General features: G+C 57.4%; 222 protein-coding genes, 10 tRNA genes, 2 pseudogenes and 1 riboswitch (2 of these 235 running past the window's edge). Of the genes and pseudogenes, 101 read left to right on the forward strand and 133 right to left on the reverse strand.

The window, feature by feature from the left end; genetic code table 11:
• Positions 1-165, forward strand: the 3' end of a protein-coding gene (gene ybiO / locus FHW04_RS01665; protein ID WP_089561111.1) for a mechanosensitive channel protein. 2109 nt of this gene lie to the left of the window's left edge; 165 of the gene's 2274 nt are visible here — the last part of the coding sequence; the start codon falls outside the window, past its left edge; it ends in the stop codon at positions 163-165.
• A 33-nt stretch (positions 166-198) separates the two neighbouring features.
• On the opposite strand, the gene rlmF is transcribed toward ybiO, so the two are convergent.
• The gene (rlmF, locus tag FHW04_RS01670; protein WP_031377035.1) at positions 199-1122 is read right to left on the reverse strand and encodes a 23S rRNA (adenine(1618)-N(6))-methyltransferase RlmF; all 924 of its coding nucleotides are present in this window, start codon (positions 1120-1122) and stop codon (positions 199-201) included.
• Between the two features lie 140 nt (positions 1123-1262).
• Here rlmF and FHW04_RS01675 point away from each other — a divergent pair, with 140 nt between their 5' ends.
• Positions 1263-1895, forward strand: coding sequence for a flavin reductase family protein (locus tag FHW04_RS01675; RefSeq protein ID WP_031377036.1), 633 nt, complete (start codon positions 1263-1265; stop codon positions 1893-1895).
• A gap of 3 nt (positions 1896-1898) precedes the next feature.
• On the opposite strand, the gene FHW04_RS01680 is transcribed toward FHW04_RS01675, so the two are convergent.
• From FHW04_RS01680 to hutI, 7 genes are all read right to left on the reverse strand, one after another.
• On the reverse strand, positions 1899-3398 hold the full coding sequence (locus tag FHW04_RS01680; protein WP_031377037.1) for an HAL/PAL/TAL family ammonia-lyase: 1500 nt from the start codon (positions 3396-3398) through the stop codon (positions 1899-1901).
• Complete coding sequence (locus FHW04_RS01685; protein WP_069728077.1) at positions 3395-4189, reverse strand: ABC transporter ATP-binding protein; 795 nt, start codon at positions 4187-4189, stop codon at positions 3395-3397. Before FHW04_RS01685 ends, FHW04_RS01680 begins: the two co-directional genes overlap by 4 nt.
• A 1-nt stretch (position 4190) precedes the next feature.
• On the reverse strand, positions 4191-4922 hold the full coding sequence (locus FHW04_RS01690) for an ABC transporter permease (RefSeq protein ID WP_031377039.1): 732 nt from the start codon (positions 4920-4922) through the stop codon (positions 4191-4193).
• Positions 4923-4933: 11 nt separating this feature from the next.
• Complete coding sequence (locus FHW04_RS01695) at positions 4934-5653, reverse strand: ABC transporter permease (RefSeq protein WP_089561112.1); 720 nt, start codon at positions 5651-5653, stop codon at positions 4934-4936.
• Positions 5654-5665: 12 nt separating this feature from the next.
• Positions 5666-6514, reverse strand: a complete 849-nt coding sequence (locus tag FHW04_RS01700) for a transporter substrate-binding domain-containing protein (protein ID WP_094106247.1) — start codon at positions 6512-6514, stop codon at positions 5666-5668.
• A gap of 309 nt (positions 6515-6823) precedes the next feature.
• Positions 6824-7612, reverse strand: a complete 789-nt coding sequence (hutG, locus tag FHW04_RS01705) for an N-formylglutamate deformylase (protein ID WP_089561113.1) — start codon at positions 7610-7612, stop codon at positions 6824-6826.
• Entirely contained in the window at positions 7609-8826 is a 1218-nt protein-coding gene (gene hutI / locus FHW04_RS01710; RefSeq protein WP_069728074.1) for an imidazolonepropionase, read from the reverse strand. Before hutI ends, hutG begins: the two co-directional genes overlap by 4 nt.
• A gap of 81 nt (positions 8827-8907) precedes the next feature.
• Here hutI and FHW04_RS01715 point away from each other — a divergent pair, with 81 nt between their 5' ends.
• Positions 8908-10263 carry a formimidoylglutamate deiminase gene (locus FHW04_RS01715; protein ID WP_094106349.1) on the forward strand — a complete coding sequence of 452 codons (1356 nt, stop codon included), beginning with the start codon at positions 8908-8910 and terminating at the stop codon, positions 10261-10263.
• On the forward strand, positions 10260-10802 hold the full coding sequence (locus FHW04_RS01720; RefSeq protein ID WP_089561114.1) for a HutD/Ves family protein: 543 nt from the start codon (positions 10260-10262) through the stop codon (positions 10800-10802). The genes FHW04_RS01715 and FHW04_RS01720 overlap by 4 nt, the downstream gene beginning before the upstream one ends.
• On the opposite strand, the gene hutC is transcribed toward FHW04_RS01720, so the two are convergent.
• Entirely contained in the window at positions 10786-11541 is a 756-nt protein-coding gene (gene hutC / locus FHW04_RS01725; RefSeq protein ID WP_031378058.1) for a histidine utilization repressor, read from the reverse strand. The genes FHW04_RS01720 and hutC overlap by 17 nt on opposite strands.
• A gap of 306 nt (positions 11542-11847) precedes the next feature.
• Between hutC and hutH the strand changes: the two genes are divergently transcribed.
• From hutH to FHW04_RS01740, 3 genes are all read left to right on the forward strand, one after another.
• Positions 11848-13407, forward strand: coding sequence for a histidine ammonia-lyase (gene hutH, locus FHW04_RS01730; protein WP_046288432.1), 1560 nt, complete (start codon positions 11848-11850; stop codon positions 13405-13407).
• 10 nt (positions 13408-13417) lie between these two features.
• The gene (gene hutU / locus FHW04_RS01735; RefSeq protein ID WP_094106350.1) at positions 13418-15106 is read left to right on the forward strand and encodes a urocanate hydratase; all 1689 of its coding nucleotides are present in this window, start codon (positions 13418-13420) and stop codon (positions 15104-15106) included.
• 191 nt (positions 15107-15297) lie between these two features.
• On the forward strand, positions 15298-16455 hold the full coding sequence (locus FHW04_RS01740) for a M20 aminoacylase family protein (RefSeq protein WP_089561115.1): 1158 nt from the start codon (positions 15298-15300) through the stop codon (positions 16453-16455).
• A 1-nt stretch (position 16456) separates the two neighbouring features.
• Here the strand turns inward: FHW04_RS01740 and ybiB are convergent, their stop codons facing one another.
• The 4 genes from ybiB to FHW04_RS01760 form a co-directional block, all read right to left on the reverse strand.
• Complete coding sequence (ybiB, locus tag FHW04_RS01745) at positions 16457-17425, reverse strand: DNA-binding protein YbiB (RefSeq protein WP_046288433.1); 969 nt, start codon at positions 17423-17425, stop codon at positions 16457-16459.
• Between the two features lie 29 nt (positions 17426-17454).
• A complete protein-coding gene (gene dinG, locus FHW04_RS01750) occupies positions 17455-19623 on the reverse strand; it encodes an ATP-dependent DNA helicase DinG (RefSeq protein WP_089561186.1) in 2169 nt (722 codons plus the stop codon).
• Positions 19624-19763: 140 nt separating this feature from the next.
• Complete coding sequence (locus tag FHW04_RS01755) at positions 19764-20282, reverse strand: GNAT family N-acetyltransferase (protein ID WP_089561116.1); 519 nt, start codon at positions 20280-20282, stop codon at positions 19764-19766.
• Positions 20279-20842, reverse strand: coding sequence for an XRE family transcriptional regulator (locus tag FHW04_RS01760; protein WP_031377401.1), 564 nt, complete (start codon positions 20840-20842; stop codon positions 20279-20281). The genes FHW04_RS01755 and FHW04_RS01760 overlap by 4 nt, the downstream gene beginning before the upstream one ends.
• A 150-nt stretch (positions 20843-20992) precedes the next feature.
• Between FHW04_RS01760 and FHW04_RS01765 the strand changes: the two genes are divergently transcribed.
• On the forward strand, positions 20993-21727 hold the full coding sequence (locus tag FHW04_RS01765) for a MerR family transcriptional regulator (protein ID WP_031377402.1): 735 nt from the start codon (positions 20993-20995) through the stop codon (positions 21725-21727).
• A gap of 173 nt (positions 21728-21900) precedes the next feature.
• On the opposite strand, the gene FHW04_RS01770 is transcribed toward FHW04_RS01765, so the two are convergent.
• The 4 genes from FHW04_RS01770 to osmF are packed head-to-tail and all read right to left on the reverse strand — an operon-like array spanning position 21901 to position 25650.
• A complete protein-coding gene (locus tag FHW04_RS01770; RefSeq protein WP_089561117.1) occupies positions 21901-22632 on the reverse strand; it encodes an ABC transporter permease in 732 nt (243 codons plus the stop codon).
• Positions 22620-23567, reverse strand: a complete 948-nt coding sequence (locus tag FHW04_RS01775; protein WP_031377403.1) for an ABC transporter ATP-binding protein — start codon at positions 23565-23567, stop codon at positions 22620-22622. The genes FHW04_RS01770 and FHW04_RS01775 overlap by 13 nt, the downstream gene beginning before the upstream one ends.
• Entirely contained in the window at positions 23560-24735 is a 1176-nt protein-coding gene (locus FHW04_RS01780; protein ID WP_089561118.1) for an ABC transporter permease, read from the reverse strand. The genes FHW04_RS01775 and FHW04_RS01780 overlap by 8 nt, the downstream gene beginning before the upstream one ends.
• A 3-nt stretch (positions 24736-24738) precedes the next feature.
• On the reverse strand, positions 24739-25650 hold the full coding sequence (gene osmF / locus FHW04_RS01785) for a glycine betaine ABC transporter substrate-binding protein OsmF (RefSeq protein ID WP_046288436.1): 912 nt from the start codon (positions 25648-25650) through the stop codon (positions 24739-24741).
• 354 nt (positions 25651-26004) lie between these two features.
• Between osmF and FHW04_RS01790 the strand changes: the two genes are divergently transcribed.
• Complete coding sequence (locus tag FHW04_RS01790) at positions 26005-27480, forward strand: MFS transporter (RefSeq protein ID WP_089561119.1); 1476 nt, start codon at positions 26005-26007, stop codon at positions 27478-27480.
• A gap of 197 nt (positions 27481-27677) precedes the next feature.
• Here the strand turns inward: FHW04_RS01790 and idi are convergent, their stop codons facing one another.
• The 5 genes from idi to bglX all read right to left on the reverse strand — a co-directional run bounded on the left by idi (position 27678) and on the right by bglX (position 35006).
• A complete protein-coding gene (gene idi / locus FHW04_RS01795) occupies positions 27678-28205 on the reverse strand; it encodes an isopentenyl-diphosphate Delta-isomerase (RefSeq protein ID WP_031377405.1) in 528 nt (175 codons plus the stop codon).
• 148 nt (positions 28206-28353) lie between these two features.
• Positions 28354-30249 carry a methyl-accepting chemotaxis protein gene (locus tag FHW04_RS01800; RefSeq protein ID WP_031377406.1) on the reverse strand — a complete coding sequence of 632 codons (1896 nt, stop codon included), beginning with the start codon at positions 30247-30249 and terminating at the stop codon, positions 28354-28356.
• 177 nt (positions 30250-30426) lie between these two features.
• Positions 30427-31536, reverse strand: coding sequence for a suppressor of fused domain protein (locus FHW04_RS01805; protein ID WP_046288438.1), 1110 nt, complete (start codon positions 31534-31536; stop codon positions 30427-30429).
• 215 nt (positions 31537-31751) lie between these two features.
• Positions 31752-32627 carry an oxygenase MpaB family protein gene (locus FHW04_RS01810; protein WP_031377407.1) on the reverse strand — a complete coding sequence of 292 codons (876 nt, stop codon included), beginning with the start codon at positions 32625-32627 and terminating at the stop codon, positions 31752-31754.
• 81 nt (positions 32628-32708) lie between these two features.
• Entirely contained in the window at positions 32709-35006 is a 2298-nt protein-coding gene (gene bglX, locus FHW04_RS01815; RefSeq protein ID WP_089561120.1) for a beta-glucosidase BglX, read from the reverse strand.
• Positions 35007-35162: 156 nt separating this feature from the next.
• On the opposite strand from bglX, the gene dld reads away from it, so the two are divergent.
• The 3 genes from dld (at position 35163) to FHW04_RS01830 (ending at position 41290) form a co-directional block, all read left to right on the forward strand.
• Positions 35163-36866 (forward strand): D-lactate dehydrogenase, encoded by a 1704-nt coding sequence (gene dld / locus FHW04_RS01820; RefSeq protein ID WP_089561121.1) that lies wholly within the window; start codon positions 35163-35165, stop codon positions 36864-36866.
• A 353-nt stretch (positions 36867-37219) separates the two neighbouring features.
• The gene (gene chiP, locus FHW04_RS01825; RefSeq protein ID WP_227021874.1) at positions 37220-38587 is read left to right on the forward strand and encodes a chitoporin ChiP; all 1368 of its coding nucleotides are present in this window, start codon (positions 37220-37222) and stop codon (positions 38585-38587) included.
• 51 nt (positions 38588-38638) lie between these two features.
• Complete coding sequence (locus FHW04_RS01830) at positions 38639-41290, forward strand: beta-N-acetylhexosaminidase (protein WP_179420044.1); 2652 nt, start codon at positions 38639-38641, stop codon at positions 41288-41290.
• Between the two features lie 121 nt (positions 41291-41411).
• Here FHW04_RS01830 and FHW04_RS01835 read toward each other — a convergent pair whose 3' ends face one another.
• The 3 genes from FHW04_RS01835 to FHW04_RS01845 all read right to left on the reverse strand — a co-directional run bounded on the left by FHW04_RS01835 (position 41412) and on the right by FHW04_RS01845 (position 45820).
• Positions 41412-43856 (reverse strand): DUF3772 domain-containing protein, encoded by a 2445-nt coding sequence (locus tag FHW04_RS01835; protein ID WP_069728061.1) that lies wholly within the window; start codon positions 43854-43856, stop codon positions 41412-41414.
• Between the two features lie 251 nt (positions 43857-44107).
• On the reverse strand, positions 44108-45055 hold the full coding sequence (pbpG, locus tag FHW04_RS01840; protein WP_031377411.1) for a D-alanyl-D-alanine endopeptidase: 948 nt from the start codon (positions 45053-45055) through the stop codon (positions 44108-44110).
• Between the two features lie 177 nt (positions 45056-45232).
• Positions 45233-45820: a Yip1 family protein gene (locus tag FHW04_RS01845; RefSeq protein WP_031377412.1), complete on the reverse strand. Its 588-nt coding sequence runs from the start codon at positions 45818-45820 to the stop codon at positions 45233-45235.
• 206 nt (positions 45821-46026) lie between these two features.
• Between FHW04_RS01845 and FHW04_RS01850 the strand changes: the two genes are divergently transcribed.
• Positions 46027-46605: a DedA family protein gene (locus FHW04_RS01850; RefSeq protein WP_069728060.1), complete on the forward strand. Its 579-nt coding sequence runs from the start codon at positions 46027-46029 to the stop codon at positions 46603-46605.
• Here FHW04_RS01850 and FHW04_RS01855 read toward each other — a convergent pair.
• Positions 46599-47372: an SDR family oxidoreductase gene (locus FHW04_RS01855; RefSeq protein WP_031377414.1), complete on the reverse strand. Its 774-nt coding sequence runs from the start codon at positions 47370-47372 to the stop codon at positions 46599-46601. The genes FHW04_RS01850 and FHW04_RS01855 overlap by 7 nt on opposite strands.
• A gap of 186 nt (positions 47373-47558) precedes the next feature.
• Between FHW04_RS01855 and FHW04_RS01860 the strand changes: the two genes are divergently transcribed.
• The 3 genes from FHW04_RS01860 to FHW04_RS01870 all read left to right on the forward strand — a co-directional run bounded on the left by FHW04_RS01860 (position 47559) and on the right by FHW04_RS01870 (position 52494).
• The gene (locus FHW04_RS01860; RefSeq protein WP_089561123.1) at positions 47559-49373 is read left to right on the forward strand and encodes a glycoside hydrolase family 15 protein; all 1815 of its coding nucleotides are present in this window, start codon (positions 47559-47561) and stop codon (positions 49371-49373) included.
• A 196-nt stretch (positions 49374-49569) separates the two neighbouring features.
• Positions 49570-50661, forward strand: a complete 1092-nt coding sequence (locus tag FHW04_RS01865) for a L,D-transpeptidase family protein (RefSeq protein ID WP_031377416.1) — start codon at positions 49570-49572, stop codon at positions 50659-50661.
• 231 nt (positions 50662-50892) lie between these two features.
• Positions 50893-52494 (forward strand): inorganic phosphate transporter, encoded by a 1602-nt coding sequence (locus tag FHW04_RS01870; protein ID WP_031377417.1) that lies wholly within the window; start codon positions 50893-50895, stop codon positions 52492-52494.
• Between the two features lie 21 nt (positions 52495-52515).
• Here the strand turns inward: FHW04_RS01870 and FHW04_RS01875 are convergent, their stop codons facing one another.
• From FHW04_RS01875 to FHW04_RS01890, 4 genes are all read right to left on the reverse strand, one after another.
• Complete coding sequence (locus tag FHW04_RS01875) at positions 52516-53703, reverse strand: MFS transporter (RefSeq protein WP_046288440.1); 1188 nt, start codon at positions 53701-53703, stop codon at positions 52516-52518.
• 72 nt (positions 53704-53775) lie between these two features.
• Positions 53776-54726 (reverse strand): tRNA dihydrouridine(16) synthase DusC, encoded by a 951-nt coding sequence (gene dusC / locus FHW04_RS01880; protein WP_089561124.1) that lies wholly within the window; start codon positions 54724-54726, stop codon positions 53776-53778.
• Between the two features lie 2 nt (positions 54727-54728).
• Positions 54729-56093, reverse strand: a complete 1365-nt coding sequence (rhlE, locus tag FHW04_RS01885) for an ATP-dependent RNA helicase RhlE (protein ID WP_069728057.1) — start codon at positions 56091-56093, stop codon at positions 54729-54731.
• Between the two features lie 250 nt (positions 56094-56343).
• Complete coding sequence (locus FHW04_RS01890) at positions 56344-56736, reverse strand: YbhQ family protein (RefSeq protein WP_069728056.1); 393 nt, start codon at positions 56734-56736, stop codon at positions 56344-56346.
• Positions 56737-56915: 179 nt separating this feature from the next.
• On the opposite strand from FHW04_RS01890, the gene FHW04_RS01895 reads away from it, so the two are divergent.
• The 3 genes from FHW04_RS01895 to FHW04_RS01905 are packed head-to-tail and all read left to right on the forward strand — an operon-like array spanning position 56916 to position 59886.
• Positions 56916-57677, forward strand: coding sequence for an endonuclease/exonuclease/phosphatase family protein (locus tag FHW04_RS01895; RefSeq protein WP_031377420.1), 762 nt, complete (start codon positions 56916-56918; stop codon positions 57675-57677).
• Positions 57674-58918, forward strand: a complete 1245-nt coding sequence (gene clsB, locus FHW04_RS01900) for a cardiolipin synthase ClsB (RefSeq protein ID WP_031377421.1) — start codon at positions 57674-57676, stop codon at positions 58916-58918. The genes FHW04_RS01895 and clsB overlap by 4 nt, the downstream gene beginning before the upstream one ends.
• Entirely contained in the window at positions 58918-59886 is a 969-nt protein-coding gene (locus tag FHW04_RS01905; protein WP_031377422.1) for a lysylphosphatidylglycerol synthase domain-containing protein, read from the forward strand. Before clsB ends, FHW04_RS01905 begins: the two co-directional genes overlap by 1 nt.
• Positions 59887-59941: 55 nt before the next feature.
• On the opposite strand, the gene FHW04_RS01910 is transcribed toward FHW04_RS01905, so the two are convergent.
• Positions 59942-60649 (reverse strand): Bax inhibitor-1/YccA family protein, encoded by a 708-nt coding sequence (locus FHW04_RS01910; RefSeq protein ID WP_046288442.1) that lies wholly within the window; start codon positions 60647-60649, stop codon positions 59942-59944.
• Positions 60650-60744: 95 nt separating this feature from the next.
• On the reverse strand, positions 60745-61839 hold the full coding sequence (locus FHW04_RS01915) for a DUF1615 domain-containing protein (RefSeq protein WP_089561125.1): 1095 nt from the start codon (positions 61837-61839) through the stop codon (positions 60745-60747).
• Positions 61840-61948: 109 nt separating this feature from the next.
• On the opposite strand from FHW04_RS01915, the gene FHW04_RS01920 reads away from it, so the two are divergent.
• The gene (locus FHW04_RS01920; RefSeq protein ID WP_089561126.1) at positions 61949-62734 is read left to right on the forward strand and encodes an OBAP family protein; all 786 of its coding nucleotides are present in this window, start codon (positions 61949-61951) and stop codon (positions 62732-62734) included.
• On the opposite strand, the gene moaE is transcribed toward FHW04_RS01920, so the two are convergent.
• The 5 genes from moaE to moaA form a co-directional block, all read right to left on the reverse strand.
• Positions 62731-63183 (reverse strand): molybdopterin synthase catalytic subunit MoaE, encoded by a 453-nt coding sequence (moaE, locus tag FHW04_RS01925; protein ID WP_031377425.1) that lies wholly within the window; start codon positions 63181-63183, stop codon positions 62731-62733. The genes FHW04_RS01920 and moaE overlap by 4 nt on opposite strands.
• A gap of 1 nt (position 63184) precedes the next feature.
• Complete coding sequence (moaD, locus tag FHW04_RS01930) at positions 63185-63430, reverse strand: molybdopterin synthase sulfur carrier subunit (RefSeq protein ID WP_031377426.1); 246 nt, start codon at positions 63428-63430, stop codon at positions 63185-63187.
• Positions 63423-63908, reverse strand: coding sequence for a cyclic pyranopterin monophosphate synthase MoaC (gene moaC, locus FHW04_RS01935; protein WP_031377427.1), 486 nt, complete (start codon positions 63906-63908; stop codon positions 63423-63425). The genes moaD and moaC overlap by 8 nt, the downstream gene beginning before the upstream one ends.
• Before the next feature lie 2 nt (positions 63909-63910).
• Positions 63911-64426 (reverse strand): molybdenum cofactor biosynthesis protein B, encoded by a 516-nt coding sequence (gene moaB / locus FHW04_RS01940; RefSeq protein ID WP_031377428.1) that lies wholly within the window; start codon positions 64424-64426, stop codon positions 63911-63913.
• Positions 64427-64440: 14 nt separating this feature from the next.
• A complete protein-coding gene (gene moaA, locus FHW04_RS01945; RefSeq protein WP_089561127.1) occupies positions 64441-65427 on the reverse strand; it encodes a GTP 3',8-cyclase MoaA in 987 nt (328 codons plus the stop codon).
• A riboswitch (molybdenum cofactor riboswitch) is annotated at positions 65417-65550 on the reverse strand. Its footprint overlaps the gene before it by 11 nt.
• 205 nt (positions 65551-65755) lie before the next feature.
• Here moaA and FHW04_RS01950 point away from each other — a divergent pair.
• Positions 65756-66661: a gluconeogenesis factor YvcK family protein gene (locus FHW04_RS01950; RefSeq protein WP_031377430.1), complete on the forward strand. Its 906-nt coding sequence runs from the start codon at positions 65756-65758 to the stop codon at positions 66659-66661.
• 1 nt (position 66662) lies between these two features.
• Here the strand turns inward: FHW04_RS01950 and uvrB are convergent, their stop codons facing one another.
• Positions 66663-68684, reverse strand: a complete 2022-nt coding sequence (gene uvrB / locus FHW04_RS01955) for an excinuclease ABC subunit UvrB (protein ID WP_031377431.1) — start codon at positions 68682-68684, stop codon at positions 66663-66665.
• Between the two features lie 371 nt (positions 68685-69055).
• Positions 69056-69391 carry a hypothetical protein gene (locus FHW04_RS01960; protein ID WP_031377432.1) on the reverse strand — a complete coding sequence of 112 codons (336 nt, stop codon included), beginning with the start codon at positions 69389-69391 and terminating at the stop codon, positions 69056-69058.
• 186 nt (positions 69392-69577) lie between these two features.
• On the opposite strand from FHW04_RS01960, the gene FHW04_RS01965 reads away from it, so the two are divergent.
• Positions 69578-70300 carry an ABC transporter ATP-binding protein gene (locus tag FHW04_RS01965; protein WP_089561129.1) on the forward strand — a complete coding sequence of 241 codons (723 nt, stop codon included), beginning with the start codon at positions 69578-69580 and terminating at the stop codon, positions 70298-70300.
• 6 nt (positions 70301-70306) lie between these two features.
• Here FHW04_RS01965 and bioD read toward each other — a convergent pair whose 3' ends face one another.
• Genes bioD through bioB form a run of 4 tightly spaced genes read right to left on the reverse strand, consistent with a single transcriptional unit; the run spans position 70307 to position 73896 of the window.
• Positions 70307-70978 (reverse strand): dethiobiotin synthase, encoded by a 672-nt coding sequence (gene bioD, locus FHW04_RS01970; protein WP_046288444.1) that lies wholly within the window; start codon positions 70976-70978, stop codon positions 70307-70309.
• On the reverse strand, positions 70975-71730 hold the full coding sequence (bioC, locus tag FHW04_RS01975; RefSeq protein WP_046288445.1) for a malonyl-ACP O-methyltransferase BioC: 756 nt from the start codon (positions 71728-71730) through the stop codon (positions 70975-70977). Before bioC ends, bioD begins: the two co-directional genes overlap by 4 nt.
• On the reverse strand, positions 71714-72865 hold the full coding sequence (gene bioF, locus FHW04_RS01980) for an 8-amino-7-oxononanoate synthase (RefSeq protein WP_089561130.1): 1152 nt from the start codon (positions 72863-72865) through the stop codon (positions 71714-71716). The genes bioC and bioF overlap by 17 nt, the downstream gene beginning before the upstream one ends.
• Entirely contained in the window at positions 72865-73896 is a 1032-nt protein-coding gene (bioB, locus tag FHW04_RS01985) for a biotin synthase BioB (protein ID WP_031376862.1), read from the reverse strand. Before bioB ends, bioF begins: the two co-directional genes overlap by 1 nt.
• A 100-nt stretch (positions 73897-73996) precedes the next feature.
• On the opposite strand from bioB, the gene bioA reads away from it, so the two are divergent.
• Together bioA and FHW04_RS01995 are read left to right on the forward strand one after the other, a co-directional pair.
• Positions 73997-75289 (forward strand): adenosylmethionine--8-amino-7-oxononanoate transaminase, encoded by a 1293-nt coding sequence (gene bioA / locus FHW04_RS01990; protein WP_089561131.1) that lies wholly within the window; start codon positions 73997-73999, stop codon positions 75287-75289.
• Between the two features lie 75 nt (positions 75290-75364).
• Positions 75365-75841, forward strand: a complete 477-nt coding sequence (locus tag FHW04_RS01995) for a kinase inhibitor (protein ID WP_031376860.1) — start codon at positions 75365-75367, stop codon at positions 75839-75841.
• A 42-nt stretch (positions 75842-75883) separates the two neighbouring features.
• Here FHW04_RS01995 and pgl read toward each other — a convergent pair whose 3' ends face one another.
• On the reverse strand, positions 75884-76879 hold the full coding sequence (pgl, locus tag FHW04_RS02000; RefSeq protein ID WP_031376859.1) for a 6-phosphogluconolactonase: 996 nt from the start codon (positions 76877-76879) through the stop codon (positions 75884-75886).
• A gap of 151 nt (positions 76880-77030) precedes the next feature.
• Here pgl and FHW04_RS02005 point away from each other — a divergent pair, with 151 nt between their 5' ends.
• Entirely contained in the window at positions 77031-77849 is an 819-nt protein-coding gene (locus tag FHW04_RS02005; protein ID WP_069728050.1) for a pyridoxal phosphatase, read from the forward strand.
• Here FHW04_RS02005 and FHW04_RS02010 read toward each other — a convergent pair.
• A pseudogene (locus FHW04_RS02010) lies at positions 77850-77942 on the reverse strand (TOBE domain-containing protein); the annotation flags it as partial.
• A 396-nt stretch (positions 77943-78338) separates the two neighbouring features.
• Between FHW04_RS02010 and FHW04_RS02015 the strand changes: the two are divergent.
• Positions 78339-78884: a hypothetical protein gene (locus tag FHW04_RS02015; protein ID WP_031376844.1), complete on the forward strand. Its 546-nt coding sequence runs from the start codon at positions 78339-78341 to the stop codon at positions 78882-78884.
• A gap of 455 nt (positions 78885-79339) precedes the next feature.
• Here the strand turns inward: FHW04_RS02015 and modC are convergent, their stop codons facing one another.
• The 4 genes from modC to FHW04_RS02035 all read right to left on the reverse strand — a co-directional run bounded on the left by modC (position 79340) and on the right by FHW04_RS02035 (position 82168).
• On the reverse strand, positions 79340-80398 hold the full coding sequence (gene modC, locus FHW04_RS02020) for a molybdenum ABC transporter ATP-binding protein ModC (protein WP_031376843.1): 1059 nt from the start codon (positions 80396-80398) through the stop codon (positions 79340-79342).
• A complete protein-coding gene (modB, locus tag FHW04_RS02025) occupies positions 80398-81087 on the reverse strand; it encodes a molybdate ABC transporter permease subunit (RefSeq protein WP_031376842.1) in 690 nt (229 codons plus the stop codon). The genes modC and modB overlap by 1 nt, the downstream gene beginning before the upstream one ends.
• Positions 81084-81857 (reverse strand): molybdate ABC transporter substrate-binding protein, encoded by a 774-nt coding sequence (modA, locus tag FHW04_RS02030; RefSeq protein WP_089561132.1) that lies wholly within the window; start codon positions 81855-81857, stop codon positions 81084-81086. The genes modB and modA overlap by 4 nt, the downstream gene beginning before the upstream one ends.
• Before the next feature lie 155 nt (positions 81858-82012).
• Positions 82013-82168 carry an AcrZ family multidrug efflux pump-associated protein gene (locus FHW04_RS02035; RefSeq protein WP_031376840.1) on the reverse strand — a complete coding sequence of 52 codons (156 nt, stop codon included), beginning with the start codon at positions 82166-82168 and terminating at the stop codon, positions 82013-82015.
• A gap of 139 nt (positions 82169-82307) precedes the next feature.
• Between FHW04_RS02035 and modE the strand changes: the two genes are divergently transcribed.
• The 6 genes from modE (at position 82308) to gpmA (ending at position 88988) form a co-directional block, all read left to right on the forward strand.
• Positions 82308-83090: a molybdenum-dependent transcriptional regulator gene (modE, locus tag FHW04_RS02040; protein WP_069728048.1), complete on the forward strand. Its 783-nt coding sequence runs from the start codon at positions 82308-82310 to the stop codon at positions 83088-83090.
• A gap of 76 nt (positions 83091-83166) precedes the next feature.
• On the forward strand, positions 83167-84639 hold the full coding sequence (modF, locus tag FHW04_RS02045; protein ID WP_089561133.1) for a molybdate ABC transporter ATP-binding protein ModF: 1473 nt from the start codon (positions 83167-83169) through the stop codon (positions 84637-84639).
• Between the two features lie 225 nt (positions 84640-84864).
• Complete coding sequence (gene galT / locus FHW04_RS02050; RefSeq protein ID WP_031376837.1) at positions 84865-85908, forward strand: galactose-1-phosphate uridylyltransferase; 1044 nt, start codon at positions 84865-84867, stop codon at positions 85906-85908.
• The gene (galK, locus tag FHW04_RS02055) at positions 85908-87056 is read left to right on the forward strand and encodes a galactokinase (RefSeq protein WP_031376836.1); all 1149 of its coding nucleotides are present in this window, start codon (positions 85908-85910) and stop codon (positions 87054-87056) included. Before galT ends, galK begins: the two co-directional genes overlap by 1 nt.
• Positions 87050-88084, forward strand: a complete 1035-nt coding sequence (gene galM, locus FHW04_RS02060; protein WP_031376835.1) for a galactose-1-epimerase — start codon at positions 87050-87052, stop codon at positions 88082-88084. Before galK ends, galM begins: the two co-directional genes overlap by 7 nt.
• 151 nt (positions 88085-88235) lie before the next feature.
• Positions 88236-88988: a 2,3-diphosphoglycerate-dependent phosphoglycerate mutase gene (gene gpmA / locus FHW04_RS02065; RefSeq protein WP_089561134.1), complete on the forward strand. Its 753-nt coding sequence runs from the start codon at positions 88236-88238 to the stop codon at positions 88986-88988.
• Between the two features lie 60 nt (positions 88989-89048).
• On the opposite strand, the gene aroG is transcribed toward gpmA, so the two are convergent.
• Positions 89049-90101: a 3-deoxy-7-phosphoheptulonate synthase AroG gene (gene aroG, locus FHW04_RS02070; RefSeq protein ID WP_179420045.1), complete on the reverse strand. Its 1053-nt coding sequence runs from the start codon at positions 90099-90101 to the stop codon at positions 89049-89051.
• Between the two features lie 289 nt (positions 90102-90390).
• Between aroG and FHW04_RS02075 the strand changes: the two genes are divergently transcribed.
• The 4 genes from FHW04_RS02075 to zitB all read left to right on the forward strand — a co-directional run bounded on the left by FHW04_RS02075 (position 90391) and on the right by zitB (position 95436).
• Entirely contained in the window at positions 90391-90753 is a 363-nt protein-coding gene (locus tag FHW04_RS02075; protein ID WP_031376832.1) for a YbgS-like family protein, read from the forward strand.
• Between the two features lie 99 nt (positions 90754-90852).
• Complete coding sequence (locus tag FHW04_RS02080) at positions 90853-91434, forward strand: response regulator transcription factor (RefSeq protein WP_031376831.1); 582 nt, start codon at positions 90853-90855, stop codon at positions 91432-91434.
• Positions 91416-94490 (forward strand): hybrid sensor histidine kinase/response regulator, encoded by a 3075-nt coding sequence (locus tag FHW04_RS02085; RefSeq protein WP_179420046.1) that lies wholly within the window; start codon positions 91416-91418, stop codon positions 94488-94490. The genes FHW04_RS02080 and FHW04_RS02085 overlap by 19 nt, the downstream gene beginning before the upstream one ends.
• Complete coding sequence (gene zitB / locus FHW04_RS02090) at positions 94468-95436, forward strand: CDF family zinc transporter ZitB (protein ID WP_089561135.1); 969 nt, start codon at positions 94468-94470, stop codon at positions 95434-95436. The genes FHW04_RS02085 and zitB overlap by 23 nt, the downstream gene beginning before the upstream one ends.
• Here the strand turns inward: zitB and pnuC are convergent.
• The 3 genes from pnuC to FHW04_RS02105 all read right to left on the reverse strand — a co-directional run bounded on the left by pnuC (position 95433) and on the right by FHW04_RS02105 (position 97908).
• Positions 95433-96152 carry a nicotinamide riboside transporter PnuC gene (gene pnuC / locus FHW04_RS02095; RefSeq protein WP_069728042.1) on the reverse strand — a complete coding sequence of 240 codons (720 nt, stop codon included), beginning with the start codon at positions 96150-96152 and terminating at the stop codon, positions 95433-95435. The genes zitB and pnuC overlap by 4 nt on opposite strands.
• A 25-nt stretch (positions 96153-96177) precedes the next feature.
• Positions 96178-97239 (reverse strand): quinolinate synthase NadA, encoded by a 1062-nt coding sequence (gene nadA, locus FHW04_RS02100; RefSeq protein WP_089561136.1) that lies wholly within the window; start codon positions 97237-97239, stop codon positions 96178-96180.
• A 153-nt stretch (positions 97240-97392) separates the two neighbouring features.
• Positions 97393-97908, reverse strand: a complete 516-nt coding sequence (locus FHW04_RS02105) for a methylated-DNA--[protein]-cysteine S-methyltransferase (RefSeq protein WP_031376826.1) — start codon at positions 97906-97908, stop codon at positions 97393-97395.
• Between the two features lie 159 nt (positions 97909-98067).
• Between FHW04_RS02105 and FHW04_RS02110 the strand changes: the two genes are divergently transcribed.
• A complete protein-coding gene (locus FHW04_RS02110) occupies positions 98068-99540 on the forward strand; it encodes an AlkA N-terminal domain-containing protein (RefSeq protein WP_089561137.1) in 1473 nt (490 codons plus the stop codon).
• Positions 99541-99575: 35 nt separating this feature from the next.
• Here the strand turns inward: FHW04_RS02110 and FHW04_RS02115 are convergent, their stop codons facing one another.
• The 23 genes from FHW04_RS02115 to sdhC all read right to left on the reverse strand — a co-directional run bounded on the left by FHW04_RS02115 (position 99576) and on the right by sdhC (position 119571).
• Positions 99576-99827, reverse strand: a complete 252-nt coding sequence (locus FHW04_RS02115) for a hypothetical protein (RefSeq protein WP_089561138.1) — start codon at positions 99825-99827, stop codon at positions 99576-99578.
• A 114-nt stretch (positions 99828-99941) separates the two neighbouring features.
• Positions 99942-100017, reverse strand: a tRNA-Lys gene (locus FHW04_RS02120).
• A gap of 46 nt (positions 100018-100063) precedes the next feature.
• Positions 100064-100139: transfer RNA gene (locus FHW04_RS02125), tRNA-Lys, on the reverse strand.
• Between the two features lie 74 nt (positions 100140-100213).
• Positions 100214-100289 (reverse strand) — tRNA-Lys (locus FHW04_RS02130).
• 165 nt (positions 100290-100454) lie between these two features.
• Positions 100455-101246 carry a cell division protein CpoB gene (cpoB, locus tag FHW04_RS02135; protein WP_046288452.1) on the reverse strand — a complete coding sequence of 264 codons (792 nt, stop codon included), beginning with the start codon at positions 101244-101246 and terminating at the stop codon, positions 100455-100457.
• A 9-nt stretch (positions 101247-101255) separates the two neighbouring features.
• A complete protein-coding gene (gene pal / locus FHW04_RS02140) occupies positions 101256-101783 on the reverse strand; it encodes a peptidoglycan-associated lipoprotein Pal (RefSeq protein WP_031374834.1) in 528 nt (175 codons plus the stop codon).
• Between the two features lie 51 nt (positions 101784-101834).
• Positions 101835-103130, reverse strand: coding sequence for a Tol-Pal system beta propeller repeat protein TolB (tolB, locus tag FHW04_RS02145; RefSeq protein ID WP_031374833.1), 1296 nt, complete (start codon positions 103128-103130; stop codon positions 101835-101837).
• A gap of 115 nt (positions 103131-103245) precedes the next feature.
• Complete coding sequence (tolA, locus tag FHW04_RS02150; RefSeq protein ID WP_069728040.1) at positions 103246-104535, reverse strand: cell envelope integrity protein TolA; 1290 nt, start codon at positions 104533-104535, stop codon at positions 103246-103248.
• Between the two features lie 27 nt (positions 104536-104562).
• The gene (tolR, locus tag FHW04_RS02155) at positions 104563-104991 is read right to left on the reverse strand and encodes a colicin uptake protein TolR (protein WP_010260764.1); all 429 of its coding nucleotides are present in this window, start codon (positions 104989-104991) and stop codon (positions 104563-104565) included.
• Positions 104992-105004: 13 nt separating this feature from the next.
• On the reverse strand, positions 105005-105691 hold the full coding sequence (gene tolQ / locus FHW04_RS02160) for a Tol-Pal system protein TolQ (RefSeq protein WP_031374831.1): 687 nt from the start codon (positions 105689-105691) through the stop codon (positions 105005-105007).
• Positions 105688-106092, reverse strand: a complete 405-nt coding sequence (ybgC, locus tag FHW04_RS02165) for a tol-pal system-associated acyl-CoA thioesterase (RefSeq protein WP_031374830.1) — start codon at positions 106090-106092, stop codon at positions 105688-105690. The genes tolQ and ybgC overlap by 4 nt, the downstream gene beginning before the upstream one ends.
• Before the next feature lie 178 nt (positions 106093-106270).
• Positions 106271-106564, reverse strand: a complete 294-nt coding sequence (gene ybgE / locus FHW04_RS02170) for a cyd operon protein YbgE (protein ID WP_031374829.1) — start codon at positions 106562-106564, stop codon at positions 106271-106273.
• Positions 106564-106668, reverse strand: a complete 105-nt coding sequence (cydX, locus tag FHW04_RS02175) for a cytochrome bd-I oxidase subunit CydX (RefSeq protein WP_069728038.1) — start codon at positions 106666-106668, stop codon at positions 106564-106566. The genes ybgE and cydX overlap by 1 nt, the downstream gene beginning before the upstream one ends.
• Positions 106669-106683: 15 nt before the next feature.
• Positions 106684-107823 carry a cytochrome d ubiquinol oxidase subunit II gene (gene cydB / locus FHW04_RS02180; RefSeq protein ID WP_069728037.1) on the reverse strand — a complete coding sequence of 380 codons (1140 nt, stop codon included), beginning with the start codon at positions 107821-107823 and terminating at the stop codon, positions 106684-106686.
• An 11-nt stretch (positions 107824-107834) separates the two neighbouring features.
• On the reverse strand, positions 107835-109406 hold the full coding sequence (cydA, locus tag FHW04_RS02185) for a cytochrome ubiquinol oxidase subunit I (RefSeq protein WP_031374827.1): 1572 nt from the start codon (positions 109404-109406) through the stop codon (positions 107835-107837).
• A gap of 572 nt (positions 109407-109978) precedes the next feature.
• Complete coding sequence (gene sucD / locus FHW04_RS02190) at positions 109979-110854, reverse strand: succinate--CoA ligase subunit alpha (RefSeq protein ID WP_021508535.1); 876 nt, start codon at positions 110852-110854, stop codon at positions 109979-109981.
• On the reverse strand, positions 110854-112020 hold the full coding sequence (gene sucC, locus FHW04_RS02195) for an ADP-forming succinate--CoA ligase subunit beta (protein ID WP_046288453.1): 1167 nt from the start codon (positions 112018-112020) through the stop codon (positions 110854-110856). The genes sucD and sucC overlap by 1 nt, the downstream gene beginning before the upstream one ends.
• 70 nt (positions 112021-112090) lie before the next feature.
• Positions 112091-113314, reverse strand: coding sequence for a 2-oxoglutarate dehydrogenase complex dihydrolipoyllysine-residue succinyltransferase (odhB, locus tag FHW04_RS02200; protein ID WP_069728036.1), 1224 nt, complete (start codon positions 113312-113314; stop codon positions 112091-112093).
• Between the two features lie 15 nt (positions 113315-113329).
• Entirely contained in the window at positions 113330-116137 is a 2808-nt protein-coding gene (gene sucA, locus FHW04_RS02205; RefSeq protein ID WP_031374825.1) for a 2-oxoglutarate dehydrogenase E1 component, read from the reverse strand.
• A gap of 205 nt (positions 116138-116342) precedes the next feature.
• Positions 116343-117059, reverse strand: a complete 717-nt coding sequence (locus FHW04_RS02210; RefSeq protein WP_031374824.1) for a succinate dehydrogenase iron-sulfur subunit — start codon at positions 117057-117059, stop codon at positions 116343-116345.
• Between the two features lie 14 nt (positions 117060-117073).
• On the reverse strand, positions 117074-118840 hold the full coding sequence (sdhA, locus tag FHW04_RS02215) for a succinate dehydrogenase flavoprotein subunit (RefSeq protein WP_031374823.1): 1767 nt from the start codon (positions 118838-118840) through the stop codon (positions 117074-117076).
• Positions 118841-119188 (reverse strand): succinate dehydrogenase membrane anchor subunit, encoded by a 348-nt coding sequence (gene sdhD / locus FHW04_RS02220; RefSeq protein WP_031374822.1) that lies wholly within the window; start codon positions 119186-119188, stop codon positions 118841-118843.
• The gene (sdhC, locus tag FHW04_RS02225) at positions 119182-119571 is read right to left on the reverse strand and encodes a succinate dehydrogenase cytochrome b556 subunit (RefSeq protein ID WP_089561139.1); all 390 of its coding nucleotides are present in this window, start codon (positions 119569-119571) and stop codon (positions 119182-119184) included. Before sdhC ends, sdhD begins: the two co-directional genes overlap by 7 nt.
• 632 nt (positions 119572-120203) lie before the next feature.
• Here sdhC and FHW04_RS02230 point away from each other — a divergent pair.
• Positions 120204-121487 (forward strand): citrate synthase, encoded by a 1284-nt coding sequence (locus FHW04_RS02230; protein ID WP_031374820.1) that lies wholly within the window; start codon positions 120204-120206, stop codon positions 121485-121487.
• Positions 121488-121553: 66 nt separating this feature from the next.
• On the opposite strand, the gene nei is transcribed toward FHW04_RS02230, so the two are convergent.
• The 11 genes from nei to FHW04_RS02285 form a co-directional block, all read right to left on the reverse strand.
• Complete coding sequence (nei, locus tag FHW04_RS02235; protein WP_031374819.1) at positions 121554-122342, reverse strand: endonuclease VIII; 789 nt, start codon at positions 122340-122342, stop codon at positions 121554-121556.
• 11 nt (positions 122343-122353) lie between these two features.
• Positions 122354-123001, reverse strand: a complete 648-nt coding sequence (gene pcp / locus FHW04_RS02240; RefSeq protein WP_089561140.1) for a pyroglutamyl-peptidase I — start codon at positions 122999-123001, stop codon at positions 122354-122356.
• A 6-nt stretch (positions 123002-123007) separates the two neighbouring features.
• Positions 123008-124024 (reverse strand): DUF979 domain-containing protein, encoded by a 1017-nt coding sequence (locus tag FHW04_RS02245; protein ID WP_069728035.1) that lies wholly within the window; start codon positions 124022-124024, stop codon positions 123008-123010.
• Entirely contained in the window at positions 124024-124752 is a 729-nt protein-coding gene (locus tag FHW04_RS02250; protein WP_031374818.1) for a DUF969 domain-containing protein, read from the reverse strand. The genes FHW04_RS02245 and FHW04_RS02250 overlap by 1 nt, the downstream gene beginning before the upstream one ends.
• Before the next feature lie 55 nt (positions 124753-124807).
• Positions 124808-125545, reverse strand: coding sequence for a 5-oxoprolinase subunit PxpA (gene pxpA / locus FHW04_RS02255; protein ID WP_069728034.1), 738 nt, complete (start codon positions 125543-125545; stop codon positions 124808-124810).
• Positions 125535-126467, reverse strand: a complete 933-nt coding sequence (gene pxpC / locus FHW04_RS02260; protein WP_089561141.1) for a 5-oxoprolinase subunit PxpC — start codon at positions 126465-126467, stop codon at positions 125535-125537. Before pxpC ends, pxpA begins: the two co-directional genes overlap by 11 nt.
• Complete coding sequence (gene pxpB, locus FHW04_RS02265) at positions 126461-127117, reverse strand: 5-oxoprolinase subunit PxpB (RefSeq protein WP_031374816.1); 657 nt, start codon at positions 127115-127117, stop codon at positions 126461-126463. The genes pxpC and pxpB overlap by 7 nt, the downstream gene beginning before the upstream one ends.
• 159 nt (positions 127118-127276) lie before the next feature.
• Entirely contained in the window at positions 127277-128020 is a 744-nt protein-coding gene (locus FHW04_RS02270) for a type 2 GTP cyclohydrolase I (RefSeq protein ID WP_031374815.1), read from the reverse strand.
• 18 nt (positions 128021-128038) lie between these two features.
• On the reverse strand, positions 128039-129463 hold the full coding sequence (gene phrB / locus FHW04_RS02275) for a deoxyribodipyrimidine photo-lyase (RefSeq protein ID WP_089561142.1): 1425 nt from the start codon (positions 129461-129463) through the stop codon (positions 128039-128041).
• A 12-nt stretch (positions 129464-129475) separates the two neighbouring features.
• Positions 129476-130432 (reverse strand): YbgA family protein, encoded by a 957-nt coding sequence (locus tag FHW04_RS02280; protein WP_031374813.1) that lies wholly within the window; start codon positions 130430-130432, stop codon positions 129476-129478.
• A gap of 153 nt (positions 130433-130585) precedes the next feature.
• Positions 130586-130786: a DUF2517 family protein gene (locus tag FHW04_RS02285; protein ID WP_031374812.1), complete on the reverse strand. Its 201-nt coding sequence runs from the start codon at positions 130784-130786 to the stop codon at positions 130586-130588.
• 257 nt (positions 130787-131043) lie between these two features.
• Here FHW04_RS02285 and kdpE point away from each other — a divergent pair, with 257 nt between their 5' ends.
• Positions 131044-131718, forward strand: coding sequence for a two-component system response regulator KdpE (gene kdpE / locus FHW04_RS02290; RefSeq protein WP_031374811.1), 675 nt, complete (start codon positions 131044-131046; stop codon positions 131716-131718).
• Between the two features lie 39 nt (positions 131719-131757).
• On the opposite strand, the gene pgm is transcribed toward kdpE, so the two are convergent.
• Both pgm and seqA read right to left on the reverse strand, forming a co-directional pair.
• Positions 131758-133398: a phosphoglucomutase (alpha-D-glucose-1,6-bisphosphate-dependent) gene (gene pgm, locus FHW04_RS02295; protein ID WP_031374810.1), complete on the reverse strand. Its 1641-nt coding sequence runs from the start codon at positions 133396-133398 to the stop codon at positions 131758-131760.
• 25 nt (positions 133399-133423) lie between these two features.
• The gene (gene seqA / locus FHW04_RS02300) at positions 133424-133972 is read right to left on the reverse strand and encodes a replication initiation negative regulator SeqA (protein ID WP_031374809.1); all 549 of its coding nucleotides are present in this window, start codon (positions 133970-133972) and stop codon (positions 133424-133426) included.
• A 250-nt stretch (positions 133973-134222) separates the two neighbouring features.
• Between seqA and ybfF the strand changes: the two genes are divergently transcribed.
• From ybfF to fur, 4 genes are all read left to right on the forward strand, one after another.
• The gene (gene ybfF / locus FHW04_RS02305; protein ID WP_031374808.1) at positions 134223-134987 is read left to right on the forward strand and encodes an esterase; all 765 of its coding nucleotides are present in this window, start codon (positions 134223-134225) and stop codon (positions 134985-134987) included.
• Between the two features lie 165 nt (positions 134988-135152).
• Positions 135153-135428, forward strand: a complete 276-nt coding sequence (gene ybfE, locus FHW04_RS02310; protein WP_069728027.1) for a LexA regulated protein — start codon at positions 135153-135155, stop codon at positions 135426-135428.
• Positions 135429-135560: 132 nt separating this feature from the next.
• On the forward strand, positions 135561-136091 hold the full coding sequence (gene fldA, locus FHW04_RS02315) for a flavodoxin FldA (RefSeq protein ID WP_031374806.1): 531 nt from the start codon (positions 135561-135563) through the stop codon (positions 136089-136091).
• A gap of 352 nt (positions 136092-136443) precedes the next feature.
• Complete coding sequence (gene fur, locus FHW04_RS02320) at positions 136444-136887, forward strand: ferric iron uptake transcriptional regulator (RefSeq protein ID WP_031374805.1); 444 nt, start codon at positions 136444-136446, stop codon at positions 136885-136887.
• A 71-nt stretch (positions 136888-136958) separates the two neighbouring features.
• On the opposite strand, the gene FHW04_RS02325 is transcribed toward fur, so the two are convergent.
• The 3 genes from FHW04_RS02325 to nagE form a co-directional block, all read right to left on the reverse strand.
• Positions 136959-137354, reverse strand: a complete 396-nt coding sequence (locus tag FHW04_RS02325; RefSeq protein WP_031374804.1) for a hypothetical protein — start codon at positions 137352-137354, stop codon at positions 136959-136961.
• Between the two features lie 233 nt (positions 137355-137587).
• Positions 137588-139255: a glutamine--tRNA ligase gene (gene glnS, locus FHW04_RS02330; RefSeq protein WP_046288458.1), complete on the reverse strand. Its 1668-nt coding sequence runs from the start codon at positions 139253-139255 to the stop codon at positions 137588-137590.
• Positions 139256-139407: 152 nt separating this feature from the next.
• A complete protein-coding gene (nagE, locus tag FHW04_RS02335; RefSeq protein ID WP_089561143.1) occupies positions 139408-141438 on the reverse strand; it encodes an N-acetylglucosamine-specific PTS transporter subunit IIBC in 2031 nt (676 codons plus the stop codon).
• A gap of 332 nt (positions 141439-141770) precedes the next feature.
• Between nagE and nagB the strand changes: the two genes are divergently transcribed.
• The 12 genes from nagB (at position 141771) to FHW04_RS02395 (ending at position 148659) form a co-directional block, all read left to right on the forward strand.
• Positions 141771-142571 carry a glucosamine-6-phosphate deaminase gene (gene nagB / locus FHW04_RS02340; RefSeq protein ID WP_031374802.1) on the forward strand — a complete coding sequence of 267 codons (801 nt, stop codon included), beginning with the start codon at positions 141771-141773 and terminating at the stop codon, positions 142569-142571.
• A 62-nt stretch (positions 142572-142633) separates the two neighbouring features.
• Positions 142634-143782 (forward strand): N-acetylglucosamine-6-phosphate deacetylase, encoded by a 1149-nt coding sequence (nagA, locus tag FHW04_RS02345; RefSeq protein WP_089561144.1) that lies wholly within the window; start codon positions 142634-142636, stop codon positions 143780-143782.
• A gap of 7 nt (positions 143783-143789) precedes the next feature.
• Positions 143790-145010, forward strand: coding sequence for a DNA-binding transcriptional regulator NagC (gene nagC / locus FHW04_RS02350; RefSeq protein WP_031374800.1), 1221 nt, complete (start codon positions 143790-143792; stop codon positions 145008-145010).
• Positions 145011-145050: 40 nt separating this feature from the next.
• Positions 145051-145803: an HAD-IIA family hydrolase gene (locus tag FHW04_RS02355; RefSeq protein WP_031374799.1), complete on the forward strand. Its 753-nt coding sequence runs from the start codon at positions 145051-145053 to the stop codon at positions 145801-145803.
• A gap of 308 nt (positions 145804-146111) precedes the next feature.
• On the forward strand, positions 146112-147779 hold the full coding sequence (gene asnB, locus FHW04_RS02360; protein ID WP_031374797.1) for an asparagine synthase B: 1668 nt from the start codon (positions 146112-146114) through the stop codon (positions 147777-147779).
• A 219-nt stretch (positions 147780-147998) separates the two neighbouring features.
• Positions 147999-148075: transfer RNA gene (locus tag FHW04_RS02365), tRNA-Met, on the forward strand.
• Positions 148076-148084: 9 nt separating this feature from the next.
• A tRNA-Leu gene (locus tag FHW04_RS02370) sits at positions 148085-148169 on the forward strand.
• 22 nt (positions 148170-148191) lie between these two features.
• Positions 148192-148266, forward strand: a tRNA-Gln gene (locus tag FHW04_RS02375).
• A 34-nt stretch (positions 148267-148300) separates the two neighbouring features.
• Positions 148301-148375: transfer RNA gene (locus FHW04_RS02380), tRNA-Gln, on the forward strand.
• A gap of 22 nt (positions 148376-148397) precedes the next feature.
• Positions 148398-148474 (forward strand) — tRNA-Met (locus FHW04_RS02385).
• A 6-nt stretch (positions 148475-148480) separates the two neighbouring features.
• A tRNA-Gln gene (locus tag FHW04_RS02390) sits at positions 148481-148555 on the forward strand.
• A gap of 29 nt (positions 148556-148584) precedes the next feature.
• Positions 148585-148659, forward strand: a tRNA-Gln gene (locus FHW04_RS02395).
• A 116-nt stretch (positions 148660-148775) separates the two neighbouring features.
• Here the strand turns inward: FHW04_RS02395 and ubiF are convergent.
• On the reverse strand, positions 148776-149948 hold the full coding sequence (gene ubiF, locus FHW04_RS02400; protein WP_031374796.1) for a 3-demethoxyubiquinol 3-hydroxylase: 1173 nt from the start codon (positions 149946-149948) through the stop codon (positions 148776-148778).
• 172 nt (positions 149949-150120) lie between these two features.
• Between ubiF and miaB the strand changes: the two genes are divergently transcribed.
• From miaB to FHW04_RS02445, 9 genes are all read left to right on the forward strand, one after another.
• The gene (gene miaB / locus FHW04_RS02405) at positions 150121-151545 is read left to right on the forward strand and encodes a tRNA (N6-isopentenyl adenosine(37)-C2)-methylthiotransferase MiaB (protein WP_046288459.1); all 1425 of its coding nucleotides are present in this window, start codon (positions 150121-150123) and stop codon (positions 151543-151545) included.
• 208 nt (positions 151546-151753) lie between these two features.
• Positions 151754-152815 (forward strand): PhoH family protein, encoded by a 1062-nt coding sequence (locus tag FHW04_RS02410; protein WP_031374794.1) that lies wholly within the window; start codon positions 151754-151756, stop codon positions 152813-152815.
• Positions 152812-153285: an rRNA maturation RNase YbeY gene (gene ybeY / locus FHW04_RS02415; RefSeq protein WP_031374793.1), complete on the forward strand. Its 474-nt coding sequence runs from the start codon at positions 152812-152814 to the stop codon at positions 153283-153285. Before FHW04_RS02410 ends, ybeY begins: the two co-directional genes overlap by 4 nt.
• An 80-nt stretch (positions 153286-153365) precedes the next feature.
• Positions 153366-154247, forward strand: coding sequence for a CNNM family magnesium/cobalt transport protein CorC (gene corC / locus FHW04_RS02420; RefSeq protein WP_031374792.1), 882 nt, complete (start codon positions 153366-153368; stop codon positions 154245-154247).
• 4 nt (positions 154248-154251) lie between these two features.
• Complete coding sequence (lnt, locus tag FHW04_RS02425) at positions 154252-155775, forward strand: apolipoprotein N-acyltransferase (RefSeq protein ID WP_046288545.1); 1524 nt, start codon at positions 154252-154254, stop codon at positions 155773-155775.
• 433 nt (positions 155776-156208) lie between these two features.
• Complete coding sequence (locus tag FHW04_RS02430) at positions 156209-157105, forward strand: amino acid ABC transporter substrate-binding protein (RefSeq protein WP_031374791.1); 897 nt, start codon at positions 156209-156211, stop codon at positions 157103-157105.
• A gap of 280 nt (positions 157106-157385) precedes the next feature.
• Complete coding sequence (locus FHW04_RS02435) at positions 157386-158126, forward strand: amino acid ABC transporter permease (protein ID WP_031374790.1); 741 nt, start codon at positions 157386-157388, stop codon at positions 158124-158126.
• Positions 158126-158803, forward strand: a complete 678-nt coding sequence (gltK, locus tag FHW04_RS02440; RefSeq protein WP_031374789.1) for a glutamate/aspartate ABC transporter permease GltK — start codon at positions 158126-158128, stop codon at positions 158801-158803. Before FHW04_RS02435 ends, gltK begins: the two co-directional genes overlap by 1 nt.
• Positions 158804-159529: an amino acid ABC transporter ATP-binding protein gene (locus FHW04_RS02445; RefSeq protein ID WP_031374788.1), complete on the forward strand. Its 726-nt coding sequence runs from the start codon at positions 158804-158806 to the stop codon at positions 159527-159529.
• Between the two features lie 634 nt (positions 159530-160163).
• Here FHW04_RS02445 and FHW04_RS02450 read toward each other — a convergent pair.
• The gene (locus FHW04_RS02450) at positions 160164-160646 is read right to left on the reverse strand and encodes a zinc ribbon-containing protein (protein WP_089561145.1); all 483 of its coding nucleotides are present in this window, start codon (positions 160644-160646) and stop codon (positions 160164-160166) included.
• 222 nt (positions 160647-160868) lie between these two features.
• Between FHW04_RS02450 and leuS the strand changes: the two genes are divergently transcribed.
• The 13 genes from leuS (at position 160869) to lipA (ending at position 174338) form a co-directional block, all read left to right on the forward strand.
• Positions 160869-163451, forward strand: coding sequence for a leucine--tRNA ligase (gene leuS / locus FHW04_RS02455; protein WP_031377202.1), 2583 nt, complete (start codon positions 160869-160871; stop codon positions 163449-163451).
• A gap of 14 nt (positions 163452-163465) precedes the next feature.
• Positions 163466-164065 (forward strand): LPS assembly lipoprotein LptE, encoded by a 600-nt coding sequence (gene lptE / locus FHW04_RS02460; protein ID WP_031377201.1) that lies wholly within the window; start codon positions 163466-163468, stop codon positions 164063-164065.
• Positions 164062-165093, forward strand: a complete 1032-nt coding sequence (gene holA, locus FHW04_RS02465; RefSeq protein ID WP_089561146.1) for a DNA polymerase III subunit delta — start codon at positions 164062-164064, stop codon at positions 165091-165093. The genes lptE and holA overlap by 4 nt, the downstream gene beginning before the upstream one ends.
• Positions 165086-165730 (forward strand): nicotinate-nucleotide adenylyltransferase, encoded by a 645-nt coding sequence (nadD, locus tag FHW04_RS02470; protein ID WP_031377199.1) that lies wholly within the window; start codon positions 165086-165088, stop codon positions 165728-165730. The genes holA and nadD overlap by 8 nt, the downstream gene beginning before the upstream one ends.
• Before the next feature lie 92 nt (positions 165731-165822).
• Positions 165823-166140 (forward strand): ribosome silencing factor, encoded by a 318-nt coding sequence (gene rsfS, locus FHW04_RS02475; protein WP_031377198.1) that lies wholly within the window; start codon positions 165823-165825, stop codon positions 166138-166140.
• Positions 166141-166143: 3 nt separating this feature from the next.
• Positions 166144-166614: a 23S rRNA (pseudouridine(1915)-N(3))-methyltransferase RlmH gene (gene rlmH, locus FHW04_RS02480; RefSeq protein ID WP_031377197.1), complete on the forward strand. Its 471-nt coding sequence runs from the start codon at positions 166144-166146 to the stop codon at positions 166612-166614.
• Positions 166615-166648: 34 nt separating this feature from the next.
• Positions 166649-168553, forward strand: coding sequence for a peptidoglycan DD-transpeptidase MrdA (gene mrdA, locus FHW04_RS02485; protein WP_046288460.1), 1905 nt, complete (start codon positions 166649-166651; stop codon positions 168551-168553).
• Between the two features lie 8 nt (positions 168554-168561).
• Positions 168562-169674: a peptidoglycan glycosyltransferase MrdB gene (gene mrdB / locus FHW04_RS02490; RefSeq protein WP_046288546.1), complete on the forward strand. Its 1113-nt coding sequence runs from the start codon at positions 168562-168564 to the stop codon at positions 169672-169674.
• Between the two features lie 10 nt (positions 169675-169684).
• On the forward strand, positions 169685-170764 hold the full coding sequence (rlpA, locus tag FHW04_RS02495) for an endolytic peptidoglycan transglycosylase RlpA (RefSeq protein WP_089561147.1): 1080 nt from the start codon (positions 169685-169687) through the stop codon (positions 170762-170764).
• 122 nt (positions 170765-170886) lie between these two features.
• Positions 170887-172098 (forward strand): D-alanyl-D-alanine carboxypeptidase DacA, encoded by a 1212-nt coding sequence (dacA, locus tag FHW04_RS02500; RefSeq protein ID WP_031377759.1) that lies wholly within the window; start codon positions 170887-170889, stop codon positions 172096-172098.
• A gap of 100 nt (positions 172099-172198) precedes the next feature.
• Positions 172199-172462, forward strand: a complete 264-nt coding sequence (gene ybeD, locus FHW04_RS02505) for a DUF493 family protein YbeD (RefSeq protein ID WP_031377758.1) — start codon at positions 172199-172201, stop codon at positions 172460-172462.
• 81 nt (positions 172463-172543) lie between these two features.
• Positions 172544-173203, forward strand: a complete 660-nt coding sequence (gene lipB / locus FHW04_RS02510; RefSeq protein WP_031377757.1) for a lipoyl(octanoyl) transferase LipB — start codon at positions 172544-172546, stop codon at positions 173201-173203.
• 169 nt (positions 173204-173372) lie between these two features.
• Positions 173373-174338: a lipoyl synthase gene (gene lipA, locus FHW04_RS02515; protein ID WP_046288462.1), complete on the forward strand. Its 966-nt coding sequence runs from the start codon at positions 173373-173375 to the stop codon at positions 174336-174338.
• Positions 174339-174463: 125 nt separating this feature from the next.
• On the opposite strand, the gene tatE is transcribed toward lipA, so the two are convergent.
• The 6 genes from tatE to FHW04_RS02545 all read right to left on the reverse strand — a co-directional run bounded on the left by tatE (position 174464) and on the right by FHW04_RS02545 (position 179161).
• Entirely contained in the window at positions 174464-174667 is a 204-nt protein-coding gene (gene tatE / locus FHW04_RS02520; RefSeq protein WP_031377756.1) for a twin-arginine translocase subunit TatE, read from the reverse strand.
• A gap of 107 nt (positions 174668-174774) precedes the next feature.
• Entirely contained in the window at positions 174775-175545 is a 771-nt protein-coding gene (locus FHW04_RS02525; protein WP_031377755.1) for an amino acid ABC transporter ATP-binding protein, read from the reverse strand.
• Positions 175542-176498 carry an amino acid ABC transporter permease gene (locus FHW04_RS02530; protein WP_069728019.1) on the reverse strand — a complete coding sequence of 319 codons (957 nt, stop codon included), beginning with the start codon at positions 176496-176498 and terminating at the stop codon, positions 175542-175544. The genes FHW04_RS02525 and FHW04_RS02530 overlap by 4 nt, the downstream gene beginning before the upstream one ends.
• On the reverse strand, positions 176495-177382 hold the full coding sequence (locus FHW04_RS02535) for an ABC transporter substrate-binding protein (RefSeq protein ID WP_046288463.1): 888 nt from the start codon (positions 177380-177382) through the stop codon (positions 176495-176497). The genes FHW04_RS02530 and FHW04_RS02535 overlap by 4 nt, the downstream gene beginning before the upstream one ends.
• 25 nt (positions 177383-177407) lie before the next feature.
• Positions 177408-178196 (reverse strand): deaminated glutathione amidase, encoded by a 789-nt coding sequence (locus FHW04_RS02540; protein WP_089561188.1) that lies wholly within the window; start codon positions 178194-178196, stop codon positions 177408-177410.
• Positions 178196-179161: an ABC transporter substrate-binding protein gene (locus tag FHW04_RS02545; protein ID WP_031377752.1), complete on the reverse strand. Its 966-nt coding sequence runs from the start codon at positions 179159-179161 to the stop codon at positions 178196-178198. Before FHW04_RS02545 ends, FHW04_RS02540 begins: the two co-directional genes overlap by 1 nt.
• A gap of 129 nt (positions 179162-179290) precedes the next feature.
• Between FHW04_RS02545 and FHW04_RS02550 the strand changes: the two genes are divergently transcribed.
• A complete protein-coding gene (locus tag FHW04_RS02550) occupies positions 179291-180646 on the forward strand; it encodes a PLP-dependent aminotransferase family protein (RefSeq protein WP_089561148.1) in 1356 nt (451 codons plus the stop codon).
• Here FHW04_RS02550 and FHW04_RS02555 read toward each other — a convergent pair.
• Together FHW04_RS02555 and cspE are read right to left on the reverse strand one after the other, a co-directional pair.
• A complete protein-coding gene (locus FHW04_RS02555) occupies positions 180624-181055 on the reverse strand; it encodes a GNAT family N-acetyltransferase (RefSeq protein WP_031377750.1) in 432 nt (143 codons plus the stop codon). The genes FHW04_RS02550 and FHW04_RS02555 overlap by 23 nt on opposite strands.
• 225 nt (positions 181056-181280) lie before the next feature.
• Positions 181281-181490, reverse strand: coding sequence for a transcription antiterminator/RNA stability regulator CspE (gene cspE, locus FHW04_RS02560; RefSeq protein WP_006118399.1), 210 nt, complete (start codon positions 181488-181490; stop codon positions 181281-181283).
• A 765-nt stretch (positions 181491-182255) separates the two neighbouring features.
• Here cspE and FHW04_RS02565 point away from each other — a divergent pair.
• The 3 genes from FHW04_RS02565 (at position 182256) to FHW04_RS02575 (ending at position 184285) form a co-directional block, all read left to right on the forward strand.
• Entirely contained in the window at positions 182256-182453 is a 198-nt protein-coding gene (locus FHW04_RS02565; protein WP_227021875.1) for a hypothetical protein, read from the forward strand.
• Between the two features lie 376 nt (positions 182454-182829).
• A complete protein-coding gene (locus tag FHW04_RS02570; protein ID WP_031377748.1) occupies positions 182830-183075 on the forward strand; it encodes a hypothetical protein in 246 nt (81 codons plus the stop codon).
• A 127-nt stretch (positions 183076-183202) separates the two neighbouring features.
• Positions 183203-184285, forward strand: a complete 1083-nt coding sequence (locus tag FHW04_RS02575; RefSeq protein ID WP_094106465.1) for a malate/lactate/ureidoglycolate dehydrogenase — start codon at positions 183203-183205, stop codon at positions 184283-184285.
• Between the two features lie 51 nt (positions 184286-184336).
• Here FHW04_RS02575 and gntT read toward each other — a convergent pair whose 3' ends face one another.
• Positions 184337-185653 (reverse strand): gluconate transporter, encoded by a 1317-nt coding sequence (gene gntT, locus FHW04_RS02580; RefSeq protein WP_031377746.1) that lies wholly within the window; start codon positions 185651-185653, stop codon positions 184337-184339.
• A 292-nt stretch (positions 185654-185945) separates the two neighbouring features.
• Between gntT and FHW04_RS02585 the strand changes: the two genes are divergently transcribed.
• On the forward strand, positions 185946-187094 hold the full coding sequence (locus tag FHW04_RS02585; RefSeq protein ID WP_094106466.1) for an iron-containing alcohol dehydrogenase: 1149 nt from the start codon (positions 185946-185948) through the stop codon (positions 187092-187094).
• Positions 187095-187164: 70 nt separating this feature from the next.
• On the opposite strand, the gene FHW04_RS02590 is transcribed toward FHW04_RS02585, so the two are convergent.
• The 3 genes from FHW04_RS02590 to FHW04_RS02600 form a co-directional block, all read right to left on the reverse strand.
• On the reverse strand, positions 187165-188001 hold the full coding sequence (locus FHW04_RS02590) for a Cof-type HAD-IIB family hydrolase (RefSeq protein WP_089561150.1): 837 nt from the start codon (positions 187999-188001) through the stop codon (positions 187165-187167).
• Between the two features lie 188 nt (positions 188002-188189).
• Positions 188190-188639, reverse strand: coding sequence for an RcnB family protein (locus FHW04_RS02595; protein ID WP_089561151.1), 450 nt, complete (start codon positions 188637-188639; stop codon positions 188190-188192).
• Positions 188640-189316: 677 nt separating this feature from the next.
• Positions 189317-190414, reverse strand: a complete 1098-nt coding sequence (locus tag FHW04_RS02600; RefSeq protein ID WP_089561152.1) for an ABC transporter substrate-binding protein — start codon at positions 190412-190414, stop codon at positions 189317-189319.
• 112 nt (positions 190415-190526) lie between these two features.
• Here FHW04_RS02600 and FHW04_RS02605 point away from each other — a divergent pair, with 112 nt between their 5' ends.
• Positions 190527-191042 carry a DUF523 domain-containing protein gene (locus tag FHW04_RS02605; RefSeq protein ID WP_069728010.1) on the forward strand — a complete coding sequence of 172 codons (516 nt, stop codon included), beginning with the start codon at positions 190527-190529 and terminating at the stop codon, positions 191040-191042.
• A 5-nt stretch (positions 191043-191047) separates the two neighbouring features.
• Here FHW04_RS02605 and FHW04_RS02610 read toward each other — a convergent pair whose 3' ends face one another.
• On the reverse strand, positions 191048-192337 hold the full coding sequence (locus FHW04_RS02610; protein WP_089561153.1) for an HAAAP family serine/threonine permease: 1290 nt from the start codon (positions 192335-192337) through the stop codon (positions 191048-191050).
• A gap of 377 nt (positions 192338-192714) precedes the next feature.
• Here FHW04_RS02610 and FHW04_RS02615 point away from each other — a divergent pair, with 377 nt between their 5' ends.
• Together FHW04_RS02615 and FHW04_RS02620 are read left to right on the forward strand one after the other, a co-directional pair.
• Positions 192715-193260, forward strand: a complete 546-nt coding sequence (locus tag FHW04_RS02615; RefSeq protein ID WP_031377739.1) for a hypothetical protein — start codon at positions 192715-192717, stop codon at positions 193258-193260.
• Positions 193261-193455: 195 nt separating this feature from the next.
• Positions 193456-194649 (forward strand): zinc-dependent alcohol dehydrogenase, encoded by a 1194-nt coding sequence (locus FHW04_RS02620; protein ID WP_031377738.1) that lies wholly within the window; start codon positions 193456-193458, stop codon positions 194647-194649.
• A gap of 50 nt (positions 194650-194699) precedes the next feature.
• Here FHW04_RS02620 and FHW04_RS02625 read toward each other — a convergent pair whose 3' ends face one another.
• Together FHW04_RS02625 and FHW04_RS02630 are read right to left on the reverse strand one after the other, a co-directional pair.
• Positions 194700-194912 (reverse strand): hypothetical protein, encoded by a 213-nt coding sequence (locus FHW04_RS02625; protein ID WP_089561154.1) that lies wholly within the window; start codon positions 194910-194912, stop codon positions 194700-194702.
• 173 nt (positions 194913-195085) lie between these two features.
• Positions 195086-195562 (reverse strand): DUF2938 domain-containing protein, encoded by a 477-nt coding sequence (locus FHW04_RS02630; protein WP_031377736.1) that lies wholly within the window; start codon positions 195560-195562, stop codon positions 195086-195088.
• 76 nt (positions 195563-195638) lie between these two features.
• On the opposite strand from FHW04_RS02630, the gene FHW04_RS02635 reads away from it, so the two are divergent.
• Entirely contained in the window at positions 195639-196079 is a 441-nt protein-coding gene (locus tag FHW04_RS02635; RefSeq protein WP_162287702.1) for a helix-turn-helix domain-containing protein, read from the forward strand.
• Positions 196080-196108: 29 nt separating this feature from the next.
• Here FHW04_RS02635 and FHW04_RS02640 read toward each other — a convergent pair whose 3' ends face one another.
• Entirely contained in the window at positions 196109-196801 is a 693-nt protein-coding gene (locus FHW04_RS02640) for a DUF421 domain-containing protein (protein ID WP_031377734.1), read from the reverse strand.
• A gap of 611 nt (positions 196802-197412) precedes the next feature.
• On the opposite strand from FHW04_RS02640, the gene FHW04_RS02645 reads away from it, so the two are divergent.
• A complete protein-coding gene (locus tag FHW04_RS02645; protein ID WP_089561157.1) occupies positions 197413-201183 on the forward strand; it encodes an FAD-dependent oxidoreductase in 3771 nt (1256 codons plus the stop codon).
• A 22-nt stretch (positions 201184-201205) separates the two neighbouring features.
• On the opposite strand, the gene FHW04_RS02650 is transcribed toward FHW04_RS02645, so the two are convergent.
• Positions 201206-201532 (reverse strand): hypothetical protein, encoded by a 327-nt coding sequence (locus tag FHW04_RS02650; RefSeq protein WP_069728005.1) that lies wholly within the window; start codon positions 201530-201532, stop codon positions 201206-201208.
• Positions 201533-201885: 353 nt separating this feature from the next.
• Between FHW04_RS02650 and FHW04_RS02655 the strand changes: the two genes are divergently transcribed.
• Positions 201886-203115, forward strand: coding sequence for an AI-2E family transporter (locus FHW04_RS02655; RefSeq protein ID WP_031377285.1), 1230 nt, complete (start codon positions 201886-201888; stop codon positions 203113-203115).
• Between the two features lie 70 nt (positions 203116-203185).
• On the opposite strand, the gene FHW04_RS02660 is transcribed toward FHW04_RS02655, so the two are convergent.
• The 3 genes from FHW04_RS02660 to FHW04_RS02670 all read right to left on the reverse strand — a co-directional run bounded on the left by FHW04_RS02660 (position 203186) and on the right by FHW04_RS02670 (position 204360).
• On the reverse strand, positions 203186-203503 hold the full coding sequence (locus FHW04_RS02660; protein WP_031377286.1) for a hypothetical protein: 318 nt from the start codon (positions 203501-203503) through the stop codon (positions 203186-203188).
• 140 nt (positions 203504-203643) lie between these two features.
• A complete protein-coding gene (locus tag FHW04_RS02665; RefSeq protein ID WP_031377287.1) occupies positions 203644-204069 on the reverse strand; it encodes a DUF4186 domain-containing protein in 426 nt (141 codons plus the stop codon).
• 18 nt (positions 204070-204087) lie between these two features.
• Positions 204088-204360 carry a cupin domain-containing protein gene (locus FHW04_RS02670; RefSeq protein ID WP_031377288.1) on the reverse strand — a complete coding sequence of 91 codons (273 nt, stop codon included), beginning with the start codon at positions 204358-204360 and terminating at the stop codon, positions 204088-204090.
• A gap of 160 nt (positions 204361-204520) precedes the next feature.
• On the opposite strand from FHW04_RS02670, the gene FHW04_RS02675 reads away from it, so the two are divergent.
• Positions 204521-205417, forward strand: coding sequence for a lipid kinase (locus tag FHW04_RS02675; protein WP_089561158.1), 897 nt, complete (start codon positions 204521-204523; stop codon positions 205415-205417).
• Positions 205418-205453: 36 nt separating this feature from the next.
• On the opposite strand, the gene FHW04_RS02680 is transcribed toward FHW04_RS02675, so the two are convergent.
• The 7 genes from FHW04_RS02680 to FHW04_RS02710 all read right to left on the reverse strand — a co-directional run bounded on the left by FHW04_RS02680 (position 205454) and on the right by FHW04_RS02710 (position 211763).
• On the reverse strand, positions 205454-205687 hold the full coding sequence (locus FHW04_RS02680) for a hypothetical protein (RefSeq protein ID WP_031377290.1): 234 nt from the start codon (positions 205685-205687) through the stop codon (positions 205454-205456).
• 235 nt (positions 205688-205922) lie between these two features.
• On the reverse strand, positions 205923-206372 hold the full coding sequence (locus tag FHW04_RS02685) for a DUF421 domain-containing protein (RefSeq protein ID WP_046288466.1): 450 nt from the start codon (positions 206370-206372) through the stop codon (positions 205923-205925).
• A gap of 12 nt (positions 206373-206384) precedes the next feature.
• Complete coding sequence (locus tag FHW04_RS02690) at positions 206385-206894, reverse strand: hypothetical protein (RefSeq protein WP_031377291.1); 510 nt, start codon at positions 206892-206894, stop codon at positions 206385-206387.
• Positions 206895-206962: 68 nt separating this feature from the next.
• Entirely contained in the window at positions 206963-207898 is a 936-nt protein-coding gene (locus tag FHW04_RS02695) for a cytochrome d ubiquinol oxidase subunit II (RefSeq protein ID WP_089561159.1), read from the reverse strand.
• Between the two features lie 9 nt (positions 207899-207907).
• Entirely contained in the window at positions 207908-209272 is a 1365-nt protein-coding gene (locus tag FHW04_RS02700; RefSeq protein WP_089561160.1) for a cytochrome ubiquinol oxidase subunit I, read from the reverse strand.
• Between the two features lie 387 nt (positions 209273-209659).
• The gene (locus FHW04_RS02705; RefSeq protein ID WP_031377295.1) at positions 209660-210625 is read right to left on the reverse strand and encodes a magnesium and cobalt transport protein CorA; all 966 of its coding nucleotides are present in this window, start codon (positions 210623-210625) and stop codon (positions 209660-209662) included.
• A gap of 103 nt (positions 210626-210728) precedes the next feature.
• On the reverse strand, positions 210729-211763 hold the full coding sequence (locus FHW04_RS02710) for a DUF481 domain-containing protein (protein ID WP_046288469.1): 1035 nt from the start codon (positions 211761-211763) through the stop codon (positions 210729-210731).
• A gap of 238 nt (positions 211764-212001) precedes the next feature.
• Between FHW04_RS02710 and FHW04_RS02715 the strand changes: the two genes are divergently transcribed.
• The 4 genes from FHW04_RS02715 (at position 212002) to FHW04_RS02730 (ending at position 213965) form a co-directional block, all read left to right on the forward strand.
• Positions 212002-212328: a four-helix bundle copper-binding protein gene (locus FHW04_RS02715; protein ID WP_031377297.1), complete on the forward strand. Its 327-nt coding sequence runs from the start codon at positions 212002-212004 to the stop codon at positions 212326-212328.
• Positions 212329-212493: 165 nt separating this feature from the next.
• Complete coding sequence (locus tag FHW04_RS02720) at positions 212494-212928, forward strand: MarR family winged helix-turn-helix transcriptional regulator (RefSeq protein ID WP_031377298.1); 435 nt, start codon at positions 212494-212496, stop codon at positions 212926-212928.
• A gap of 24 nt (positions 212929-212952) precedes the next feature.
• On the forward strand, positions 212953-213684 hold the full coding sequence (locus FHW04_RS02725) for an NADPH-dependent F420 reductase (protein WP_069728000.1): 732 nt from the start codon (positions 212953-212955) through the stop codon (positions 213682-213684).
• Between the two features lie 65 nt (positions 213685-213749).
• Positions 213750-213965, forward strand: a complete 216-nt coding sequence (locus FHW04_RS02730; protein ID WP_353933830.1) for a nitroreductase family protein — start codon at positions 213750-213752, stop codon at positions 213963-213965.
• Here the strand turns inward: FHW04_RS02730 and FHW04_RS02735 are convergent.
• Positions 213925-214521, reverse strand: coding sequence for a DUF1349 domain-containing protein (locus FHW04_RS02735; protein ID WP_089561161.1), 597 nt, complete (start codon positions 214519-214521; stop codon positions 213925-213927). The two genes, FHW04_RS02730 and FHW04_RS02735, sit on opposite strands and share 41 nt — an antisense overlap.
• A gap of 128 nt (positions 214522-214649) precedes the next feature.
• Positions 214650-214913, reverse strand: coding sequence for a hypothetical protein (locus tag FHW04_RS02740; RefSeq protein WP_128088280.1), 264 nt, complete (start codon positions 214911-214913; stop codon positions 214650-214652).
• On the opposite strand from FHW04_RS02740, the pseudogene FHW04_RS02745 reads away from it, so the two are divergent.
• Positions 214848-215260, forward strand: a pseudogene (locus tag FHW04_RS02745) (LysE family translocator); the annotation flags it as partial. The gene FHW04_RS02740 and the pseudogene FHW04_RS02745 sit on opposite strands and share 66 nt — an antisense overlap.
• A 260-nt stretch (positions 215261-215520) precedes the next feature.
• Complete coding sequence (locus tag FHW04_RS02750; protein WP_031377302.1) at positions 215521-215757, forward strand: DUF2171 domain-containing protein; 237 nt, start codon at positions 215521-215523, stop codon at positions 215755-215757.
• Positions 215758-216161: 404 nt separating this feature from the next.
• On the opposite strand, the gene FHW04_RS02755 is transcribed toward FHW04_RS02750, so the two are convergent.
• From FHW04_RS02755 to FHW04_RS02785, 7 genes are all read right to left on the reverse strand, one after another.
• On the reverse strand, positions 216162-216416 hold the full coding sequence (locus FHW04_RS02755) for a trehalose-6-phosphate synthase (protein ID WP_031377303.1): 255 nt from the start codon (positions 216414-216416) through the stop codon (positions 216162-216164).
• 532 nt (positions 216417-216948) lie between these two features.
• A complete protein-coding gene (locus FHW04_RS02760; RefSeq protein WP_128088281.1) occupies positions 216949-217230 on the reverse strand; it encodes a hypothetical protein in 282 nt (93 codons plus the stop codon).
• 119 nt (positions 217231-217349) lie between these two features.
• Positions 217350-218495, reverse strand: a complete 1146-nt coding sequence (gene norW / locus FHW04_RS02765) for an NADH:flavorubredoxin reductase NorW (RefSeq protein WP_031377305.1) — start codon at positions 218493-218495, stop codon at positions 217350-217352.
• A 4-nt stretch (positions 218496-218499) separates the two neighbouring features.
• The gene (norV, locus tag FHW04_RS02770) at positions 218500-219975 is read right to left on the reverse strand and encodes an anaerobic nitric oxide reductase flavorubredoxin (RefSeq protein WP_069727995.1); all 1476 of its coding nucleotides are present in this window, start codon (positions 219973-219975) and stop codon (positions 218500-218502) included.
• A gap of 199 nt (positions 219976-220174) precedes the next feature.
• Positions 220175-220540 carry a DUF1971 domain-containing protein gene (locus tag FHW04_RS02775; protein ID WP_069727994.1) on the reverse strand — a complete coding sequence of 122 codons (366 nt, stop codon included), beginning with the start codon at positions 220538-220540 and terminating at the stop codon, positions 220175-220177.
• A gap of 13 nt (positions 220541-220553) precedes the next feature.
• Positions 220554-220787: a DUF2526 family protein gene (locus tag FHW04_RS02780; RefSeq protein WP_031377308.1), complete on the reverse strand. Its 234-nt coding sequence runs from the start codon at positions 220785-220787 to the stop codon at positions 220554-220556.
• Positions 220788-220791: 4 nt separating this feature from the next.
• Positions 220792-221049: a hypothetical protein gene (locus tag FHW04_RS02785; RefSeq protein WP_031377309.1), complete on the reverse strand. Its 258-nt coding sequence runs from the start codon at positions 221047-221049 to the stop codon at positions 220792-220794.
• 151 nt (positions 221050-221200) lie between these two features.
• Between FHW04_RS02785 and norR the strand changes: the two genes are divergently transcribed.
• The 3 genes from norR (at position 221201) to FHW04_RS02800 (ending at position 225135) form a co-directional block, all read left to right on the forward strand.
• A complete protein-coding gene (gene norR / locus FHW04_RS02790; RefSeq protein ID WP_089561162.1) occupies positions 221201-222721 on the forward strand; it encodes a nitric oxide reductase transcriptional regulator NorR in 1521 nt (506 codons plus the stop codon).
• Between the two features lie 498 nt (positions 222722-223219).
• Positions 223220-224410, forward strand: a complete 1191-nt coding sequence (locus FHW04_RS02795; protein ID WP_089561163.1) for an MFS transporter — start codon at positions 223220-223222, stop codon at positions 224408-224410.
• 221 nt (positions 224411-224631) lie between these two features.
• Positions 224632-225135 carry an isochorismatase family protein gene (locus FHW04_RS02800; protein WP_031377984.1) on the forward strand — a complete coding sequence of 168 codons (504 nt, stop codon included), beginning with the start codon at positions 224632-224634 and terminating at the stop codon, positions 225133-225135.
• A gap of 156 nt (positions 225136-225291) precedes the next feature.
• Here the strand turns inward: FHW04_RS02800 and FHW04_RS02805 are convergent, their stop codons facing one another.
• Positions 225292-225699 carry a RidA family protein gene (locus FHW04_RS02805; protein WP_069727992.1) on the reverse strand — a complete coding sequence of 136 codons (408 nt, stop codon included), beginning with the start codon at positions 225697-225699 and terminating at the stop codon, positions 225292-225294.
• Positions 225700-225838: 139 nt separating this feature from the next.
• Here FHW04_RS02805 and FHW04_RS02810 point away from each other — a divergent pair, with 139 nt between their 5' ends.
• Positions 225839-226432, forward strand: coding sequence for a TetR/AcrR family transcriptional regulator (locus FHW04_RS02810; RefSeq protein WP_031377986.1), 594 nt, complete (start codon positions 225839-225841; stop codon positions 226430-226432).
• A 109-nt stretch (positions 226433-226541) separates the two neighbouring features.
• On the opposite strand, the gene FHW04_RS02815 is transcribed toward FHW04_RS02810, so the two are convergent.
• Positions 226542-227843 (reverse strand): LLM class flavin-dependent oxidoreductase, encoded by a 1302-nt coding sequence (locus tag FHW04_RS02815; RefSeq protein ID WP_089561164.1) that lies wholly within the window; start codon positions 227841-227843, stop codon positions 226542-226544.
• 47 nt (positions 227844-227890) lie between these two features.
• Positions 227891-228961, reverse strand: a complete 1071-nt coding sequence (locus FHW04_RS02820) for an iron-containing alcohol dehydrogenase family protein (RefSeq protein ID WP_089561165.1) — start codon at positions 228959-228961, stop codon at positions 227891-227893.
• Positions 228962-229262: 301 nt separating this feature from the next.
• On the opposite strand from FHW04_RS02820, the gene FHW04_RS02825 reads away from it, so the two are divergent.
• Positions 229263-229808, forward strand: coding sequence for a GNAT family N-acetyltransferase (locus FHW04_RS02825; RefSeq protein ID WP_031377989.1), 546 nt, complete (start codon positions 229263-229265; stop codon positions 229806-229808).
• Positions 229805-230686, forward strand: the 5' portion of a protein-coding gene (locus FHW04_RS02830; protein ID WP_069727989.1) for an amidohydrolase. Its footprint extends 270 nt past the window's final position; 882 of the gene's 1152 nt are visible here — the first part of the coding sequence; it begins with the start codon at positions 229805-229807; its stop codon lies beyond the right edge, outside the window. The genes FHW04_RS02825 and FHW04_RS02830 overlap by 4 nt, the downstream gene beginning before the upstream one ends.

Genomic DNA, 230686 nt, shown 5'->3' on the forward strand with positions numbered 1-230686 from the left:
CAGCCGCTCAAACAGTGGACGGTGCGTTTTGCGCTGGATGATAAAGTGAAGAAGCACTTTGACGCCGCCGGAATTAAAGCGCCGCATCACACGGTGCAGGTGATGCAAACCGCCGGTGATGTTGCCGGGGCCGCCGCGTTACCGGCGTTGCCGTCACCGCCATAAGTTCAGCGCGGGCCATCCGGCCCGCCCTGCGGGTTAACGGCTTAACACTTTGCTGCGCTGCGCGGCAGGCATAAAACTCCACGCCAGGAAACGGCTCTGTTTCTGGCCCTGCGCCATATTCACCACCCGGACCTCAGCAACATCAAGCGCCCGCAACTGCTTTTCCAGCGTGGCCAGATTCTCTTTACGCGACACCAGCGAGGTGAACCACACCACCTGACGGCCCAGCGCCACGCTTTCGCCGATCATCTTACCGACAAACGCCTTTTCGCCGCCAACGCACCAGAGTTCGTTATGCTGACCGCCGAAGTTAAGCGGCGCAGCTTTATCGAGTCCGAGATTGCGCACTTTACGCTGCGATCCGGCCGCCGCTTCCTCTGCCGAGGCGTGGAACGGCGGATTACACATCACCGCGTGGAAAAATTCGTTTTTGCTGACCACGCCGGCCAGCACCGCATCGCTGTTTTTCTGACGACGCAGGCGGATCTGGCGTGCCAGGCCAGGATTAGCCGCGACAATCCGGTTAGCCGCTTTGATCGCCGCCTCATCAATTTCGGTGCCGGTGAAGCGCCAGCCATATTCTGCTGCGCCGATCAGGGGATAGATGCAGTTTGCGCCACAGCCAATATCCAGCACGTCGACGGTCGGAATCGCCCCGTGGTTATCCAGCGCCAGCAGATCGGCCAGGTAGTGCAGGTAATCCGCCCGTCCCGGCACGGGTGGACAGAGCGATCCCGGCGCCAGCTGCCAGTCGATGCCGTAAAACAGCTTAATCAGCGCCTGATTGAGCAACATCACCGCATCCGGGTCCGCAAAGTCGATTGAATCGACGCCATAACCGTTAGGCCGCACTTTGGCCGCCAGCGGCGGATGCGCAGCGGTTAACGCGGCAAAATCATATTCGCCCTGATGGCGATTGCGGGCGTGGAAAGGCGACGAGCTGGCTGACTTTTTCATACGTTCTCTCAATTATTCAGGCGCGCGTACAATACGCTGTGAGCGACGGAAAATAAACCCGCACAATCCGCTTACCCGATTCGGCTGCCGCCAGACGATGCTGTCGGGCTAAGATGGATAAAATCCCCACCGGAGAGGTTATGACGCATAAACGCTATTCCTATCAACCGCGTGCCGGCCACGGTCTGCCGCACGATCCCCTGAACGCCATCATCGGCCCGCGTCCGATTGGCTGGATCAGTTCGATCAGCGCCAGCGGCCAGCGCAATCTGGCGCCCTACAGTTTTTTTAACTGCTTCAACTACCATCCGCCGATCATCGGTTTCGCCAGCAGCGGCTGGAAGGACAGCGTGCAGAACATTGCGGATACCAAAGAGTTTGTCTGGAACCTGGCGACCCGGCCACTGGCTGAAGCGATGAATGAAAGCTCAGCGTCGCTGTCAGCCGATCAGGATGAGTTTGCCTATGCCGGACTGACGCCGTTACCGGCATCGCAGGTCAAAGCCAGCCTGGTCGGCGAAAGCCCGGTTAACTTCGAATGCCGGCTGACCCAGCTGATCCAGTTACAGGATGCGCAGGGAAAGCCGATTGAGAGCTGGCTGGTGCTCGGCGAAGCGGTGGCGATCCACATCAGTGAAAACCTGCTGGAAGCGGGCATTTATCAGACCGCCAAAGCCGAGCCGATTCTGCGCGCCGGTGGGCCCAGCGCCTACTATGGCATCAGTGAAGCGCAGCGCTTTGATTTAGTCCGTCCGGACGCGCGCCGCGGCTGATGATCACAGCGCATCGACCGGATGCGCTTTGATTTCGCTCACCGCCCGGGCGATGTCCGGTGCCAGCCAGCGGTCCTGCTGCCAGCTTGCCACGCTCTGCCGCAGTCGTCGCCAGGCATGTAAGGTGCCACTGGCCAATCGCGCCTCGCCGTGAAATTCCAGCGCCTGCGCGGCCAGCAGATATTCGATAGCGATAATGTGATCAACATTACTCACCAGCTTCAGCAGTTTCAATGCCGAGCCGGTGCCAAGGCTCAGATGATCTTCCTGCAATCCGGAGGTGACGTAGTTGTCCAGCACCGCCGGTTGTGCCAGCTGCCGGTTTTCAGCACAGAGTGATGCGGCGACATACTGCGCAATCATCATGCCCGAATTAACGCCCGGCTGTGCCACCAGAAACGGCGGCAGGCCACTCACCAGCGGATTCACCAGCCGATCGAGCCGCCGCTCAGCAATACTGCCCAGCTCCGCCAGCGCAATCGCCAGTACGTCACAGGCCATTGCCACCGATTCACCGTGCGGATTGGCCTGCGAAATGACCCGCCACGCCTGCGGTGTGCCGAGCACCAGCGGATTGTCGGTGCAGGCATTCAGTTCAGTCTCCACCTGACGCTGCGCGTGATCGAACTGATCGCGACAGGCACCGTGGACCTGCGGCATCGCGCGCAGACTGAGCGCGTCCTGGGTACGAATGCCCTGACTCTCGTTTAAAACCGCACTGTCCATTAACAATCGGCGTAAACGTTCGCCGCTGCGCTGAATACCGGGACTGGCTTTCAGCGCCAGCACCTCAGGATCAAACGCCGCCAGCTGACCGCGTAACGCCTCGAAACTCATCGCCCCGGTGATATCCGCCCAGTCCAGCAGACGTTCTGCATCGTCGAGCGCCAGACAGGCCAGACCGGTCATGCACGGCGTGCCGTTGACCAGGCTCAGCCCCTCTTTTGCACCTGGCCGGAAAGGGGCCAGTCCATTGCGTTCCAGCGCCTGCTGCGCCGGCATCAGATGCCCTTCCCACTCCACCTCACCCACACCCATCAGCGCCAGGCTGATGTGTGCCATGTGAGTCAGATAGCCCACCGACCCCTGCGACGGCACCTGAGGCGTAATCTGCAAATTGAGCAGCGCCAGCAGCCGCTCCACCAGCACCACCGACACGCCCGATTTGCCATGGCTGTAGTTGGCGATCGCGGCGCACAGAATGGCGCGGACTTCCGGTTTGCCAAGCGATGGCCCGACACCACAGGCGTGACTGAGTAAAGTGTTGCGCGACAGCTGGCTCAGTTCATCGTCCGACAACGTGATGTTGCACAGCGCCCCCAGGCCGGTATTAATGCCGTAGGCCACCTGACCTGCCGCCACGATATTGCCGACGATTTCCCGGCCCTGCGCAATGCGCTGCCAGGCACTGTCGCTCAGCGCTAGCGTGGTGCCCTGCCGCGCCACCTTAACCACATCCCGCCACTGTAACGGCGTATCGCCCCAGACAAGGGTCTGACTCATAGCACCGGCTCCACCTGATGATGACTGGAAATAAACTGTTTAAACCGCGCCGAGCCTTGTTCGCCGAACATTTCCTGCGGCGTGCCCTGACAATCGATGGTGCCCTGATGCATAAACACCACCCGGTTAGAGACGTTGCGTGCAAATCCCATCTCATGGGTTACCACCAGCATGGTGCGTCCCTCCTCCGCCAGGCTGCGCATGACTTTCAGGACTTCCCCGACCAGCTCCGGATCGAGCGCCGAGGTCGGTTCATCAAATAGCATCACTTCCGGATCCATGGCCAGCGCGCGGGCAATGGCGACTCGCTGCTGCTGCCCGCCGGAGAGCTGCGCCGGATAAAAATCCTTGCGGTTCAGCAAGCCGACGCGGTCCAGTAGCTTTTCGGCTTCAGCGATGCAGGCTTTTTTGTCACGCTTCAGCACGTAATGCGGCCCTTCAATCACATTTTGCAGCACCGTCAGGTGCGACCAGAGATTAAAGCTCTGAAACACCATGCCGAGCCGTGAGCGCAGCCGCTCAATCTGGCGCGGATTCGCCGCCAGCTGATGACCGCGGGCATGACGTTTCATCTCAATGGTTTCGCCGCCGACGCTGACCACACCGGCATCGGGCGTCTCTAACAGGTTAATGCAGCGCAGCAGGGTACTTTTTCCCGAGCCGCTGGCACCCAGAATCGAGATCACGTCCCCCTGATGCGCCTGCAGCGAGATGCCTTTCAGCACCTCCATTGCGCCAAAGGATTTATGGATATCGCTGGCCGACAGCGTGATGGGTGGCAGGGTTGACATTTTATTCTCCTCCGGGGATCGGCTTAGCGACCGGTAACGGCTTTTTTGCCGGTTTATGCACCGGCGTCAGACGCCGTTCCAGCAGGGCATACAGTTGAACAATAATGAAATTGAGGATCAGGTAGATCGCAGCGGCACAGAGAAACACCTCCATGGTGCGGTAGGTACGCTGAATGATCTGCTGCGCCACGCCGGTGACGTCCCACACCGTGACCAGGCTGGCCAGCGCGGTCGATTTGACCAGCAGAATCGCCTCGGTCGAGTAGGCTGGCAGTGCGTAACGCAGCATCACCGGCGCGATAATCCTTCGCAGCAGCAGGCCGCGCGACATGCCACAGGCCATGCCCGCTTCCACCTGACCTGGCGGCACCGCCAGCAATGCGCCACGCAGAATCTCGGCGGTGTAAGCGGCGGTACAGAGCGACAGCGCCAGTACCGCGCAGCTAAAAGGTTCCCGCAGGAATGGCCAGACGAAACTGTGGCGGATCACGCCAAACTGCCCGAGTCCGTAATAGATCAGAAACAGCTGAATCATCAGCGGCGAGCCGCGAAACACCAGGATGTAGCCGCGAGCAAACGCGCTCAGCAGCCGCCAGCGGCTCATCCGTAACGCCAGAATACCGACCGCCAGCACCCCGCCACACAGGAAGGCGCTGATAAACAGCCCCAGCGTCACCGGCAAGGCGGCGCTCAGCCGAAGAAAGGTGTCACTGAGAAAGGCAAAATCGATCATGATCAGGCTCCTTAATGCTGGGCAGCGGTGCGGCTTTGCCAGGCACGGCCAAGGCGGGATTCGGCCCGCAGGAAGGCGCGGTTCGACAGCAGCGTCAGCGCCAGATAACAGGCGCCGCCGACCAGGTAAAAGGTGAAGTAATCGCGGGTGGAACCGGCGGCGATCTGACTGGCGCGCATCAGCTCCACAATGCCGGTCACCGATACCAGCGCCGAATCTTTCAGGCTCATCTGCCAGACGTTTGACAGCCCCGGCAGCGCATAGCGCGCTACCTGTGGCAGCAGGATGCGCTGACGAATACGCCAGCGCGGCATGCCGATGGCAACCGCAGCTTCAATCTCTCCTTTCGCCAGCGCCAGACGGGCGGCACGGTAGACTTCTGCCTGATAAGATCCGGAGATCAGCCCGATAGCCAGCGCGCCGATCAGAAACGGTGGCGCTTCGATAAACCCGTCAGCGCCGAACAGCTGCCCGACCTGGGTGATCAATCCCGAACCGCCGAAATAGAACAGATAGATCACCAGCAGTTCCGGGATGCCGCGAAAGATCACCGAATAGCCTTCTCCCATCCAGCGCATGGCCCGGTGCGGCGACAGCTTCGCCGCCGCCACGCCGGAACCGACCACCGCGCCGACCAGCAGTGCGGCAAAGGAGAGCAGCACCGTGGTCAGCGTAGCGCTCAGGATTAAGCGCCCCCAGCCGTCGGCACCAAAACTCAGCAGGCTTATCATGATTTACCTCACTCAGGGTGTAACGTCAGTTTTGAACCACTTCTCGCTCAGTTTTTTTACCGTGCCGTCGGCCAGTGCCGCCTTGATCGCCTGGTCGAGTCTGGCTTTCAGATCGTTATCCGCCATCCGCACGCCCATCGCTTCCCCCTCGCCCCAGATCGGACCGCCCAGTTGCGGGCCGCTAAAGCTGAGGTTGCTATTGTCGGGACGCGCCAGCATTGACTGTGCAAACGTCACGTCGTCAAACACGGCATCGATACGGCCCGCCTGTAAATCGAGAATCGCATCGGCGGAGCTGGTGTACTCGCGGACATCCGCGACATCTTTGAAATATTTATCGATGAACGGCGTGTATACCGTGCCGGAGGCGATACCGATGCTTTTCCCCTTCAGCGCTGCTTTCAACGAGGCAATGGCGGTTTCAATCTGTTGCGGGTCATCATGCAGCTTGACGATCTGCGTATCAGCAGGCAGCAAACTGCCCTTAGCGCTGATAAAGGTGGCGGGCGTTGAGGCGTAAGGCACGGTGAAGTTCACCACCTTCTTGCGATCGGGGGTAATGACAATCGCGTCCATGATCACATCATATTTTCCGGCGTTGAGGCCGGCGATCATCCCGTCCCAGTTCTGCACCACCAGCTTGCACTGGATCGCCATACGCTGGCACAGGTCAGCCATCAGTTCCGGTTCAAACCCGCCCAGCTTGCCGCCTGGCAGCGTGAGGTTCCAGGGTTCGTAACTGCCTTCGGTAGCAATAGTGATCGATTTCCACTCTTTCGCCTGGGCAGTAACGCCACAGAGCAACAGGCTGGAAGCAAGGGTCGCGAGTGTTAAATGACGAAGGATCGGACGGTGTGTCATACGGTTCTCCTGAAAAGTAGCGGCCTGGTGATCGCCCTGGCAAGATTTAACAAAAATTTCACAGGATGATATGTCATGTATATACAAGTTAACGTGGCGCAGTTCATTGCCGTCTTTATCGTTTTGTGAGCCAGACAGGAATTATTCCGCGCGATTGTCAGCCGTTGCACTTGTACATACAACTTAGCAAAGCTTATGCCAGCTCTGGTTTTACGGTGGGAAAGGGTGCAACGGCGGACGACACGTCAGTCTGTGTCCGCCGTTGCACCGGATCAGCGCACCACTGCACCCGCTCAGTGCAGTCGGCTATCAGGCGCTGGTCTGAGCCAGCATGCGCTGAATCAGCGCTTTGAGAAGTGTTTGCAGCTGAGTTGCACGTGCCTGCTGCCAGGCGTAAGGCGGCGTTTCATCCATGTAGTTGAGCTGCGCCAGTTCCAGCTGTACCGCCTCAATCTGCTGCTGCGGCTGGCCGTAGGCGCGGGTGATATAGCCGCCCTTGAAGCGGCCATTGATCACCCAGCTGTAGTCACTTTGTGCGGCGCACACCGACTGAATCGCCCCGATCAGCGCGGGACTGCAGCTGACACCGTCGTTGGTCCCGATATTAAGATCGGGCAGTCGTCCCTCAAACAGGCGTGGGATAGAGCTGGCAATCGAGTGCGCATCAAACAGCAGCGCGTAACCGTGCTGCGCTTTTAGGCGCGCCAGTTCCTGCTGGATCTGCTGATGATAGGGATGCCAGATCTGGTCGATATAGCCCTGACGCTGGCCCGCACCCGGCGTTTTGCCTGGCGCAAAGGTGGGCGTCCCGTCAAACAGCGTCTCCGGGAACAGGCCGGTGGTGGCAGTGGTGTAGAGCGGCTGGTTATCCGGCGGCCGGTTGAGATCGATCACGTAACGGGAATAGTGACCAATCAGCACGCTGGCCCCGAGATCCCGCACGAAATCGTACAGCAGCGGAATGTGCCAGTCGGTGTCCGGCAGGCCGCGTGCAGCCTCGCTCAGCCCGGCTTCAACCTCCGGCGTCAGCTGGGTACCGGCATGCGGGATGCTGACCAGTAGCGGCAGCTTGCCCTGAGTAAAATGAAAAGCCTTCATTGACGTTCTCCACGATAGATAACGGTACAGGGCAGCTCGCCACCCAGCCAGTAAACCAGTTCCGCCGGACGTGCCAGCGGCCAGTGGACGAAGTTCGCCACTTTTCCCACTTCAAGCGAGCCGTGACTGCTGGCTAATCCCAGCGCCTGGGCACCGTATAACGTGACCCCGGCCAGCGCCTCTTCCGGCGTCATGCCAAACAGCGTACAGCCCATGTTCAGCATCAGGCGCAACGACAGTGCCGGCGAAGTGCCCGGATTCGCGTCACTGGCCAGCGCCATCGGTACGCCGTAGCGACGAAACAGCGCCACCGGTGGACGCTGGGTTTCACGCAGCAGATAGAATGCGCCGGGCAGCAATACCGCGACCGTGCCATGCTGCGCCATCGCCTGCGCATCTGCTTCGGTAGCATATTCCAGATGATCGGCCGACAGGGCACCAAAGCTCGCCGCCAGTGTGGCTCCGCCCAGCGAAGAGAGCTGCTCGGCGTGCAGTTTCACCGGCAGGCCCAGCGCTTTTGCCCGTTCAAACACCCGCGTCACCTGCTGCGGTGAAAACGCCAGATGCTCGCAAAACGCATCAACCGCATCTGCCAGCCCCTGCGTTTTGACCTGCGGCAACAGGCGATCACAGATGATATCGATCCAGCCCCCGGGATCGTGCCTGAACTCCGGCGGAAACGCATGGGCAGCCAGACAGGTCGCCAGCACATCGGCGGCGACGCTGTCACCGAGCCGGCGAATCGCGCGCAGCATGCGCAATTCACTCTCTTCATCAAGCCCGTAGCCGGACTTGATCTCCACGGTGGTGACCCCTTCCGCCAGCAGACGATCGAGCCGCCAGCGCGCCGACGCCACCAGCTGATCTTCGGTGGCGCTTCGGGTGGCGCGCACGGTAGAGAGAATGCCGCCGCCCTGAGCCGCAATTTCCGCATAGCTGACGCCATTCAGGCGCTGTTCGAACTCCTGGCTGCGATCGCCGCCAAACACCAGATGAGTATGACAATCCACCAGGCCCGGCGTAATAATGCCGCCGGCCAGGCGGTGATGCTGTTCAGCCTGGAACGCGGGCATCTCTGCCTGCGGCCCAACCCATACCAGCTTGCCCGCCCTGACGACCAGCGCGCCCTGCGGGATCAGATGGTACTTACCGCCGCGCATGGTCACCAGATCGGCACCGGTCCAGACACTCTCTACCTGCATATCCTCTGCCATCGCTGCCTCTTGCCTCCGCCGTTTACACTGTGCGTTAAAGTATGTATATGTATATACAACCACATCCGTTGAGGATCAACCATGGCGACTTTTTTTGCCCCGCGCGCAATGCTGGCTGAAGGCTGGCGACAACAGGTTCGTATCTCGGTCAATCCGGCCGGTTTTATCGAGGCTATTACGCCCGACAGCGATGCCGGAGAAGCGATCCGGCTGGATGGCGAGGTGATCCCGGCGATCGCCAATCTGCATTCGCACGCTTTTCAGCGCGCCATGGCAGGCCTGGCCGAAGTCGCAGGCGATCCGCAGGACAGTTTCTGGACCTGGCGCGATCTGATGTACCGGATGGTGCAGCGCCTGACGCCGGAACAGGTTGGCGATATTGCCGCCCTGCTCTACATCGAGATGTTGAAAGGCGGCTACAGCCAGGTGGCGGAATTTCACTATCTGCATCACGATCCTGACGGCATGCCCTACCCCGACGACGCGATGCTGCAACAGCTGATCCGCGCGGCCGAAGTGGCGGGTATTGGGCAGACTCTGCTGCCGGTGCTCTACAGCTACAGCGGGTTTGGTGCACAGTCGCCGACAACCGGGCAGAAACGCTTTATTCAGCAAACCGATCGCTATCTGCAGCAGCAGTCCCGCCTGCATCAGCTGCAACGCAACCGGCCGCTACTGAATGCGGGTCTCTGTTTTCATTCGCTGCGCGCGGTGAGTGAAAGCCAGATGCAGCAGGTGCTGGCGGCCAGTGCCCCGACTCTGCCGGTGCATATTCACGTCGCGGAACAGCAAAAAGAGGTCAATGACTCGCTGGCGTGGAGCGGAGAGCGGCCGGTGTCGTGGCTGCTGAATCGCTTTGCGGTCGATAGCCGCTGGTGCCTGATTCACGCCACCCATCTCGATCAGAATGAGCTGTCGCGCCTCGCCGCCAGTGGTGCGGTGGCCGGGTTATGTCCGACCACCGAGGCCAATCTGGGCGACGGCATTTTTCCGGCGGTGGAGTATATCGCGCAGGGCGGACGCTGGGGCATTGGCTCCGACAGCCACGTTTCGCTGAGTATTAACGAAGAATTACGCTGGCTGGAGTATGCCCAACGGCTGCGCGACCAGCGCCGCAATCGCATCACCCTGCCGGACCAGCCTTCGGTCGGCGATCTGCTATGGCAGCAGGCCGCGGCAGGCGGCGCTCAGGCGTGCGGCATTCAGCAGGGTTCGCTGGCAGTGGGACAGCGGGCCGACTGGCTGGTGCTGCGCGACGAGGCGTGGCTCGGCAGTGTCGATCAGCGTTCGGTGCTGAATCGCTGGCTGTTCGCCGGTCAGCGCGATCAGATCCGTGACGTCTACGTCGCCGGCAATGCGGTGATCAAAGAGGGCTATCATCCGGCGCAGGCTGCCTGTGCGGCCCGGTTCAGCCAGGCGATGGCGGCACTGCGATGATTACCCGATTTGCTTATGCTGACTTAGCGGTCAGTCGCTGGCGTAACGGCGGCGGAGAGACCCGCGAGCTGATCGGTTATCCGCCCGGCGCGGCATCGTTTGAATGGCGCGCCAGCATCGCGACGCTGGCGCAGGATGGGCCGTTCTCCTCCTTTCCCGGCATTGATCGCATCATCACCCTGCTGCACGGTGACGCGGTCATACTGACCGGCCCCGGCGTGCAGCACCGCTTAACGCCGTTGCAGCCCTGGGCGTTTGCCGGTGAACTGGCGTTAGATGCCCGGCTGGAGGGAGGGATCAGTGAGGATTTTAATATCATGATCCGACGCGGGAAGTGGCAGGCAACGGTTGAGGTGGTGACCGATGCGATCAGCAGCCCGCATGGCGTCGCCTGGGTGCTGGCGGGCCAATGGCAACTGGCGGACGGCGAGCGGCTGGAAGTGCAGCACGGGATCGGCTGGGCAGACCAGCTTACCGGGCTGCGCCCAATCGGAGCGAATGCCCGGCTGCTGCTGACCCGGCTTAGCCGTGTCCCTTAAACCGGCCCAGCAGTTTATAGCGTGAGCCGGGATAGAGCAGGCGCGCATAGGTAACGATTTTGTTGTCGCTCCAGGTCTGACGGCGGATCAGCAGACAAGGCTCATGTTCCTCCAGCGCCAGATGTTTACGCTGGCGCGCGTCGGGCAGCACCGCTTCAACAATGTGCTCGCCCGCGGTCAGCGGCGCGACCCGCATCAGATAGGTATAAGGCGTCTGGCTGTGGTAATCCTGGGTCAGATAATCGGGCGCGACCAGCGGGTTAACCAGCCGATCCTCCAGCTGCACCGGCAGCTCATTTTCATAATGCACAATCAGCGAATGGTAGAGCGTCTGCCCGGTGGAGAGTCCCAGCACCGCCGCCTGCTCAGGATCGGCTTTATTCTGGCCGATGGCGAGAATTTTGCAGCTATGCTGATGCCCGCGCTGGGCGATCTCGTCGGCGATGTTATGCACCTCCAGCATCGCGGTGTAGCCTTTCATCTCGGCGACAAAAGTGCCGACGCCCTGCATCCGCACCAGAAACCCTTCGCTGGTCAGCTCACGCAGCGCCCGGTTAATCGTCATCCGGCTGACGCCCAGCTCATTCACCAGTTCACTTTCTGAGGGCACTCGCTGGTTAGCCTTCCAACGTCCCTCCCGAATCTGGCTGACAATTGCCTGCTTCACACGCTGATAAATCGGCGCGGGTTCATCGCTCATGGCCGCAGCCAGTTGTGCCAGTGCCGTATGCTCGACCATTTGCTGTTCCTTATCCTGATAATGCCTCAAGTTTACTGTCTCGCTGCGTGAATGTATATACATCCGTCACCGCCGGTTGCGCCTCATCAGTGCAGGCGACGCATCGGGCTGGTGCAGGCGCTGCGTCACAGTTTGCCGGTAACCCATGGCTGGCGGGTGATGCATTTTTGTGATCGGTCTGGCACGGCCCTTGCTACTTGTATAGACAAGAATAGACACTTATGCTTCACTCGCATTATCCCGCTGGATCAGGGCAATGAACATCCCTTAGCCACGCCAGCACACTTGTATAGACAGGAGTAGAGTATGTCAGGATCGTCGCAGCGATTACACCTGGTGCCAGGCGAGGTGGATCTCGCCACATTACGCGCTATCTATCAGGGTAACGTCACCCTTAGCCTTGATCACCAGGCGCGCCAGGCCATTGCAGACGCGCAGCAAACCGTCGAGGCGATTGTCGCCTCCGGCAAGGTGGTGTACGGCATTAACACCGGTTTCGGCAAACTGGCGCAGACGCAAATCCCGGCCGGCCGACTGGCCGATCTGCAGCGTAATCTGGTGCTGTCGCACAGCGTCGGCCTCGGCGAACTGCTGCCGGACAACGTGACCCGTCTGGTGGTCGCCACCAAAATTATCAGCCTGGCGCGCGGCCACTCCGGCGTGCGTATCGAACTGGTCGAGGCGCTGCTGGCGCTGTTTAACGCCGGCGTTATGCCCTGCATCCCGGAAAAAGGCTCGGTGGGCGCTTCCGGCGATCTGGCACCGCTGGCCCATATGTCGCTGATGCTGTTGGGTGAAGGTCAGGTGCGGCTCAACGGCGCGCTGATCCCGGCGACGGAAGGCCTGGCATCGGTAGGGCTGTCGCCGTTTGTGCTCGGCCCGAAAGAGGGGCTGGCGCTGCTCAACGGCACTCAGGTCTCGACCGCGCTGGCGCTGCGGGGCCTGTTTGAAGCTGAAAACCTGTTTGCCGCCGGACTGATGGCCGGTGCGCTGTCGCTGGAAGCGATCAAAGGCTCGCTGAAGCCGTACGACGCCCGCATTCATCAGGCGCGCGGTCAGCAGGGGCAGATTGCCGTGGCCGCCGCGGTCAGCGCCCTGATTGAAGGCAGTGAAATCCTCACCTCCCATGCCCACTGCGGCCGGGTGCAGGACCCCTACTCGATTCGCTGCGTACCGCAGGTGATGGGCGCCTGTCTCGATAATCTGTGCCACGCGGCGCGGATATTGCAGATTGAAGCCAACGCCGCTTCCGATAACCCGCTGGTGTTCAGCGACAGCGGCGATGTGATCTCCGGCGGTAACTTCCATGCTGAGCCGGTGGCCTTTGCCGCAGATATCCTGGCGCTGGCGATTGCTGAAGTCGGGGCGATATCTGAACGTCGCCTGGCACTGCTGCTGGATACCGGCTTATCCGGTCTGCCACCGTTCCTGGTGCGTGACGGCGGGGTGAACTCCGGCTTTATGATCGCCCAGGTCACTGCGGCGGCGCTGGCCTCCGAGAACAAATCACTGGCACATCCCGGTAGCGTAGACAGCCTGCCGACCTCCGCCAATCAGGAAGATCACGTGTCGATGGCGACCTACGCTGCCCGCCGCCTCGGCAGCATGTGTTTCAACAGCGCAGCGGTCGTTGGCATCGAAGCGATGGCAGCGGCGCAGGGCATTGAATTTAACCGACCGCTGAAAAGCTCGCCAACACTCGAGCAGGCGATTGACCTCATCCGCCAGCGGGTGGCCTTCCTGGAAGAGGATCGCCTGCTGGCACCCGATATCGACGCGATGCGTCAGTGGGCAAGTCGCGCTGACTGGCCTCAGGCTCTGACCGCGCTGCTGCCCAGCCTGCGCGCCCTCTCTTCTGCTGAATAAGGAATCTGTAATGAGCGAAACCCTGTCTCAGGCCGTGGCACGCGAGATTCGTGCTCCGCATGGCACCACCCTGCACTGCGCCAACTGGCTGATTGAAGCCGCTTACCGGATGATCCAGAACAACCTCGATCCTGACGTTGCCGAGCGGCCGGAAGATCTGGTGGTTTACGGCGGCATTGGCAAAGCGGCGCGTAACTGGGAATGCTTCGAGCAGATCCTGCGCTCGCTCAAGGCGTTACAGCCTGATGAGACGTTGCTGATCCAGAGCGGCAAGCCGGTCGGGGTGTTCCGTACCCACGCCGACGCGCCCCGCGTGCTGCTGGCAAACTCCAACCTGGTGCCGCACTGGGCCACCTGGGATCACTTCCATGAGCTGGATAAGGCGGGCCTGATGATGTACGGCCAGATGACCGCCGGTTCGTGGATCTACATTGGCGCGCAGGGCATCGTCCAGGGCACCTATGAAACCTTCGTCGAAGCGGGACGTCAGCACTACAACAACGATCTGAGCGGACGCTGGATACTGACTGCCGGTCTGGGCGGGATGGGTGGTGCACAACCGCTGGCTGGCGTGCTGGCAGGTGCCTGCGTGCTGGCCATTGAGTGCCAGGAGTCGCGCATCGATTTTCGTCTGCGTACCCGCTACGTCGATCATAAAGCCACCTCGCTGGATGAGGCTCTGGCGCTGATTAACGAGGCAACCGCGGCGAAAAAAGCCATTTCGGTCGGGCTGCTGGGCAATGCCGCCGAGATCCTGCCGGAGCTGGTCAAACGTGCCAGAGCGGGCGGACCGAAACCGGACATCGTCACCGATCAGACCTCGGCCCACGATCCGATCAACGGCTATCTGCCGATTGGCTGGGATCTGGCGCGCTGGCAGCAGGAGAAGGTGTCACAGCCTAAAGCGGTAGAGAAAGCGGCGCGCGCCTCGATGGCAGTTCACGTGCAGGCGATGCTCGACTTCTGTCATATGGGCATTCCGACCGTCGACTACGGCAACAACATCCGTCAGGTGGCGCTGGATGAAGGGGTCGCCAACGCATTCGACTTCCCGGGCTTTGTCCCGGCCTACATCCGTCCCCTGTTCTGTGAGGGCAAAGGACCGTTCCGCTGGGTGGCGCTGTCGGGCGATCCGGAAGATATCTACAAAACCGACGCCAAATTAAAGCAGCTGTTTCCGCAGCATAAAACCCTGCATCGCTGGCTCGACATGGCGCAGGAGCGCATCGCCTTCCAGGGATTGCCGGCCCGCATCTGCTGGCTCGGCCTCGGCGAACGTCATCTCGCTGGCCTGGCTTTCAACGAAATGGTGCGCAATGGCGAACTGAAAGCGCCGGTGGTGATTGGCCGCGATCATCTCGACTGCGGCTCGGTCGCTTCACCAAACCGTGAAACAGAAGCGATGAAAGATGGCTCGGATGCGGTGTCAGACTGGCCGTTGCTCAATGCGCTGCTTAACACCGCTGGCGGTGCGACCTGGGTCAGCCTGCATCACGGCGGCGGCGTGGGAATGGGCTTCTCACAGCACGCGGGGGTGGTGATTGTCTGCGACGGCAGCAAAGAGGCGGATGCGCGACTGGGTCGGGTATTGTGGAACGATCCGGCGACCGGCGTAATGCGCCACGCCGATGCTGGTTATCAACAGGCGCAGGCCTGTGCAGAGCAACACGGCCTGAATCTGCCGATGCTGCAGAAGTAACCTACCGTCGGGGTCAGCGCCAGGCTGGCCCCGCTTTTACCCGCTTCGCCCCGCCTCGTTGGCCACCGTTACTTATTAGTTATTCCATTTTGATTTAGCCTATAGCCAGATTTCGCCCTAACGGCAATAGACGCCGCGCGTCCCGACCACTAAAGTGAAATCTTCTCATTCTGTCAGGAGCACGTTTCTGCATGACCCTTTCCCCCGCCCTGCTTGAAGATGCCCTGCACTGGCGTCGCCAGCTCCATCGCCAGCCTGAATTAGGCTACCAGGAGCATCACACCAGTAATCTTATCGCCCGCGAACTTGAGCTGACCGGATTACAGGTGTTTCGTGGTCTGGCAGGTACCGCAGTGATTGGCACGCTGGAGAATGGCCCCGGTCCGGTTATCGGGCTGCGTGCCGACATGGATGCGCTGCCGATCACCGAAAAAGGTGAGGTCGAGTGGCGATCCGCGACGCCGGGCGTGATGCACGCCTGCGGTCACGATGGTCACAGTGCCATTCTGCTGGCCGCTGCCCGCCAGCTGGCGGCGACACGCCAGTTCAGCGGCACGGTGCACTTTATTTTTCAGCCCGCCGAGGAGAATCTGGGCGGTGCGCGCAAAATGGTTGAAGAGGGATTGTTCCAGCGATTCCCGATGGATGCGGTTTACGCCATGCATAACTGGCCGGGCCTGCCGCTCGGGTCGCTGGCGGTTAATCCCGGTGCGATGATGGCCTCGCTTGATTCGTTTGAAATCACCCTGCACGGCAAGAGTTGCCACGCGGCGATGCCGGAAAGCGGTGCCGATCCGATGGTAGTCGCGGCTGAGCTGATCCTGGCGCTACAGACCATTCCGTCACGCCGTCTGTCACCGCTTTCGTCTGCGGTGGTCAGCGTGACGCAGATCCACGGCGGTGAGGCGATCAACGTCATCCCGGAACAGATTGTGTTGCGCGGCACGGTACGCTGCCTGCAACCGGCAGTGCGCGATAAAGTGCGGGCACTGATCGATGAGTTTGTGGCGACCCTTCCCCGACCGTTTGGGGTGAGCGGCGAAACCAGCTGGCTACCCGGTTATCCGGTGACGGCCAACCATGCCGCGCCGGCAGAGCAGGTTCGCGCGGTGGCGCTGGCGACGCTGGGAGAAGAGAATGTTCACTGGCAGGTCAATCCTTCGATGGCATCAGAAGATTTTGCCTGCATGATGGAAGCCTGTCCGGGAGCTTACTTCTGGCTCGGCGCCGACGGTGAAGAGCCTTCGGCGCCGCTGCACAATGCCCGCTACGATTTTAATGATGCGTTACTGCCGATCGGTATCCGCTTCTGGCAGAACCTGGTTGAACAGGCACTGCCGATCGCCTGAATCAGTAACCGGCGGCGCGCAGCCGCTGGTCGGCGGTCGCCAGCGAGTCGCATTCACCGCTGGCACGCAGGCAGCAGGCCAGCTGCAGCCGCAGCGCCTGCGGTACCGGTCGCTGCTGGTTAATCACCTGCTCAATCCAGGCTGCGGTGACCGCCGCTGATTTATCTGCCGGCAGCTCAACCTGGACCTCGGGCTGACGCTCAACCCACACTTCCGCCTCCGATCCCGCGCCGTGGATCACGCTGATCGCCGGACAACGTTGCGGATTAGCATAGACCTCGCCCTCGGTGCCATTCAGCAGCAGCGCAGGCGCATCAATATCGCTGAAGAATTTCGCCACCCGCGGCACATATTCCGGATGCGACACGCTCGACAGCCGCAACGCCTCGCGTTCGCCAAACGGCGTCGCCAGTTTTGCCAGCGTATGCGCACTGTTCCGCACCCCCATCCGCCAGCGCAGCGACAGCTGTTTCGCCATCGGCGGGCAGAGGTGATCGACGGTAATAAACACCAGCTCACCCGCGTCCAGCCGGGCCTGAGCCTGCTCAGCGGTGGTCACCGGCTGCACGCCCAGCGCGTCAAATACCGCTTCACTGGTGATGCGCGTCGCATCGTCGCTGACGCCGTGCACCAGCACCGGGAAACCGAGCCGGTTCAGCAACAGCGCCAGTAACGGCGTCAGGTTGCCCTGGCGGCGCGCGCCGTTATAGCTCGGGATTACCATCGGCATCGGCCGGTTGGCCGGGGCGTTCAGCTTCATCATCTGCGCCTGCATCGCCTGATAGAAGCCGCGCATTTCAGCTTCGCCTTCGCCCTTGATACGCAGCGCAATCAGGATGCCGCCCAGTTCCAGATCCGGCACCTGGCCAGCCAGCATCGCGCTGTAGAGGGCTTCGGCGGTGTCGAAATCGATGTCGCGGGCATGATTTTTTCCGCGGCCGATCTCTTTAATAATTTTATTCAGTTCCATCACTCGCTTCCGGTTAAGTGCGCGACGGCTTAGCGCCGCGTCGGACGTCGTTTACGCACGGTACGTGTGGCCACCGGGGCGGCCGGTATGGCGTCCGGCTCAGGGGTATCGGGTTGCTCAATCGGGAAGATCGGCAACGCCGCCAGCAGTCGGCTACCGTACGCTTTGCTCAGCAGACGGCGATCGTATATCACGATTTCACCGTAACACTGATGGCTGCGAATCAGGCGTCCGACCTGTTGAATCAGGGTAAACGAGGCGCTGGGTAAACTCTGCACCTCAAACGGATAACGCTTCAGGCTCTTCAGCCATTCGCCTTCGGTCAAAATTACCGGACTGTCTACCGGCGGAAAAGCAATTTTATGAATATGCACCTGACTCAGCAGATCGCCTTTTAAATCCAGCCCTTCAGCGAACGATTGCAGGCCAATCAGAATGCTGGTTTCGCCTTTGCTCACCCGCTGACGATGCAGATCGACCAGTCGGCTGCGCGGCTGATCGCCCTGCACCAGCATCGACAGTCGTAAATCGGGCAGGCAGGCGACAAACTGCTGCATCGCCCGGTTACTGGCGAACAGCACCAGCACCCCTTTGTGCTGCTTCAGCTTCATCTGCTGCCGGAAGAAGCCCGCCATCTCGGCGATGTGCTCCGCTTCGTGGGTCATCAGGGGTTCATAGCGCATTTGCGGGATCACCAGCTTGCCCTGCTCAACATGGTTGAACGGGGAATCGAGCGCCACAAAGCGGTCACCGGCTTTCTCGTTGAGACCGGACATCTCCTGCAGGCGGTTAAAACTGTTAAGCGAGCGCAGCGTGGCGGAGGTGACCACCACATGCGGAATTTTACGCCACAGCATCTTTTCCAGCTGATCGCTGACGCGAATCCCGGCGCAGTGGAACAGCAGGTGCGCCTGACCTTCGCGCAGTTCGCGGGTGATCCATTTCGACACCGGCGCGCCGGAAGCTTTTTCCATCGCCGCCAGTCGCCACAGCTTACTGACCGATTCAAACCAGCCGAACTGGCGGTTCAGCTGCAGCAGATTGCGGTGCAAGCGCACCACATCAACTTTGCCGGTCTGCTCGCTCAGGGCATTGATCAGGCCTTCGCTCAGGCCACGCAGCGCGTCGCTGAGTTTGAACAGCCGGGCGCAAAGGTCCAGCAGCTCCTGCGGTAACGCCCCGAGCACAAAGCGGTATTCGCCCGGCTGATTGTGCGGTGGCAACAGGGGATTGAGCGCCTGGCTGGTAATGGTCAGCAGCTCGCGCAGCTCCTCGCAGTGTGCTTTCAGCCGCTCCGGATTGGCCAGCGGCGGCGGGGATTTAGGCCGCATCTGGGTCATGATGCTGTCCACCAGCTTGATAAACAGATCCAGCTGCAGGCTGCTCCAGCCTGGGGTGATATCAGCGCTCATCTCCAGCGCATCGCGCGCCACTTCCGGCAGATGATGGCCTTCATCCAGCACCAGCATCAGGTTTTTAGCCGGCGGCAATACCGACTCATTCTCCATCGCCGCCATCACCAGCGCATGGTTGGCCACCACCACATCGACCTGCTCTATTTCACGCCGCGCCACGAAAAACGGGCATTCACGATACCAGCGACAGTGGGCGCCGAGGCAGCTGGCTTTATCGGTTGAGAGCCGCTGCCACAGGCTATCGCTGACGTTTTCCTCGCTGTGATCGCGTAGTCCGTCCCACTGATAGCGATCCAGCGCTTTCTGCAACCGGCCGCACTGCGTCTGCTCCTCTTTGGTGCTGCTGATGGCGTCATCATCCAGATAGAGCAGCAGATCGCCCTGCTGATCGTCATCAGCCGCCAGCGCCGCCAGGTTGCGCGGACAGACGTAGCGCCCGCGACCAAAGGCGGCGGTAAAGGTGAGATCGGGGATGATTTTCTTCAGCAGCGGCAGATCTTTGGTGAAGATTTGATCCTGCAACGCCACGTTCGCGGTGCTGATCACCAGACGTTTTTCCTGGGCGCGGCTGGTCGCGATGCCGGGGATCAGATAAGAGAGGGTTTTGCCGACGCCGGTTGGCGCTTCGACCGCCAGATGGCGCGCATCATCGCCCGCCAGGCATTTTGCCACTTCAGCAATCATCTGCCGCTGGGCGGCGCGCGGGATAAAATCGGGCACCTGCTGCTGCAGCGCTTTATACCACTGCGCTATCTGGCTTTTTACTGCTGCTGTCAGGGCCATTTTGTTTGTTACCACACCGTAAAAATTGCCTGTATTTTTACACAGTATGCTGGCGGCGTCAGCTTTCAGGACAATTTTTTCGTCTGCGGTTCCACAAGCGGCCACGGATGCCGCCCGGGGCTGGCGGCAGCCGGGACCGGCTAGCCCAGCAGTTTAAACATATAGGTCGTGGCATCCAGCTCACCGGTGGTGGATTCGGCGTAGAACGGAATAGAGCCGGCGACCTGCCAGTCGAGCGAGCGATAGAGATCGCTGGCGACATCACCGCTGCGCGTGTCCAGCACCAGCAGCATTTTACCCTGCAGTCGCGCCTGCTGTTCCGCCTGCAGCATCAGCTGGCGGGCAATGCCCTGGCGGCGCGCCTGCGGATGCACCAGCAGTTTAGTGATCTCCGCCCGATGGCGGCCGTTGGGCATTGAGCTGCTGTTGATCATCACCGTCGCCACCACGCTGCCGTGCTGACGCGCCACCCACAATTCGGCATCGCCACTCGCCAGGCTGTAAATGCGATCCTGCCAGAAACGGTCAATCGCCTGGTGGTCGGCGGCATCAATAAATCCGACGCTGGCCCCGTCTGCTACGCAGGCCTGCAACACCTCACACAGTTCGGGTAACGCCTGCTGTGCCTCGCTGGCACTGAGCATCTGATAATTAATCATGGTTTTGCCACCACCAGTAAATAGTGCGCGCCCTCGGTCAGGTGCGCTTCAAAGGCCGATTTTCCCGTCAGATGAAAGCGTAAACAGTCGCCGGGACGTAAGCTCCAGCGTTGAGCTGCCATGCTGACGGTCAGGCCGCCTTCACGCAGCCAGATATGCTGTTCCATACCGTGAATCGGCGGCGCGTCGTAATCGATACGCGCGCCGGGGCGTAATTTGCCCTCCACCAATTCGCATCTAAAATGAGTAACAGGCGGTGACACATTTCGGCGGTGAAAGCCACTGGCCTCATCACTCCATACCGGCTGCTGGTCATACGGGATCAGCAGCTTTGCATCTTCCTCCACCTCACTCAGCAGGCGCGACATGGTTAATCCGTACGCCACGCACAGACGATTAAGCAGTGCGGCGGTAGGGCTGGTCTCGCTGCGCTCAATACGTGATAATGACGCACGGCTGATACCCGTTGCGATTGAAAGCTCATCCAGCGACCAGCCGCGTTGCAAGCGTAATTCCGCCAGCCGCGCAGCCAGGCGCTGTTCTGTATTCAGGTCCGGCATAGCATCCTCTCATAATTGGGAATAATTTCTCTTATATGAGATATAGCTGAGAAAAGGCGCAGCGGTCAAGTTGTACACTAAAAAATGTATTGTACAACTTAGCTTGCTTCGTTATGGTAATTCCACTCAGATCAGTCTAAAGAGGAATTTATGACCCTATACAGTATCGGTGACGTCGCCGAGCGCTGTGGCATAAACCCAGTGACCTTGCGCGCCTGGCAAAGACGTTATGGCTTACTGAAGCCGCAGCGTACCGAAGGTGGGCATCGTCAGTTTGATGAAGAAGATGTTCAGCGCATTGAAGAGATCATGCGCTGGATTGAAAGCGGCGTGCCGGTAGGTAAAGTCAAAGCGCTGCTGGAAGGCGGTGATGTTGATGCGCACGACGGCTGGACCACCCTGCAGGATGAACTCATCAGCGTGTTACGCCACGTCAGACCCTCCAAGCTGCGTAACAAGATCGCGGCCATCGGTCGTGAACATCCGATCGACGCATTGATCGATCACGTCTTTATGCCGGTGCGCCAGAAGCTCAGCCTCGACCAGAATACCGCCCGCACCATGTGCAGCCTGCTGGATGGCCTGCTGATTGATTATGTGGCGTTCTGCCTGACCGGCAGCCGCAAAAAAGCGGGCAAAGACGCGCTGATTATCGGCTGGGGCATTGAGGATCGTACCCGTATCTGGCTGGAAGGCTGGCGTCTGTCGCAACATGGCTGGCGCATCGATGTGCTGGCTGAGCCGCTCGACGTGCCGCGTCCGGAACTGTTTCCCGGCATGAATATGTTTGTATTTACCGGTAAAAAACTGACCCGTCGTCAGCAGGATCAACTGTCACACTGGCAGGAACAGGGTTACGCCGTGCGGTTGCACGAAACACCCTGATGACAAAAACGCACGCTGGGCACTTTGCCTGCTGCCTTGCGCGCGCTATCATTCCCGCCTCATATTCACGCGCTCAGGTTTTCCCATGAACTGGAAAAAAACATTCTTCGCTACGCTGTTTTTCATAATGGCGGCTGGCGGTACCAGCGGTCTGATGCTGGTCGGTTATTCACTCATCGTTCACTCACGCTAAGCCAGCGTTGCAGGCGCTCGAACAGGCGATCGCTGACAATCGCCAGCAGCGCCACCAGTAACGCCCCCTGAATCACATACGCCGTGTTAAACCCGCTTAAGCCGATGATCACCGGTGAACCGAGGCTTTTTGCCCCGACCGTTGAGGCGATAGCGGCGGTGCCAATGTTGATGATCACCGAGGTGCGGATCCCGGCGATAATCACCGGGGCGGCCAGCGCCAGCTCAATCTGCCACAGACGCTGCCATGCACTCATCCCGACCCCTTCGGCAATCTCCCGGCTGCTGGCGGGTACGCTGTCGAGACCGGCCAGCGTGCCCTGCAAGATCGGCAGCAAACCGTAGAGCAGCAGCGCCACCACGGCAGGCCAGGCACCAAATCCCATCACCGGCACCGCAATCGCTAATACCGCCACCGGCGGAATGGTTTGTCCGGCCGCCACCAGCGTTTCCATCAGCGGCCGGAACGCCCGACCGGCGCGCCGGGTCACTATCACCCCGCTGCCGACGCCGATAACCATTGCCAGCAGGCTGGCGGTGACGACCAGAAACAGGTGCGCCAGCGTCAGTTGCCAGAAGGTCTCCTGCTGATAAAGCGGCCGCGCCAGCTCGGGAAACCAGCGATGGAACAGCGGCCCGCTGTAGGGCATCAGCGTCAGCAGCGCGCCATACAGCAGCACCAGCCAGAGCAGCGGATCGGTCAGCCGGCGCATGCGGTCTCCTCACGCAGCGTCAGCAAATCGTGAAAATAGAGCACGCCCAGCGGCTGCTGCTGTTCATCAATCACCGGCAGTTTGTCGGTTCGCCGGGTAATAAACTGCGACAGCGCTTCGCGTAGCGTCAGCCCGGCGGCAATCGGTTCGCCCGCCAGCCATTCACCGCGCCGCACGGCGTTGCCGACCTGTCCAAGCGACAGCAGGCGCACGCCCATTTCGCTGCGGCCAAAGAAATCACGTACAAACTCATTTTTCGGCTGGGTCAGCAGCTCAACCGGTTTTCCCTGCTGGACGATCCCGCCATTATCCATCAGCACGATGCGGTCGGCCAGCGTCAGCGCCTCATCGATGTCATGGGTTACCAGCACAATGGTGCGTCCCGACAGCCGGTGAATACGCAGCATCTCCTGTTGCAGCGCGCCACGGGTCACCGGGTCGAGCGCGCCAAACGGTTCATCCATCAGCAACACCTCCGGATCGGCCGCCAGCGCACGCGCCACGCCAACCCGCTGCTGCTGTCCGCCGGAAAGCTGATGCGGATAACGGTTCAGCAGCTGCGCATCGAGGTTGAGCAGCGTCAGCAGCGCCTCTATCCGCTGCGTGACCTGCGGTTTTGACCAGCCGAGCAGCGCCGGCACCGTGGCGATATTTTTTTCTACCGTCCAGTGAGGAAACAGGCCGATCGACTGAATGGCATAGCCCATCCGCCGCCGCAGCGCGCGGGCATCAAGCTGACGAATCGACTCGCCGGCGAAACGGATCTCGCCGCTGTCGAACTCAACCAGCCGGTTAATCATCTTCAGGGTGGTCGACTTACCGGAACCGGAGGTGCCCAGCAGCACGCAGAACTCCCCTTCCGCCACCGTCAATGAGAGATCGCTGACCGCCGCTTTGCCGTTAAAAGCGCGCGAGACGCCGTTAAATTCAATCATCTTTTTTCTCCAGCAGTGAGATCAGCAGGCGGAACAGCGCATCTACGGTGACCGCCAGCGCAATCACCGGAATCACTCCGAGCAGCACCAGATCCAGCGCGCTGCTCAGCAGGCCCTGGAAAATAATCGCGCCAAAGCCGCCGGCACCAATCAGCGCCGCGACCACTGCCATGCCCAGAGTTTGTACCACCACCACCCGCAGACCCGCCAGCCATACCGGTAAGGCCAGCGGCACATCAACCGCGAAAAACTGTTGCCGGCCGCTCATCCCGACGCCGCGCGCGCTTTCACGCACCTCCTGCGGCACCTGTTGCAGACCGACCACCACGCTGCGCACCAGCGGCAGTAAGGCGTAAAGCACCAGCGCAATCAGCGCCGGAGCCATGCCGATGCCACTGATACCCCAGGCACCCAGCCACGGAAAACGCTGTGCCAGGCCCGCCAGCGGCGCAATCAGCAGGCCAAACAGCGCCACCGAAGGCACTGTCTGAATCACATTCAATACGCCAAATACCCCGCTCTGCCAGCGTGGCTGTCGGAACAGCAGAATGCCCAGCGGCAGCGCGATGATCAGCGCTGGCAGCACGGTGCCGGCCAGCAACGTCAGATGGCGCACCAGCGCGGCGTCAAATACCGCCTGGCGATTGGCATATTCTTTCAGCAGGGAGAGATCGTTAAGCTGGCCGCTGAACAGCAGCAACAGCGGCAGCAGCCACACCTGCAGGTTAAGCAGCAGCTGTGCCAGCCGGTGACGGGTCAGTTGCCGCACCGTGTCGGTGATCAGCAACAGCAGCAGCGCCCCGCTGCACCACAGGCCGCTGGCAAAGCTGGTGCGAGCCAGTCGGCTACCGTGCTGGCTAAGCAGCGTCGCCTGATTGCCGCTCAGCCAGATCATCGCCGCCAGCAGCAGTTCGGCCGACAACAGCGCCAGGCTGAGGCTGACGCGCGACGGCGGACACCACAGCAGCAGCCATAATACCGCCAGCGGCGGCAGCACTACTGCCGACTGGCTGATCTGCCAGCCCATCAGCGGCGCGCCTGCCACCAGTCGGTTCGGCGCGAAGGTCAGAACAGGCAGCGCCACCAGCGCCAGGCTCAGCAGTGCCAGCAGCAGCAGTGCGACCGGCTGCTGACCGGGACGTCGTATCGCTTCCCGCGATATCTGCATCAGTTACAGCAGCTTCTGCTGTTGCAGCCACTCTTTCGCCACGCTGCTGGCGTCCTGGCCGTCCACCGCAATTCTGGCGTTCAGCTGCTGCAGCGTTTTCTCGTCCAGCGCGCTGAATACCGGTTTCAGCCAGTCGCCAATCTGCGGATAGGCTTTCAGCACCGATTCACGGATCACCGGCGTCGGGGCGTAGATTGGCTGCACGCCTTTTGGATCGGTCAGCGTCTGTAATCCCAGCGCCGCCACCGGGCCGTCGGTGCCGTAGGCCATCGCCGCATTAACGCCTGAAGTTTGCTGCGCCGCCGCGCTGATGGTAACGGCAGTATCACCGCCGGCCAGCGACAGCAGCTGATCCTGCTTAAGATCGAAACCGTAGGCTTTTTCAAAGGCCGGCAGCGCATCACTGCGTTCGATAAATTCTGCCGAGGCCGCCAGCTTGAAAGTGCCGCCCTTTTTCAGCCAGGCACTGAGGTCGGCCAGCGAGGTCAGCTGATTTTTCTCTGCCAGATCTTTACGCACCGCAATGGTCCAGGTGTTGTTGGCTGGCGCAGGCGTCAGCCACACCAGGTGATTTTTGTCGGCATCCAGTTTTTTGACTTTTTCGTAGCCCTGACGGGCATTTTTCCAGGCACTGTCTTTTTCGTCATTAAAGAAAAAAGCGCCGTTGCCGGTATATTCCGGGTAGATATCCAGTTCCCCGGCGGTGATAGCGCCGCGCACCACCTGAGTGGTACCCAACTGAATTTTATTGACGGTTTTGACGCCATGCTTCTCCAGCACCTGCAAAATCACGTTACCCAGCAGTGAACCTTCAGTATCAATTTTTGAACCGACCCGCACCGGATCGGCAGCGTGTGCGATGCCCAGACTGAGCAGCAACGCGCTCATTCCAATCCAACCCCGAACTTTGACCATGACCTGTTCCTTATCGCGTGTTATTGCCTGTTGTTATGACCTGTTGTTTTGATCTGTTGTTATCGATTCTTGTCACCCCGGTGATTCAGGTTCGCGCATCGCGGTGCCCAGCGCTGATCCGGTGATCCGGTGCAGCGGCAGCGCCGCAATGAATGCCGTCGCCTGACGCAGAGCGGTTTGGTTATCTGCCTTAAAAGCGTAGCCTGGCTGTGCCGGCTCGTAGATGACTTTATCGCAAATTAATAACGATTTGAGACTAAAAACTTATTATTCATAACTCAATTGAATTTACGTCTGGGCGTCTAAACGGCTATTCTCGATGGCCTGTTTTTATAATAAAAGACTCACAACATCATGACCGACCTGATCTCTTCAGCCCATGTGGCCACAACAGGGAGTGCGCCGAGCGGCGAAACGCAGTGGATCCGCAGCGCGGCGGATGTCTCCCGCCTGGTGAACAGCGGCGACAGCGCCCGTAATAACGCGCGCATTGTGGTCGCTATCGCGCTCGGTGGGGTATTTCTCGACGCCTACGATCTCGGCGCGCTGGCGTTTGGTATCAAAGACGTGGCGCGCGAATTTAATCTGACCCCGACCGGCACCGGGATGATCGCCTCGACCATCACCTTCGGGGCGATCATCGGCGCGCTGATCGGCGGATACCTGACCGATAAAATTGGCCGTTATCGGGTTTTCATGGCCGATATGTTTTTTTTCGTGGTGGCGGCAATCGCCTGTGCGTTTGCGCCAAACGAATATGTGTTAGGCGGAGCGCGTTTCGTGATGGGGCTCGGCGTCGGCATCGATCTGCCGGTGGCGATGGCCTTCCTGGCAGAGTTTTCGAAGCTGCGCGGTAAAGGCAATAAAGCGGCCAGCGTGGCGATGTGGTGCCCGACCTGGTACGCAGCGATCAGCATCTCGTATCTGCTGGTGCTGCTGCTCTACGCGGTGTTGCCGGAAAGCCATACCGACTGGCTCTGGCGGCTGATCCTTGGCTTTGGCGCGGTACCGGCCATCATCATCATCGCCATTCGCAGTCGTTACATGAGCGAGTCGCCGGTGTGGGCCGCTAATCAGGGCGATCTGCAGGCGGCCGCCTCAATCTTACGCAGCGCATGGAATATCAACGCCCAGGTGGCACCGGATGCGGCGCTGACGCCCGCCCGACCGGCGCGACCAGCCAGCTGGCGTAACTACGGCGCGCTGTTGCAGGGTGTCTATCGACGCCGCACCGTGCTGGCGACCATCACCTCCATCGCCTCCTCGTTTGCCTATAACGCCGTGGCGTTTGGCCTGCCGGTGATTATCTCCAGCTTCTTTGCCCAGTCGATGCTGACCACCATTCTGGTGTCGCTGGCGCTGAATCTGCTGTTTGCGTTTGTCGGCGGCGTTCTGGCGGTACGGCTGGTGCCGCGTCTCGGAGCATGGAAGATGTCGGTGGCCGGTTATGCCTGTCAGTGCGTGGCACTGCTCGGGCTGGCGCTGATTGGACGCCCGGACGGCGGTCAGGAAGCGGCCCTGGCGATTGGTATGCTGGCGCTGTTCCTGTTTGGTCAGGGCTTCGGTCCCGGCTCGCATACCATGACTTTTGCCTCACTCAGCTATCCGACCTCGCTGCGTGGCGTGGGGGTTGGCTTTAACCAGACGCTGATGCGTGGCAGTTCGACCCTGTCGCTGTTCCTGTTTCCGGTGCTGGTCGCGGCGCTGGGGACCGGGGTGTTCTGGGTCATTTTTCTGGCCCCGCTGGCGGGCCTGCTGGCCTTACTGGCAATCCGCTGGGAACCGTCAGGTTATGATGTGGATGCCGAGGATTTTGAGCTGCCGCGTTGATCCTGAATAGCTTCTCAGGATGTAGCGATAACGGCTGCGGAAGATAAAGCGAGGGGAGCGTACGTCGCTAGCAAAGCAGCGCGAGCCGTGCATGGCCCGTGCTGAGCCTGCCTGAAACAGCGATTTTGCGAAGGAGGTATGCTGCCTGAGCCATCGCGTTATCGACGACCCGAACCGCACCTTAGCGTGCGGTTTTTTTATGCCGGAAACGCGTCGAGATGGGCCGGAATGCGCGGAAAAGTATGCAAAAACCACGGCGTGAACTGCTGCGGCTGCTGGCGCATCTGTTGTTCAATGGTCGCCAGTGAACGGTAATCAAAAGCGTCAGCCTCCTGCGGATTAAGCTGTGGCAGGCGATCACAAACCGCAAAGAAGACGTGACCATATTCGTGTTCGGTCAGGCCATTACTCAGCGGCAGGTTGTAGCTCAGCTCAAACATCGGCGTCAGGCTGACCTCCATTCCCATCTCTTCGCGCAGACGCCGTTCAGCGGCATCCTGGGTTGATTCATGGGGATAAGGATGACCGCAGCAGGTGTTACTCCACAAACCACCACAGTGATATTTATCGCTGGCGCGCCGCTGTAACAGCAGCTCCTGCCGGGAATTGAAGACGTAGACCGTCACCGCGCGGTGCAGTAATCCTTTTTCATGCACTTCCAGCTTTTCCATTTTGCCGGTGGGACGATCGAGGTGGTCAACGAGGATAACTTCAATAGCAGACATGGCGTTTCCTTGAGATTATTCCCAACTATTCTGGCACAAGATTGCCAGTTTGGGCGGTCACAACGCGGAATTTTTAACAGCAGCCAGTCTGGGATAGGCGGATGAGGCGGGAAGAAAATCAGGCCAGCAAGGCTGGCCTGAGGAGGGATTACAATCTGAAGCTCTGCACCACCCGTTCCAGCTGGGTGCTTTGCACTTCCATCGCCTGTGCCGCAGCCGATACCTGCTCCACCAGCACGGCGTTCTGCTGAGTGGTGCCGTCAAGCTGGGTGATCGCGACGTTAACCTGCTCAATCCCCATGCTCTGTTCGCGGCTGGCCGACATGATTTCGCTCATCAGTGTGGTGACGCTGCTGACGCCCTGCATAAGCTCATCCATGGTTTGTCCCGCCTGTTCCACCAGCGCGCTACCGGCATCAATGTTCGACACCGACTCTTCGATCAATTTTTTGATCTCACGCGCTGAGTTAGCCGAGCGCTGTGCCAGGTTACGCACTTCCGACGCCACCACGGCAAACCCGCGCCCTTGCTCACCGGCCCGCGCCGCTTCCACCGCGGCGTTAAGCGCCAGGATATTGGTCTGGAAGGCGATGCTGTCGATCACGCTGATGATATCGACCACTTTACGCGAGGAGTGATGGATCTCGCCCATGGTGGTCACTACCTGACGTACCACTTCCGTCCCGCGCGCCGCCACCTGTGACGCATCGCCGGCCAGCTGGTTAGCGTGCGTGGCGTTGTCAGCATTCTGGCGCACCGTGCCGGTCAGCTGCTCCATCGAGGCCGCAGTTTCGACAATCGAACTGGCCTGATCTTCAGTACGTGACGAGAGGTTGGCGTTGCCGCTGGCAATCTCACGCGAGGCAGCGGTAATCGCCAGCGCGCTGTCGCCGACCTGCTGCATCAGCCCCTGCAGGTAGCTGATAAACTGGTTGAAGCTTTGCGCCACCGCGTTAAATTCCGGGCTGTTGCTGGCCGGCAGACGTTGAGTCAGATCCGCACCGCCGGTCGACAGGGCTTCGATATTGCTGTTGAGCACGCTGAGGCGTTTCATCATGGCACGCACAAAACCGAGCAGCACCAGCAGCAGGATCACCGCCAGCGGGATCTGCACCAGGCCCAGACGGGTCAGCATATTGTGAGACTGCGCTTTCAGCAGGCTGGTCGGCAGGCTACTGGCGAGATACCACGGGCTGCCCGGGATCGCCTGCACTAACAGCGTCTGCTCACCGTCGTTGCTGTCAAAGGTGGTCTCCAGCGGCTGATTACCGATGCCACTCAGCAGCGATTTCAGCGGCGCGGCCATCGGCAACGGCACGTCGGCCAGGTTTTCCAGTTTCGGTGCCGCGTTCACCAGCGCACCGTTACCGACCACTTTGCCGTCGGCTTCTACGATCAGCACGTTACCGTGAATCGCCTCGCCCATCTGTTTTGCCAGCTGGTTAAAGAAGCCGAGCGTGACGTCAATGGTCGCAACGCCCCAGACGGTCCCGTCGCGATAGATCGCCATGGCGCAGTTGGTGCGCGGCTGCGGACTGGCTGCATCCTGGTAAGCTTTGGCCCAGGCGCACTGCCCTTTCTCTGCTGCCATGCCATCTTTGTACCAGGACTGCTCCCAGTATTTGTCAGCCGCATCGGAGTTCCAGTAGGTGTTGACCTGCAGTTCGTTGCTGGCGTTGCGGGCAAAGAAGCTGCTGTTTTTCTCTTTTGCCGGATCGCGACGATTCGGCAGTGGCCAGATGCCGCCGCCAAACACGTTACTGTCCTGATATTGGTTCACCAGCGTCGGCAGTAAGGTGTCGATGGTGGCGCTATCCATCACAGACGCGGCCTCGGTGATAGCGCGCTGCTGCGCCTGAACCCGGTTCATCTGTTCAACGATGCCGGACGCCAGGGAATCAACCTGATAGCGAACCAGACGGCTTTCGCTGTCAATCAACTGTGGAGCGACAAACTGGTTAATCACCCAGACGGTGATCAACAGGAGTGCAACGAAGAAAGCGATGAGTGTTGCAGTGAAGCGGGACTGTGTTGTTTTTAACATCTTTGTTCCCCTGGACCTGGTGTGGCGCGATTGCCTTATCCGGGTTAACGGCGCGGCCCAGCGGAACTTGAGATGAGCAGGATCACAGATTTGAAAAATGGCTGATTAGCCTGAGAATTTAGTATTACGCCTGGCGACGTGTCGTCGCCAGGCGGCCGGAAGCGACCGGGTCGGGCACTACTCCGGCGAATCCACCACCTGCTGACGCGGCCGGAAGATATGGTTATTGCCGTCTGCCGTCAGCCGCTCGCGCAGCTGTTGTCCGCCGTGCTCATCAGCCTGGGCGAACTGGCGTTCCGCCTCGGTAATCGGGGTAGTCCACAGCAGCGTGGGTCGATCGCCGTCGCGCTTCGGCAGTTTGAACTGCGCGCTCTCGCTGGCCAGTTCACCCGCCAGTAAAAAGCTGTCAAAGCCGACCGGTGCCACTTCTGACGCCAGAGTGTGCCCTTCCCCCAGCCAGGTGAGGCGCGCCCACGGCAGATGCACAAACTCCGCCAGCGCGCTGGCCATCTGCACCGCATTGCCTTCAGTCATTACTTCACCGTCAACCGCCATGCCCAGTTCGATACGGCGATACTGCGGCGCCAGCTCATCAAACAGATAATCGACCTGCGGCATCGGCCGGATGCTCATGCCGAGCGTCAGGAAGTACCAGACGCCCTGGTGCCAGTGCTGGGAAATCGCCATCGGTGGCCAGCTGCCCTGATCGATGGCGTAATATTTCACCGACTCGCCAAAGCGGGCCTGATAACAGGCCATTAAATCCTGCTGCACCTTATCCCACTCACTGCCGTCGTGCCATTCACGCCAGAACTGACGCTGCTGCTCGGCGCGGGCGTAATAATCATTGGTGGAAGCCGATCCGAGCGGCGCCGTCAGTCGGTTTTTTTTGATGCAGCCGGCAGAGAAGCTGACCTGCTTATCCTGATAAAGACTCCAGCCTGGGATCACCGCCAGCAACTGGCCGTAATACCACAAGGCCGCGCCATCATCACTCGGCTCCCACAGCACCTGCAGGCCAGCCGGATCGAGTTCCGGCTCGGCTTCCAGATTACGGCAATATTCGGCGCTGAGCAGCGGCGCTATGCCCTGCTCCATCGCTTCACGATCTTCCTGTGCCGGTGCCGGCAGCAGATTACGTAACCAACAGCCGCGCACCGCGTACTGGCTGCGAAACAGATCGGTCGGCCAGATGTAAAAATAGGCGGTGCGCGCATCCTGCTCAACAATCGCGGTCAGGGTGCGTTGCTGATTGTGGACTTCAGCAATCAGGGATTTGTACGTCATAGTGCCTCGACAAAGCCTGGAGGAATCCATTTTCCCCGAGAATAGAGCAGGATCGTGACTGCCGCCATCTGAGACAAGGGTAATAGTCTCAAAGTGCGTCATCGAGTCGAGTATGGCGGAGTCAGATTCGGGCGGGAGGGGGGCGGCCGCAGAGGCGGATACGCTGCGTTTAGCCGACTGAAAATGAAAGCGCACCGGCGCGAATCGGGCGGTCATCAGACCGGATGGCGGCCCATCCTGACCATCGCCCGATACCAGGCACCGCGCTGAATCGACCAGCGTAAACCGACGGCAATCGCCGCGATCTGCTGATCGATCACCGCCTGCTGCCAGCGGCCGATTTCACGACCCGACATCGCCTGCGCCCAGTCCGGCATCAGGCCAAAGCCTGACTTCAGCATCACTTTCATTACCGGTCTGGCCTGCCAGCTTGGGGCGGGCGCGTTCATCAGCAGGCGCGTCACTTCCGCCGTGCGCTGATCAAAACGCAGCTCCGAACGCATCTGTTGCAGGTAATCCGCAACATCGACGACACTTTTGGGTACCCGTTCCGCTCCCAGCGCTTCGGCGATCAGCGCGGCTTCCTGATAATAGCGATCCTGATCGGCGCGACTGAGGCGCGGATTTTTATAGCGCAGATGGGCAGCCAGAAAACGGCTGGTTTCCGCCACGTGTACCCAGGTCAGCAGATGTGGATCGCTGGCGGCATAAGGTTTGCCAGCGCTGTCGACGCCGCTGACTTTAAGGTGAATACGCTTCACCCGCTCAATCAGCGTATGTGCATCCTGGGTGTTACCAAAGGTAGTGACCGCAATGAACTGGCTGGTGCGCCGCAGGCGACCCATCATATCCTGACGAAAGTTAGAGTGATCCCAGACGCCAGCCAGCGCAGCCGGGTGCAGCATCTGTAGCAGCAGCGCACTGATGCCGCCGCACATCATTGAGGTAAAATCACCGTGTACCTGCCAGATGATGCTGTCCGGGCCAAACAGACCGGGATCGCCAGGCGGCTGAGAAATGTCGAATTCATTCAGCGACAGGCCGTTAAGACGAAACACCTGTTGCTGGATGCGGTCACGCAGATTAATCATGATGGCTCTGATAACAGAAAGAATGCGGCGCGCCGTAACGTCTGGCGCGCCGCATCTCCCTCAGGAAGCAAAGAGGGACGGTTATAAATAGTCGAACTGTGCGTGCTGGGTACGAACGGAATCCAGCCCGATCATCACATTGAATTTACCCGGTTCTGCCACCTGCTGCATCTGCTGGTTCCAGAACTTCAGCGCATCGACATCAATCTTAAAGGTCACGGTCTGCGACTCGCCCGCTTTCAGCATGATGCGCTTAAAGCCGCGCAGCTCCTGAACCGGCCGGCTGATGGAGGCAACCGGATCGTTCAGATACAGCTGCACCACCGTTGCACCGTCGCGCTTGCCGCTGTTGGTCACCGTGACGCTGGCTTCAATGCTGCCGTTACGCGGCATGGTCGGTGAGGATATTTTTACCGGCGACACGGTGAAAGTGGTATAGCTCAGGCCATAGCCAAATGGATAGAGTGGGCCGTTAGCCGCATCGTAATAGTGCGAGGTGTATTTGTTCGGCTTCTCCGGGTTATACGGACGGCCGGTCGGCAGATGGTTGTAGTAGATCGGAATCTGACCGACTGAACGCGGGAAGGAGACCGGCAGCTTGCCCGACGGATTGTAATCTCCGAACAGCACGTCAGCGATAGCATTGCCGCCTTCGGTGCCGCTGAACCAGGTTTCCAGCATCGCATCGGCCATCCGGTCTTCATTCACCAGCGCCAGCGGACGGCCATTCATCAGCACAATCACCAGCGGTTTGCCGGTAGCCTTCAACGCGGCTAACAGCTTCTGCTGACTGGCCGGGATCACCAGGTCGCTGCGGCTGGAGGCTTCATGCGCCATGCCCTGCGCTTCACCGACCGCCGCAACCACCACATCTGCCTGCTTCGCTTTGGCCACCGCATCATCAATCAGCTGCTGCGGCGAACGCGGATCGACCGACACCGCCTGCTCATACAGGTTGAGGAAATCCTGAATGCCTTTGCTATCGGTGATGTTGGCACCTTTTTCATACAGCAGCGTCGCTTTGCCGGCTGTGGCATTGCGCATTCCCTGCAGCAGCGAAATGGACTGCTTCGCTACGCCGGCCGCCGACCAGCTGCCCATGATATCGCGCTGACTGTCCGCCAGCGGGCCAATCAGGGCAATGGTGCCCGACTTCTTCAGCGGCAAGGTCTCCAGCCGGTTTTTCAGCAGCACCATACTTTTGCGTGCGACATCGCGCGCTTCGGCCCGATGCAGGCGACTTTCGGCGTTGGTATCCTGCGGATCGCTCTCTTTCGGCCCCAGATGGCTGTACGGATCGTTAAACAGCCCCATGTCATATTTGACGTTGAGGACGTGACGCGCCGCATCGTCGATCTCCGCCATGCTGACCGCGCCGCTCTTCACCAGATCGGGCAGATATTTGCTGTAATATTCGTCGCTCATGCTCATATCGACGCCCGACTTCAGCGCAATACGCACCGCATCCTGTGGATCGCTGGCAACACCATGCTTAATCAGTTCTTTAATGGCACCGTGATCGCTGATGGTGATGCCTATGAATTTCCACTTATCGCGCAGCAAATCTTTCAGCAGCCAGCTATCCGCCGTGGCCGGTACTCCATTGATTGAATTCAGCGCCACCATCACGCCGCCGCTGCCCGCATCCAGCGAGGCTTTATAGGGCGGCAGATAATCCTGGAACATCCGCTGCGGACTCATGTCGACTGTGTTGTAATCGCGTCCGCCTTCCACTGCGCCATACAGCGCGAAGTGTTTAACGCTGGTCATGATGTTATAGCGGTCAGCCGCGCTTTTGCCCTGCATCGACTGCACCATGCTGCGGCCCATTTCGCCGGTCAGGTAGGTATCTTCACCAAAGCCTTCTGAGCCACGGCCCCAGCGCGGTTCCCGGCTGACGTCCACCATCGGCGCCCAGGTCATGTTCAGGCCGTCGTCGGCGGCTTCATAGGCGGAAACCCGTCCCACCTCTTTTACCGCATCAAGATCCCAGCTGGCGGCCAGGCCGAGCGGGATCGGAAAAATAGTGCGCTGCCCGTGAACCACATCGTAGGCGAAGAACAGCGGAATTTTCAGCCGGCTGAGCTGCATCGCCTGATCCTGCATCGCGCGGATATCCTGACGGGTAACGGTATTGAAAATCGCGCCAACCTGACTTTTCTTGATCATCTCACGGATGACTTCTTTTGGATTATCAGGCCCGACGCTGATTAAACGCAGCTGGCCGATTTTCTCATCCAGCGTCATTTTGGTCAGCAGATCGTTGACGAACGCATCCCGCGCCTGTTCGGTCATCGGGTGGTTACCTGGCATTGTCTCAGCCAATGCCGGTTGCATCGCGAGGGAGACAGCGAGACTAACAGAGTAAATCCATTTCATCAGGGTGGGTTCTCTTAAGTAACTGCGCAATATCGAATAAACAGGCGGCAGTGTGCCACAAGAAGAGAATAGCAGGTAGCCTGCCGGTGTCACACTGCGTTGCAGTGAGTTGACGTGCTACAGTAATGACGCACTGATAAGACAAGGGAATTGCCCATGAAACAGACCTCTGCCCTGCTTTCTGACCTACGCCGCCTGGTCGGCCCCGCTCACCTGCTCACCGAACCTGAACAGACCGCCCGCTATCGTAAAGGCTTTCGCTCCGGCGAAGGCGACGCGCTGGCGGTGGTGTTCCCTGCCACCCTGCTGGAGCTGTGGCGGGTGCTGCAGACGCTGGTGAATGCCGATGCCATTATTCTAATGCAGGCGGCCAATACCGGCCTGACGGAAGGCTCTACCCCGCACGGCGATGATTACGATCGCCCGCTGGTGATCATCAGCACCCTGCGGCTGGATAAGCTGCAGTTAATCGATGACGGTAAGCAAGTGCTGGCGTTCCCGGGCAGCACGCTCTATCAGCTGGAGAAAGTGCTTAAGCCGCTGGGACGCGAGCCGCATTCGGTCATTGGATCGTCGTGCATTGGCGCCTCGGTGCTGGGCGGGATTTGTAATAACTCCGGCGGATCGTTGATCAAACGCGGCCCGGCCTACAGCGAAATGGCGCTATACGCGCAGATTGATGCGCAGGGAAAACTGCGGCTGGTTAACCACCTTGGCATCGATTTAGGCCAGTCGCCGGAAGAGATCCTCGGCCGGCTGGATGACGATCGCTGGCAGCAAACCGATGTCCATCATGACGGTCGCCACGCCTCCGATCACGATTACGCCAGCCGGGTGCGTGAAGTCGATGCCGATACGCCAGCCCGCTATAACGCTGATGCCCGCCGCCTGTTTGAGGCATCGGGCTGTGCCGGGAAGCTGGCGGTGTTCGCCGTGCGTCTCGACACCTTTGCCACCGAGCCTCAGCAGCAGGTATTTTATATCGGTACCAACGATCCGAGCGTGCTGAGCGATATCCGTCGCCACATGCTGGCGCACTTCAGCAACCTGCCGGTGGCGGGCGAATATATGCACCGCGACATCTATGACATCGCTGAGGTCTACGGCAAAGACACCTTCCTGATGATCGACAAGCTGGGCACCGACAAGATGCCGCTGTTTTTCACCCTGAAAGGCCGCGTTGACGCCTGGCTGAGCAAACTGTCGTTTATTAAACCGCACTTCAGCGACCGGCTGCTGCAGCGTCTGAGCCGATTGTTCCCGGCCCATCTGCCGAAACGCATGAAGCAGTATCGCGACAAGTATGAACACTATCTGATGCTGAAGATGTCGGGCGATGGCGTTGCGGAAGCCCGCAACTATTTACGCGATTACTTCCGCGAAGGCGGCGGCGAATACTTTGAGTGTGAAGGCAAAGAAGGGGCTCACGCCTTTCTGCATCGCTTTGCCGCGGCGGGCGCGGCAGTTCGTTATCACGCGGTGCACGCGGATGAAGTAGAAGATATTCTGGCGCTGGATATCGCATTACGCCGCAACGATCCGGACTGGTTCGAAACCCTGCCTGAGGCGATAGAAGCCTCGCTCAGCCATCGTCTCTACTACGGCCACTTCTTCTGTCACGTGTTCCATCAGGATTACATCGTCCGGAAAGGGGTCGACGCGCATGCGCTGAAGGCGCAGATGCTGGAGATTTTACAGGCGCGCGGTGCGGAATATCCGGCTGAGCACAACGTCGGACACCTCTATCAGGCCAAACCCCAACTGGCGGCGTTTTACCGGCAACTCGATCCCACCAACAGCTTCAATCCGGGCATCGGCAAAACCAGTAAACTGAAAGGCTGGGCGGTCAGACAGCCTTAAGCTGTCACCCGCTAGCACATCTGCGACCCAGGCCTGCCACGCTGAGCAGGCTTTTTTAATGGTCTGTTTTGGCTTAAATACATTTCGCCTCTGCACCGCACCTTTATTAACAATCTTTATTAGCTAAAAAAACATTCACAGCGATAAAAATTAATTATCAGTATTAAGTCGCAATTGCTTTATTTTCGTATTATTTCTTTCTGCACAATCTCTCACAAAAGATCGATCGCCCGATTGATAATTCGCGTCGCGAAAAATAGATTGGCTCCAGCACTTATTTATGACATCCCGCACCCTGGCGCTCTATTCAGCAAGGAATCGCAATGCGAAAATTTAATTACGCGTTAGTTTTAATGCAATTGGTTATTCTAGCCAGTACCGGATCCGCCTTATGGCTTCACCCGGTTAAGGCGGCTGGTTTTATTGACGATTCTTCACTGGGCGGTAATCTTTTTTACTGGCAACGTCAGCGTGATCGAAAAGAGATCGACCCAAACAGTGAACACAACGGTGAATATCGGGCTAACCTGCACCACACTACGCTTAACGCTAATCTCGACTTCCAGTCAGGGTACGCCGCCGACTGGCTGGGCCTCGATCTCGCCGTGTTCGGTGCAGCCGAACTGGCCCACAGCGGCCCGGCCGCACCGAATGAAATTGGCTTCAGCCGGGCACGTAATCGCTGGGATGAAGCGTGGCAGGGCGACACCAGCGGTGCCTCGCTGTATAAAGCGGCGCTGAAAGCCCGATATCAGGACTACTGGTTACGGGCGGGTTATATTCAGCCAGCCGGACAGACATTAGTTGCGCCACACTGGAGTTTTTTACCCGGCACCTATCGCGGCGCGGAAGCCGGTGCAATTTATGATTTCGGCCAGGCGGGCGAATTATCGTTTTCATATCTGTGGAGCGATAAATATAAAGCCCCCTGGTATCGTGATTTATATCATTTCCGACAGGCAGATGGCGTAACGGATATTCGTTACCTGCATGCTTTCGGCGTTAAATATGATTTCAAAAACAGTCTGGTGCTGGAAGGCGCTTTTGGTCAGTCAGCTGGCTATATCGATCAATATTTTGCTAAAGCGTCGTGGACAATTCCACTCACTGGCAACGATCTGCGAACCAGTTATCAATTTTACGGCGCGCAGGATAAACAACATGGCGGCGCGAGTAATGCCAGTGATGTTTATGACGGCCTCGCCTGGTTACAGGCGATCACCTTCGGCTATACCGTCGGCCCGGTCGATTTGCGGCTCGAGGGCAGCTGGGTCAAAGCAGAAGGCAATCAGGGCTTCTTCTTACAGCGCATGACCCCAGGCTACGCCAGCTCCAATGGCCGCCTGGATATCTGGTGGGATGCCCGCTCTGACTGGAACGCCAACGGTGAAAAAGCAATCTTTGCCGGTGCCCTGCTCGATTTAACGCCGTGGCAGCTGGCGGGATGGAAAGTGGGCGGTTCCTGGGTCTGGGGCTGGGATGCAAAGCCTTCCAGCCAACCCGCCTTCGATCAGCGCCAGCGGCTGACTGAATCAGCCTGGAACCTCGATCTGATCTACCAGATTCAGCAGGGTCGCGCCAAAGATACGCTGTTTAAGCTGCACTACACCCGCTACGACAATCACAGCAATCTGCCCAGTTACAGCGGCGGCTACGGCAACATTTTTCAGGATGAGAAGGATATCAAGCTGATGGTAATCGCGCCTTTCACCCTGTTCTGACCTTGCGGCTCTGACCCGGCTATCGCTTCTGCCGACATAAGGATAAAGAAAATGGTAAACCCACGTTTTTTCGCGCTCAGCCTGCTGAGCGTTGCTCTGGCCAGTCACGCCAGCCTGTCCGACCAGCAGATTGTTAATCAAATCAGCCAGTTCGGCGTCACTTATCAGGTGACCGATAATCTGGCTGCCCTGCATGGCACAAACTGCGCCGCACTGGGTGCCGACTGGTCTTCCTGTAACCGCGCCACCATTACCCTGACCAATCATGGCCCGGCGCTGACCAGCAAAAACTGGGCAATCACCATGAGCAACGTGCACCAGACGCTGCGGGTAGATAACGACCAGTTTAAGATGACGCACATTGTTGGCGATCTGACACGCCTTGAGCCAACCGACAAGTTCACCGGTATTGGCGCGGGTGAATCGGTGACGATCCCAATCGTTAACGAGTACTGGCAGCTATTTATCACCGATGTGATGCCGCGCTGGTATGTGACCGCCGGAGAAGCGACGCCAAAAATTATTGCCAGCACCGACAGTGAGGATCTGAGTCAGTTTGTGCTGCCCTTCGGCGATAACTGGCGACGCAGCGCCGACGACCAGAACATCCTGATGCAGCCGGTCAGTCGTTTTGATAAAAATAGCGATATCGCCACCCTGCCGGCCTCGGCGTTGCGCGGTCAGATCAGCCCGACGCCGCTTGAGGTCAAACTTCACCCGCACGATGCCACGCTCAGCGACGGCGTGAAGCTGTCGCTTAACGGGCTCAACACAGCCACTCGCCAGGTAGTCAGCCAGCACTTCGAACGACTGGGGGTTAAACAGAGTGCAGCGGGCTACGCGATCGCCAGCGAAATCCGACCCGACCACTTCAGTGGCAAACTGGCGAAGTCCGGTGCCTACCAGCTGAATATCAACAGCCGCAGCGCCCGAGTGGTGGGCTACGATGCCGCGGGCGCTTTTTATGGCCTGATGTCGATTCTGTCGCTGGTACCCGCCGACGGCACAGCGCAGATCGCCACGCTGGAAGCGCGGGATACGCCGCGTTTTGCCTATCGCGCCGCCTTCCTTGATGTGGCGCGTAATTTCCACAGTAAGCAGGCGGTGCTGCGGTTGCTCGATCAGATGGCGGCCTGGAAGATGAACGTTTTCCACTTTCATCTCAGCGACGATGAGGGCTGGCGCATCGAAATCCCCGGCTTACCGGAATTAACCGGGGTGGGCAGCCAGCGCTGCCATGATGTCAGCGAGCAGCACTGCCTGCTGCCGCAGCTCGGCTCCGGGCCGTTTAGCGACAACAACGGCAGCGGTTACTTCAGCCGCGCCGACTACATTGAGATTGTGGAGCATGCCGCGGCCCGCCATATCACCGTGATGCCGGAGATCGATATGCCGGCCCACGCCCGCGCGGCAGTAATTGCCATGGAGGCGCGCTATCAGCGGCTGATGCGCGCCGGGCAACCCGAACAGGCCAGCGCATATCGCCTGCGCGATCCGACCGACGATTCCAATACCACCTCGGTGCAGTTCTACGATCGTACCAGCTACCTCAACCCGTGCATTGATAGCTCTCTGCGCTTTGTCGACAAAGTGATCGGGGAGATGCAGGCGATGCACCGTCAGGCGGGACAGCCGTTAACCCGCTGGCAGTTCGGCGGTGATGAGGCGAAAAATATCCGTTTTGGTGCCGGCTATTCCGATCGCCAGCACCCTAAGCCCGGCACTGGCCTGCGTGACTGGCAACAGGAAGATCAGCCGTGGGCGAAATCGCAGGTCTGTCAGGCGCTGGTGAAAAGTGGCAAAGTCACCGACCTGACCCACCTGCCGAGCTATTTTGCGCTGGCGGTAAGCAAGACGGTTAACCGGCACGGTATTGGCAACATGCAGGCCTGGCAGGATGGTTTAAAGGACGCGCAGAACGCCCGCGCCTTCGCCACGCCGCGGGTGGCGGTCAATTTCTGGGATACCCTCTACTGGGGCGGTTTTGACAGCGCCGGCGACTGGGCGCAAAAAGGCTACGATGTGGTGATCACCAGCCCGGATTACCTCTATCTGGATTTCCCGTACGAAGTGAATCCACTTGAGCGCGGTTATTACTGGGGCACCCGCTTCAGCGATGAACGTAAAATATTTGCCTTCGCGCCGGACAACCTGCCGCAGAATGCCGAAACCTCGACCGATCGCGACGGTAAATATTTCACGGCTAAATCGGATAAGCCGTGGCGCGGTGCCTATGGCATCTCGGCTCAGCTGTGGAGTGAAACCGTGCGCACCGACCCACAGATGGAATATATGATTTATCCCCGCCTGTTCGCCGTGGCGGAACGCAGCTGGCATCGCGCCAGTTGGGAGCTGGACTATCAGGCCGGACGCGAATTTATCGGCGGCCAGACCCGTCTGGTCGATCGGCACGCACTGCAGCAGGACTGGCAACGCTTCGCCAATCTGCTGGGACAGCGTGAGCTGGCGAAGCTGGATAAATCCGGTATCGGCTACCGCCTGCCGCAGCCTGGTGCGAAAATTATCAACGGCGTGCTGACGATGAACGTGGCGCTACCGGGCGTGACGCTGGAGTACAGCCTCGATAAGGGCAGCCACTGGCTGCGATATGATGCCATCCGACCGCCGGCGGTAAGCGGTGCGGTGCAGATCCGCTCGGTGAGTGCTGATGGCGAGCGTCACAGCCGGGTTGAAACGCTGTAAGGCACAGTGGTAGTTGAAGCGGTCAGCCTGCTGCCGGATCGGTATAGACCCGGAGCAGTGCGCCGCGATGAAAGGCCGCTCGGCATGAGATAAAAAAGGCCGACATGCGTCGGCCTGATATTTATGACAGCAGCTGCTCGTCGGAGGAGGCTATTGCCGCCTGCGGGCGACGCTCGATGATCATGGTTTGCGGCGTAGAGAGCATAATGCCCTCTTTACGCAGGCGGGTCAGAATATCAAACAGCAGGTCGCTCTTCGCCCCGGAGATCTGGCGCTGCCCGGCTACGTTGCCGGTCACGCTCAGCACAATCCCCTGCTGGGTCAGATCCTTAAACGACACCGACGGCTCTGGCGTATCCAGAATGCGTTCGTTTTCGTTATAGACCTCCAGCAGGATATCGCGAACTTTAGAAGGATCGATATCCAGCGGGAAGGTGAGCGTAATCGTTACCACACCCTGCGCATTACCCATGGTGGCGTTACGCACGTTCTGCGAGATGAACTGCGAGTTCGGCACGATAACGGTGGATTTATCACCTAGCTGGATCTCGGTGGCGCGCACGTTAATCCGGCGGATATCGCCTTCAATACCGCTGATGGTCACCAGATCGCCCACTTTCACCGGACGCTCGGTTAACAGAATCAGCCCCGAGATAAAGTTCTTCACAATCTCCTGCAGACCAAAACCGATACCGACCGACAGCGCACTGACAATCCACGCCAGTTTGTTCCACTGCAGCCCCATGATCGACAGAGTCAGCAGGATAATCAGCACGTAGCCAATGTTGCTGAACAACGTCACCAGCGACACCCGCATGCCAACATCCATGGTGGTTTTTGGCAGGAAATCATTGTCCAGCCAGCGGCGAATCGACCGCAGCACATAGATGCCGACCACCAGGCAGACCAGCGCATTGACCATATGCGCCGGAACAATATTCAGCGACTCCAGCCCTTTACCGCCCCAGAACTCAATCGCTTTTTGCAGCAGTTCAATCGGGGTCGAAGAGGCGAAAGTCCCGTTCAGCAGCGCCAGCACCACAAACAGCACCAGCACGGTTTTACCGAGGGCCGTCAGCAGGGTGGCGGTTTGTTGCAGATGGCGCTCGTTGATGTTCAGCGAGCTCTGGATGCGTCGTCCGGAGGAGTTACTGGTCGAAAACAGGCTTTCGCAGCCATCACTCAGCAGATGGCTGAGGAAATAGAACGAACCAAACAGCAGGCCGCACCAGATCACCTCATAACTCAGGAAGCGTGCCAGCGTTACGTAGCCAATAACCAGCGACAGCAGAATCGCCAGCGCCGTCAGGGTCAGGCCCATCTGAATCAGCCCGACCAGCGTCGATCGCGCTTCCGGCGGCGTGCCCGCCTGCGTCATGCGGCGGCGAACCCGGTTGGTGCGGATGCTGATCGCCAGCGCGGTGCTGCCAATCAGTAACGCCGTCAGGCCGTTAGCGAAGATAGTGGTGTTCAGGCTGGTGCCGACGCTGTAGTTAAACGCCTCCACCGTCTGGAAGATAAACACCAGTACGGCAGTGATCGGTGGGAAAGGCTTCAGCGCCATCGCCACTTCATTAGAGATAGTCGGCAGGCGCCAGCTTGGCCGGCGGGTAGACAGAAACGCGCGGCCCAGTCCGGCAATTAAACCGCAGAACACGCTAAGCTGAACCAGACGATCAACAAAATCCTGTACGTTATCTGACACGTCATCACGGCGGGTAAATGCCAGCGCGATAAAGTTGAAGGTCAGGACCACCGCCACCAGCGTGGTGATGGCAATCGCTGCCGCAAGGAAACTGCGACGCAACCGCCCTTCCGGCAATTTATGAATGCTGACCCAGGCAAGAAACTCTTCGCTGTAGCGGCGGCCAATCGTCATCACCAGCAGCGCTGCCAGTAGCCAGGCCACGCTGCCAAAACGCCAGCCCGGCTCCCACGACAGCGCCGCAGTATCCTGCAGCTCCTGCAGAAATTCGCTGATTTTCTCGCCGTCCAGATCCTGGCTGCTAAGCACCGGTGCCCAGAAACGCGGTCCGAGGATGCTGCCCGAGTTGAGCGCCAGCTGGCTCTTAAGCTGATCGCGACGCAGGTTAACGATTTGCGATGAGAGCATCAGCGCACCGTTTTTGATGCCCTCTGCCTGTTTGATCTGATCGTCAAGCTTGCTCTTCTGATTTTCCAGCGCATTACGCTTGCGCGTTACCTCCGGCGTCTCTTTCATGCCGCTGTCCGGCTTCGGTGCCGGTCCCAGCACCGCCAGTTGAGCATCAAGCTGCTGGCGATCGGGCAGCAGAGCCTGGCCCAGCGTGTCGGCGTTACCTGACAGCTCCAGCGCCATTTCATTCAGCTGTGTCAGCTTGCTTTCGCCGGTATCGCCCGAGATCTGGCTTTTGATTTTATCGAGGATCTTCTGCATCTTAGGCAGTTCGACCGCGGCGTTGAGCTTTGGTGGAGCATCTTGTTCTTGTGCGGCACTCGCCGCATCATCCGCCGCCTGCGACCACGCCGGGGCAAACGCCACCAGAGCCAGCATTAACAGCGCAAAAAGGGATCGTAGCTTAAACATATCAGTGAGATTCCAGCAGCATAATCAGGCGATCTACCCTCGCCATTCGCGCGTAGTGTAGGGCTTTGCAAGCGATGAAACTATAGGAATAGCGGGCAATTATTGTTCCGTATTCAGGCTGTTCCGGCCGCAACGGAAACCACGGGCCTCCGTTGCGGCTGGCGGGCGGATCACGGCGGTTGCGGCCGTGTCGCCCTCTGGTGCAGCCCAGAACATCACCGGAGCGCCTGAGGCGCTACACCGGCGCGGGTCTACTCAACCCCGGCACTGCTGGCACCATTGCTGGCAACCTGACCTGATTTCTGTTTTTTGTAGGCCAGCGCGGCAGCAGGAACGGGTGCAGCCTTGCCGGTTTCGATCCAGTCGCGCAGGCGGTTGGCATCGGCGAAGTGGGTATATTTACCAAAGGCGTCCAGCACCACCAGCGCCACCGGGCGATTGTTGATCATGGTGCGCATCACCAGGCAGTGTCCCGCCTCGTCGGTGTAACCGGTTTTGGTCAGCTGAATGCGCCAGTCATTTTTGTAAACCAGATGGTTGGTATTACGGAACGGCAGCGCGTAGCTCGGATGGGTAAATACCGCAGTTTCTTCTTTGGTGGTGCTGAGTGCGCCAAGCAGCGGATATTCCCGCGTTGCCTTCAGCAATTTAATCAGATCTTCAGCATTCGAGACGTTTTGCGTTGATAAGCCCGTCGGCTCAACGTAACGGGTATGTTTCATGCCCAGCGCGCGCGCTTTGGCGTTCATCGCCTGGATAAAGGCGTTATAACCGCCCGGATAGGCATGCGCCAGGCTAGCAGCGGCGCGGTTCTCCGACGACATCAGCGCCAGTAACAGCATATTGCGGCGGCTGATCTGGCTGTTGAGTTTGACGCGAGAAAACACCCCACGCATTTCCGGCGTCTGGCTGACATCGACCGTCAGCATTTCATTCATCGGCAGGTGCGCGTCCAGTACCACCATCGCGGTCATCAACTTAGTGATCGAGGCAATCGGCCTGACGCGATCCGGATGGCTGGAGAACAGCACTTTATTGGTGGTGAGATCGACAATCATCGCGCTGCCAGAGGCAATCTGCGGTTGCGCAATCGGCGCCATTTGCGACAGTGAAGTTGCCGCCTGCGCGGGGAGTGCGATCCCCTGCCCGGAAACGAGCAGCGCCAGCGAGAACAGAGTGAAACGAATTTTTGCAGGCATCACAGAAAAAAGACCCGGTTGAAATTGTGCGCTGTGTCAGACACAGGCCGCCGGCGTCAAGGCAGTCAGAGCGCGGGCTGGCAGCAGCATCATACGCTGAAGGTTAAGAAATTTCCTGGTGAGATTGTTTCCGGGCGTTAAAAAGCAGGCTGCCGTCAGACCGGCGGCAGCCGCAGATCAGAACAGGCGTGGTCCGTAACCCCACAGAATCACGGTCATCGCCAGTAACACTTCAAATACCAGCACGCCAATTGCCAGCGTTGAGCCGGAAAAACGCAGGCTCTCTTCACGGTCAATATTGAGGAACAGCGGAATGCCGATATAGAGCAGATAGCCGGTATACACCAGCGCTAAGGCACCCACCAGTACGCAGAGCCAGACCAGCGGATAGAGCGCCACCAGCCCGCTAAGAAACAGCGGCGTCGCAACGTAACCGGCAAACACGGTACAGCGCTGCACGCCTGGCCGTTGCGGATAATTACGGGCCATCCAGTGGATTACCCGGCCCATCACCGCGACGCCACCAAGAATAATCAGATAGAACAGAATACCCAGCCCGATCCCGGTCGCCAGATTCAGTTGCACAAACTGCCCCTCGCCCAGGTTCCAGCCCAGCTGGGTAGTGCCGATAAAGGCGCAGATAACCGGAACGGCCGCCATCAGCAGGACATGGTGGGTGTAATGGTGCGAGACGCTCTCATTCTCTTGCTTGATATGGCGCATTTCCTGATTCGGATGCGCCAGAAGTCCCCAGACATGGTTCATACAGTCACTCCTCTGATGCAAAGGGCTGCCCGGAACGGCAAGAGGGTCTCTGAGGGCAGCGACACTTCAAGTATAAACGGCAGTACAACTTTCGTGGCGGCTGGGCAAAAAAACAGCAAAAATAAGCGCAGTGGCGGTCGGCGGGCGGAAGCGAAGCCAAATCGCGTATAGACTTAAGCAAACAGCCATAAACAGGGAGTGCCATTTTGCATTTGGATATCAACGGATTAATTACCCAGTACGGGTATCTGGCGCTGCTGATTGGGTGTATCGCCGAAGGGGAAACCTTTACCCTGCTCGGCGGTGTCGCCGCACATGAGGGACTGCTGCACTATGCTGGCGTGGTGGTGGCCGCGATGGCCGGCGGCATCATCGGCGATCAGTTGCTCTACTGGATTGGTCGCCGCTACGGTGCGCGCATTCTGCGGCGGCTTAAAAAACATCAGGATAAGGTGGTCAAGGCTAACCGGCTGATCAAGCGCCGGCCGAGCCTGTTTGTGATTGGGGTGCGCTTTATGTATGGCTTCCGCCTGATTGGCCCGATCATCATCGGTGCCAGCCGCCTCAATCCGATGAAATTTTTCATTCTCAACGTGATTGGGGCGGCAATCTGGGCACTGATTTTCGTCACCCTCGGCTACTTTGCCGGCGGCATCATCGCTCCGTGGCTGCACAAACTGGATCAGCACCTTAAACATCTGCTGTGGCTGGTCGGTGCCATTGTGTTTGCCTTTGTGCTGCGCTGGGTGATCCGCCGCTGGCATAACCGTCGGGCCGATCAGTAACCTTTAAACTGCGGATTCGCCAGCATGAACCCGCCATCGATGATAAACGACTGGCCGGTGGTGTAGGTCGCCCACTCGGAGCAGAGCCAGGCCACCATGCTGGCAATTTCGTGGGTGTCACCGGGACGGCCAGCCGGAATTTCCGGCATCTTCACCTGGTGCGCATCCTCATCGGTCATCTTGTTCATCGGCGTGGCGATAGCGCCGGGTGCCACCGCATTGACCAGAATGTTGTGCGGCAACAGGCTCAGCGCCATCGATTTGGTCAGGCCGCCGGCCGCATGTTTTGCCGCCGTATAGGCCACCGAACCGGGCAGCGGCGTATGCTCATGCACCGAAGTGATATTGATAATGCGTCCGCCTTCGCCCTGCTCAACCATCTTGCGGGCAGCAATCTGGCCGCAGACAAACACGCCATCGACATCCACTGCGAAGGTTTTACGCCAGTCTTCATAGGTGACATCGAGGAAATCCGCTTTGAAATTGGCACCGGCATTGTTTACCAGCACATCGATCCGGCCAAACTTATCGATCAGCTGTTGCAGTGACTGACCGCCCCGTTCAGGGTCAGCCAAATCGAGCTGAATAATTTCGGCACGCCGGCCAATCTCCCGCACCCGCTGTGCGGTGCGCTGCGCGCCCTCTTCGTCTGAACGCCAGGTGATACCAATATCGAAGCCCTGCTCTGCCAGCATTTCGGCGCAGCGGCTGCCAATGCCTGAGTCTGATGCGGTGATAATAGCGACTTTGCTCTGGGATGTGGTCATAACGGCCTCCTTTAGGAAAGTGTCATCACCAGTATAACCGTCCTGAAAAATTCGCCCGCCGTCAGCGCCCCTTCGATTAATCAGACGCTGATCCGATCGCTACGCTGAATTAACCCTCTGTGCCAGGCCGCCGCCGACGCTGCCGCCTCGACTATAGTTAGCAATGACACTAACAGGGAGACCAGGATGAGTAAGGTAAAACGCAAGATTGAGGACCACGGCGTGATTGGCGATTTGCGCACCTGCGCGCTGGTCGCCAATGACGGTACTATCGATTATCTCTGCTGGCCTGAACTCGACAGCCCTTCGGTCTTTTCCGCGCTGCTCGACAGTGATGACGCCGGGCTTTTCTCTCTGGCCCCGGACTGGCAGGACGTGCGCCGTCAGCAGCTCTACCTGCCCGATACCAACATTTTACAGACCCGCTGGCTGGGCGATGAGGGCGTGGCCGAAATCACCGATTACATGCCGATTTGCGATGATGATGCCAAACTGCCGCGGCTGATCCGGCGGGTAAAAATGGTGCGTGGTAAAGCGCGATTCACCATGCTTTGCTCACCCCGTCACGACTACGCCCGGGCGCAGACCCGCGCCGAAGTGCAGCGCGGCTGTATCGATTTTCATGCCGAAGGCCAGCCCTCGCTGCGCCTGGCCGCCACCGTGGTGATGACGCTGGAAGAGAACAGCGCCACCGCCAGTTTTATCCTGCAGGCCGGCGAGCATGCTGAATTTGAATTTGGCAGCGTCAACGATGCGCACATTGAAGCGCTCTCCACTGAACACTGTTTCGAACAGACGCTGAATTACTGGCGTCGCTGGAGCGCCCGCAGCACCTATCAGGGCCGCTGGCGCGAGATGGTACAGCGTTCCGCCCTGGCGCTTAAGCTGCTGACCTCGCATCGCCACGGTTCGATTGCCGCCGCCGCCACTTTTGGCTTGCCGGAAGAGCTGGGTGGCGAGCGCAACTGGGATTATCGCGCCTCGTGGATCCGCGACGCCTCATTCAGCATGTACGCTCTGATGCGTCTTGGTTACGTCGATGAAGCCAAACATTTTACCCAATGGGTCGGACGCTGCGTCGAAAACAGCCATCACGATGAGATGCGCCTGCAGGTGATGTACCGGCTGGACAGCGGCACCGAACTGCATGAAATGGAGTTGCTCAATCTGTCGGGCTACGGCGATTCACGCCCGGTGCGGATCGGCAATGATGCGTGGCAGCAGACCCAGCTGGATATTTATGGCGAACTGATGGATGCGGTCTATCTCGCCAATAAATATGGCGAAGCTATTTCACAACGCGGCTGGCTGCACGTCACCCAAATGATCGACCGGCTGTGCGACAACTGGAATCAGCCGGATGCCGGTATCTGGGAGATGCGCGGCCAGCCGGAGCATTTTCTTCACTCACGGCTGATGTGCTGGGTGGCGATGGACCGCGCGCTGCGTCTCGGCATGAAGCGATCGTTACCGATGCCGTATGAGCGCTGGGATCGGGTGCGCCGCGAGATCCGCGAAGATATCTGGGCCAACTTCTGGAACAGCGAGCGCGGCCACTTCTCCTCTACCCGTCACGGCGATCATCTTGATGCGTCGATGCTGCTGATGCCGCTGGTGCGTTTTGTCGGCGCGACCGATCCCGACTGGATTGCCACGCTGGATGCCATCAAAGCCAATCTGGTCAGCGACGGCATGGTGCGGCGCTACAACATTGATGAAACGCCGGCTGACGGTCTGCAAGGATCGGAAGGCTCGTTTGGCGCCTGCTCCTTCTGGTATGTCGAATGCCTGGCGCGCGCTGGCCGGATTCAGGAGGCGCATTTCGAATTTGAAAAGCTGCTGAGCTACGCCAGTCCGCTTGGACTCTACGCCGAAGAGTTCGACAGCCGCGGACACGCTTTGGGCAATACGCCGCAGGCGCTGACCCATCTGGCGTTAATCAGTGCCGCCTTTTTCCTGAACCGTAAACTCAGTGGCGAGGTGACGTTGTGGCAGCCGTGAGTGCGGCTTTTTACGGCGGTAAGCGGCTGAAAAATGCCGATATAACACGGTAAGTTACGTAAAGTATTTCAGGCAGGTTAAAATCCTGATTCACATCGTCAGATTAATGAACATATAATGCGCAGCAGGTCACATTGGCCAGCATGGGTTCGACACATTGACAAGCCTGAAACATGGCGATAAAGACTTGTAAAATATGAAAATGAGCATTCGCGCGTTCGCTTCAATCGCATTGGCTTTGGCGGCGTTTAGCCAGTCAGCCTTTGCTGTGGTTTACCCGTTACCGCCGGCCAACAGCCGATTGATCGGGGAAAATATCGAGATTACTGTTCCTGAGGACAGCAAGTTGCCGCTGGAAGCCTTTGCGGCGCAGTACCAGATGGGCCTCAGCAACATGCTGGAAGCCAATCCGGGGGTTGACGTTTATCTGCCAAAGGCTGGCAGTAAAATGATCATCCCACAGCAGCTGATCCTGCCTGACGCACCGCGCGAAGGTATTGTGATTAACAGCGCTGAGATGCGTCTCTATTACTACCCGAAAGGCAGCAAAACCGTGGTGGTGTTGCCGATTGGTATCGGTGAACTGGGTAAAGATACCCCGATCAACTGGACCACAACGGTAGAACGTAAGAAAGATGGCCCGACCTGGACGCCAACCAAAGCGATGCACGCAGAATATGCGGCGCGCGGCGAGAATCTGCCTGCGGTGTTCCCGGCCGGTCCGGACAACCCGATGGGGCTGTATGCGCTCTATATCGGCCGTCTGTACGCGATTCACGGTACCAATGCCAACTTCGGTATTGGTCTGCGTGTCAGCCACGGTTGTGTGCGTCTGCGTGCCGAGGACATCAAATGGCTGTACCAGAATGTGCCGGTCGGGACACGCGTACAGTTCGTTGATCAGCCGGTCAAAGCCACCGTTGAGCCAGACGGATCGCGTTATGTTGAAGTACATAACCCGCTGTCGACCACCGAAGAGCAGTTCAACTCACGTGAACTGGTGCCGATTACGCTGACGCAGGCTGTCAGCAAAGTGCTGGTAGACGCCAGTGTCAATCAGGACCAGGTGAACGGTGCCATTCAGGGCCGTACCGGTATGCCGGTAAAAGTGAACGGTGTGGAGAACAACATCCAGACCGCGCCGGTTGACGTGCCAGAGAACCCGCAGGCTGCGCCACAGGAGCAGCCGATGACGCCGGTGACTTCGCAAGGGGCTAACACCGACGCCGCGCAGCCACAGCAGCCCGCCGCTGCCCCTGCGCCAGCCACGGCCGATAACCCGTCGTAATCGCCGTTACGCTCACCGAAGCCAGCGCCTGTCGCTGGCTTTTTTATTGCCTGCGTTAGCGGTTTTTTTCGTTGCTCTCCTTCCCCGCCTCCCGATTACCCACCGCCCGCTGAGCCTGTCGCCGCGCCCGATCGCCCGCCAGTCCGTCATGTTACTGTCATACAAAGCGCGTATCACACTGCGTTGTACCGGTGCAAATCAGCATCCGGCATCAGCAACTCGAGGTACACCATGAGCGAAAACAGTCTCTCTTCTTCCTCATCGACCCGGCGCCCTGATTTCAACGGCAAAAGCAGCCGCTTTAGCAAGCCGCTGTTTTTCATTCTGCTGGTGGCCGGGCTGGCCTTTGCTGGCCTGAATCTGGTCAATGATGTTGAACAAACCAACATGCCGGTGACCAGCTATCTGCCGTTCTTTTTGCTGGGACTGGCGCTGCTGATCGCGCTGGGCTTTGAGTTCGTCAACGGCTTTCACGATACCGCCAACGCCGTCGCCACGGTGATCTATACCCATTCACTGACCCCAGGCACCGCAGTGATCTGGTCCGGCATCTGTAATTTCCTTGGCGTGCTGCTCTCCAGTGGCGTGGTCGCTTTTGGCATCATTTCCCTGCTGCCGGTCGAGCTGATTCTGCAGGCCAGCAGCGGCAACGGCTTTGCCATGGTTTACGCCCTGCTGTTCTCGGCGATTATCTGGAACCTTGGCACCTGGTATTTCGGTCTGCCCTCCTCCTCTTCGCATACCCTGATTGGTTCTATTATCGGCGTCGGCGTAGCGAATGCGATGCTGCACGGCCGCAGCGGCCTGAGCGGGGTCGACTGGGATCAGGCGCTGAAGGTCGGCTATGCGCTGCTGCTGTCGCCGGTGGTCGGGTTTGTCTGCGCCGGGCTGCTGCTGTGGGCGATGAAGCTGTTTATCCGCAATCGCCAGCTCTATAGCGCGCCGCAAAACGACCAGCCACCGCCGGTCTGGATCCGCGGCCTGCTGATCCTGACCTGTACCGGCGTCTCCTTTGCGCACGGTTCAAACGACGGTCAGAAAGGAATGGGGCTGATTATGTTGATCCTGGTCGGCACCATGCCGATCGCTTACGCCCTCAACCGATCGCTGCCCGCCGATCAGATCCCGCGCGTCGCGGCATTAACCGAAGTCACCGAACATCAGCTGCTGCAACTGCAGCCGGCCGCGCCTCAGCCGCCGGCCGCCCGCGACGTGCTGATCGGGTTTGTTGGCAGCAGTCAGTTCAATCCCAACGTGTTACCGGCGCTGGCGATGACGCTCAGCGAGATTGGTGACCAGATCCGCCGCTACGGATCGATGGAAAATATCCCGGCACAGTCGGTAGCCAACACCCGTAACCAGATGTACCTGGCGTCGGAGTCGATCAAGCACCTGCAAAGTGCCGAAGTGAAGCTGCCGGAGGAGACCGAACGTAACCTGAAAGCGGTCAAAACCGAGCTGGACAGCGCCACCCGCTTTATTCCGATGTGGGTAAAAGTGGTGGTGGCGATTGCGCTGGGGCTGGGTACCATGGTCGGCTGGCGACGGATTGTGGTGACGGTGGGCGAACGGATTGGTAAAACCCACCTCAGCTATGCTCAGGGGGCCAGCGCCGAGCTGGTGGCGATGGCGACCATTGGCGCTGCAGATGCCTTTGGCCTGCCGGTTTCCACCACCCACGTGCTGTCGTCGGGCGTGGCCGGTACCATGGCGGCCAACCGTTCCGGTTTGCAGCTATCGACGCTGCGTAATCTGGCTATCGCCTGGGTGCTGACGCTGCCGGTGTCAATTATGCTCTCCGCCCTGCTCTATTGGCTGTTTATTCATCTCTGACAGCCTGACACCGGCTGGCGCTTAGCCTGCCCGCCGGTTTTGCCAGTAAAGCCGCAGCGTAATCAACAGCGCACCCAGCACCATTAGCGCTGCCGCCAGATAAACCGACTGCATTCCCCAGTGACCAATGAACAGTCCGGCCACCGGACCGGTCAGCCCGAGGCCCAAATCAAGAAAGGCGGAATAAGTGCCCAGTGCCGATCCCTGATCCTGACGCTCGACCCGTTTGACCGCCTCGACGCCGAGCGCCGGAAACACCAGCGAGAAGCCGCAGCCGGTGAGAAAGGCGCCCGCCCCGACCAGCCAGGCACTGTCGGCCTGCCAGATGATGAGCAGCCCCAGACACTCCAGCAGAAAAGAGAACAGCGAAACCTGCAGCCCGCCAAACTGGGTGATAAACCGGCCAAAGCCGAGGCGCACCAGCACAAAGCCGAGACTAAACACCGACAGCGCGTAGGCCGCACCCTGCCAGTCACGGCTGGCAAAATAGAGGGTAATAAAGGTGGCGATGACGCCGAAACCGATGGTGCCACAGCCGAGCGCCAGGCCATACAGCCAGACGCGGGAGAAGACCCGGTGAAACGGAATTCGTTCGCCAACGCTGACGGTGACCGCCGGTTTGCGGCTGGCCATCAGGTAGCCGCCTATCCCCATCAGCGCAATCAGTCCGGCAAAGCCGCTCATGCCAAATCCGCTGTTGAGCATCACCCCAAGCGGCGCGCCAATCGCCATGGCCAGATAGGTGGCGACGCCGTTCCACGAGATGACGCGTGCGGTCTGCAGCGGGCCAACGATATTCATGCCCCACAGGGTTGAGCCGGTGCTGCTGAAGCTTTCGCCGACGCCGAGAAACAGCCGCCCCAGCGCCAGCAGCGCCAGACTCAGCCACGGCCATTCGCTCAGCAGCGCAGCAATAATGGTCAGTACGCCGCTCATGCCGCAGCAGAGTAATCCCAGCATCACCACCCGTTTTGGACCGAGGCGATCGGCCAGCCGGCCCGACTGCGGACGACTGAGTAAGGTGGCAAAATATTGAATGCTGATGATCAGCCCGGCGACAAACGAACTGAACCCGAGGTGATTTTTGACAAAGCCTGGCAGTACCGCCAGCGGTAGTCCAACGGAGAGATAGCAGAAGAAGGTGAAAACAATGACGGAGAGGATACGTTTATTGAGCTGGCTGTTGCTCAATACGGCGACATCAGACATAGCAGGCTTGTAAGGTAGAGGAAATTTTCCCCACTATACCGTCAGGCTGCTAACGGGTCGCCTGATTTTTTATCACAAACCATGAACAACAGCGTGACAATCGATGGCGCGGGCAATCGTATCTGAGGATTTTAACGCGCGGATTTCACTGAATAAACCCTCGGCTTCGCCGTAGGCTTTGCGCAGATAACCGAGCCACTGTTTGATGCGCGCAACGTGATACAAGCCGGTATCACCCTGCTTTTCGAGACGGGTATATTTTTGCAGTAATTTCACTACCTCAGGCCAGGCCATCGGCGGTTCATTATATTTTACTACCCGACTGAGATTGGGGATGTTCAGGGCACCACGGCCCAGCATCACCGCATCACAACCGGTAATACGCAGACAGTCCTGTGCGCTTTGCCAGTCAAAAATCTCGCCGTTGGCGATCACCGGAATCCGCAGCCGCTGGCGAATATCACCAATCGCCTGCCAGTTGATGGCGTCCGCACGGTAGCCATCTTCTTTGGTCCGGCCGTGTACCACCAGTTCGCTGGCTCCCGCCTGCTGAACCGCGTCGGCAATCTCCAGACTGCGGGCGCTGGAATCCCAGCCAAGCCGCACTTTGACCGTCACCGGTAACGCTGCCGGTACCGCTGCACGCATTGCTTTCGCACCGCGATAAATCAGATCGGGATCTTTGAGCAGGGTCGCCCCGCCGCCGCTGCCGTTGACCAGCTTTGAGGGACAGCCGCAGTTGAGGTCGACACCCCACGAGCCGAGTTCCACCGCACGAGCGGCGTTCTCTGCTAACCATTCGGGATGCTGCCCCAGCAGCTGCAGACGCACCCGCGTGCCGGATGGCGTGTGGCTGCCATGATGCAGCTCGGGGCAGAGACGGTAGAAGGATTTTACCGGCAGCAGTTGATCGACCACGCGCAAAAACTCGGTAATGCAGAGATCGTAGTCGTTCACTTCCGATAACAGCTGGCGCACCAGCGAATCAAGCACGCCCTCCATCGGCGCCAGTAAAACCCTCATACTCAGACGTTTCCGGTACGCTTCGCTGCCGGACGACGCGGACGGGCAGCAGGCCGGTCACCCTGTGGAGCAGGCTGGCTCTGACGACGCGCCTGAGGACGCTTTTCGCCGGATGAGCGTGGCGCACCGGCACCTTGTCCACCCTGACCACGACCCCGACCGCCGCCGCCGGCACCGCCACGCGACTGCTGCTGACGGCCGTTGATGATCGGCTCAGCTTTAATGCTCGGATCGGGCTCGTAACCGGCAATCGCCAGGCGTGGGATCTCACGCTTCAGCAGACGCTCGATGTCACGCAGCAGTTTATGTTCGTCAACGCAGACCAGCGATAACGCCACACCGGTAGCCGCGGCCCGACCGGTACGACCGATACGGTGGACATAATCTTCGGCGACGTTAGGCAGCTCGTAGTTCACTACGTGCGGCAGCTCTTCAATATCAAGGCCACGCGCTGCGATGTCGGTCGCAACCAGCACACGAATGCCGCCGGACTTAAAGTCGGCCAGCGCACGGGTACGGGCACCCTGACTTTTATTGCCGTGGATAGCGGCGGCGGTGATGCCATCTTTACCCAGCTGCTCAGCAAGGTGGTTTGCGCCGTGCTTGGTACGGGTAAAGACCAGCACCTGCTGCCAGTTACCTTCGCCGATCAGCTGCGACAGCAGTTCCCGCTTACGCTTCTTATCCACGAAGTGAACCTGTTGCGCCACCTGCTCTGAAGCGGTGTTGCGACGTGCCACTTCCACCAGCTCCGGATTGGTCAGCAGTTTCTCGGCCAGCCCTTTGATCTCGTCAGAGAAGGTGGCGGAGAACAGCAGGTTCTGGCGTTTGGCCGGCAGACGCGCCAGCACGCGACGGATATCGTGGATGAAGCCCATATCGAGCATGCGATCCGCTTCATCCAGCACCAGCACTTCGACCTGAGACAGGTCAACCGCGTTCTGTTGCGCCAGATCCAGCAGACGACCCGGGGTCGCAACCAGAATATCGACGCCGCCACGCAGTTTAAGCATCTGCGGATTGATGCTGACGCCGCCGAACACCACCAGCGAACGCAGCGGCAGATACTTGCTGTATTCACTGACGTTCTCGCCCACCTGCGCCGCCAGTTCACGGGTCGGGGTGAGGATCAACGCCCGTACCGGACGACGACCGCGCACCGCGCCCGCGTTGGCAGAGAGTTTTTGTAATAACGGTAAGGTAAAGCCGGCCGTTTTGCCGGTGCCGGTCTGGGCACTCGCCAGCAGATCGCGGCCTGCCAGCACCACAGGAATCGCCTGGCGCTGGATAGGTGTAGGTTCGCTGTAGCCTTGTTCGGCAACAGCGCGCAAAATATCGGCACTCAGGCCGAGAGAGTCAAAAGACATTAAGTGTTTTACTCCGGTCCGCTCTGGCCGTGATTCACGGTGTAGTTTTCAGAGGGATAGTGACGCCAGCTGGGGCTAACGCGTGAAAAGGGCACAAACTACGATGCGTAAGCGGGCGAGTGTAACAGCTTTAACCGCAGTGTGCGAGATAGCTCACATTTCCTGACATAACTTATCTCGATGAGAAACAGCAGGACCGGCCTGAATGCGGAGTCATAAACAGGAAGGCCACCTTGCGGTGGCCTTCAACTTAGCTACGTTTTTTCTCAATGCGCCGCGGCGGCTCTTTCGCCAGCAGCGACACCAGCGCCGGACCCAGCAACATCACTACGCCAAGCGAGGCCAGCAGCAGGTTGTTGTGGAATATCCGCGACACCAGAAACAGTGTCATCATGGCCGCGCCAAAGTAGTAAGTGGTGGTCGCTTCTTCAAGATAATCACCGAGAGTACGTAAACGGGCAGTGCGTTGCGTAACCAGCATGGCGATAAACACCAGCGCATACGTGGCCACCAGCGTGCTGCAGACATCGACCAGTGCTTTATGTTTCCAGCCCCAGATCAGCGCAGCAATCACCAGTAAATGCATCGCAATGTGCACATACGTCTGACCCGTGATGATTTGAATACGATTAGACCATTTCATTCAATTCTCCTGGCAGACCCAACAGGTCGCCCAAGTGCTACCGGCACAAGCCGGAAACGGTTTCCTCAATGTAAAACAATTTTCGGATAACGCCTTAATTATCGCCCTTCCTCACCACCCATTTGTGACAAAGACTACACTTTGATTCTATTGATGATGAAAAGGAGTGCGTCGCGAGTATGCCACAAAACCAGCAAGGATTTTCAATTAAAGTCCTGACGATCAATACACACAAGGGTTTCGCCCCTTTTAATCGCCGCTTCATCCTGCCGGAATTGCGTGACGCTGTACGCGCCACTTCGGCGGATGTGGTATTTCTGCAGGAGGTGATGGGCACCCACGCCATCCATCCTCTGCACCATGAAAACTGGCCTGACTCACCACACTATGAGTTTCTCGCTGACACCATGTGGAACGATTACGCCTACGGACGCAACGCGGTCTATCCGGAGGGCCACCACGGCAATGCCGTGCTGTCGCGCTTTCCGATCAGCGAATATGAAAACCGGGATATTTCGGTCGCGGGCAGTGAAAACCGCGGCATGCTGCATTGTCAGATCGCCCTGCCCGAGCCCCATGGCACCCTGCATGTGATCTGCGTGCATCTGGGACTGAAAGAGTCGCATCGCCATGCACAGATGAAAATGCTGTGCGATATGGTCTCTTCGCTGCCGGCCGATGCGCCGGTGGTGGTGGCCGGCGATTTCAACGACTGGCAGCGACGCGCCAACCAGATTTTAAAGCAGGGTGCAGGTCTGAAAGAGGTATTTAGCATGAAAACCGGACGCCCGGCGCGCACTTTCCCGGCGCGCTTTCCGATTCTGCGGCTCGACCGCATCTATGTCCGCAACGCCACGGTCAGTCATCCGTGGACGCTGCCGCGTAAACCCTGGTCGCATCTCTCCGATCATGCGCCGCTAGCCGTGGAGATTCACCTATGAATTTTCACTGGCAAGAAGGTAACAAGCTGCGCCTGCTGGAGAATGGCGAGGAGTTTTTCCCGCGGGTCTTCGGGGCGATTCAGCGCGCCGAACGCACCGTGCTGCTGGAAACGTTCATTCTGTTTGAAGATGAGGTCGGTAACGCGCTGCATCGCGAACTGCTGGCCGCAGCACAGCGCGGTGTGCGGGTAGAAGTGATGGTTGACGGCTACGGCTCGCCCGATCTCTCCGATAAGTTCGTCAACAGCCTGACCGGCGCCGGGGTGCGTTTTATCTATTACGATCCGCGCCCGCTGGTGATGGGAATGCGCACCAACGTTTTCCGCCGCCTGCATCGTAAAACCGTGGTGGTGGATGAGGTGGTCGCCTTCGTTGGCGGGATCAACTTCTCGGCTGAGCACAACAGTGACTATGGTCCGGAAGCCAAGCAGGATTACGCGGTGCAGGTCAAAGGTCCGGTGGTCGGTGATATTGCCCGCTATCTGCAACAGGCGATCGGCAGCGAACAGGCTACCCGCCGCTGGTGGGGATCGCGATCGCATCGCCCGGCGGTCAACGCCACGCCGGGCGACGCTCAGGTGCTCTATGTCTATCGCGATAACGACGACCACCGTGACGACATCGAAATGCACTATCTGGAGATGCTGCGCGAGGCCAAACGGGATGTGATTATCGCCAACGCCTACTTCTTCCCCGGCTACCGGTTGCTGCGTGAAATGCGCAATGCGGCCCAGCGCGGGGTGCGCGTCAGGCTGATTGTGCAGGGCGAACCCGATATGCCGATTGTTAAAGTCGGGGCTGAACTGCTCTACAACTATCTGGTCGATGCCGGGGTGGAGGTCTACGAATATTGCCGTCGTCCGCTGCACGGCAAGGTGGCGGTGAAGGACGATCACTGGGCGACCGTCGGCTCCAGTAATCTCGATCCGCTCAGCCTGTCGCTTAACCTCGAAGCTAACCTGATTATCCACGACCGCCAGTTTAACCAGACCTTACGCGACAACCTTGAAGCGTTGCTGGCCAGAGATTGCCAGCGGGTACAGGACGACCGCCTGCCGCCGCGTAACTGGTGGCAACTGAGTAAGAGCGTGGTGGTGTTCCACTTCCTGCGTCACTTCCCGGCCATCGCGGGCTGGTTACCTGCCCACACGCCGCTGCTGGCGCAGGTCGATCCGCCAGTTCAACCGGAAATGGAGACACAAGATCGCGTTGAAGCCGATAACGAAGGAGCGAAACCCTGATGGCGAAAAAGCATCCACGCTGGCAACTGGCGAAAAAAATCCTCACCGTGCTGTTCTTCATTGCGGTCATTGTGCTGCTGGTGGTCTATGCGCGGAAGGTGAACTGGGAAGATGTCTATGATGTGATCGTCAACTACAACCGGTTTGTGGTGCTGACCGCCGCCGCCCTGGTGGTGATCAGTTACCTGGTTTATGGCTGTTACGATTTGATTGGCCGCGCCTACTGCGGCCACAAGCTGGCGAAACGTCAGGTAATGCTGGTCTCATTTATCTGTTACGCCTTCAACCTGACGCTAAGTACCTGGGTCGGCGGCGTGGCGATGCGTTACCGGCTCTATTCACGCCTGGGCCTCGACAGCGGCACCATAACCCGCATCTTTTCGCTGAGTATTGCCACCAACTGGCTGGGTTACATCCTGCTGGCTGGCGTGGTATTCAGCGCCGGCATGGTGTCGATCCCCAGCGGCTGGTTTATTGGTGAAACCACCCTGCGGCTGATTGGCGTGCTGTTGCTGGTGCTGGTGGCGGTCTTCCTGTGGGCCTGCGCCTTCTCAAAACGTCGCCGCTGGACGGTGAAAGGTCAGACGCTACAGCTGCCTTCGCTGCGAATGGCGCTGTTTCAGTTTGCCGTTTCCTGCGCCAACTGGATGGTGATGGGCACGATTATCTGGCTGTTGCTGGGACGCGACGTCGGCTATCCGATGGTGCTGGGGGTGTTGCTGATCAGCAGTATCGCCGGGGTGATTATTCATATTCCGGCCGGGATTGGGGTACTGGAAGCGGTGTTCCTGGCGCTGCTCAGCGGACAGCATACGTCGCACGGCGCCATTATTGCCGCCCTGCTGGCCTATCGCGTGCTCTACTTTATTTTACCGCTGCTGCTGGCGCTGGTGCTCTATCTGGTACTGGAGAGTCGGGCCAAACATCTGCGGCATAAAAACGAGCAGAAGCTTCAGAAGTCCCAGTGAAATGAAACAGGGAAAGGCGCAACCTGAGCGCCTTTCCCTGCTTTCAGAGATAACCTTAACGACGGTTGCCGAAAATGCGCAGCAGCATCAGGAACAGGTTAATAAAGTCCAGATAGAGGGTTAATGCCCCCATAATCGAGTAACGACGCAGGTTCTCTGTATCGCGCGCGTCAATCTGCTCGCCAATATTCTTCAGCTTCTGGGTGTCATAAGCGGTTAAGCCGACAAACACCACCACGCCGATATAGGTAATGGCCCACATCAGCGCCGGACTTTTCAGCCAGAAATTCACCAGCGACGCCAGCACGATGCCGATCAGCGCCATAAACAGCAGGCTGCCAAAGCGGCTCAGGTCACGTTTGGTGGTGTAGCCATAAAAACTCATCGCACCAAACATACCGGCGGTGACGAAGAAGGTGCTGGCAATCGACGAATAGGTGTAGACCAGAAAAATACTCGCCATGGTGACGCCAGTCAGCGCCGAATAGAGCATAAACAACCCGGTGGCGACCGCGCCGCTCAGGCGATGTACCATGCCGGAGAGGAAGAAGACCAGCGCCAGCTGCGCGATAATCAGCCCAAAGAAGGTGATACGGTTAGCAAACACCAGCTCCATTACCGCTGGAGTCCGCGCGGCAAACCAGGAGACAAACGCTGTCAGTAACAGACCGCAGGTCATCCAGCCATACACCTGGGACATATAGGCTTGCAGCCCACGTGACGCAGGTTGAACAATTGAGTCATTTTGTGGATATCGGTCCATGATGCACCTCTTGTTGAACGGATTAGGACGAGCTCCGCGCACGGAGCCTGACTAAGTGTGGCACAGCCCGACTCAACTGCGCCACAACATCACCGCTAACGACGTGACAGACACTGCTGATAGCGGCTATCGACCCGCTGAGCGAACCAGGCGGTGGTCAGATTGCGGGTAATTTTCGGGCTTTCCAGCTTGATGCCCGGCAGCATTTCACGCGGCAGTCGGCGACCCGCCATTTTATCGGCCAGGGTGAATACCTGCCGCCACAGCGTGCTGTCGCTGAACTCCGCCTTCTCCCCTTTCTCAAGATCGCGGCGGATCTCGCTGTCGCTCATATCAATCTGCTTCGCCAGGGTGCGTACCGCCAGCTCGGTGCTGCCTGCCTTCTCGCTGCCGTAAAGAATCAGATCGCCATCCAGCGTCAGCTTCATGCCGGTCGCCCGCGCCACTGCGGCCTGGAATGCGGCATTGCGGCTGGCATACCAGCCGGCGTTGAAGTCGGCAAAACGGTAAAGCGGCTGGCTGTAATCAGCCGGATAGCCCAGCAGATGCAGGGTTCCGAAGTAGATCCCGCCGTGACGGGTAAAGACTTCGCGGCGGATTGAGCCATCAATCGGCCACGGATAGCCTTTGGCATGGGCTTCCGCAAAGGCGATGCTGACCTGCATCGGCCCGCCGGTATGGATCGGATTAAGATTGCCAAACAGCGTCTGTCCCATCGGCACCATATCGATTAAGTCATCAAAAATATCGCTCAGTTCCTTCTCGCTGCGCACCTTATCCAGACGGGCGGCGTAGCTCTCGCCGTTCGATGATTTAATCATCAGCGCGGTACGTACCACAAATGCCGGCACGTGTACCTTCGCTGCCCGGCGATTAATCTCGCCCCAGGCAATTTTGGGCAGGCCCGGCACGGCGGCTTCGGCGCTGAAATTGGTCTCCTGATCCGCCACTGCAATCACCGCACACAGGTTGCTGGTGCTCGGGTCGAGCTGCTGGGTGCGAAAAGAGGTGTAGATGTCGTCAGCCCAGTCCGCTTTATTGCTGACGTGGGCCGGCAACAGCCGCTGGATTTGCGCTTTGACATCGGCGGGCTGCCGGACCGGCGCCTCGGGCGTTTTCTTGCTGCTACAACCTGCCAGCACCAGCGCGGCGACCAGCGTCAGACGTTGCAGACTTGGGGTAAATGACATACCTGTCCTCGGAATCAATCAAAGCTCTACTCTACCATTGCCGCCATTTTACAGGCAGGTCTGATTTTCTGAACTAAGGTTACCTTTTTTACCGTTAAAGGAATTTACGATGTTAAAACTCTGGCCGATCGCGGCGCTCAGCCTGCTGTTAGCGGGATGCGGTGCCAATAACTCCCCTGCAAAAGTACAGTCGCCGGGTGCCCCTACCTCTTCGTCACTCAAACTGCTGGAAACCGGCGCTGAGGTGATGCAGTCCCGTCCTCCGATCGACGCCATCAATACCTATCTCGACGGCTTCCATTTTTATAACGGCGATCAGAACGGTCAGATGGAGGCGCACCACTATGTGACGGTGCTGAATGAGGATGTGATGCAGGCGGTGATTTATGACGGCAATACCCGCGATGCGCGCCTGATGGGCGTGGAGTACATTATCAGCGAGCGGCTGTATAAAACCCTGCCGCCGGAAGAGAAAAAGCTGTGGCACAGCCATCAGTACGAAGTGAAATCAGGCACGCTGATCGCGCCCGGCTTACCGGAAGCCGCCGATCACGCGCTGATGAAGCGCATCGTTAATACCTACGGCAAGACCTGGCACACCTGGCATACCGATCGCGACAAGACCCTGCCAATCGGCATTCCGGCCCTGATGATGGGCTTTACCGCTGACGGGCAGATGGATTCACGCCTGCTGGCCGATCGCGACCGGCGCTTTGATGTCGACAGTAAGAAAATTCGTGCTCAGCGGGCGGATATTGTGGCGCATCCGGCCGAACCGGGGGCCAATGCCTGGCAACAGGGCGAGGTGATTCAGCTGCAGCGCACCCACGGCGGCGGTGAACACAGCCACGGCCAGACCCATTTCGGCCCGGCCGAGCAGTTAAAACAGCCTTAATCCCAGCGCTGCGCCGCCTGGCGATCGCTGTCGCGGGCATCGACCCAGCGATCGCCGTCGGCGGTCGCTTCGCGCTTCCAGAACGGCGCGCGGGTTTTCAGGTAATCCATAATGAACTCCGCGGCAGAAAATGCGCTGCCGCGGTGTGCGCTGGTGACGCCCACCAGCACAATTTCATCACCAGGAAACAGTTCGCCGGTGCGGTGGATCACCGTGACGCGCTGCAGCGGCCAGCGCTGGCGGGCGGCATCAACAATCTCCTGCAATGCTTTTTCGGTCATGCCAGGATAGTGTTCCAGCGTCAGTGCCGCGACGTGCGCGCCGAGGTTATGGTTACGCACTTTGCCGGTAAAAGTCACCACTGCGCCATCTTCGTCACAGGCGGCCAGCCAGCGATAAGCTTCAGCCATATCAAACGGCGCCGGGCCGACACGAATCTGCGTCTCCATCTTAGCCTCCGGTCACTGGCGGGAAAAAGGCCACTTCATCGCCGTCGCGTAGCGGATGACTCATCGGCACCAGCGTCTGATTGACCGCCGCCAGCAGCTTGCCGGACTCGAGCGCTAACGCCCAGCGATCGCCCTGCCCGGCCAGCGCAGCACGCAGGGCAGCCACATCCGGATAGGCGGTAGCGATCTCCAGCGAGGCGCTGCCGACCAGCTCACGTACCTGGGCAAAAAACAGCACCTTAATCATCAGACACCGCCTGAAAATCACCGCTTTTGCCGCCGCTTTTGCTGATTAAGCGCAACTGGTCGATGACGATATCTTTCTGTACCGCTTTGCACATGTCGTAGATGGTCAGGGCCGCCACCGAGGCCGCCGTCAGCGCTTCCATCTCAACGCCGGTTTTGCCGGTCAGACGGCACAGCGAGGTGATGCGTACCCGATTGTGTTCCGGCTCGGCCAGCAGATTCACTTCCACTTTGCTCAGCATCAGCGGATGGCAGAGTGGGATCAGTTCCCAGGTCCGTTTGGCGGCCTGGATACCGGCAATGCGCGCCGTGGCGAACACATCGCCTTTGTGGTGACTGCCCTCGATGATCATCTGCAGCGTGTCAGGCTGCATCAGCACCAGCACCTCCGCCCGCGCTTCGCGTACGGTTTCCGCTTTGGCGGAGACATCCACCATATGCGCTTCGCCAGCAGCATTAATGTGTGTGAGTTGCGACATACTTACCGTTTCTTCAGATGTGAGACAAAGTTGCAGGGACGGGTGCGCGCATCCAGCTGATCGGCAATAATCCGCTCCCAGGCGCTGCGGCAGGCATTGGTGGAGCCCGGCACCGCAAAAATTAAGGTCTGGTTCGCCATCCCGGCGATGGCGCGCGACTGCAAGGTCGAGCCGCCAATCTCCTCATAGGAGATCATCCGGAACAGTTCGCCAAAGCCGGCGATCTCGCGATCAAACAGCGGCAGCAGGGCTTCCGGCGTGCTGTTTTTCAGGTTAAATCCGGTACCGCCGTTAATGATCACGACCTGCACATCGTCACTGGCGATCCAGCGCGATACGGTGGCGCGAATGCGATAGAGATTATCCGGCACGATGGCGTGATCAACCACCTCGTGCCCCGCCTCAAGGGCGGCACCGCGCAGATAGTCGCCGGAGCTATCCTCGCTGGCATCGCGGCGATCTGACACGGTCATTACCGCAATCTGTAACGCCTGAAATTCGCTGACTGGTTTGCCCATAACGCCTCCTGAAATTAACCGCCAATGTAAGAAAGATTTTGCGTGATACCGGTGTTGCCCTGATGCAGAAAATGGGTCTGCTTTTTCTGCCCGAGGCTACTGGCAATGCGCGCCTGCAGTTCCGCTTGCTGATCGTCAGAGGCCAGCAGATCCCGCAGCGGTACGCCACCGTCGCCAAACAGGCAGAGATGCAGATTGCCCTGCGCCGAGACGCGCAGACGGTTGCAGCTGGCACAAAAATCTTTGGCATAGGGCATTATCAGGCCGATCTCACCGACATAATCGGGATGGTAAAACACCTGGGCCGGACCGTCGCTGCGGCCGCTCTCCCGCCGCTGCCAGCCCTGCGCAATCAGCTGGTCACGGATCACCGTGCCGGAGACGTGCTGCTGGCGAAACAGCGTTCCGCCGTCACCGGTTTCCATCAGTTCGATGAAGCGCAGCTGAATCGGTCGGGTACGGATCCAGTCGAGGAAGGTCGCCAGATTACGGCTATTGAGATCGCGCATCAGCACGCTGTTGACTTTCACCTGCTGAAATCCGGCGTCAAAGGCAGCGTCGATGCCCGCCATCACCTGATGGAATTTATCCTGACCGGTAATGGCGTGGAACTGACGGGCATCGAGGCTATCAACGCTGACGTTGAGCGCGGTTAATCCCGCCTCGCGCCACTGCTTCACGTCGCGAGCCAGCCGGTAACCGTTGGTGGTGACGGCGATATGGCGCACCGAGGGGTTCTCACGCACCGCCGCGATGATGTCGGTAAAATCGCGGCGCAGCGATGGCTCACCGCCGGTCAGCCGCACTTTTTCCGTGCCCGCTGCGGCGAAAGCCCGCGTGACACGACGGATTTCATCCAGAGAGAGAAAGCTTTTGTTGCGAATGCCGTGCGGCTTGTAGCCATCGGGCAGACAGTAGGTACAGCGGAAGTTACACACATCCGTGACCGACAGGCGCAGGTAATAGAACTTACGCGCGTATGCATCAGTAAATTGTGACACCAGAACACCTTTCCAGATTGGGAGATGCAGTCATTTCTTTCTGCACCCTGGTAGCTCAATGGCTACGGCCTGACTCCCCTATCCGCAGACGTAGGCAATCAGGCTAGAGTGTACGCTGATCCGTTGATCAGCGCGGTTAATCAAGATGGTAGCGCGATTTCCGCGACTCTTCCATTCGCTGTTTTCGCTATATATTCTGATACATATCGAATTTTCACCGCATTTTAGCGACAGGATACGTTAAAATGCGCTTCAGATTTTGACGCAAGTCATCCGCGCGGGTTTAGCGTTTAGAGCGACGTCACGCGAGACGATGTTAAGGAGAAGTATGAATCGCACACTGGCCGATCTCGATCGCGTGGTGGCCCTGGGTGGCGGACATGGCTTAGGCCGCGTGATGTCTGCCCTGTCGCCGCTCGGCTCACGCCTTACCGGCATTGTAACCACCACCGATAACGGCGGTTCAACCGGCCGCATTCGCCGCTCAGAAGGCGGCATCGCCTGGGGCGATATGCGCAACTGTCTCAACCAGCTGATCGCCGAACCGAGCGTGGCCTCAGCGATGTTTGAGTATCGCTTTGCCGGTAACGGGGAGCTGGCCGGACACAACCTCGGCAACCTGATGCTGAAAGCGCTCGATCACCTGAGCGTGCGTCCGCTGGAAGCGATCAACATCATTCGTAACCTGCTGAAGGTCGATGCCTTTTTGATTCCGATGTCGGAGCAACCGGTGGATCTGGTGGCGCTCGATGTGGAAGGCAATATGGTCTACGGTGAAACTGCAATTGATGAGATGAAGCAGCCGCCGCAGGAGATGATGTTGCATCCCAACGTCCAGCCGACGCGGGAAGCGCTGGATGCAATTGGCGAAGCGGATTTAATCCTGATCGGGCCAGGCAGTTTTTACACCAGCCTGATGCCGATTCTGCTGATGGAGGAGATGGCGCAGGCGCTGCGTCGGACGCCCGCCACCATGGTCTTTATCGGCAATCTGGGTCGCGAACTCAGCCCGGCAGCAGCCAGCCTGACGGTCGCCGATAAACTGGCAATGATGGAGCGCTACATTGGCAAACGGGTGATTGACGCGATTGTGGTCAGTCCCTCCGCCGACATCAGCCAGGTCGATAACCGGCTGATTGTGCGTGAGCCGCTGGAGGCCGCCGATATCAAATATCGTCACGACCGCCAGCTGCTGCGGGTCGCGCTGGAACACGCCATTCAGGGCTTTAGCTGAGTTACGAGGTGGCAATAAACAGCGTGCGCAGCTCATGCAGCTGATCGCGCACGCTGGCCGCCTGTTCGAACTCCAGGTTCTGCGCATGCTGCTGCATCTGCCCTTCCAGCTCGTGGATCTTTTTCTGCAGGGCCTGCGGCGACAGCGCCAGGTAATCCGCTTCAGCTTCGGCCGCGCCGCGACGTGCCGGTTTGGCTTTGCCACGGGTTTTCACCACGTTGTTGCCCAGTTCCAGAATATCGGTAATTTTCTTATTCAGGCCCTGCGGCACAATGCCGTTCTCTTCATTGTACTGCTGCTGCTTCTCGCGGCGGCGTTCAGTCTCTTCAATCGCCCGCGCCATCGACGGGGTAATTTTATCGCCGTAGAGAATTGCCTTGCCGTTAATGTTACGCGCCGCACGACCGATGGTCTGAATCAGTGAGCGTTCGGAACGCAGGAAACCCTCTTTATCCGCGTCCAGAATGGCCACCAGCGATACTTCCGGCATATCCAGCCCCTCACGCAGTAAGTTAATGCCCACCAGCACATCAAACTCACCCAGACGTAAATCGCGGATAATTTCCATGCGTTCAACGGTATCAATATCGGAGTGCAGGTAACGCACCTTCTCACCGTGCTCTTCCAGATATTCGGTCAGATCTTCCGCCATACGCTTGGTCAGCACCGTCACCAGCACACGTTCGTTGATCGCCACCCGCTGACGGATTTCCGACAGCAGATCGTCGACCTGGGTCGCCACCGGACGCACTTCGAGGATCGGGTCGAGCAGACCGGTAGGACGCACCACCTGGTCGATCACTTCGCTGCCCGATTTTTCCAGCTCATATTTACCCGGCGTGGCTGACACGTAGATAGTCTGGGGCGCCAGCGCCTCAAACTCTTCAAACTTCATCGGACGGTTATCCAGTGCCGACGGCAAACGGAAACCGTACTCTACCAGCGTCTCTTTACGCGCCCGGTCGCCTTTATACATCCCGCCAATCTGCGGGATGGTGACGTGCGATTCGTCGACCACCAGCAAGCCATCGGCTGGCAGATAGTCAAACAGCGTCGGTGGCGCTTCACCCGGTCCGCGCCCGGAAAGATAGCGCGAATAGTTTTCGATGCCGGAGCAGTAGCCCAGCTCGCCCATCATCTCCAGATCGAACTGAGTACGCTGGGTAATACGCTGCTCTTCCAGCAGCTTATTATTTTCCAGCAGTACCCTGCGGCGATCCGCCAGTTCCACCTTGATATCTTCCATCGCCTGCAGAATGCGCTCACGCGGCGTCACGTAGTGCGTTTTCGGGTAGATGGTGAAACGCGGCACTACCGAATCGATCTGGCCGGTGAGCGGGTCAAACAGCGACAGGCGCTCTACCTCTTCGTCGAACAGCTCAACGCGCAGGGCGATATCGTCCGATTCGGCTGGGAAGATGTCGATCACTTCGCCGCGCACCCGGAACGTACCGCGCTGGAACGCCTGATCGTTGCGGGTGTACTGCAGCTCTGACAGACGGCGCAGAATGCTGCGCTGGTCGATAATCATGCCGCGGGTCAGGTGCAGCATCATTTTCAGGTAGAGATCGGGATCGCCCAGACCGTAGATCGCCGAGACCGAGGCGACCACAATCACGTCACGCCGCTCCAGCAGCGCTTTGGTCGCCGACAAACGCATCTGCTCAATGTGTTCGTTAACCGAGGCGTCCTTTTCGATAAAGGTGTCGGAACTCGGCACATAGGCTTCCGGCTGGTAGTAGTCGTAGTAAGAGACGAAAAACTCAACCGCGTTATCCGGGAAGAACTCCTTCATTTCACCGTACAACTGCGCCGCCAGCGTTTTGTTGGGCGCCAGTACCATGGTTGGACGGTTGAGATCGGCAATCACGTTGGCGACGGTGAAGGTTTTCCCCGAGCCGGTTACGCCTAATAAGGTCTGGTGGGCCAGTCCATCTTCCAGCCCCTCCTCCAGACGACGAATCGCCTCTGGCTGATCGCCAGAAGGTTTGAAAGCGGAATTCAATTTAAAGGCTTTACTCATGAATGCAGTTCCTGCTGAAGAAGTCGGCGGGCAGGCCACTATTTTACTCTGCTATGGTGATTTTGCCAGAAAATAATACTGGATATAAAAACAGTATTAAGGCAGAGTAATCGCCACTGTCGGGATACTTTTTCGCCGTCGATTGCCGCTTGCTTTATCGCGCAGGTTGTTGCGCAAGGTTATCCCCAGGCGGAGATCGGATTTAACATTTGTCAATAGACCGTCACAAAATTACAGTTCGATGAACTGACAGATAATTCGCAGGCTTGTTTTTTAATAACCAATTGATTTTACTGGTTTATGCCCAAAAGCCCAGATTCTCGACATTATGTAACCAGGCCGCGTATTTCCTCGCTTCCAACCTGTTTTCATTACCTAATGCACAAGGTTATCCACAGGAATGGTGGATAAGTGATGGCAGCCCCGCCGCCATCGGCTGTGTATAATTTTTCCCTGCCGCTCGGTTTCGCTAAAAATAATTTTTTTTCCGCTAATTTTAGCTGCCGTGGCTGACCCATTGTTCTGCTTTTTTTACCGGTTGCCTTCTTTAACCCGCGTCTTTGCCGCATCTGTTGCCCATTCCTAATCAGAATCGCTGCCTCATCATTGTACGTCTGCACCAGAAACGCCGCCCGCTGGCACTGCAAAAGTGCAGTAATGTTATCACCGGCAGAAATTGATAAGCATTGCTCATCTTTTAGCGCCACAGACCCGCGCTGCTGGCTGAAAAATGGTTGCTGCGGAATCTGGCCTGGGAATTGCAAGAATCCGTGGCGTCAACGCGCAACGCGCGCACTGTACTGCAATGGTGAGCGTGCCATTGCTGATAACTTGTTTGCCAGACGACACAGAGCGGAAGCATTCAGGCTAATGATCGGGAAGGAGAGTGTCAGATGCTGAGTTTACGTTCGGTAAATCAATTTTACGGTCAAAATCATATTCTGTGGGATGTCGATCTCGATCTGTCGCCTGGCACCTGCACCGGCGTTCTCGGCCGGCCCGGGATGGGGAAAACCACCCTGGTGAACTGCATCATGGGCAGGCTGCCGATTAACAGCGGATCGATCTCCTGGAAAGAGGATGGCTCACCGCCCGCCGACCTGCTGCTACAGCCGGCGGAGCAGCGGTCGCAGATGGGTATTGGCTACGTGCCGCAGGGCCGCCATATTTTTACCCAGATGAGCGTGGAAGATAATTTGCTGATCGCCCTGCTGGCCGGAGCAAATCAGGCTGACCGCCACCGCGCCATCCCCGAAATGGTGTTTGACCTTTTCCCGGCGCTCTATTCGTTACGGCAGCAGCGCAGCGGCGATCTGCCCATCGATCAGCAACAGCAGCTGGCCCTGGCGCGGGCGCTGGTGTTACAGCCTAAGCTGCTGATTCTGGATGAGCCAACCGACGGTATGTCACCGTGGCTGGAGGAGGAGATGGGTAATCTGATTCGCCGCCTGAATCTCGACTACGGCCTGACCATCCTGCTGCTGGAGCAGCGACTGTCGCTGATACGCCGCGTGGCCGACTATTTTCTGCTGTTGCATCGCGGGCGTAACGTGGCGCAGGGCAAAATGGCGCAGCTGGATGACCACACCGTCAACAAATGGCTGACGGTGGCCTGAGGTTTGTTAGTCCGGTAAGGTCAGATACTGGCCGCAGCTGTCCTGCTGCGCCGCTTCGGTCAGATACGGAATGGTGCCGAGACAGGGCGCGGGCAGTCGCTGCTGCAGGCTGGTGAGATATTCCTGATAACGGTTACCGGGCGGCACCACGGTGTTGGCGATCCAGCCAGCCAGTCGCAGCCCACGCGCCCGTACCGCATCCGCGGTCAGCATGGCGTGATTGATGCAGCCCAGCTTGACGCCAACCACTAAAATGACCGGCAGCTGTTCACTGCTGACCCAGTCGGCGTAGGTGTGCGTGGCGGATAACGGGGTGTACCAGCCGCCCGCCCCTTCGACCAGAATCCAGTCAGCCAGCGGCTCCAGCGCCGCCAGTCCCGATGACATGGTCAGCGAAGTGATCGGCCTGCCCTCTTCGGCACTGACGATGTGCGGCGACGTGGGTTCGAGGAACGCCAGCGGATTGACCTGCTGATAGTCTAACGGCACGCTGCTGTAACGCTGCAGCGCCAGCGCGTCACTGTTGCGTAGCCCCTGCGCTGTCATCTCACAGCCGGAGGCGACAGGCTTGTAGCCGGCGCAGCGATAACCCGCGGCCCGGGCCGCCTGTAACAGCGCGCCACTGGCGACCGTTTTACCGACTTCGGTGTCGGTGCCGGTGATAAACCAGCGCTTCATGATGAACTTACTCCATAGATTAAATGATAACTGAGGCGGAAACCGTGCCGATCGCGCGGCCAGTGCGCTTCCAGCTGTGCCAGCCGTTGCCGGGTCAGCAGCGGACCGTCACGCCCCTGATGCAGATGGGTGGCGCCAATCCCTTTCAGGGAACGCATAGCGCTGAGCGCATCGGGAAAATGCAGGGTAATCAGCGCTGACTCACAGCTCAGCCGGTGGGCTGCGCAGGCTGACGCGATCTGCTGTTCGCTGAGAAACCGGTTGGCGTGAGGATGTTCGTCAAGATACGACCAGGCCTGATGCACTTCCTGCAATGAACCGGCGCTCAGGGTCGAGAACAGCAGCGTGCCGTCGGGACGCAGCACCCGTCTGAACTGGCTCAGCGCCTGCGACAGATCGTCGCTCCACTGCACCGCTAGGTTGCTCCATACCAGATCAAAACCGGCATCCGCCAGCGGCAGAGCATCGATATCCCCGGCCAGGTAGTGCTGCGCCGCATCATTGGCGCGCGCCTGTTGCAGCATCTGCGGTGAAAGATCCAGTGCCGTCACCTGCTTACCACGCGCCCGCCATTGCTTGCTGTACCAGCCGGTGCCGCAACCGGCATCGAGCAGCTGCGGACCACTGTGCGCGGGGGCGCGAGCCAGCAGCGCGTCACCGCTCAGCCGCTGCAGGGCAGCATGTGCATCATAATGCCCGGCCGCCCGGCCAAAGGCCCGCGCCACGGCGCGCTTATCAACCTGCAGCGTCATGCAGCGCCTCCAGCAGAATGTCGATGTCGTCCGGCTGATGCGCCGCCGTCAGGGTAATACGCAGCCGGGCGGTGCCTGGCGGGACGGTTGGCGGCCGGATCGCACTGACCCAGCAGCCAGCGTCCGCCAGCCGGGCTGAGAGCGCCATCGCTTCCGCATTGCCGCCAACAATTAATGGCTGAATCGCGCTGGCGGAATCCATCAGTTGCCAGGGCAGCGTGGCCGCGCCGCGCCGGAAGCGCTGAATATTTTGCTGCAACCGCTGACGCAACTCATCGCCCTGCCGGACCTGGCCGAGGGACGCCTGCAGCGCCGACGCCTGGGCGGCGGGCATGGCGGTCGAGTAGATCAGATGACGGCTGAACTGCAGGAAATAGTCGGCGGTTTGTGCGTCGCACAGCAGCGCGGCTCCGCTGACGCCAAAGGCTTTGCCAAAGGTGACCACCAGCAACTCAGGCTTGATTCCCTGCTGCCAGCAACTGCCGCGCCCCTGCTCGCCCACCACGCCGATACCGTGCGCATCGTCTACCAGCAGCCAGGCCCCGGCCTGCCGGGTCTGGGTCGCTATCGCCGCCAGCGGCGCACTGTCGCCATCCATGCTGAAAATGCCTTCGGTTACCACCAGCGTTTCACCGCTGCAGGGCGAGGACAGCCGCGCCGCCAGACTCGCCGGACTGTTGTGCGTGAAACGGCGCAGCTGCGCCGGACTGTGGCTGGCGGCATCCAGCAGCGAAGCGTGGGTTAACTTATCCGCCAGGATGCGATCGTCAGCCTCTGCCAGCAGATGGATCACCGCCTGGTTCGCCGCAAAACCAGAGATAAACAGCAGCGCCCGGTCATAGCCGAGCCAGTCAGCCAGCTGCGCTTCCAGCTCCGCATGCTGCCGGTGATAACCGGTGACGTGACCGGATGCACCGGCCCCGGCTCCCGCCTGCTCTGCGCCGCGCTGCCAGCCGGCAATCACCGCCGGATGCTGCGTTAAACCGAGGTAGTCGTTGCTGGAAAAATGGCGATAGGTCCGTCCGCCACTCTGCAACGTGCGGGTGGTCTGGTGATCGATCACCGGTCGCTGCCGCCAGCCATCGGCCGCCCGCCGCTGCACGAGCGCCTGCTGCAGTCGTTGCTGCCAGCTCATTACAGCGCCGCGTTATAGAACTGTTCAGTGTCAGCGTGCATCAGCTGCTCGCTGAGCTGCTGCTGCTGTTGCTGATCGCCGTGGTCGGTATGGCTGTGCTGCGGATTCAGGCCCAGCTTACGGAACAGCACCCGATCTTTATCCTCTTCCGGGTTCGGCGTAGTCAGCAGTTTGCAGCCGTAGAAAATCGAGTTAGCACCGGCCATAAAGCACATCGCCTGGGTCTGCTCGCTCATCTGCTCACGGCCCGCCGACAGCCGGACGTGCGAGGTCGGCATCATGATGCGCGCCACCGCGATGGTGCGGATAAAATCGAACGGCTCCACGTCATCGTTATCCGCCAGCGGCGTCCCTTTGACCTTCACCAGCATGTTGATCGGCACGCTTTCCGGCGGCGTCGGCAGATTGGCTAACTGCACCAGCAGGCCGGCGCGATCGTTGACCGTTTCCCCCAGTCCGACAATGCCGCCAGAGCAGACTTTAATGCCGGCGTCACGCACTTTGCCCAGCGTATCAAGCCGTTCCTGATAGCTGCGGGTGGTGATGATACTGCCGTAAAATTCCGGCGAGGTATCGAGGTTGTGGTTATAAAAATCGAGGCCCGCGCCAGCCAGTCGCTGCGCCTGCTGGTCGCTAAGCGTACCCAGCGTCATACAGGTTTCCATCCCCATCGCCTTGACCCCTTCAACCATTTTTTCCAGGTAAGGCATGTCGCGGTCATGCGGGTTTTTCCAGGCGGCGCCCATGCAGAAACGACTCGATCCGGCCGCTTTGGCCTGCCGGGCCGAGGCCAGTACCTCTTCGACCTCCATCAGACGTTCCGATTCCAGACCGGTTTTGTAGCGCGCACTCTGCGGGCAGTATTTGCAGTCTTCCGGGCAGGCACCGGTTTTGATCGACAACAGGGTGCTGACCTGCACCTGGCGCGGATCGAAGTGCTGACGGTGCACCCGCTGCGCTTCAAACATCAGTTCAAGAAAAGGTTGATCAAACAGGGCCTGTGCCTGTGCGACTGTCCAGCGTTGTGCCATTGCGTGCTCCAAAAAAAGGGTGTCATCCCGACGATTAACGTGGTTATACTTGTAAACTATATTTTTTTATTTTGGTTTACAACTCCGGTTTACGATGCCCATGTTCACGCCTGAAGACGCCCGCTTTGATCGCCAGCACATCTGGCATCCCTACACCTCAATGCAGGACCCCCTGCCCTGTTACCCGGTGGTTGCCGCACACGGTTTCCAGCTGCAACTGGCCGATGGCCGTGAGCTGGTCGACGGCATGTCCTCGTGGTGGGCGGCGATCCACGGCTATAACCATCCGCGACTGAACCGGGCGTTGACCCAGCAGATGACGCAGATGTCCCACGTGATGTTTGGCGGCATAACCCATCCCGCTGCCGTGGCGCTCTGCCGTCAGCTACTGACCATGACGCCCGCGGCGCTGGAGTGCGTATTCCTCGCCGATTCCGGCTCGGTCGCAGTGGAAGTGTCGATGAAGATGGCGCTGCAATACTGGCTGGGGCGCGGAGAGGTCCGTCAGCAATTCCTGACGCTGAAGCGCGGCTATCACGGCGATACGTTTGCGGCGATGTCGGTGTGCGATCCGGATAATTCGATGCACAGCCTGTGGCGCGGTTACCTGCCTGAACATCACTTTGCCGAGGCTCCGGCCTGTGGTTTTGACGACCGATGGGATGAGCGCGACTTCGACGATTTTGCCCGCCTGCTGGAGCAACATCATCAGCAGCTGGCCGCGGTGATTCTGGAGCCAATAGTTCAGGGCGCAGGCGGGATGCGTTTCTACCATCCGCGCTATCTGCAGCGGGTGCGTGAAGCGTGCGATCGCTACGGCCTGTTACTGATTGCCGATGAGATCGCCAGCGGCTTTGGCCGCACCGGCAAACTGTTTGCCTGTGAACATGCCGCTATCACGCCCGATATTATGTGCGTTGGCAAAGCGCTGACCGGCGGGACCCTGACGCTGGCGGCCACCCTGACCACCCGTGAGGTGGCGGACACCATCAGCCGCAGTCCGGCCGGCTGTTTTATGCACGGCCCGACCTTTATGGGCAATCCGCTGGCCTGCGCGGTGGCGGTCGAAAGTCTGACGATGCTGGCTGAAGGCGAGTGGCAAGGTCAGGTGGCCGCTATCGAACAGCAGTTGCGGGCGGAGCTGTTGCCGCTGCGCAGTGCGCCGCAGGTAGCGGATGTGCGGGTGCTGGGCGCGATTGGCGTGGTCGAGACCCATCAGGCGGTCAACATGGCGGCGCTGCAGCAGTTCTTCGTCGAGCAGGGCGTGTGGATCCGCCCGTTTGGCCGGCTGATCTATCTGATGCCGCCGTACATCATCACGCCGCAGGCGCTGAGCAAACTGGTGCAGGCGATTGGGGCAGCGCTTGAGCATTCTTCACATTTTGCCGACTGAAGCGGGCTAAGCGCTGGAACTGCCTGCGCGTTTGGTTATGATGACAGGCTATTCATCGACACGTGAGGAGAGGCAATGCGCGTTTATAGTCAGGATTTTAACGACGGCGATAAGATGCCTGAGAAGCATGTTTTCAACGGCATGGGCTATCAGGGCGAGAACATCTCTCCCCATCTGGCCTGGGAAGCGGCCCCGGAAGGCACCAAAAGTTTTGTGGTGACCTGCTACGATCCCGACGCGCCAACCGGCTCCGGCTGGTGGCACTGGCTGGTTGCCAATATTCCGGCCAGCACTACCTCTCTGCCGCAGGGCGCGGGTTCCGGCAAAGCCGAACTGCCATCAGGAGCGCTACAGACCCGCACTGATTTTGGTCAGGCTGGCTATGGCGGCGCGGCACCGCCGCAGGGCGAAACCCATCGCTACATTTTCACCGTGCATGCGCTGGATGTGGAAAAGATTGAGGTGGATGAGGGCGCGAGTGGCGCAATGGTTGGCTTTAACGTCCATTTTCACGCGCTGGCGAGCGCGTCACTGACCGTGAACTATCAGTAATCCCGCCACGCCTCCCCGTCCGGGGAGGCGTGCGAAACTGCGTTATGCCTGCAGCTGATGCACAACAACCCACATCGGTCCCTGTCCAACCGCATAACGTCCCAGCGGTTGTAACAGCCCTTGCGGTTCCGTAATGCGATAGACCTCGATGTGATGAGACTTCTGCCCCGCCGCCACCAGATACTGCCCGCTGTGATCGATATTAAAGCCGCGCGGCTGGGTCTCGGTCGGCTGGAAACCTTGCAGAGTCAGCTGGTCACCCTGTTCGCTGACGCTGAACACCGCCAGCGTGCTGCTGGTGCGGTCACAGGCGTAGAGGAAACGGCCATCCGGCGTCAGATGAATATCTGCTGCCCAGCGGGTACCGCTGAAATCAGGTGGCATCATATCCAGCGTCTGCACGCTTGCCACGTTGCCCTCATTTAACGCCCAGACGTCGACCGTGCTGTCGAGTTCATTCACACAGTAGGCGTAACGACCGTTCGGATGGAACTGCATGTGGCGCGGACCGGCGCCTTCGACGGTGGTGACCTGCGCCTGCGGACGCGGCGTCAGCTGGCCATCATCGCCCAGCGCAAACAGGCAAATGCGGTCCTGCTTCAGGGCCGGCACGTAGAGCGTCTGATTGTGGTTATCAATATTGGCTGAGTGGCACCCTTCCAGCCCGTGGATCACCTGCAGCGGTGCCTGTGGCACGCCATCCTCACCAATCGGGCTGACGCTGACGCAGGCGTCATTGTAGGAGCCGCAGAACAGGAATTTACCGCTGCGATCGGTGGAGATATGGGTCGGGCTGCCGGGCAGCGGCGCCTGTCCGGCTTCGGTCAGGGTGCCATCAGCCGCGATGCGAAACGCCAGCACGCGAAAATTGGGGCGCACGCCGACATAGAGAAAATCGCGGTTCGGACTCACCACCATTGGCTGAACCTGGCCAGCGACATCGGTCACCTGAAGCAACGTCAGCGCACCCTCTTCATTCATCTGCCAGACATGGATCTGCTGGCTCTCGGGACTGGCGGTGTAGACAACTTGTTTCATGCATTCTCCTTTTTGGCTGCCTGATGATGATCTGTGAGTCACTGTAGCGCGTTTTAGCCATGCTGGAATCATTTGTGCCCGGTTTTTTGTCTCACAAGGGCAGTCAGGTGTAGACTTGAGGCTTCGCTAACCTACCCCAACGGAAGGATTAATGAGCTACCGTGTCATTGCCCTCGATCTCGACGGCACGCTGTTAACACCCGCAAAAACCATTCTGCCGCAGTCGGTCGAGGCGCTGAAGAAGGCGCGTCAGGCGGGCATTCACGTCGCTATCGTGACCGGACGCCATCACTGCGCCATCCATCCTTTTTATCAGGCGTTAGAACTCGATACGCCAGCTATCTGCTGTAACGGTACCTATTTGTATGATTATCAGAACAAAAAGGTGCTGGCGGCCGATCCGCTTGATAGCCAACTGGCGCTGAAGGTGATTGAGATGCTGGATCAGCAGGGGATTCATGGGCTGCTGTATGTCGATGATGCCATGCTGTATCAGACCCCGACCGGCCATGTTACCCGCACCCTCAACTGGGCCGAATCGCTGCCACCGCACCAGCGTCCGCTGTTCAGACAGGTGCCTGATTTAGCCGACGCAGCGCGCGAAGCGGGCGCCATCTGGAAATTCGCCCTGTCGCATCCCAACATTCCTGAGTTGCAGCAGTTTGCCAGCCGGGTCGAGGCGGAACTGGGCCTGGCCTGCGAATGGTCGTGGCACGATCAGGTCGATATCGCTAAAGGCGGCAACAGCAAAGGCAAGCGGCTGGCGCAGTGGGTCGACTCGCTGGGACTGAGCATGTCAGATGTGATCGCATTCGGGGATAACTACAACGACCTCAGCATGCTGGAAACCGCCGGTCTGGGTGTGGCGATGGGCAATGCCGATGAGGCGATTAAAGCGCGCGCCAAAAAAGTGATCGGCACCAACCTCGAAACCGGCATTGCTGAGACGCTCTATCAGTACGTGCTGTAATCAGGGCGTGACCGAGACGCTTTTAATCTGGGCATAGAGCCACTGATCCGGCCGAATGCCCAGTTCATCACGCGCCCACGGCGTAATGCGCGCCCGGCATTGACCCGATGAAGAGGGTCTGTTTCATTTAATGCGTTGAGAAGCAAAAAGCAAATTTTAACGCAGGGATAAAACAATAGATAACGCAACATGACTCTGAGGAGGGTCTGTATACATCAAAGCCTTTTTTAATCTTTTATAAAATGAGCGCTGCACTTTATTATTCATTCTTAACTTTTCAAAACCTGGCATTGATATAAACCAATATGACATAAACAATCATTAAAGCTGACTCCAGCATTGATGACGAAAAAGATATCAAAAAAACAGTGCTGCCATAAGAGTGATATAAAGCTATTTGATATCAGGCCGCTCACCATTTTCAATCAAACAACGCTAAAGCTTATCTTTCACCTGCCGATAACCCTTATTTATCTGTAGGTATGAGATATGTTTAAAAAAATATTTAACAAGGCTCTGCTTTTATTATCATTGATGCTCACGGGTTGTACATCGTTACAGGTTGGTCATTTAACCCGCTATGCCAGTGATGTGCATTATTATTCTTTCCTGGATGGCTCAATCGTTGCTCCCTACGCACCTAAAGTTTACCCCATGAAAGTTCCGGACGACCTCTCCTTTGTACAATTTGTCGTTGATCTGGGCTACGACTATGTTGCGCTTCCCTTTATCTATACAGATAGTCGAATCACGGAAAACACCGCCCCCTTTTATGAATTTCTGGAGTGGTCTAAACAACCCTTTATTCAGCGTCAGGAAACAAAGCAAAAGGTCATTGGTGGACGTTACAACGATATTCTGGAATACGGTGAAGAGAATGATCTGAAAACACAAGAGCCAGTATTTTTAGTCGTGCGTCATTTTGGATATTTCTTCCGTGATGCCGTATTTGCACTGACCGTACCTGAAGTCGAAAATCTTTTATCAGAAGTATATAGTGTTAAATACTGCAAAGAACATGGATTGAAGTTATAGCCGATTCTGGAACATATAGCGCTATTGACCACGCTGCTCTGCCACCCGAATCAAACGCTTCTTTGATTGATGCATAGTGATGTCATCAAGGCCAGCCAAACAGAAGCACGGTGAAAGCCATTTTATAGGGCGTTGCCCTGAACCACAGAAAGTGTTGCAGAATCCCTCTGGTAACGGTTCAGGGCCACCAACAGGCTTCACATTTTAATTTTGCTTAAACTTCCGGGAGATATCACCCTTCCTGACAGGGAATTGAATATCAATACTCATCAGATTATTGATGTCGGCTTTCCACTTCTTCTCTTCACGACAACCAGTGACGAAAGCAAGAACCCACGCTCTCTGTTCAGAGGTGTCAGAAGCCTACTCAATAAAACATTCGAAACAAGGCAGAAAAAAAGAGACCCATTAAATAATTTCATTAAAAAATAACGCATTATCAGGACCTTTAGTCATCAGGGCGTGACCGAGACGCTTTTAATCTGGGCATAGAGCCACTGGTCCGGTCGAATGCCCAGCTCATCACGCGCCCACGGCGTAATGCGCGCCCACAGTTCACTGATGCCGATGCGTAGCTTCACTTCCACCTGATCCCCGACCTCCACCAGCTCCACCACCTGCGCAGGCAGGATATTGCGGATAGAGGTGTTGTGCGGCGGTTGCAGCGCCAGCGAGACATCGGCCGAAGCAATACGGATCCGCAGTGGCGTTTTAAGCGGCTGATTAACCCGGCTGACCCAGATGTGCTGGTCACCCAGCGACAGCGCGGTCATTGGATAGTCGGGATGCTGCTCCAGCACCTGTACCCGCAGCACGCTGCTCAGCTCACTGACCGGCAGCCATGGCCGCATCGCGCTGCTGCTCCAGACCCGCTCCAGCGGACCAAACGCTTTGACTTTACCGCTATCCAGCACCAGCACGTTATCCGCCAGATGCAGGATCTCCTCGAGGCTGTGCGAAACATAGAGCATCGGGATATCCACCTGCTTCGCCAGCTTTTGCAGGTAAGGCATCAGCTCGCGTTTGCGCGGTAAATCCAGCGAGGCCAGCGGCTCATCCAGCAACAGCATATCCGGCGCGGTCAGTAATGCCCGGCCAATGGCCACCCGCTGCTTTTCCCCGCCCGACAGCGACAGCGGAAAACGCGACAACAATCCTTCAAGACCCAGCAGGGAGACCAGGGTATCGAACTGGGTTTTCATCTCAGGCGCCATGCCATATTGCAGGTTGCCGCGCACCCGATAGTGCGGGAACAGCCGGGCATCCTGAAAGACATAGCCAATCCGACGCTTTTCCGGCGGCAGGGAAATCTGCTGCTCTGCGTCAAACAGCAGACGATCGTGCAACTGAATCCGGCCACGCTGTGGCTGCGTCAGTCCACTGATGGCGTTGATCAGCGAGGTTTTACCGGCACCGGAGACGCCGAAAATAGCGGTGATCCCTTTGGCCGGTATCTGCAGGTCGATCGCCAGCTGATGATCGCCCTGTTGCTGGACAAAATTGAGTGACAGCATCAGGCCCCCATTCGCTTACGACCGAGACGGGCCAGCCATTCTGACGCCAGCAGCGACGCCAGCGCCAGCACAATGGCAATCACACACAGCCGGGCGGCTGCGCCTTCCGCACCGGGCGTTTCAATCAGGCTGTACATTGCCAGCGGAATGGTGCGCGTCTCGCCGGGAATATTAGAAACAAAGGTAATGGTGGCACCGAACTCCCCCAGCGAGCGGGCGAAGGCCAGCACGGTACCGACGATCACGCCCGGCAGAGTCAGCGGCAGCGTAATGGTGAAGAATACCCGCCAGCGACCCGCCCCCAGAGTGCGGGCGGCCTGTTCCAGCCGGATATCAACCGCCTCCAGCGCCAGCCGGATGGCTCGCACCATCAGCGGAAACGCGATCACCGCCGACGCCAGCGCCGCGCCGCGCCAGCTAAAAGCGAAGCTGAAGCCGAACCAGTCGTAGAGTTTTTCACCGATGATGCCGCGCCGTCCCAGGCCGATCAGCAGCAGATAGCCGACCACCACCGGCGGCAGCACCAGCGGCAGATGAATCAGGCTGTCGAGCAGCGCTTTGCCAGGAAAGCGGCAGCGCACCAGAATCCAGGCCATCAGGATGCCGAAAGGCAGACTGCCAGCTACGGCAATGCCAGAGACTTTCAGGCTAAGCAGAACCGCCTGCCATTCGGGATCGCTGAGTATCATTTGGTTGGTGTGAATCCGTAATGTTTAAACACGACCGCCGCTTGCGGCCCTTTCAGGTAATCATAAAAAGCGTTAACGGCGGCATTATCACGATCTTTAACGATCGCCATCGGATATTCCACCGGTTTGTGGCTGGAGGCCGGGAACCGTCCCACCACCTGCACCCGCTCACTGGCGACCGCATCTGAACCGTAAACAATGCCATACGGCGTTTCGTTGCGCTCCACCAGCGCCAGCGCGGCCCGCACATTATTTGCCGGAGCCAGCGACGGTTCAACCGTCTGCCAGGCGCCCAGCTTCTGTAGCGCCTCTTTGGCGTAAATGCCGGCCGGGACGTGATCCGGATCGCCAACCGCCAGACGTTCACCGTGCAGCAGCGTTTTCCAGTCAGTCTGCGGGTTCAGTTCGACCCGCTTTGCCGATGCGCTGCGCGGCGCGACCAGCACCAAATCGTTACCCAGCAGGGTATAACGGCTGCGGTCGATGACGCTTTTTTTCGCCACCGCCTCATCCATCCACTGCTGATCGGCGGAGATAAACAGGTCGGCCGGTGCGCCCTGCTCAATCTGCCGTGCCAGCGTCGAGGAAGAAGCGAACGAAGCGACTACCGTCACCCCTTTTTCATGCTGATAACGGCTGCCGATTTCCTGCAGAGCGTTGGTCAGTGACGCCGCCGCAAAGACCGTAATTTTATCCGCTGCCACCGCCTGGCCTGCCAGGGAAGCTGTGACCAGCGCAGCTATTCCCCAGCGATAGTGTGTTAAAGACATGATGTTCTCCGGTTATTCGTTGTGTAGCGAATGATACAACGCCCTTTCCGGCAGTGTCAGAAAATTATCGGCAGTTTTAGCAGAAGGATGAGCAGAAGTTTGCGCAGCGGCAGAAAGCACCACGCCCGCCTGATTAGCGAGCGTGGTCGGGGGGATTAGTTATGCGAACGGGCTGACGATTTTTCGCGATGGCCAAATTTTGAGATGACGTTAAAGACTTCACCCAGGCCATAGATCAGACCCAGCATGATTGCCATCACGATAGGGACCATAATGATAGCCACGGCGAGGCTTTTAAGTAATTCCAGCATGGAGCGTCTCACTCTGTGAACAAAAAAGTGATTGTAACGGGTCAGCAAAAATTTGCGCAGCCCTTTTCGTGCTTTTACTTTGGCCCCGAAACGCCGCTATCATCGCGCAGATACGCCTTAACCCTTTGCCGGAGTCGCCATGCAAGCCGAACTTTCCCTCCATATTCGTTTACAGCAAAAACTGTTTGCCGATCCACGTCGTATCGAACTGCTGAAACGGGTACAGCAAACCGGCTCTATCAGTCAGGGCGCAAAGCTGGCGGGCATCAGTTACAAAAGCGCCTGGGATGCGATCAATGAGATGAACCAGCTGGCTGATGAGACGCTGGTGGCGCGCGCGACCGGCGGCAAAGGCGGCGGCGGTGCCACCCTGACGCGATACGGCGAGCGACTGATTCAGCTGTTTCACCTGATGGAGCAGATCCAGCAAAAAGCGTTTGATGCGCTGCAGCAGGACGCTCTGCCGCTCGACAGCCTGCTGGCCGCCATCGCCCGCTTTTCTTTACAGACCAGCGCCCGCAACCAGCTGTTTGGTACGGTGATCAGTAACGATTCGCAGCCGGTACTGCAACACCTGCAGGTGCTACTGGCTGACGGGGTGACCCAGCTTAAGGTCGCGCTGACGCAGCGCAGCGCCGATCGGCTGCAGCTGGCCGCCGGCAAAGAGGTGCTGGTGTTAATCAAAGCGCCATGGATTCAGGTGCGCCGTGACGCCGCAGACCACGATAATCAGCTGGCCGCCACCGTCAGCGCGATAGAACCCGGCGAGACGTTCAGCGAACTGTTAATGCAGTTGCCCAGCGGTGAAACCCTGTGCGCCACCCTGAGCAACGACGCGATACACCAGCAGGCGCTGCAGCCGGGCGACGCGGTGATAGCCAGTTTTAATGCTGACCAGGCGATCGTCGCGACCTTATTGTGATTTGCCCCGCCTGATTTGACTTCATCGCGTCCAGTGGTTACAACTCAGTAACACGATGCAAAAAATGGAACAGATCATGGCTTCATTGCAGATTTCGCAAGGCACGTTTCGTCTTAGCGATACCCGGGTCCTGACCCTGAATCAGGTTGAGCTTCAGCGTGGCGAAAGCTGGGCTTTTGTCGGTGCCAACGGTAGCGGCAAGTCGTCGCTGGCCCGCGCCCTCTCCGGCGAACTTGCGCCGCTTGCCGGCTCGGTCAGCAGTGATTTTCAGCGTCCGACGCGGCTGTCGCTTGAGCAGTTGCAAAAGCTGGTGGCCGATGAGTGGCAGCGCAACAACACTGACCTGCTCAGCGAAGGTGAAGAGGATACCGGCCTGACCGTGGCAGAGGTGATTCAGGCGGAGGTGCAGCAGCCCGCACGCTGTGAGCAACTGGCCAGCCAGTTCGGCATCGATCACCTGCTGTCGCGCCGCTTTAAATACCTCTCTACCGGCGAAAGCCGCAAGACTCTGCTCTGTCAGGCGCTGATGCAGCAGCCGGATCTGTTGATTCTGGATGAGCCGTTTGACGGGCTGGATGTGGTGTCACGCGCCAGCCTGACCGAAACCTTACGCAGCCTGCAGCAGCCCGAATTTACCCTGGTGCTGGTGCTCAACCGGTTTGATGATATCCCTGACTATATTCAGCAAATCGGGGTGCTGGCAGAGTGTACCCTGACCCATATTGGCCCACGGCAGGCGATTTTAGCCGAAGCGCTGGTGGCGCAGCTGGCGCACAGTGAACAACTGCTGGGCATGGCGCTGCCGGAAGCCGATGCGCCGGACCAGCTGCCGTCGCTGGCCGATGATGCGCCGCGCGTGATACTGCGCAACGGCGTCGTCTCTTATCACGATCGGCCGGTGATCGACGGTCTTAGCTGGCAGGTGAATGCCGGCGAGCACTGGCAGATTATCGGTCCGAACGGGGCGGGCAAATCAACCCTGCTCAGCCTGGTGACCGGTGACCATCCGCAAGGCTACAGCAACGATCTGACGCTGTTTGGCCGCCGGCGCGGCAGCGGTGAAACCATCTGGGAGATCAAGCAGCATATCGGCTATGTCAGCAGCAGCCTGCATCTCGACTATCGCGTCAGCGTCAATGTGCTTACGGTGATCCTGTCAGGCTTCTTCGATTCGATTGGTCTCTATCAGCCAGCGTCTGACCGACAGAAGTCGCTGGCCCGGCAGTGGCTGGCGCTGCTCGGCATGACCCCTGCGCAGGCCGATGCCCCCTTCCACAGCCTCTCCTGGGGACAGCAGCGGCTGGTGTTAATTGCCCGCGCGCTGGTGAAACACCCGACGCTGCTGATTCTTGATGAGCCGCTGCAGGGACTTGATCCGATCAACCGCCAGCTGGTGCGGCGCTTTGTCGATGTGCTGATCGGCGAAGGCCGTACTCAGCTGCTGTTTGTTTCGCACCACGCCGAGGATGCGCCGCAGTGCATCACGCACCGTCTGAGCTTTGTTGCCAGCGACGGCCGTTACCACTACCAGCAGCAACAGCTCGGGTAATCCCGCCAGACGCCGGTCAGCCGGCGTCTGCTTTGCCTTCAGGTGTAACCGCTACCATTCCCTTCGCCCTTTTCTGCCAGCCCTACCGACACAATGCCACTAAATGAGAATATTCAGCTTGTGTAAACGATACCATTTATCCAGACTTGATCACGCTTTCGGGCGCGCTGATGTGCTACTTTTTACCGATGCCTTTCTGGCTTTTGACGCTTACCAGGATTCAACATGGAAAAATTTAACCCGGTCGATCACCCGCATCGCCGTTACAATCCACTGATTGATCAATGGATTTTAGTTTCACCTCATCGTGCCAAACGCCCATGGCAAGGCGCGCAGGAGACGCCGGCGGTTAATACCTTACCGGCGCACGACCCTGACTGCTTCCTGTGTGCCGGCAATACCCGCATTACCGGCGACAAAAACCCTGACTATACCGGCACTTATGTCTTTACCAATGACTTTGCTGCGCTGATGACCGACACGCCAGACGCGCCAGAGAGCGACGATCTGCTGATGCGCTGTGAAAGCGCACGCGGCACCAGTCGGGTGATCTGCTTTTCACCGGATCACAGTAAAACCCTGCCGGAGATGTCGCTGAGCGCGCTGGAAGAAGTGGTTCGCACCTGGCAGCAGCAGACGGCCGATCTGGGTCAGCACTACCCGTGGGTGCAGGTGTTTGAAAACAAAGGCGCGGCGATGGGCTGTTCTAACCCACATCCGCACGGTCAGATTTGGGCCAACAGCTTCCTGCCCAATGAAGCACAGCGCGAAGACGACCATCAGCGTGCTTACTTTGACCGACACGGTTCGCCGATGCTGGTCGATTATCTCGCGCGTGAACAGCAGGATGGCAGTCGCACCGTGGTCGAGACCGATCACTGGCTGGCCGTGGTGCCGTGGTGGGCGGCGTGGCCGTTCGAAACCCTGCTGCTGCCCAAAGCGCATATTAAACGCCTGACCGATCTTAATCAGGCGCAGCGCAGCGATCTGGCGAAAGCGATCAAGCTGCTGACCAGCCGCTACGACAATCTGTTCCAGTGCTCTTTCCCCTACTCGATGGGCTGGCACGGCGCGCCGTTCAACGGTGAAGCCAACGATCACTGGCAGTTGCATGCACACTTCTATCCGCCGCTGCTGCGTTCAGCAACGGTGCGTAAATTCATGGTTGGCTATGAAATGCTGGCCGAAACCCAACGCGATTTAACGGCGGAACAGGCGGCGGAACGTCTGCGTTCTGTCAGCGACGTTCACTTCCGTGAGGCACAATAATGAGCTTAAAAACCATCACGCAGCAGGTCTTCTCTGAGACCTTCGGCTATGCGCCTACCCACACCATTCAGGCTCCGGGTCGCGTTAATCTGATTGGCGAACATACCGACTACAACGATGGCTTTGTGCTGCCGTGCGCCATCGACTATCAGACCGTAATCGCCTGCGCCCGTCGTGACGATCGTCAGATTCGGGTAGTCGCGGTCGATTACGACAATGCCGAAGACAGCTTCTCGCTGGATGAAGAGATCGTCAGCCTTGAGCAGCCGATGTGGGCCAACTATGTGCGCGGCGTGGTGAAACACCTGCAACAGCGCCACGCCGATTTCGGCGGTATCGATATGGTGATCAGTGGCAATGTGCCGCAGGGCGCAGGCCTGAGTTCCTCTGCCTCGCTGGAAGTGGCGGTCGGCACCGTGGTGCAGCAGCTCTACCATCTGCCGCTGGACGGCGCGGCAATTGCGGTCAACGGTCAGGAAGCTGAGAACCAGTTCGTCGGCTGTAACTGCGGCATCATGGACCAGCTGATTTCGGCGCTCGGTCAGAAAGATCACGCCATGCTGCTCGATTGCCGCACGCTGGGTACCCGTCCGGTCTCGATGCCGGAAGACATTGCGGTAGTGATCATCAACTCTAACTTCCGCCGTACCCTGGTCGGCAGCGAGTACAACACCCGCCGCCAGCAGTGTGAAACCGGCGCGCGCTTCTTCAACAAGCCTGCGCTGCGTGACGTTGAACTGGCTGAATTTGAGGCGGCGCAGTCGCAACTCGATCCGCAGGTAGCGAAGCGCGTTCGTCACGTGCTGACGGAAAATGCCCGCACGCTGGAAGCAGCAGAAGCGCTGACCCGCGGTGACCTGACGCGTATGGGCCAGCTGATGGCGGAATCTCACGCCTCAATGCGTGATGATTTTGAGATCACCGTTCCACCGATCGATACGCTGGTGGAGATTGTTAAAGCCCAAATCGGCGAGCGCGGCGGCGTGCGCATGACCGGCGGCGGCTTTGGCGGCTGTATCGTGGCGCTGATGCCGCTCGATCTGGTCGATCAGGTGAAAGCTGCGGTGGCGGAGCAGTATGAAGCGCAGACCGGCATCAAAGAGACCTTCTACGTCTGTAAAGCCTCAGCGGGAGCCGGCCCATGTTAAACGACGTCAATTCTCACGCGCCGGACGGCCAGCCGTGGCGCATCACCGTGTTGCGTAATGCGAACGGCATGCTGGTGACATTTATGGACTGGGGCGCAACCTGGCTGTCGGCCCGTGTTCCGATGCAGGATGGCACGGTGCGTGAGGCGCTGCTCGGCTGCGCCACGCCGTCAGATTACCTGCATCAGGATGCCTATCTGGGTGCCACGGTCGGACGCTACGCCAACCGTATTGCCGGCGCGAAGCTGAATAAACTTAACCGGCAGCTGGCGGCTAATCAGGGCCCGCATCAGCTGCACGGTGGCCCGCAAGGTTTTGATAAGCGCCGCTGGCAGATCGTCAGTCAGTCGGAAACCGAAGTGCACTATCGGCTGGATTCGCCCGATGGCGATCAGGGCTATCCGGGCAACCTGATTGCCGATCTGCGCTATCAGCTGGATGACGATAACTGCCTGAGCATTCAGTATGAAGCGCGCTGCGATCAGGCCTGTCCGGTCAACCTGACCAACCATGCTTACTTTAACCTTGATGCGCATCATGGCGACGCGCGTCAGCATCGCTTACAACTGCACGCCGACAGTTATCTGCCGGTCGACAGCGAGGGTATTCCGAATGCGCCGCTGAAAGCGGTGGCGGGCACCAGTTTCGATTTTCGTCAGGCCAAACCAGTGGCGCAGGATTTCCTCGCCGACGACGATCAGCGTGCGGTGAAGGGTTATGACCACGCGTTCCTGCTGAACAGCGCCGGGGACGCCAGTCAGCCCGCGGCAGAACTCTGGTCAGAAGATGGCAAACTGCAGCTCAGTGTCACCACCTCGGCACCGGCGTTGCAGTTCTATTCGGCTAACTATCTGGCAGGCACCCGTGCTCGTGAGCAGGAGAGCTATACTGCTTTTCAGGGCATTGCGCTGGAGAGCGAGTTTTTGCCGGACTCGCCTAATCATGCTGAATGGCCGCAGGCCGATTGCTGGCTGCAGCCGGGAGATCGCTGGGAATCGGTGACGCGTTATCGCTTCACGCCGCGCTGAGTCACCGGCTGAAAAACGCGCAGTGCGTTACCGACAGGCTTACGCGCTGCCCGCTTTTCCGTTATGGTATGGCGCAATTGGCTCGTTGAACGGGCTGGCAGCAGCAGGTTTCCATTCTCACAGAAACATCACAGTATTAAGGAGTTAAGCTATGGCTGTAACTAAGCTGGTTCTGGTGCGACACGGCGAAAGCCAGTGGAACAACGAAAACCGCTTTACCGGTTGGTATGATGTTGACCTTTCTGAAAAAGGTCGTGGCGAAGCCAAATCAGCGGGTCAACTGCTGAAGAAAGAAGGCTTTGTTTTTGATTTTGCTTACACCTCAGTACTGAAGCGTGCTATCCACACCCTGTGGAACGTGCTGGATGAGCTGGATCAGGCCTGGCTGCCGGTCGAAAAAACCTGGCGTCTGAACGAGCGTCACTACGGTGCGCTGCAGGGTCTGGATAAAGCAGAAACCGCCGCTAAGTATGGTGATGAGCAGGTTAAGCAGTGGCGTCGCGGTTTTGCCGTTACTCCACCAGAACTGGACCGTTCTGATGAGCGTTTCCCTGGCCACGATCCACGCTATGCGTCACTGACCCCTGAGCAGCTGCCGACCACTGAGAGCCTGGCGCTGACCATCGATCGCGTGATCCCTTACTGGAATGACACCATTCTGCCGCGCATCAAAAGCGGTGAGAAAGTGATTATCGCCGCCCACGGTAACTCACTGCGTGCGCTGGTAAAATATCTGGATAACCTGAGCGAAGATGAGATCCTCGAACTGAACATCCCAACCGGCGTGCCGCTGGTGTATGAGTTCGATGAAAACTTCAAACCGCTGAAACGTTACTACCTGGGTGATGCCGACGAGATCGCAGCGAAAGCCGCGGCCGTCGCTAACCAGGGTAAAGCCAAATAATTCTGCGCTAAAACGCAAAAAGGCCAGACGTGAGTCTGGCCTTTTTTATGCGCGCTGCCTTCAGCCGCGACGCTGTTTTACCGCTGCCGCTAACTGGCGTAACACTTTATCGGTGTCATCCCAGCCGATGCAGGCGTCAGTGACGCTCTGGCCGTAGACCAGCGGCTCACCGCTCTCGAGGCTCTGATTGCCTTCCACCAGATGACTCTCAATCATCACGCCGACAATTGCCCGCTCGCCGTTGATCATCTGCTGCGCCACATCGTCCGCCACCAGCATCTGCTTCTGGAACTGCTTGCTGCTGTTAGCGTGGCTGAAGTCGATCATCACCTGCTGCGGCAGACCGGCTTTCGCCAGACCGGTTTTGACCTCGCTGACGTGCTGCGCACTGTAGTTTGGCTCTTTGCCGCCGCGCAGAATGATGTGGCAATCGGCATTACCGCTGGTTTCGACAATCGCCGAATGGCCATATTTGGTCACCGACAGGAAGCAGTGCGGTGAACCGGCGGCGTTGATGGCGTCGATAGCCACCTTGATGGTGCCGTCAGTGCCATTTTTAAAGCCCACCGGACAAGAGAGGCCTGACGCCAGCTCACGGTGAACCTGTGACTCGGTGGTGCGGGCACCAATCGCCCCCCAGCTCATCAGATCGGCCACGTACTGTGGGGTGATCATATCTAGGAACTCGCCCGCCGCCGGTAAGCCGCTGTCGTTGATATCCAGCAGCAGTTTACGCGCCAGACGCAGTCCGTCGTTCAGCTGGAAGCTGCCGTCCATGTAGGGATCGTTGATCAGCCCTTTCCAGCCCACCGTGGTACGCGGCTTTTCAAAATAGACCCGCATCACGATTTCCAGCTCGCCTTTCAGTTCGTTGCGCAGCGTCAGCAGGCGAGCGGCGTACTCTTGTGCTGCTTCGGTGTCATGAATCGAGCACGGCCCGATCACCACCAGCAGACGATCGTCCTGTCCCTGTAAAATCTGATGAATCGCCTGACGCGCCTGAGAAACGGTTTCTGCCGCGCGATCGGTCGCCGGGAATTTTTCAAGCAGTGCTACCGGCGGTAACAGCTCTTTGATCTCTTTAATGCGTAAATCATCGTTCTGGTAATTCATACTGATTCCATATTATTTCTGGCCCAGCGCGCGCCGGGCACAACCCGACCAATGTAGCCCGAAGCGTCAGGGGTGTAAATTCCCGCTGCGGGTTAAATGTGCGGGTGATATTTGCATTAATCGGGTAAGCGTCTAGACTTTTTAATGGTAAGCACTGAGGAATGGACTGCTTACCCGATTAAATCACCCTGTTTAAGCCAACCGGCGAATTTTATTTCGTCAGGGATTCTTTTATCCAAACTGCACCTCTGGGCTTGAAGCAGCAACTTCATTAATTAACGGGAGCATAATGATGAAAAAGTTTGCCTTACTCTTTTTAACAGCAGCGATGACACTGAGCAGCGGCGCGGCAATGGCGGCGAGCGGCAACAACGGTACGGCTAACCAGGCTGCCGATGCGGGCGCAGCGGCGGGCGGTGCAAAAGAGAACCTGCCGCCAAATAAAGTGGATAACAGCAATATTAATAATACCGGCACCAACACCAATCCGGCCGCCGCGGGCAGTAACACCAGCAGCGGTAATATGTCTGCAAATGAAATTGACCAGAATAGTCAATGTAAAGACGGCAAATGCCCGAACATTAATAAGAAAGTGCAGACTAAAGAAGGTGGCGGTGACGTTAATACCAAAACCGACGGCACGTCGCAGTAATTCCGTCCGATCAGGAGAGCGCCTGCTCTCCTGTCTTTTTCTCCCCTCCTCTCTTCTCTTCCGCTATGCTGAGCCGGTGAAATTAACAGGGAAACGTTCATGGCCGCATTGCTTCTGATTGATGATCATCCACTGGTCGAGGTCGCCCTTGAGGCTGCACTGACCCAATCGCCGATTCCGATTACGCTCTACCCGGCCAGCAGCGAAAAAGCGGCGCGCCCCTTTCTGTCCTTGCCGCTGGATATTATCGTGCTGGATATTGGCCTGCCGGATGGTGACGGGCTGGAAATTCTGCGTCGCCTGAAAATTCATCTGCCGGATTGTCCGGTGCTGATCTACTCGGCCCAGCAAACCCAGCACACCATGCGACGCGCGCAGGCGCTGGGTGCAGCAGGTTACGTAGTGAAAAGTCAGCGGATGGAGCAGTTACTCAGCGCCATTCTGGCGGTGCTGGGCGGCCATACCGCCTTTCCCGTCATTGAAGATGGCCCGGAGCTGCCGCTGACGCAAAAAGAGCGTCAGGTGCTGGCCTTGCTGGCCAGCGGCTTATCGAACCTGCAAATCGCCGAACAACTGCACATCAGCAACAAAACCGTCAGCACCCATAAAAAGAATATTCTGGAAAAAACCGGTGCCCGTTCGGTGGTGGAACTGGCCGACCTGTGGAAGGCGCAGCAGTGAGATACGCGTTGCTGATTTTGCTGCTGCTGTGGGGCGGAGCACGGGCAGACGTTCGTCCGGTCAGCAGCGTTAACCTGCCAATGATGCTGCCGGTGAATCGCGCCGAAACCATGCAGGGGCGGATGCTGCGCGTCGGCCTGCTGGAAGAGAATAACGCGCCGTGGGCGATGCGCATCGGCAACGATCTGTACGGTATCAATGCCGATTATCTCTCGGCGCTGCGCCAGCTGACCGGTGCCCAGTTCAGCCTGACGCTGTATGCCGATCAGGCGCATCTGTTACAGGCGCTGAACGACGGCCAGATCGATTTTGCCCTCGGTATGCTGGCCGCCCCTTTGCCGGACGGCATCCTCAGCAGTGATAACTGGTTCAGCAGCCCGCTGCGCATCTACCGTAATCAGCAAAATCAGCGTGCGGTGATGTTTAACAGCCAGAATGCCCAACTGGCGATCAGTGACACAACGCTGGCACAGCTGCCGCCGGCGCTGGCGGCGCGTCATCACTGGCGGCGATACAGCAGCGATTTGCAGGCCCTTTACACCCTGCTTAATCAGCAGAACGATTATGTGGTGGCGGACGAGACCAGCGCCGGCTTTCTGTTGAGCCAGCTGCAGCAGGGTCAGATTTATCAGATCGCCTCGCGGATAGAAGCCGGACAGGTCAATCTGCGTGCGGTCAGCCGCGATCCGCAACTGATTGGCTGGATTAATCAGAGCCTGCGTCAGCTGCCTGCCGAACTGATGAATACTCTTCAGGCGCGCTGGAGCAGCATTCTGCCGCGCTATCAGGATACCCAGACCCTGATGCTCAGCCCGGATGAGCGGGCGTGGATTGCTGCCCATCCGCGCGTGCGTTACACCGCCGAGCCGGATAACTATCCGTGGAGCTATCGCGACAGCACCGGTACGGCGCGCGGCTATGGGGTGGAACTGCTGAAAGTGATTGCCCAGAGTACCGGGCTGCAATTTGAGCCGGTGTGGGTCAGCAATCCCCGCCAGGCCGCCACGCTGCTCGGTCAGCAGCAGGCGATGCTGCAGCTGATGCAACCGCTTAACGGTGATGCCATGCAGAGCACCTCGCTGCCGGTATGGCGCGCGCTGTGGGGCATCTACAGCATCCAGCCCGACACCCTGACGCACTGGCGCGATCTGCGCGGTAAACGCGTCGGAGTGTTGCAGGACGATCTGGCGCAGCGGCTGCTGCCTGACGATCTGCAGCCGCAACGCTTTACCGATCGCAACAGCCTGTACGATGCGCTGGCTAAAGGACAAATCGATGCGCTGGTCGATAATGTGCTGTCGGCCCGCTGGCGCATCGCCAGCCGCAACGACGTCCGTATCCATCTTGCCTTTGCCGCCAGCGATATCGCCTGGCCGATCGCGCTGGGCGTCACGTCCGACCAGCCAGTGCTGCGCGCGCTGCTGGATCGGGCGCTGCAGCAGATCCCGGCAGAAACCCAGAGCCAGATGCGGGACAGCTGGTCGACGCCACCGCAGCCGGGCAGCGTGATGGTGATGGGCTCCTTACCGATGATGGTGCTGGCGATTGCCGGGGCGGCGATCGCCTTGCTGTTGCTGTTACTGGCCCGCCGTTACTGGCAGCAGCGCCGTGAACGCCAGCAGCGAGAGCAGGCGGAGCGCGCCAATGCGATGAAAAGTCAGTTTCTGGCGACCGTCAGCCATGAGCTGCGCACCCCGATGCAGGCGATCCTCGGGCTGCTGGAACTGGAAAAGCAGCAGCACAGTAGCCAGAATCTGACGCTGCTGCACAGCAGCGCGCAGTCGTTGCTGACCCTGCTTAATGACCTGCAGGATCACGCGCGAATTGAGAGCAACAGCTTCACCCTGTCACCGCGTCCGCTGGCTCTGCCGCAGTGGCTCGAACAGCAGCAGCATTTTTACCATCCGTTAATGCGCGCTGACGGACCGCGGCTGGTGGTTGACGCACTGACGCCATTGCCTGAGGCGATCCTGATCGATGCTGATCGGTTGCAGCAGGTAGTGAATAATCTGATGACCAATGCGCTGAAGTTTACCCGCCACGGTGAGATCCGCCTGACCCTGGCGGCCCGGCAGCAGCTGGAACTGACGGTCAGCGACAGCGGCAGCGGTATTCCAGCCGATGAGCAGCAGAAGCTGTTCGATCCCTGGTATCAGGCGCCGTCCGGTCGATCGGTTTCGGTGCAGGGCAGCGGTCTTGGGCTATTTATCTGCCGTGAAATGGTGCTGCGCATGGGAGGCGATATCCGGCTCAGCTCTCAGCCCGGCCACGGTACTCAGGTCACCGTCACACTGCCGCTGCAACCCTGCGAACCGGTCAGCCACAGCAGCGAGTCCACCCTGCCCGGTTATCCTCAGCTGCGCGTGGCGATTGTGGATGATCATCCCACCAATCTGCTGGTGATGCAGCAGCAGCTGGCGCGCTTTGCTATCAAGGCTGACATCTTCGAACAGGGACGCGATCTGTTGCGGGCCGATGCGCAACAGCCGTATGACCTGTTATTTATCGATCAGATGATGCCGCGCCCTGACGGTACGCTGCTGCTGCGGCTGTTGCGCCGTCGTGACCGCCAGCGTGGCCGCCAGGCGATGCGGGTGCTCTGTTCAGCCGACGCCCAGCTGCTGACACAGCCGCTGGCGGCGGGCGAGCGGGTGCTGATCAAACCGGTGCAGTTATCCGACCTCAGTGCGCTGCTGGCCGAGTGGCAGGCCGATCCGCTGGCGGCGCTGGATGACAATCTGTTGCGGCTGGCGCAGCACAACGACAAGTTTCTCGGCCGCCTGAGCCAGACGCTGCGCGACACGGTGAGCCAGGATCTGGCGCGGCTCACCACGGCGCGCGAGCAGTCGGACCCGCACGGATTAGCGGAAGCCGCTCACCGGATGAAAGGCAGCTGGTTACTGGTGGGACTGGAGGAAGGCGCGCAGCTCAGCCAGCAGCTGGCGGAACAGGCAAAACAGCATCAGGACACGTCTGAAACGTGGCGATTACTGATATTATTGACTAACAGGTTACTGAAAAAACTGGATTCTTATGGCACACATCCACACTCATAGCGGGCAGGATAGTAATCGCACCCGTCTGGCGGCCGCGTTTGGCGTCACCACCCTGTTTATGGTCGCCGAAGTGATTGGCGGCTGGTTGTCTGGCTCGCTGGCGCTGCTGGCCGATGCCGGTCATATGCTGACCGATGCCGCCGCGCTGCTGATGGCGCTGCTGGCAGTGCAGTTTGCTCGCCGCAAACCCAATGCCCGCCATACCTTTGGCCTGCTTCGCCTGACCACGCTGGCCGCGTTTGTCAATGCGCTGGCCCTGCTGGCGATTACCGCGTTGATCGTCTGGGAGGCGCTGCGTCGCTTTGCCGATCCGCAGCCGGTGACCGGCGGACTTATGCTGGGTATCGCGATCGCGGGTCTGCTGGCCAATATCCTGTCGTTCTGGTTGCTGCATCACGGCAGCGGAGAGAAGAATCTGAACGTGCGCGCCGCGGCGCTGCATGTGATGGGCGATCTGCTGGGATCGGTGGGTGCTATCGTGGCGGCGGTGATTATTATGCTGACCGGCTGGACGCCGATTGACCCAATCCTGTCGCTGCTGGTATCGCTGCTGGTGCTGCGCAGCGCCTGGGCGTTGTTGCGCGAAAGCCTGCAGGAGTTACTGGAAGGTGCGCCGCGTTCGCTGGATGTCACCCGACTGATCCGCGATCTGACGCTCAATATTGCCGAAGTGCGTAACGTGCATCATGTACATCTGTGGCAGGTCGGCGAGAAACCGCTGCTGACGCTGCACGTGCAGGTGATCCCACCTTACGATCATGACGCGCTGCTGCACCGTATTCATGATTATCTGCAGCAGCACTATCAGATTGCGCACGCCACCGTGCAGATGGAGTACCAGCCGTGTGCCGGTGCCGAGTGCGAACTCGGCATGAACAGTGGCTCAGCGGCCAGTCACGTCCATCATGACCACAGTCACGCGCCGGGTGAGCATCACGCTCACTAAGACGATAGCGCGCGGGAACCCTGTTGCCGCGCGCTGCGAATCCACATCCGCGAACCGTTCAGCGCAATCAGCGTCAGAATTACATATTCCAGCGACATCGCATACACACCCTGACGCGCAAAAATCATTACGCTAATCACGTTGATGATGACCCACAGCAGCCAGTTCTCGACATATTTGCGCGTCATCAGGATCATCGCCGCAATCGACAGCACCATCATGCAGGAATCCCAGAACGGGAACGCATCCGGTTGCAGCGCTGGCATCGCCACCGCCAGTCCGAGACCGTTCATCAGCGTTACCGCCGCCCGCGTCAGCAGCGCAAACACCGGATCGATATAGCGCGTCATCAGCGCAATCGCGATGATGCAGCCGGCTGCCCAGGCCAGTGCTTTGGGTAACGGCAGCCAGCGAATCTTCAGCGCCGCCTGATGGTCATCCGTCTGCCGACTCCAGGCGTACCAGCCATAGAGATTGGCGACGAAAAAGAACAGCTGCAACAGCAGGCTGGCATAGAGCTGGATTTGAAAGAAGATCACCGCAAACAGCGTGACGTTAATCAGGCCAAACGGATAATTGACGATCTTTTCCAGGCTGGCGAGCCAGATACAGAGTAAACCCGCCAGGGTGCCAATCGCTTCAATCCACGAGAGGTCGTAACCGCCCGCACCGAGCGGAATATGCACCAGAATATTGTGCGTGCTGAAGAAATCCATGGCTGGCACCTGTCAAAGAAACGCCTCAGGCGTTTCCTTTCACGTTGAGTTTAAGATCTGCTGCAAAGGATAGCATGCGATTAAGCGGCAGCAATGCGGTCTCTCGCAGGTCATCGGCAACCTGAACCTGATGATCTGCCCCACCCGACTCCAGCGCCTCTGCAATCGCCCTGAGGCCGTTCATCGCCATCCACGGGCAATGTGCGCAGCTGCGACAGGTTGCTCCTTCTCCGGCGGTCGGCGCTTCCAGCAGCTCTTTTTCCGGAACCGCCTGCTGCATTTTATAAAAGATGCCGCGATCGGTCGCGACGATCATTTGCGGATGCGGCAGCGATTTCGCCGCCTGAATCAGCTGGCTGGTAGACCCCACCGCGTCGGCCAGATCGACAATCGCCTGCGGCGACTCGGGATGCACCAGCACCGCCGCCTCAGGATAGAGCGCTTTCATCCGCTGCAACGCCTGGGTTTTAAACTCGTCATGTACGATGCAGGCACCCTGCCAGCACAGCACATCCGCGCCCGATTTTTGCGTCACGTAGCGGCCAAGATGGCGATCCGGTGCCCAGATGATTTTCTGGCCGAGGCTGTCGAGATGTTCAATCAGTTCAACCGCGATGCTGGAGGTCACCACCCAGTCGGCGCGCGCTTTCACCGCCGCAGAAGTATTGGCGTAGACCACCACGGTACGATCGGGATGGGCATCGCAGAAGGCGTTGAACTCCTCAATCGGGCAGCCCAGATCGAGGGAACATTCGGCCTGCAGCGTCGGCATCAGCACGGTTTTCTCCGGGCTGAGGATTTTGGCGGTTTCTCCCATGAAGCGTACGCCTGCCACCAGCAGGGTCGTCGCCGGATGGTTACTGCCGAAGCGCGCCATCTCCAGCGAGTCGGAGACACAGCCGCCGGTCTCTTCCGCCAGCGCCTGAATTTCCGGGTCGGTGTAGTAGTGCGCCACCATCACGGCATTGCGTGCTTTCAGTAACGCTTTGATTTTCTCACGATAGGCCGCCTTTTCATCATCAGTCAGTCGGGCAGGCTTGGGCGGGAAAGGGTAAACGGCGCTCTCGGGATCGAACATCACACTCATGACACAGCTCTCGTTTTATCTAATTAACGAAAATGGCCTGTTAAGGCGACATATGGCGTTGTTCCCGCCATCGTGTTTTATATGCTAAACACGATAGCGGAAATGTGTCGGTGTGTCGTGGAGTTTTTGTCTGCAACCGCACGCTATTGCGCTTCAGCCCGGCTGCTTTTCCTCTGCCAGCGTCAGCGCGGCCTGAGGTGCTTCCAGCGCCAGCAAAAAGGCTTTAATCTCCAGCCCTCCCGCGAAGCCGGTCAGTTTACCGTTGGCACCGATTACCCGATGGCACGGTGCGATAATCGAAAGCGGATTACGGCCATTGGCAGCCCCAACTGCACGCACCGCCAGCGGATGACCGATCTCGCGAGCAATCTGGCTGTAGCTGCGGGTTTCGCCAAACGGAATCGTCACCAGCGCCTGCCAGACTTTTTTCTGAAAATCGGTACCGACAAAGTCGAGCGGCAATTCGAAAAAGCGCCGTTCGCCGGCAAAATATTCCATCAACTGTCTGGCCGTTTCCTGTAACACCGGGTGTTCATCGTGACGGGTTTGCGGCAAAAACCGGGTACGTTTCGGATCGTCGTTTTCCCACAAAATACCGACCAGACCGCGATCGCTGGCGACCAGCTTGAGTTCACCGACAACGGTGACGATAGGTTTGAAGTAATACATGCTGATTCTCCGCTCACATATTCAGCAGCGATTATCGCACTTTTTATCGGCCGCGCTGGCTGTTTTCGGTCATGGCGATAAACTGTTGTGCTGTCCGAAAACAGCCAGTCTGCAGGTTCATTCCGGCGTAGGCTGCGCATTATTTGCCGGAGAAACGCCATGCTCGATCCCGAAATTGCCTACCAGGCGCTGACCTCACGTGATACCCGTTTTGATGGGGTGTTCTTCGTCGGCGTGACCTCAACCGGTATCTATTGCCGCCCGATCTGCCCGGTGAAAGCGCCGATGCAGAAAAACTGTCTGTTCTTCGGCAGCGCCGAAGCCGCTGAAAAAGCCCGATTCCGGCCCTGCCTGCGCTGCCGCCCGGAGCTGGCACCCGGAAATGCGCCGGTTGATCATGCCCATCGCATCGCCGATCGGCTGGTGCAGCGCATTGAGGAAGGTGTGCTGGAGCAGCATGAAGGGCTGGATGAGATTGCGGCAGAGTTCGGTATCAGCGCACGTCAGCTGCGGCGGATTGTGCAGCAGGAGCTGGGCGTCTCGCCGCTCGAGCTGAAGCAGACGCGTCGGATGTTGCTGGCAAAGCAGCTGCTGACCGAGACCCGGCTGCCGATTATTGACGTGGCCTATGCCAGCGGCTTTGGCAGTCTGCGGCGCTTTAATGATGTATTCCAGGCCCGTTACCGCATGACGCCCGGTGCCTTGCGTAAGGAGACGCTGCCGGCGGCGCAGCTGCAGCCTGGCGATACCATGCGGCTGCGGCTCAGTTATCGTCCCCCTTATGACTGGCAGGCGATGCTCAGCTTTTTGCAGCTCCGCCTGATGAAAGAGATTGAGGCGGTTGAAGATGGCTGCTACCGGCGCACCGTGGCGCTGGGCGACTACCGCGGCTGGGTCAGCGTGTCGCATCTGCCGGCAAAACAGGCGTTGCAGGTTGAGTTCACCAGCAGCTTAACGCCGGTGTTGCCGGCCCTGCTGCGTCGGCTGCGCGATCTGTTCGATCTCAATGCGCAGCCACAGCGAATTGCGGCGCATCTGCAGCAGGACCCGCTGCTGGCGCAGAGTCTGGCTGATTATCCCGGCCTGCGGGTACCCGGTGCCTTTAACGGGTTTGAGATGGGCGTGCGGGCGATACTCGGTCAGCAGATTACGGTGAAAGCCGCGACCACGCTGAGCAGCCGTTTTGCCCAGGCGTTTGGTGAAGCCTGCGTGACACCGTTCGCCGATCTGTCACGCTACTCAGCCCGCCCGGCGACGATCGCGCAGACCTCACTGGATGAGATTGCCCGCCTCGGGATAGTCAGCGCCCGCGCCAGGGCGATTCAGGCCTTTGCCAGCGCCTGTGCTGCGGGTGAGCTACGGTTCAATGCCACCCTGTCGCCTGAGGCGATGATGGCGCGGCTGATGAGCTTACCGGGCATCGGACCGTGGACCGCTCACTATATTGCGATGCGCGCCCTGCGCTGGCCGGATGCCTTTCCTAAAGAAGACATTGCGGTACGCAATAATCTGGGTGGCCTGACGGCCGCCGAAGCGGAGGCGCGCTCGCAGTCGTGGCGGCCGTGGCGCAGCTACGCGGTAATGCATATCTGGAAGAGTCTGTCGGTGGCGAAAGCGCAGAAAAAACCGTGACGGACAGGATGGGGGATAAATCTGCTCGCAACCAATTAGTTCAACGCGCAGGGAATACGGTCAGAAGAGGATGGCGCGGGCAGTCCGGATAAAAACGCGAAGCGTTGGCCCGGCAACGCACGCCCGCCCTGCGGCTGATGCTGCGGCAGGTTCTCATCCGGCAGGTTTAACTCTGTGCCGCAGAAACGAAAAAAGCGCCTTAAAGGCGCTTTCTTCTTAATTGGTGGGTCGTGCAGGATAAGCCGTGCCCCATCCGGGACCACGCCCTGCGGGTGATGCTGGCGCATCAGCCTGAATCGCTCCCGGCGATTCAGTCGAACCTGCGGCAGGTTCTCATCCGGCAGGTTTAACTCTGTGCCACAGAAACGAAAAAAGCGCCTTAAAGGTGCTTTCTTCTTAATTGGTGGGTCGTGCAGGATTCGAACCTGCGACCAATTGATTAAAAGTCAACTGCTCTACCAACTGAGCTAACGACCCGCTGGGGGCTTACAACCCTTCACTGCGCCAGGCGCCCGAAGTAAGATGGTGGGTCGTGCAGGATTCGAACCTGCGACCAATTGATTAAAAGTCAACTGCTCTACCAACTGAGCTAACGACCCATCTTAGGTTGTGAAGCAATGCTGAAGCGGTATCCTGAAAGGGCACGCAAACAAAACGCGCGTCTGACCGGAGATGGTGGGTCGTGCAGGATTCGAACCTGCGACCAATTGATTAAAAGTCAACTGCTCTACCAACTGAGCTAACGACCCATCTTCAGGCTTGCCAGACACGTTTGCAATGTGTCCCGGCAACGGCGGCATATATTACTGATTTACTGAGGTAGCGCAACCCTTATTTCTGCTAAAAGCTTCAATTGCTTACCTTTCATACGGCAAGACCAGAAATCACACGATATCCGGTCTGAACCGTACAGATTACATACTTGCCAGACGTTTTTGCGCCTGTTTGGCAGAATCGGTATTGGGATAAAGTTTAATCACCTGCTGGTAAACCGCTTTGGCTTTCGCCGTGTCGTTTTTCTCCTGCATGATGACGCCCACTTTCAATAACGCCTCTGCGGCTTTCGGCGACTTCGGATAGTTTTTCACCACCGTGGCATAATAATAGGCCGCGTCGTCCTTTTTGCCTTTGTTGTAATTCAGCTGTCCCAGCCAGTAATTGGCGTTCGGCTGATAGGTCGAATCAGGGTAACGTTTTACCCATGCCTGAAGCGCACTGATCGCCTGGTCGTACTGTTTCTTCTCCAGAATCAGCGCAACAGCCGCATTGTAGTCGCTGTTCGCATCGCCGGTCTGGGCCGGTGCGCTGCCCGTCGCTGCCGCCGCACCCGCGCCTGCTGCTGCGCCTGCATCGGCTGAAGCATCGCCGCTGGCCGCCTGCTGACCGCCGCTGTTGCTGCTGCTCAGGCTGTCAATCTGCTGGTAGAGCTGCTTCTGACGCTCAACCACCTGATTCAGCTGATACGAGTTTTGCTGGATTTGCCCACGCAGCGAGTCGATATCACGTTGGTTATCGCTCATCTGCTGTTGCAGTTGTTGCAGCAGCTGTGCCTGGGCATTAGAGATTCGTTCAAGAGTGGTGACACGGTCTTCGACCGAGCCGGAGCCAACGCTACTGATTGACGCTTGGGCATTAGCGGCCCAGGGGGCCGCTACGCCAATCAGTAACGACAGACTCAACAGGTGATGTCTGAAGTTACTAACCATGAGATTCTCTTAGTAGACCAGTACGGCACGACGGTTTTTAGAATACGCTGCTTCGTCATGACCCAGAACGGCTGGCTTCTCTTTACCGTAAGAAACGATAGACATCTGATCGGCCGAAACACCTTTGCCTTGCAGATACATTTTAACCGCGCTGGCGCGACGTTCGCCCAGGGCGATGTTGTATTCCGGCGTACCGCGCTCATCCGCGTGACCTTCGATAGTCACTTTGTAAGATGGGTTGCTACGCAGGAAAGCAGCATGCTGATCCAGCATCTGAGCGTAATCAGACTGAACGTCATATTTGTCCAGACCGAAGTAGACGATGTTGTTCTGCTGCAGCTGTTGCATCTGCAGACGCGCCTGCTCGTCAGAAGACATGTTGCCGCCGTTGCCGTTCATGCCAGAATTTGCACCGTAAGCGCCATCAGCACCCATGCCAGTCTGGTCATTGTTGTTGTTTTTGTGTGAGCTACAAGCCGCTACTGCCAGAACCGGCAGAGCCAGCATCAAACCCTTCAGCACTTTGTTCAGTTGCATTTCAAAAATCCCATTATTGTTTATTGTTTGTGATGTCTGTTAAGTCAGACATTACAGATACGGCGACCAGGCAGGAAATTTTACCTGTCCATCAGTTGCCGGAAGACGCGCTTTGAAACGGCCGTCGGTTGAAACCAGCTGCAGCACGGAACCCATCCCCTGAGTAGAGCTATAGATTACCATTGTGCCGTTCGGTGCCAGGCTCGGCGTTTCATCCAGGAACGTGTCCGTTAACGTTTGAACGGCTCCCGTTTCCAGATCCTGTTTGGCGACGTGTTGCGCACCGCCACTGGTGCTAATCATCACCATTGATTTTCCATCGGTGGCAACGTCCGCATCCTGGTTCTGACCGCCTTCCCAGGTAATGCGTTGTGGCGCGCCGCCGTTGATACCTACTTTATAAATCTGAGGCGCACCGGCCTGATCCGAGGTGTAAGCCAGCGTCTGGCTGTCCGGGAACCAGGTCGGTTCAGTGCTGTTATAGCGGCCATCGGTGACCTGACGGGTCTGACCTGACGCCAGATCCATCACGTAGAGGTTAAGGCTGCCAGTTTTAGACAGGGCAAAAGCCAGCTTCGAACCATCCGGCGAGAAGGCCGGAGCACCGTTGTGACGTGGATAAGAAGCAACCTGACGGATAGCACCGTTAGACAGCGTCTGTACCACCAGCGCTGACTTGCCGCTTTCGAAGGTGACGTAGGCCACTTTGCTGCCGTCTGGCGACCAGGCCGGTGACATCAGCGGCTGCGGTGAACGGTGAACCACAAACTGGTTGTAGCCATCGTAATCCGCGACGCGCAGTTCATACGGGAACTGACCGCCGTTGGTCTGCACCACATAGGCGATGCGGGTGCGGAACGCCCCTTTAATGCCGGTCAGTTTCTCAAAGGTTTCATCACTGGCGGTGTGCGCAGCATAGCGCAGCCACTGTTTAGTCACCTTATAGGAGTTCTGTGCCAGTACTGTGCCTGGCGCAGCGCCGGTATCGACTAACTGGTAAGAAACCTGGTAACTGCCGTCCGGGTTGGACTGCACCTGACCCACCACCACGGCATCAATGCCGAGCGCGCTCCAGGCAGCAGGCTGTACTTCCTGCGCGCTGGTTGGCTGCTGTGGCAGACGTGAGCGATCCAGCGGGTTGAATTTGCCGCTGTTGCGCAGGTCAGCCGCCACGATGCCGCCGATATCTTCTGGCGCAGCGCCAGCACCGGCCCATTTAAACGGCACCACGCCAATCGGACGTGCAGTATTCACGCCCTGGGTGATCTCAATTCGAACTTCTGCATGCAGCACGGCTGCCCACAGCAGGATAAAAAAGCCTAACGTAACGCGAAGAGCTTGCTTCATTTTATCTCCCTTATCTGAACCTCAGTCCACGATAATTGGCACTGTTCCTGGAAACCACGAGTACGACTTAAATACGGCAAGCTAACCTTAGATCAACTTGCCGTCAGTTACTGCATTATTGCGGTCTGAAACGCATTGGTGCGTTTTTAAACACTTCATACACAGCCTGTGAAGGCGGCTTCGGAATACGTGCCTGTTTGGCAGCGGCGATCGCTGCCTGACAGAGTGCGGGGTCGCCGCCTTCTGACTTAACATCAATCAACAATCCGTCAGGCGCAAGTTTAATCCGTAAATCACAACTTTTTCCGCGATACAGATCCGCATCATAGAATCGGCTTTGAATCGCACTGGTAATCTGACCAAGATAGGAGTTGATCTCCGCACCGGACGCACCGGCTTTCTTCTGATTACCCTGCCCTGCCGCGCCACCCGAGGTGCCGCTTTTCGGCGCATTTTTGCCGGAAGCCAGTCCGCCTAACAGGTCATCAACATCGCTGTCATTGGCTGCATCAGCGGCGGCTTTGGCCTTTGCATCGGCTTTAGCTTTCGCGGCGGCGTCGGCTTTCGCTTTGGCTGCCGCATCGGCTTTGGCTTTCGCAGCGGCTTCAGCTTTCTCTTTGGCCGCTTCTGCTTTGGCTTTGGCGGCGGCTTCAGCCTTCTCTTTGGCGGCTTCTGCTTTGGCTTTGGCTGCTTCTGCCGCTTTCTCTTTGGCTTCTTCAGCTGCTTTAGCTTTCGCATCGGCCGCGGCTTTGGCTTTGGCTTCTGCTGCGGCTTTCGCCTCGGCGTCAGATTTCGCTTTGGCTTCGGCTACGGCTTTCTCTTTTGCTGCCGCGGCCGCCGCAGCTTTGGCCTGCTGATCGGCCTGTTTCTTCGCCTCAGCGGCCGCCTGCTTCGCCTGTTCGGCGGCGGCTTTGGCCTGCGCATCGGCTTCGGCTTTGGCATCTGCTTTCGCTTTAGCGGCGGCAGCTTCGGCAGTTTTTTGCTGCTCCTGCGCTTGCTTAGCGGCCTCTTCTGCCGCTTTCTGCTGCTCAGCTTGCTGCTTCGCCTGCTGTTTAGCAGTTTCCTGCGCTTCGAGACGCTCTTTCTCCAGCGCTTTCAGTCGCTGTTGTTCGGCCGCCTGTTTTTGTTGCAGCTCTTCAGCCTGCTGTTGCGCCTGCTTTTTACGCTGCTGCTCGGCGCGCTGGCTGTCGCTCTGCTGGTTCTGCTGACGGTTGTATTGACTCACTACCGCACCGGGATCGACCATCACAGCATCTATATCGCTGCCGCCGCCGCCGGCACTGCTGGCATCAATGTGCTCATTAAACGAGCTCCATATCAGCAGCGCGATCAGCACAATGTGCAGAATCACCGAAATGATTATCGCGCGCTTTAACTTCTCGTTTTGCTCGGTTGCCTTCGACACACTCGGTTCCCAAAAAACGGTTCGATTTTAAATCGGCTGCGTCATCAAACCGACAGATTTAACACCCGCCTGGTGCAGCAGGTTGAGCGCTTTAATAATTTCGTCGTAAGGCACTTCTTTCGCGCCTCCGATCAAAAAGACGGTCTTTGGATTGGCTTCCAGTCGACGCTGCGCTTCGCTGATCACCTGCTCAGGAGGCAGCTGATCCATACGATCGTGATCCACCACCAGACTGTACTGACCCACGCCCGCCACTTCGACAATCACCGGCGGGTTATCGTCACTGGCGACGGTTTTTGAATCGGTCGCATCAGGCAGGTCCACTTCCACACTCTGGGTAATAATGGGTGCCGTCGCCATGAAGATCAGCAACAGCACCAACAGGACGTCCAGTAGCGGAACGATGTTGATTTCCGACTTCAGGTCGCGGCGTTTGCGACCACGTACTCTGGCCATCATTAACCTCTATTTACTTAGCGCTATCGCTGGAGAAAGCCTGGCGATGCAGAATGGCGGTGAACTCTTCCATGAAGTTGTCGTAGCCCTGCTCCAGTTTATTCACGCGCTGGTTCAGACGGTTGTACGCCATAACCGCCGGGATCGCTGCAAACAGGCCGATTGCCGTGGCAATCAACGCTTCCGCAATACCCGGTGCAACCATCTGCAGGGTCGCCTGCTTCACCGCGCCCAGCGCGATAAAGGCGTGCATAATCCCCCAGACGGTACCGAACAGACCGATATATGGACTGATGGAGCCGACGGTGCCGAGGAAAGGAATGTGGTTTTCCAGCGCCTCCAGTTCACGGTTCATCGAGATACGCATCGCCCGGCTCGCGCCCTCGATCACCGCTTCCGGTGCGTGGTTATTGGCCCGGTGCAGACGGGCAAACTCTTTGAAACCCGAGTAGAAAATCTGCTCCGATCCAGCGAGTTCGTCACGACGACCCTGGCTTTCCTGATAGAGACGGGAGAGTTCGATACCGGACCAGAATTTGTCTTCAAACGCCTCCGCTTCGCGCCCCGCCGCGTTAAGGATACGCGTACGCTGAATAATGATCGCCCAAGAGGCAATCGAAAAGCCGATCAAAATCAACATGATAAGTTTGACCAGAAGGCTCGCCTTCAGGAACAAATCAAGAATGTTCATGTCAGTCACTGCTTGAACTCCGCGACAATAGACTTGGGAAGCGCAATCGGCTTCATCAGATGTGGGTTAATGCAGGCAATCAGGACTTCTGCCTCATTGAGCACTTTGCCTTCAGCATTCACGATACGCTGGGTAAACGTCATGGTAGCCCGGGTCATTGATGTCACTTCACTCTGGATCTCCAGAAGGTCATCAAGACGCGCCGCCGCCAGATAGTCCACCGTCATACGCCGCACCACAAAAGCGACCTGCTGTTCTAACAGCGTCTGCTGATTGAAATGGTGCTGACGCAACATTTCGGTACGTGCTCGTTCATAAAAAGCGATATAGCTGGCGTGATAAACCACGCCACCGGCATCAGTGTCTTCGTAGTAGACCCGAACCGGCCAGCGAAACAGCGTTGTACTCACTCTACATCCCGGCCTCGTTTTAAACGTTGCTACTATACGCAAGACAAATCGGGTTTGGAATGGGTCGCCAGAGCCAGGCGAAAATAATTATCGCTCCGTAACAAACGGAACGATTTCAGGGAGATTTCTTGACCGGACGCTGACAAAAACTCACTCACAGCGTCGATATGGCGGGAGGTTAAGCGTAAAAGCGGTAAAGCGCGATAAACAGCACCCCCATTGCCGGTAAGGGCGAAAACAGCGCCTGCCATCGGGTTTGCTGTGGCCGGAAACCCACGCCGTGGATCACCGCACTACAGATGGCCCAGATGAGCAGCAGCGCCTGCAGAGCCGGCAGTCTGCCGGTGTGATCGGCAAAGCGCGTCGGGTCCCACAGCACGCCGCCGGCCGTGACCAGCGCCAGCAGCAGTGAAAGGGCCCGTAACGGGCCCTTGTCCATCAGACGATACAGCATCTGAATCGGTGTGCGCATCAGTGCGACTCATCCTGCGCATCGATATGCTCAATCGCCAGCGCGGTGACGATACCAAAGGCACAGGCCAGCAAGGTGCCAAGAATCCAGGCAAAATACCACATGCGTCGTCTCCTTAATCAGTAGAGTGAGTGACTGTTGCTTTCGATGTGCTCTTTGGTGATACGGCCAAACATCTTCCAGTAACACCAGCTGGTGTAAGCCAGAATGATCGGCACGAAGATCACCGCAGCGACGGTCATAATTTTCAGCGTCAGCAGGCTGGAGGTGGCATCCCACATCGTCAGGCTGATGCCCGGCACCGTGCTGGAAGGCATGATGAACGGGAACATCGCGATACCCGCCGTCATGATGACGCAGGCCAGAGTCAGTGAGGAGAACAGGAACGCCCAGGCGCCCTTCTCAAGCCGGGAGCAGATCACCGTCAGCAGTGGCAGCAGCACGCCGAGCAGCGGGAACAGCCACAGCACCGGCTGGTTCTGGAAGTTCACCAACCAGGCACCCGCTTCCCGCACCACGGTTTTACCCAGCGGATTCGAGGCGGCGAAGTGATCGAGGGTGCTGGTGACGACGTAGCCATCAATACCATATTTCACCCAGACGCCCGCCAGCACGAAGCAGACCATCATCACCAGCGCGGCAATCTGTGCGACCGCGCGTGAACGCAGATGCAGTTCGCCGCTGGTGCGCATCTGCAGATAGGTCGCGCCCTGCGCCAGAATCATCGCCACGCTGACTACGCCCGCCAGCAGGCCAAACGGATTCAGCAGCTGGAAGAAGTTACCGGTATAGAACAGGCGCAGATATTCATCGGCATGGAAGGGAACGCCCTGCAACAGGTTGCCGAACGCCACGCCAATCACCAGTGGTGGCACAAAGCTGCCAATGAAAATGCCCCAGTCCCAGGCACCGCGCCAGCGGTTATCTTCAATCTTGGAGCGGTAATCAAAGCCGACCGGCCGGAAGAACAGCGAGGCCAGCACCAGAATCATCGCCACATAGAAGCCTGAAAAGGCCGCAGCATAGACCATCGGCCAGGCGGCAAACAGCGCGCCGCCGGCGGTGATCAGCCATACCTGATTGCCATCCCAGTGCGGGGCGATGGTGTTAATCATGATGCGGCGTTCGGTATCGTTGCGGCCCAGAATGCGCGTCAGCATGCCGACGCCCATATCAAAACCATCTGCCACGGCGAAACCGATCAGCAGTACGCCTATCAGCAACCACCAGATAAAGCGCAGAACTTCATAATCAAACATGGTCGCTCTCCTTATCCCTGTACCGGCTGAGTCATCGCCGTGATCTGTTCATGATGGTAACGCCCGGTTTTCAGGCTGCTCGGCCCAAGGCGGGCAAATTTGAACATCAGGTACATCTCAGCCACCAGGAACAGGGTGTAGAGACCGCAGATCAGGATCATTGAGAACAGCAGATCGCCCACCGTCAGCGACGAGTTAGCGACTGCAGTCGGCAACACTTCACCGATGGCCCACGGCTGGCGACCGTATTCCGCCACAAACCAGCCTGACTCGATGGCAATCCACGGCAGTGGAATACCGAACAGGGCCGCTTTCAGTAACCAGCGGTTCTTGCCAATGCGGTTACGAATAACACTCCAGAAGGACAGCGTAATCACGCCCAGCAGCAGCACGCCACAAAGCACCATGATGCGGAACGCGAAATAGAGCGGTGCCACGCGCGGAATGGAATCCTGTGTCGCCTGCTGGATTTGCGCTTCGGTGGCGTCAGAGACGTTAGCGGTATAGCGTTTCAGCAGCAGACCATAGCCGAGATCCTGCTTGTGGCTGTTGAAGGCTTCGCGTACCGCCGGGTCCTGGCTGCCGCCACGCAGTTCATTCAGCAAGGCGTAGGCTTTCATGCCGTTGCGGATGCGGACTTCATGCTGCGCCATCAGATCTTTCAGCCCGGTAACCGGTGTGTCGGTGGATCGGGTAGCGATCAGACCAAGCAGCCACGGAATTTGAATGGCATATTTGTTTTCGCGGGTCTCCTGATCCGGCAGGCCAAACAGAGTAAACGACGCCGGAGCGGGCTGGGTTTCCCATTCAGCTTCAATCGCTGCCAGCTTGGTTTTCTGCACGTCACCCATTTCGTAACCGGACTCATCGCCCAGTACGATCACCGACAGCACCGCCGCCATGCCGAAGCTGGCCGCAATGGCGAACGAGCGTTTAGCAAAGGCGATATCGCGTCCTTTCAGCAGATACCAGGCGCTGATGCCGAGAATAAACATCGCACCGGTGGTGTAGCCTGCCGCCACGGTATGGACGAATTTGACCTGGGCAACCGGGTTGAGTACCAGCTCGGAGAAGCTGACCATCTCCATGCGCATGGTTTCGAAGTTGAACTCAGAGGCGATCGGATTTTGCATCCAGCCATTCGCCACCAGGATCCACAGCGCCGACATGTTTGAGCCCAGCGCCACCAGCCAGGTGACGGCCAGATGCTGCACTTTACCCAGCCGATCCCAGCCAAAAAAGAACAGGCCGACAAAGGTGGATTCGAGGAAGAACGCCATCAGCCCTTCAATGGCGAGCGGCGCACCAAAGATATCGCCGACGTAGTGAGAGTAATATGACCAGTTGGTCCCGAACTGAAATTCCATGGTCAGGCCGGTAGCCACGCCGAGCGCGAAGTTAATACCGAATAACTTGCCCCAGAATTTCGTCATATCTTTATAAATCTGTTTGCCGCTCAGGACGTATACCGTCTCCATGATCGCCAGCAAAAACGCCATACCCAGCGTTAAAGGCACGAACAGAAAATGGTACATCGCCGTTAAGGCAAACTGTAACCGCGACAGCTCGACGATATCTAACATAATGACTCCTTGCTCCTCGCATTATCCCGTTACGCGCATCACAGAGGCGCGCGTAATCTGAGTCAGGAACGACTGTTTATTAATTCCAGTTTTTTATACCCAGCAGAACAGAGTGATGAGCTGCCCGTAGCTGGTGAATAACGGGTAAAGCAGCCCTGACTGTCAATGCAGCGCTAATCTCAACGTATGCAAAAACAACAGAAAAGCGGGTATCACCCCGGGTAGAGCAAACGTTTGAAAGTTTGTGTGAAAGGCTGAATTGATGTAGCGCAATTTACGCCTTTAGCGTTACGCTTTGCCAGCGGAATAGTTGGTTATAACTCGCGAATAATTGATCTGGAATAACGTAATAAATTTCCAGATAGGGTCAGGTAGGTTTCTTGTTATCAGGATGTCATCGTCGGGCTGAATATTATTTAAAAAATATTACCTTTGCTGCTTTTAATTAACTCCAGGCATTTTTCTGGCGGTTATTCTGCTGCGCCGTCGATTCAACAGCGCGGCCGGGTACCGGCAATAGAAGGCATAAAAAAAGCCACCCGCAGGTGGCTTTGATGTTCGATCTGTTTGGCTTATTTCGCCGGCAGGACAGCTTTCACCGCATCACCGATGTCAGCCAGGCTGCGAACGGTTTTCACGCCGGCCGCTTCCAGTGCCGCAAACTTCTCGTCTGCTGTGCCTTTACCACCGGCAATGATGGCGCCCGCATGGCCCATACGCTTGCCTTTTGGCGCCGTCACACCCGCGATATAACCCACCACAGGCTTGGTGACGTGCTCTTTGATGAACGCCGCAGCTTCTTCTTCCGCGCTGCCACCGATCTCACCGATCATCACGATCGCTTCGGTCTGTGGATCGTCCTGGAACATTTTCAGGATGTCGATGAAGTTAGAACCTGGGATCGGGTCACCGCCGATGCCGACACAGGTCGACTGGCCGTAGCCGATGTCGGTGGTCTGCTTAACGGCTTCATAGGTCAGCGTACCTGAACGTGAGACGATGCCGACGCGGCCCGGCTGGTGAATGTGACCCGGCATGATGCCGATTTTGCATTCGCCTGGGGTGATCACGCCTGGGCAGTTTGGACCAATCATCCGCACGCCCGCTTCATCCAGCTTCACTTTCACGGTCAGCATATCCAGCGTCGGGATGCCTTCGGTGATGGTGATGATCAGTTTGATGCCTGCATCGATCGCTTCAAGGATGCCATCTTTACAGAACGGAGCCGGCACGTAGATCACGGTGGCGGTTGCGCCGGTCGCTTCTACGGCTTCACGCACGGTGTTGAACACCGGCAGGCCCAGATGAGTGGTGCCGCCTTTGCCTGGCGTGACGCCGCCAACCAGTTGGGTGCCGTAGGCCAGCGCCTGCTCAGAATGGAAAGTCCCCTGGCCACCGGTGAAACCCTGGCAAATGACTTTGGTGTTTTTGTCGATCAGAATGGACATTATTTACCCTCCGCGGCAGCAACAACACGCTGTGCGGCGTCTGTCAGGCTGGTTGCTGCAATGATGTTCAGACCGCTGTCCGCCAGTTTCTGGGCGCCCAGCTCGGCGTTGTTACCTTCCAGACGTACCACCACTGGCACGTTCACACCCACTTCAGCCACTGCGCCGATGATGCCGTCGGCAATCAGGTCACAGCGTACGATACCGCCGAAGATGTTAACGAATACCGCTTTCACTGCATCGTCAGACAGGATGATTTTGAAGGCTTCTGTGACGCGCTCTTTGGTTGCGCCGCCGCCAACATCAAGGAAGTTCGCCGGTTGACCGCCGTGGTGCTTAACGATGTCCATGGTACCCATCGCCAGACCTGCGCCGTTCACCATACAGCCGATGTTGCCTTCCAGGGCGACATAGTTCAGTTCCCACTGTGTAGCATGGGCTTCACGTGGATCTTCCTGGCTTGGATCGCGCATTTCGCGCAGCTCTGGCTGACGGAACAACGCATTGCCATCGGCACCCAGTTTGCCATCCAGGCAGATCAGATCGCCCTGCTTAGTGATCACCAGCGGGTTGATCTCAACCATCGCCAGATCGCGCTCGAGGAACAGTGTCGCCAGACCCATGAAGATCTTGGTGAACTGACCGACCAGCTTGCCGGACAGGCCCAGTTTGAATGCCAGCTCACGGCCCTGATAAGGCTGTGGACCGGTCAGCGGATCGAGCGCCATTTTATGAATCAGGTGCGGGGTTTCTTCCGCCACTTTTTCGATTTCTACGCCGCCTTCAGTTGATGCCATGAAGATCACGCGACGCGTTGCACGATCGACCACCGCGCCCAGGTAAAGCTCCTGGTCGATGTCGGTTGCGGCTTCAACCAGAATCTGGTTTACCGGCTGGCCGTTCGCATCTGTCTGATAGGTTACCAGGCGTTTGCCCAGCCAGTTTTCAGCAAAGGCGCGAATCTCTTCTTTGCTGTTAACCACTTTCACACCGCCCGCTTTACCGCGGCCACCGGCATGAACCTGACATTTTACTACCCACGGGCCTGCGCCAATTTTCGAGGCAGCTTCTTCCGCTTCACGTGGTGTAGTACAGGCGTAACCGGTTGGTGCCGGCATGCCATACCGTGCAAACAGTTGTTTCGCCTGGTATTCGTGTAAGTTCATGATGTTCTATCCATTCAGGTCTGAAAAGAGTAAAGAGGTTGGGCGCGCGGCGAGGCGCGCCCGATGAAAATCAGACATCCAGCAGCAGGCGCGCCGGGTCTTCCAGCATCTCTTTCACCGCAACCAGGTAGCCGACAGATTCACGGCCATCGATCAGACGGTGATCGTAGGAGAGCGCCAGATACATCATTGGCAGCACCACGACCTGACCATTGACCGCCATAGGACGATCTTTGATGGCGTGCATGCCGAGGATGGCACTCTGTGGCGGGTTGATGATCGGGGTCGACATCAGCGAACCGAAGACGCCACCGTTGGTGATGGTGAAGTTACCGCCGGTCAGATCGTCAACCGTCAGCTTGCCGTCACGACCTTTCACCGCCAGTTCTTTAATTTTCTTCTCGATATCAGCCATGCTCAGCGCATCGACGTCGCGCAGCACCGGCGTCACCAGGCCGCGTGGCGTGGAGACCGCAATGCTGACGTCAAAGTAGTTGTGATAAACCACATCTTCGCCATCGATAGAAGCATTCACTTCCGGATAGCGTTTCAGCGCTTCAACTACCGCTTTGATGTAGAAGGACATGAAGCCCAGACGCACGCCGTGACGCTTCTCGAAAGCCTCGCCGTACTGCTTACGCAGATCCATGATCGGCTTCATGTTGATTTCGTTGAAGGTGGTCAGCATCGCGGTGCTGTTCTTCGCTTCCAGCAGACGTTCGGCAACACGTTTACGCAGACGGGTCATCGGCACGCGTTTTTCGCTGCGGTTAGCGACCGCAGGCTGTGGCGCACTGTCAGCGGCTGGCGCGGCGGCGGCTTTCGGCGCAGCAGGCTTGTTGGCCAGATGTTTTTCAACATCTTCACGGGTCAGACGACCACCCACACCGCTGCCTTTGATCTGCGAGGCATCGAGGTTATGTTCCGCAATCAGGCGGCGAATTGCCGGGCTGAGCGCATCGTTGCTCTCTTCTTCCAGTGAGGCGGTCTGACGCTGAGCCGGAGTCGACTCTTTGCTTTCAGACTTCGCGCTGCTCTCTTTACCGCCGCTGTTGCCCTCTTTCAGACGACCGAGGATCTGGCGTGAAGTGACGGTTGCGCCCTCATCTTCCAGCACGGCTTCTAAAATGCCGTCAGCGGATGCAGGCACTTCCAGCACCACTTTGTCAGTTTCAATTTCGACCAGCACTTCATCGCGAGTGACTGCATCGCCTGGTTTTTTGTGCCAGGTTGCCACGGAGGCATCGGCAACCGATTCAGGCAGGTCGGGAACGAGAATATCTACGCTACTCATTATCTTTCCTTTTAATTAATCAACGTTCAGCGCGTCATTAACCAGGTCTTGCTGCTGTTTTTGGTGTACGGACATGTAACCCACGGCCGGTGAAGCGGATGCCGGGCGGCCTGCATAACGTAAGGTGGCACCAAATGGCACAACTTCACGGAAATGATGCTGGCTGCAGTACCAGGCGCCCTGATTCAGGGGTTCTTCCTGACACCAGACAAAATCCTGCACGTGAGAATACGCTTTTAAAGCTTCCTGTACCGCTTGATGCGGGAACGGATAGAGCTGCTCGATACGCACGATAGCGACATCGGTCTGCTCGTTTTTACGGCGCTGTTCCAGCAGGTCGTAATAGACTTTACCGGAGCAAAGCACGACGCGTTTAACGCCCTGCGGATCGAGATCGTCGACTTCGCCAATCGCCGGTTTGAAGCTGCCGTTAGCCAGCTCATCCAGCGTGGAGATCGCCAGCGGATGACGCAGCAGCGATTTCGGCGACATCACAATCAGTGGGCGACGCATTCCGCGCAGCGCCTGACGACGCAGCATGTGATAAACCTGCGCCGGCGTAGACGGCACGCAGACCTGCATGTTCTGCTCAGCGCAGAGTTGCAGATAGCGCTCAAGGCGCGCTGAGGAGTGCTCAGGACCCTGACCTTCGTAGCCGTGCGGCAGCAGCATGACCAGGCCACACATCCGGCCCCATTTCTGCTCGCCGGAGCTGATGAACTGGTCGATCACCACCTGAGCACCGTTGGCGAAGTCACCGAACTGCGCTTCCCAGATGGTCAGAATGCGTGGCTCTGCGGTGGCATAACCATATTCAAACGCCAGTACCGCCTCTTCTGATAGCACGGAATCCCAGACTTTGAACTGGCCCTGGCCGCTGTGCACGTGATGCAGCGGAGTATAGGTCGAGCCGTTCGCCTGGTTATGGATTACCGCATGACGGTGGAAGAAGGTACCGCGACCGGTATCTTCGCCCGACAGGCGAACCGGAATGCCTTCATCAACCAGCGTGGCGTACGCCAGGTTTTCAGCACCGCCCCAGTCAAAGGCTTTCTCGCCTTCGGCCATCAGACGGCGATCGTTGTAGATCTTGGCGACGCGTGACTGAACTTCTACCTCTTCCGGGACCTGGCTGATACGCAGCGCCAGTTCCTTCAGACGTTTCATGTCGACCTGGGCCGGATACGGCTCGTCCCACTCGTGATTGAGGTAAGGCGACCAGGTAAAGGAGTGCAGGCTCATCGGACGCCACTCTGGCACCACGCATTCGCCGGCATCCAGCGCATCGCGGTAGAGATTGACCATTTCGGTCGCATCTTCCTGGGTCGCTACCCCTTCACTTTCCAGACGGTCAGCATAGATTTTACGCGGCGTCGGGTGCTTTTTAATTTTCTGGTACATCAGCGGCTGGGTCGCACTCGGCTCATCGGCTTCGTTGTGACCATGACGGCGATAGCAGACCAGATCGATAAACACATCACGTTTGAAGGTGTTGCGATAATCGAGCGCCAGACGGGTAACAAACGCCACCGCTTCCGGGTCATCTGCATTGACGTGGAAAATAGGGGCCAGCACCATTTTGCCGATGTCAGTGCAGTACGGCGTTGAACGCGCATCTTTCGGGTTGGAGGTGGTGAAACCTACCTGGTTGTTGATCACGATGCGAACGGTACCGCCCACTTCGTAACCGCGCGCCTGGGACATGTTCAGGGTTTCCTGCACCACGCCCTGGCCGATTACCGCGGCATCACCATGAATGGTGATCGGTAAAACTTTGTTGCTGCTTGGCTCTTCCAGACGGTCAAGACGAGCGCGTACCGATCCCATCACCACCGGGCTGACGATCTCCAGATGCGACGGGTTAAACGCCAGCGCCAGGTGAACCAGGCCGCCTTCGGTTTCAACGTCAGACGAGAAGCCCATGTGGTACTTCACGTCACCGGTGCCGAGGTGCTCTTTATGCTTACCGGCGAACTCGTCGAACAGATCCTGCGGCTTTTTACCCAGCACGTTGATCAGCACGTTGAGACGGCCACGGTGCGCCATGCCGAGCACGACTTCGCGGGTGCCGCTTTTACCAGCATGACGGATCATTTCGCGCAGCATCGGAACCAGCGCATCGCCGCCTTCGAGGGAGAAGCGTTTGGCGCCCGGGAATTTAGCCCCGAGATATTTTTCCAGCCCTTCTGCCGCGGTCAGCTCTTTCAGGAAACCTTTTTTCTCTTCGCGGCTGAATGACGCATGGCCCACCACCGATTCCAGACGCTGCTGAATCCAGCGTTTCTCGTCGGTGTTATTGATGTGCATATATTCTGCACCAATTGAGCCACAGTAAGTCTGGGTCAGCGCCTCGAACAGATCGGCCAGCTTCATGGTCTCTTTGCCGATGGCAAAAGAGCCGACGTTAAAGCTTTCCTGAAAATCGGCGTCGGTCAGATCGTGAAAAGCCGGGTCCAGATCGGCAACCCGATCCTGCTTCCACAGGCCGAGCGGATCGAGATTGGCGTGCTGATGGCCGCGGAAACGAAACGCGTTAATCAGCTGCAGCACTTTCACTTGCTTCGAGTTGGTTTCTGGATCGGAGACGGATGAGGTGTAACGAGATGCATCTTTCGCCAGGCGACGGAAGTACTCACGTGTGGTGGAGTGAAACTGCTCAGGTTTCATTCCGGTGCCCGGTAACTGTTGGAACATCGAGCGCCACACTGCATCGACAGAGTCAGGATCGGTCAGGAAATCCTCATAGAGTTGCTCTATGTAAGACTGGTTCGCGCCGGCCAGCCAGGAGGAGTCCAGCCAGGGCTTCATCGCGCTGTTCTGCATTGTGATCCCTTAAGCATTGCTATGCTTTTTTGAGGTTTCATTTGTTGCCGCTTTCGCGGTTTGCCGTAGTGAGTTCAGCGATACGAGCACTGTGCGCAGCGCGCGCGTGGCCCGTAAGGGAACCTTTGTAAACGTGGTACCAGACCGCGCTTACAGAGGCTTCCGTAAACCACCGGGAACCTGAGGTTCCCGGATGGTGTGGTGCTTATGCCCCGCGTTGCAGCAGCATCGACTTAATATGGCCGATGGCGCGCGTCGGGTTTAGCCCTTTCGGGCATACGCTCACACAGTTCATGATGCTGTGACAGCGGAATACACTGAAAGCGTCGTTCAGATTGTCGAGACGCGCATCGGTTTCGGTGTCGCGGCTGTCGATCAGGAAGCGGTACGCGGCCAGCAGGCCGGCAGGCCCGATAAACTTCTCCGGGTTCCACCAGAATGACGGGCATGAGGTTGAACAGCAGGCACAGAGAATACATTCGTATAATCCATCCAGATGTTCGCGCTCATCCGGCGACTGCAGATGCTCACGTGCCGGCGGATTTTCCCCATTATTCAACAGGAAAGGCTTAATTTTCTCATATTGTGCATAAAACTGGCTCATGTCTACTACCAGGTCACGCACCACCGGTAAACCCGGCAGCGGACGGATAACGATTTTCTGTTTACCGTTGCCCAGCGCAGAGACCGGCGTGATGCAGGCCAGTCCGTTTTTACCGTTCATGTTGAGGCCGTCGGAGCCACAGACGCCTTCACGGCACGAGCGACGAAACGCCAGCGTCGGATCTTTCTCTTTCAGACGAATCAGCGCGTCCAGCAACATCATGTCGCGACCATCTTCCGCTTCCAGGCTGTAATCCTGCATCCGCGGTTTGTCGTCGACCTCTGGATTGTAGCGATAAATTGAAAACTCGAGTCTCATGATCGTCTCCGAAATTAGTAGGTACGCACTTTCGGCGGGAAGGCCGCGCGCAGTTTCGGCTGCATGTTCACCTCACGGCGCGTCATGCTCTCGGTTTCCGGGACATAAAGACTGTGGCACAGCCAGTTCTCATCATCACGATCCGGGAAGTCGAAGCGACTATGTGCACCGCGGCTCTCGGTGCGATAGTTAGCCGCCACCGCCGTGGCAAACGCCGTCTCCATCAGGTTGTCCAGTTCCAGACATTCAATACGCTGCGTGTTGAAGTCCGGCGAGCGGTCATCCAGACGCGCCGATTTCAGGCGTTCGCGGATCACTTTCAGCTCTTCCAGGCCCTGCGCCATTGCATCGCCTTCACGGAATACCGAGAAGTTATTCTGCATGCAACGTTGCAGCGCTTTGCGAATCTCAACCGGGTCTTCACCGGTGGTGTTATTTTCCCAACGGTTAAAGCGCGCCATCGCCGCATCAATCTCATCTTCAGAAGCATCACGCAGTTCGCCCTGCTCCTGAATGCTTTCCAGCAGATGCAGACCCGCAGCGCGGCCAAACACCACCAGGTCGAGCAGCGAGTTGCCGCCCAGACGGTTGGCACCGTGAACCGATACGCAGGCGATTTCGCCCACTGCAAACAGCCCAGGAATCACCACGTCTTCGCCCTGCTCATTCACCCGCAGCGCCTGACCGGTCACTTTGGTCGGAATGCCGCCCATCATGTAGTGACAGGTCGGAATCACCGGAATCGGTTCTTTAATCGGGTCGGCATGGGCAAAGGTGCGTGACAGCTCAAGAATGCCAGGCAGACGTGACTCAAGCACCTCTTTACCGAGGTGATCGAGTTTCAGTTTAATGTGCGGGCCCCACGGGCCATCGCAGCCGCGACCTTCGCGAATTTCGATCATCATCGAGCGCGCAACCACGTCACGGCCCGCCAGATCTTTCGCATTCGGCGCGTAGCGTTCCATGAAGCGCTCGCCATGTTTATTCAGCAGATAACCGCCTTCACCACGGCAGCCTTCGGTCACCAGCACGCCCGCGCCGGCGATGCCGGTTGGGTGGAATTGCCACATCTCCATGTCCTGCACCGGTACGCCTGCGCGCAGCGCCATACCCACGCCGTCACCGGTGTTGATGTGTGCATTGGTGGTGGACTGGTAAATACGGCCTGCCCCGCCGGTCGCCAGTACGGTGGCTTTGGCTTTAAAGTAGACGGTCTCACCGGTTTCGATACAAATCGCGGTACAGCCGACAATTGCGCCGTCGGCATTTTTCACCAGATCCAGCGCGTACCACTCAGAAAAGATAGTGGTCTTATTTTTCAGGTTCTGTTGGTACAGCGTATGCAGCAGGGCGTGACCGGTACGGTCGGCTGCCGCCGCGGTACGTGCCGCCTGCTCGCCACCGAAATTCTTCGACTGGCCGCCGAACGGACGCTGATAGACACGACCATCATCCAGACGCGAGAACGGCAGGCCCATGTGTTCCAGCTCCAGAATCGCTTCCGGTCCGGTTTTACACATATATTCAATCGCGTCCTGGTCACCGATATAGTCGGAGCCTTTGACGGTGTCGTACATGTGCCATTCCCAGTTATCTTCATGGGTATTACCCAGCGCAACGGTAATACCGCCCTGCGCAGATACGGTGTGGGAACGGGTCGGGAAAACTTTAGATAACAGGGCGCAGCTCTGGCCGGCCTGGGAGATTTGCAGTGCGGCTCGCATTCCTGCGCCACCTGCGCCGATCACCACGGCATCGAACTCTCTGATTGGCAAACTCATTTACACACCCCACACCACAACAAATCCATAAATCGCATACCACAACAGCGCCACCACAATCACAAACTGCAACACCAGACGGGTTGGCAGCGATTTGACGTAGTCTGTTAACACCTGCCACATGCCAATCCAGCCGTGGATCAGAATCGAAAACAGCGTCAGCAGGGTGAACACTTTAGTGAATGCGGAAGCGAAGAAGCCACGCCACAACTCATAGGTCAGCGTGTCAGTCATCACCACAAAACCGAGGATGTAGACGATGTAGAGCGTAATCAGAATTGCGGTTGCCCGCAGCAGCAGCCAGTCCTGGATACCGTTGCGACCCAACGCGGATGCATTGCTTACCATACGAGGACTCCCGCCAGAATTGCCAGCACGACAGTGATTACAAAAGTCATATAAGCTGAACGCTTACCCACCTGCAGGGTTTCAGCCACATAACCAAAATCCATCAACATATGACGAATCCCGCTCACCGCGTGATAGGCCAGCGCCGTTAAAATGCCCCACATGATAAACTTCGCGAAGAAGCCATCCATGATGGTTGCAGCGTGCTGGAAACCTTCCGGAGAGGAGAGTGAGAGACCGAGTAGCCACAGCAGGATGCCAAGAGCAACCAATGTGATTACGCCGGAGACGCGGTGAAGAATGGACGATATTGCAGTAACGGGAAACCGGATCGTCGAGAGATCCAAGTTGACAGGTCTTTGTTTTTTCACGGTTTTGCCCACACAGCTCTTTTTTATTTTGCTTCCTCCGGACCTGAGGCGGAGTCTAATCACAACGCGTGGCAGACTTTAACCGTCACCAAAAAAGCAACATCCAGTGTTAATTGACGCGGTAGAAACGCTGGGTGGCTCCTGGTGTCAGGGTGTTCCGGAGACCTGGCAGGAGTATAGGAGGATCACATTCTGATTACAATTCCCCTACAAACTCTTTGGTAAATTTTAGATGGAACAGTGATCCTACTCACGATTTTCACAATTGATACAATTTTAATTATCTGATTTGACAATAGTTCAACAATTCAGTTACAAACTAACGCTACAAATTCCTATGATGCACAAAAGTTATGGGGATACACTTTCCCCTAAGCGCAAGTTATGTAACATTGCGAACGTAAGCATTAAAAAGCATCAGGTTATTGGTTACCAAGAAGTTATGTCCTGACCGGATCTTTAACAACCGCGATATGCAGCATGTCCATGGCTCTACGGTTCCTGCTGGGAACGCGCCTCTCACTCTGTACCCTGCACCAGCCATAAGACAGCAGAGTGATGCTGTGAAGTTTTGCCAACCGCAACATGAACGCGTTTCAGGTGTCTAAAGATCTTTACCTGCCTAAGGCGCTATGGAGACGAAAATGACAGATAAAAAAGTGACGCTAACCCTACAAGATGAAACGTCCGTTGAACTGGATGTGCTGCAAGGCACGCTGGGCCAGGATGTGGTTGATGTCCGCGCCCTCGGCTCCAGTGGACTGTTTACCTTCGATCCGGGTTTCACGTCCACCGCATCCTGCGAGTCAAAAATCACCTTTATTGATGGTGATGAAGGTATCCTGTTGCACCGCGGCTTCCCGATCTCCCAGTTGGCGACCCACTCCAACTATCTGGAAGTGTGCTACATCCTGCTGAATGGCGAAGCGCCAAATCAAAAGCAGTTTGAAGAATTCCGTACCACCGTTACCCGTCATACCATGATTCATGAGCAGATTACCCGTCTGTTCCACGGCTTCCGTCGTGATTCACACCCGATGGCGGTGATGTGTGGCGTGACCGGCGCACTGGCGGCGTTTTATCACGATTCGCTGGACGTTAACAATGAGCGTCACCGCGAAATCGCCGCGTTCCGCCTGCTGTCTAAAATGCCGACCATGGCCGCGATGTGCTACAAATACTCTATCGGTCAGCCGTTTGTTTACCCGCGTAATGACCTCTCTTATGCCGGTAACTTCCTGCACATGATGTTCGCGACACCGTGCGAAGAGTACAAGGTAAATCCGGTACTGGAACGCGCCATGGACCGTATCCTGATCCTGCATGCTGACCATGAGCAGAACGCCTCGACGTCAACCGTGCGTACCGCCGGTTCTTCTGGTGCTAACCCGTTTGCCTGTATCGCCGCCGGGATCGCCTCCCTGTGGGGACCGGCGCACGGCGGTGCCAACGAAGCGACACTGCGCATGCTGGAAGAGATCAGCACCGTTGAGCACATTCCGGAATTTGTTAAACGTGCCAAAGACAAAAATGACTCCTTCCGTCTGATGGGCTTTGGTCACCGCGTTTACAAAAACTACGATCCACGTGCGACCGTGATGCGCGATACCTGCCATGAAGTCCTGAATGAGCTGGGTATGAAGGATGATCTGCTGGAAGTGGCGATGGAACTGGAACACATTGCGCTGAACGACCCTTACTTCATCGAGCGCAAACTCTATCCAAACGTCGATTTCTACTCCGGTATTATTCTGAAAGCGATGGGAATTCCTTCCTCAATGTTTACCGTGATCTTCGCGATGGCGCGTACCGTTGGCTGGATTGCGCACTGGAAAGAGATGCACGACGAAGGGATGAAAATCGCCCGTCCGCGTCAGCTCTATACCGGTTATACCGAGCGCGAATTCAACTCGCAGCTGGAAAAATAAGCGTTATATTTCAACGCAAAAGCGGGGCCATCTGGCCCCGTTTTTTTTATAGCTGCCGTCAGGCACTCAGTGCTGACACCCCGGACACCAGTAAAAAGGCCGTGATGAGAGCGTGCCCTTCTCAATCACCGTGCCGCAGCGCCGGCATTTTTTGCCCTGCCGATGAAACACCTCAAACTGAAACGCCGCTTCCTCATGATATTTCTTCATCGTGCCACGCATCCGATAGGCATGGCGCGGCACTGAAAGCAGCGCCTCGCTGAAAGCAGTCAGCTGATGGTTACTGAGATCCTGCGCCCGATGCTGCGGCAGCAACTGTGCCAGCCAGAGAATTTCGGCACGCAGGTAATTGCCCAGCCCGGCCAGAAAAGCCTGATCCAGCAGCAGACCACTGAACTGCCGCCGCCGGAAACGGGGTGACAGCAGCCGCTCTTTCACCTCATCCACCGTCAGCGCACTGCTCAGCACATCGGGGCCGATGCGGTTAAGAAACGGGTGTGCTGCCAGCGTATCGGCGTTCAGTAACTCAATATCCGACGCGCTATACAGCAGAATAGCCCGATCGGCCGTCGCCAGCCGTACCCGTAACTGTCGGGTGGTCTGTAATTCCGTTTCGGGCGTGACGATGCGCCAGACGCCATACAGCTGATTGTGGCTGTAGAGCGTCAGGCCATTGCTGAAATGTGTCAGCAACGCCTTGCCGCGTGTCTCAATCGCCTGCACCTGTTCGCCAATCAGCGCCGGTTCGTAAGTTTTCAGCGCCGGAAAGGCAAACCACGCTTCGGTTAACGGCTGGCCGACAATCGCGGTCTCGAGCTGATCCGCCACCCGGCGGATCTCTGGTCCTTCAGGCATCGTGGATCCTCTTAGTGTGTGGCACCGCCAGCTATTTTCAGATCTTCACCGGTCTCCAGCGTCACCCGGACCGCAATTTCCAGCGCCTGAATCACACTGGCGACCGACATGCTTGGCGCACCAGGGTGCAACGCCGCCTGCTCCGGCAGGTAAGGGATGTGGATAAAGCCACCGCGCACCGGCGTCTGCTGCTGGGCCAGCCAGTGCAGCAGACCATACATCACCCGGTTACAGGTAAAGGTCCCGGCGGTCTGTGACACCGAGGCGGGAATCCCCGCCTGACGCAGCGCGGCCACAATCGCCTTGATCGGCAGACGCGAGAAATAGGCCGCCGGACCGTCAGCCACAATTGCTTCATCAACCGGCTGATGGCCGGCGTTGTCGGCAATACGCGCATCATCAACGTTGATGCCGATGCGTTCAACGGTAATATCGCTGCGCCCGCCCGCTTGTCCTACCGACAGAATCGCATCCGGTTTCACCTCCTCCAGCGCCTGGTAGAGCACATCCAGCACATCCGCAAACACCACCGGCAACTGACGGATGACGATCCGTGCACCAGCAATCTCTTTGCCTTCCAGCGCACTGACCGCTTCCCATGATGGGTTAATGCTTTCACCGCCAAACGGTTCAAAGGCGGTCATCAGGATAGTTTTCATTCAGCCTCACAGGAACATCAGGAAATAGAGCAGGAAAATGTTAACGATTAACAGTAGCACACCGGTCGGGACCTGAGCTTTGATCACCGCGTTACGATCCGGCAGCTCCAGCAGCGCCGCCGGCACGATGTTAAAGTTAGCCGCCATCGGCGTCATCAGCGTGCCGCAGTAGCCGGAGAACATGCCGATGGCTGCCATCACCGCCGGATTGCCGCCGTGCTGCAGCACCAGAATCGGAATACCGACGCCAGCTGTGATAATCGGAAACGCAGCAAAGGCGTTGCCCATCACCATGGTCAGCAGCGCCATGCCACCGGCATAAACCGCCACCGCGATAAAGCGACTGTCGACCGCCAGATAGCTTTCGGTCAGATGGGAAATCGCACTGCCGACGCCGGCACTGGTAAACAGCAGACCCAGGGTGGCGAGGATCTGCGGCAGGATAAATGCCCAGCCAATAGCATCCAGCAGCCGTCGGGTCTCCTGCATCGACTGCACCGGTTTCTCATGCGTCAGTTTCAGCGCCACCAGCCAGCCGATCAGGCAGCCGATCATCATCGAAAACAGCGTCACCAGCGTCGCGTGGTTACCAGGACCAAACACCGTATCCTGCAAGCCCGGGATATGGTTGAACGCCAGCACGCCCGCGACCGTCACCACCGGGATCGCCAGCGCAGGCAGGAACAGTTTATTGCGCAGGCGCAGCGCACTGGCCTGTTTCTCCTCATCACTGCGCTGATGATAGCGGCCCAGCTTTACCCCGCCTAAGCCAGCAATCAGCGCCATCACCACCACTGCGACCCCGACGCTAATGTTCAGCATCCGGGTGCCGGCGGCTGCCGAACCCATCCACTGCGTCATCAGTTGCGTGGTCCAGTCGCCAACCAGGAAAATCAGGCCATACAGCGCCCAGAACAGTCCGGTGGTTAAACGGCGCGGGTTGGCGCGATCGCCCCAGGAGAGGAGCGCCACCACCAGCAGGATCAGCCCTGCCAGCCACATCAGATATTGTTGCTGAAACATTACTGCCCTCCTTTGGCTTTCAGTGCCTGGCCGTTCAGCGCCTGTAATTCACGGGCTAACTGACGATCGAGCCGTACCAGGCGGGCCGAGTGGATCAGGAAGGCCGCCACTGCGGTCGGGATACCCCACAGGGCAATGTGCAGCGGTTCAGTCTGAATCCCGGCCGACTCCTGCATAAAGTTGTGCATAAAGATAATCGCGCCAAAGGCGACGAAAATGTCCTCGCCAAAGAACAGCCCGACGTTATCAGTTGCCGCCGACATGGCGCGCAGACGATGGCGCACCTCTGGCGAGACGTCAGCATAACGGTTTTCCGTCGCCCCTTCCGCCATCGGTGCCAGCAGTGGGCGCACCATCTGCGGATGACCACCGAGGCTGGTCAGGCCGAGCGCTGCGGTCAGTTCGCGCACCAGCAGATAGACGATCAGTAAACGTCCGGCGGTGGCGGTTTTAATCTGGGCGATCCACGCCTGCGCCCGCTCTTTCAGCCCGTGACGTTCCAGCAGGCCGATCACCGCCAGCGGCAGCAACAGAATCAGCGGCAGGTTACGGGTGTTGAGAAAGCCCGAACCGAGCTTTTCCAGAATGTCGGCCAACGGCATCATGGCCGCGAAGCCGGTGACGAAACCGGCGACAATAACCACCAGCACCGGATTAAACCGTAATACGAAGCCGATAATGATGGCTGCAATGCCAAGCAGCGGCCAGAGATTTACCACGCTATCCATCTTTTCCCCTTAGAGTATGAAAAAGCCCGGGCACAGCCGGGCTAAGCATTATTATTCAGGCACTGGTGACGCTGATTTGCTGGGCGGCAAAGGCATCACGCAGCCGCCGGGCAAACTGCAACGCATGCGCCCCGTCGCCATGTAAGCAGACGGTTTGCGCTTTAACCGCGACCCATTCCCCGCTGATGCTTTTTACCTTGCCCTGCTGCACCATGCTCAGCGTCTGATCGATCGCCTGCTGTTCATCCTCAATCAGCGCTCCGGGCTGGCTGCGCGGCACGAGCGCACCGCTGCTGAGGTAACCGCGATCGGCAAACACCTCTTCACGGGTACGGAGACCATAGTGAGCCGCCGCCCGAATCGATTCGCTGCCCGCCAGCCCGACCACAATCAGCTGGCTGTCCACCGCCTTAATCGCCCGGGCAATGGCGTCGGCCAGCACCGCATCGGCCGCCGCCTGGTTGTAGAGCATGCCGTGCGGCTTAACATGAACCAGCCGCACGCCTTCGCTTTCTGCCAGGCTTTTCAACGCCCCAATCTGGTAGATCATCTGGGCATAGACCGTTTCCGGCGGCAGCTGCATCGCGCTGCGGCCAAAGTTTTCGCGGTCGGGAAAAGCCGGATGTGCGCCAATCGCTACTCCGGCTTCTTTCGCCCAGCGGATCGATTGCAGCATGGTCTGGGCATCGCCGGCGTGAAAGCCACAGGCGATGTTGGCCGAGCTGACCAGTTGCAGCAGCGCGCGATCGCTGTCGCAGCCTTCACCGAGATCGGCGTTTAAATCAATTTTCATCAGCGAGTCCCCATACCATCTGGTCCAGCGCACGCTGCTGATGCTGACGCGCCTGCATCGCCTCCGACAGAGTGCAATGAATAAAGTGAATCGGTTCACCCAGCCGGATTTGCGCCAGGTGATAGAGGTCAGCCTCGATAATACAGGCGATACGCGGATAGCCGCCGGTGGTCTGGGCATCCGCCATCAGCACAATCGGCTGACCGTTAGGCGGCACCTGCACCACGCCCGGTACCAGCCCGTGCGACAGCAGTTCCCGCGGGTTTTCCCGGCTGAGCTGACGTCCCTCCAGTCGGTATCCCATCCGGTTACTTTGCGGACTGAGCTTCCACGCTGTGCGCCAGAACGCCTGCTGCGCCTCGCGGCTGAACTCATGGTATTCCGGACCCGGCAGCGCGCGAATGCGGTTGCCCCACAGCAGCTGCCGGACGCCAGCTTTGCGAGCAAACTGACGGGTCGGTTTGCCCAGCGGAAGGCAGTCGCCATCCTGCAGCGTGCGCCCGTGGAATCCGCCAAATCCGGCTTTCAGATCGGTGCTGACAGAACCGAGCATCGCCGGCAGATCGAACCCGCCCTGTACCGCCAGATAGCTGCGCATGCCGTGTACCGGCATCGCCAGCGACAGCACCTGTCCTTTTTTAACCGGGGTGCGCCAGCCGGTCCATACCGGATTACCGTCCAGTTCTGCGTTACAGCCAGCGCCGGTCAGCGCAAACCAGCCGTCGCGGGTGAACTCCGCCTTAAACTGGCCGAGCACCATCTCCAGCACCGCGCTGTCTGGCGCATTTCCCACCAGCAAATTAGCGGTGGTCATCGCGGGCTGATCCAGCACCCCACCGAGGCTGATACCGTACTGCCGCCAGCCGTGACGACCCGCATCCTGTATCGTGGCGGCCAGTCCGGCTCGCAGGATCCTCAACATACGCCCTCCTTCTGTGGCACGAAGCGCACGGTATCACCGGGTCGGAGCAGCGTCGGCGGTTGCTGCAGCGGATCAAACAGCGCGACAGGCGTCTGGCCGATGAGCTGCCAGCCGCCCGGTGACGCCAGCGGATAGACACCGGTCTGGCTGCCGCCGATACCGACCGATCCGGCGGGCACGGCGACGCGCGGTTCTGCCCGACGAGGAATATGCAGACGCGGATCCAGCCCACCCAGATAGGGAAAGCCGGGCTGAAAACCGATGAAATAGACCACGTAGTCGGTACTGCTGTGCAACTCCACCACCTGATGGATGGAGAGTCCGGCGTGTTCGGCCACTACCGTCAGATCGGGGCCGGCCTCGCCGCCATAAATGACCGGGATCGCCACCTGACGTGATTCCGGTATCTGCACTTCACTCTCTTCCCACCAGCGCTGCAGCCGCTCAATGGCGTCCAGCGCGCTCTGCTGTGGATCACGCAGTATCAGGGTGATGTTGTTCATGCCGGGGATCACCTCCTGAACGCTCGCGACCGCCTGCAGGCGCTGATTCAGACCCCAGATTCGTTGCTGGCTGGCCAGCGAGATGGGTGGTTCCAGTTCCAGCACCACCGCGCGTTCACCCAGTAAATAACAACGTGCTCGTTGCAACAGCGACCTCCCGTTGAGCTGAAATCTCGCGTGCCAGACCGGTTCTGGCGCACGGCTCAGCCGTTTGCTTATCTACTCAAAGCAAACAGTTATGCGAAAGTGACGGAGATGTGTCAACAGATTTAGGTCCTGCGGCGGGGCGCAGGACCGGGAGTGGGATCAGGCAGGATTCGGAATATCGATGAAGGTCACATCCAGACCGTGGTGTTGTGCCAGCCAGTCGCCCAGCGCTTTGACGCCACCGCGCTCGGTCGCATGGTGTCCGGCAGCGAAGAAGTGCAGTCCCTGTTCACGCGCGCTGTGAATGGTCTGCTCCGACACTTCACCGGTCAGGTAAGCATCCACACCAAAAGCAGCAGCCTGATCGATAAAGCCCTGCCCGCCACCGCTGCACCAGGCGATGCGGCGAATCAGTTCTGGTGCGTTGTCGCCACAGTGCAGTGGCTCACGTCCCAGCTTATCGGCAATGCGATCGGCCAGTTGCTGGCCGGTGAGTGGCTCGGCCAGTTCACCCCACAACACCAGCGGCATCACTTCGCCACGTACCTCGATATCCAGCAGCTTCGCCAGCTGCGCGTTGTTGCCTAACTGCGGATGGGCGTCGAGCGGCAGATGCCAGCCATAGAGATTAATGTCGTTGGCCAGCAGCGTACGCAAACGACGACGCTTCATGCCTTTTATCGCGGCCGGTTCGTTTTTCCAGAAATAACCATGGTGCACCACTATCGCATCTGCCTGACGTGCTACGGCTTCATCCAGCAGGGCCTGACAGGCGGTAACGCCGGTAATCACCGTTTTCACTTCGCTGCGCCCTTCAACCTGCAAACCGTTTGGGGCGTAATCACTGAAGTTGTGGCTCTCCAGCTGCTGATTGATCAGCGTCTCGAGTTGGTAATGATTCATCGTGGCTCCTTGATCGCCTCAGGCCGCGCTTTTCGCGCGCTCAAAGGCGTCTAATGTCTTTTTACGGGCGCTCTTATGTTCCACGATCGGTGGCGGATAATCGAGTTTCTTATGATTTTTCGCGGCCCACAGCAGCGGCTGATGAATATCGCTGTCCGGCACGTCTGCCAGCTCCGGCAGATAGTGGCGGATAAATGCGCCCTGCGGATCAAAGCGTTCACCCTGCGTGGTCGGATTGAAGATGCGAAAATAGGGCGCGGCATCGGTGCCGGTCGAGGCTGCCCACTGCCAGCCGCCATTGTTCGCCGCCAGATCCCCATCAATCAGCTGCTGCATGAAGTAGCGTTCACCGTCGCGCCAGTCAATCAGCAGATCCTTGACCAGAAAACTGGCGGTAATCATTCGTAGCCGGTTATGCATCCAGCCAAGCGCGTTGAGCTGCCGCATCGCCGCATCCACAATCGGATAGCCGGTTTTCCCTGCTTTCCAGGCGTCGAAATGGGCTGCGTCAGTCTGCCATTCCACGTGTCGCGTCCAGCTAATAAAGGGCTGGTGCTTGCACAGCGTCGGATACGCCACCAGCAGATGACGATAAAACTCGCGCCAGATCAGCTCATTCAGCCAGCTAAACGCCCGGCTGTTGTCCAGCGCGTCAGGATGTTCATGCAGCACGCGGTGTAGGCACTGTCGCGGCGATAACAGCCCGGTCGCCAGATATACCGATAACCGGCTGGTGCCGTCCCGCGCCGGCAGATCGCGCTCGGCGGGATAATCCAGCACCGGCTGGGTTGCGAACTGCCGCAGGCGTTTCAGGGCTGCGGCTTCGCCGGGCGGAAACAGCGTCTGGTCAACGCTGTCGGTCGGATAATCAAACGGTGGAATCGCCGGGTTTTCCAGCGGCGCGCCGGGACGCGCTTTCGGCGCGGGCACACACTCCGGCAGGGTTTGCTGCAAGCGGCGGACAAACGCTTTGCTGAACGGGGTAAAAACTTTGTACATCGAGCGGTCACCGCTCTGTACGCTGCCAGGCGGCAACAGCAGGCTGTCATCAAAACCCTGACAGATCACGCCCGCCTGATCGAGACGCTTCTCGGCGTCCGCATCGCGCTGGCGTTCGTTGACTTCATACTGATAGTTGTAGAAAAGCTGGTCGACCTGCTGCTGCTGGCAAAAGCTGACCAGGTAATCGACCGCGTCGCCGAAGGTCTCACACGACTGATAATGCAGAGCGATACCCCGCTCGGCCAGCGACGCCGCCAGCAGTTGCAGACTGGCATGAATAAAGGCCGCCTGTCGCGGCGCCATGTCGTGCTGCTGCCACTGTTTCGGCGTGGCGAGATAGAGCGCAATCACCTTTGCCTCGCTGTCGCGGCAGGCAGCATGCAGCGCCAGATTGTCGTTGAGGCGTAAGTCGTTACGCAGCCAGACCAGATGGGTGGTCATAACACTCCTGAATTATTGTCCGTAACGTAAACACAACGCTTCCGGATAGGGATCGAAATAGCGTTGCTCAGCCAGCCATGGATGCGGGAACTCCGCCATGTAGTGCTTCAGAATGGTAATCGGCACCAGCAATGGTTGGGTGCCCTGGCGGTAACGATCAATCAGCGTCGCCAGTTCCTGCCGCTGCGGTGAACTGAGCTGGCGGCGGAAATAACCCTGAACGTGCATCAGAACGTTGGTGTGATTACGACGCGAGGCGGGTCGTGACATCAGCGCCATCATGCGATTACGGTATTCGAAGGCGAATGCTTCCAGTGAGTCCCACTGGTTCATTGAGGCGACAAACGGCCCCAGCTCGCGGTATTTCTCCTGCGAATGGGCCAGCATCAGTAATTTATAGCGGCTGTGGAAGGCAATCAGACGGTGACGGGTCAGGCCGCTTTGCCACATCTGATTGAACTCATGCAGAGCGCAGATGCGACCAATGAAATTTTCGCGCAGCGCAGGATCGTGCAGTCGCCCATCCTCTTCCAGCGGTAACCACGGCATTTCGCGCTGCAGGAATTCAGCAAAAATGCCGGTGCCGGCTTTGCGATTGTTGTTGGTGTCTGGCTCGTAAACCCGCACCCGCTCCATGCCGCAGCTGGGGGATTTGGCGCACAGGATATAGCCTGACAGATGATGCAACGATTTCACGCGCTCGGCCGACCAGTCACGCATCCGGTCAGTCACCTCTTCCCCGCCATCTTTGCTGAAGCACAGATGCAGTTCCTCATCACCCTGATTAACCAGGCGTAAGGCTGGGCGCGGCGTCGGCAGACCAATCGCCATTTCAGGGCAGATCGGCTCGAAACGCACAAAAGGCGTGAGGTCTTCGGTAGCGAAAGTAAGGCGCTTGTGTCCACCGTCAAATCTGACGCTTTCACCAAGCAAGCAGGCACTGATTCCGACCGGGATTTTTTCGCTCATACTTGTACAACCTCCGAAATCTTGTAGAGGTTTAAGTGTAGCGTAAATCAGCCAGGAAGACAGCGTTAAGCCAGGGAAAAGCGCGGTTGTTTTAAGAAAAAACGCAAAAAAAAGCCTGGTCCAGTGACCAGGCCGATTCAGCAGATATCCGTCTTACCAGAAAGCGCCGCCAGCGGCTTCTGCTTGCGCCAGCCATACCGGCTTGGCGCTGGTTTTGCACCACATCCGATGCAGATAGCTGTAGAAGCGAGCGCGGTCGCGACGGAACAGCATCACGGGTAACGCAACAACGCCGAGAAGGACCACCAGCGTGCGACGCAAAATGATTTTGGAACGTGGATAAGCCTGGTACATGGTTATCGCCTCCCGGAGAGTTATAAGGTTCGAATGTGATCTGTGTCTAAGATTACGCCTGATTGTGTAATTTTACTACTCATCAGACCACTTATTTACCCGAAAATATGTCGTTTAAGAATTAACCTGTAATTAAGTTACACAGATGTTATTTCGTGGTTACGCGCAGGTTTAAATCAGCCCGGCGTAACCGGCACGGACGGCAGAAAAATTTGTTGGTAAAGTAGCGCATCACTGTTTATTCAAGGCAGGTTTGCGTGACCACGGTTTTGATCGTTGAAGATGAAAAAGAGATCCGCCGTTTTGTGCGGCTGGCGCTGGAAAATGAGGCACTGAAAGTCTTTGATGCCGATACGCTGCAGCGCGGCTTGATTGAAGCCGCCACCCGTAAACCCGATCTGGTGATCCTCGATTTAGGCCTGCCGGATGGTGATGGTACCGACTTTATCCGCGACCTGCGCCAGTGGAGCGCGATGCCGGTGATTGTGCTGTCAGCACGCAGCGACGAGCAGGATAAAATCGCCGCGCTGGATGCCGGTGCTGATGACTATCTGACCAAGCCGTTTGGTATCGGTGAACTGCTGGCTCGCGTCCGGGTCGCACTGCGGCGGCACAGCAGCCAGCAACCCGACGCCCGCGTCACCTTTGCGGATGTGAGTGTTGATTTTGCTGCACGCCGGGTACAGCGCGGCGGCGAGGAGATTCATCTCACCCCGATTGAGTTTCGCCTGTTGAGTATTCTGCTGAATAACGCGGGCAAAGTGCTGACCCAGCGCCAGCTCCTGAGCCAGGTGTGGGGACCGAATGCGGTGGAGCACAGCCACTATCTGCGCATCTATATGGGGCATCTGCGGCAGAAGCTGGAAGCCAACCCGACCCAGCCGGTGCATCTGCTGACGGAAACCGGTATTGGCTATCGCTTTATGCCATAAAAAAAGGCGCCAGAGGCGCCTTTTTCATTGCCCGATTTCTCAGGCGTTTTTCAGTACTTCGCTGACAATCTCTACCGCTTCTTTCTCAATCTGCGCGCGGTGTTCCGCACCCAGGAAGCTTTCACAGTAGATTTTGTAGGCGTCTTCGGTGCCTGACGGACGCGCGGCGAACCAGCCGTTGTCGGTCATCACTTTCAGGCCACCAATCGACGCGCCATTACCTGGCGCAGCGGTCAGACGCGCGGTAATCGGGTCGCCCGCCAGCGTATCGGCGCTCACCATCTCAGGTGACAGCTTCGACAGCGCGGCTTTCTGGGCAGACGTTGCGGACGCCTGCAGACGGTTATAGCTTGGTGCACCAAAGCGCCCGGCCAGTTCATCGTAATGCTGCTGCGGGTTTTTACCGGTGACAGCAGTGATCTCTGCCGCCAGCAGACACATGATGATGCCGTCTTTATCGGTTGACCATGGCGTGCCATCGAAACGCAGGAAAGAGGCACCGGCGCTCTCTTCGCCGCCGAAACCAAAGCTGCCGTCATACAGACCATCAACAAACCACTTAAAGCCAACCGGCACTTCCACCAGCTTACGGCCGATGTCGTTAACCACGCGGTCGATCATCGCGCTGGACACCAGCGTTTTACCAACGGCGACATCCTGGCCCCACTGTGGACGGTGCTGGAACAGGTAGTTGATTGCCACTGCCAGATAGTGGTTTGGATTCATCAGGCCTGCCGGAGTGACAATACCGTGACGGTCATAATCCGGGTCGTTACCGAACGCCAGATCGAACTTGTCGCGGTAAGCCAGCAGACCGGCCATGGCGCACTCAGAGGAGCAGTCCATGCGGACCACGCCATCTTTATCCAGATGCATAAAGCGGAAAGTCTGATCGACAGCGTCATTTACCAGCGTCAGATCCAGCTTGTAGTGCTCGGCGATACGCTGCCAGTAAGCAATACCAGAACCACCCAGCGGATCAACACCAATTTTCAGACCGGCTTTCTGAATCGCCGGGAAGTCGATGACCTGCGCCAGACCTTCAACGTAAGGCTGGATCAGATCTTTCTCGACCACGTGGCCGCTGGCCAGTGCCTGATCGATTGGCAGACGTTTAACTTCTTTCAGGCCATCTTTGATCAGCTGATTCGCGCGATCTTCAACCACTTTGGTGACGTTGGTATCAGCCGGTCCGCCATTAGGTGGATTGTACTTAATGCCGCCATCTTCCGGTGGGTTGTGTGAAGGCGTGATCACAATGCCGTCGGCCAGTGCGCCACCGGCTTTGTTGTGCTCAAGAATGGCGTTAGAGATGGCAGGGGTCGGCGTATAGCCATTATCCTGCTGCACAATCACATCCACGCCGTTCGCCGCCAGCACTTCCAGCACCGACAGGATCGCCGGCTCGGACAGCGCGTGGGTATCTTTACCCACGTAGCACGGACCGGTGATGCCGTTCTTTTTACGCTCTTCTGCAATCGCCTGCGCAATCGCCAGAATGTGCATCTCGTTGAAGCTTTGACGCCCTGCGCTACCGCGATGGCCAGAGGTGCCAAACTTCACCGCATGTTCCGGGTTCGCCACGTCGGGCTGCAGGACATAATACTGTGAGGTTAATTGTGCAACGTTAATCAAATCGCTCTGCTGGGCGGGTTGCCCGGCACGGGGGTGATTGGCCATTGGCGCTTCTCCCTGACGCTTCAGTTTAAATGGTGCCGCAAACTTTCTCAGTCAGTTCCTGCGGGAACTGCATTGAGAGCATGATGTGTTCGATCATGCTGCATTTGCGACCGGTATTGGTATTGGTGATCACCCAGTACGGTGTGCCGGGTACGTGCTTCGGCTTAGTATGGGTGCCATTTTGCAACAGCGTATGCTCATCACCCGCAAAATAGACGCGGGTACGGCCCTGCAGTGATGCAGTTGCCTCAGCAAAGGCTGCGGTATCAAGACGATAGAGCGTTGACAAGATTAGCATAAAGCGATTAACCGCCCGCTTCTGCTCCGCATATTCATCAGAAAGCATCAGTTCACGCATCGCGCGTACCCGATCCTGCGGACGTGAGCCAGCCACGGCAGGCTGAGTCTCTTTCGCCGCACCGGACGCTGCATTTTGTGCCGGCGCAGCAGGTGCTGTCTGACCGGCCGTGAACTTCAGCATACGACGCAGAATGTCGGATGCGCTTTCACCAATGTGTTGCGTGTGGCTGGCAATATAACGGTAGAGCTCTTCGTCAACTTCGATCGTTTTCATCTTATTCCGTACGGTTCTTTCTCATGACAGAACCACTTGTTTCCTGAAAAGCCCTAAGCAAAGTTTGGCGATTCGAAGGGTGAGCGGGTTCTAACATGAGGATTATAAAGTTAAATTCAGGCGGGTTGTTAGCAATCAAACGGTTTACGGGCAAAAGTCAGAATATGTCCTAATGCCGCCGGAACCGGCGCGCCTGAAAAGGTGAATCCATGATAACCTAAGCTTAGGTCTCAAACTTAAGAACTTTGCCATGATTTTGAACGCCCGTCTGCAAACTGAACAATCCCCGACTGATTCCCTGCCCATCCTGCTGATCCACGGCCTGTTCGGAACGCTGGATAACCTTGGCGTGCTGGCTCGCGGGTTAAAAGATGCCGCGCCGGTACTGCAGGTTGATGTCCGCAACCATGGATTATCACCGCGATCCGATCAGATGAACTACGCTGTGATGGCACAGGATATGTTAGAGACGCTGGATGCGCACGGCATCGATCGGGTGGCGGTAATCGGTCATTCGATGGGCGGCAAAATTGCCATGACCATGAGTGCGCTGGCGGCAGATCGTATCGAACGTCTGGTGATGATCGATATCGCACCGGTGGATTATCAGACCCGCCGCCACGACACCATTTTCGCGGCGATCCGCGCGGTAACGGAAGCGGGCGTGACTTCCCGCAGTGAAGCCGCGCAGGTGATGCGTGGCCTGCTCGATGAAGAGGGTGTGATTCAGTTCCTGCTGAAATCTTTCCAGCAGGGTGAATGGCGCTTCAACGTGCCGGTATTGTGGGACAACTACACCACCATTTCTGGCTGGCAGCCGGTTCCCGCCTGGCCGCATCCGGCGCTGTTTATTCGCGGCGGTGACTCCAGCTACCTGGATAATCAGTACCGCGAGGCGTTGATTACGCAGTTCCCGGCGGCTCATGCGCATGTGATCAGCGGCGCGGGACACTGGGTGCACGCCGAAAAACCTGATGCCGTATTACGCAGCGTCCGTCGCTTTTTTGCGCTTTAAAAGCAAATACCTGGCGGCAAATGTTTAGGATTGGCGTCCGGAGTTAGCGTGGAGTATGATGGCGCGCTAAAATTTTGCCGCCGGTCATTTTGCCGCGGTAACGGCCAATAATTTATAATCTGCGCGGCGAGCGTCTGGCGCCCGCACATTCAGTTTCACTAAGCCATGGCAAAAGAACACACTGACCGCACGACGCTCGATCTGTTTGCTGATGAGCGCCGCCCAGGTCGACCCAAAACCAGTCCGCTTTCGCGTGATGAACAGCTGCGCATCAATAAGCGCAATCAACTGAAACGTGACAAAGGGCGCGGGCTTCGTCGTGTCGAACTGAAAATGAACAGTGAAGCCGTCGAAGCGCTCAATACGCTGGCAGAACAGCGCAATCTCAGCCGTAGCGAATTGATTGAACAAATGCTGCTGGCGCAACTCAAACTGGATTAATGCGGGCAAAACGCACGCAGAGGCAAATGTCGAGGCTTTAACCGTTCCGCGGGTTTGTCTCGTCTGCTATTATTCGCTGAAATGTGCTGCGGCACACATCTCATCATCAGGATTTAAGAGGTTATTTTACTCATGGCACTCGTAGGCATCTTCTTTGGCAGCGATACCGGCAACACCGAAAACATTGCAAAAATGATCCAGAAACAGCTGGGTAAAGACGTTGCAGAAGTCCACGACATCGCGAAAAGCACTAAAGAAGATCTGGAAGCGTTTGACATCCTGCTGCTGGGTATTCCGACCTGGTATTACGGTGAAGCGCAGTGCGACTGGGATGACTTTTTCCCGACGCTGGAAGAGATCGATTTTAACGGCAAGCTGGTTGCCCTGTTCGGCTGCGGCGATCAGGAAGATTATGCCGAGTATTTCTGTGATGCGATGGGCACCATCCGCGACATCATTGAGCCGCACGGCGCAGTGATCGTAGGCCACTGGCCGACCGAAGGCTATCACTTCGAAGCGTCAAAAGGCCTGGCTGACGATACCCACTTCCTCGGCCTGGCGATTGACGAAGATCGTCAGCCAGAGCTGACCAATGCACGCGTCGAGAAATGGGTTAAGCAGATTTTTGATGAACTGCAGCTTAAAGAGATCCTCGAAGCCTGAGGGTAGCCGACTCAATGTGAGCGCCAGCTCACATTGAGGCAACGGAAATTCCTATAGAAATAATAGCCACATTTTTTTAACTTTCTTCGTTTAATCTGTAGAATACCCGCATCGATCTTCCGCTTATTTTCTCTGGCAGCAGATAGGACTAAGCGAAATGTTAACAGACTCCTGCAGAAATCCTCCCCGGCTCGGTGACGTATCCCATACAGCCCCGGGTGATTTAGGCACTCCCCTCGGTTTTCATTTCACTGCATCAGTTCTATAATGAGACGCAAATGAGAATGGGTATAGATCGACATTCAAGGCCAAGCGCCACAAAAGTGAATATAAGTAACAGGACAAAATCCGCATGACTGACAACAATACCGCATTAAAGAAGGCTGGCCTGAAAGTCACGCTGCCCAGACTGAAAATTCTGGAAGTGCTTCAGGAACCTGAGTGCCATCACGTCAGCGCGGAAGATTTGTACAAACGCCTGATCGACATCGGCGAAGAGATTGGCCTGGCCACCGTTTACCGCGTGCTGAACCAGTTCGATGATGCCGGTATCGTGACCCGTCACAATTTTGAAGGCGGCAAGTCGGTGTTTGAGCTGACCCAGCAGCATCACCACGATCACCTGATCTGCCTGGACTGCGGTAAAGTGATTGAGTTCAGCGACGAGTCGATTGAAACCCGTCAGCGCGAAATCGCCACCCGCCACGGCATCAAGCTGACCAACCACAGTCTCTATCTGTATGGTCACTGTGCACTGGGCGACTGCCGTGAAGATGAGACGCTGCACGATCAGTAAGTCTGACGCAGGCTGAAATAAAAAAACCGGTGAATTCACCGGTTTTTTTTTGTTCTTTTTTCGCTGTCGGCTCAGGCAACCAGCGTTTCCTGCAGATAACGCCAGCGCGGAATCGAGGTACTGTAATCCAGAATCGCCAGTGCGATGCGGCTCTGATTATTGCCGTTCAGCATCTGCATCTCCCGGTACTGTACGGTGACCTCTTTCTCCTGATGGGAAATGACCACGTGCTCGCAGGTTGCGATACGCATCCCTTCCCGCTGGCCCTGTAGCTGACGGAAAAGATCTTCCACTTCATTCAGGTTCAGCTGAGTTCCACGCGGGGTAACCATGCGAAAATCGGGATGAAAATAGGACATCATCAGCTCGAAACTGTCATCAGAGCCGGCAGGTTGATTGAAAATACGTTCAATAAGTTGATGTAAAACGACGACACTGTGTTTGGCTTCCTGGGCGAGAACGGTCATTTTTTTTCCTTATATCACTCGCTGAGCTATGTCTGTGAGGGCATAGCCTACCTGAAAGCGGATAATTCACATCTGGTAATTGATTAATTTTTTTAAACTCAGATTTCTCTCACAACTTCGTAACAATCGCTGAAAAAGGCTTGCAGAATAAACCTCGGTGATGGCAAAAATCAGGACAATAAAAAAGGGCGATAAGTCGCCCTTTTGTCATTTTATCAGGTCAGCACCAACGATTATTCGCCGGCTTTAGTCCAGGTATCGCGTAAGCCAACGGTGCGGTTAAACACCAGCTGTGACGGCTTCGAATAGACGCTGTCCGCGCAGAAGTAACCTTCACGCTCAAACTGGTACGGCGTGGTGGCTTCCACATCGCGCAGGCCTGGCTCAACAAAGCCCTGTTTGATGGTCAGCGAGTCTGGATTGATCACCGACAGAAAATCGTCGGCTGCACCCGGATTTGGCACGCTGAACAGGCGATCATACAGGCGGAACTCGGCTGGCTGCGCGTGTTCTGCCGACACCCAATGGATCACGCCTTTGACCTTGCGGCCATCAGCAGGATCTTTACTCAGGGTATCAACATCGCTGGTGCAGTAGATGCAGGTGATGTTGCCGTCTTCATCTTTTGCCACCCGCTCAGCACGGATCACGTAGGCGTTGCGCAGGCGAACTTCTTTGCCCAGCACCAGACGCTTATACTGCTTGTTGGCCTCTTCACGGAAATCCGCCCGGTCGATCCAGATCTCACGGCTGAAAGGCACTTCACGCGTGCCCATCTCCGGTTTAGACGGATGGTTAGGCATGGTGATGCTTTCGTGATGGCCAGCCGGCAGATTTTCGATCACGACTTTCAGTGGATCGAGCACCGCCATAGCACGTGGCGCATTCTCATTAAGATCGTCACGGATGCACGATTCCAGCGACGCCATTTCCACAATATTGTCCTGCTTGGTGACGCCAATACGGCGGCAGAACTCGCGGATTGACGCGGCAGTGTAACCGCGACGGCGTAAGCCAGAAACGGTCAGCATGCGCGGATCATCCCAGCCCTCAACGTGCTTCTCTGTCACCAGCTGCGTCAGTTTGCGTTTTGACATCACCGCATACTCAAGATTCAGGCGCGAGAACTCATACTGACGCGGGTGCACCGGAATGGTGATGTTATCCAGCACCCAGTCATACAGACGACGGTTGTCCTGGAACTCCAGCGTACAGAGTGAATGGGTAATCCCTTCCAGCGCATCAGAGATGCAGTGGGTAAAGTCATACATCGGATAGATGCACCACTTGTTACCGGTCTGGTGGTGTTCAGCGAATTTAATTCGATAGAGCACCGGATCGCGCATCACGATAAAGTTAGAAGCCATATCGATTTTGGCGCGCAGGCAGGCAGTGCCTTCGGCAAACTCACCGCTACGCATTTTCTCGAACAGCGCCAGGTTCTCTTCCACGCTGCGATCGCGATACGGGCTGTTTTTACCCGGCGCAGTCAGGGTGCCACGGTATTCGCGGATCGCTTCCGGACTCAGCTCATCGACATAAGCCAGCCCTTTATTGATCAGTTCGATGGCATAGTTGTAGAGCTGATCAAAATAGTTTGATGAGTAACAAACCTCACCGCTCCACTCAAAGCCCAGCCATTTGACGTCACGCTTGATGGATTCAACGAACTCCATATCCTCTTTGACCGGATTGGTATCGTCGAAACGCAGATTGCATTGCCCCTGGTAATCCTGGGCGATGCCAAAATTCAGACAGATCGATTTCGCATGACCAATGTGCAGATAGCCATTGGGCTCCGGCGGAAAACGGGTATGCACGCTGCTGTGCTTACCGCTCGCCAAATCTTCGTCGATGATCTGACGAATAAAGTTAGTTGGGCGGGCTTCAGCCTCACTCATCTCAAAAATCCTCAATACGAATAGCGGGTGATATGTACCACGAAGTAACGGAGTATGATCCACAAAGCGCCAGAGGGAAACAACCGTTTGTTCAGCCTTTAAAACAAAAAAGGCAGGAATCGCTTCCTGCCTTGTGGCTTCTGTTGCGGGGATTAGCCTTTCACTTGGTACAGCGGGGTTTCACCCGCCACGACCTTACCGCTGGCCAGTAACGTCAGGCCGGCAAAATCATCGCTGTTGCTGACCACCACCGGACTGACCATCGAGCGGGCATTGGCGTTCAGGAAATCCAGGTCCATCTCCAGTACCGGCTGACCGGCCGCCACGCTGGCGCCCTCTTCCACCAGACGGGTAAAGCCTTTACCCTCCAGCGCCACGGTGTCCAGCCCCATGTGCACCACAATCTCAACCCCGTTGTCGGTTTCCAGACAGAAAGCGTGATTGGTATTGAAAATTTTCACCAGCGTACCGGCAATCGGTGCAACCACCCATTTGTCGCTCGGCTTGATCGCCAGACCGTCACCCACCGCTTTGCTGGCAAAGGCTTCGTCCGGTACCGCATCCAGCGCAACGACGTCACCACTCACCGGTGCCAGCAGCGTGGCGATAACCCGTGATTCACTGTTCAGTACCGCCTGCGGCTTAACGGCTTCCGGTGCAGCTGCAGCTGCATTGCTGCTGGTGGCGGCTACCGGCCCTTTGGTCAGCACTTTTTTCATCGCCGACGCAATGCCTTCTGCCTGAGTACCGACAATAATCTGTACGCTCTGCTTGTTGAGGCGAATCACTCCGGACGCGCCGAGACGTTTAGCCACGCCCTCATTGACCTGCGCTGAATCATTAACGTTAAGACGCAGACGGGTAATACAGGCATCAATGCTGGTTAAGTTGTCTGAGCCACCCACCGCGCCAATATAGCGACGCGCCAGCGTTTCAGTTGCACTTTCACCGTTATCGGTTTTATCGACGTTGACGTCATAACCATCACTCTCATCACCAGCGACTGCCAGCTCACGGCCCGGCGTCATCAGGTTGAATTTTTTGATGGTGAAACGGAACACCACGTAGTAGATGACGAAGAACACCAGCCCCTGCGGGATCAGCATGTACCAGTGCGTTGCCAGCGGGTTACGGGTCGACAGCACCATATCCACCAGCCCGGCGCTGAAGCCGAAGCCGGCAATCCAATGCATGCTGGCCGCGATGAAGACGGAAATACCGGTCAGCACGGCGTGGATCAGATACAGCACCGGTGCCACGAACATGAAGGAGAACTCCAGCGGCTCAGTGATGCCGGTGAAGAAGGCTGCCACCGCTGCCGCCAGCATGATACCGCCAACTTTGGCGCGGTTTTCCGGCCGTGCACACTGGTAAATTGCCAGCGCCGCACCCGGCAGACCGAACATCATGATGGGGAAGAAGCCCGCCTGATAGCGACCGGTGATGCCGACAGTTGCCGATCCATCAGCCAGTGACTGTGCGCCGCCGAGGAATTTAGGAATATCGTTAATCCCGGCCACATCAAACCAGAACACGGAGTTCAGCGCGTGATGTAAACCTACCGGAATCAGCAGACGGTTAAAGAAGGCGTAGATACCGGCGCCGACTGAACCCAGTTTCTGGATATGCTCGCCAAAACTGACCAGACCGTTAAATACCACCGGCCAGATATACATCAGGATAAAGGCGACTAAGATCATCAGGAACGACACCAGAATCGGTACCAGTCGGCGTCCGCTGAAGAATGAGAGCGCTTTAGGCAGCTCGACGTGGCTGAAGCGGTTATAGACTTCCGCCGATAAAATACCGACCAGGATACCAACAAACTGGTTTTCAATTTTGCCAAAGGCAGCAGGTACCTGCTCCAGCGGTATTTTCTGAATCATCGCCACCGCAGCTGGCGAACAGAGTGTGGTCACTACCAGGAACCCGACGAAGCCGGTCAGCGCTGCTGCGCCATCTTTATCTTTGGACATCCCGTAAGCGATACCGATAGCGAACAGCACTGACATGTGTTCGATGATGGCGGCACCGGATTTGATAAACAGCGCTGCCAGCGCATTGCCTGCGCCCCAGCTGACTGGATCAATCCAGTAACCGACCCCCATTAATATCGCTGCCGCTGGCAGGGTTGCTACCGGCACCATCAGTGCACGGCCAACGCGTTGTAAGTAACCTAACATTTACCCTTTCCCCCTATGAGCCTGGCTTGTCGCTCTGCGCCGCTTAATATTGTTATGTCGGCTGCAAAGACCTTATGACACTTCATATCACGCAGCGAAGTGTAATGATAAATTAATTCGCCTCGCAAATTAAAACCACCATAACTGTGACTTTTATCACCAAAAAACATCGATTACTGCGGCAACATCTGGCTATACCCGCAAACTTATTTTATGATCCGAAATATTAAGGCGCACTCAGGCCGTGGCGGGATGACAGAATCCGTTTAGGCTGATGAGTAACGCATTGGATTCGCGCGCCCCCTTTTCCATTTTCCTAATTGAGGTGAAACATGAGACTGATTCCTTTAGCTACACCAACCCAGGTCGGCAAATGGGCAGCACGCCATATTGTGAACCGGATTAATGCCTTTAACCCAACGGCAGACAAACCCTTTGTGCTGGGCTTACCCACCGGCGGTACGCCGCTTGAAGCTTACAAGCACCTGATTGAGATGCATAAAGCGGGCCAGGTTAGCTTCAGGCATGTTATCACTTTCAATATGGATGAATATGTTGGCCTGCCAAAAGAGCACCCGGAAAGCTACCACAGTTTCATGTATCGCAACTTCTTTGATCACGTTGATATTCAACCAGAAAACATCAATCTTCTGAATGGTAATGCGCCGGATATTGACGCAGAATGTCGCCAGTATGAAGAGAGAATCCGCGCGCTGGGCAAAATTCACCTGTTTATGGGTGGCGTTGGCAACGATGGTCACATCGCCTTTAACGAACCGGCCTCTTCGCTGGCTTCACGTACCCGGATTAAAACCCTGACGCATGACACCCGCGTGGCAAACTCTCGCTTCTTTAACGGCGATGTCGATCAGGTACCAAAATATGCGCTGACGGTGGGTGTCGGCACCCTGCTGGACGCGGAAGAAGTGATGATTCTGGTTACCGGCCACGTTAAAGCTCAGGCGCTACAGGCGGCGGTCGAAGGCAACGTTAATCACATGTGGACCATCAGCTGTCTGCAGCTGCACCCGAAATCGGTGGTGGTGTGTGACGAGCCAGCCACCATGGAACTGAAAGTGAAAACCGTGAAATATTTCCGCGAGATGGAAGCGGAAAATATGAAAGGCGTGTAACTAAAAATTTGTCGTACCTGCTGTTGCCCCGGGCAGCGGCAGGTCAGGACGGGAGAGAAGAGATGTTCGCATTAGTTAATGGCCGGATTTATAGCGGCCACCAGATTCTGGACAATCACGCGGTGGTGATTGCCAACGGGCGCATTGACCGCGTGATCCCACGTGAGTCGCTGCCTGCAGACATGGAGCAGCGTGATGTATCAGGTGCCATCATTGCGCCCGGCTTTATCGATCTGCAGCTTAATGGCTGTGGCGGCGTTCAGTTTAATGACGACATCGACGCGCTCAGCGTAGAGACGCTGGAAATCATGCAGCGCGCCAACGAAAAGTCAGGCTGCACCAGCTTTTTACCGACGCTGATCACCAGCAGTGACGAATTAATGCAGCGGGCGATCGAAACCATGCGCGCTTACCTGCAAAAACATCAGCATCAGGCGCTCGGGCTGCATCTGGAAGGTCCGTGGCTGAGCAAAGCGAAGAAAGGCACCCATAATCCGGCGCTGATCCGCCTGCCCGACGCCGCCCTGGTGCAATACCTGTGTGAAAATGCGGATGTGATCACAAAAGTGACGCTGGCCCCGGAAAATGCCGGCAGCGACGTGATTCGTCAGCTGACTGAAGCGGGTATCATCGTCTCCGCCGGGCATTCCAACGCCACTTACGAAGAAGCCAAAGCGGGCTTTTCTACGGGCATCAGCTTCGCCACACACCTGTATAACGCCATGCCGACCTTTGCCGGTCGTGAACCCGGTCTTATCGGTGCGCTGTTTGATTCGCCTGATGTATACTGCGGCATTATTGCGGATGGTTTACATGTCCATTACGCTAACGTTCGCAATGCGAAGCGCATTAAAGGCGACAAGCTGATCCTGGTAACGGATGCCACAGCACCGGCTGGCGCGGCGATTAGCGAGTTTATTTTTGCTGGTAAAACAATCTATTATCGTGACGGGCTGTGCGTTGATGAAAACGGAACGCTGAGCGGTTCTGCCCTCACCATGATTGAAGCAGTACAGAACAGTGTGGAACATGTTGGCATTGCACTGGATGAAGCGTTGCGCATGGCGTCACTTTACCCGGCACGGGCGATGGGCGTGGAAAAGCAGTTAGGCTCGATCGAAGCAGGAAAAATCGCGAACCTGACTGTGTTTACGCGCGACTTTAAAATCATTAAGACGTTTGTCAACGGAGACGACGTCCTGAGCGAGTAAGCACTGAATGACCACTGGCGGCCAGTCACAAATAGGAAATGTCGATCTTGTTAAGCAACTCAATAGTGCGGCCGTTTACCGGCTGATTGATCAACAGGGGCCGATATCGCGCATTCAGATTGCCGAACTCAGCCAGCTTGCGCCCGCCAGCGTCACCAAAATTACCCGTCAATTGATAGAGCGCGGATTGATCAAAGAGGTGGACCAGCAAGCCTCCACCGGCGGTCGCCGCGCCATCTCCATCATCACTGAAACCCGCAACTTCCATACCATCGGCGTCCGACTCGGACGCAACGACGCAACCCTGACGCTGTTTGATCTGAGCGGAAAATCGCTGGCGCAAGAGGATTATGCGCTGCCGGAACGCACTCAGGAGACGTTGCAGCACGCGCTGTTCAACGCCATCAGCGCCTTCATTGAGCAGCACCAGCGCAAGATACGCGAGCTGATCGCGATTTCGGTGATCCTGCCAGGGCTGGTTGACCCGATTAACGGGGTGATCCGCTATATGCCGCACATCGCCGTCAGTCACTGGCCGCTGGTCGCCAGCCTGAAAGAACGCTTTAATGTTACCAGTTTTGTCGGTCACGACATCCGAAGCCTGGCGCTGGCTGAGCACTACTTTGGGGCAAGCCGCGACTGTGCCGACTCCATTCTGGTGCGCTTACATCGCGGCACCGGGGCCGGTATCATCGCCAACGGGCATATTTTTCTCGGCAGCAACGGTAACGTCGGTGAGATTGGCCATATTCAGGTCGATCCGCTGGGCGAACGCTGCCACTGCGGTAACTTTGGCTGCCTCGAAACCATCGCCGCCAACGGCGCGATTGAAAGTCGGGTACGTCATCTGCTGAATCAGGGCTATCCCAGCGTGCTGACGCTGGAGGCGTGCCAGATGCCGCAAATCTGTAAAGCGGCTAATCAGGGTGATGCGCTGGCCTGCGAAGTGATCGAATATGTCGGCCGCTACCTCGGTAAAGCTATCGCGATTGCCATCAACCTGTTTAATCCGCAAAAAGTGGTGCTGGCCGGTGAAATCACCGACGCAGAGAAAGTGCTACTGCCCGCGATTGAAGGCTGCATTAACACTCAGGCGCTCGCCGCCTTCCGCAAAAATCTACCGGTGGTACGTTCGACCTTAGATCATCGTTCGGCAATCGGCGCCTTTGCGCTGGCAAAACGTGCCATGCTTAACGGCATTCTGCTGCAACATCTTCTCGAAGAATAAGCTCAGCCTGCCACTCTGGCGGGCCACATCGGATCTGACTATGACCATTAAAAGCGTAATTTGTGATATTGATGGCGTGCTGATGCACGACAACACGGCGGTTCCCGGCGCACAGGAGTTTTTGCAGCGCATTCTGGCGAAAGAGATGCCGCTGGTGGTGCTGACTAACTACCCTTCGCAAACCGCGCAGGATCTGGCCAACCGTTTCGCCTCGGCGGGCGTAGAAGTGCCGGACTCGGTGTTCTACACCTCGGCGATGGCCACGGCAGACTTTCTTCGCCGTCAGGAAGGCAAAAAAGCCTATGTGATAGGTGAAGGTGCGCTGATCCACGAACTCTACAAAGCCGGCTTTACCATCACCGATATCAACCCTGATTTTGTCATCGTCGGGGAAACGCGCTCGTTTAACTGGGACATGATGCATAAGGCGGCTTTTTTTGTCGCCAATGGCGCGCGGTTCATCGCCACCAACCCCGATACCCATGCGCGCGGCTTTGTTCCGGCCTGTGGCGCGCTGTGTGCCGGTATCGAGAAGATTTCCGGTCGCCGCCCGTTCTACGTCGGCAAACCGAGTCCCTACATTATGCGTGCAGCCCTGAACAAGATGCAGGCGCATTCGGAAGAGACAGTGATAGTCGGTGACAATCTGCGCACCGATATTCTGGCCGGTTTTCAGGCCGGGCTGGAAACGGTGCTGGTGCTATCGGGCGTATCAACCTTAAGCGATATTGATGCCATGCCGTTCCGGCCGGACTGGATCTACCCTTCAGTCGCGGATATTGACCTGTTCTGATGCCTTTTTCTTATGACGCATCGGGCTAAAGCGTGATGCGTCCCCTCTTTTCGACCGATTACCCGCCCTCTCTTTCGGCTAAAATTCAGCCAGAAAATGCATTTCATTATCGATTCAACAATAAAAACGTTGTTAAATTGTCGTTTATTCAATTTTATCGCCATGACAACAATCTTTTTATCAGTAAATCGCGATTCCTCTTGCATTGAATGCACCAAATAGCGCATTTTCTTATACATCACGCAGCGTCAGGCTGCCGGACAAACGCAAAAGATAACATCGCCGTAAGGTGAGCTCAGGAGTCAGTTATGTGTTCAATTTTTGGTGTGCTGGATCTGAAAACCGATCCTGTTGAGCTGCGCAAAAAAGCGCTGGAATGTTCACGCTTAATGCGTCATCGCGGCCCGGACTGGTCTGGTGTCTATGCTGATGACCATGCAATCCTGGCGCATGAACGTCTCTCAATCGTTGACGTCAACAACGGCGCACAGCCGCTGTACAACGCCGACCACACTCATGTTCTGGCGGTTAACGGCGAAATCTATAACCATCAGGCACTGCGCGCAGAATTGAGCGATCGCTATCAGTTCCAGACCGGATCTGACTGTGAAGTCATCCTGGCGCTGTATCAGGAAAAAGGGGTCGATTTCCTCGACGATCTGGAAGGCATGTTCGCTTTTATCCTGTATGACAGTGTAAAAAACACTTACCTGATCGGCCGCGATCACATCGGTATCATCCCGCTCTATATGGGTAACGATGAGCATGGCAACCTGTATGTCGCGTCAGAGATGAAAGCGCTGGTGCCGGTCTGCCGTTCAATCAAAGAGTTCCCGCCGGGCAGCTACCTCTCCAGCACCGATGGCGAAATCCGTCGTTACTGGCAGCGTGACTGGATGGAATACAAAAACGTAGAGCACAACACCACCGACGCTGCGGGCCTGAAGCATGCGCTGGAAGAGTCAGTAAAAAGCCATCTGATGTCAGATGTTCCTTACGGTGTGTTGCTGTCGGGCGGACTCGATTCGTCAATCATTTCTGCCGTCACCAAGCGCTTTGCCGCTAAGCGGGTCGAAGATCAGGATAAAAGTGATGCCTGGTGGCCGCAGCTGCACTCGTTCGCAGTGGGCCTGGAGGGATCGCCCGATCTGAAAGCGGCTAAATCCGTGGCGGAACATCTCGGCACCGTGCACCACGAAATTCATTTCACCGTGCAGGAAGGTCTGGATGCAATTCGCGATGTGATTTATCACATTGAAACCTACGACGTCACCACCATCCGCGCCTCCACGCCGATGTACCTGATGTCACGTAAGATTAAAGCGATGGGCATTAAGATGGTGCTGTCGGGTGAAGGCGCAGATGAAGTCTTCGGCGGCTATCTCTACTTCCATAAAGCGCCGAACGCCAAAGAGTTCCACGAAGAAAACGTGCGTAAACTGCAGGCGCTGCACATGTTCGACTGCGCCCGTGCCAACAAGGCGATGTCAGCCTGGGGCGTGGAAGCGCGTGTCCCCTTCCTGGATAAAAAATTCCTCGATGTGGCGATGCGCATCAACCCGGCCGACAAAATGTGTGGCAGCAACGGCAAAATGGAGAAGCACATCCTGCGTGAATGTTTCTCTTCATACCTGCCGGAAAGCGTGGCATGGCGGCAGAAAGAGCAGTTCTCAGACGGCGTTGGTTATAGCTGGATCGACTCCCTGAAAGAGGTTGCCGCGCAGCAGATCAGCGATCAGCAACTGGCCACTGCGCACTTCCGTTTCCCGTTCAACACGCCGGGTTCGAAAGAGGCTTATCTGTATCGTGAAATCTTTGAAGAGCTGTTCCCGTTACCGAGCGCGGCAGAGTGCGTGCCTGGCGGCCCATCAGTGGCCTGCTCGTCAGCCAAAGCGATTGAGTGGGACGAAGCATTCAAAAACATGGACGATCCATCAGGTCGCGCCGTGGGTGTGCATCAGTCAGCCTATAAATAACCGCGTCTGAACTGATGAAAAATGGGCCGTTTATGGCCCATTTTTTTTATCATCTGCGTTGTATTCACTGAAAAATTGTTGAATAAACCGCCAGCCTGGTTATAAGCCGGTCAAACAGCGGTTATCAGCAAAAAAACGGCAAAAAACTTGTTGACGCTGTTAAGTCAACTCCGCATAATGCGCCCCGCAACGCCGATGAAGGTAACGCGAAAAAAAGATGGCTACGTAGCTCAGCTGGTTAGAGCACAGCACTCATAATGCTGGGGTCACAGGTTCGATTCCCGTCGTAGCCACCATCTTTTTTTGCGGGAGTGGCGAAATTGGTAGACGCACCAGATTTAGGTTCTGGCGCCGCAAGGTGTGCGAGTTCAAGTCTCGCCTCCCGCACCATTTCATTATTCGGCAGCATGGATGGGGTATCGCCAAGCGGTAAGGCACCGGTTTTTGATACCGGCATTCCCTGGTTCGAATCCAGGTACCCCAGCCAATTTCGATGAATCTCGTGGCTGCGAGTGGACGAATGGGATATCGCCAAGCGGTAAGGCACCGGTTTTTGATACCGGCATTCCCTGGTTCGAATCCAGGTATCCCAGCCATCATCGAAATGCAGTACAATTTGGCTACGTAGCTCAGCTGGTTAGAGCACAGCACTCATAATGCTGGGGTCACAGGTTCGATTCCCGTCGTAGCCACCATATTATTGGGGTGTCGCCAAGCGGTAAGGCACTGGTTTCTGATACCAGCATTCCGGGGTTCGAATCCCTGCACCCCAGCCACACAAAAGACAATTTGAATTAACACCTATTGGGGTGTCGCCAAGCGGTAAGGCACTGGTTTCTGATACCAGCATTCCGGGGTTCGAATCCCTGCACCCCAGCCAAATTGCACAATGAAGCCCGCTTTTGCGGGCTTTGTTGTTTTTGTGCTTCCCTGTCCAATGACGGTCGATTGTAGCGGCCCGCCTTATCACGAGCCGTACAACGCTTTCAGGCTGATTTACAATCCCAGCGCATAGCGCAACACCTGACGCTTCAGCACCCCGGAATGCTCGGCGGCGATCAACCCAAGGTTACGTGCAAAGCGCAGCGGTGCCAGCTGATTGCTGAAGGCGAAATAGAACAGATCCATCCCGCCCTGCATCAGCATATTGTCGGTGCGACGCTGACGCTGATAGCGCTGCAATATCCGCTCAGCCGCCCAGTCTTCCGCCGCACCGCGCGCGGTCACCAGCACCTCAATTAACGCATCAATATCGCGGTAACCCAGGTTAACGCCCTGCCCCGCCAGTGGGTTGATGGTGTGTGCCGCATCGCCCACCAGCGCCAGTCCTGGCAGCACGTAACGCGCCGCATGACGCCGCACCAGCGGGAACCCGCCCGCAGCATGGGCTTTAAACCGCCCCAGACGCGCCGGGAAGTGGCTGGCAATCTCTTTCTCCAGCTGAGGCAGCGCCATCGCCTGGAGCTGGCGTATCCGCGCTGGCGCGTCATACCACACCAGCGAGGCGCGGTTGTCATACAGCGGCAGAAAGGCGCGTGGCCCCTGCGGAGTAAAATGTTGCCAGGTGGCATCGCCGGCCGGATGTTCACAGGTGACGCTGATCAGCAGGCAAGACTGCGCATAGCTCCAGCCGTGGATGCCAATCCCCGCCATCTGCCGCACCTGTGAGTTAGCGCCATCTGCGCCCACCACCAGCCGGGCATGCAACGTCTCGCCGCCGCTCAGGTCGACGCGCCAGCCGCCATTCTCCTGCTGCAAATTCTCCAGCGTGGCCGGACAGCAGAGCGTAACACCAAGCGCCTGCATCTCTTCCCACAGCGCCCGTTGCAGCACGCTGTTTTCCACCATAAAACCCAGTTCCGGCAGGCCGAGCGAGGCGGCATCGAAGCTGACCTGTGCGGTTTGCCACTCCCAGGTCTCCAGCTTGCGATACGGGGCGCATCGCATCGCCTCAACCCGCGACCAGACGTTAAGCTGCTTCAGTAACGCTACCGACGATGAGCCGATGGCCGAGATCCGCAGATCGGGATCGCTCTCTGCCGCAAACGGGGCCGGCTCAGCGCGCTCAATCACCGCCACGCGGAACTGCTGCTGCGTCAGCCCACACGCCAGCGCGGCTCCCACCATGCCGCCGCCGACGATCACCACATCAAACTGGTTATCCTGCATTGCTTATATCCTTCTTCTTTTCCCGCCAGCCTGCGCAACACGGGTCTGATTGAAGCAAAGTGTACCGGAAAATTCTGGCACGATCAGAAAAGCCCTTAGGCTGGTCACAACAGCATCAAAGCATTACAATACGCGCCCTGCACTCCACTGCACTGAATCAATGGCTAGTTCGATGACAAAAAAACTGCATATCAAAACCTGGGGATGTCAGATGAATGAGTATGATTCATCTAAGATGTCTGACCTGCTGAACAGTACGCACGGCTACACGCTGACCGAGGTCGCTGAAGAGGCGGATATTCTGCTGCTCAACACCTGTTCTATTCGCGAGAAAGCGCAGGAGAAGGTTTTCCACCAGTTGGGGCGCTGGAAAAAGTTAAAAGAGCGTAACCCGGATTTGATCATCGGCGTCGGCGGTTGCGTGGCATCGCAGGAAGGGGATCACATTCGCCAGCGTGCGCCCTGCGTCGATATCGTCTTTGGCCCGCAGACTCTGCACCGTCTGCCGGAAATGATTAACACCGTGCGCGGCAGCAAAAGCCCGGTGGTGGATATCAGCTTCCCGGAAATCGAGAAATTTGACCGTCTGCCCGAGCCGCGTGCAGAAGGTCCGACCGCCTTCGTCTCCATCATGGAAGGCTGCAACAAGTACTGTACCTTCTGCGTGGTGCCTTATACTCGCGGTGAAGAAGTCAGCCGTCCGAGCGACGACATTCTGCTGGAGATCGCCCAACTGGCGGCCCAGGGCGTGCGTGAAGTTAACCTGCTCGGCCAGAACGTTAACGCCTATCGCGGTGCCACTTTTGATGGCGGCATCTGCACCTTCGCTGAACTGCTGCGCCTGGTGGCGGCCATCGACGGGATCGATCGTATTCGCTTCACCACCAGCCACCCGATTGAGTTCACCGATGACATTATCGAGGTTTACCGCGATACGCCGGAGCTGGTGAGCTTCCTGCACCTGCCGGTCCAGAGCGGTGCCGACCGCATCCTGACGCTAATGAAACGGGCGCACACGGCGCTGGAGTATAAGGCGATTATCCGTAAGCTGCGCGCGGCGCGCCCGGATATTGAGATCAGTTCTGACTTCATCATCGGCTTCCCGGGTGAAACTCAGCAGGATTTCGAACAGACCATGAAGCTGATTGCCGATGTCAATTTCGACATCAGCTTTAGCTTTATCTACTCTGCACGTCCGGGCACCCCGGCGGCTGACCTGCCGGATGACGTCAGCGAAGAAGAGAAAAAGCAGCGTCTCTGGATCCTGCAGGATCGCATCAATCAGCAGGCGATGGCTATCAGCCGGCGGATGCTCGGCACGGTGCAGCGTATCCTGGTGGAAGGGATCTCCCGTAAGAACGTCATGGAAGTTTCTGGCCGCACCGAAAATAACCGGGTGGTGAACTTTGAGGGATCGCCTGAGATGATCGGTAAGTTCGTTGATGTCGAAATCGTCGACGTCTACACCAACTCGCTGCGCGGCAAACTGGTGCGTACCGAAGAAGAGATGGGACTGCGTATGGCAGAAAGCCCGGCTTCCGTTATCGCCCGTACCCGTAAAGAGAACGAGATCGGCGTAGGTCTGTTCCAGCCTTGATGCCTGCCATAATTGCGGCAATGCGCGCAGCATTGCCGCCAATTTCACTTTGTTGCACTTGGTTTCTGAAAGTGCCGCCCAAATATCTTTTCTTAAGCTTGCGCCCAGGCGTTACGGCATAAATAATTTCGTTATGGTGCATCCGGTTAAGCCCAACGGTGCGTCAGACACACCTCATAACTGGCCCTGAGTGACCCAAAGGATTCGTTTGAATATCGAAACTCGTGAAATCGCCCTTGAACCGGCCGATAACCGTCGTCTGATGAGCCTGTGCGGTCCATTTGACGATAATGTGAAACAGCTTGAACGTCGTCTGGGCATTGAGATCAACCGTCGGGACAACGTCTTTAAGCTGGTGGGGCGCGCACTCTGCGTGAATGCGGCGGCTGACATTCTGAAAACACTCTATGTGGATACCGCACCGGTACGCGGCGACATTCCGGATATTGAGCCGGACCAGATCCATCTGGCGATCAAAGAGAGCCGGGTACTGGAGCAGACCGCCGAAAGCGTGCCGGAATATGGCAAAGCGGTCAATATCAAGACCAAGCGCGGCGTCATCAAGCCACGCACGCCAAACCAGGCACAGTACATCGCGAACGTGCTCGACCATGACATCACCTTTGGCGTTGGCCCGGCCGGGACCGGTAAAACCTACCTGGCCGTCGCGGCGGCGGTCGATGCGCTGGAACGTCAGGAGATACGCCGAATCCTGCTGACCCGCCCGGCAGTTGAAGCGGGCGAGAAGCTCGGCTTTCTGCCCGGCGATCTGAGTCAGAAGGTGGACCCTTATCTGCGTCCGCTGTATGACGCACTGTTCGAGATGCTCGGCTTTGAGCGGGTTGAGAAGCTGATGGAGCGCAACGTGATTGAAGTGGCTCCGCTGGCCTATATGCGTGGCCGTACGCTGAATGACGCGTTTATCATTCTCGATGAGAGCCAGAACACCACCATCGAACAGATGAAGATGTTCCTGACGCGTATCGGTTTCAACTCTAAAGCGGTCATTACCGGTGACGTCACTCAGATCGACCTGCCGCGCCACGTTAAATCGGGCCTGCGTCATGCGATTGAAGTGCTGTCGGAAGTGGAAGAGATCAGCTTCAACTTCTTCCACAGTGAAGATGTGGTGCGCCACCCGGTTGTAGCCCGTATCGTCACCGCCTATGAAGCCTGGGAAGCGGCCGATCAGAAACGTCGCGACCAGCAGGCTGAAGAGCGTAAACGCGAGGCGCTGGCCGCCCAGAGCGTAACGCAGGAGAGCAAATGAGCGAGGTGATTCTTGACCTGCAGATCGCCTGTGAAAACAGCGCCGATCTGCCCACTGAAAGCCAGTTTCACCGCTGGCTTTCAGCGGCGGTCACCCCTTTCCAGCCGGAAAGCGAAGTAACGGTGCGTCTGGTTGATGAAGCGGAAAGTCATGAGCTTAATCTGACTTATCGCGGTAAAGATAAACCAACCAACGTGCTCTCTTTCCCGTTTGAAGCGCCGCCTGGCATCGAACTACCGCTGCTCGGTGACCTGATTATTTGTCGTCAGGTGGTCGAGCAGGAGGCGGCTGAGCAGCACAAAAGCACTGAGGCCCACTGGGCACACATGGTGGTACACGGCACGCTTCATCTGCTGGGCTACGACCATATTGAAGACGACGAAGCCGAAGAGATGGAGTCACTGGAGACCGAGATAATGCTTGCTCTTGGTTATCCTGATCCGTACATTTCGGAGAAAGAAGACGCCTGACCTCCGGGTTCCGGCTATCCTGCTGCCAGCGCTGCGCTGGCAGCGTTAATTCCTCACCAGAGAGATCTTTAAAAACCGCCATGAGCGACGACCATTCTCAAAACAGCGATGCACCCAGTAGTAAAAAGGGATTCTTTTCCCTGTTGATCAACCAACTTTTTCACGGTGAACCGAAAAACCGTGATGAGCTACTGGAGCTGATCCGCGACTCAAATCATAAAGACCTGATTGACCAGGATACCCGTGACATGCTCGAAGGGGTGCTGGATATTGCGGAGCAGCGCGTGCGTGACATTATGATCCCGCGCTCGCAAATGATTACCCTGAAACGCAATCAGAACCTCGAAGAGTGTCTGGACGTGATTATCGAGTCGGCGCATTCGCGCTTCCCGGTGATCAGCGAAGACAAAGATCACGTTGAAGGGATCCTGATGGCGAAAGATTTACTGCCGTTTATGAGCAGCGAATCTGAACCGTTCAGCATTGAGAAAGTGCTGCGCCCGGCGGTAGTGGTGCCTGAAAGCAAACGCGTAGACCGGATGCTGAAAGAGTTCCGTTCTCAGCGTTACCACATGGCGATTGTGATCGATGAGTTCGGCGGCGTCTCCGGCCTGGTCACCATCGAAGACATTCTGGAGCTGATCGTCGGTGAGATTGAGGATGAGTATGACGACGAAGAGGATCGTGATATCCGTCAGCTTAACCGCCACACCTTTACGGTGCGGGCGTTAACCGCGATTGAAGATTTCAATGAGGTGTTCGGCACGCAGTTCAGCGATGACGAAGTCGACACCATTGGTGGCCTGGTGATGCAGGGCTTCGGCCATCTGCCCGCGCGCGGTGAGAGCATCGACATCGAAGGTTATCAGTTCAAAGTTGCGATGGCCGACAGCCGCCGTATCATCCAGGTTCATGTCACTATTCCGGATAATTCGCCACAACCTCAACTGGATGACGAATAAGTTTATGGCTTTAGCCTCACTTTACCCGCGTCAGCGGGTTCGCCTGCTGCTGGCTTTATTAACGGGTGCGTCTGGCACCCTCGCCTTCTCTCCTTACGATTTCTGGCCCGCCGCACTGCTGTCGCTGTGCGGCTTACAGCTTCTGACCCTTAATCGCACCAGCCCTCAGGCCAGTGCGATTGGCTTCGTCTGGGGGTTTGGCCTGTTCGGCAGCGGCATCAACTGGGTCTACGTCAGCATTGCGACCTTTGGTGGGATGCCTGGTCCGGTGAACGTCTTTTTGGTGGTGCTGCTGGCGGCCTATCTGGCGATCTATCCGGCGCTGTTTGCCGGGCTGCTCAATCGCCTGTGGCCGCGCACGACGTTATGGCGTCTGGCGCTGGCGGCCCCGGCGTTATGGCAGATCACCGAGTTTCTGCGCGGCTGGATCCTCACCGGCTTTCCGTGGCTGCAGTTTGGTTACAGCCAGATCAATGGCCCGCTGAAAGGCGTAGCGCCGCTGGGCGGCGTGGAAACCATTACCTTTCTGCTGATGGTGGTCGCCGGTCTGCTGGTGTATGCCCTGCAACAGCGCAATGTAAAAAGCCTGGTCGCGGCCCTGCTGCTGCTGGCCTTACCCTGGCCGCTGCGCTACGTCCAGTGGGTTCAGCCGTTACCGGCCCGTGCAGTCGATGTGGCCCTGGTACAGGGCGATATTCCGCAGTCGATGAAGTGGGACCCGCAACAGTTGCTGAACACGCTGCGCATTTACAGCGGACTCAGCCAGCCGTTGATCGGCAAAACCCCGATTATCATCTGGCCGGAATCAGCAATTACCGATCTGGAAAGTAATCAGCAGCCGTTCCTGCGCTCGCTGGATGATGAGCTACGCGCGCGCGGCAGTGCTCTGGTGACCGGCATCGTAGACTCGCGCCTCGAGCAGAACCGCTATCACGATTACAACACGGTGATCGTGTTAGGCGGCAACGCGCCTTATAACTACTTCAGCGGCAATCGCTACCAGAAAAATCACCTGGTGCCGTTTGGGGAGTTTGTACCGCTGGCCGATCTGCTACGTCCACTGGCACCGTTCTTCGATCTGCCAATGTCTGCTTTCAGTCGTGGCGCTTACCTTCAGCCGCAGCTCAGGGTGGCCGGTTACAACCTGACCAGCGCCATCTGCTATGAGATTGTGCTGGGTGAACAGGTGCGCGCCAACTTCCATCCCGACACCAATTTCCTGCTGACGGTTTCTAACGATGCCTGGTTTGGTCACTCGATCGGCCCATGGCAGCATTTCCAGATGGCCCGGATGCGGGCGCTGGAGCTGGGCCGTCCGCTGTTACGCAGCACCAACAACGGCGTGACAGCAGTGGTGAATGCCAGCGGCGAGGTTGAAAAGATGCTGCCGCAGTTCAGCCGCGCAGTGTTAACCGACAAAGTGGTACCGACCACCGGTGAAACTCCTTATGCGCACGCTGGCGTCTGGCCGGTGTGGATTCTGACGGCGCTGGCCGCCCTGGCGGCGGTGCTGCGTCGCCGACGCTGATTCACCCTGCTCAAAGGCGAAGCGGCTGCTTCGCCTTTTTTTATCGCTTTTGCCTGCTATTTTCCCCTTCCCTCACCGCAGACTCTGCTGCGTTAGCGCGCCGGAACCCGTTTCTGGCACGATGATTGCTAATTATTTCAGTGTTTTTCGCAAACAGGCGCACTGCATACGCTGATAGCAGGCCGGTTGCACCAAAATAATCGCTTCGCTTGCACCGTTAACGCGCAGGCAGGAAAAATTGCCTTTTTTTGGTGCGGATCACCTCGCAAAAAAGAAACTTTTTTGTTTCATCGCGTTAACAATCCGCTATGTTAGTGACTATTCTGCGCGCAGCTGCGCTACGGGATAGCCAGAAAAGCAGCAGGAAATACACACAACATCATAATCAGCACAGGTTATATCCTGTGCATTTTCCATACGAAGGAGTTGGAACATGCAACTACGCAAAGTGGCATTATCTCTTCTGCTGATCAGCGCAGCAGCGGGAGCGGCCCAGGCGGAAGATCTCAGCGGCACCCTGAAGAAGATCAATGACAACGGCGTCATTGTGGTCGGGCACCGCGAATCATCAGTTCCCTTTTCTTATTATGACAACCAGCAAAAAGTCGTCGGCTACTCACAAGCCTATTCCGCTGCCATTGTGGACGCCATTAAAGCGAAGCTGAACAAGCCTGATCTGCAGATCAAAATGATCCCGATTACCTCGCAAAACCGTATCCCGCTGCTGCAAAACGGCACCTACGATTTTGAGTGTGGATCTACCACCAACAACCTTGAGCGCCAGAAACAGGCAGCCTTCTCTGACACCATTTTCGTCATTGGTACCCGTCTGCTGGTTAAGAAAGGCGGTCCGATCAAAGATTTCACCGACCTGAAAGGCAAAACCGTGGTGGTGACCTCCGGGACCACTTCTGAAGTGCTGTTACACAAACTGAACGATGAGCAGAAAATGGAAATGCGCATTATCAGCGCGAAGGATCATGGCGACTCGTTCCGTACGCTGGAAACCGGCCGTGCCGTGGCCTTTATGATGGATGATGCTCTGCTGGCCGGTGAACGCGCCAAAGCGAAAAAACCCGACAACTGGGAAATCTTAGGTACGCCGCAGTCCAAAGAGGCTTACGGTTGTATGCTGCGTAAAGACGATCCGCAGTTCAAAACCTTAGTGGATGAAACCATCGCCAAAGCGCAGACCTCAGGCCAGGCTGAAAAATGGTTCGACACCTGGTTCAAACAGCCAATCCCACCGAAGAACCTGAACATGAACTTTGAACTGTCGGATGACATGAAAGCGCTGTTCAAAACGCCGAATGATAAAGCACTGAACTAACAAGAAAATACCCAATGGATTTCAGCTTGCATTGAGGCGGCAAGAGAATGAATCCCGATAAGCTTACTCAGGTAAGTGACTCGGGTGAGTAAACGTGGCCAACAAAAATGCAGCCTGAATGACGACGGGTATAACAAGGGCGGCCTGGCTGCCCTCTCGATTGCTGAAACCGCGGCGCGGACAGACAGACTGAACCGGGTCGTTCCCCTGGTCCAGGAGAGAAAACGCCGTTCATCAATCTTCAGGGTAGCTTAGCTACCCTTTTTTACCGGAGCTCGTTATGGGTATCGATTGGAACTGGGGCATATTTCTCGAACAGGCCCCGTTCGGTAACACGACCTATCTCGGCTGGCTGTGGTCCGGTTTTCAGGTGACGATTGCCGTCTCCTGTTGCGCCTGGATTATTGCCTTCTGCGTAGGTTCACTTTTTGGCATTCTGCGTACCGTGCCTAATCGCCTGCTGGCGACCATTGGCACCTGCTATGTCGAACTGTTTCGCAACATTCCACTGATTGTGCAGTTCTTCTTCTGGTATCTGGTGGCCCCGGAACTGGTAGGCGAAAAGCTGGGCATGTGGTTTAAATCTGAGCTGGACCCCAACATTCAGTTCTTCATCTCATCAATGATCTGCCTTGGTCTGTTTACCGCCGCCCGCGTCTGCGAGCAGGTGCGTGCCGCCATTCAGTCACTGCCGCGCGGTCAGAAGAATGCCGGTCTGGCGATGGGTTTAACCCTGCCACAGACCTACCGCTATGTGCTGCTGCCAAACGCCTATCGGGTGATTGTGCCGCCAATGACCTCAGAGATGCTCAACCTGGTCAAGAACTCCGCCATCGCTTCGACCATCGGGCTGGTCGATATGGCGGCGCAGGCAGGCAAACTGCTGGACTACTCCGCACACGCCTATGAATCGTTCACCGCCATTACGCTGGCCTACATCGCGATTAACCTGGTGATCATGTTGTTAATGAGCCTGGTGGAACGCAAAGTGCGTCTGCCTGGCAACGGGGGAGGCAAGTAATGTACGAGTTTGACTGGAGTTCAATTACTCCCAGCCTGCCCTATCTGCTTAACGGCCTGGTGATCACCTTCAAGATCACCATTACCGCAGTGGTATTCGGGATTATCTGGGGCACGCTGCTGGCGGTGATGCGCCTGTCGACCCTCAAGCCAGTCAGCTGGTTCGCCAGACTGTACGTTAACCTGTTCCGCTCGGTGCCGCTGGTGATGGTGCTGCTGTGGTTCTATCTGGTGGTGCCGAGTTTTCTGCAGCAGGTGCTGGGATTATCGCCGAAAACTGATATCCGCCTGATCTCCGCCATGGTGGCCTTTTCACTGTTTGAAGCGGCCTATTACTCCGAAATTATTCGCGCCGGCATCATCAGTATTTCGCGCGGTCAGGGTAACGCGGCTCTGGCGCTGGGCATGACCCAGTGGCAGTCGATGAAACTGATTATCCTGCCGCAGGCGTTTCGTGCCATGGTGCCACTGCTGCTGACTCAGGGGATCGTACTGTTTCAGGATACCTCGCTGGTCTATGTCTTAAGCCTGGCGGACTTCTTCCGGACAGCGTCCACCATTGGTGAACGCGACGGTACCCAGGTTGAAATGGTTCTGTTTGCCGGTCTGGTCTACTTCGTTATCAGCCTGAGCGCGTCGCTGCTGGTCAGTTATCTAAAAAGAAAAAGGACGGTTTAAATGATTAGCCTGAAAAACGTTTCTAAGTGGTATGGTCACTTTCAGGTGCTGACCGACTGCTCTACCGAGGTTAAAAAAGGTGAAGTGGTGGTGGTATGCGGACCGTCCGGCTCCGGTAAATCGACCCTGATTAAAACAGTGAACGGCCTGGAGCCGATTCAGCAAGGGGTTATCACGGTGAACGGCACCGAAGTGAACAACAAAAAAACCAATCTCGCCCAGCTACGCAGCAAGGTCGGCATGGTGTTCCAGCACTTCGAACTGTTCCCGCACCTCAGCATTATCAATAATCTGGTGCTGGCGCAGGTGAAAGTGCTGAAGCGCGATAAAGCCGCGGCGCGGGATAAAGGGCTGAAGCTGCTCAATCGGGTGGGGTTATCGGCGCATGCCGATAAGTTTCCCGGTCAGCTGTCGGGCGGCCAGCAGCAGCGTGTGGCGATTGCCCGCGCGCTCTGCATGGACCCGATTGCGATGCTGTTTGATGAACCGACCTCCGCGCTTGATCCCGAGATGATTAACGAAGTGCTGGATGTGATGGTTGAACTGGCGCATGAAGGGATGACGATGATGGTGGTGACGCATGAAATGGGCTTCGCCCGTAAAGTCGCCAATCGCGTGATCTTCATGGATGAAGGCAAAATTATCGAAGACACCAACAAAGATGACTTCTTTAATAACCCGCAGTCTGACCGCGCCAAAGACTTCCTCGCAAAAATTCTGCACTGATTTTCTGAACGGGATCTTTTGCACCAGAGAAAGGCGGGCCCGGTTGCCCTGATGCTGGTCAGTTAAGGATAAATTTGCAAAGGCTGCCACGGTCAAACGTGGCAGCCTTTTTTCTGCGCGAGCGGGCCGGGGTGCGGGCCTGAGCACCTCTGCTGCTGCCGGGCCCTCCTCCCGCCGCTGACGCAGTGCCTTCGGCTTTGACGTCATGCCGACGAACCGTTCGCGGATCGGCCCTCCCTGGCCAGCCCCGAACTCTCCACGCTTCCCGACGTGGAGTTCTGGCCCAACGTCACGCCTCAGCGCTGCGGATAGCCCTTTCAGCAGCAGAGGCGCTCAGGCCTCCACTATTGTGCCCTTTTTAACAATACACACTGAAGTTTCAGAGCAGGCAGGGGTCGATCAGGGACAGGCAATCCGCAGCGCTGAGCAGAATGAGTCTGCCAGGAGAGCCCGCAGGACGCGGGCGAAAGGCGGGGCACCACAGGATGTGCCATCCCCGGCGGTCCGTCAGGCAGAGGAATGAAGTGAAGGAACCGCGCAGCGGCGCGAGGACCGCCAGCCCCTGAGCGGCACCAGACTGCGTTATCACCCATCGCTTAACTGCCCAGCATCAGGCCCGGTGCCCGCCAGATTTTCAGGGTTCGAAAGGCTGACGCTGGAACTGATCGTGACCACACTCCGGGCAGCGTGACAGCGTTTCCGGCGTGTAGATCGCCCGGGTGAAATGACATTTCTCACACACCAGATTACCCAGCCCCACCACTTCGCCGCTCTGATAGACGCCATGGTGATGCAGATCCTGAAACACCTCACGCCACTCAAGCTGGCTTTTATCGGTGATATCCGCCAGCTCTTTCCAGACGCTTTCACGGATGATGCGCATAAACAGCGAATCGGCCAGCGGCTCTTCAACATCGGTATAGCTGCGTGCAAACTCTTCTAAATCGCGGCGCACCGAGCTGAGCGCCTGATCGACCTCAACAGGCGTCAGATCCGGACGTGCCAGCAGCTGGCTGCGTCGCTCGCTAATCAGGCTATCAATATTCCGATCGCCCTGACGCAGACGCTCGGTCAGCACCGCTAACGACTCGCGATATTCCTGAGCCACTTTATTCATTTTGTTCTCCTTTATGTAGGTCATCGCTGGATTAAGTTTAGTCGCTTTGTGGTGTTTGCCGTGTCGTCTGTCAGTTGAATTACAAAAGGGTGAAGGCTTTGACGCTTTCGACACAAATCGCGCCAGCGAAAGTGGGAAATGTTGTTGATGCGCGGCCTTATGGGTATGCTATGCGGATCTTAACGTCAGCAAAGTGTTATTCATTAAGGACCACAGGCAGCCATGCAAGAGCAATACCGCCCGGAAGAGATTGAATCCCGCGTGCAGCAGCACTGGGATGAAAACGAAACGTTTAAAGTGACTGAGCAGGAAGGTAAAGAAAAATACTATTGCCTCTCCATGTTGCCCTATCCTTCTGGCCGCCTGCATATGGGCCACGTTCGTAACTACACCATCGGCGACGTAATCGCGCGTTATCAGCGTATGCTCGGCAAAAACGTGCTACAGCCGATTGGCTGGGATGCTTTCGGTCTGCCTGCGGAAGGCGCGGCGGTCAAAAACAATACCGCACCGGCGCCCTGGACCTACGACAACATCGCCTACATGAAAAACCAGCTTAAGCTGCTGGGTTTTGGTTATGACTGGAGCCGTGAACTGGCGACCTGTCAGCCGGAATATTATCGCTGGGAACAGTGGTTCTTCACCAAACTGTATGAAAAAGGTCTGGTGTATAAGAAAACCTCAGCGGTTAACTGGTGCCCGAACGATCAGACAGTACTGGCTAACGAGCAGGTGATTGACGGCTGCTGCTGGCGCTGCGATACCAAAGTTGAACGCAAAGAGATCCCGCAGTGGTTCATTAAAATCACCGATTACGCGGAAGAGTTACTGAACGATCTCGATACGCTGGAAGAGTGGCCTGAGCAGGTCAAGACCATGCAGCGTAACTGGATTGGCCGCTCTGAAGGGGTTGAGATCACTTTTGACGTCGCGGACAGCGAAGAGAAAGTTACCGTCTACACCACCCGTCCGGACACCTTTATCGGCGCGACCTATGTCGCGGTCGCTGCTGGTCATCCGCTGGCCACTCAGGCGTCGGTGAATAATCCGGCGCTGGCTGACTTTATCGCTGAATGCCGCAACACCAAAGTGGCCGAAGCGGAAATGGCGACCATGGAGAAAAAAGGCATGGCCACCGGCCTGTCCGCTATCCATCCGCTGACCGGCGAGCCAATCCCGGTGTGGGTCGCTAACTTCGTGCTGATGGAATATGGCACCGGTGCGGTGATGGCGGTTCCGGCACACGATCAGCGTGACTGGGAATTTGCCACCAAATACGATCTGCCGATTAAGCCGGTGGTGCTGAACCTTGACGGCAGCGAGCCAGACGTCAGCGCCGCGGCGATGACCGAGAAAGGCGCGCTGTTTAACTCAGGTGAGTTTAACGGTCTGGATCACGCCGCAGGCTTCAATGCGATTGCTGACGCGCTGGCCGCCAAAGGCGTGGGTGTGCGTAAAGTGAACTACCGCCTGCGCGACTGGGGTGTTTCACGTCAGCGTTACTGGGGTGCGCCAATCCCGATGGTCACGCTGGAAGATGGCACGGTTATGCCAACACCAGAAGATCAGCTGCCGGTGATCCTGCCGGAAGATGTGGTGATGGACGGCATTACCAGCCCGATTAAAGCCGACCCGGAGTGGGCAAAAACTACCGTCAACGGTCAGCCAGCGCTGCGTGAAACCGACACCTTCGACACCTTTATGGAGTCTTCCTGGTACTACGCGCGCTACACCTGCGCCAGCTACAAGGAAGGCATGCTGGATCCGGCGGCGGCGAACTACTGGCTGCCGGTCGATCAGTATGTGGGCGGCATTGAACACGCCATCATGCACCTGATGTATTTCCGCTTCTTCCACAAGCTGCTGCGTGATGCCGGTCTGGTTAACTCCAATGAACCGGCTAAGCGCTTGCTGTGTCAGGGGATGGTACTGGCAGACGCCTTCTATTACCTCGGTGCTAACGGTGAGCGTAACTGGGTATCGCCGGTCGACGTGAACGTGGAACGCGATGAGAAAGGCCGCATCGTCAAGGCGGTTGACACCCAGGGCCGCGAAGTGATCTACGCTGGCATGAGCAAAATGTCGAAGTCGAAGAACAACGGCATCGATCCTCAGCTGATGGTCGAGCGTTACGGCGCGGATACCGTGCGTCTGTTCATGATGTTTGCTTCCCCGGCCGATATGACGCTGGAGTGGCAGGAATCGGGCGTGGAAGGCGCTAACCGCTTCCTGAAACGCGTCTGGAAGCTGGTCTTCGACCACACCCAGAAAGGCACAACCGTAGCGCTTGATGTCGCCAGCCTTAATGATGAGCAGAAGTCACTGCGTCGCGATCTGCACAAAACCATCGCCAAAGTGGCGGATGACATTGGCCGTCGTCAGACCTTCAACACCGCCATCGCCGCAATTATGGAACTGATGAACAAGCTGGCACGTGCGCCGCAGGAGAGCGAGCAGGATCGCGCGCTGATGCAGGAAGCGCTGCTGGCGATTGTCCGTCTGCTCTATCCGTTCACTCCGCATGCCAGCTATGTTTTGTGGCAGACGCTGGGCGGCGAAGGGACGATTGATGAAGCCAGCTGGCCGGTTGCTGATGAAGCCGCAATGGTGGAAGATTCACTGCTGGTGGTGGTGCAGGTAAACGGTAAAGTACGCGGTAAAATTACCGTACCGGCCGATGCCACGCAGGAACAGGTTCAGGCACGCGCCGCCCAGGAGCATCTGGTGGCGAAGTACCTGGACGGCGTGACGATTCGTAAAGTCATTTATGTACCGGGCAAACTGCTTAACCTGGTCGTAGGTTAAGTTCAGGAGGAACTGTGCGACATCCGATTATCAGGCTGTTTGTCATGCTGGCGGTGGTGATCACCGCTGGCTGTGGTTTTCATCCGCGCGGCACCACTCAGGTGCCGAGTGAACTGAAAACCCTGATTGTTTCAACCGGCGATCCTTACGGTCCACTGGCGCGTACCGTGCGGCAGCAGCTGCGTATCAACAATGTGCGTATTGTTGAGGACAGCAAGCAGAACCGCACCGATATCCCGACGCTGCGTCTGGGTAGCGAAGCGCAGGGCCGCGATACCGCATCGGTCTTTATCAATGGCGGAACCGCTGAGTACCAGCTGGTAATGACCCTGACCGCCCAGGTGCTGCTGCCGGGCAAAGGCATCTATCCGATCAGCACCACGGTTTATCGTTCGTTCTTCGATAACCCGAATGCGGCGCTGGCGAAAGATGCTGAGCAGGACATGATTGTGCAGGAGATGCGCCAGCGTGCTGCCGAGCAGCTGGTGCGTAAACTGCTGACGGTCCATGCGGCACAGCTCAACAATAAAGATACCCTGCGCCAGTCAGCGATTCCGGTGCCGGGTCAGGACTCAGAGGAAGTCCCTTCTTCCTCTGCCACCAGTCTGCAATGATCAGGATTTATCCTGAGCAACTCAGCGCGCAGCTCCGTGAGGGGCTGCGCGCCTGTTATTTGTTGGCCGGTAACGAACCCCTGCTGCTGCAGGAGAGCGCAGACGCGCTCCGCGCGGCAGCGACAACTCAGGGATTCGAAGAACACTTCAGCGTCACCCTCGATGCCCAGACCGACTGGGAAAGCCTGTTTGTCAGCTGTCAGTCGCTGAGCCTGTTTGCCCAGCGTCAGACGCTCACCCTGCACTTCCCCGACAATGGTCCGAATGCCGCGATGGCTGAGCAGCTGGTTAAGCTGTCGCAACTGCTGCATGCGGATATTCTGCTGATTTGCCGGATGCCGAAGCTGACCAAAGCGCAGGAAAACAGCGCCTGGTTTAAAGCGCTTTCGGCCTCCGCCGTATTAGTGCCCTGTCAGACTCCAGAGCAGGCGCAGCTGCCGCGCTGGGTAGCGAACCGCGCCAAAGCGCTGAAGCTGGCGGTTGATGACGCGGCGGTGCAGCTATTGTGCTACTGCTATGAGGGCAACCTGCTGGCGCTGGCGCAGGCGCTGGAGCGACTGTCGCTGCAGTGGCCCGACGGCAAACTGACGCTGCCGCGGGTTGAAGAAGCGGTCAGCGATGCGGCGCACTTCACCCCTTTCCACTGGGTCGACGCGGTGCTGGCGGGCAAAAGTCGCCGCGCTCTGCATATCCTGCATCAGCTGGAGCGGGAAGAGAGCGAAGTGGTGATCCTGCTGCGTACCCTGCAACGCGATCTGCTGACGCTGCTGCATCTGCAACGTCACCAGGCGCAACAGCCGCTGCGTAATCTGATGGATCAACAGCGCATCTGGCAGAACCGTCGCGCCCTGTTTACCGATGCGTTACAACGGCTGGATGCGGCGCGTTTGCAGCGGGCAATCCATCTGCTGAGCCAGATTGAGATCACCCTGAAGCAGGATTATGGCCAGCCGGTATGGCCGCAGTTGCAAACCCTGACGCTGCTGCTCAGCAGCCGCGCGTTTCCCGCGAGTTTCGCTCATGTCTGAGTTACACGCGCTGTTTGGCGGCACTTTCGATCCGATCCATTTCGGGCATCTGCGTCCGGTTGAAGCGCTGGCGCAGCAGACCGGGCTGCAAAAAGTCACCCTGCTGCCGAACAATGTGCCGCCGCACCGTCCTCAGCCGGAAGCCAGCGCGACCCAGCGGGTTGCGATGCTGCGCTGCGCCATCGCCGGATTGCCGCTGTTTGACATTGATACCCGTGAACTGGAACGCGACACGCCTTCCTGGACCGTGACCACGCTGGAAAATCTGCGTGCCGAACGCGGCGCTCAGCAACCGCTGGGCTTCATCATCGGTCAGGATTCGCTGCTGAACCTGCCAAAGTGGCATCGCTGGCAGGATCTGCTGTCACTCTGCCACCTGCTGGTGTGTCAGCGGCCGGGCTATCCGACCCGGATGTCGTCGCCCGAAATGCAGCGCTGGCTCGATCAGCATCTTGCGCATGACGTAAAACAGCTTCATCTTCAGCCTGCTGGCCATATCTGGCTGGCAGAAACGCCGCTGTATGACATCTCCGCTACCGAGATCCGTCGCCGTCGCCATCACAACCAGTCCTGCGACGCCCTGTTGCCCGCTGCGGTTATCGATTATATCGACCGCGCAGGCTTATATCGCGACTGATCCGGGCATGCTATACTGCGCCGCTTAATTTTTTGGCTGCATAATCCGGGCTTACAGCCGGCTCGTCACCACCAGTTTTAGAGGGGAACCTTTTGCAAGGTAAAGCACTCCAAGAGTTCGTTATTGATAAGATTGATGATCTCAAAGGCCAGGACATTGTCACCATCGACGTTCAGGGCAAATCCAGCATCACCGATTTCATGATCATCTGCACCGGCACCTCCACGCGTCACGTCACCTCGATCGCCGAGCACGTTGAGCAGGAGTCCCGTGCGGCCGGCCTGATGCCGTTAGGCATTGAAGGCAAGAGCGCAGCAGATTGGGTGGTTGTCGATCTCGGTGATGTCATCGTGCATGTGATGCAGGAAGAGAGTCGCCAGCTGTACGAGCTGGAAAAACTCTGGGGCTAATCGGTGAAACTGCAACTTGTTGCCGTCGGCACCAAAATGCCTGACTGGGTGCAGACCGGTTTCATGGAATATCTGCGCCGCTTCCCGAAAGATATGCCGCTGGAGCTGACCGAAGTGACCGCGGGTAAACGCGGCAAAAATGCTGATATCAAACGCATCCTTGAAAAAGAGGGTGAGGCGATGTTAGCGGCGGTCGGCAAAGGCAATCGCATCGTCACGCTGGATATTCCCGGCCATCCGTGGGAAACCCCACAGCTGGCGCAGCAGCTTGAGCGCTGGAAGCTGGATGGTCGCGATGTCAGCCTGTTGATTGGCGGTCCTGAAGGGCTGGCGCCGGCCTGTAAAGCGGCGGCAGAACAGAGCTGGTCACTGTCAGCATTGACGTTGCCCCATCCGCTGGTGCGCGTGCTGGTGGCCGAAAGCCTGTATCGTGCATGGAGCATAACGACAAATCATCCTTATCATCGTGAATGACCGATCAGCCCACATCAGACATGACAAGTAGCGGATGAAATTACAAAGCAACGCCTTTCGCGATTACAGCGCCGAACAAAAACTCTTTGTCCGTCGGGCGTTTATCGCTTTCGTCGGTATCTTACTGCTCTCCTCGGTGCTGGTGGTTAACCTTTACCACCTGCAAATTTTACGCTTCGACGATTACAGCACCCGCTCAAACGAAAACCGCATTAAGCTGGTTCCGGTCGCGCCCAGCCGGGGCATCATCTATGACCGCACCGGCACGCCGCTGGCCCTCAACCGCACCATCTATCAGGCCGAACTGGTGCCGGAGAAAGTCGATAATCTGCAACAGACGCTGGATAACCTGCGTCCGATTCTCGAACTGACCGACGACGACCTCGAAAACTTTCAAAAAGAGCGTAAACGCTCGCGCCGCTTTACCTCTATTCCGGTAAAAACCGGCCTGAATGAGGTGCAGGTCGCGCGCTTTGCGGTGAATCAGTACCGCTTCCCCGGCGTGGAAGTCAAAGGGTATCAGCGCCGTTACTATCCGTTTGGTCAGACCCTGACGCACGTGGTCGGTTACGTGTCCAAAATTAACGATCGTGACGTTGCTCGCCTCGATAAAGAGGGAAAATGGCCTAACTACGCCGCGACCCACGATATTGGTAAGCTCGGCATTGAAGCCTATTACGAAGATCTGCTGCATGGCAAAACCGGCTTTGAAGAGGTTGAAGTGAACAACCGCGGCCGGGTGATCCGTCAGCTGCATGAAGAGTCACCGCAGGCTGGCCGTGATATCTATCTGACCATCGATCTTAAGCTGCAACAGTATATCGAAACGCTGCTGACCGGCAGTCGCGCCGCGGTGGTGGTCAGCGATCCGCGTACCGGCGAAATTCTGGCGATGGTTTCAACGCCGAGCTACGACCCGAATCTGTTTGTCGACGGTATCTCCAGTAAGGATTATCGCGGCCTGCTCAACGATGAAAACCGTCCGCTGTATAATCGCGCCATCCAGGCCGCTTATCCACCGGCCTCAACGGTCAAACCGTACGTCGCGGTCTCAGCCCTGAGTGCCGGCGTGATCAACCGCAATACCAGCCTGTTCGATCCAGGCTGGTGGCAGCTGCCCGGCTCTGAGAAGCGCTTTCGCGACTGGAAAAAATGGGGCCACGGCCGCCTGAACGTCACCAAAGCGCTGGAAGAGTCCGCCGATACCTTCTTCTACCAGGTCGCCTATGACATGGGCATTGACCGATTGTCGGAGTGGATGAACAAGTTTGGTTACGGCAGCCGCACCGGCATCGATCTGCCACAGGAGAGCGCGGGCAACATGCCGACCCGTGACTGGAAGCTCAGACGCTTTAAAAAGCCGTGGTATCAGGGCGACACCATCCCGGTGGGCATCGGCCAGGGTTACTGGACCGCGACGCCGCTGCAGATGAACAAAGCGATGATGATCCTGATTAACGATGGCGTCATCCGGGTACCGCATATGCTGCGCGCCACCCGCGAAGGGCGCACTCTGGTGCCCTATCGCCAGCCGCCTGCGGCACCGATTGGCGACATCCATTCCGGCTACTGGGAAATTGCCAAAGACGGAATGTATGGCGTGGCAAATCGCCCTAACGGAACCGCGCACAAGAGCTTTGCTGACGCGCCTTATAAAATCGCCGCCAAATCAGGGACGGCTCAGGTGTTTGGCCTGAAAGAGAATGAAACCTATAACGCGCATAAAATTGCCGAACGATTACGCGACCATAAGCTGATGACCGCGTTTGCCCCTTATGACAAACCTCGGGTCGCGGTGACCATTATCCTGGAAAACGGTGGCGCCGGACCGGCTGTCGGTACCGTCATGCGCCAGATTCTGGATCACATCATGTTAGGTGATAACAATACAGTTCTGCCGGACGCAGCCCCTGTGCCGCCCGGCTACGAAGGTGAATAAACATGTCGATGAACGATAGTCCGCAGAAACGATCGATCTGGATGCGCATCCATATCGATCCGCTGTTTATGCTGGTGATTCTCGGCCTGCTGATTTACAGCGCCGTGGTGATCTGGAGCGCCAGTGGCCAGGACCCGGGCATGATGGAGCGTAAAATCGGCCAGATCGCCATGGGCCTGGTGATCATGATTGTGCTGGCGCAGGTGCCGCCGCGCGTCTACGAAGGCTGGGCGCCCTATCTCTATATCATCTGCGTCATTCTGCTGATTGCGGTAGATGCGTTTGGGCAGATCAGTAAAGGTGCTCAGCGCTGGCTTGACCTCGGTATCGTCCGCTTTCAGCCGTCGGAGATCGCAAAAATTGCCGTGCCGCTGATGGTGGCACGCTTTATCAACCGCGATGTCTGTCCGCCGACGCTGAAAAATACCGGCATCGCACTGATCCTGATTTTTGTGCCCACCCTGCTGGTGGCGGCTCAGCCCGATCTCGGTACCTCGATTCTGATTGCCGCCTCCGGACTGTTTGTGCTGTTCCTGTCCGGTATGAGCTGGAAGCTGATTGGCGTTGCGGTGCTGCTGGTGGCGGCGTTTATCCCGATTCTGTGGTTCTTCCTGATGCACGACTATCAGCGTGACCGCGTGATGATGCTGCTCGATCCGGAAAGCGATCCACTGGGTGCCGGTTACCACATCATTCAGTCAAAAATTGCCATCGGATCTGGCGGACTACGCGGCAAAGGCTGGCTGCAGGGCACCCAGTCACAGCTGGAGTTTTTGCCGGAACGCCACACTGACTTTATCTTCGCGGTACTGGCGGAGGAGTTAGGACTGGTTGGGGTACTGGTGCTGCTGGCGCTTTATCTGCTGCTGATCATGCGGGGATTGATTGTGGCAGCCCGCGCCCAGACCACGTTTGGCCGGGTAATGGCGGGCGGTTTAATGCTGATTTTATTCGTTTATGTTTTCGTTAACATTGGCATGGTTAGTGGTATCTTACCGGTAGTTGGCGTGCCGTTGCCGCTGGTCAGTTATGGCGGCTCCGCGCTTATCGTGCTCATGGCGGGATTTGGCATTGTGATGTCGATCCATACTCACCGAAAAATGTTATCTAAAAGTGTTTAAGAGGCAGCAGATGCGTAAGGAATGGCTTGGCGTTGCACTGGCATCACTGGTTCTGGCGGCCTGTACCACGCCCGAACCCCAAAATACCGCGCCGCCGCAACCGGCCTATAATGGTCCGGTGGTAGAAATACCCGGCGTTGAGCCACGCTATGAGCCGATCAATCCCGGCACCAGCCAGGATTACAGCGTCAACGGCAAAAATTATCGCATCATTAAAGATCCGTCGAACTACAGCGAAGTCGGCCTCGCCACCTGGTACGGCGAAGAAGCGCAGGGCAACCGCACCGCCACCGGCGAAGCTTACGATCCTGACGCCCTGACCGCCGCGCACCCTACTCTGCCGCTGCCGAGTTACGTGCGCGTGACCAATATCGCCAATGGCCGCCAGATTGTGGTGCGGGTTAACGATCGTGGCCCGTATACGCCTGGCCGCATCATCGACCTGTCGCGCGCCGCCGGCGATCGCCTGAACATTTCCAACAATTCACGGGTTCGCGTCGATTACATTAAGGTCGCGCCGGATGGTACGCTCTCAGGTCCCGGCACCATCGGGACAGTAGTGGCGAAACAGAGTTATTCGCTGCCGGCTCGCCCGGATCTCAGCGGCGGCTCGGTGATGAGCGGCGGCAGCGCAGCCGCTTCTCAGCCGGTACCACAACAAAATGTTGAGGCGATCAGCAACAGCACTTTGCAGAGCAGTGACAACATGGGCGCACCGGTCCAGAGCAGTGGTTTTCTCGGCGCACCCCAGCCGTTAGCCAGCGGCGTACTGGAAAGCAATCAACCGCCAGCCAGCGCGCCAGCCGTAACGGCAGCGCCAGCCAGCGCCGCACCCGCTGCGGCCAGCCCGACGCAGACTGCTGTCGGCTATGTGGTGCAGGTCGGCGCGCTGAACGATCCGGCGCGCGCGCAGCAGCTGATGAAAAGCCTGAGCCAGCGTTATGGCGTGCCCGGCACGGTAGAAACGGCGGGCAATGTGTATCGTGTCCAGCTCGGCGGTTATCCGACCCGTGCCGAAGCGGCTGCGCTGCAACAGCGCCTGAGCAGTGACGGCCAGAACGCCTCATTTATTACCAATACGCGTCGCTGATTGAACGGTTACCGTTACGTCTGCTAACAACCCAATCATCATGCCCGATGCCGGAAAGCCAGCCATTGGGTATGATGAGTGACTTTTTTAACCTCAAAACCACGGATGTTGTAGTCCTACACATGAACACGCTGAAATCATCTCGTTTGCTGAAACGCCTGACAGTGGGATCACTGATCGCCTTCTCTCTCAGCCATGCCGCTATTGCTGATGACGTCAATCTCAAGACCATGATTCCGGGCGTACCGGACATTGATGCCGAAGCGTATGTCCTTATCGACTACAACTCGGGCAAAGTGCTGGCAGAGAAAAATGCTGATGCACGCCGCGATCCCGCCAGTCTGACCAAAATGATGACCAGCTACGTGATTGGTCAGGCGGTTAAAGCCGGCAAAATCCATCAGGACGATCTGGTCACCGTCGGTCCCGATGCCTGGGCTACCGGCAACCCGGTGTTTAAAGGTTCATCGCTGATGTTCCTCAAGCCAGGCGATCGGGTTCCGGTTTCGCAGCTGACGCGTGGGATTGTGCTGCAATCGGGTAACGACGCCTGTGTCGCCATGGCGGACTATGTCGCCGGCAGCCAGGATGCGTTCGTCAACCTGATGAACAACTACGTTAAAGCGATTGGCCTGCAGAACACCCATTTCCAGACGGTACACGGCCTGGATGCTGAAGGTCAGTACAGCTCGGCGCGCGATATGGCGCTGATTGGCCAGGCGCTGATCCGCGACGTACCGGAAGAGTACGCCGTTTATAAAGAGAAAGAGTTCACCTTCAACAATATCCGTCAGATGAACCGTAACGGTCTGCTGTGGGATACCAACCTGAACGTGGATGGCATTAAAACCGGCCATACCAATGCAGCAGGTTACAACCTGGTGGCTTCGGCTACCGAAGGCCAGATGCGTCTGATCTCCGCGGTAATGGGAGGTCACACCTACAAAGGCCGCGAGACCGAAAGCAAAAAACTGCTGACCTGGGGCTTCCGTTTCTTTGAAACCGTGGCACCGCTGAAAGCGGGCAAAGAGTTTGCCTCTGAGCCGGTATGGTTTGGTGACAACGATCGCGTTCAGCTTGGGGTTGAAAAAGATGCGTACCTGACCATTCCACGTGGCCGGATGAAGGATCTGAAAGCCAGCTATGTGCTGAACAACACCGAACTGCATGCGCCGCTGAAGAAAAATCAGGTGGTCGGCAGTATCAACTTCCAGCTGGATGGCAAAACCATCGAACAGCGTCCGCTGGTGGTGTTGAATGAGATCCAGGAAGGCGGATTCTTCAGCCGCATCGTTGATTACATCAAACTGATGTTCCATCACTGGTTCGGCTAAGCGTGGCGGGTGATTGAAAAGTCACCCCATCGCCCCCATTACAGGTTATTATGATGCTCCCGCTCAGGCGGGAGTCTGTTTTTTATGCACCGGAGTTAATATGAAAACCAAACTGAATGAACTGCTCGAATTTCCTACCCCGTTTACCTACAAGGTAATGGGTCTGGCGCAACCGGAGCTGGTTGATCAAGTGGTTGAAGTGGTGCAACGCCATGCGCCCGGCGACTACAGTCCTGAAGTTAAGCCGAGCAGCAAGGGCAACTATCACTCCGTAAATATCACCATTACCGCGACCCATATAGAGCAGGTTGAACGCCTGTATGAAGAGCTGGGTAAAATCGAAATCGTACGCATGGTGCTCTGATTTGCCGGGTCGGCGAAGCGCCCTTTCCTGACGGTTTGCCGACGTTATTTTCAGCTTACTTTGTTAAAGCGGGCCATCGTTTTGTCAGTTGATACCCTTCTCGTCCGCCGGTCAGGATTACGCGACTGGCAATCCGTCTCCGACGCCATGCATCACTACACCGATCAGCGCGACAGCCTGAGCCGGGATGAGATCTGGCTGGTGGAGCATCCTCCGGTTTTTACCCAGGGCCAGGCGGGAAAAGCGGAACATCTGCTGATGCCCGGCGATATCCCGGTGGTGCAGAGCGACCGCGGCGGCCAGGTCACCTATCATGGACCGGGTCAGCAGGTTATGTACGTGCTGATTGATATCAAGCGACGCAAGATTGGCGTACGCCAGCTGGTGACGGCGCTGGAAGAGACGGTGATTACCACGCTGGCCGGTTTTGGTGTCAGCGCCCGCGCGCGTCCCGACGCGCCAGGCGTTTATGTCGGCGAGCAAAAAATCTGCTCACTCGGGCTGCGCATCCGCAAAGGCTGCTCGTTTCACGGCCTGGCGCTGAATGTCGCCATGGACCTGGCGCCCTTTTCGCGCATTAATCCCTGTGGCTATGCCGGTATGAGCATGACCCAGTTGCAGCATTTTCAACCGGACGTACGGCTGGATCAGGTGCAGGCCCCGCTGGTGACGGCGTTTGCCCGCCTGACAGGTTATGAAAATGTTGAATGGTCAGACGAAGATTTGCCGATTCAGCCTTAACGCTGAATGCGAATTTACAAATATGTAACTTATCCACGCTAACGGTGGCTGCTTCCCGGGCGATGAGATGATATAATTTTTGCACTTTTTTCAAATAAAGTTGAAAGCACCCTTCTCGGGTTGAGTGAGAACGCTTTCAAATCGCAATCCGACCGGAACCTGCTGATTTATGAGTAAACCAATTCAGATGGAACGCGGCGTCAAATATCGTGACGCAGACAAAATGGCGCTGATCCCGGTGAAAACCGTGGCCGTTGAACGGCAAGAGATGTTGCGTAAGCCGGAATGGATGAAAATCAAGCTGCCTGCTGACTCCAGTCGTATTCAGGGCATTAAAGCCGCGATGCGAAAAAATGGACTTCACTCAGTCTGTGAAGAGGCCTCCTGTCCAAACCTGGCCGAATGCTTCAACCACGGTACCGCCACCTTTATGATCCTTGGCGCTATCTGTACCCGCCGTTGCCCCTTCTGCGATGTCGCGCATGGCCGCCCTAATGCACCCGATGCGAATGAGCCCGGCAAGCTGGCGCAAACCATCGCTGACATGGGCCTGCGTTATGTGGTGATCACCTCGGTTGACCGTGACGATCTGCGTGATGGCGGTGCTCAGCACTTTGCCGACTGCATCAGTGCGATTCGTGAAAAGAACCCGACCATCAAAATCGAAACTCTGGTGCCTGACTTCCGCGGCCGGATGGATCGCGCCCTGGATATTCTGACCGCTACCCCGCCGGATGTGTTTAACCATAACCTGGAGAACGTGCCACGCGTTTATCGTCAGGTTCGTCCGGGTGCTAACTACGAGTGGTCACTGAAGCTGCTGGAGCGTTTCAAAGAAGCGCACCCGCACATTCCGACCAAATCTGGCCTGATGGTAGGTCTGGGTGAAACCAATGCGGAAATCGTCGAAGTGATGCGCGATCTGCGTCGTCACGGCGTCACGATGCTGACCCTCGGCCAGTATCTGCAGCCCAGCCGTCACCATCTGCCGGTTCAGCGCTACGTCAGTCCGGCGGAATTTGATGAGATGAAAGAAGAAGCCATGGCGATGGGCTTTACCCACGCGGCGTGCGGTCCGTTTGTCCGCTCTTCTTATCATGCGGACATGCAGGCCAAAGGGCTCGAAGTTAAATAAGCCGGCTGCCTGTGGCGTAACGTCAGGCGCTCGCCTGAAAACAAAAAAACCAGACTGGAAACAGCCTGGTTTTTTTAATGTCGGTCTGACATAAAAAGTAACAATTATTTTCAGAAAATAACTGATTAATCTTTATGGACGACGCGTTCAGCCGGGACTTCTTCAGCCGGAGTTCGGGCTGCGCTGGTGTCTTCATCTTTCATGGCTTTCTTGAAGCCCTTGATTGCGGAGCCCAGATCGCCACCCAGAGAGCGTAACTTGTTGGTGCCAAAAAGCAGTACGATAAGCGCACCGATGATCAGCAGTTTGGCAATACTGATACCTTCCATATTTAACCTTTCAACTTCAGCGAATAACGGTGACTGTTATTTACGCGCAGTTTGCGTGCTGCCACAACTGCAATCTGTAACAGAGTAAGATCGGAGCGGCGATCTTATCAGATAAAACGGCTGAGGAAAGCCTGAGTACGCGGATGCTGCGGATTAGCAATCACCTGTTCCGGCGTCCCCTGCTCCACCACTACGCCGCCATCCATAAACACCACCCGGTCGGCCGCCTCACGGGCGAAGCTGATCTCATGGGTTACCACAATCATCGTCAGTCCCTGATCGGCCAGGGTTCGCATGGTCGCCAGCACTTCACCCACCAGTTCAGGGTCCAGCGCCGAAGTAGGCTCATCAAACAACATCAACTGCGGCTTAATGGCTAAGGCGCGCGCAATCGCCACGCGCTGTTGCTGGCCGCCCGACAGATGACGCGGCCAGGCATCCGCCTTATCGCTCAATCCCACCGTTGCCAGCAGTGACCGGGCATGCGCCAGCGCCTGCTGACGCGGAAATTTATGCACGCCGATAGGTGCCTCAATAATATTTTGCAGTACCGTCATGTGGGGATAAAGGTTGAACTGCTGAAACACCATGCCAATCTTCTGGCGCTGACGGGCGATCTGACGTGAGGACAGGCGATGCAGCAGATTGCGTTTCAGCACGTAGCCGATCTGCTGATCGCCGACCCGTATCGATCCGCCATTCATCTCTTCGAGATGGTTGATGCAGCGCAGAAAGGTCGATTTACCCGAGCCTGAAGGTCCGAGGATCACCACCACTTCACCGGGCCAGACATCAAGATCGATCCCTTTCAACACCTGATTGTCGCCATAACGCTTCTGCACGTTACGGGCGCAGACTAACGGCTCAGCCTGGCTCATTGCTCCTCCTTCTGTTGCTGTGCGGTGGCCGCCAGCGCGCCTGGGCGCTTCGCCACGCTGGTCACCCGTCGGGTGCCACGCGCGTAATAGCGCTCAATGGCGGACTGACCCAGGTTGAGGATCGAGGTAATCAGCAGATACCAGATTACCGCGACCATCAGCATTGGAATAATTTCAAAAGTGCGGTTGTAGATAGCCTGCACCGAATAGAGCAGATCGCCCATAGCAATCACGCTCACCAGCGACGTCGCCTTGATCATGCTGATCAGCTGATTACCGGTGGGCGGGATAATCGAACGCATCGCCTGCGGAATAATGATCCGCCGCAGGGCCCGCGCCCGGCTCATACCAAACGCCTGGGTGGTTTCAACCTGACCATTATCCACTGACAGCAGTCCGGCGCGGATAATTTCAGCCATATAGGCCGCTTCGTTAAGCGCCAGCCCGGCGATAGCGGCAGTTAGTGGGGTGATCAGATCGTTGGTGTTCCAGCGCGCCAGCGTGATGTCGGTCCACGGTAACGTCAGGGATAACGCAGGAAACAGGGTCGAGAGGTTGTACCAGAAAATCAGCTGCACCAGCAGCGGCGTTCCGCGAAAGAACCAGATATAGAGCCCGGCAATGCCGCGCAACAGTCGGTTGTCCGACAACCGCCAGACGCCTAACAGCAGCCCCAGCAGCGTACCCAGCACCATCGAGACCAGCGTCAGCCCCAGCGTAACCTGTAGTCCTTTCAGCACCGAGCCTTCGGTGAACCACTTCAGCACCACCTGCCATTCAAAATTGGGGTTGGTCATCACCAGCCACAGCAGGTTAGAGCCAACCACCAGCACCACAATCCAGCTGACCCAGCGTCCATAGGCCGGCGCGCTGCGGGCGAAAGCCACGTCGCGCAACTGCGCCTCATCACGCTGTTGTTCCCTGATCGGCGAATCGTGGCGGCTCAGGCTCATTTAGCCTCCTGTTTTGCCAGGTTCAGCCCTGGCGCAGCGGTCATGTTGTCCTCCAGCTGCCATTTTTTCATGATGGCGGCATAGGTCCCGTTCTGATAGAGCACCTTGTAAGCATCAAGAACCACGCCGCCTAACGGCGATCCTTTCGGCACCACGGTGCCCTGGAAAATGTCACCGAAGCCGTTCTTATGTCCTTTGCCCGCCAGCTCGAGCTGGCCTTTGGCCTGATTGACAAACCAGGTCAGCGGCGCCTGGGAGGAGAAAAAAGCATCCGAGCGTTTCGAGCGCACCGCGAGGATCGACGAAGGCTGATCGGTAAAGGCCTGCACCGTGACTGCCGGTTTGCCGGCGGCGGTACAGCGCGCCGATTGTTGACGGATTACCTGTTCCGCAGAGCCTGCTGCCATCACCGCGATCCGTTTGCCACAGGTATCATCAAGCTGATTGATCTGCGCCGGGTTGCCCTTCTGGACGCCAAACACCACGAATTCCTGCACAAAATCGATGAAGTCCACCTTCTGCTGACGATCCGGATAGTCGCCAATCGGGCCAATCGCCAGCTGATAGCGGCCAGCGTTAATGCCGGTCAGCACGCCGGACAGGCCACTCACCGTGGCGTGATCAATCTTCACGCCCAGCAGCTGCGACAGTGCGGTAGTGAGATCCGCCGAGGCGCCCTCCATCGAATGCGGGCCATTGACGATCTCATACGGCGGGAAGGATCCATTGTTGACCGAAATCATCCGGCCCGCTTTTTTGATCTGATCCGGCAGGCGGTCATGTAAAGCCTGATCGACCGTCTGGGTCGGCAGGGTGTCAGCAGCCTGCGCCAGGCTGGCGGTCAGGCTCAGCGCCAGCGTTAAGGCGGTTACGCGGTTAATCATGGTTCGTCCTCCAGGGTCAGGGGTGTCAGTTCAGCTCGGGACGGGCGAAACGACGATTCTCCAGCACCGGCAGCACGCGGCGGGCGTAGGCGATGCGGTCAGGATCAATATCGGCAAACATCAGCGTCGGCGATTCTGCCGCATTAGCGATCACCACGCCCAGCGGATCGACCACCAGACTGTTGCCGATATTACGCGGACCACATTCCCCGACGGCCACCACGTAGCAGGTATTTTCCAGCGCCCGGGCGCGGTTCAGCAGTTCCCAGTGCATCTCTTTCAGCGGTCCTTTTACCCACGCGGCAGGCAGCACCAGCAGGTCTGCACCATCCAGCACCAGCCGGCGCGCCAGCTCCGGGAAGCGCACGTCATAACAGGTCATCAGACCGACTTTTAACCCCGCCACCTCGACCAGCGGCGGAATGACATGGCCCGGATTCACCCGCTGCGACTCCTGCATGGCGAAGGCATCGTAGAGATGCAATTTTTCATAGGCCGTAATGATTTTGCCGTTGCGAATAGCGATCAACACGTTGAGGGCTTTTTGCTCTGCGGCGGGAACATGCACGCTCATCATGGTGGTGAGGGCGTTATGCTGGCTGGCCGCCAGCAGCTGGCTGACAAACGGGCCGTCCAGCGGTTGCGCCGCCTTTAACACTAAATCGGGATCGGTAATATCACGCGCCAGTACCCCTTCCGGCAGCACCAGCAGATCGGCACCGCCCGCAGCGGCCCGCTGCATTAACGTCAGGCAGAGGGTGGCGTTCTCCTGCCATTCACGACTGACGGCAAATTGTCCCATCGCAACTTTCATCATTTCTCTCCTCCTGCCAGCGGAAATATCGCTTCCGGCGTCAGTAATCTGTGGGTTAATCCCTGCTGGAACAGTTCACGGCCAAAATCCGCAATCATCTTTCTATTAGCGGCAAAACCATTCTCATTCCAGCTGGCCGGTAATTCCTGCGCGGTCCGTCGCAAATCGTCCAGCAGCCACGGCGTGGTGTCGGCATATTTCTCCCTTTTCTGCATCCACAAAGCATAGGAGCGATCGATCACCTCACTGAGTGCGGCAGGCAGCCACGGATGCTGCGCCGCCAGCGCCGGTTTTATCGCCAGAATATGAATGCCGGGCACATAGCCGACGCGGTTGAAGTAGGCCCGCTCAGCCTGATAGAAGTCAGGCTGGAGCTGACGCAGACCGGACGCCGGCAGAAAAAAGCCTTCCGGCATAAACGGGGTAAACACCGCATCCAGCTCACCCGCTTTCAGCAGCTCAATCAGGGGGCGCTCGCCTGGCGCAGGTTCAATCCGGCCCGGTCGGCCAAACCCCGCCAGCCGGTCGACAATCGGATGATCGGCTGTCAGCCGCCCGGCAAACCAGCGGACGTCATCAATCCCGACTCCCGCTTCGCGCAGCACCGTACGCGTCCAGGTATTGCCCGAATCCTGCCAGCCGGTAACACCGATTCTTTTGCCCTTCAGCTCTGCAGGCGTCGTGATGGGACTCTCCGCCGTGGTAATGATGCAGCGCTGACGAAAACCGCGCATCAGGAAGTGCGGTAAGCCCAGCAGTGACGCATCGTCTCTGGCCCGCGCCTGGGCGTAACGGCTGAATGACACTTCGCCGGCGTCATAATCGGGGCTGCTGGCAAGGTCATTAACCAGCGTTCCGACCCGATCGATCTGCAGATCGAAGTCGTCCGGTGTGATATCGCCCAGCGCCAGGGGAGTAAAGTAGTCCCAGTCGCGCACTGCCAGTCTGATACTCAGCCTTGCCATGATCTCTCCGTTTACGCCGTGCCGCGAGGACGGGCGGGTTAATGCATCAAATAGTGCTTGAATTTGATACTAGATCCGGAATACTGACCTGAACAATCATTAATTTGTTACTGAACAAAGTATTTTCTTATGACGCAAATGGTCGATCTGAACTGGTTTTGTAACCAGATAACTACTCCATCAGTAAAAGGGATTGCTCAGGCGGCATCAGGCCTGATTCGTGACGGGCAGATTGCTGTCGGGATGCAGATGCCGGCGGTACGGGAGATCGCGGAGCGTCTGGGGATCAGCCCGGCAACCGTTTCTGCTGCCTGGTCGCAGCTAAGGAAGCATAAAGTGCTGGCGGGTAAAGGACGCAGCGGTGTCTGGGTCAGCGGCAATAGCGTCATGCCGCGACCGATCCGCTTTGAAAAGATCGGCAATTATGGCGAACACATTCGCGCCGATCTGGCGATGGCCTCCCCCGATCCTGCTTTGTTACCTGAGCTGCAAAACGCACTGCAGGCGGCGTTGCAATCGCCACAGCTGAACAGCTACACCCGTGAAGCCATTTCAGCGCCGCTGCTGCAGGCGATAACGCCGCGCTGGCCTTATCCGGCGGAAGCCTTCCTGGCAACCGACGGCGGCTTCGATGCGATGAATTTGCTGGTGCAGACGCTGGTTTCCCCTGGCGATCGGGTGATCATTGAAGATCCCACCGCCACCCGCCTGCTTGATATGCTGGATAATGTCGGCGCTGAGATTTTGCCGCTGGCCTGTGATGATGAGGGGCCGTTGCCAGAGGTATTAAGCACCCTGCTGACACGCGCGCCGGTGATGCTGATTTATCAGCCGCGCACCCATTCCGCCACCGGACGGACAATCAGTGTGGCGCGGCGTCAGGCGCTGGCACAGGTGCTGGCGAACAGCAGCACGCTGATCGTGGAAGATGATGGCATTGGTGATCTTTCGGCCGCGGAGAGCTGGAGTCTGGGGACGCAGTTTCCCGAGCGTACCCTGCACGTCCGCTCCTTTTCCAAAGCCTACGGACCCGATTTGCGGCTGGCGGTATTATCCGCCACGGCGGAGATGGTAAAGCGTATTCAGGCATGGCGAAACTTTGGCGTCAGCTGGACCAGCCGTATTTTGCAGGATGCGGTAGCGTGGTTGCTGGAGGATGAGGTGACCCAGCAGCAGATAGCCACGGCACGACAGGTTTATCATCAGCGTCGCGAGCAACTGCGGCAGGCGCTGGCGCAGCGTGGACTGATGCTGCCGCCACAGGATGGACTGAGTCTCTATATTCCGGTGGCCTCAGAGCAATTTGCCATGATTACGCTGGCCGCGCGCGGTATCGCCGTGCTACCCGGTGAGCGTTGCCGGCTGGGAGCGACACAGTTTATCCGGGTCAGTATTGCCAGCCTGAAAGATGAACAGCGTGAAATGATCGCTGAAGCGCTGGTCATCGCGTCCGGCCGTGAAGCTAGCGCGCGGGCAGATCTTTAACGTGGTAGCGCGGCGATTCAACATAACCCTCACGGGCATAAAACTGATTCGCCTTGAGGCGGGATTGATGACAATGCACTTCCATCCGATCGCATCCGCGCTGAGTTGCCAGTGATTCGGCGTGCTGTAACAGCTGCTGGCCGACCCCTTTGCTGCGCTCACCTTCCGCAATGCAGAAGTAGCTGATGCGGGCAAAATCCCCGGCCAGCGCCAGTTGCGGGATAAAGTGCATCGATAAAAAGCCGAGCACCTGATTGCCGAACTCGGCCACCAGCAATGCTTCACTGGGATCGCTGCTCAACTGCGCCAGACGCTGCTCAATGAAATTTTCGGTGCCGCCATAACCTAACTCACTCAGCAGTGCACTGAGCGCAAAACTGTCTTTTAAATCCGCCTGACGTATATTCATCCTGTTTCCTCAGTCGCCCGCTGCCGTCACCTTGTTATATAGCGTTGGACAATAAAAAGCTGCAAGTAAGGTTGTTAGGATTATGTTACGAGGATTTATTGTGAAGCGCCGCGCAGTTTGTGCGGCCAGCACGCCGCTGCAGGGGCTTTTGATGCGGAGGTGTCGCGGATGGCAGCCATAAAAAAACCCGCCATAAGGCGGGTTTTTAGAATTCTGACTGTTAACTTACAGACTGATAACGTTAGCAGCAGATGGGCCTTTCGCGCCGTCGGTGATTTCAAACTCAACGCGCTGACCTTCAGCCAGAGTTTTGAAGCCGTTGCTCTGGATTGCAGAGAAATGTACGAATACATCTTTGCTGCCATCTTCAGGAGTAATGAAACCGAATCCTTTAGATTCATTAAACCACTTAACGTTACCTTTGATCTTAGACATCTATATTACCTTTACATGAAAAATGGACACTAAACTGTGTCGCCATCTAGTACAGCAATTGCGGAGGGATTTGTCCAGTGCGATTTGATGAAAAAGTGATAAATTTCGACTTTCTGCTTACCCATCACACTTTCCTACTTTTTACCTTGCCAAAAAAACCCTTTTTGTTGCAGGGGAATAGTCATCAAGCCGGCGGTAACCTGCTGGAAACTGGATGATTTTCCGCTCAGTGATCCAGGTTGAGTTCAGGCTTAGCTCAGGTTAAGCATTAAAATCCATTTTGCTGATAAGCAGACCATCCGGCGATAAGGATCGCCTTTACGCCGCCATTTCAGCCGATGACATCGCCGCCGGTCAGGCCGTTTTTGTCATTTTTATCCGCTTTTCAGCCCATTTTCCTCTTCCGGCCCGCCTGCGGCAGCAATCACCTGCCAGAGATGCGACTTAAGCGCTGGCGTCACTGTCAGTTAAATCTGCTTTTTACCTGTTCCAGATCAGGCTGTGGTGCCGCAGGAGACCCCACAGACCGCCTGCCTGCTCATATTTCAGGCTAAAGATTAAAAACATTGATTCAAATCAAAGAAATGCCTTTCTGCTATTCCATACGCATTTGGCAACAAACAATAGCGGTCATAAGACACTATTTTTTTCTACACCCGGCAGGATAATATTGGCAGGGAATAAATAAGGAATGTTTACCTGTCGGATTGATCAGCGGCTAAATCCACCTTTGTGACTAACAGGGAGAAGAGCATCAGGATGGTAATGAAAATTCGTTGTAACCAATGCGGAAGTGCCCGGTTTATTTTTACTGAACGCGATGGTGAAGCTTTCACTTTCCACGGTGCCTGTTGTGCACACTGTAAGAAGCGACTGGAGGCGAAAGATCTGCTGCCTGAAACTCCGATGGACCCGATCGCCCATTGCCTGATTGATCAGCATAAAAATGCCTCGGGCACCTGAGTAAGGTGCCCGCTGAAGCTGAAACCGAAAAGCGCGATCAGAAAATCAGTTTGAAGACCCCTGTCAGGGTGAGCAGACCCACGATAAAAATGATGGCAATAATCCACAGAATAATTTTCATTTCCTTCTCCCTCACCAATAAAAAACCTTTCCCGTAAACAGTATAGCCAAAAAAATGACCTTTGCCGCTTCCCTTGCCCGGCCTTCATTCTGACGGCGGCTTATCGCTGCTTTAATCGAAATTCTGCGGAGCGGATCGCAACGCGAAATTTTTGCGGCGGCTGTTTTTCGATTTGCAGATAAATCCTGGCTAAAATTTAACCGGCAAGGCAGGCCTCTTTGGTTATCACCTGAATATGCTTAGCAAGGAGATCTTATGACCACCATTAATACCAGCATGGGCCGCTACAGCCTAAAGGCAAAAAACAGCGGCGATCACATCAAAGGCTCTTTCGCCATCAATGATGAAGGCGGCACTCAACTCACGATGCAGGAGTTTGAGGAGCATTACCTTGATGATGTGGTGAACAACGTGATTTATCCGGTCACTGGCGGCAACCGCGAGATTGCGCGTGCGCTGCGGGAACAAATGATTAAAGCCGGTTTTGAACAGCCACATTAAGCTGTTCTGCCGCATTCTGAGAGAAATTCCGGGCCGCACACTGCGGCCCTTTTCCGGCTTAAAAACTGACTTGCCGTTGTCCCTTTTTCGCCGCAGGATGACCTATCCCACTGAAAAGGAGTACAACGTGAGCACCCTACTTCACATTAATGCCACGCGCCTGCATCAGTTCACCGAAGCGATCTGGCTTGCTGCCGGTAGTCAGCAGGAAGAGGCGCGTCTGGTGGCCGATCATCTGGTGGCCGCCAACCTGGCCGGACACGATTCGCACGGCGTCGGCATGATCCCCAGCTACATGGCGTCACTGAAACAGGGACATCTGCAACTCAATCAGCGTCCCACGCTGGATAAAGACAACGGTGCGGTGCTGACGCTGAATGCCCATCAGGGCTTTGGTCAGGTCGCCGCCTGGGAAGCGATGAAGCTCGGTATCGAACGGGCGGAGAAACTGGGCATCGCCGCAGTCGGTCTGCACCATTCGCACCACATCGGCCGTATCGGTCACTGGGCCGAGCAATGCGCGGCGGCGGGTTTCGTCTCCTTCCATTTCGTTAACGTGATGGGCGACCCGATGGTCGCGCCATTCGGCGGCAGCGATCGGCGCTTTGGCACCAATCCATTCTGCGCCATTTTCCCGCGCCCGCATGCCCGGCCACTGCTGCTCGATTTCGCCACCAGCGGCATTGCCTATGGCAAAACCCGGGTGGCATGGAACAAGGGTGTCGAAGTCGCACCGGGTTACCTGATCGATGCGCAGGGTCAGCCGACGACCGACCCGGGCGTGATGCACCAGTCACCGCATGGTTCGCTGCTGCCCTTTGGTCTGCACAAGGGCTATGCGCTGGCGACGCTGTGTGAAATTCTCGGCGGAGCGTTGTCGGGTGGACGCACCACGCATCAGGCCACCTTGCAAAGCGGCAATGACGCCATTTTTAACTGCATGACCACCATTATCCTCAATCCGGCGGCGTTTGATGCGCCCGCGATGCAGGATGAGGCGGAAGCTTTTCTTGACTGGGTTAAAGCGTCGCCACCCAGTGGTGATGCGCCGATTCAGGTACCGGGTGAATGGGAAGAGGCCAATCGTATTGCCCGCGATCGTGAGGGCATTCCGCTGGATAGCACCAGCTGGCAGCAGATCTGTCAGGCAGCAACAGAGGCGGGAATGTCGGCGGAGGAACTGGCGGCTTTCCGCGCGCTGGCGGTGTAACGCAGGCGGGAACAGCACGCCGCTGGCAGATTGTCTGCCAGCGGCTGCGGGTTAAATCACCATCGACAGCAGTAAGCAGCCAATCAGGCCGCAGACGGAAATGATGGTTTCCAGCGCTGACCACGACCGAATGGTTTCACCGATCGTCAGGTTGAAATACTCCTTAAACAGCCAGAAGCCAGGATCGTTGACGTGAGAGAAAATCACGCTGCCTGAACCAACCGCAATCACCATCAGTTCCGGGCTGGCACCGCTGGTGACAATCAGCGGCGCAACAATACCACCGGCGGTGATCGCCGCAACCGTTGCCGACCCCAGCGCAATGCGCAGTACTGCCGCAATCGACCACGCCATAAAGATCGGCGAGAGCTGGGTAGAGTGCATCATGTTAGCGATATATTTATCCACGCCGCTGTCGACCAGCACCTGCTTAAAGGCACCGCCACCACCGATAATTAACAGCATCATGGCGATGATTTTGATCGAATCGCTCAGGGTCTCCATCACCTGATCCATGCTGCGGCCGCGGTTCAGACCGAAAGTGAAGATCGCAATCAGTACCGCAATCAGCGTAGCCATCACCGGATCGCCGAAGAACTCGGCGTAAGGCAGCAGCACATGGCCTTTCGGCAACAGCATCTCGGCCACCGCACGCAACGCCATCAGCACCACCGGAACCAGTGAGGTCCAGACGCTGACGCCAAAGCCCGGCATCTCTGCTTCGGTAAAGGTTTTCGGGTTGTAGAGCCCCTGCGGGATCGGTTTATCAATGCCTTTCAGGAAGCGGGCATAGACCGGACCGGCCAGAATTACGGTAGGAATGCCGAGCAGCGTACCGAACAGCAACGTTTTTCCCATATCCGCATTGAACAGCGTGGCAATGGCGGTCGGACCCGGATGCGGCGGTAAAAAGCCGTGCGTCACCGAGAGCGCGGCGGCCATCGGCACCCCGACATAGAGCAGCGGGACGCGCGCCGATGCGGCCACGCTGAACACCAGCGGCAGCATCAGTACAAAGCCCACTTCATAGAACAGCGCAAAGCCGACGATAAAGCCGGTCAGCACCAGCGCCCACTGAATATGCTTTGTGCCAAACTTTTCGATTAAGGTGGTGGCAATCCGCTGCGCGCCCCCGCAATCGGCCAGCATCTTACCGAGCATGGCACCAAAGCCCATGATCAGCGCCAGGCTGCCGAGCGTGCCGCCCACACCGGTTTTAATCGAGGTAATCACTTTATTGACCGGCATGCCCTGCATCACACCGACCGCCAGCGCCACCAGAATGAGCGCGATAAATCCATTAAGCTTAAAGCGAATCATCAGCAGCAGCAGTAACGCGACGCCGATCGCCACATAGAGTAATGGCATAGGTTTTCTCCACCTTGCGCACTGAACGGCGTTCAGTGCCGGTTTGTTATCATCATCCCCTGAGGGCTACAAAACAGTGCGCTTGTAAGAGTTTTTAACATTCCGACAACCGCTGTTACCGATAACATGTTAAGGGTAACATCCGCAGGAAAGCACCACCCCGCCGCCAGTGAATTTCTGTTTTGCGAAGGTGATCAACTTTTTGCCGCGGCGTTATCAGAAAGTTTGCCAGCGCTGGCGGCGCGCTTTTCGTTACACTCTGATTTTAGCGAAAATGTAAAAGGATGCGCTGGTGAGTGAGAATCTGAGTGAGCTGTACAGTAATCAACGAACCCTGTTCGGACGCGGCAGTCTTGATAAGCTGGTGCCGCTGCTGGCTGCGCAGTCTCAGCCTACCCTGCTGTTTTGTGGACAATCGTTTTTACAGAGCGCGGCCTATGACCGCCTGAAAGTGGAGCTTAACCGTCAGATTATTGGCTATGAGATTGTCAGCCATGAAGCTTCGCCTGCTGACATTGACGGCTGGGTCGCGCGCTGGCGCGGCCATGTGGACCGGGTGGTGGCAATTGGCGGCGGCAGCGTACTGGATGCGGCCAAAGCTTTCAGTGCCATGATGCAACATCCGCTGCCGACCGCGCGTTATCTGGAAAAAGTCGGCGACACGCCGGTCCAGCCGGTGACGCTGCCGCTGATCGCCATCCCGACCACCGCCGGTACCGGCAGTGAAGTAACGCAAAATGCGGTGGTCACCGACCAGCACGATATCCAGGTGAAAGCCTCACTGCGCCATGCGGTGTTTGTGCCGCAGGTGGCAATTCTCGACCCGGACCTGCTGAAGGGGGCGCCCGACCCGGTACTGGCGACCTGTGGCATTGATGCCTTCACCCATCTGTTTGAAGCCTGGCTCTCCAGCAAGGGCAATCTGTTTACCCGCCAGCTGGCGCTGACCGGCTTACGCCAGTTTGTTCAGGCCTGGCCCAACCTCAACCGACAGGATGCCGACGGCGACCGGGCGCGTGAAGCGATGATGATGGCGTCATGGCTGGGCGGCGTCAGTCTCAGCAGCGCCGGACTGGGAGTGATCCACGGTATTGCCGGCGAGCTGGGAGCAATAAAACCGTTTCACCATGGCGAAGTGTGCGGACGCCTGCTGTTTCCGTTCCTCGACCAGCTGGCTGACAGTACGCATCCGCAGCAGCGTGCGTTGATGGATGAGCTGCATCCGCAGCTTTTCAGCGAACCGACCGATTCACCGGCCAGCTACCTCAAGCAGTGGCTGCAGCAGCAGGCGATTACCCCGTTCTGGCGTGGTGGGCCCAGCCTGACCGCCGACGAGGTGGAGTGGATCCTGGCTCGTGCTAACAGCAAAAATTCGCTGGTGAACTACAGTCGCGAACAGATGCACGCCATGCTTACGCAGGCGTGGCCCCTGACCCACTGATCCACGCGACGTAGCTGGCCTTGCCCGGCCGCGCCGCGCCGGGCATATCCGACCGCGCCGGGTCGCGACCTTAATCCGCCGGAGCGGCGAACGGCCCCTCGCCTGCCAGCATCTGCTCAATCACCTGCAGTACCCCCTGCTGATTATTGGTCGGGGCCTGATAGCGGGCAGCCTGCTTTACCCGCTCCGGCGCATTGCCCATGGCAAAGCTGAAGCCTGACTGTTTCAGCATCTCCAGATCGTTACCGCCATCGCCAAACGCCAGCACCTGGTGGTGGCCAATGCCCCAACGCTGTGCCAGTAAGTCCAGGCCATGAGCTTTATGGTTGCCCGGCACAATCAGATCAACAGAACCATGTCCGCTGGAGGTCGCTGCGACTTTGCCCTGATGCAGCCGTTCGATATCGGCCATCAGCGGTTCGATGTAGTCATCCGACAGATTAAGCGCGAACTTAAACAGCCGGTCATCCTGGGTCTCCTCCAGGCTGCGAATCGGCCTGAGCCGGTGACAGTAGTGCCGCATCTTAACCAGCCACGTCTCTTCCATGCCCTCAAAGTAATAAGCGCTGTTACGCCCACACAACAGATAACGCAGGCCGGGATAGTGACCGTTTTGCAGCGTGTCGATCACCGCCCCGACATCGTGACGGTCAAAAGCGCCGCAAAACAGCTCTTCATCCCGATCGATAATCCACGCGCCGTTCTCCGCCACAAAGGCGATGTCGCTGGCGATCTGCGGGAAGAAGGATTTGAGCTGGTAGTACTGGTTGCCGCTGGCAACGACAAATTTAATCTCACGGGCGGTGAGCTGCTGATAGCAGTCGAGAAAGCGGGATCGATTGTACTGCTTCTGGTCATCCAGAAAGGTGCCATCCATATCTACCGCAACCATCTTAACCGTCGTCATCATGACTCCTTACATGCCGGGGTTCTGTGAGTGGACTGTCAGGATAGCCGCTGACGCGGCAAAACGGAAAGTGTAACGGAAGGCCAGGGCCAACCGCTGGACGCCCTTCCCTGGGCGAAGTGGGGTGCAGCATGTTCGATGGGCGGGTGTCGTTGCGTGACTTTTGCTACGCGCTTTTCGTTACGTAATTAGTTCAGCGCGCTACTCAGAATCAGCGAGGTAATCACGCCCGTGGCAGCAGCGATCAGCACATAGTTGCCGTCGATGTAGGCCCAGTGTTCGCCACGCGGCGGTTCACGTAAACCCCGGTCATGCCAGTCGTTGATGCGGTAACGATCGCCACGATATTCTGCCGGAATCGGATGGCCGCGACGGAAATCGTGGCCGTTCCAGGCGAAATGATCGCGATCGGCACGCGGGCCATCGTTATGCCGGCCATTATTGCCGTGGTTGTCGTGTCCTTTATCGCGGTCGTGTCCCTTGTCGCGGTCGTGGCCGCGATTGTCAGCGTGCGATTGATCGCCTTGCTGCCATCGCTGACCGTGCCCGTCGCCCGGACCATCCGCCAGTGCGGTGTGAGAAAAAAGCGTGCTGCATGCAAAAAGTGAAGCGATAACGGTTAAGGTTGTTTTTTTCATGGTACTGCCTCCGAAGATAACGGTTATTCAGGCACCGTTGAGCATCATAGTGGCAATAATCTGGCGGGTCAGCATCAGTAAAAGTCTTAAAAACCGGTAACTTACATACTATTACGCTTGCTTAGCGCTTTCTTAACACTGGCCCGATTTCTCTCCATATTCTGGATCTGAGCTGGCTAACGCTGTATTAACTGGCAAACAGCGGATATCCGGCGCGGCTCGGGCTTCCTTGAGAATATTCTTAATTCATCGCCCGGTGACAAATTGGATCGTTATTTAACGCGCGCGATCAAACTGAAGCGGGAATCAGGCCAGCTGGCTAACGCCATATATAAAAAAAACCGATCGAAAGCGATCGGTAATTAACACGCCACACCAGCAGATGAGGTGAAACCCTTAATAAAATCAAGCAAAAACCAGAGCACGCAACACCACATCACCAGTGCTGCCCGTCAAACATAGCATTGTCTGGCTATTTTTATCGTGATGATAAATCCTGTTTTGTAGAATATTATTTACATTCCTCGCCACTTCTTAAATTAATCTTTCGGCAGGCGAAAAAGTCAGTAATAAGGACAAACGTCTGGCAGAGAGGATGGTGGAAATAGATCGCAATGCTGACCGGTTCAGGCCCACTGATAAGCAGGGCACTCACCGGTGCCCTGCAGCGTGCAGCGTCAGGGAGTACTCAGCACGATCGGCGCGTCGGGTAAGCGGGTAAAGTGGCTCACGATATGATGATAATCCGCGGTCGGATCGAGATCGCTGAAGGTCTGCGGATAGAGATCTTTCGCCAGGATCTCCATGCCAATAATGTTATACGGATGGTTATAGAAATGATGATACACACCGTAAACCCGCTGTTGTTTCACCGGGGCGATCTGCGCCAGCCCGGTACGGGACAGCAACCGGCTGAAGGTGGCATTAATCTCTGGCTGGCTGGCCGCGTAACCAAACGGCAGTACGTTGCTGTTGGGCCGTTTTGAGCCGGTCATGATATAGACATCCGGCTTCATGGCGATGATTTTTTCCAGTGAGACGAAACCGGAACTGCCTGGCAGCAGCGCTGAGCCGATATTTTTGCCGCCCACCGCTTCCACCAGTGCACCCCAGCCGTTATGACCGTGAGTGAAGCAACAGTTATCGCTGTTACCGGCTATCGGCTCGATAAACACCGTCGGCTTGTGCTGCACCTGCGCCACGCCCTGCTGAATCCGCTGCCAGCGCTGCTGATAAAAATCGGTATAGGCTTTGGCCTCGGCTTCGCGGTTCAGCACTTTACCGAGCAGGGTGATGCCCGGCACCGTGTTCTGCTTCGGCTGCAGCTCATCGTCGAGGAACAGCACCGGAATATGCAGATTTTTTAACGTTGCCAGCACGCCCGATTGGGTCAGCGCCGGTTTAGCACGCAGCTGAGCAATCATCAGATCGGGCTGTTTCGCCAGCACGCTCTCCAGATCAACCTGCCCCTGATCGTTAAAGCCCATGTCAACGATGGAAGAAGCCTGCGGCCAGCGCTGCTTCAGCAGATCCCAGGTCTGGGTATCCTGCTTTTTGGGCAGGTTATTCCACGCCACCACCCGCTGGAACGGATTTTGTCGGTCCAGCAAGGCCAGCGCCAGAATGTCGCGTCCATCCTGCAAAATCACATGCTGCGGCTCTTTTTGCAGCGTAATGGTTTGCCCATCAAGATCGGTCACCGTGATCGGATACGCAGTGGCCGCGCAGGCGGTTGACAACAAAATTGTGGTGGCAGCAAGCAGCCTGGTTTTCATTTTTCAGCACCCGGTTAAGGAATAATAATTATTCGCGTTAACTCTAACATGCTAATAAGTAACAAAAGTAAACCATTGCTGAATAGATACGTCAGCCCGGAGGCCGCTGAGCATGCAGAAGCGCGGTGAGAAGATATTGATTAGCGCCTGCCTGATGGGCTTTCGGGTGCGCTACAACGGCAGTGACAAAAAGCAGGTGCTGGCCGCGCTGACGCAGTGGCAGCGCGAGCAGCGGCTGGTGCTGCACTGCCCTGAGCTTGCTGCCGGTTTACCCACTCCGCGCCTGCCGGCTGAGATTGTCGGCGGCAGCGGTGCCGATGTGCTGGCGGGACGGGCCAGGGTAGTGGAATCAGACGGACGGGATATGACGCAGACTTATCTGCTCGCCGCGTGGCTGGCACTCGAGACCGCGCAGCAGCAAGGATGCCGCTTTGCCCTGCTCAGCGATGGCAGCCCGACCTGCGGCAGTCAGGCCATATACGACGGCAGCTTCAGCGGCCAGCGTCAGCCCGGTGCGGGTGTCGCCGCCGCCCTGTTACGCCAGCACAACATTGCGGTGTACGCTGAACAGCAGGCGGGCGAACTGCTGGCCCACCTCAACCGGATTGCGCCGCGGCTACCCGGTTAAACCGCTCAGTGCGCCAGTGAGTAGAAGATGGCAGAGATGGCGATCAGGCCGGTCAGCAGCACAAACAGGTTACTGATTTTGCCACTGTACTGACGCATCGCCGGGACTTTCTGAATCGCGTACATCGGCATCAGGAACAGGATCATCGCAATCACCGGGCCACCGAGCGTCTCAATCATCCCGAGAATATTGGGATCGAGGGTCGCCACCAGCCAGGTAGTCAGCAACATAAACAGTGAGGTCAGGCGGTTCAGCCGGGCGGGCGCGATCTGTTTGCCGCGGCTGCGCAGCGCCTTATTTACCATGCCGTTAAAGCCTTCACGCGCGCCAAGATAGTGCCCGAGAAACGATTTGGTGATCGCCACAATCGCAATTATCGGGCCAAGCCAGGCGATGACCGGCACCTGAAAGTGGTTAGCCAGATAGGAAAGAATGGTGATGTTCTGCGCCTTGGCCGCGTGCAGGTCGGCGGGCGACAGGCTCAGCACGCAGCTGAAGACAAAAAACATCACCGTCACCACCATCAGCAGATGGGCACAGGCCAGAATGCGGGAACACTTTTTCTCTGCCGCCTCGCCATACTCTTCACGCTTCGCCACGGCAAACGACGAGATGATCGGCGAGTGATTGAAGGAGAAGACCATCACCGGGATCGCCAGCCACAGCGTCATCCATAAACCGTTGCCGCCAGGCGCAGCGCTGCTCAGCGTGGTCAGCGCGGCGCCGTGCCAGTGCGGGATCAGATAGCAGGCCATCAGCATCAATACCGCCACAAACGGATAAACCAGCACGCTCATCGCTTTGACGATCATCTGCTCACCAAAACGCACAATCATCATCAGGCCGACAATCAGCAACAGCGACAGCAGGATGCGCGGTGGCGGCACCAGTCCCAGCTGATTGACCATCAGGCTCTCAACCGTGTTGGTAATGGCAACGCTGTACATCAGCAGAATCGGGTAGATGGCAAAGAAGTAGAGCAGCGTAATCAGCTTACCGGCGCCGGTGCCAAAATGCTCTTCGACCACGTCGGTGATGTCGCCCGCCGGATTTTTTCCGGAGAGCACAAAGCGCGTCAGGGCGCGGTGCGCAAAGAAGGTCAGCGGAAAAGCCAGTATCGCCATAATGATCAGCGGGATCAGTCCACCCACGCCAGCATTAATCGGCAGAAACAGTACGCCGGCACCAATCGCGGTGCCGTATAAGCCCAGCATCCATAGGGTATCGGTTTTACGCCATGCCGTATCGACGTCACTTTCAAGCGCGCCCAGCGTGCCTGTTTGCGTGGTTTTCATCTGCCCTTCCCGTTTAAAAGCCGCCAGTCATCTGACTGCCAGAGCAGAAAGCGCCAGCTTGCCGCGTCCGCTCCGGGCCAGACATCACTGCGTCAGCTTGTTTGCCAGGATGGCTTCCTGACCCGCTGACGCACAGGTAATCGATTGCGTGCGCCTCTTTTTACACTACCTGACGATAAAAGTTCAAGTTATGCGGATTAATGCGCATAAATCGCTGAAAAAACCGTCAGGTTGTGCGCCACGTCACTGCCCGATAATGCCACTTTTACGCCGCTTTTACCGCACTGACGTCGCCGGGCGGCGCGATGAGTGAGCCTGCCGGGCTACGCTTTGGCTATGCTTGAGGCATCGGCTGACACACGACACAGGAGAACAGAATGAAAATTGCCTGCCTTGGATGGGGATCGCTGATTTGGAAATCGGGTGCGTTGCCGGTGGCCAGCCCCTGGCATTGTGATGGCCCGCGGGTGCCGATTGAATTTGTCCGCATCAGTGAAGGCGGTGAACTGGCAACGGCCATCTGCCTCAATGCCACACCGGTACCGGTGTTGTGGGCCTGGCTGAATACCGCCTCACTGGAGACCGCCTGTCGCGCGCTGCGTGAGCGGGAAGGCATTCCGGACAGCCGGGAGGATGGGCTAGGCATTCTGACGGTCACCGACACGTCGGCGGGACCGCTGGCGGACTGGGCGCGTGCCAGAGGCATTGAAGGCCTGATCTGGACCGCATTACCCGCCTGCATGGCGGGCGTTGAAGGCCGTATTCCTGCCCTTGATGAGGCAGTGGCATACCTGCAGCGGCTGGAGGGTGACACGCGTGAACATGCGCGTCGCTACATTGAACAGGTGCCGGCCCAAATCGACACTGCTTACCGACGGGCATTTGCCGCCCTGCCCGGCTGGCAGCGTATCATTCCGGACTGATCGGCCATCTCCCGGCGCAATCTGTCACCTTATCAACCAGGCTGGTCCGTTTCATCTGAGCCTGCCGCTCTGCTTACTGCCTGCAGGCTGGCTACACTTCAGGCAGGTTTCGGTTTCAGGTTTCCTGAATCTCTCCGCTTTGTCGCCGCGTGCCAGCACATGGCCACAGTCCACTAATCCGCAGGAGTGCAACAGATGAAAGCATTAACCTATCACGGTCCGCATAAAGTCAGCGTTGATAACGTGCCCGATCCGGGACTTGAAGCCGCCGATGACATCATTTTGCGCGTCACCGCCACCGCCATTTGTGGCTCCGACCTGCACCTCTATCGCGGCAAGATCCCCGGTACCGGCCATGGCGATATTTTCGGTCATGAGTTTATGGGTGAAGTGGTGGAAACAGGCAGCGCCGTCACGGCCGTCGCCAAAGGCGATCGGGTGGTGATCCCGTTTGTTATCGCCTGTGGCGACTGTTTCTTCTGCCATCTGCATCAGTACGCTGCCTGCGAAACCACCAACAGCGGTCGGGGCGCCATTCTCAATCGTAAAAACATCACCCCGCCCGCAGCGCTGTTTGGTTTCAGCAAACTGTATGGCGGCGTGCCGGGCGGACAGGCGGAATATGTCCGGGTGCCGAAAGCCAATACCGGCCCGTTCAAAGTGCCGACACTGTTGTCGGATGAGAAAGTGCTGTTCCTCTCCGATATCCTGCCTACCGCGTGGCAGGCGGTTAAAAATGCCGAAGTTAAACCGGGCTCCAGCGTGGCGATTTTTGGTGCCGGTCCGGTGGGATTACTCAGCGCCGCCTGTGCCCGCCTGGAAGGTGCCGAACAGATCTACATGATCGACCATAACGACTATCGCCTGAACTTTGCCCGCGATCGCTACGGGGTGATTCCGATCAACTTCGATCAGATCAACGACCCGGCCGGCTGGATCATCGAGCACAGCGAAGGCCACCGTGGCGTTGATGCGGTGATTGATGCGGTCGGGTTTGAGGCCAAAGGCAGCCTGACGGAAACCGTGCTTAGCAATCTCAAGCTGGAAGGCAGCAGCGGTAAGGCGCTGCGTCAGTGTATTGCGGCGGTGCGTCGTGGCGGGATCGTCAGCGTGCCGGGTGTCTACGCTGGCTTTATTCACGGCTTCCTGTTCGGCGATGCGTTTGATAAAGGACTGACCTTTAAGATGGGCCAGACCCACGTTCACGCCTACCTGCCGGACCTGCTTAAACTGATCGAACAGGGTCACCTTAAGCCGGAAGAGATTGTTACCCATCATCTGCCGCTGGAAGACGCCGCCCGGGGTTATGAGATTTTTGAGAAGCGACAGGAAGAGTGCCGCAAAGTGATTCTGGTGCCCGGCATGACGGCTACTCAGGCCACACTGTAACCTGTACGCCTCGGCGCACCGGCTGCTTTCTCCGCCGGTTGCGCCGGACGCTACATCCGCCACGGCTTGCATTGCAGGCTGACCCGCCGCTCCGGCCGCTCCTGCAGATGTTCATCCGGGGTATCGGCGGTATCCGCCAGGCTCCCCTGCTCCAGTAACCGTGCGCTGTGTGTGTGAGGATGACTCTCGCTCATCAGCTGCTGTGAAAACGCGCCAAACGATAACAGCAAAAACAGTAACGCACTGGCCAGCCTGATGCGCATCGGTGACTCCTGCAGAGGGATGGAGGTCGCTATGCTGCCCGAATCTGTTTGATTTTCTGTCAGTGGCAGGCAAAGTTATGTGGTAACCGGAAACACCTCGCGACCGGTTTAACCGCCGTTCAACCACAGTAGATCCAGCAAAAACGTACCCTCAGCACCTGTTTCGCTGCGGTTCAGATCAGTGGCTGTAGCCCGACAGCGGCTAAATAAAGTCCCAGCCCATAAACCAGATGAGTCACAGCGCTATTCAGCCTGGCTTTGCCAGGCACGGGCGTCTTCGATGCGGCAATCCCCCACCCGAGGGCGGGTTGCATGATGAAAAAGGGAGCCATCAGGCTAAGAAGACCGCTTATCACTGCGCTTAATAGATCGGGATGTTCTGGCCACTGCTGGCCTCGCCATAACAGTGGAATAAAGGCAAAGGCCATTCCTGTGAGGTAGTGGACGGCCCATCCTGTAAAGGTTTCGCCTTTGACTGCAGGCGTATCGTGAATGGTGTGGTGAAAGTAACGTCCTTTACTCATCCACAGTATCCAGCGGCCAACGAGGGCGTAATTAAGGGAAGGTACCGCGAACAGGTAGCGTCGGGCCAGGCTCCAGCCATCCATAATCAGGGTCGCCAGCAGCCCGGTAAGCAGTATCTCAGTCACGTGAATTCTCCTGTGATAATCGTTAGATGGTATGCTGATTCAAAGGATGCAACGTGAAGTGAGGTTTAAGTCAATGATAAAAGAACTCGATATTGCTGATGTCGCCGATCGCAGCGGGCTTGCGCCTTCAGCGCTGCGTTTTTATGAAAAGAAGGGGCTGATCAAATCGATTGGCCGCAAAGGATTACGTCGGCAATACTGCGCCAGCGTGCTTGAAAAACTGGCGCTGATCACACTGGGCCGCAGCGCCGGTTTTACTCTGGATGAGATTGCCAGTCTGTTTGATGCACAGGGTAAACTCTCGCTGGATCGACTCTTGCTCATCGCTAAAGCCGACGAGATCGATAACACGATTCGTCAGTTGAAAAAGGTCCGTGATGGTTTGAGACACGTCGCGCACTGTCCTGCCAGCGATCACCTGCTATGCCCGGAATTTCAGAAAATTGTCCGGCGTATGCAATCCCGGTCAGATCGCACAACGGGTTATCACTCCAATTCACCCGCAGCCCTGACCTGACCTGACCTGACCTGACCTGACGCCCGTCGTCAGTGCAGGCGGCGGGTTTGCAGCGCAACCGACCAGCGCTGGCGCTGGCAACGCGGGCAGACCGCTTGCTGCTGACCGGCGATCTGCTGCGTCTGGCCGCAGTGGGTACAGGCATAGAGTCCGCTGTGCGGCACGGTATCGAAATCCTGGCGGTGTTCGGGCGGTAATACGCTTAAACCGGCACGCATCTCATCGTCGTTGTAAAAGTAGATGCTCAGCTGACCATCTACTTCCACCAGCGCCAGCCGGATCTGCCCCAGATGCTCTACCCCACTCTGTCGCAACTCCATGTAGAACTCATCTTCCGAAATGTTCAGATGATCGAGACTCTCCAGCACATACAGCCCCTGTTTGATCAGCGTAATCACATCGCCCTGAATCAGACGTGAAAAGCGCGGGCTGCGCGCAGTCAGCATGGTGGTCAGCCGGTAGAGCGTCAGCAACACCACAAACACCATGATCACCGGCAACACCGGCACATCGTCATAGAAGGTGACATCACCTGAGGCGGACCCGAGCGTCAGAATGACCACCAGTTCGAACAGCGACAGCTGACGCACTCCGCGGCGACCCGAGACTTTCAAAAAGGTGAACACCACCAGATAAGCGATCAGCACCCGCGCTACCACCTCAAACAGAAAAGTGGCGGGTTGATCGTTGAGTAAGAAACGGTGCCAGTCGAATGAGAACATAAGCTGTGAAACATCCTGTCAGTCAAAAGGAGCCGCGATGCCGTGGCCGGTCGGTTAACCGCCTGCCGATCGAGGCCAGTGATAAATTAATCTTGCTGGTGGAAGATGAAAAGGCAAGCGAAGCAGCACCTTCCCCGGCCGCTGAGTCTGCCCGCTTTGCATCTCATGGAAAAGGTTCACAAAGCTTAAAATCGCCCGTTACCGGTGACGTTTCGCTTATCGTCTTACGCTAAATTTCAAAGCTTAAATTTTCCTGATTTATAATGGCTATATTCTGCCGCTGTGCTTTTTCTTTTTACATCAATACATTGCGAAGAACCTCGCCTTACCTATACTTTCCAGTAAGGCTTCCATAACCCTCAGTAACACTACGAGAAGCCAGCAGTTTTCCCGCCGATAGCGCTGCGTGTTGTTACCCGCTATCCCTCACTCGTCGTCAATGCGTCAGGCCCTGCTGCCTGCAACGCTGCGTCGGCTGATTCTGGCAAGGAGCGCCCGCCAGTGCAGAGTGGCCACACCGGCCAGTCTGTTTTACATACTGCCCCCCTCACCTGACCCGTTCTGCTACGGCTTGTCAGCGGGATAAGTGTTGCTGTTTTACGGGAGATGCCATGACCCCCTTTACCAGTTTCTGGCAGGCCGGCTATGAAGGTGCCGATCACATCAATCCTGCGGGCGTCGCGCTGTCGATGAACGACCTGAACCAGCATCAGGCGCGTGCGGCAGAGGATTATGCCGCGCTGGCACCGTTCGCTATCCGAACCGTGCGCGAAAGCGTCGGCTGGCGACTGTGCGAACGGGATGGCCGCTATGACTTTTCAACCGTCGCCGCCCGGATGCAGGCGGCCCAACAACAGGGCATCCAGCTAAGCTGGACCTTCTGCCATTACGGCTGGCCCGACGACCTGAGCCTGTTTGACCACGACTTTGTCAGCCGTTTCGCCGCCTTTTGCGGCGCGCTGGCGCGCTTTCTGGCTCCCTGGTATCACAGCGCACCGGTCTATTCGCCGATGAATGAAATCTCTTTTCTCAGCTGGGGTATCTCGGTTGGCGTATTTGCCTGCGCCAGTTGCCCACAACCGGATTGCGCCGATGCCGCTAAACAGCAGCTGGTGCGGGCCACGCTGGCGGCCTGCGATGCGATCTGGCAGGCCGATCCGCGGGCGCGTCTGCTGCATTGCGATCCGCTGATCCATATCGTGCCCGATCCGGCCGATCCCGACAGCGTTCAGACCGCCGCGCTGATGCGTGAAACCCAGTATCAGGCGTGGGACATGCTGAGCGGCAGGCTGCATCCCGAACTCGGAGGTGCAGAACGTTATCTCGACCTGATCGGCGTGAATTACTACCACGATAATCAGTGGGAGCAGGGATCGAATCAGCGCCTCTATTGGCACCTTGGCGATCCCCGTCGAGCGCCGTTACATCAGCTGCTCCGGCAGGTGTCTCAGCGCTATCAGCGCCCGCTGCTGCTGGCGGAAACCAGCCACGTCGGCAGCGGACGCGGTGCCTGGATCGGCCAGATTGGCGCCCAGGTCGCGCAGGCGCTGCTGGCGGGCGTCGACCTGCTCGGCATCTGCCTCTATCCCATCCTTGATCGGCCTTTATGGGAGCACCCCACCTTCTGGACCCGCAGCGGCCTGTGGGATCTCGATTGGCTGGGACCCGATCCTTACGCCCGCCAGTTACAGCACCCTTACGCTGACGCTTTGCGCCAGGCGCAGCAATCCTTGCAACACATCCAACTATCACAACGGCATTGTCAGGAGTCCGCTATGAACAACCCACCAGTACTCATTGTTTTCAGCCATTTACGTTGGGGCTTTGTTTTTCAGCGTCCGCAGCAGTTGCTGACGCGCCTGGCGCAGCACTATCGGGTGCTGTTTGTCGAAGAGCCGGTCTGGCAGGCCGGGCCGCCAGGACTGCATCAGAGTCAGCCGGCCGCCAATATTACGGTGATCCAGCCGCATACCGATATTCAGGCTGCCGGGTTTCACGACAGCCAGATCGCCCCGCTGCAACTGCTGCTGGCTCCGCTGATGGACGAAGATCAACAACCGCTGGTGTGGTTTTATACGCCGATGGCGCTGCCGTTGCTGACGCCGTTTAATCCGTCGCTGGTAATTTACGACTGCATGGATGAGCTTTCTGCCTTTCACAATGCTCCGCGCCAGCTTCAGCAGCGCGAGTCAGCGCTGATGACCCGCGCCGATCTGGTGTTTACCGGCGGCTCCAGCCTGTATGAAGCCAAACGTGATAAACATCCGCAGGTGTACTGCTTCCCGAGCAGCGTGGATGCCGTCCATTTTGAGCAGGCGCGCGATCGCAGCAACCGCCATCCGTTGCAGGATTCGATTCCCGCCCGGCGTCTTGGCTACTATGGCGTGCTGGATGAGCGCATCGATCTGCCGCTGATCGCCGCGCTGGCTGACAGTCATCCCGACTGGCAGATTATTATGGTCGGCCCGGTGGTGAAAATAGATCCGGCCAGCCTGCCGCAGCGTGCCAATATTCACTGGCTCGGCCAGCAGCCTTATCAGGCGCTGCCGCAGTTCCTCGCGGGCTGGGATGTCTGCCTGATGCCGTTCGCGCTCAACGCCTCGACCCGCTACATTTCGCCGACCAAAGTGCTGGAGTATATGGCGGCGCAACTGCCGATTGTCAGTACCGCCATTACCGACGTCGCCCGCCACTATGCCGATGAGGTCGCCGTCGCCGGTGATCATCAGCAGTTTATCGCCGCCTGTGAACGGGCAATCGCCCTCAGCGCGGCCGACCGGCTGGCGCTGGCGGGAAACATGCAGGCAAAAGTCGCTGCCACCTCGTGGGACAGCACGGTGGAACAGGTACACGCGCTGATCCAGCAGGCGCTGACCCGCAAACAGACACTGACCACGGCCAGCCCGCCGCTGACCGAACCGCAGCAGGCTAACGTCAGCGCGTTAACCCCGGCGATGCTGGAGAGTGCCGCGGTGGAGTGCCTGATTATCGGTGCCGGGCCGACCGGCCTGAGCGCCGGTTATCACTACGGTGAAGGCGCGGTGCTGCTGGAAAAAAATGCCACACCTGGCGGCTGGTGCCGGTCGGTTGAGGATCAGGGGTTCACCTTCGATTACGCCGGCCACATTATGTTTTCGCAGGACCCTTACGTCCTGCAGCTGTATCAGATGCTGCTGGGCGACAACCTGCACTGGCAGGCGCGTGAAGCCTGGGTCTATACCGACGGCGTCTTTACCCGCTATCCGTTCCAGTCTGCGCTGCATGGTCTGCCGGTGGAGGTGGTGAAGGAGTGCGTGCTGGGGGCGATTGAAGCACGTTATGGCGAAAGCGCGCCCGTAGCCGTACCGCTGGAACGGGCACGTCAGCGGCGTGACTGCTGCGCCGACGGTGCGCTGCCTGATGAGGGCAACGGCGTTGGCGAGGTGCAGGATCAGGAAGATTTCCATCACTTTATCCTGCGCACCTGGGGCAAAGGCATCGCACGACACTTCGCCCTGCCCTACAACCAGAAGCTGTGGAAAGTGCCGCTGACCGATATGGAAACCTCGTGGCTGGGCGGACGGGTGCCGTTACCGGATCTGGCGCAGATTATTGATGGCGCGCTACAGCCGCTGGCGAAACCGGTTGGTCCGAATGCCCGCTTTGGCTATCCGCTGCGGGGCGGCTTCCAGGCATTGATGTCCGGTTTTCTGCCACATCTGAAGTGCCAGCTCGAGACCGGGGCGCGCTTAATCCGGCTTCATCCGCAGGCGCACGTCGCGCTGCTGGCCGACGGACGCCACTATCGCTATCAACAGCTGATCAGCACTATGCCGCTGCCGGAGCTGATTAAACTGATGGGTGATGAGGTACCGGACACGGTGCAGCAGGCGGCGGCGCAGCTGCAGTTTGTCTCAGTCCGCTGCGTCAATCTGGGGATCGGTCGCGCCGGGCTGACGGATAAACACTGGATTTACTATCCCGGCGATACCCTGTTTCATCGCATCTTCGTGCAGGGCAATGCCAGTCCGCACTGTAATCCGCCCGGCGGTTTCGGCTTAACCTGCGAGATCACCTACAATGCCGCTAACCCGCTGCCGCTGGAGGGCGAGGCGCTGATTGAGCGCTGCCGTCAGGACTGCATCCGGGTCGGGATGATCCGCGATGACGATCGGCTGCTGTGCGCGTCGCAGGTTGATATGCCCTACGCCTATGTGGTGTATGACCATGCACGCAGCCGTAACGTGGCGCTGATCCGGCAGTGGCTGCTGACGCAGGATATTCACTTATCCGGCCGATACAGCGAGTGGGAGTATTACAACTCTGACCACGCCTTTCTCGCCGGTAAACGCGCGGCTGAAAATGTCAGGATGCAGCATCTCAGCCAGCGCACGCGCGGTTAACCCCGGTCAGGCAGCCAGCGGCTCAGGCCACGCGCTGGCTGCACTTCGCCGCTTTCAGCGACTGCAACTGCTGCAGTCGCGAATCCGCCTTATGGCTGGCGTTGAGCTTCGCAATGCCGTTACCGATACCAAAATCCCCGATGAAGCCCATCACGGTCAGCGCATCGAAGCGGCCGGTTTGATCAATCTCACTCTGCACGCTGTGGGCTTTGACGATCTCCTGATCCAGCAGTCTGCAATCCAGCACCGCCGTCTCTTCAGGCGTTACCGCGGACGCCTGCGGATACTGTTTGGTGGCGCAGCCGCTTAACAGCATCACCAGCACGCCTGACATCACTATTCTGTTCATTATTCACCGCCATCGTTTCATTGCGCTCAGGGATATATCGGCAGCGCAGCCAGCGATCGTGAATCTGTTTGCTACCAATAATGGGCGAAACCGCTACGCTAAGGTAGGATTTAGCGCGCCGCAATAAAGCCATGCCCTGCCTGCAGCCCAGGTCAGGCTGCGGGCGGCATCGGCGGGTTAATTATTTTCGCCTTATCTTTCAATTTGTTAGCCAGAATGGTGCTGTAGCTGGCATCCTTAACAGAGTAAAAGCCTGACGCGAAAGCTGCCCGATAGCGCTCGTCTGAACGAAGCTATGCGCAGCACACGCGGCAATCAGGGTTATCAGGGGACGTTTACCATGAGGTTTTTCCATGCGTTTTAAAGGATTGAACATCGGTTTTTTCATTCTGATTCTGGCGATTGCTACCCTCGCCTTTTTTGAGGTGCTGTCACCCTATTTTTCGCCGATTTTATGGGCGGCGATTCTGGCGGTGATTTTCCATCCGCTAAAAACCTACCTGCGGACCCGAATGGGCGAGCGCAATGGTCTGGCGGCGTTGCTGACCCTGCTCTGTATCTGCCTGATCGTCTTCACGCCGCTGGCGATAATCGCCTCCTCGCTGGTGGTCGAAACTAACGCGGTTTACCACAAGCTCCAGACAAACTCGGCGCAGTTCCCGGTGGTGTTTGCTGACCTGTTGCAGCATTTGCCGCGCTGGGCGAAACATTTCCTCGCCGAAAATAATCTGGATAACGCCACGCAGATTCAGGAGAAACTCTCCTCATTCGCCCTGAAGGGAGGCCAGTACGTAGCAGGCAGCGCCTTCATCATCGGTAAAGGCACCTTTAGCTTTACCGTGGGCTTTGGCGTGATGCTCTATCTGCTGTTTTTCCTGCTGAAAGATGGCTCTTACCTGGTGCATCTGATCCTGGAAGCGTTGCCGCTGTCGACCTACGTTAAGCATCACCTGCTGGTGAAATTTGCTGCGGTCGCGCGTGCCACGGTGAAAGGCACCGTGGTGGTCGGGGTGGTTCAGGGGATACTCGGCGGTCTGGCGTTCTGGTTTACCGGCATTGACGGCAGCCTGCTGTGGGGTGCGCTGATGGCGTTCCTGTCACTGATACCGGCGGTCGGTTCCGCCATCATCTGGGTGCCAGCAGCGGTATTCTTCTTTGCCACCGGCGCGCTGTGGAAAGGTCTGTTCCTGGTGGGCTTCTTTGTGGTGATTGTGGGCCTGGTGGATAACATTCTGCGTCCGCTGCTGGTCGGCAAAGATACCAAAATGCCTGACTACCTGATCCTGATCGCCACGCTGGGCGGTATGGAAATCTACGGCATTAATGGCTTTGTGATCGGTCCGGTGATTGCCGCGCTGTTTATCGCCTGCTGGAATCTGCTGTCAGGCCGCGATAACCGCGAAAACATCGAAGAGATTGATGAAGAGGTGATCGAGGAAGGCAAGAAACAGTCAGACACCGCAGCCGAAGCCGCGGCTGAAGCCGCCGCTGCGGCTGCGGATGCGGCAGCTGAAGCCGAAATCAAAGTCTCGGCATTAGCCGCCGCCGAGGCGGAGAAAACGGCCAGCGCCAGCAAAAAGTAAATAAAAAAACCCACCTGACGGTGGGTTTCTTTTTTAATCTGACAGACTGTTTAATCTGGCAACAGGCGGCTTAGTTAGTCGCTTTGTTTTTCAGATCTTCAGCACCCTGCTTGGTTTTATCCCAGCCTTTCTCGGTGCCTTCTTTGGTCTTGTTCCAGCCTTTCTGCGCGCCTTCAGTCACTTTGCTGCTGGTGGCATCGCTTTTGCCTTCAGCCGCATGCTGAGACTTGAGCTTTAACTCTTCTCCCTGATGCTGTGTCTGATGCAGTTTTTCTTTTGCGGTATCCGCGCCTTTATGCGCTTCTGCAACGGTGTTGTCTGTGGTGGTCGCGGCAAAGACTGGCGAAGCCAGTAAAATAGCAGACAGTGCAATAATTGTTTTCTTCATAATTCCCTCTGTATTGAATAGTTGCCGTGTCAGGTTTTAATCCTGGCATAGCGCGGCCAGGAAAGATTTAAGAATAAACCAGGAATGAAAAAGGGCCAGTTTGCGCCAGAAAAATCGCTATCCGCCCGATATTCACGCCCTCACCATAACGCCAGCTGCGGATCGTCATCCGGTTTTGCCTTCGCTTTTTGCGGTCGGGCAGGCGGTGCCGGTCGCTGCATCTGCTGGTCAATCCACTGCAACAACACCGCCACCAGATACGCCTGCTGCCCGGCGTTCAGTGGCTGGTCCGGCGCAATGTGGTGCCATTTACTCAGGCAGCCGCGGCAACAGATGGCGGTCGCATGCTGGGCGATAAACACCGGATGCCCGCGCATCGGCGTCTGTTTGCCGTCATTGGCCGGCCGGGCCGGGGCCAGCCGCTGGGCAATAAACTCCGCCGCATGCTGGCGCAGTACCGCTTCGCCTTTGCTGCTGGCGTAGTCATATTCTGCCCGTCCCAGCCGGAAACGCTGGCGAAACGGCGACTGTGCCAGACGGGTAAAAAGATCGTCAGAAGAGGTCATAAAGTCTCAGATCGGGCCTTAATCGTATTTGCGCCCCGCCAGATAACGCACGCCCTGCGGGCCAAACGCTTCACGGTGCAGTTCGTTGGATTGAAGATGGAACGTCTCTCCGGGGTGATAGGTGATGTCACTCTGCTCGGTGCTGATGGTGATGTCGCCACTGAGAATCAGGGCCAGCGCCTCAAAGGGATGGACATGATTATCGAGCTGGGTGGCGGCTGCGCGCTCGACCAGTACCGGTTCATCAAAACCCTGTTCGGCTAACAACGTTCTGAATTCGTGTTCCGTCATTGTTCCTCCTGCGTGTGGACCTGAACATTAGCAGTGTAGACGATCTTTATTATCTGTCGGTATGCCTGTCGCGCTGCGTAAAGTAGCGCAAGGCCGGTTGTGAGCCGGTGGTGCCAGTGCTGTACTTGCCGCTCCGTCACCACCAGGAGAGACCACAGGTATGCCTGCACCGCTTAATACCGCCCTGCTACTGATCAATCAGCGCTCGCGTAAAGGGCGGACCGACGCCAGCCGGGCGAGAACGCTGCTTACCGAGAGCGGCATCGCCCTGCTGCAGCCGCCCGACGAGGATGCGCGCAGCTACCCTGAGCTGATTAACGCTTACGCCGATCGCGTTGATGCGGTCATCGTCGGAGGCGGCGACGGTACGCTCAATGCTGCCGCGCCCGGCCTGATGCAGACCGGTCTGCCGCTCGGTATTTTACCGCTCGGTACCGCCAACGATTTTGCCCGCACCCTGGGCATCGGTGCCAGTCTGGAGCAGGCGGTGAAGGTTATTGCTGACGGTAACCTGCGCCCGGTCGATCTCGGCGAAGTGAATCAGCACCTGTTCCTCAACGTCTGCAGCATCGGCTTTTCAGCGGAACTGGCACGGAATCTGACGGCGGAATCGAAAAAACGCTGGGGTATCGGCGGCTATGCGCTGGCCGCCCTGCGGCTGTTACGCCAGAGTCGCCCGTTCAGCGCCACGCTGATCCATCAGGGTGAGCGGACGCCAGTCAAAACCGTGCAGGTTTCGGTCGGCAATGGCCGGTTTTATGGCGGTGGTATGACGGTGGAACAGCGCGCGACTCCGGATGACGGCCTGCTGGATGTTTACAGTCTGGAGTTGCAGCGAAGCTGGCAGCTGATCGCCCTGCTGCCTGCGCTGCGACGCGGCACCCACGGGCGCTGGCGTAACGTGCGGGCGTTCAGCACCACTGAATTGATCATTGAGACGCGTCGTCCTCATTACATCAATGCGGACGGCGAGATTATCGGGCAGACGCCAGCGCATTTTCGCCTGATTGCGCAGGCACTGCGGGTTTATGCGCCATCCGCTGGAGTGGGGAAATAGGGAGTCACACTTAATCGCCTGCAGCCACCGTCCGAATCAGGACTCTGTTGCGTGTTGCTCAGCATAATCAATGTGTTCTGACAGATTAACCACCAGCTTTTTCGCCATCTCCAGGGTCATGCCGAAATAGAGAGACTCCTGCTGGCGTTTGGTGAACGGGGCTTTGGGATCGTGGTAACCAAACTGCAGCACCAGCGCCTGATGACCGGTAAGCGGCCCGATGTGCCAGCCGGTGACCGGATAGAAGGTAAAACTGTTAAATTTATTCACTTTGAACCTGACCGTGAAAGCATAACGCTGATTGGGAGTCAGGCCAGCTCTGGTTATAAAAACGTGAGTGGAGAGCTGAGTCTGAACTAAATCCGCAAAATCACAAGGGGAACGGCAGAATAAGCGAAGCGTGATGCTCGCCGGGCAGGTATACGCTAACGCGCTGACCGAACAGGAAAAATCACCTGCAGACGCCGGACCGCAACGCCTGCAGGGCCTGACAGCGCGCTGCCAATTATTTTTGCGGCAGCGGAATAATTGAAATGTGGCCGTTTACCTCCAGCACCGCATATTTAATCTGGTCAAACCGTTCCAGTCCCTGACTCGATCGCGCCGCTTCCAGCACATCATCAGGGCTGATGCCGGTCATTTTCATCCGTTCAGTCAGTAAATTGCCATTCTCAACCAGGATCACCGGACCGCCATCAATCGCCTGCTCGACCACCGGGAAACGGTTTTTCAGTTTTCCCAGCACGATATCGATGGTCACCAGCGTAATGATGGTCAGGGCGGCACCGGTAACCGAAAAGTCGTCGCCCAGCAGCGCCTGCTGGGTCGCTTCACTGATGATCAGCAGCAGGATTAAATCAAACGAGGTCATCTGCAACAGCGTGCGTCTGCCGGCGATTTTGATCACCACCATCAGCACCAGATAGATACCCGCCGCACGTAATACCGTTTCCATAAAGCGCTCCTGTCAGGGATAAATCCATTGGGTGAAACGGGCCGGCGGATGCTCGCCGCTGCTGACGCTGACGGCAATGCGGCCTGGACTGCGTGGCTGCAGGCCGAGCCAGATGGCGTGATCCGGGCCGGTATCGCGCGACGAGAAGGTCAGCCGCAGATCGCTGCCGAGGGTAATCGCCTCCAGCGGCTGCGGCTGCAGCGTCTGAATTTGCAGATTATCCAGCGCCCCGTGACCGAGGGTGACGCTGAACCGCTCCGCCGTCGGTGATTTGATGCGGATCGTCATGTCCATATTGCTCTGGACCCGGCCAAAACGCTCATACTCCACCCGAATCGCGCCATCCGGCGACACGGCGCTGCCGTTACTCAGCACCCCTTTTGAAAACAGCCCGCACGCGCCGAGAATCACCAGAAGGATCAGGAGATACTCGCCGACGCGCTGAATCAGCCATTCACGGCGTATCCAGCGGACATCTTCTTTTATCGGGTAATCCCGACTGCTGATTTGCTCTTTTTTCACCGTTGCCTCGCCTCCTGTCAATACCACCCGCCAAACTGCATCCTGCCTAAAGCATAGCGGGCGTCGGTTTATTTACCGCGTCGTTCAATCCAGAACGACCAGCTGTGATAAAGCAGCGTCAGCGGCATGGCGATGGCCGCGCCCACCAGCACAAACCCCTGGGTGACCGGTGATGACGCGCTCTCACTGAGGGTAAATTGGTGCGGCACTAACCACGGATAAAGACCACACAGCAGGCCGATAAACACTGCGCCGATCAGCATCAGCGTCACCAAAAGCTGCACCAGCGGCCGGGCGCGCCACAGCGCCAGCGGCAAGGCAATCCACAGGATGACGATCGCCACACCGGCCACTTTCCCCAGCGGGCGCTGCCAGCTTTGCTGCCAGAGGTCGGCGTTAAGATAGAGTTCGATCAGAAACACCAGCAGCGCCAGCAGCCACCACAGCCAGCTCTGTGCTTCGGCCAGCGGCTGCACCTTGTCGCCAATCCGCCAGCCGATCCAGCAGCAGGCCAGCAGCGAATTAATCGCCATTAAGCCCACGCCGCTGATCAGCGGAACCATGCTCAGTCCATCGGGCAGGCCGGTGTGCGGCTGGGCGCTGATGATCATTCCGGCGCACCAGCCCTGAATAAAGGTCGCCAGCGCCGAACTGCTGGCCATAATGCGGTCCAGCCAGTGACGTAAGCGGGTGCTGCTCTGGGCGCGATACTCCAGCGCCATCGCCCGCACCACCAGCGCCAGTAACATGGCGAACAGCGGCGCGCTCAGCTCGCTGAGCAGCAGGCTGTAGACCGGCGGAAACAGCGCCAGCAAGCCGCCCGCGGCCAGCACCAGCCAGGTTTCATTGGCATCCCACACCGGCAAAATGCTGTGGGTCATCAGTTCACGCTGCTGGTCGTCGTGAAACCAGAAAAACAGCATCCCCACGCCGAGGTCGGTGCCATCCAGCAGCAGATAGAGCAGCAGCGAAAGACAGATGATCAGCGCAGAAAGATCGGCCATGGCGGACTCCTAATTGGGCGTTTTCAGCTGAATAACCACCGGTTTTCCCGACGGCAGTTCACCCTTAATCCGGCGCAGCAGATAGTGTAAGCCGAGGGCGAACACCAGCCCGTAGATCAGCAGTACCGCGAGGAAAATACCGAGCGTGGTGCTGAGCGCCAGCGGCGACACGCTCTGTGCGGTGCGCACCATGCCATAGACCGTCCACGGCTGACGCCCGACTTCGGTTACGACCCAGCCTGACAGCAGCGCGACAAAGCCGGCTGGCGAGAGCCAGGTCAGCCAGCGCAGCAAGCGCGCTGAGACCGGTAATCGCCCGCGCCAGCGCTGCACATTGGCCACCAGCGTGGTCAGCAGGATCACCCCGCCTAAGCCCACCATCAGGCGAAAGGCGAAAAAGACCGGCAGCACCGGCGGGATCGCATCGGCGGGAAATTCGCTGAGACTTTTGATGTGGCCGGTAAGATTGTGCCGCAGATAGAGCGAGCCGAGATTGGGCAGGCTGATCTCCAGATGGTTGCGCTGCGCCTGCTGATCCGGCAGCGCAAACAGCCGCAGCGGTTCGCCCTCGCCGGGTGCCGGCGGATGCCAGCCGCCTTCGATGGCCGCCAGTTTGGCTGGCTGATAGTCGCGGGTATTTTCACCGTGCAGATCGCCCAGAACGATCTGCAGCGGCACGGCAAACAGCAGAAAGGTCAGCGCACTGTTGAGCATCAGGCGTGAAGCAGCCTCAGCTTTAAAATGGCGCAGCCGCCAGGCCGCCACGCCCATCACCAGCACCGCCACGGCAATCAGTGATGCCATCACCATATGGCTGAAGCGCCACGGAAAGGAGGGGGATAGTAAGATCGATCGCCAGCTTTCGGCCAGAAACACGCCGTTCTCATCACGGCTGAAACCGACCGGCGTATGCATCCACGAATTAGCGGCCAGAATCCAGAAGGCGCTAAGAAACGCCCCGGCCGCCACCAGACAGGTCACCGTGAAATGCACCGCCGGACGAATTTTATTGAAGCCAAACAGCATTACGCCGGTCAGCGCCGATTCGAGAAAAAAGGCGATCAGCACCTCATAAAACATCAACGGCCCGATAACGCCGCCGACCTGATGTGAAAAGCGCGCCCAGTGAGTGCCGAACTGAAACTCCATCACCACGCCAGAGACCGCGCCGATTGCCACCGTCAGGGAAAAGATTGTCAGCCAGAAGTGCAGCGCATCGCGGGCGGCCTGCTGTTTGCCCCACAGCCAGCGCGCTTCAAACCACACCAGAAAAGGGGCCAGCCCCAGCGTCAGCGCCGCGAGGGTAATGTGCATGCCCATGGTTAGCGCGAACTGCGTCCGGGCTATGATTAAAACCCAGTCGGCGTCAGTCACGATCGGGCTTACCCTTAGCGCCCCGCACAGGACGCGGTGGATGAGCGTCAGACGTTAATAAGCGCGGAGGGTTAATCCGTTCTGTCATCTGAATTTCTCCGGATGTAAATGCGTCGCCGCATATCAGCGCTGCAAATCAGCAGTGCAAACTCTATTTCGCCAGGGCGGCGGTGTTATACGATTGTATTATCAGCGTAGCGAACAAATAAAAAAGCGGCCAGTTAAGCCGTGCGCCGGATATAGAAACAGGACCAGGCCAGGCTTATTTCCACTGCAGAATAATCTGGCCTTACTGAAAAAATAGTTATTATTCGCCGTGGTTGTCGCTGCGCTTAAATAAGGATAAGCGCAGCGCGTAAATAAACTACCGGGTAATTGTCCGCAACGTTACAGCCAGCCTGAACGGCGTAATTTCGCCCACAGTCCGCCGCAGGCCAGCAGGGTTATGCCGACCGCCAGCGGATAGCCATACAGCGACTTAAGCTCGGGCATATGTTCGAAGTTCATGCCGTACATGCTGAATATCACGGTCGGGATCACCAGTATCGCCCCCCAGCCCGCCAGCTTTTTCACCACCTCATTCTGCTGTACCGTCACCAGCGCCAGATTGACCTGCATGGCGCTGGTCAGCATCTCGCGCATATCCTCGGCGTCGGTCACCACATGACGGGCGTGATCCTGCACGTCACGGATATAGGCCCGCAGCGGGCGCGGGATCAGATCTTCATGCAGGTGAATCAGCTGATTACAGATCTCCTCCAGCGGCAGCGCGGCATTGCGCAGCGTCAGCAGATGACGGCGCAGAGTGTAGACCGCCTGCACCGACTGACGATCAAATTCGCTTTTGAACAGATCGTTCTCCATCTGGCCGACCCGTTCATTCAGTGAGGTCGAGAGTTCCGCATAGCGATCGACAATAAAGTCGAGCAGGCAATAGAGCGGATAACCCGGTCCGAGCTTAAGCAGCGCCGGGTTTTCTGCTGCCCGCTCACGCACCGGTGAATAGCTTTCTGACGCGCCGTGACGGATGCTGATCAGGAAATTTTTCCCGACAAAGAAATGGGTTTCGCCGAGTTCGCAGCTGTCATCTTTTGCCCGCACCGTCTTAACCACAATAAACAGCGATTCGCCGTAATGCTCAATCTTGGGCCGCTGATGGGCATAGAGAGCATCCTCGACTGCCAGTTCGTGCAGCCCGAACTCCTCTTTGATTTTCTCCATGAACGCCGGATCGGGCTGCCACAGGCCAAGCCAGATAAACGCATCCGGCTGCTTAATCACCTCACTGATTTTCTCGACATCCACCTCTTCGCCCGCACATCCCGGACGATAGACCCTGCTGCTTACGATCATCTTCTGCACTCTCCCTTTGTCGGTATCAGCAGCTTAGTCAAAGCCGCGCCGGGATCGTAAGAAAAACGGTAAAACTTTGCTGCAATCTCCCCTGCCCGATGCCTTACCACTTCACGCCCAGGCCGGTTGAGAAAGTCCCTTCGTTGAGGGTATCCGGCGTGCCGTTCACCAGGTTGCGGTGATAGCCGAGATGCAGGGTTGACCACGAGGTCAGGGTGTAACGCAGGCCGACTTCGGCATCCAGGGTAAAGACGCCATCGTCATCCAGCGAATGGCCAACGTCACCGTTGCTGTAGAGCGTGACCGATTTGCCCAACAGATAACGCTGATAGCTCCAGCGTACCGAGGCACCAAAGTGTTTCTCTTCCCGCCCGTCGCTGTAGCCATAACCAAACGCCCCGCCCAGTATCGATACCGAGAAGGAACTGAGTTCGGTATCCCACAGCTGGTAGCCCGGTCCGGTGCCTATCAGCGCCTGACGCGACAGATCTTCGACCCAGTCGCGTTTGTAGGTAGCGCGGGTTTGCCAGAAAAATTGCTCCCGGAACAGGTAATCAAAAGCATAACGCAGGCTGTAGTTGTCGGTATTGACGTCTTCATTCTCCTGCTCGCGGTTATAGGTCGCGCCGATATCGTGACGCCATTTGCCCTGCGCCAGTTTGGTATTGAGGGAGAAATTGTAATCGTCGGTTTTGGTCGAGGCTTTTTTGACCTTCATGCCGGCATCGATGTTGCCGGTCCACGACAGCTGATCGGTGCGGACTTTGGCTTTCATAAACTCGTCGATACGCTTTACCGAGATCTTCTCTTCACGCTCATTGCGCTCCACCCAGATATAGCCGGGATCGGAGGCGGAGAGCCGGACCTGATAGCGCTCGCCGGTTTTCTTGTTTTCGACATTGACCGGATTTTCGCTCGCCAGGGTACTGACCACGTTCCAGTCGAGAGTGACCGTTCCGGCATAGGCAGTTTCTATCGCCAGTTTGCCATCGCTCAGGTAGCGCACCGTGCCGGTCAGCCGGTCGCCATTGTTCAGCCAGACGGTATCAGCAGCGGCCTGGTCTGCCCATCCGAGAGCGAGGCCCACCGTCAATAGCGGACTGATCAGGTGTCGTATCGGGCCGATGGTGCGATGCATAGCGTTCCCTGTTAAGGCGTCGGTCGTCTTCCACGGGCAATAAGGCACCGCTGATTGAGGCTTAATAATTAAGACTATAACAGGCAGATATGCAATGCCGGTCAGCGCGCACCGGCTCAGAATGCTGCCCGCGCGCTGGAATAAGCGAAGTGCGGAAAAGATGATTAACTTATTCGCTGTTTGCATAATCAGCATTCTTTTCCAGGCTTAAACAGGCAAACCCACATAAGGAGGCAACATGAACGACGAATTTAAAAAGTGCATTGAGGCCTGTTATCTGTGTGCCGCAGCCTGCGATCACTGTGCGGCATCCTGCCTGCAGGAAGAGAACCTTGAGATGATGCGCAACTGTATCCGGCTGGACATGCAGTGTGCCAGTCTCTGTCGGCTGGCAGCGCAGTTTATGGCGCTGCAGAGCGAATCAGCCCGCCCGCTTTGCCAGCTGTGCGCCGACCTGTGTCAGCAGTGCGGCGACGAGTGCGGTCAGCACCAGCACGACCACTGCCAGCAGTGCGCTAAGGCCTGTCATCACTGTGCTGAAGCGTGCCGCCGCATGGCCGCCTGACAGCCCCGACATCGCCCCCGGAGCCCGCCAGCCGGGGGCGAAAATCCCTGCCCGTTCCCGCAAAGGCGAAACCGCACAAATTACCTGCTGACAGCGCTTTAATCGCGGCGTCGCTTGTCCTACACTTTTATCTGTTGCACTAGATAATCAAACACAAGGTAAATCATGAGTTGCGAGTCACGTGCCGACATCGGCAAACAACTGTCGTTCGCCCTGTATGGCGCCGCCAGCCGGATGAACCGGATGCACAAACCTTTTCTGGATCCGCTGGGCCTGACCTTCCCGCAATATCTGGTAATGCTGGAGCTGTTCAGCGAGACGCCACGCAGCGTCGGCGATCTGGGGAACCGGCTGGGCATGGATACCGGCACCATTACGCCGGTTCTCAAGCGGCTGGAAGCGGCCGGGCGGATTGTCCGCACCCGCGACCGTAATGATGAACGACGGGTGTTGATCACCCTGACCGCGCAGGGTGCCGCCCTGCAGCAAACCTTGTGGACGATTACCGACAGCATTAAATCCGCCTGCAACCTGTCGGATCAGGAGCTGGCCGCGCTACGCGACACCCTGCTCGACTTCGCCCATCCGGCGCAACAATAACGCCCATCGACAAAGAGGTAACAGATGAATATCAGCATCATTGGCGCAGGCAATATCGGCGCAACCCTGGCACGCAAACTGGCCGCCGCCGGTCACACCATCCGACTGGCAAACTCACGTGGTCCTGACTCGATTCAGACGCTGGCCAGAGAAGTGGGTGCCACGGCGGTAACCCGCGAAGACGCCGTTCAGGACGCCGAAGTGATCATCCTGGCGATACCTTTCGATAAGCACCCGGCGCTGGCCAGCCTGTTAAACGCTGCACCTGCGGACGCCATCATCATTGATACCAGCAACTACTATCCGTTCCGCGACGGCGATATTGCGGCACTACAGCAGGGGCAGACAGAAAGCCAGTGGGCCAGCGAACAGCTGCACCGTCCGGTGATTAAAGCGTGGAATGCGGTACTGGCGGCGACGCTGGCCGAAAAAGGCCAGCCGGCGGGTCAGCCCGATCGCCTGGCGATACCGGTTGCCGGTGACGATGCGCAGGCGAAAGCCGTGGCAATGACGCTGGTCGACGTGACCGGTTTTGATGCGGTTGACGCGGGTTCGCTGAGCGACTCATGGCGTCAGCAGCCGGGTACGCCCGCCTACTGCACTGAACTGTCCCAGCCCGCGCTGATTAGCGCGCTACAGGCGGCCGACCGCGACCGCGCACCGCACAACCGCGATGCGCTGATCAACGAGTTCATGTCAGCCGGAGAGCTGACGCATGCGGCGATCGTGGCGCGCAACCGTGCCGTCACCGCCTGAAAAAGTGCTAAGAAGCAGACTCCTGCACACCGTCTGACGCCGGTGAGCTGAGTTTCAGGCAGACGGTGCGGCAAGGTCGCTGTTACCGTCGATCCCTGCCAGCGCCGGTGCCTCAGCAGACGCTGCGATCGGTGCCGGAACAGGCCCGGCGCGCGCCGTCGGACAGCAATACTCAGCGGTGGCAGGTGATCTCAGCCAATCGATCACCTTTCACGGCCAGGCGCCGTTTATGGCAGATGTTCAGGACAAATCGTGCAGCTCTTTGCCGAGTGGCGGGCTGAGCGTGAAGTGTGCGATGCGAATCGCCAGCCCGGCACGTTCGGGTGAGCAGCCCATCACCCCGACAAAGCGCCGCCCACGGCCGGGCCACGGACAGAGGCGTAACAGCGGCCACTGCTCGCCGTCGGTTGAGTACTGAATGCGCAGCGCCTCATTAACCAGCGTAGCCCGCAGCCAGAAGCTGCGCGGATCGCCGGGAAACAGGCCGGTTGACCAGTCTGATTTCTCGCGCGTAACCACGCAGCCTAACGCCGGCTGGTCATCATTAAATTCAATGCCCGCCTTAACCCAGTGCGTCTCATCATCCTGAATAAACAGCCCGGCCTGATCGTACAGCTGGCTGAAATCCGCCCTGACCTGCACCTGTACCGTAAAGTCCTCATCGATCCAGAATCCATAAGCGTGTCCGCTGTGCCGGGCAAAACCGTACCAGGTGCGCTGCCAGAAATCGCTGTTAAACGCCGTCTCAAAGCATAATTCACTCTGCTCAAGATGATGTACCGGCGGCGGATTGATCCAGACGCCGCCGTCGGTGGAAATTGAATCGATCGCTGACATACCTTCTCCTGTAGACGTTGCACTTGTTGCCGTCGGGTGCGGCCTGATTTGACCAGCATAGCGCGCTTACTGGAGATGCGGCGACGACAGGCAGCGTATTTAATAGCGAAACGCCTTCTGGCAATAATTTAAACCCGTGCCGATACACAGCTATTCAGGCCGGGAAACAGGCGGCGCGCCCGGCAATATAATCGGTTTATTAACGCTATTTTTGGATAACAAGACATCCAGAATTTAATAAAAACCATACCGTCATAAGTCATAACTACGGTAAACGAGGCCGCGCCCCACAACGGATTAAATAAGTCGTTCACTGCCCACAGGTTATTTTCACTCAACTTAACCGGGCGGCGGCGCTCTATCTTTGCATTCTCGCCTGGCAGTTCTGGCATTATGTTCCGCATGCCATCAATATTGGCCAGCGGGCGAGTCGAAAAGCGCTGATTTCGGCATGGCTTTCAGGCCTGACTATTACGCTGGGTAATCCCAAAACCATTGCCTTTTATCTGGCTATTTTTCCGCTGGTGATCTCCGTGGATAGGGTTTCACTGCAAACCTGGGCCATGATGCTGGTGCCGTTGACTATTCTGGCCCTGCTGCTGGTGGGCGCGATTTTATTCTGGCTGCGCTGCGGATTCGGCACTTTTTAACCCGCCCCCGCGCCCAGCGCATATTGTTCCGCTCGGCGGGTAGCATTATGTTGCTGGCGGCCATCAGCATAGTCGCAAAATCCGTCTGAACGCTGACCGGGCCTGCTTTTCAGCGAACTGTGAGTCCGGGAGGCACGGCAGTCAGCAAGGGCAGCGACCGATATTCTGCCGCTACGCCGATCAGGACCATAATTAACTGATTTATTCAGCTAACTGACGAAGCCGTTATTTTCTCCGGCAGCCCGTAAAATATTTCATTTTGTTAATATGCTGGCGTAATTCAGCTTCAGCAACCAGGATTAATCGGTCTGAGGCAATGACCTCACAAATGAATAAGGAGGAAATTTCCATGGTAGATAAATCACAAATTTTAGACCACGCTCAGGTCGTTGATGTTAATGGTGAACACGTAGGGGTTGTTGATCATTTTGAAGGTGACGATAAAATCAAGCTGGCAAAAAGCGATCCTGAAGCGGGCGGGCAACACCATATTATTCCCTTTAGCTGGGTAAAAGAGGTGGATGATAATAAAGTCATTCTCTCTAAAGCGAAGGCAGATGTTGAAAGCGAGTGGCAGACTGCATAATTTTCTGGCCGTGGCGCACGCCACGGCTCTGTTTTATCCGTTAACTTGCTGCTTATTGTCGCTCACGTTCCAGTTTGATAAATAATCCCACCCTCTAGAAAACCCAGCATGATTCACGGTATTTAGCCAGGGTAAAACACAGTTTACTCAACCATTTTTTGCTAATGGAAAGTGTTCAGTAATAAACAGCCATGCTGTCTAATTTTTTATCAAACCTGCACCGCAACAAACCATCATTCAGAGCAGTCATTCCTGCGGAAAAATATCCCTGTACCAACCAAAGCGGAAAGCAGGATATCTTCATTGCGTCCAGCATTCTGAATGCCGCTGAATGTACCGTCAGGTTTAACGGCTAGCGGGTCCTGTCACGCCCGTTCTGTCCGCCAGACACCCATGCCGGGCTGTCAGTAGCGCGGCCGGTTACCAAACCCGGCGGAATCTATCAGACCCGCTGCCGGCATCGCTCCGGTATCACCAGGTGCCCCGCTCAACTGGCTCAGGAAGCGCGCTGACCACCAGTGGCTGTCATGAATATGCAGTTCCTTTATCAGCTGCTGGTGATACGCCTGCCTGACGGATAAAGGCAGGCGCAGCGCGGTATGAATAGCCGCCGCAATCTCATCAGAATCATACGGATTAACAATAATCGCCCCCTTCATCTGTTCAGCCGCGCCGGCAAAGCGAGAGAGTATCGATTGCCCGCTGATCCGGGTGCTGCGTTTGAATGCTGACAGGGCGACCGTAAAAACGGTATCCCCCTCGCCTTCTCCGATCTCAGCCGGTCTTCAGCGTGACTGAATCGTGAAGGTTACTGAGCAGACAGTTAACCGGATGGCAGATAAAAAAGGCGTAAAGAGTGCGAAGCGGAATATAAAAATGCAGTAAATAGGGTGCAGTCGATCGTGGATATGATCAGGCGGGGAAGTGATAAACCGGGGAGCCGACCACGTCGGCCAGGTTGTGCAGCGATGATGTGGACGGGTCAGAGAAGAGAGGATGAACGCTGCCCGCAGATGAACGGACGACACCCGGCCGCCGCCCGTGATGAACGGCAGACGCCTTGCCCGCTCCGGCAGAACACTCACCTGCTCTGCCGGACACGGCGCGGCGTGATGTTGGTCGAGACTCTTGCCTGAACGGCATTAATACCGGCTGTCCGTCAGCGGCCTCCTGACCGGCCGTAAAACCGGCTTACCCGCGCTCCATCACTTTAATCCCTTCTTCAGGCTCCCATACCGCCCAGATTTCCCAGAATAAATCGTTAACCGTTTCTTTAAGCGCTTCCGGGTGAAAGCGGGTGCTGCGATAAACTGAACCGAGTCTGGCATCAATGTGTGCGTCACCGTTAGCGGTACCGATATTCATCGCAAAGGCATCGCAGTTCATCGAAAGCCAGATAATCCGGGCACAGGTACAGGAGGGAGGATTGTGCAGCGTAATATGACTAACTACTGCGTCTTCAGAAGTGTTCATAACAGGACCTATTGGCAAGTTAAATAGCGGTCAGAAGCCGGCAGGATCGCGTCTGACATCCGCTGCACCGTGGGAAGCGTGCAGCGGTCTGGTGTATCGTGCCGGCGTTACCGATGCGGTTAAGTGGCTGCTGGCGTGTTTAACGCCTTCAGCAGGCTGAACGCCACCTTCATGTGATCTTCACTGACCACAAAAGCGCGCATCACCCCGTCCGGGTCATAACCTTTCGCGATCACGCCGTCTGAAGAGAACGCCATCTGCCAGTTGTAGGCCGGATTAGCCGGATCGCCCGCCAGCTGAAGCGGCATATCCGGTGTTTTGACCTTGATCAGCATCGGAGGCAGCGTCAGGTTAGCGGCCTGTCCGGTCAGATTTTTGGCCAGGGTGATCGCCGCCAGCGTCGCCGGCTGCAGGTAAGGCATCAGTTTTCCCTCTATCTCTGCGCAGTCGCCCAGCGCATAAATATCGGGAACCGAGGTGGCGAGCGTGCGATCAACGACAATGCCATGACGCACCTCGATACCCGCTCTTTTTGCCAGCCCCGAATCGGGACGTAAGCCGATGGCGCACACCACCGCGTCAAAACACTTTTTCTCTCCGTCGCTGAAGGTAGCTGCAACAGAATCTGCCTGGCGGGCAAGTTCAGTCACTTCAGTCTGGAACATCATCTGCACGCCGCTGTTGATTAATCGGTGTTGCAGACGACCGCTGATTTCCGGCGGCAACAGCGCGGCGAGCAGACCTGCACTGCGATCAATAATCGTTACCTGTTTACCGGCACGATTAAGATCCATTGCCAGTTCGGTACCGATCAGCCCGGCTCCGATGATCAGCACCCGTGCCGCATTCATCAGCCCGGTGGCGCACTGGCGATATTCCTGCTGACTGTTGAGCGTGTAGATCAGTTCACTGCCCGGCATCGCCGGAATCACAGGCCGGGCACCGGTGGCCAGCACCAGCTTTCCGTAAGCAAAATCGCCTGCGCTGCTGTTCACCCTGCGCGCCAGCGTGTCGATGTCGCTAACCACAGTGCAAGGATGCAGCATGATGTTCTGGCTTTCGGCCCACTCCGCTGCCGTCTGACGGGTTAAGTCATCGGCCGCGCAGCGCAGGCTGATCACATGGCTCAGCTCAGGCTTGTTGTACTCATCGCAGCTGTCGGCCGCGAGAACCCGAATCGGTACCGTTTTATCCTGCTGACGAAGGTGCTTAACCAGCTGCCGGGCGGCGAACCCGGAGCCGATAATCACAATATCTTCAGACATTCGCTTAGCCCTCGAAAGGATCAAACACAGATTTACCCAGTGCGCATCCCGGACATAAGAAATCGTCAGGTACCTCTTGCCATGCGGTGCCAGGTTCAACGCCCTGATTTGGTTCACCGTCTGCCGGGTCGTACACCCACTGGCAGACGGTACAGATCATTTTCTGTTCGGCGCCTTCGCCCGCTTCTGCCATCGCCACGCCATCACGGTTTACCGCTGCGGCGGCCGCAATCGCGGCTGGCACTGCTTCCTCAGCGGGCTTTGGCGCTGAGTCAGGCAGCGGAGAGAGCGCCCATTCACGGGCGATTTTGCGGCCGTGTTCGCGACACGCTTCCAGCGCGGAGAGATCGGGACGCCACTTCGCTTTAAGCGCGATGGTCATATCGAAACCGGCATCCTGCAGTCGGGTGGCGACCCGGTCCACGGCACCGCCGGTCCAGCCATAAGAACCGAACGCTGAGGCGCGTTTATTGCGGAATTTCAGGCCAGTCATCTCTTCCAGCATGCCGGCGATTTTCGGCATCATCACGTTATTCATGGTAGAAGAACCGACCAGAATGCCTTTTGAGCGGAAGCAGGAGGTGATGATTTCATTTTTGTCGTGGGTGGAGACGTTATAAACCTTCACTGCCACCCGCGGATCGGTCTCGCGGATGCCTTCGGCAATCGCATCGGCCATCATGCGGGTATTATTCGACATCGCGTCGTAGAACAACGTGATGCGATCTTCCTGATAATCGGCCGCCCATTTCAGATACAGCTCAACGATCTGTACCGGGTTGTCGCGCCACACCACGCCGTGCGAGGTTGCGATCATGCTAACCGGCAGGCCGAAGCTGAGAATCTCGGTGATTTTCGCGGTGACCAGGCGAGCAAACGGGGTCAGGATGTTAGAGAAGTAACGCTGGCACTGGTCGAATAATTCGTTCTGATCAACTTCATCGTTGAACAGATGTTCATCGCAGTAATGCTGACCAAAGGCATCGTTACTGAATAACACCGCATCTTCCGTCATGTAGGTCATCATGCTGTCTGGCCAGTGCAGCATCGGAGTTTCAATGAAGATCAGCTTTTTACCGTTGCCGATATCCAGTGAGTCACCGGTTTTAACAATGTTAAAATTCCATTCTGGATGGTGATGATGCCCGTTGATCGAGTCGACGCCGTTTGCCGTACAGTAAATCGGAGTGCCGGGGATCAGCGCCAGCAATTCGGCCAGCGCGCCACAGTGATCTTCTTCAGCGTGGTTAATGACGATGGCGTCGATTTTTTTCAGATCGATCTCTTCAGCCAGGTTTTTGACAAAATCGGAGCGGAACCGGAGATCGACCGTATCGATCAGCACCGTCTTTTCTTCACGAATCAGGTAGCTGTTATAGCTGGTGCCACGCTGCATTTTGTACTCTTTACCGTGAAAATGCTCGACTTCCCAGTCACGTTTACCCACCCAGGAAATGTTATTTTTAACATGGATATTCATCAGAAATTCTCGCAGTGTAAGTGATAGTCCCGTATCTCTTTGCATCTGCCGTGCCAACTTTTAACTTATTGTTTTATATGAAATTAAATTAATGTCATTGTTTTAAAGACATGGGTGTGAATTGTTTTGTTCACAATGCATTGTTTTAATGACAAGGCTACGGGCAATAAAAAACCCGCCGCAGCGGGTTTGAAGAAAATTAATTTTTTGTCCTGGGCGGGATATGTACCTCACGCTCAAATCCGTTGCCGGTTAAGGCGACATCCGGATCGGCAAAAAAATCGATATTGAAGTAAGTGTCGTCAGTTAAAAGCTCAATCCGATGCCAGTATTGCGGCGGGCTGATACCAAACTGCCCGGCGTTAATGGTGACTTCCATTTCGTGGGTTGTCTCATTTTCACTGGCAAAACCAAAATATTTTACCGCACCGCACATCACCGATAGCCGGCCATAAACGCCTGCGCGGGTGTTGTGATGGGTTAACAGTGCTTTCGGCACGCTTTCCCGGTTCCAGAAAGGCGTGGAGCGGGTATGAACAAAATGTTGTGGGATGCTCTGGGTCATCGTCAATCTCCGGTTAGCCAATGATTCCGCCGCGAGTAAGCCAGTTACGGCGTTGTTCAGCGAGTTCCTGTTTTTCGGTACTGTGTTTAAACACCGCCATCCGCAGGCGCTGTTGCTGGCTATAGCGCTCTTCCCGGCTCAGTTCGGGATCTTCACTCAGCGCGCACAGCAGCGTATTCATCTCGCGAATGACATTGTTCGCTAAGGCGGCCTCGACCGCCCTGTTCACCTCTTCTCTATGGTTCATGGCATTACCCCATATAAGTATTAAGCTGTTGGAGCAGCAGTGCGCCTGCGACGATAAGGGAGACCGGGGTGTAGGGAATATCTAAATCGACCCAGGCTTTGCGTCCGTTATACACCGTTTCGAAATGCAGCCGGTCCGGGGCACTCTGTCGGTAAGTAAACACCGGTCCACGCGGACCGCCGAACGCCGCCCAGCGCAATGAATTGGCGGCGGTTTCGAGCTGTTCTGTGGTAAGCACATGCGTCGTTTTCAGGTCGGACATGGTTCTGCTCCTTAAAAAAGTCTCTGTATGAGACAGAGCAAACTTTGTGCCATTTTTTAAGTGATTGATATTCCTCATCAGGTCAACGTGATATTGTGTTTATAACAACGTAATACATTGTTATTAAGACAACCCGTGTGCAGGTGACTATATGGCTTTATCTGTTGAGACGCTGGCTGGGCTGGCAGTGGATATTCAAAAAGGCGTAAGCGGCCGCGATCGCTTTAGCCAGATGATTAAGAGTATCCACGCCGCGCTGCACTGCGACGCTACCGCGCTGTTACGCTATGAAAAACAGCAGTTCAGACCGCTGGCCACCGCTGGCCTGGCACCTGACGTGATGGGACGCCGGTTTAAACTTGACGCCCATCCCCGGCTTGAGGCGATTGCGCGCGCCGGTGATGTGGTACGTTTCCCGGCCGACAGCACGCTGCCCGATCCCTATGACGGCCTGATCCCCGAACAGGGTGAATTACATGTGCATGCCTGCGTCGGGATGCCGCTCTTTTCGGGACAGCGGCTGATCGGGGCGCTGACCCTCGACGGCATTAACGCTACCCAGTTTGATAATTTTAGCGATGAAGAGCTGCGCGTGCTGGCAAGCCTGACCGCCGGTGCGTTAAATAATGCTCTGCTGATGGAACAGTTAGAAAAGCCGGCCTCCTCTTTTACCCCGCTGCCCTTCCGGCCTGAAGAGGATCAGGAGATGCAGATCATCGGTGAATCTGCCGCGCTGCTGCATCTGAAAAAAGAGATCGGCGTGGTTGCGCCCTCTGACCTCAGCGTGCTGATCATGGGCGAAACCGGGACCGGCAAGGAACTCATCGCACAAGCGATCCATCGCCATTCTCATCGCGCGGCCCGGCCGCTGATCTATCTCAATTGCGCAGCGCTTCCGGAAACCGTAGCGGAAAGTGAGCTTTTTGGTCACGTAAAAGGGGCCTTTACCGGCGCGATTCACGATCGTCCGGGTAAGTTTGAGCTGGCGGATAAAGGAACCTTATTTCTGGATGAAATTGGCGAACTGTCGCTTTCGCTGCAGGCCAAACTGCTACGCGTGCTTCAGTACGGCGACCTGCAGCGGGTCGGCGAGGACAAAGCGCTGACCGTTGATGTACGGATTATCGCTGCGACCAACATGGATATGCGTAAAGCGGTCACCGAGGGGCGATTCCGGGCGGACCTGTTCCACCGCTTAAGCGTTTTCCCGCTGTTTGTTCCGTCGCTGAATGAGCGCCGCGACGATATCGTGCTGCTGGCCGGTTACTTCTGCGAGCAATGCCGGATGAAGTTCGGGCTGATGAGCGTGGCCCTGAGTCCGGCGGCCAGCAGCCTGCTTGAAGCGGCGGACTGGCCAGGCAACGTTCGCGAACTGGAGCATGCAATTTATCGGGCGGCGGTTATCGCCCAGGCTGAATCGCCAACCGGCGAAGTGATCCTGTTTCCCCAGCATTTCAGCTTCGAGAATCAGGCGCCGCCTGAGTCACGATTGACCGAATCGGTTAACAGCATGCCAATGATGAGTCTCAACGATGCCACCCGTAAATTCCAGTATGACTACATCCGCCATGTCTATGAAAATAATGGCAAAGTCTGGGCCAGAGTGGCGCGCCAGCTGGAGCTTGATCCCGGTAACCTTCATCGTCTGGCCCGCAAGCTGGGCCTGAAATAGCAATAACGACGGCTGAGTGCCGGCAATTTTCTCACTACGGTATCTGCCAGCGCACCTTGCCATGAAGGCACGCTGGCACAGCCATAGCCGCTGCTGCTGTTGTTGTTGTTGTCGTTGTTGCCACTTTTGCCGCGGTTGCCGCTGCTGCTGTCGTTGTTGCCACTTTTGCCGCGGTTGCCGCTGCTGCTGTTACTGTTGCTGCTGTTGTTGCCACTGCTGTCGCTGTTGCAATACAGCTCCCCGCCTCGCCTCAGCCTGAAAAGTCAGTTTCCCCTGTTGCTCCGCCGCCTGCTTCAACTCAACGGTAAAACGCGAGGCATGAGGTTGGCCTGATGTCATCGTTTAATGGCTGGCGGGCAACTCACGCCACTGCACGGTACGCTTTACACTCTTCGCTATACCAGACAGGTCGGCTCGATTCATCCGGCGGGATGCGGCTTTCTGCCCACGGACCGGCTGTCAGCCTGCCTGATCTTCTGTTGCGGAGCGTTAATCACAATGAAAAATATCCATCGCCCGGTGCTGATACTGGCTGGCTCCCAGGCGATATTTCAGACCATTTCTATCCTGACAATGACGATTGGCGGTCTGGCCGGTGACCTGCTGGCCCCTTCGCCCGCCCTGATCACCTTGCCGTTGTCGATGGCCAGCCTCGGCACCGCTCTTGTCATGTTTCCGGCGTCATTGTGGATGAGCAAAGTCGGCAGAAAAACCGGCTTTATCAGCGGTGCGCTGAGCGGAATTGTTGCCGCCGCCGTTTCAATGACAGCAATGGCACTGCACTCTTTTCTGCTGCTGTGTCTGGGCATGTTTTTCCTCGGCGTTTATCAGGCTTTCGCACAGTTTTACCGCTTTGCGGCAAGCGAAGCGGCGCTGCCCGCGTTACGGGCGAAAGCGATTTCGCTGGTGCTGGCCGGTGGCGTCGTCGCCGCCCTGCTGGGGCCGCTGCTGGCGCGCAGTGGCAGCGCCCTGTTCGCGATCCCTTACCTCGGCTCGTTTCTTTTTATGGGGATTATGGCGTTACTCGGCGTGGTGGTGCTTTCCGGTCTGCAGATGCCGCCGCCGCAGAGCGCCGTGCCGGATCCGGTCGCAGCCCGGCCGTGGAAAACCGTGCTGTCCCAGCCCGCGTATCTGGTGGCACTTTTCTCCGCCGCCTCCGGATTCGGCATTATGGTACTTGCGATGACGGCGACGCCAATTGCAATGCATCATCATGCGTTTGACCTTAGCCAGAGCGCTGAAGTGATCCAGCTGCACGTGCTGGGTATGTTTCTGCCCTCCTTCTTTACCGGCAAACTGATTGCGCGCTTTGGTGTGATTAGCATCATGCTGACCGGCGTCCTGCTTATGCTGGGTTACATTGGGCTGGCCTGTATCGGGGTCAGCTGGGGAGGATTTGCCGGTGCGTTAATCCTGGTCGGCACCGGCTGGAACTTTCTCTACATCGGCGGAACCACCCTGCTTGCGACGACCTATACCACCAGTGAAAAAGGGGTGGCGCAGGCGGTCAACGACATGAGCGTGTTTATCTTCTCTCTTATTTGTTCACTGAGTGCCGGATCGCTGCTCAGTCTGTACGGCTGGAAAACCATGAACCTGCTGTTATTGCCGTGGGTGCTGCTGCTTGCGCTGCCGCTGCTGTGGCTGGCCTGGCATCAGAAACGGCTGACGGCTGCAACTACGTCATAATATGACAATGGATGAACGCGCCATTCAGCCGGCCGCAGGGGTAAGCGACCAGCAGCCCGCAGGCTGGCTGAGGCCACCGAGTAACGCGTTACGCCTGCCCGATCAATGAGCAGGTAATGTGATCGGGTCGCCGATAAGGATATTCATAACGCAGATGATCGTGATATGGCTGACTGACGATAACACCACGCTCTTCCTTCCCTGTTAATAAAGGATCCACCATGAAAAATGCCCTGATCGTGATTGATATTCAGAATGACTACTTCCCCGGCGGGGCCTTTCCGCTTGAAGCAGCAGATGAGGCGTGTAAGGCGGCCGTTAAAGCGATTAACGACGCGCAGCAAAAAGGATGGCTGATTGTCGGCGTTCAGCATATCGCCACCGCTGAGGCACCTTTTTTCCGCCCGGAGAGCGAAGGCGCAGCGTTTCATCCGGATATTGCTGCGGCGCTGGGCAATGCGCCGGTGGTGGTTAAGGCTGAAGCGGACAGCTTTTTTAACACGAATCTCGAACCGTTACTCAGCGAGCACGGTATTACCGATATCTATCTCACCGGCATGATGACGCAGCACTGTGTCACGCATACGGCGCTTTCTCCCCAAAGCCAGCCAATGAAAGTCCACATTATCGCTGCGGGTTGCGCAGCACCGACCCGTGCGCTGAGCGATCTCGCCCTCTCCGGCCTGCGGGTGCGCTGTAGCGTGGAACAGGCAATCCTGAACTAAGCGGCGCCCTTTACCGCCTGCAGAGGCCGGTAAGGGTGATCGTCGCGGCGCGTCATAAGCCCCGATATCGCACCGATCAGACTGCCGGCTTTGTCGTAGCCGGCTTTATCTCTCCCGCTGAAGCGGCCTCTTTTTACAACAGTTCGGCGGGCTGACTCAGTGGTTATCCACCGCTTCAGGTACCCGCGCAATCACTTTGATTTCAAAATCAAAGCCCGCCAGCCAGTTGACGCCGACCGCCGTCCAGTTCGGGTAAGGCGCCTGCCGCCATATTTCATTTTTAATCGCCAGCACCGTGGCGAACTGGTTTTCCGGATCGGTATGAAATGTGGTGACGTCTATCAGATCATCCAGCGTACAGCCCGCTGCGGCCAGCGTGGCTTGCAGGTTACGAAACGCCAGTCGGACCTGCTCAGCCAGTTCAGGTTCAACCGAACCGTCGGCACGACTGCCAACCTGTCCGGAAACAAACAGCAAATCACCGGATTTAATCGCCGCAGAATAGCCATGCTTTTCGTATAGCGCATGACGCCCTGCCGGGAAAATCACTTCACGCTGCATCATAAAATCGCCTTATTGTGGATTGACGTGACGGCGCATGGAAAACCACGCCCCCGATTCAGATACGAACCGTATATGAATAAATCATGCATACGCCTCGTATGTCAATTAATATACGCAGCGTATCAACGAGGGAGGAAATATGGCTGCAGGTCGTCGTGCTGAAACAATGAAAGAGAATCGCAGTAAACTGATCTTTGCTGCCCGCAAGGCCTTTGCCGAGCGGGGATTCGCCGAGGCATCGATGGATGACCTGACGGCCAGCGTCGGGCTTACCCGGGGGGCGCTGTACCACAATTTTGGCGATAAAAAAGGCTTACTGGCTGCGGTAGTGGCGCAGGTGGACAGCGAGATAGCGCTGCGTGCCAGAGACGTTGCCGCCGCCGCTGATACCGCATGGGAAAAGCTGATGCTGGAGGGGGCCGCGTACATTGAAATGGCGCTCGACCCGGAAGTGCAGCGTATCGTATTGCTTGATGGGCCGGCCTTTCTTGGCGATCCCACCCGCTGGCCCAGCCAGAATGCCTGCCTGGAAGCCACCCGCAGCGCCTTAGCGCAAATGGCGGCGAGCGGCACGCTCAGGCCGGTCGATGTGGAAGCTGCGGCACGCCTGCTCAACGGCAGCGCATTTAATGCTGCGCTCTGGGTGGCAGCCAGCGATAACCCCAGACAAACGCTGCCCAAAGCAATTGAGGCGTTCAGGCTGCTGGCAGGTGGATTGCTGTCGGCAGGTTAAGGCCGGTTCCGAAACAGACCGGCGACCTGAGCCGCCGGGTTTAACTGTTTTCCCGATGATCCGGCGGAGTGGATAGCACCTCGCCAGCGTAACCGATCGATCCTTGCCGTTACACCACGGGCAAACCCAGGTTCTCGCGTAGCGTGGCAAACGGGTAATCGTCACGGAACAGCCCCCGGCGGCGCAGTTCCGGGATCACCCGTTCGACAAACAGGTCGAGCTGTTCCGGCATGATGGCGGGCATGATGTTAAAGCCATCCGCGCCGCCCTGTTCCAGCCACAGCTGGAAATCATCAGCAATATCCTGCGCGGTACCGACAATCACCCGGTGCCCGCGTGAACCCGCCGCAATGGCTGCCAGCTCACGCAGCGTCAGGTTTTCACGTTTTGCCATTTCGGTCATCAGCTTAACGCGACTCTGATTCCCTTCACCCGGCGGCACCTCCGGCACCGGGCCATCCAGCGGATACTGGCTGAGATCCATGCTGAATCGCAGCGAAAGCTGACGCAGCCCATTATCAATATCCACCAGCGTATTCAGCTCCTTCCACAGCGCCTGCGCCTCTTCGCGCGTGCGGCCGACAATCGGCATCACGCCAGGCATGATCACCACATGATCCGGATTACGTCCGGCAGCAACCACCTGCTCTTTCTGGCTGCGGTAGAAGGTTTGCGCTTCCTCAAGGCTGGCGGCGGCGGTGAAGATCACCTCTGCGGTCTCAGCCGCCAGCTTCTGACCATCGGCAGAGGAACCGGCCTCAATAATCACCGGACGCCCCTGCGGAGAACGGGTGATGTTAAGCGGGCCCTGTACCTGGAAATGCTCGCCCTGATGGTTGATCGGCTTGATTTTGTCATCGACAAAATATTCACCGGTCTGCTTGTTGGGCTGAACCGCACCCTCTTCCCAGCCTTGCCATAACTTGTTGGTGACCTCGAGGAACTCGCGCGCCCGGGCATAGCGTGCGGCGTGGTCGGGCATATCGCTGCGGCTGAAGTTACGGGCAACATCGTCTGAAAACGAGGTCACGACGTTCCAGGCTGCGCGCCCCCGGCTGATGTGATCCAGCGATGAGAAGCTGCGCGCCAGGGTAAAGGGATCGCTAAAGGTGGTAGAGGCGGTCGCCGCCAGGCCAATGCGACGGGTATTGACCGCCAGCGCGGAGAGCATCGTCAGCGGTTCCAGTCGGGCCATGGTCGACGGCAGTCGGTACATGCTGGTTGCCAGCGCATCGCCGACAAAAAACAGGTCGAACTTACCCGCTTCCGCTTTTTTGGCGAGGGTGATCAGCCAGTCGATGTCCGTGGGATCGCCGAGCTGCTGGGTCAGACGCCAGCCGCTGACGTGTTGTCCCACCGGCTGAACGAAAAGACCGAGTCGCAGGCGACGTGATGATGTTGGCTGTTGCATAAAAGATTCCTGGTCGGTAAAGGTGAAAAGTCGGGCCGCAGCCCGGCTTAAACAAGGTGGTCAGTCGCCAGCAGTGCCTGCTCCAGCGTCGCCGCGGTCAGGGTAAACGGCAGGCGTTCTGCACTGGCTTGGGGAAACTTAATCTGCTGCGCGAGAGTGTGCAGACGTGCAGCGCGATCGCCACTCAGGGCCGGCAGCGTTAGCGGCATCGCATATTGACGTAACAGTGCCAGCAGCCCGGCATCAGGCTCACCGTGATGTTCAATCAGCGACTGCACCAGCAGGCTGTACCCGACTTTCTCGCCGTGCAGCCAGTGGTGCAGCTCCGGCTGGTGGGTCAGTTGATTATGAATGGCATGGGCAACGCCCGGCGTAGGCAGCACGTCACGCACGCTGTTCGCCAGTCCGGCCAGCACGATACTGGCATCAATCACCCTGACCAGTGCCGGCGTGACCTGCTGCTGCTGGTTGGCTGCCACCGCCGCGTCACCCCACTGCTGAAAGGTCTCCAGCGCCCGCCGTGCGGTCATCACTTTAAGCTCCAGCGCCAGGTCGTCCGGGTTGTGACGCTGATACGGCTGGAATTCGTAATATTTTGCCAGCGCATCAACAATGCCCGCTTTCAGGTAACGCACGTCGCTGCGCGCGATCACTTCGCTGTCTACCAGCACCAGCTCGGGCATTTTCCCCAGCGGCTGACTGCGCAGATGCTCTCCCCGATCGCTGTAGATGATGGCAAGCGGCGACCAGGCGGCGCAGGTGGCGGCCAGGGTGGCGAAGTTAACCAGCGTGACGGCCGGGAGCTGGCTGGCTGCGGCTTTGGCGGTATCCAGTACCCGTCCACCGCCAATCGCCAGCAGCAGCTCAGCCCCCTGCTGTTCGGTATTGTGTTTTAAGTGGGCGATCGCCTGTTCAGTACATTCACCGGGTAAATACTCCAGCTGCCAGCTAATTCCGCTAGCCTCAAGACTCTGGCTTAATTCCGGATTAACCGCCTGCCAGGCGTGCGGCGAGGTAAATATACGAATATGCGTGGCGTAAGGTTTAATAAATTCACCGGCACGGGCGCGCAGGCCAGCCTCATGCGCGTAGGCGCGCGGAGATTTAATCGCTAACACGTTTCTATCCTGTTTATAGGTAAGGCCGGTTACAGGTAACGCCGGTTTATAAGGGAGGCTATAACCGATAAAGTTAATTTATTACATGGAGTTAATGGCGTTTTGTTATAGCGGCATTTGTTTTTTTCATACTACGGCAACCACCAATTTAAGCAATCAAAAACCGGCCAATTCAATTTCACAAATAGGCATTAGGATAGTTATTTTTCAGATATAGCCACCGGGTTTTAACTGTTAATCTCATTAACCTTAAACGCTGACTTAATTATCCGCCCGCCGGGTGGCTATTCCGGGAAATATTATGCAACTCGACTTTCGTCAGGTGAGAGCAGATGAAATCACTCTCTATCTGGCGCTGATGCACGCCGCTTATGCGCCGGTAAAAGCACTCGGCATCCATTTCGATGCCGCCACGGCCGATCGGGATAAGGCGCTGCGCCATCTGCAAAGTCACGGAGTTTATGCGCTGTATGCCGACGGTGTAATGGTCTCCTCAGTGACCCTGCGTTATCCCTGGGGGCCGCTGCCCGGTCCGTTTGGCCTGCCGCACATCGGCTGGTTTGGCGCGCATCCGGATTATGCTGGCCAGCATTTTGGCCGGCAGATTCTCCATCGGCTGGAGCAGGAGATCCTGATTGGTCAGCTGCGCGCACCGGCCGTCTCTCTCGGTACCGCCCTCAGCCATCCGTGGCTGCAACAGCTCTACCTCAAGCGTGGCTTCCAGCCGATGCATACCACTGACCTCGGTAAAGGCCACATCACCCTCTATATGAAGAAAGTGCTGGATGAAGCGGCACACCATGCCTGGCTGAGCCGTCAGGTACCACCACAAGGGAACATCGCATGAGCACCTTAGATCAGGCGGCGCTGGGCGAACGGTTGATCGCGTTGCGCCATGAACTGCATCGTTTTCCGGAACTGTCGAACCAGGAATTTGAAACCACCGCCCGCTTGCGGCAGCAGCTGGAGCAGCATCAGATCCGCATCCTCGATCTACCGCTGAAAACCGGCCTGGTGGCGGAGATAGGATCGTCATCGGGACCGCTGGTGGTGCTGCGATCTGATATTGATGCGTTGCCGATTGAGGAACAGTCCGGCGTCAGCTTTCGATCGGAACGTGCTGGAGTCATGCACGCCTGCGGCCATGATTTCCACTGCACCGCGGCGCTCGGTGCGGCAATCCTGTTAAAGCAGCAGGAAGCCAGCCTGTCCGGCCGGGTGCGCATTTTGTTCCAGCCGGCGGAAGAGACGGGCCAGGGCGCGCCAGCGGTGATCGCTACCGGTGCCCTCGCCGATGCGCGGGTGATTTTTGGTCTCCATAACGATCCCTCGCTGCCGGCGGGAGTGATCGGCAGTAAAGCGGGTCCGCTTACCGCCGCAGTAGATCGCTTTGATATCAGCATTACCGGCATCGGCAGTCATGCGGCCAAACCCCATCAGGGTAACGATCCGATTGTTATTGCGGCGCAGATTGTCGCCGCTGCCCAGACGCTGATCAGCCGTAACGCCCCGTCCGCCGATAACGCGGTGGTCTCGATTACGCAGATTCACAGTGGCAGCACCTGGAACGTCATTCCGGAAGGTGCCTGGCTGGAGGGGACGGTGCGATCGTTTTCGCAGCCTACCCGCGAACGGCTTGAGCAGCGCTTCCGTACCCTGGTGGCGGGCATCGGCGCGGCGTTTGATGCGCAAATCAGCTTTAACTGGCAGGCCGGACCGCCGTCC

The organism is Pantoea sp. AN62 (assembly GCF_050432985.1).
Taxonomy (GTDB): domain Bacteria; phylum Pseudomonadota; class Gammaproteobacteria; order Enterobacterales; family Enterobacteriaceae; genus Pantoea; species Pantoea brenneri.

Bases quoted from the DNA above. Each gene is read 5' to 3' on its own strand.
- rlmF (WP_031377035.1), bottom strand. From the start codon at position 1,122: ATGAAAAAGTCAGCCAGCTCGTCGCCTTTCCACGCCCGCAATCGCCAT.
- FHW04_RS01675 (WP_031377036.1), top strand. From the start codon at position 1,263: ATGACGCATAAACGCTATTCCTATCAACCGCGTGCCGGCCACGGTCTG.
- FHW04_RS01680 (WP_031377037.1), bottom strand. From the start codon at position 3,398: ATGAGTCAGACCCTTGTCTGGGGCGATACGCCGTTACAGTGGCGGGAT.
- FHW04_RS01685 (WP_069728077.1), bottom strand. From the start codon at position 4,189: ATGTCAACCCTGCCACCCATCACGCTGTCGGCCAGCGATATCCATAAA.
- FHW04_RS01690 (WP_031377039.1), bottom strand. From the start codon at position 4,922: ATGATCGATTTTGCCTTTCTCAGTGACACCTTTCTTCGGCTGAGCGCC.
- FHW04_RS01695 (WP_089561112.1), bottom strand. From the start codon at position 5,653: ATGATAAGCCTGCTGAGTTTTGGTGCCGACGGCTGGGGGCGCTTAATC.
- FHW04_RS01700 (WP_094106247.1), bottom strand. From the start codon at position 6,514: ATGACACACCGTCCGATCCTTCGTCATTTAACACTCGCGACCCTTGCT.
- hutG (WP_089561113.1), bottom strand. From the start codon at position 7,612: ATGAAGGCTTTTCATTTTACTCAGGGCAAGCTGCCGCTACTGGTCAGC.
- hutI (WP_069728074.1), bottom strand. From the start codon at position 8,826: ATGGCAGAGGATATGCAGGTAGAGAGTGTCTGGACCGGTGCCGATCTG.
- FHW04_RS01715 (WP_094106349.1), top strand. From the start codon at position 8,908: ATGGCGACTTTTTTTGCCCCGCGCGCAATGCTGGCTGAAGGCTGGCGA.
- FHW04_RS01720 (WP_089561114.1), top strand. From the start codon at position 10,260: ATGATTACCCGATTTGCTTATGCTGACTTAGCGGTCAGTCGCTGGCGT.
- hutC (WP_031378058.1), bottom strand. From the start codon at position 11,541: ATGGTCGAGCATACGGCACTGGCACAACTGGCTGCGGCCATGAGCGAT.
- hutH (WP_046288432.1), top strand. From the start codon at position 11,848: ATGTCAGGATCGTCGCAGCGATTACACCTGGTGCCAGGCGAGGTGGAT.
- hutU (WP_094106350.1), top strand. From the start codon at position 13,418: ATGAGCGAAACCCTGTCTCAGGCCGTGGCACGCGAGATTCGTGCTCCG.
- FHW04_RS01740 (WP_089561115.1), top strand. From the start codon at position 15,298: ATGACCCTTTCCCCCGCCCTGCTTGAAGATGCCCTGCACTGGCGTCGC.
- ybiB (WP_046288433.1), bottom strand. From the start codon at position 17,425: ATGGAACTGAATAAAATTATTAAAGAGATCGGCCGCGGAAAAAATCAT.
- dinG (WP_089561186.1), bottom strand. From the start codon at position 19,623: ATGGCCCTGACAGCAGCAGTAAAAAGCCAGATAGCGCAGTGGTATAAA.
- FHW04_RS01755 (WP_089561116.1), bottom strand. From the start codon at position 20,282: ATGATTAATTATCAGATGCTCAGTGCCAGCGAGGCACAGCAGGCGTTA.
- FHW04_RS01760 (WP_031377401.1), bottom strand. From the start codon at position 20,842: ATGCCGGACCTGAATACAGAACAGCGCCTGGCTGCGCGGCTGGCGGAA.
- FHW04_RS01765 (WP_031377402.1), top strand. From the start codon at position 20,993: ATGACCCTATACAGTATCGGTGACGTCGCCGAGCGCTGTGGCATAAAC.
- FHW04_RS01770 (WP_089561117.1), bottom strand. From the start codon at position 22,632: ATGCGCCGGCTGACCGATCCGCTGCTCTGGCTGGTGCTGCTGTATGGC.
- FHW04_RS01775 (WP_031377403.1), bottom strand. From the start codon at position 23,567: ATGATTGAATTTAACGGCGTCTCGCGCGCTTTTAACGGCAAAGCGGCG.
- FHW04_RS01780 (WP_089561118.1), bottom strand. From the start codon at position 24,735: ATGCAGATATCGCGGGAAGCGATACGACGTCCCGGTCAGCAGCCGGTC.
- osmF (WP_046288436.1), bottom strand. From the start codon at position 25,650: ATGGTCAAAGTTCGGGGTTGGATTGGAATGAGCGCGTTGCTGCTCAGT.
- FHW04_RS01790 (WP_089561119.1), top strand. From the start codon at position 26,005: ATGACCGACCTGATCTCTTCAGCCCATGTGGCCACAACAGGGAGTGCG.
- idi (WP_031377405.1), bottom strand. From the start codon at position 28,205: ATGTCTGCTATTGAAGTTATCCTCGTTGACCACCTCGATCGTCCCACC.
- FHW04_RS01800 (WP_031377406.1), bottom strand. From the start codon at position 30,249: ATGTTAAAAACAACACAGTCCCGCTTCACTGCAACACTCATCGCTTTC.
- FHW04_RS01805 (WP_046288438.1), bottom strand. From the start codon at position 31,536: ATGACGTACAAATCCCTGATTGCTGAAGTCCACAATCAGCAACGCACC.
- FHW04_RS01810 (WP_031377407.1), bottom strand. From the start codon at position 32,627: ATGATTAATCTGCGTGACCGCATCCAGCAACAGGTGTTTCGTCTTAAC.
- bglX (WP_089561120.1), bottom strand. From the start codon at position 35,006: ATGAAATGGATTTACTCTGTTAGTCTCGCTGTCTCCCTCGCGATGCAA.
- dld (WP_089561121.1), top strand. From the start codon at position 35,163: ATGAAACAGACCTCTGCCCTGCTTTCTGACCTACGCCGCCTGGTCGGC.
- chiP (WP_227021874.1), top strand. From the start codon at position 37,220: ATGCAATTGGTTATTCTAGCCAGTACCGGATCCGCCTTATGGCTTCAC.
- FHW04_RS01830 (WP_179420044.1), top strand. From the start codon at position 38,639: ATGGTAAACCCACGTTTTTTCGCGCTCAGCCTGCTGAGCGTTGCTCTG.
- FHW04_RS01835 (WP_069728061.1), bottom strand. From the start codon at position 43,856: ATGTTTAAGCTACGATCCCTTTTTGCGCTGTTAATGCTGGCTCTGGTG.
- pbpG (WP_031377411.1), bottom strand. From the start codon at position 45,055: ATGCCTGCAAAAATTCGTTTCACTCTGTTCTCGCTGGCGCTGCTCGTT.
- FHW04_RS01845 (WP_031377412.1), bottom strand. From the start codon at position 45,820: ATGAACCATGTCTGGGGACTTCTGGCGCATCCGAATCAGGAAATGCGC.
- FHW04_RS01855 (WP_031377414.1), bottom strand. From the start codon at position 47,372: ATGACCACATCCCAGAGCAAAGTCGCTATTATCACCGCATCAGACTCA.
- FHW04_RS01860 (WP_089561123.1), top strand. From the start codon at position 47,559: ATGAGTAAGGTAAAACGCAAGATTGAGGACCACGGCGTGATTGGCGAT.
- FHW04_RS01865 (WP_031377416.1), top strand. From the start codon at position 49,570: ATGAAAATGAGCATTCGCGCGTTCGCTTCAATCGCATTGGCTTTGGCG.
- FHW04_RS01870 (WP_031377417.1), top strand. From the start codon at position 50,893: ATGAGCGAAAACAGTCTCTCTTCTTCCTCATCGACCCGGCGCCCTGAT.
- FHW04_RS01875 (WP_046288440.1), bottom strand. From the start codon at position 53,703: ATGTCTGATGTCGCCGTATTGAGCAACAGCCAGCTCAATAAACGTATC.
- dusC (WP_089561124.1), bottom strand. From the start codon at position 54,726: ATGAGGGTTTTACTGGCGCCGATGGAGGGCGTGCTTGATTCGCTGGTG.
- rhlE (WP_069728057.1), bottom strand. From the start codon at position 56,093: ATGTCTTTTGACTCTCTCGGCCTGAGTGCCGATATTTTGCGCGCTGTT.
- FHW04_RS01890 (WP_069728056.1), bottom strand. From the start codon at position 56,736: ATGAAATGGTCTAATCGTATTCAAATCATCACGGGTCAGACGTATGTG.
- FHW04_RS01895 (WP_031377420.1), top strand. From the start codon at position 56,916: ATGCCACAAAACCAGCAAGGATTTTCAATTAAAGTCCTGACGATCAAT.
- clsB (WP_031377421.1), top strand. From the start codon at position 57,674: ATGAATTTTCACTGGCAAGAAGGTAACAAGCTGCGCCTGCTGGAGAAT.
- FHW04_RS01905 (WP_031377422.1), top strand. From the start codon at position 58,918: ATGGCGAAAAAGCATCCACGCTGGCAACTGGCGAAAAAAATCCTCACC.
- FHW04_RS01910 (WP_046288442.1), bottom strand. From the start codon at position 60,649: ATGGACCGATATCCACAAAATGACTCAATTGTTCAACCTGCGTCACGT.
- FHW04_RS01915 (WP_089561125.1), bottom strand. From the start codon at position 61,839: ATGTCATTTACCCCAAGTCTGCAACGTCTGACGCTGGTCGCCGCGCTG.
- FHW04_RS01920 (WP_089561126.1), top strand. From the start codon at position 61,949: ATGTTAAAACTCTGGCCGATCGCGGCGCTCAGCCTGCTGTTAGCGGGA.
- moaE (WP_031377425.1), bottom strand. From the start codon at position 63,183: ATGGAGACGCAGATTCGTGTCGGCCCGGCGCCGTTTGATATGGCTGAA.
- moaD (WP_031377426.1), bottom strand. From the start codon at position 63,430: ATGATTAAGGTGCTGTTTTTTGCCCAGGTACGTGAGCTGGTCGGCAGC.
- moaC (WP_031377427.1), bottom strand. From the start codon at position 63,908: ATGTCGCAACTCACACACATTAATGCTGCTGGCGAAGCGCATATGGTG.
- moaB (WP_031377428.1), bottom strand. From the start codon at position 64,426: ATGGGCAAACCAGTCAGCGAATTTCAGGCGTTACAGATTGCGGTAATG.
- FHW04_RS01950 (WP_031377430.1), top strand. From the start codon at position 65,756: ATGAATCGCACACTGGCCGATCTCGATCGCGTGGTGGCCCTGGGTGGC.
- uvrB (WP_031377431.1), bottom strand. From the start codon at position 68,684: ATGAGTAAAGCCTTTAAATTGAATTCCGCTTTCAAACCTTCTGGCGAT.
- FHW04_RS01965 (WP_089561129.1), top strand. From the start codon at position 69,578: ATGCTGAGTTTACGTTCGGTAAATCAATTTTACGGTCAAAATCATATT.
- bioD (WP_046288444.1), bottom strand. From the start codon at position 70,978: ATGAAGCGCTGGTTTATCACCGGCACCGACACCGAAGTCGGTAAAACG.
- bioC (WP_046288445.1), bottom strand. From the start codon at position 71,730: ATGACGCTGCAGGTTGATAAGCGCGCCGTGGCGCGGGCCTTTGGCCGG.
- bioF (WP_089561130.1), bottom strand. From the start codon at position 72,865: ATGAGCTGGCAGCAACGACTGCAGCAGGCGCTCGTGCAGCGGCGGGCG.
- bioB (WP_031376862.1), bottom strand. From the start codon at position 73,896: ATGGCACAACGCTGGACAGTCGCACAGGCACAGGCCCTGTTTGATCAA.
- bioA (WP_089561131.1), top strand. From the start codon at position 73,997: ATGTTCACGCCTGAAGACGCCCGCTTTGATCGCCAGCACATCTGGCAT.
- FHW04_RS01995 (WP_031376860.1), top strand. From the start codon at position 75,365: ATGCGCGTTTATAGTCAGGATTTTAACGACGGCGATAAGATGCCTGAG.
- pgl (WP_031376859.1), bottom strand. From the start codon at position 76,879: ATGAAACAAGTTGTCTACACCGCCAGTCCCGAGAGCCAGCAGATCCAT.
- FHW04_RS02005 (WP_069728050.1), top strand. From the start codon at position 77,031: ATGAGCTACCGTGTCATTGCCCTCGATCTCGACGGCACGCTGTTAACA.
- FHW04_RS02015 (WP_031376844.1), top strand. From the start codon at position 78,339: ATGTTTAAAAAAATATTTAACAAGGCTCTGCTTTTATTATCATTGATG.
- modC (WP_031376843.1), bottom strand. From the start codon at position 80,398: ATGCTGTCACTCAATTTTGTCCAGCAACAGGGCGATCATCAGCTGGCG.
- modB (WP_031376842.1), bottom strand. From the start codon at position 81,087: ATGATACTCAGCGATCCCGAATGGCAGGCGGTTCTGCTTAGCCTGAAA.
- modA (WP_089561132.1), bottom strand. From the start codon at position 81,857: ATGTCTTTAACACACTATCGCTGGGGAATAGCTGCGCTGGTCACAGCT.
- FHW04_RS02035 (WP_031376840.1), bottom strand. From the start codon at position 82,168: ATGCTGGAATTACTTAAAAGCCTCGCCGTGGCTATCATTATGGTCCCT.
- modE (WP_069728048.1), top strand. From the start codon at position 82,308: ATGCAAGCCGAACTTTCCCTCCATATTCGTTTACAGCAAAAACTGTTT.
- modF (WP_089561133.1), top strand. From the start codon at position 83,167: ATGGCTTCATTGCAGATTTCGCAAGGCACGTTTCGTCTTAGCGATACC.
- galT (WP_031376837.1), top strand. From the start codon at position 84,865: ATGGAAAAATTTAACCCGGTCGATCACCCGCATCGCCGTTACAATCCA.
- galK (WP_031376836.1), top strand. From the start codon at position 85,908: ATGAGCTTAAAAACCATCACGCAGCAGGTCTTCTCTGAGACCTTCGGC.
- galM (WP_031376835.1), top strand. From the start codon at position 87,050: ATGTTAAACGACGTCAATTCTCACGCGCCGGACGGCCAGCCGTGGCGC.
- gpmA (WP_089561134.1), top strand. From the start codon at position 88,236: ATGGCTGTAACTAAGCTGGTTCTGGTGCGACACGGCGAAAGCCAGTGG.
- aroG (WP_179420045.1), bottom strand. From the start codon at position 90,101: ATGAATTACCAGAACGATGATTTACGCATTAAAGAGATCAAAGAGCTG.
- FHW04_RS02075 (WP_031376832.1), top strand. From the start codon at position 90,391: ATGATGAAAAAGTTTGCCTTACTCTTTTTAACAGCAGCGATGACACTG.
- FHW04_RS02080 (WP_031376831.1), top strand. From the start codon at position 90,853: ATGGCCGCATTGCTTCTGATTGATGATCATCCACTGGTCGAGGTCGCC.
- zitB (WP_089561135.1), top strand. From the start codon at position 94,468: ATGGCACACATCCACACTCATAGCGGGCAGGATAGTAATCGCACCCGT.
- pnuC (WP_069728042.1), bottom strand. From the start codon at position 96,152: ATGGATTTCTTCAGCACGCACAATATTCTGGTGCATATTCCGCTCGGT.
- nadA (WP_089561136.1), bottom strand. From the start codon at position 97,239: ATGAGTGTGATGTTCGATCCCGAGAGCGCCGTTTACCCTTTCCCGCCC.
- FHW04_RS02105 (WP_031376826.1), bottom strand. From the start codon at position 97,908: ATGTATTACTTCAAACCTATCGTCACCGTTGTCGGTGAACTCAAGCTG.
- FHW04_RS02110 (WP_089561137.1), top strand. From the start codon at position 98,068: ATGCTCGATCCCGAAATTGCCTACCAGGCGCTGACCTCACGTGATACC.
- FHW04_RS02115 (WP_089561138.1), bottom strand. From the start codon at position 99,827: ATGCGCCAGCATCACCCGCAGGGCGTGGTCCCGGATGGGGCACGGCTT.
- cpoB (WP_046288452.1), bottom strand. From the start codon at position 101,246: ATGGTTAGTAACTTCAGACATCACCTGTTGAGTCTGTCGTTACTGATT.
- pal (WP_031374834.1), bottom strand. From the start codon at position 101,783: ATGCAACTGAACAAAGTGCTGAAGGGTTTGATGCTGGCTCTGCCGGTT.
- tolB (WP_031374833.1), bottom strand. From the start codon at position 103,130: ATGAAGCAAGCTCTTCGCGTTACGTTAGGCTTTTTTATCCTGCTGTGG.
- tolR (WP_010260764.1), bottom strand. From the start codon at position 104,991: ATGGCCAGAGTACGTGGTCGCAAACGCCGCGACCTGAAGTCGGAAATC.
- ybgE (WP_031374829.1), bottom strand. From the start codon at position 106,564: ATGCGCACACCGATTCAGATGCTGTATCGTCTGATGGACAAGGGCCCG.
- cydX (WP_069728038.1), bottom strand. From the start codon at position 106,668: ATGTGGTATTTTGCCTGGATTCTTGGCACCTTGCTGGCCTGTGCCTTT.
- cydB (WP_069728037.1), bottom strand. From the start codon at position 107,823: ATGTTTGATTATGAAGTTCTGCGCTTTATCTGGTGGTTGCTGATAGGC.
- cydA (WP_031374827.1), bottom strand. From the start codon at position 109,406: ATGTTAGATATCGTCGAGCTGTCGCGGTTACAGTTTGCCTTAACGGCG.
- sucD (WP_021508535.1), bottom strand. From the start codon at position 110,854: ATGTCCATTCTGATCGACAAAAACACCAAAGTCATTTGCCAGGGTTTC.
- sucC (WP_046288453.1), bottom strand. From the start codon at position 112,020: ATGAACTTACACGAATACCAGGCGAAACAACTGTTTGCACGGTATGGC.
- odhB (WP_069728036.1), bottom strand. From the start codon at position 113,314: ATGAGTAGCGTAGATATTCTCGTTCCCGACCTGCCTGAATCGGTTGCC.
- sucA (WP_031374825.1), bottom strand. From the start codon at position 116,137: ATGCAGAACAGCGCGATGAAGCCCTGGCTGGACTCCTCCTGGCTGGCC.
- FHW04_RS02210 (WP_031374824.1), bottom strand. From the start codon at position 117,059: ATGAGACTCGAGTTTTCAATTTATCGCTACAATCCAGAGGTCGACGAC.
- sdhA (WP_031374823.1), bottom strand. From the start codon at position 118,840: ATGAGTTTGCCAATCAGAGAGTTCGATGCCGTGGTGATCGGCGCAGGT.
- sdhD (WP_031374822.1), bottom strand. From the start codon at position 119,188: ATGGTAAGCAATGCATCCGCGTTGGGTCGCAACGGTATCCAGGACTGG.
- FHW04_RS02230 (WP_031374820.1), top strand. From the start codon at position 120,204: ATGACAGATAAAAAAGTGACGCTAACCCTACAAGATGAAACGTCCGTT.
- nei (WP_031374819.1), bottom strand. From the start codon at position 122,342: ATGCCTGAAGGACCAGAGATCCGCCGGGTGGCGGATCAGCTCGAGACC.
- pcp (WP_089561140.1), bottom strand. From the start codon at position 123,001: ATGAAAACTATCCTGATGACCGCCTTTGAACCGTTTGGCGGTGAAAGC.
- FHW04_RS02245 (WP_069728035.1), bottom strand. From the start codon at position 124,024: ATGTTTCAGCAACAATATCTGATGTGGCTGGCAGGGCTGATCCTGCTG.
- FHW04_RS02250 (WP_031374818.1), bottom strand. From the start codon at position 124,752: ATGGATAGCGTGGTAAATCTCTGGCCGCTGCTTGGCATTGCAGCCATC.
- pxpA (WP_069728034.1), bottom strand. From the start codon at position 125,545: ATGAAAATTGATTTAAACGCCGATCTCGGTGAAGGCTGCGACAGCGAT.
- pxpC (WP_089561141.1), bottom strand. From the start codon at position 126,467: ATGTTGAGGATCCTGCGAGCCGGACTGGCCGCCACGATACAGGATGCG.
- FHW04_RS02270 (WP_031374815.1), bottom strand. From the start codon at position 128,020: ATGAATCATTACCAACTCGAGACGCTGATCAATCAGCAGCTGGAGAGC.
- phrB (WP_089561142.1), bottom strand. From the start codon at position 129,463: ATGACCACCCATCTGGTCTGGCTGCGTAACGACTTACGCCTCAACGAC.
- FHW04_RS02280 (WP_031374813.1), bottom strand. From the start codon at position 130,432: ATGAGCGAAAAAATCCCGGTCGGAATCAGTGCCTGCTTGCTTGGTGAA.
- FHW04_RS02285 (WP_031374812.1), bottom strand. From the start codon at position 130,786: ATGTACCAGGCTTATCCACGTTCCAAAATCATTTTGCGTCGCACGCTG.
- pgm (WP_031374810.1), bottom strand. From the start codon at position 133,398: ATGGCCAATCACCCCCGTGCCGGGCAACCCGCCCAGCAGAGCGATTTG.
- seqA (WP_031374809.1), bottom strand. From the start codon at position 133,972: ATGAAAACGATCGAAGTTGACGAAGAGCTCTACCGTTATATTGCCAGC.
- ybfF (WP_031374808.1), top strand. From the start codon at position 134,223: ATGATTTTGAACGCCCGTCTGCAAACTGAACAATCCCCGACTGATTCC.
- ybfE (WP_069728027.1), top strand. From the start codon at position 135,153: ATGGCAAAAGAACACACTGACCGCACGACGCTCGATCTGTTTGCTGAT.
- fldA (WP_031374806.1), top strand. From the start codon at position 135,561: ATGGCACTCGTAGGCATCTTCTTTGGCAGCGATACCGGCAACACCGAA.
- fur (WP_031374805.1), top strand. From the start codon at position 136,444: ATGACTGACAACAATACCGCATTAAAGAAGGCTGGCCTGAAAGTCACG.
- FHW04_RS02325 (WP_031374804.1), bottom strand. From the start codon at position 137,354: ATGACCGTTCTCGCCCAGGAAGCCAAACACAGTGTCGTCGTTTTACAT.
- glnS (WP_046288458.1), bottom strand. From the start codon at position 139,255: ATGAGTGAGGCTGAAGCCCGCCCAACTAACTTTATTCGTCAGATCATC.
- nagE (WP_089561143.1), bottom strand. From the start codon at position 141,438: ATGTTAGGTTACTTACAACGCGTTGGCCGTGCACTGATGGTGCCGGTA.
- nagB (WP_031374802.1), top strand. From the start codon at position 141,771: ATGAGACTGATTCCTTTAGCTACACCAACCCAGGTCGGCAAATGGGCA.
- nagA (WP_089561144.1), top strand. From the start codon at position 142,634: ATGTTCGCATTAGTTAATGGCCGGATTTATAGCGGCCACCAGATTCTG.
- nagC (WP_031374800.1), top strand. From the start codon at position 143,790: ATGACCACTGGCGGCCAGTCACAAATAGGAAATGTCGATCTTGTTAAG.
- FHW04_RS02355 (WP_031374799.1), top strand. From the start codon at position 145,051: ATGACCATTAAAAGCGTAATTTGTGATATTGATGGCGTGCTGATGCAC.
- asnB (WP_031374797.1), top strand. From the start codon at position 146,112: ATGTGTTCAATTTTTGGTGTGCTGGATCTGAAAACCGATCCTGTTGAG.
- ubiF (WP_031374796.1), bottom strand. From the start codon at position 149,948: ATGCAGGATAACCAGTTTGATGTGGTGATCGTCGGCGGCGGCATGGTG.
- miaB (WP_046288459.1), top strand. From the start codon at position 150,121: ATGACAAAAAAACTGCATATCAAAACCTGGGGATGTCAGATGAATGAG.
- ybeY (WP_031374793.1), top strand. From the start codon at position 152,812: ATGAGCGAGGTGATTCTTGACCTGCAGATCGCCTGTGAAAACAGCGCC.
- corC (WP_031374792.1), top strand. From the start codon at position 153,366: ATGAGCGACGACCATTCTCAAAACAGCGATGCACCCAGTAGTAAAAAG.
- lnt (WP_046288545.1), top strand. From the start codon at position 154,252: ATGGCTTTAGCCTCACTTTACCCGCGTCAGCGGGTTCGCCTGCTGCTG.
- FHW04_RS02430 (WP_031374791.1), top strand. From the start codon at position 156,209: ATGCAACTACGCAAAGTGGCATTATCTCTTCTGCTGATCAGCGCAGCA.
- FHW04_RS02435 (WP_031374790.1), top strand. From the start codon at position 157,386: ATGGGTATCGATTGGAACTGGGGCATATTTCTCGAACAGGCCCCGTTC.
- gltK (WP_031374789.1), top strand. From the start codon at position 158,126: ATGTACGAGTTTGACTGGAGTTCAATTACTCCCAGCCTGCCCTATCTG.
- FHW04_RS02445 (WP_031374788.1), top strand. From the start codon at position 158,804: ATGATTAGCCTGAAAAACGTTTCTAAGTGGTATGGTCACTTTCAGGTG.
- FHW04_RS02450 (WP_089561145.1), bottom strand. From the start codon at position 160,646: ATGAATAAAGTGGCTCAGGAATATCGCGAGTCGTTAGCGGTGCTGACC.
- leuS (WP_031377202.1), top strand. From the start codon at position 160,869: ATGCAAGAGCAATACCGCCCGGAAGAGATTGAATCCCGCGTGCAGCAG.
- holA (WP_089561146.1), top strand. From the start codon at position 164,062: ATGATCAGGATTTATCCTGAGCAACTCAGCGCGCAGCTCCGTGAGGGG.
- nadD (WP_031377199.1), top strand. From the start codon at position 165,086: ATGTCTGAGTTACACGCGCTGTTTGGCGGCACTTTCGATCCGATCCAT.
- mrdA (WP_046288460.1), top strand. From the start codon at position 166,649: ATGAAATTACAAAGCAACGCCTTTCGCGATTACAGCGCCGAACAAAAA.
- mrdB (WP_046288546.1), top strand. From the start codon at position 168,562: ATGAACGATAGTCCGCAGAAACGATCGATCTGGATGCGCATCCATATC.
- rlpA (WP_089561147.1), top strand. From the start codon at position 169,685: ATGCGTAAGGAATGGCTTGGCGTTGCACTGGCATCACTGGTTCTGGCG.
- dacA (WP_031377759.1), top strand. From the start codon at position 170,887: ATGAACACGCTGAAATCATCTCGTTTGCTGAAACGCCTGACAGTGGGA.
- ybeD (WP_031377758.1), top strand. From the start codon at position 172,199: ATGAAAACCAAACTGAATGAACTGCTCGAATTTCCTACCCCGTTTACC.
- lipA (WP_046288462.1), top strand. From the start codon at position 173,373: ATGAGTAAACCAATTCAGATGGAACGCGGCGTCAAATATCGTGACGCA.
- tatE (WP_031377756.1), bottom strand. From the start codon at position 174,667: ATGGAAGGTATCAGTATTGCCAAACTGCTGATCATCGGTGCGCTTATC.
- FHW04_RS02525 (WP_031377755.1), bottom strand. From the start codon at position 175,545: ATGAGCCAGGCTGAGCCGTTAGTCTGCGCCCGTAACGTGCAGAAGCGT.
- FHW04_RS02530 (WP_069728019.1), bottom strand. From the start codon at position 176,498: ATGAGCCTGAGCCGCCACGATTCGCCGATCAGGGAACAACAGCGTGAT.
- FHW04_RS02535 (WP_046288463.1), bottom strand. From the start codon at position 177,382: ATGATTAACCGCGTAACCGCCTTAACGCTGGCGCTGAGCCTGACCGCC.
- FHW04_RS02540 (WP_089561188.1), bottom strand. From the start codon at position 178,196: ATGAAAGTTGCGATGGGACAATTTGCCGTCAGTCGTGAATGGCAGGAG.
- FHW04_RS02545 (WP_031377752.1), bottom strand. From the start codon at position 179,161: ATGGCAAGGCTGAGTATCAGACTGGCAGTGCGCGACTGGGACTACTTT.
- FHW04_RS02550 (WP_089561148.1), top strand. From the start codon at position 179,291: ATGACGCAAATGGTCGATCTGAACTGGTTTTGTAACCAGATAACTACT.
- FHW04_RS02555 (WP_031377750.1), bottom strand. From the start codon at position 181,055: ATGAATATACGTCAGGCGGATTTAAAAGACAGTTTTGCGCTCAGTGCA.
- cspE (WP_006118399.1), bottom strand. From the start codon at position 181,490: ATGTCTAAGATCAAAGGTAACGTTAAGTGGTTTAATGAATCTAAAGGA.
- FHW04_RS02565 (WP_227021875.1), top strand. From the start codon at position 182,256: ATGAAAATTCGTTGTAACCAATGCGGAAGTGCCCGGTTTATTTTTACT.
- FHW04_RS02570 (WP_031377748.1), top strand. From the start codon at position 182,830: ATGACCACCATTAATACCAGCATGGGCCGCTACAGCCTAAAGGCAAAA.
- gntT (WP_031377746.1), bottom strand. From the start codon at position 185,653: ATGCCATTACTCTATGTGGCGATCGGCGTCGCGTTACTGCTGCTGCTG.
- FHW04_RS02590 (WP_089561150.1), bottom strand. From the start codon at position 188,001: ATGACGACGGTTAAGATGGTTGCGGTAGATATGGATGGCACCTTTCTG.
- FHW04_RS02595 (WP_089561151.1), bottom strand. From the start codon at position 188,639: ATGAAAAAAACAACCTTAACCGTTATCGCTTCACTTTTTGCATGCAGC.
- FHW04_RS02600 (WP_089561152.1), bottom strand. From the start codon at position 190,414: ATGAAAACCAGGCTGCTTGCTGCCACCACAATTTTGTTGTCAACCGCC.
- FHW04_RS02605 (WP_069728010.1), top strand. From the start codon at position 190,527: ATGCAGAAGCGCGGTGAGAAGATATTGATTAGCGCCTGCCTGATGGGC.
- FHW04_RS02610 (WP_089561153.1), bottom strand. From the start codon at position 192,337: ATGAAAACCACGCAAACAGGCACGCTGGGCGCGCTTGAAAGTGACGTC.
- FHW04_RS02615 (WP_031377739.1), top strand. From the start codon at position 192,715: ATGAAAATTGCCTGCCTTGGATGGGGATCGCTGATTTGGAAATCGGGT.
- FHW04_RS02620 (WP_031377738.1), top strand. From the start codon at position 193,456: ATGAAAGCATTAACCTATCACGGTCCGCATAAAGTCAGCGTTGATAAC.
- FHW04_RS02625 (WP_089561154.1), bottom strand. From the start codon at position 194,912: ATGCGCATCAGGCTGGCCAGTGCGTTACTGTTTTTGCTGTTATCGTTT.
- FHW04_RS02640 (WP_031377734.1), bottom strand. From the start codon at position 196,801: ATGTTCTCATTCGACTGGCACCGTTTCTTACTCAACGATCAACCCGCC.
- FHW04_RS02645 (WP_089561157.1), top strand. From the start codon at position 197,413: ATGACCCCCTTTACCAGTTTCTGGCAGGCCGGCTATGAAGGTGCCGAT.
- FHW04_RS02650 (WP_069728005.1), bottom strand. From the start codon at position 201,532: ATGAACAGAATAGTGATGTCAGGCGTGCTGGTGATGCTGTTAAGCGGC.
- FHW04_RS02655 (WP_031377285.1), top strand. From the start codon at position 201,886: ATGCGTTTTAAAGGATTGAACATCGGTTTTTTCATTCTGATTCTGGCG.
- FHW04_RS02660 (WP_031377286.1), bottom strand. From the start codon at position 203,503: ATGAAGAAAACAATTATTGCACTGTCTGCTATTTTACTGGCTTCGCCA.
- FHW04_RS02665 (WP_031377287.1), bottom strand. From the start codon at position 204,069: ATGACCTCTTCTGACGATCTTTTTACCCGTCTGGCACAGTCGCCGTTT.
- FHW04_RS02670 (WP_031377288.1), bottom strand. From the start codon at position 204,360: ATGACGGAACACGAATTCAGAACGTTGTTAGCCGAACAGGGTTTTGAT.
- FHW04_RS02675 (WP_089561158.1), top strand. From the start codon at position 204,521: ATGCCTGCACCGCTTAATACCGCCCTGCTACTGATCAATCAGCGCTCG.
- FHW04_RS02685 (WP_046288466.1), bottom strand. From the start codon at position 206,372: ATGGAAACGGTATTACGTGCGGCGGGTATCTATCTGGTGCTGATGGTG.
- FHW04_RS02695 (WP_089561159.1), bottom strand. From the start codon at position 207,898: ATGGCCGATCTTTCTGCGCTGATCATCTGTCTTTCGCTGCTGCTCTAT.
- FHW04_RS02705 (WP_031377295.1), bottom strand. From the start codon at position 210,625: ATGATCGTAAGCAGCAGGGTCTATCGTCCGGGATGTGCGGGCGAAGAG.
- FHW04_RS02710 (WP_046288469.1), bottom strand. From the start codon at position 211,763: ATGCATCGCACCATCGGCCCGATACGACACCTGATCAGTCCGCTATTG.
- FHW04_RS02715 (WP_031377297.1), top strand. From the start codon at position 212,002: ATGAACGACGAATTTAAAAAGTGCATTGAGGCCTGTTATCTGTGTGCC.
- FHW04_RS02720 (WP_031377298.1), top strand. From the start codon at position 212,494: ATGAGTTGCGAGTCACGTGCCGACATCGGCAAACAACTGTCGTTCGCC.
- FHW04_RS02725 (WP_069728000.1), top strand. From the start codon at position 212,953: ATGAATATCAGCATCATTGGCGCAGGCAATATCGGCGCAACCCTGGCA.
- FHW04_RS02735 (WP_089561161.1), bottom strand. From the start codon at position 214,521: ATGTCAGCGATCGATTCAATTTCCACCGACGGCGGCGTCTGGATCAAT.
- FHW04_RS02740 (WP_128088280.1), bottom strand. From the start codon at position 214,913: ATGCCAGAACTGCCAGGCGAGAATGCAAAGATAGAGCGCCGCCGCCCG.
- FHW04_RS02750 (WP_031377302.1), top strand. From the start codon at position 215,521: ATGGTAGATAAATCACAAATTTTAGACCACGCTCAGGTCGTTGATGTT.
- FHW04_RS02755 (WP_031377303.1), bottom strand. From the start codon at position 216,416: ATGAAGGGGGCGATTATTGTTAATCCGTATGATTCTGATGAGATTGCG.
- FHW04_RS02760 (WP_128088281.1), bottom strand. From the start codon at position 217,230: ATGAACACTTCTGAAGACGCAGTAGTTAGTCATATTACGCTGCACAAT.
- norW (WP_031377305.1), bottom strand. From the start codon at position 218,495: ATGTCTGAAGATATTGTGATTATCGGCTCCGGGTTCGCCGCCCGGCAG.
- norV (WP_069727995.1), bottom strand. From the start codon at position 219,975: ATGAATATCCATGTTAAAAATAACATTTCCTGGGTGGGTAAACGTGAC.
- FHW04_RS02775 (WP_069727994.1), bottom strand. From the start codon at position 220,540: ATGACCCAGAGCATCCCACAACATTTTGTTCATACCCGCTCCACGCCT.
- FHW04_RS02780 (WP_031377308.1), bottom strand. From the start codon at position 220,787: ATGAACCATAGAGAAGAGGTGAACAGGGCGGTCGAGGCCGCCTTAGCG.
- FHW04_RS02785 (WP_031377309.1), bottom strand. From the start codon at position 221,049: ATGTCCGACCTGAAAACGACGCATGTGCTTACCACAGAACAGCTCGAA.
- norR (WP_089561162.1), top strand. From the start codon at position 221,201: ATGGCTTTATCTGTTGAGACGCTGGCTGGGCTGGCAGTGGATATTCAA.
- FHW04_RS02795 (WP_089561163.1), top strand. From the start codon at position 223,220: ATGAAAAATATCCATCGCCCGGTGCTGATACTGGCTGGCTCCCAGGCG.
- FHW04_RS02800 (WP_031377984.1), top strand. From the start codon at position 224,632: ATGAAAAATGCCCTGATCGTGATTGATATTCAGAATGACTACTTCCCC.
- FHW04_RS02805 (WP_069727992.1), bottom strand. From the start codon at position 225,699: ATGATGCAGCGTGAAGTGATTTTCCCGGCAGGGCGTCATGCGCTATAC.
- FHW04_RS02810 (WP_031377986.1), top strand. From the start codon at position 225,839: ATGGCTGCAGGTCGTCGTGCTGAAACAATGAAAGAGAATCGCAGTAAA.
- FHW04_RS02815 (WP_089561164.1), bottom strand. From the start codon at position 227,843: ATGCAACAGCCAACATCATCACGTCGCCTGCGACTCGGTCTTTTCGTT.
- FHW04_RS02825 (WP_031377989.1), top strand. From the start codon at position 229,263: ATGCAACTCGACTTTCGTCAGGTGAGAGCAGATGAAATCACTCTCTAT.